This window comes from Pseudomonas sp. Z003-0.4C(8344-21) (assembly GCF_900104975.1).
GTDB lineage: Bacteria > Pseudomonadota > Gammaproteobacteria > Pseudomonadales > Pseudomonadaceae > Aquipseudomonas > Aquipseudomonas granadensis.
In genome coordinates this window covers 5121574-5352259 of the sequence record NZ_LT629756.1, presented here as the reverse complement: position 1 = coordinate 5352259, position 230686 = coordinate 5121574, and the positions used below count along the sequence as shown (strand labels likewise).

Annotated in this window: 199 protein-coding genes and 5 pseudogenes (2 of these 204 running past the window's edge); 107 read left to right on the top strand and 97 right to left on the bottom strand. The window is 59.6% G+C overall.

Annotation, left to right across the window (positions count from 1 at the left end):
* On the bottom strand, nt 1-37 hold the beginning of the coding sequence (locus BLU24_RS24235; protein WP_090281784.1) for a KdsC family phosphatase. It extends 488 nt beyond the left edge of the window; only the first 37 of its 525 coding nucleotides appear in the window; the start codon lies at nt 35-37; its stop codon lies beyond the left edge, outside the window.
* Nucleotides 37-1011: a KpsF/GutQ family sugar-phosphate isomerase gene (locus BLU24_RS24230; protein ID WP_093104673.1), complete on the bottom strand. Its 975-nt coding sequence runs from the start codon at nt 1009-1011 to the stop codon at nt 37-39. Before BLU24_RS24230 ends, BLU24_RS24235 begins: the two co-directional genes overlap by 1 nt.
* Nucleotides 1012-1286: 275 nt before the next feature.
* Here BLU24_RS24230 and BLU24_RS24225 point away from each other — a divergent pair, with 275 nt between their 5' ends.
* The 10 genes from BLU24_RS24225 (at nt 1287) to hisC (ending at nt 9253) form a co-directional block, all read left to right on the top strand.
* Nucleotides 1287-2096, top strand: a complete 810-nt coding sequence (locus BLU24_RS24225) for an ATP-binding cassette domain-containing protein (RefSeq protein WP_090281786.1) — start codon at nt 1287-1289, stop codon at nt 2094-2096.
* Complete coding sequence (gene mlaE / locus BLU24_RS24220) at nt 2096-2893, top strand: lipid asymmetry maintenance ABC transporter permease subunit MlaE (RefSeq protein ID WP_090281787.1); 798 nt, start codon at nt 2096-2098, stop codon at nt 2891-2893. The genes BLU24_RS24225 and mlaE overlap by 1 nt, the downstream gene beginning before the upstream one ends.
* Entirely contained in the window at nt 2893-3360 is a 468-nt protein-coding gene (mlaD, locus tag BLU24_RS24215) for an outer membrane lipid asymmetry maintenance protein MlaD (protein WP_093104671.1), read from the top strand. Before mlaE ends, mlaD begins: the two co-directional genes overlap by 1 nt.
* Before the next feature lie 11 nt (nt 3361-3371).
* Nucleotides 3372-4025: an MlaC/ttg2D family ABC transporter substrate-binding protein gene (locus BLU24_RS24210; protein WP_090281789.1), complete on the top strand. Its 654-nt coding sequence runs from the start codon at nt 3372-3374 to the stop codon at nt 4023-4025.
* On the top strand, nt 4022-4327 hold the full coding sequence (locus tag BLU24_RS24205) for an STAS domain-containing protein (RefSeq protein ID WP_093104669.1): 306 nt from the start codon (nt 4022-4024) through the stop codon (nt 4325-4327). The genes BLU24_RS24210 and BLU24_RS24205 overlap by 4 nt, the downstream gene beginning before the upstream one ends.
* A 116-nt stretch (nt 4328-4443) precedes the next feature.
* Complete coding sequence (locus BLU24_RS24200; RefSeq protein ID WP_093104663.1) at nt 4444-4683, top strand: BolA family protein; 240 nt, start codon at nt 4444-4446, stop codon at nt 4681-4683.
* A 22-nt stretch (nt 4684-4705) separates the two neighbouring features.
* Complete coding sequence (gene murA, locus BLU24_RS24195) at nt 4706-5971, top strand: UDP-N-acetylglucosamine 1-carboxyvinyltransferase (RefSeq protein ID WP_090281792.1); 1266 nt, start codon at nt 4706-4708, stop codon at nt 5969-5971.
* A 128-nt stretch (nt 5972-6099) separates the two neighbouring features.
* Nucleotides 6100-6735, top strand: a complete 636-nt coding sequence (gene hisG, locus BLU24_RS24190) for an ATP phosphoribosyltransferase (RefSeq protein WP_007967226.1) — start codon at nt 6100-6102, stop codon at nt 6733-6735.
* Between the two features lie 125 nt (nt 6736-6860).
* Nucleotides 6861-8198, top strand: coding sequence for a histidinol dehydrogenase (hisD, locus tag BLU24_RS24185; protein WP_090281793.1), 1338 nt, complete (start codon nt 6861-6863; stop codon nt 8196-8198).
* Between the two features lie 2 nt (nt 8199-8200).
* Nucleotides 8201-9253, top strand: coding sequence for a histidinol-phosphate transaminase (gene hisC, locus BLU24_RS24180; RefSeq protein ID WP_093104660.1), 1053 nt, complete (start codon nt 8201-8203; stop codon nt 9251-9253).
* A 118-nt stretch (nt 9254-9371) separates the two neighbouring features.
* On the opposite strand, the gene BLU24_RS24175 is transcribed toward hisC, so the two are convergent.
* The 3 genes from BLU24_RS24175 to algW all read right to left on the bottom strand — a co-directional run bounded on the left by BLU24_RS24175 (nt 9372) and on the right by algW (nt 13455).
* Nucleotides 9372-10091, bottom strand: a complete 720-nt coding sequence (locus BLU24_RS24175) for a DUF4198 domain-containing protein (RefSeq protein WP_093104657.1) — start codon at nt 10089-10091, stop codon at nt 9372-9374.
* 12 nt (nt 10092-10103) lie between these two features.
* A complete protein-coding gene (locus BLU24_RS24170) occupies nt 10104-12209 on the bottom strand; it encodes a TonB-dependent siderophore receptor (RefSeq protein WP_093104654.1) in 2106 nt (701 codons plus the stop codon).
* 88 nt (nt 12210-12297) lie between these two features.
* Nucleotides 12298-13455, bottom strand: a complete 1158-nt coding sequence (gene algW, locus BLU24_RS24165) for a Do family serine endopeptidase AlgW (RefSeq protein ID WP_090281796.1) — start codon at nt 13453-13455, stop codon at nt 12298-12300.
* 103 nt (nt 13456-13558) lie between these two features.
* Here algW and BLU24_RS24160 point away from each other — a divergent pair, with 103 nt between their 5' ends.
* From BLU24_RS24160 to cysN, 4 genes are all read left to right on the top strand, one after another.
* Nucleotides 13559-14317: a Nif3-like dinuclear metal center hexameric protein gene (locus tag BLU24_RS24160; protein ID WP_090281797.1), complete on the top strand. Its 759-nt coding sequence runs from the start codon at nt 13559-13561 to the stop codon at nt 14315-14317.
* A 248-nt stretch (nt 14318-14565) separates the two neighbouring features.
* Nucleotides 14566-15483 (top strand): sulfate adenylyltransferase subunit CysD, encoded by a 918-nt coding sequence (cysD, locus tag BLU24_RS24155; RefSeq protein WP_007912374.1) that lies wholly within the window; start codon nt 14566-14568, stop codon nt 15481-15483.
* Between the two features lie 104 nt (nt 15484-15587).
* Entirely contained in the window at nt 15588-15929 is a 342-nt protein-coding gene (locus BLU24_RS24150) for a four helix bundle protein (protein WP_039759341.1), read from the top strand.
* Between the two features lie 53 nt (nt 15930-15982).
* Nucleotides 15983-17881, top strand: coding sequence for a sulfate adenylyltransferase subunit CysN (gene cysN, locus BLU24_RS24145; RefSeq protein WP_093104650.1), 1899 nt, complete (start codon nt 15983-15985; stop codon nt 17879-17881).
* Between the two features lie 194 nt (nt 17882-18075).
* Here the strand turns inward: cysN and BLU24_RS24140 are convergent, their stop codons facing one another.
* The 3 genes from BLU24_RS24140 to BLU24_RS24130 are packed head-to-tail and all read right to left on the bottom strand — an operon-like array spanning nt 18076 to nt 21459.
* Nucleotides 18076-18981, bottom strand: coding sequence for an acyltransferase (locus tag BLU24_RS24140; protein WP_093104644.1), 906 nt, complete (start codon nt 18979-18981; stop codon nt 18076-18078).
* Nucleotides 18982-21081 (bottom strand): phosphate acetyltransferase, encoded by a 2100-nt coding sequence (gene pta, locus BLU24_RS24135; RefSeq protein WP_093104641.1) that lies wholly within the window; start codon nt 21079-21081, stop codon nt 18982-18984.
* Between the two features lie 51 nt (nt 21082-21132).
* Nucleotides 21133-21459, bottom strand: a complete 327-nt coding sequence (locus tag BLU24_RS24130) for a DUF3565 domain-containing protein (RefSeq protein ID WP_093106938.1) — start codon at nt 21457-21459, stop codon at nt 21133-21135.
* Between BLU24_RS24130 and BLU24_RS24125 the strand changes: the two genes are divergently transcribed.
* The 3 genes from BLU24_RS24125 to BLU24_RS24115 all read left to right on the top strand — a co-directional run bounded on the left by BLU24_RS24125 (nt 21428) and on the right by BLU24_RS24115 (nt 23778).
* Nucleotides 21428-21913, top strand: coding sequence for an FKBP-type peptidyl-prolyl cis-trans isomerase (locus tag BLU24_RS24125; RefSeq protein WP_090281801.1), 486 nt, complete (start codon nt 21428-21430; stop codon nt 21911-21913). The two genes, BLU24_RS24130 and BLU24_RS24125, sit on opposite strands and share 32 nt — an antisense overlap.
* Before the next feature lie 122 nt (nt 21914-22035).
* Nucleotides 22036-22518 (top strand): glutathione peroxidase, encoded by a 483-nt coding sequence (locus BLU24_RS24120; protein ID WP_093104640.1) that lies wholly within the window; start codon nt 22036-22038, stop codon nt 22516-22518.
* A 156-nt stretch (nt 22519-22674) separates the two neighbouring features.
* Complete coding sequence (locus BLU24_RS24115) at nt 22675-23778, top strand: NADH:flavin oxidoreductase (RefSeq protein ID WP_093104638.1); 1104 nt, start codon at nt 22675-22677, stop codon at nt 23776-23778.
* A gap of 120 nt (nt 23779-23898) precedes the next feature.
* Here BLU24_RS24115 and BLU24_RS24110 read toward each other — a convergent pair whose 3' ends face one another.
* Together BLU24_RS24110 and cysZ are read right to left on the bottom strand one after the other, a co-directional pair.
* A complete protein-coding gene (locus BLU24_RS24110; protein WP_093104637.1) occupies nt 23899-25098 on the bottom strand; it encodes a glycosyltransferase family 4 protein in 1200 nt (399 codons plus the stop codon).
* A gap of 40 nt (nt 25099-25138) precedes the next feature.
* Nucleotides 25139-25891 (bottom strand): sulfate transporter CysZ, encoded by a 753-nt coding sequence (cysZ, locus tag BLU24_RS24105; RefSeq protein WP_093104636.1) that lies wholly within the window; start codon nt 25889-25891, stop codon nt 25139-25141.
* Nucleotides 25892-26201: 310 nt separating this feature from the next.
* Here cysZ and trxB point away from each other — a divergent pair, with 310 nt between their 5' ends.
* Nucleotides 26202-27164 (top strand): thioredoxin-disulfide reductase, encoded by a 963-nt coding sequence (gene trxB, locus BLU24_RS24095; RefSeq protein ID WP_016771656.1) that lies wholly within the window; start codon nt 26202-26204, stop codon nt 27162-27164.
* A 186-nt stretch (nt 27165-27350) separates the two neighbouring features.
* Here trxB and BLU24_RS24090 read toward each other — a convergent pair whose 3' ends face one another.
* The 6 genes from BLU24_RS24090 to BLU24_RS24065 form a co-directional block, all read right to left on the bottom strand.
* A complete protein-coding gene (locus BLU24_RS24090; RefSeq protein ID WP_093104635.1) occupies nt 27351-27689 on the bottom strand; it encodes a HopJ type III effector protein in 339 nt (112 codons plus the stop codon).
* On the bottom strand, nt 27682-27978 hold the full coding sequence (locus BLU24_RS24085) for a DUF1244 domain-containing protein (protein ID WP_032857713.1): 297 nt from the start codon (nt 27976-27978) through the stop codon (nt 27682-27684). The genes BLU24_RS24090 and BLU24_RS24085 overlap by 8 nt, the downstream gene beginning before the upstream one ends.
* Before the next feature lie 104 nt (nt 27979-28082).
* Complete coding sequence (gene folX / locus BLU24_RS24080; RefSeq protein ID WP_090281808.1) at nt 28083-28454, bottom strand: dihydroneopterin triphosphate 2'-epimerase; 372 nt, start codon at nt 28452-28454, stop codon at nt 28083-28085.
* Nucleotides 28455-29015 carry a GTP cyclohydrolase I FolE gene (gene folE / locus BLU24_RS24075; RefSeq protein ID WP_090281809.1) on the bottom strand — a complete coding sequence of 187 codons (561 nt, stop codon included), beginning with the start codon at nt 29013-29015 and terminating at the stop codon, nt 28455-28457.
* A 20-nt stretch (nt 29016-29035) separates the two neighbouring features.
* Nucleotides 29036-29746: a dihydromonapterin reductase gene (gene folM / locus BLU24_RS24070; protein WP_093104633.1), complete on the bottom strand. Its 711-nt coding sequence runs from the start codon at nt 29744-29746 to the stop codon at nt 29036-29038.
* A gap of 111 nt (nt 29747-29857) precedes the next feature.
* Nucleotides 29858-30427, bottom strand: a complete 570-nt coding sequence (locus BLU24_RS24065) for an antibiotic biosynthesis monooxygenase (protein WP_093104631.1) — start codon at nt 30425-30427, stop codon at nt 29858-29860.
* 212 nt (nt 30428-30639) lie between these two features.
* Between BLU24_RS24065 and BLU24_RS24060 the strand changes: the two genes are divergently transcribed.
* Nucleotides 30640-31599 (top strand): MerR family transcriptional regulator, encoded by a 960-nt coding sequence (locus BLU24_RS24060; protein ID WP_090281812.1) that lies wholly within the window; start codon nt 30640-30642, stop codon nt 31597-31599.
* Here BLU24_RS24060 and BLU24_RS24055 read toward each other — a convergent pair whose 3' ends face one another.
* Entirely contained in the window at nt 31600-32205 is a 606-nt protein-coding gene (locus tag BLU24_RS24055) for a hypothetical protein (protein ID WP_093104630.1), read from the bottom strand. It abuts the gene before it with no gap.
* Between the two features lie 72 nt (nt 32206-32277).
* Nucleotides 32278-32736, bottom strand: a complete 459-nt coding sequence (locus BLU24_RS24050; RefSeq protein WP_093104629.1) for a PAS domain-containing protein — start codon at nt 32734-32736, stop codon at nt 32278-32280.
* A gap of 154 nt (nt 32737-32890) precedes the next feature.
* Between BLU24_RS24050 and BLU24_RS24045 the strand changes: the two genes are divergently transcribed.
* From BLU24_RS24045 to BLU24_RS24030, 4 genes are all read left to right on the top strand, one after another.
* Nucleotides 32891-33346: a flavodoxin gene (locus BLU24_RS24045; RefSeq protein ID WP_093104626.1), complete on the top strand. Its 456-nt coding sequence runs from the start codon at nt 32891-32893 to the stop codon at nt 33344-33346.
* Between the two features lie 130 nt (nt 33347-33476).
* Complete coding sequence (locus BLU24_RS24040) at nt 33477-34259, top strand: class II aldolase/adducin family protein (protein ID WP_093106934.1); 783 nt, start codon at nt 33477-33479, stop codon at nt 34257-34259.
* On the top strand, nt 34259-35161 hold the full coding sequence (locus BLU24_RS24035) for an alpha/beta fold hydrolase (protein ID WP_093104624.1): 903 nt from the start codon (nt 34259-34261) through the stop codon (nt 35159-35161). The genes BLU24_RS24040 and BLU24_RS24035 overlap by 1 nt, the downstream gene beginning before the upstream one ends.
* 158 nt (nt 35162-35319) lie before the next feature.
* Nucleotides 35320-36231, top strand: coding sequence for an SDR family oxidoreductase (locus BLU24_RS24030; protein WP_093104623.1), 912 nt, complete (start codon nt 35320-35322; stop codon nt 36229-36231).
* 170 nt (nt 36232-36401) lie between these two features.
* Here BLU24_RS24030 and BLU24_RS24025 read toward each other — a convergent pair whose 3' ends face one another.
* Together BLU24_RS24025 and BLU24_RS24020 are read right to left on the bottom strand one after the other, a co-directional pair.
* Nucleotides 36402-36662, bottom strand: coding sequence for a hypothetical protein (locus tag BLU24_RS24025; protein ID WP_093104622.1), 261 nt, complete (start codon nt 36660-36662; stop codon nt 36402-36404).
* Nucleotides 36659-38809 carry an S-type pyocin domain-containing protein gene (locus tag BLU24_RS24020; RefSeq protein ID WP_093104621.1) on the bottom strand — a complete coding sequence of 717 codons (2151 nt, stop codon included), beginning with the start codon at nt 38807-38809 and terminating at the stop codon, nt 36659-36661. The genes BLU24_RS24025 and BLU24_RS24020 overlap by 4 nt, the downstream gene beginning before the upstream one ends.
* 701 nt (nt 38810-39510) lie before the next feature.
* Between BLU24_RS24020 and BLU24_RS24015 the strand changes: the two genes are divergently transcribed.
* The 3 genes from BLU24_RS24015 to BLU24_RS24005 all read left to right on the top strand — a co-directional run bounded on the left by BLU24_RS24015 (nt 39511) and on the right by BLU24_RS24005 (nt 45390).
* On the top strand, nt 39511-41304 hold the full coding sequence (locus BLU24_RS24015) for a DUF1302 domain-containing protein (RefSeq protein WP_090281821.1): 1794 nt from the start codon (nt 39511-39513) through the stop codon (nt 41302-41304).
* Between the two features lie 23 nt (nt 41305-41327).
* The gene (locus BLU24_RS24010) at nt 41328-42695 is read left to right on the top strand and encodes a DUF1329 domain-containing protein (RefSeq protein ID WP_093104620.1); all 1368 of its coding nucleotides are present in this window, start codon (nt 41328-41330) and stop codon (nt 42693-42695) included.
* 139 nt (nt 42696-42834) lie between these two features.
* Complete coding sequence (locus BLU24_RS24005) at nt 42835-45390, top strand: LuxR C-terminal-related transcriptional regulator (RefSeq protein ID WP_093104619.1); 2556 nt, start codon at nt 42835-42837, stop codon at nt 45388-45390.
* A gap of 9 nt (nt 45391-45399) precedes the next feature.
* Here the strand turns inward: BLU24_RS24005 and BLU24_RS24000 are convergent, their stop codons facing one another.
* Complete coding sequence (locus BLU24_RS24000) at nt 45400-46200, bottom strand: IclR family transcriptional regulator (protein WP_093104618.1); 801 nt, start codon at nt 46198-46200, stop codon at nt 45400-45402.
* A 163-nt stretch (nt 46201-46363) separates the two neighbouring features.
* On the opposite strand from BLU24_RS24000, the gene hmgA reads away from it, so the two are divergent.
* The 4 genes from hmgA to BLU24_RS23980 all read left to right on the top strand — a co-directional run bounded on the left by hmgA (nt 46364) and on the right by BLU24_RS23980 (nt 51137).
* Nucleotides 46364-47668, top strand: coding sequence for a homogentisate 1,2-dioxygenase (hmgA, locus tag BLU24_RS23995; RefSeq protein ID WP_093104617.1), 1305 nt, complete (start codon nt 46364-46366; stop codon nt 47666-47668).
* A gap of 3 nt (nt 47669-47671) precedes the next feature.
* Nucleotides 47672-48976 (top strand): fumarylacetoacetase, encoded by a 1305-nt coding sequence (gene fahA, locus BLU24_RS23990; protein ID WP_090281827.1) that lies wholly within the window; start codon nt 47672-47674, stop codon nt 48974-48976.
* A gap of 12 nt (nt 48977-48988) precedes the next feature.
* Nucleotides 48989-49624, top strand: coding sequence for a maleylacetoacetate isomerase (gene maiA / locus BLU24_RS23985; RefSeq protein ID WP_090281828.1), 636 nt, complete (start codon nt 48989-48991; stop codon nt 49622-49624).
* Nucleotides 49625-49766: 142 nt separating this feature from the next.
* On the top strand, nt 49767-51137 hold the full coding sequence (locus tag BLU24_RS23980; protein WP_093104615.1) for an MFS transporter: 1371 nt from the start codon (nt 49767-49769) through the stop codon (nt 51135-51137).
* 665 nt (nt 51138-51802) lie between these two features.
* Here the strand turns inward: BLU24_RS23980 and BLU24_RS23975 are convergent.
* On the bottom strand, nt 51803-52606 hold the full coding sequence (locus BLU24_RS23975) for a SirB1 family protein (protein ID WP_093104614.1): 804 nt from the start codon (nt 52604-52606) through the stop codon (nt 51803-51805).
* A 186-nt stretch (nt 52607-52792) separates the two neighbouring features.
* Between BLU24_RS23975 and BLU24_RS23970 the strand changes: the two genes are divergently transcribed.
* The gene (locus tag BLU24_RS23970; RefSeq protein WP_093104613.1) at nt 52793-53812 is read left to right on the top strand and encodes a Glu/Leu/Phe/Val dehydrogenase family protein; all 1020 of its coding nucleotides are present in this window, start codon (nt 52793-52795) and stop codon (nt 53810-53812) included.
* A gap of 154 nt (nt 53813-53966) precedes the next feature.
* Here the strand turns inward: BLU24_RS23970 and BLU24_RS23965 are convergent.
* Nucleotides 53967-54221: pseudogene (locus BLU24_RS23965) on the bottom strand (YebG family protein); the annotation flags it as partial.
* A 329-nt stretch (nt 54222-54550) separates the two neighbouring features.
* Between BLU24_RS23965 and BLU24_RS23960 the strand changes: the two are divergent.
* On the top strand, nt 54551-55051 hold the full coding sequence (locus tag BLU24_RS23960; RefSeq protein WP_090281834.1) for a phosphate-starvation-inducible protein PsiE: 501 nt from the start codon (nt 54551-54553) through the stop codon (nt 55049-55051).
* On the opposite strand, the gene BLU24_RS23955 is transcribed toward BLU24_RS23960, so the two are convergent.
* Together BLU24_RS23955 and BLU24_RS23950 are read right to left on the bottom strand one after the other, a co-directional pair.
* Nucleotides 55048-55362 carry a DUF3509 domain-containing protein gene (locus BLU24_RS23955; RefSeq protein ID WP_093104612.1) on the bottom strand — a complete coding sequence of 105 codons (315 nt, stop codon included), beginning with the start codon at nt 55360-55362 and terminating at the stop codon, nt 55048-55050. The genes BLU24_RS23960 and BLU24_RS23955 overlap by 4 nt on opposite strands.
* 262 nt (nt 55363-55624) lie before the next feature.
* On the bottom strand, nt 55625-57001 hold the full coding sequence (locus BLU24_RS23950) for an L-serine ammonia-lyase (protein WP_093104611.1): 1377 nt from the start codon (nt 56999-57001) through the stop codon (nt 55625-55627).
* A gap of 135 nt (nt 57002-57136) precedes the next feature.
* Here BLU24_RS23950 and BLU24_RS23945 point away from each other — a divergent pair, with 135 nt between their 5' ends.
* Nucleotides 57137-58084, top strand: coding sequence for a LysR substrate-binding domain-containing protein (locus BLU24_RS23945; RefSeq protein WP_093104610.1), 948 nt, complete (start codon nt 57137-57139; stop codon nt 58082-58084).
* A gap of 200 nt (nt 58085-58284) precedes the next feature.
* Nucleotides 58285-58692 carry an HPF/RaiA family ribosome-associated protein gene (locus BLU24_RS23940; RefSeq protein ID WP_016771629.1) on the top strand — a complete coding sequence of 136 codons (408 nt, stop codon included), beginning with the start codon at nt 58285-58287 and terminating at the stop codon, nt 58690-58692.
* A 278-nt stretch (nt 58693-58970) separates the two neighbouring features.
* On the opposite strand, the pseudogene BLU24_RS23935 reads toward BLU24_RS23940, so the two are convergent.
* The 5 genes and pseudogenes from BLU24_RS23935 to BLU24_RS23915 all read right to left on the bottom strand — a co-directional run bounded on the left by BLU24_RS23935 (nt 58971) and on the right by BLU24_RS23915 (nt 63934).
* Nucleotides 58971-59305 (bottom strand): annotated as a pseudogene (locus BLU24_RS23935) (endonuclease domain-containing protein).
* Nucleotides 59306-59490: 185 nt separating this feature from the next.
* The gene (locus tag BLU24_RS23930) at nt 59491-59859 is read right to left on the bottom strand and encodes an endonuclease domain-containing protein (RefSeq protein ID WP_093104609.1); all 369 of its coding nucleotides are present in this window, start codon (nt 59857-59859) and stop codon (nt 59491-59493) included.
* Between the two features lie 233 nt (nt 59860-60092).
* Nucleotides 60093-62426: a TonB-dependent Fe(3+) dicitrate receptor FecA gene (gene fecA, locus BLU24_RS23925; RefSeq protein ID WP_093104608.1), complete on the bottom strand. Its 2334-nt coding sequence runs from the start codon at nt 62424-62426 to the stop codon at nt 60093-60095.
* An 81-nt stretch (nt 62427-62507) separates the two neighbouring features.
* Entirely contained in the window at nt 62508-63449 is a 942-nt protein-coding gene (locus BLU24_RS23920) for a DUF4880 domain-containing protein (protein WP_093104607.1), read from the bottom strand.
* Nucleotides 63446-63934, bottom strand: coding sequence for a sigma-70 family RNA polymerase sigma factor (locus BLU24_RS23915; protein WP_093104605.1), 489 nt, complete (start codon nt 63932-63934; stop codon nt 63446-63448). The genes BLU24_RS23920 and BLU24_RS23915 overlap by 4 nt, the downstream gene beginning before the upstream one ends.
* Before the next feature lie 184 nt (nt 63935-64118).
* Here BLU24_RS23915 and BLU24_RS23910 point away from each other — a divergent pair, with 184 nt between their 5' ends.
* The 4 genes from BLU24_RS23910 to BLU24_RS23895 all read left to right on the top strand — a co-directional run bounded on the left by BLU24_RS23910 (nt 64119) and on the right by BLU24_RS23895 (nt 68667).
* A complete protein-coding gene (locus BLU24_RS23910; RefSeq protein WP_093104602.1) occupies nt 64119-64424 on the top strand; it encodes a DUF3649 domain-containing protein in 306 nt (101 codons plus the stop codon).
* Nucleotides 64425-64478: 54 nt separating this feature from the next.
* The gene (locus BLU24_RS23905; protein WP_093104599.1) at nt 64479-65045 is read left to right on the top strand and encodes an RNA polymerase sigma factor; all 567 of its coding nucleotides are present in this window, start codon (nt 64479-64481) and stop codon (nt 65043-65045) included.
* Nucleotides 65042-66031 carry a FecR family protein gene (locus BLU24_RS23900; protein WP_093104597.1) on the top strand — a complete coding sequence of 330 codons (990 nt, stop codon included), beginning with the start codon at nt 65042-65044 and terminating at the stop codon, nt 66029-66031. The genes BLU24_RS23905 and BLU24_RS23900 overlap by 4 nt, the downstream gene beginning before the upstream one ends.
* 206 nt (nt 66032-66237) lie before the next feature.
* Nucleotides 66238-68667: a TonB-dependent siderophore receptor gene (locus BLU24_RS23895; RefSeq protein WP_093104595.1), complete on the top strand. Its 2430-nt coding sequence runs from the start codon at nt 66238-66240 to the stop codon at nt 68665-68667.
* A gap of 197 nt (nt 68668-68864) precedes the next feature.
* Here the strand turns inward: BLU24_RS23895 and BLU24_RS23890 are convergent, their stop codons facing one another.
* Nucleotides 68865-69740, bottom strand: coding sequence for a helix-turn-helix domain-containing protein (locus tag BLU24_RS23890; RefSeq protein WP_093104593.1), 876 nt, complete (start codon nt 69738-69740; stop codon nt 68865-68867).
* 139 nt (nt 69741-69879) lie between these two features.
* On the opposite strand from BLU24_RS23890, the gene BLU24_RS23885 reads away from it, so the two are divergent.
* The gene (locus BLU24_RS23885) at nt 69880-70782 is read left to right on the top strand and encodes a DMT family transporter (protein ID WP_093104590.1); all 903 of its coding nucleotides are present in this window, start codon (nt 69880-69882) and stop codon (nt 70780-70782) included.
* Between the two features lie 18 nt (nt 70783-70800).
* On the opposite strand, the gene BLU24_RS23880 is transcribed toward BLU24_RS23885, so the two are convergent.
* From BLU24_RS23880 to BLU24_RS23865, 4 genes are all read right to left on the bottom strand, one after another.
* The gene (locus BLU24_RS23880; RefSeq protein ID WP_093106930.1) at nt 70801-71310 is read right to left on the bottom strand and encodes a DUF2165 family protein; all 510 of its coding nucleotides are present in this window, start codon (nt 71308-71310) and stop codon (nt 70801-70803) included.
* 154 nt (nt 71311-71464) lie between these two features.
* Nucleotides 71465-72439 carry a 2-hydroxyacid dehydrogenase gene (locus BLU24_RS23875; protein WP_093104589.1) on the bottom strand — a complete coding sequence of 325 codons (975 nt, stop codon included), beginning with the start codon at nt 72437-72439 and terminating at the stop codon, nt 71465-71467.
* A gap of 653 nt (nt 72440-73092) precedes the next feature.
* A complete protein-coding gene (locus BLU24_RS23870) occupies nt 73093-73557 on the bottom strand; it encodes a hypothetical protein (RefSeq protein ID WP_093104588.1) in 465 nt (154 codons plus the stop codon).
* A gap of 372 nt (nt 73558-73929) precedes the next feature.
* The gene (locus BLU24_RS23865; protein ID WP_090281850.1) at nt 73930-74898 is read right to left on the bottom strand and encodes a LysR family transcriptional regulator; all 969 of its coding nucleotides are present in this window, start codon (nt 74896-74898) and stop codon (nt 73930-73932) included.
* A 261-nt stretch (nt 74899-75159) separates the two neighbouring features.
* Here BLU24_RS23865 and BLU24_RS23860 point away from each other — a divergent pair, with 261 nt between their 5' ends.
* From BLU24_RS23860 to BLU24_RS23845, 4 genes are all read left to right on the top strand, one after another.
* On the top strand, nt 75160-76659 hold the full coding sequence (locus tag BLU24_RS23860; RefSeq protein ID WP_093104586.1) for an efflux transporter outer membrane subunit: 1500 nt from the start codon (nt 75160-75162) through the stop codon (nt 76657-76659).
* A gap of 140 nt (nt 76660-76799) precedes the next feature.
* Nucleotides 76800-78992 carry an FUSC family protein gene (locus BLU24_RS23855; protein WP_093104584.1) on the top strand — a complete coding sequence of 731 codons (2193 nt, stop codon included), beginning with the start codon at nt 76800-76802 and terminating at the stop codon, nt 78990-78992.
* A complete protein-coding gene (locus BLU24_RS23850; RefSeq protein ID WP_015096751.1) occupies nt 78982-79182 on the top strand; it encodes a DUF1656 domain-containing protein in 201 nt (66 codons plus the stop codon). The genes BLU24_RS23855 and BLU24_RS23850 overlap by 11 nt, the downstream gene beginning before the upstream one ends.
* A gap of 22 nt (nt 79183-79204) precedes the next feature.
* Nucleotides 79205-80071 (top strand): efflux RND transporter periplasmic adaptor subunit, encoded by an 867-nt coding sequence (locus BLU24_RS23845; protein ID WP_090281853.1) that lies wholly within the window; start codon nt 79205-79207, stop codon nt 80069-80071.
* Nucleotides 80072-80246: 175 nt separating this feature from the next.
* Here the strand turns inward: BLU24_RS23845 and BLU24_RS23840 are convergent, their stop codons facing one another.
* The 3 genes from BLU24_RS23840 to BLU24_RS23830 form a co-directional block, all read right to left on the bottom strand.
* Nucleotides 80247-81602 carry a hypothetical protein gene (locus BLU24_RS23840; protein ID WP_093104581.1) on the bottom strand — a complete coding sequence of 452 codons (1356 nt, stop codon included), beginning with the start codon at nt 81600-81602 and terminating at the stop codon, nt 80247-80249.
* Between the two features lie 114 nt (nt 81603-81716).
* Nucleotides 81717-82541 (bottom strand): SDR family oxidoreductase, encoded by an 825-nt coding sequence (locus tag BLU24_RS23835; protein ID WP_093104577.1) that lies wholly within the window; start codon nt 82539-82541, stop codon nt 81717-81719.
* Nucleotides 82542-82575: 34 nt separating this feature from the next.
* Nucleotides 82576-83040 (bottom strand): multidrug transporter, encoded by a 465-nt coding sequence (locus tag BLU24_RS23830; protein WP_090281855.1) that lies wholly within the window; start codon nt 83038-83040, stop codon nt 82576-82578.
* Nucleotides 83041-83209: 169 nt separating this feature from the next.
* On the opposite strand from BLU24_RS23830, the gene BLU24_RS23825 reads away from it, so the two are divergent.
* Nucleotides 83210-85975 carry an RHS repeat domain-containing protein gene (locus tag BLU24_RS23825; protein ID WP_172833295.1) on the top strand — a complete coding sequence of 922 codons (2766 nt, stop codon included), beginning with the start codon at nt 83210-83212 and terminating at the stop codon, nt 85973-85975.
* 96 nt (nt 85976-86071) lie between these two features.
* On the opposite strand, the gene BLU24_RS23820 is transcribed toward BLU24_RS23825, so the two are convergent.
* From BLU24_RS23820 to yaaA, 13 genes are all read right to left on the bottom strand, one after another.
* Nucleotides 86072-87523, bottom strand: a complete 1452-nt coding sequence (locus tag BLU24_RS23820; RefSeq protein ID WP_090281856.1) for a mannose-1-phosphate guanylyltransferase/mannose-6-phosphate isomerase — start codon at nt 87521-87523, stop codon at nt 86072-86074.
* Between the two features lie 102 nt (nt 87524-87625).
* On the bottom strand, nt 87626-88282 hold the full coding sequence (locus tag BLU24_RS23815; RefSeq protein ID WP_016771605.1) for an alginate O-acetyltransferase AlgF: 657 nt from the start codon (nt 88280-88282) through the stop codon (nt 87626-87628).
* Between the two features lie 14 nt (nt 88283-88296).
* Nucleotides 88297-89469 carry an alginate O-acetyltransferase gene (locus BLU24_RS23810; protein WP_093104575.1) on the bottom strand — a complete coding sequence of 391 codons (1173 nt, stop codon included), beginning with the start codon at nt 89467-89469 and terminating at the stop codon, nt 88297-88299.
* Nucleotides 89470-89479: 10 nt separating this feature from the next.
* Complete coding sequence (locus tag BLU24_RS23805) at nt 89480-91045, bottom strand: MBOAT family O-acyltransferase (protein ID WP_090281859.1); 1566 nt, start codon at nt 91043-91045, stop codon at nt 89480-89482.
* Between the two features lie 334 nt (nt 91046-91379).
* Nucleotides 91380-92504, bottom strand: a complete 1125-nt coding sequence (locus BLU24_RS23800) for a mannuronate-specific alginate lyase (RefSeq protein ID WP_093104574.1) — start codon at nt 92502-92504, stop codon at nt 91380-91382.
* 8 nt (nt 92505-92512) lie between these two features.
* The gene (locus BLU24_RS23795) at nt 92513-93979 is read right to left on the bottom strand and encodes an alginate O-acetyltransferase (RefSeq protein ID WP_093104573.1); all 1467 of its coding nucleotides are present in this window, start codon (nt 93977-93979) and stop codon (nt 92513-92515) included.
* 11 nt (nt 93980-93990) lie between these two features.
* The gene (gene algG / locus BLU24_RS23790) at nt 93991-95577 is read right to left on the bottom strand and encodes a mannuronan 5-epimerase AlgG (RefSeq protein ID WP_093106921.1); all 1587 of its coding nucleotides are present in this window, start codon (nt 95575-95577) and stop codon (nt 93991-93993) included.
* A gap of 26 nt (nt 95578-95603) precedes the next feature.
* Nucleotides 95604-97085 (bottom strand): alginate export family protein, encoded by a 1482-nt coding sequence (locus BLU24_RS23785; RefSeq protein ID WP_090281862.1) that lies wholly within the window; start codon nt 97083-97085, stop codon nt 95604-95606.
* Nucleotides 97082-98593: an alginate biosynthesis TPR repeat lipoprotein AlgK gene (gene algK / locus BLU24_RS23780; protein ID WP_269458768.1), complete on the bottom strand. Its 1512-nt coding sequence runs from the start codon at nt 98591-98593 to the stop codon at nt 97082-97084. Before algK ends, BLU24_RS23785 begins: the two co-directional genes overlap by 4 nt.
* A 9-nt stretch (nt 98594-98602) precedes the next feature.
* Complete coding sequence (locus BLU24_RS23775) at nt 98603-99772, bottom strand: alginate biosynthesis protein Alg44 (protein ID WP_090281864.1); 1170 nt, start codon at nt 99770-99772, stop codon at nt 98603-98605.
* 35 nt (nt 99773-99807) lie between these two features.
* The gene (alg8, locus tag BLU24_RS23770) at nt 99808-101289 is read right to left on the bottom strand and encodes a mannuronan synthase (protein ID WP_172833293.1); all 1482 of its coding nucleotides are present in this window, start codon (nt 101287-101289) and stop codon (nt 99808-99810) included.
* A 99-nt stretch (nt 101290-101388) separates the two neighbouring features.
* Nucleotides 101389-102705 (bottom strand): nucleotide sugar dehydrogenase, encoded by a 1317-nt coding sequence (locus BLU24_RS23765; protein WP_016771595.1) that lies wholly within the window; start codon nt 102703-102705, stop codon nt 101389-101391.
* A gap of 809 nt (nt 102706-103514) precedes the next feature.
* Complete coding sequence (gene yaaA / locus BLU24_RS23760) at nt 103515-104294, bottom strand: peroxide stress protein YaaA (protein WP_093104568.1); 780 nt, start codon at nt 104292-104294, stop codon at nt 103515-103517.
* A gap of 327 nt (nt 104295-104621) precedes the next feature.
* Between yaaA and BLU24_RS23755 the strand changes: the two genes are divergently transcribed.
* From BLU24_RS23755 to BLU24_RS23725, 6 genes are all read left to right on the top strand, one after another.
* Nucleotides 104622-105746: a polysaccharide deacetylase family protein gene (locus tag BLU24_RS23755; protein ID WP_093104565.1), complete on the top strand. Its 1125-nt coding sequence runs from the start codon at nt 104622-104624 to the stop codon at nt 105744-105746.
* 337 nt (nt 105747-106083) lie between these two features.
* Nucleotides 106084-107478 (top strand): PhoH family protein, encoded by a 1395-nt coding sequence (locus BLU24_RS23750; RefSeq protein ID WP_090281867.1) that lies wholly within the window; start codon nt 106084-106086, stop codon nt 107476-107478.
* A 238-nt stretch (nt 107479-107716) separates the two neighbouring features.
* Entirely contained in the window at nt 107717-108190 is a 474-nt protein-coding gene (gene moaC, locus BLU24_RS23745; protein ID WP_093104563.1) for a cyclic pyranopterin monophosphate synthase MoaC, read from the top strand.
* Complete coding sequence (locus tag BLU24_RS23740) at nt 108187-108429, top strand: MoaD/ThiS family protein (protein WP_093104551.1); 243 nt, start codon at nt 108187-108189, stop codon at nt 108427-108429. Before moaC ends, BLU24_RS23740 begins: the two co-directional genes overlap by 4 nt.
* 3 nt (nt 108430-108432) lie before the next feature.
* Nucleotides 108433-108885, top strand: coding sequence for a molybdopterin synthase catalytic subunit MoaE (moaE, locus tag BLU24_RS23735; RefSeq protein ID WP_038357637.1), 453 nt, complete (start codon nt 108433-108435; stop codon nt 108883-108885).
* A 294-nt stretch (nt 108886-109179) separates the two neighbouring features.
* Complete coding sequence (locus BLU24_RS23725; protein ID WP_093104546.1) at nt 109180-109956, top strand: ABC transporter substrate-binding protein; 777 nt, start codon at nt 109180-109182, stop codon at nt 109954-109956.
* A 108-nt stretch (nt 109957-110064) separates the two neighbouring features.
* On the opposite strand, the gene BLU24_RS23720 is transcribed toward BLU24_RS23725, so the two are convergent.
* The 5 genes from BLU24_RS23720 to BLU24_RS23700 form a co-directional block, all read right to left on the bottom strand.
* The gene (locus BLU24_RS23720; RefSeq protein ID WP_093104544.1) at nt 110065-110691 is read right to left on the bottom strand and encodes a helix-turn-helix transcriptional regulator; all 627 of its coding nucleotides are present in this window, start codon (nt 110689-110691) and stop codon (nt 110065-110067) included.
* A gap of 90 nt (nt 110692-110781) precedes the next feature.
* Complete coding sequence (locus tag BLU24_RS23715; RefSeq protein ID WP_090281872.1) at nt 110782-111909, bottom strand: NAD(P)/FAD-dependent oxidoreductase; 1128 nt, start codon at nt 111907-111909, stop codon at nt 110782-110784.
* Between the two features lie 149 nt (nt 111910-112058).
* The gene (locus tag BLU24_RS23710; RefSeq protein ID WP_093104540.1) at nt 112059-113003 is read right to left on the bottom strand and encodes an ornithine cyclodeaminase family protein; all 945 of its coding nucleotides are present in this window, start codon (nt 113001-113003) and stop codon (nt 112059-112061) included.
* A gap of 117 nt (nt 113004-113120) precedes the next feature.
* Nucleotides 113121-114611, bottom strand: a complete 1491-nt coding sequence (rhlB, locus tag BLU24_RS23705) for an ATP-dependent RNA helicase RhlB (RefSeq protein WP_093104537.1) — start codon at nt 114609-114611, stop codon at nt 113121-113123.
* Nucleotides 114612-114707: 96 nt separating this feature from the next.
* The gene (locus tag BLU24_RS23700; RefSeq protein ID WP_093104534.1) at nt 114708-115364 is read right to left on the bottom strand and encodes an alpha/beta hydrolase; all 657 of its coding nucleotides are present in this window, start codon (nt 115362-115364) and stop codon (nt 114708-114710) included.
* A gap of 468 nt (nt 115365-115832) precedes the next feature.
* Here BLU24_RS23700 and BLU24_RS23695 point away from each other — a divergent pair, with 468 nt between their 5' ends.
* The 4 genes from BLU24_RS23695 to BLU24_RS23680 all read left to right on the top strand — a co-directional run bounded on the left by BLU24_RS23695 (nt 115833) and on the right by BLU24_RS23680 (nt 119995).
* Nucleotides 115833-116864, top strand: coding sequence for an amino acid ABC transporter substrate-binding protein (locus BLU24_RS23695; RefSeq protein ID WP_090281876.1), 1032 nt, complete (start codon nt 115833-115835; stop codon nt 116862-116864).
* A gap of 66 nt (nt 116865-116930) precedes the next feature.
* Nucleotides 116931-118112, top strand: a complete 1182-nt coding sequence (locus BLU24_RS23690) for an amino acid ABC transporter permease (protein ID WP_093104531.1) — start codon at nt 116931-116933, stop codon at nt 118110-118112.
* Between the two features lie 10 nt (nt 118113-118122).
* Nucleotides 118123-119217, top strand: coding sequence for an amino acid ABC transporter permease (locus tag BLU24_RS23685; protein WP_090281878.1), 1095 nt, complete (start codon nt 118123-118125; stop codon nt 119215-119217).
* Nucleotides 119218-119230: 13 nt separating this feature from the next.
* The gene (locus BLU24_RS23680; RefSeq protein WP_093104529.1) at nt 119231-119995 is read left to right on the top strand and encodes an amino acid ABC transporter ATP-binding protein; all 765 of its coding nucleotides are present in this window, start codon (nt 119231-119233) and stop codon (nt 119993-119995) included.
* 52 nt (nt 119996-120047) lie between these two features.
* Here BLU24_RS23680 and BLU24_RS23675 read toward each other — a convergent pair whose 3' ends face one another.
* Both BLU24_RS23675 and BLU24_RS23670 read right to left on the bottom strand, forming a co-directional pair.
* Nucleotides 120048-120530, bottom strand: coding sequence for a type II toxin-antitoxin system MqsA family antitoxin (locus BLU24_RS23675; protein WP_093104526.1), 483 nt, complete (start codon nt 120528-120530; stop codon nt 120048-120050).
* On the bottom strand, nt 120527-120838 hold the full coding sequence (locus BLU24_RS23670) for a type II toxin-antitoxin system MqsR family toxin (RefSeq protein ID WP_093104523.1): 312 nt from the start codon (nt 120836-120838) through the stop codon (nt 120527-120529). The genes BLU24_RS23675 and BLU24_RS23670 overlap by 4 nt, the downstream gene beginning before the upstream one ends.
* Before the next feature lie 166 nt (nt 120839-121004).
* On the opposite strand from BLU24_RS23670, the gene BLU24_RS23665 reads away from it, so the two are divergent.
* The 5 genes from BLU24_RS23665 to BLU24_RS23645 all read left to right on the top strand — a co-directional run bounded on the left by BLU24_RS23665 (nt 121005) and on the right by BLU24_RS23645 (nt 124996).
* The gene (locus BLU24_RS23665) at nt 121005-121664 is read left to right on the top strand and encodes a FadR/GntR family transcriptional regulator (protein WP_093104520.1); all 660 of its coding nucleotides are present in this window, start codon (nt 121005-121007) and stop codon (nt 121662-121664) included.
* Nucleotides 121654-122958 (top strand): CynX/NimT family MFS transporter, encoded by a 1305-nt coding sequence (locus BLU24_RS23660; RefSeq protein ID WP_093104518.1) that lies wholly within the window; start codon nt 121654-121656, stop codon nt 122956-122958. Before BLU24_RS23665 ends, BLU24_RS23660 begins: the two co-directional genes overlap by 11 nt.
* 204 nt (nt 122959-123162) lie before the next feature.
* Nucleotides 123163-123633, top strand: coding sequence for a nuclear transport factor 2 family protein (locus BLU24_RS23655; RefSeq protein WP_093104515.1), 471 nt, complete (start codon nt 123163-123165; stop codon nt 123631-123633).
* A 40-nt stretch (nt 123634-123673) separates the two neighbouring features.
* Nucleotides 123674-123976 (top strand): GIY-YIG nuclease family protein, encoded by a 303-nt coding sequence (locus BLU24_RS23650; protein WP_093104512.1) that lies wholly within the window; start codon nt 123674-123676, stop codon nt 123974-123976.
* Between the two features lie 84 nt (nt 123977-124060).
* Nucleotides 124061-124996 carry a glutathione S-transferase family protein gene (locus BLU24_RS23645; protein WP_093104510.1) on the top strand — a complete coding sequence of 312 codons (936 nt, stop codon included), beginning with the start codon at nt 124061-124063 and terminating at the stop codon, nt 124994-124996.
* 116 nt (nt 124997-125112) lie between these two features.
* Here the strand turns inward: BLU24_RS23645 and BLU24_RS23640 are convergent, their stop codons facing one another.
* Both BLU24_RS23640 and yejK read right to left on the bottom strand, forming a co-directional pair.
* Nucleotides 125113-125463: a glutaredoxin family protein gene (locus tag BLU24_RS23640; protein ID WP_093104507.1), complete on the bottom strand. Its 351-nt coding sequence runs from the start codon at nt 125461-125463 to the stop codon at nt 125113-125115.
* A complete protein-coding gene (gene yejK / locus BLU24_RS23635; RefSeq protein WP_093104504.1) occupies nt 125463-126467 on the bottom strand; it encodes a nucleoid-associated protein YejK in 1005 nt (334 codons plus the stop codon). The genes BLU24_RS23640 and yejK overlap by 1 nt, the downstream gene beginning before the upstream one ends.
* A gap of 395 nt (nt 126468-126862) precedes the next feature.
* On the opposite strand from yejK, the gene BLU24_RS23630 reads away from it, so the two are divergent.
* Nucleotides 126863-127144: an HU family DNA-binding protein gene (locus BLU24_RS23630; protein ID WP_003221909.1), complete on the top strand. Its 282-nt coding sequence runs from the start codon at nt 126863-126865 to the stop codon at nt 127142-127144.
* Nucleotides 127145-127335: 191 nt separating this feature from the next.
* Here the strand turns inward: BLU24_RS23630 and rlmF are convergent, their stop codons facing one another.
* Nucleotides 127336-128355, bottom strand: a complete 1020-nt coding sequence (rlmF, locus tag BLU24_RS23625) for a 23S rRNA (adenine(1618)-N(6))-methyltransferase RlmF (RefSeq protein ID WP_093104501.1) — start codon at nt 128353-128355, stop codon at nt 127336-127338.
* A gap of 233 nt (nt 128356-128588) precedes the next feature.
* Nucleotides 128589-131435: a valine--tRNA ligase gene (locus BLU24_RS23615; RefSeq protein ID WP_093104495.1), complete on the bottom strand. Its 2847-nt coding sequence runs from the start codon at nt 131433-131435 to the stop codon at nt 128589-128591.
* 359 nt (nt 131436-131794) lie between these two features.
* Between BLU24_RS23615 and BLU24_RS23610 the strand changes: the two genes are divergently transcribed.
* Nucleotides 131795-134551 carry an RHS repeat domain-containing protein gene (locus BLU24_RS23610; protein WP_197677834.1) on the top strand — a complete coding sequence of 919 codons (2757 nt, stop codon included), beginning with the start codon at nt 131795-131797 and terminating at the stop codon, nt 134549-134551.
* Between the two features lie 51 nt (nt 134552-134602).
* Here BLU24_RS23610 and BLU24_RS23605 read toward each other — a convergent pair whose 3' ends face one another.
* From BLU24_RS23605 to BLU24_RS23595, 3 genes are read right to left on the bottom strand one after another with little or no spacing between them, the layout of a single operon-like run.
* Entirely contained in the window at nt 134603-134998 is a 396-nt protein-coding gene (locus BLU24_RS23605) for a DNA polymerase III subunit chi (protein ID WP_093104489.1), read from the bottom strand.
* Nucleotides 134999-135006: 8 nt separating this feature from the next.
* The gene (locus BLU24_RS23600; protein WP_093104486.1) at nt 135007-135435 is read right to left on the bottom strand and encodes a DNA polymerase III subunit chi; all 429 of its coding nucleotides are present in this window, start codon (nt 135433-135435) and stop codon (nt 135007-135009) included.
* A gap of 57 nt (nt 135436-135492) precedes the next feature.
* Nucleotides 135493-136983, bottom strand: coding sequence for a leucyl aminopeptidase (locus BLU24_RS23595; protein WP_093104484.1), 1491 nt, complete (start codon nt 136981-136983; stop codon nt 135493-135495).
* A gap of 575 nt (nt 136984-137558) precedes the next feature.
* Here BLU24_RS23595 and lptF point away from each other — a divergent pair.
* The 8 genes from lptF (at nt 137559) to pdxJ (ending at nt 145962) form a co-directional block, all read left to right on the top strand.
* Nucleotides 137559-138680 carry an LPS export ABC transporter permease LptF gene (gene lptF, locus BLU24_RS23590; protein ID WP_090281892.1) on the top strand — a complete coding sequence of 374 codons (1122 nt, stop codon included), beginning with the start codon at nt 137559-137561 and terminating at the stop codon, nt 138678-138680.
* The gene (gene lptG / locus BLU24_RS23585) at nt 138673-139734 is read left to right on the top strand and encodes an LPS export ABC transporter permease LptG (protein WP_090281893.1); all 1062 of its coding nucleotides are present in this window, start codon (nt 138673-138675) and stop codon (nt 139732-139734) included. Before lptF ends, lptG begins: the two co-directional genes overlap by 8 nt.
* Before the next feature lie 173 nt (nt 139735-139907).
* A complete protein-coding gene (lepA, locus tag BLU24_RS23580; protein WP_090281894.1) occupies nt 139908-141704 on the top strand; it encodes a translation elongation factor 4 in 1797 nt (598 codons plus the stop codon).
* A gap of 9 nt (nt 141705-141713) precedes the next feature.
* Nucleotides 141714-142568: a signal peptidase I gene (gene lepB / locus BLU24_RS23575; RefSeq protein ID WP_093104481.1), complete on the top strand. Its 855-nt coding sequence runs from the start codon at nt 141714-141716 to the stop codon at nt 142566-142568.
* A gap of 169 nt (nt 142569-142737) precedes the next feature.
* Nucleotides 142738-143427 carry a ribonuclease III gene (gene rnc, locus BLU24_RS23570; protein ID WP_024011703.1) on the top strand — a complete coding sequence of 230 codons (690 nt, stop codon included), beginning with the start codon at nt 142738-142740 and terminating at the stop codon, nt 143425-143427.
* Nucleotides 143420-144322 (top strand): GTPase Era, encoded by a 903-nt coding sequence (gene era / locus BLU24_RS23565; protein ID WP_064586098.1) that lies wholly within the window; start codon nt 143420-143422, stop codon nt 144320-144322. Before rnc ends, era begins: the two co-directional genes overlap by 8 nt.
* A 167-nt stretch (nt 144323-144489) precedes the next feature.
* Complete coding sequence (recO, locus tag BLU24_RS23560; RefSeq protein ID WP_090281897.1) at nt 144490-145179, top strand: DNA repair protein RecO; 690 nt, start codon at nt 144490-144492, stop codon at nt 145177-145179.
* A 39-nt stretch (nt 145180-145218) separates the two neighbouring features.
* The gene (pdxJ, locus tag BLU24_RS23555; protein ID WP_093104478.1) at nt 145219-145962 is read left to right on the top strand and encodes a pyridoxine 5'-phosphate synthase; all 744 of its coding nucleotides are present in this window, start codon (nt 145219-145221) and stop codon (nt 145960-145962) included.
* Between the two features lie 124 nt (nt 145963-146086).
* On the opposite strand, the gene mltF is transcribed toward pdxJ, so the two are convergent.
* Nucleotides 146087-147547 (bottom strand): membrane-bound lytic murein transglycosylase MltF, encoded by a 1461-nt coding sequence (mltF, locus tag BLU24_RS23550; protein WP_090281899.1) that lies wholly within the window; start codon nt 147545-147547, stop codon nt 146087-146089.
* A gap of 285 nt (nt 147548-147832) precedes the next feature.
* Between mltF and purL the strand changes: the two genes are divergently transcribed.
* Nucleotides 147833-151729, top strand: a complete 3897-nt coding sequence (purL, locus tag BLU24_RS23545) for a phosphoribosylformylglycinamidine synthase (RefSeq protein WP_093104476.1) — start codon at nt 147833-147835, stop codon at nt 151727-151729.
* Nucleotides 151730-151749: 20 nt separating this feature from the next.
* Nucleotides 151750-152061, top strand: a complete 312-nt coding sequence (locus BLU24_RS23540; protein ID WP_093104473.1) for a Nif3-like dinuclear metal center hexameric protein — start codon at nt 151750-151752, stop codon at nt 152059-152061.
* Nucleotides 152062-152777: 716 nt separating this feature from the next.
* Here the strand turns inward: BLU24_RS23540 and BLU24_RS23535 are convergent.
* The 8 genes from BLU24_RS23535 to BLU24_RS23500 form a co-directional block, all read right to left on the bottom strand.
* A complete protein-coding gene (locus BLU24_RS23535) occupies nt 152778-158501 on the bottom strand; it encodes a membrane-targeted effector domain-containing toxin (RefSeq protein ID WP_093104470.1) in 5724 nt (1907 codons plus the stop codon).
* A 145-nt stretch (nt 158502-158646) separates the two neighbouring features.
* Nucleotides 158647-160362 carry an N-acetylglucosamine-specific PTS transporter subunit IIBC gene (gene nagE, locus BLU24_RS23530; RefSeq protein ID WP_093104467.1) on the bottom strand — a complete coding sequence of 572 codons (1716 nt, stop codon included), beginning with the start codon at nt 160360-160362 and terminating at the stop codon, nt 158647-158649.
* 34 nt (nt 160363-160396) lie between these two features.
* Nucleotides 160397-162910: a phosphoenolpyruvate--protein phosphotransferase gene (gene ptsP / locus BLU24_RS23525; RefSeq protein ID WP_093104464.1), complete on the bottom strand. Its 2514-nt coding sequence runs from the start codon at nt 162908-162910 to the stop codon at nt 160397-160399.
* Between the two features lie 33 nt (nt 162911-162943).
* Nucleotides 162944-163966 (bottom strand): SIS domain-containing protein, encoded by a 1023-nt coding sequence (locus BLU24_RS23520; RefSeq protein ID WP_093104461.1) that lies wholly within the window; start codon nt 163964-163966, stop codon nt 162944-162946.
* Nucleotides 163947-165053 carry an N-acetylglucosamine-6-phosphate deacetylase gene (gene nagA, locus BLU24_RS23515; RefSeq protein WP_093104459.1) on the bottom strand — a complete coding sequence of 369 codons (1107 nt, stop codon included), beginning with the start codon at nt 165051-165053 and terminating at the stop codon, nt 163947-163949. The genes BLU24_RS23520 and nagA overlap by 20 nt, the downstream gene beginning before the upstream one ends.
* A gap of 27 nt (nt 165054-165080) precedes the next feature.
* Nucleotides 165081-165812 (bottom strand): GntR family transcriptional regulator, encoded by a 732-nt coding sequence (locus BLU24_RS23510; protein ID WP_093104456.1) that lies wholly within the window; start codon nt 165810-165812, stop codon nt 165081-165083.
* A gap of 284 nt (nt 165813-166096) precedes the next feature.
* Nucleotides 166097-166612 (bottom strand): L,D-transpeptidase family protein, encoded by a 516-nt coding sequence (locus BLU24_RS23505; RefSeq protein WP_090281908.1) that lies wholly within the window; start codon nt 166610-166612, stop codon nt 166097-166099.
* Nucleotides 166613-166689: 77 nt separating this feature from the next.
* Entirely contained in the window at nt 166690-167241 is a 552-nt protein-coding gene (locus BLU24_RS23500; RefSeq protein ID WP_093104452.1) for an NUDIX hydrolase, read from the bottom strand.
* A gap of 147 nt (nt 167242-167388) precedes the next feature.
* Here BLU24_RS23500 and BLU24_RS23495 point away from each other — a divergent pair, with 147 nt between their 5' ends.
* The 5 genes from BLU24_RS23495 (at nt 167389) to purT (ending at nt 170739) form a co-directional block, all read left to right on the top strand.
* On the top strand, nt 167389-167988 hold the full coding sequence (locus BLU24_RS23495; RefSeq protein ID WP_090281910.1) for a CoA pyrophosphatase: 600 nt from the start codon (nt 167389-167391) through the stop codon (nt 167986-167988).
* Nucleotides 167989-168033: 45 nt separating this feature from the next.
* Nucleotides 168034-168558, top strand: coding sequence for a gamma carbonic anhydrase family protein (locus BLU24_RS23490; protein ID WP_090281911.1), 525 nt, complete (start codon nt 168034-168036; stop codon nt 168556-168558).
* Nucleotides 168555-168767, top strand: coding sequence for a DUF1289 domain-containing protein (locus BLU24_RS23485; protein ID WP_093104445.1), 213 nt, complete (start codon nt 168555-168557; stop codon nt 168765-168767). Before BLU24_RS23490 ends, BLU24_RS23485 begins: the two co-directional genes overlap by 4 nt.
* Nucleotides 168768-168989: 222 nt before the next feature.
* Complete coding sequence (locus BLU24_RS23480) at nt 168990-169457, top strand: VUT family protein (protein ID WP_090281913.1); 468 nt, start codon at nt 168990-168992, stop codon at nt 169455-169457.
* Between the two features lie 100 nt (nt 169458-169557).
* Nucleotides 169558-170739 (top strand): formate-dependent phosphoribosylglycinamide formyltransferase, encoded by a 1182-nt coding sequence (gene purT, locus BLU24_RS23475; RefSeq protein ID WP_093104442.1) that lies wholly within the window; start codon nt 169558-169560, stop codon nt 170737-170739.
* A 114-nt stretch (nt 170740-170853) separates the two neighbouring features.
* Here purT and BLU24_RS23470 read toward each other — a convergent pair whose 3' ends face one another.
* The 3 genes from BLU24_RS23470 to BLU24_RS23460 all read right to left on the bottom strand — a co-directional run bounded on the left by BLU24_RS23470 (nt 170854) and on the right by BLU24_RS23460 (nt 174459).
* Nucleotides 170854-172170, bottom strand: a complete 1317-nt coding sequence (locus tag BLU24_RS23470) for an MFS transporter (RefSeq protein WP_093104435.1) — start codon at nt 172168-172170, stop codon at nt 170854-170856.
* 223 nt (nt 172171-172393) lie between these two features.
* A complete protein-coding gene (locus BLU24_RS23465) occupies nt 172394-173635 on the bottom strand; it encodes a transporter associated domain-containing protein (RefSeq protein WP_093104432.1) in 1242 nt (413 codons plus the stop codon).
* A gap of 11 nt (nt 173636-173646) precedes the next feature.
* Nucleotides 173647-174459, bottom strand: a complete 813-nt coding sequence (locus BLU24_RS23460; RefSeq protein WP_093104429.1) for a cytochrome C assembly family protein — start codon at nt 174457-174459, stop codon at nt 173647-173649.
* 210 nt (nt 174460-174669) lie between these two features.
* Between BLU24_RS23460 and ffh the strand changes: the two genes are divergently transcribed.
* The 5 genes from ffh to rplS all read left to right on the top strand — a co-directional run bounded on the left by ffh (nt 174670) and on the right by rplS (nt 178251).
* Entirely contained in the window at nt 174670-176046 is a 1377-nt protein-coding gene (gene ffh, locus BLU24_RS23455; protein WP_090281918.1) for a signal recognition particle protein, read from the top strand.
* A 261-nt stretch (nt 176047-176307) separates the two neighbouring features.
* Nucleotides 176308-176559 carry a 30S ribosomal protein S16 gene (rpsP, locus tag BLU24_RS23450; protein WP_003198088.1) on the top strand — a complete coding sequence of 84 codons (252 nt, stop codon included), beginning with the start codon at nt 176308-176310 and terminating at the stop codon, nt 176557-176559.
* A 5-nt stretch (nt 176560-176564) separates the two neighbouring features.
* Nucleotides 176565-177101 carry a ribosome maturation factor RimM gene (gene rimM / locus BLU24_RS23445; RefSeq protein WP_090281919.1) on the top strand — a complete coding sequence of 179 codons (537 nt, stop codon included), beginning with the start codon at nt 176565-176567 and terminating at the stop codon, nt 177099-177101.
* 43 nt (nt 177102-177144) lie between these two features.
* Complete coding sequence (trmD, locus tag BLU24_RS23440) at nt 177145-177855, top strand: tRNA (guanosine(37)-N1)-methyltransferase TrmD (RefSeq protein ID WP_231988031.1); 711 nt, start codon at nt 177145-177147, stop codon at nt 177853-177855.
* Between the two features lie 45 nt (nt 177856-177900).
* Nucleotides 177901-178251 carry a 50S ribosomal protein L19 gene (gene rplS / locus BLU24_RS23435; RefSeq protein ID WP_003175895.1) on the top strand — a complete coding sequence of 117 codons (351 nt, stop codon included), beginning with the start codon at nt 177901-177903 and terminating at the stop codon, nt 178249-178251.
* Nucleotides 178252-178461: 210 nt separating this feature from the next.
* Here the strand turns inward: rplS and BLU24_RS23430 are convergent, their stop codons facing one another.
* Nucleotides 178462-179409: an IS110 family transposase gene (locus BLU24_RS23430; RefSeq protein WP_093096277.1), complete on the bottom strand. Its 948-nt coding sequence runs from the start codon at nt 179407-179409 to the stop codon at nt 178462-178464.
* A gap of 229 nt (nt 179410-179638) precedes the next feature.
* Nucleotides 179639-181447 carry a cation:proton antiporter gene (locus BLU24_RS23425; RefSeq protein ID WP_093104426.1) on the bottom strand — a complete coding sequence of 603 codons (1809 nt, stop codon included), beginning with the start codon at nt 181445-181447 and terminating at the stop codon, nt 179639-179641.
* A 108-nt stretch (nt 181448-181555) separates the two neighbouring features.
* On the opposite strand from BLU24_RS23425, the gene xerD reads away from it, so the two are divergent.
* From xerD to BLU24_RS23390, 7 genes are all read left to right on the top strand, one after another.
* Nucleotides 181556-182452, top strand: a complete 897-nt coding sequence (gene xerD, locus BLU24_RS23420) for a site-specific tyrosine recombinase XerD (RefSeq protein ID WP_093104423.1) — start codon at nt 181556-181558, stop codon at nt 182450-182452.
* A gap of 257 nt (nt 182453-182709) precedes the next feature.
* Complete coding sequence (gene dsbC, locus BLU24_RS23415; protein ID WP_090281923.1) at nt 182710-183441, top strand: bifunctional protein-disulfide isomerase/oxidoreductase DsbC; 732 nt, start codon at nt 182710-182712, stop codon at nt 183439-183441.
* Between the two features lie 131 nt (nt 183442-183572).
* Nucleotides 183573-184877, top strand: a complete 1305-nt coding sequence (locus tag BLU24_RS23410) for a homoserine dehydrogenase (protein ID WP_090281924.1) — start codon at nt 183573-183575, stop codon at nt 184875-184877.
* Between the two features lie 108 nt (nt 184878-184985).
* A complete protein-coding gene (gene thrC, locus BLU24_RS23405; RefSeq protein WP_093104420.1) occupies nt 184986-186395 on the top strand; it encodes a threonine synthase in 1410 nt (469 codons plus the stop codon).
* Between the two features lie 120 nt (nt 186396-186515).
* Complete coding sequence (locus BLU24_RS23400; protein ID WP_093104417.1) at nt 186516-187889, top strand: transporter substrate-binding domain-containing protein; 1374 nt, start codon at nt 186516-186518, stop codon at nt 187887-187889.
* A 116-nt stretch (nt 187890-188005) separates the two neighbouring features.
* Entirely contained in the window at nt 188006-188413 is a 408-nt protein-coding gene (locus BLU24_RS23395; RefSeq protein WP_093104415.1) for a response regulator, read from the top strand.
* A 166-nt stretch (nt 188414-188579) separates the two neighbouring features.
* Nucleotides 188580-188861: a DUF3509 domain-containing protein gene (locus BLU24_RS23390; protein ID WP_093104412.1), complete on the top strand. Its 282-nt coding sequence runs from the start codon at nt 188580-188582 to the stop codon at nt 188859-188861.
* A 176-nt stretch (nt 188862-189037) separates the two neighbouring features.
* On the opposite strand, the gene BLU24_RS23385 is transcribed toward BLU24_RS23390, so the two are convergent.
* Nucleotides 189038-189997, bottom strand: coding sequence for a TIGR02285 family protein (locus BLU24_RS23385; RefSeq protein ID WP_093104409.1), 960 nt, complete (start codon nt 189995-189997; stop codon nt 189038-189040).
* Nucleotides 189945-191144, bottom strand: a complete 1200-nt coding sequence (locus BLU24_RS23380) for a CaiB/BaiF CoA transferase family protein (protein WP_093104407.1) — start codon at nt 191142-191144, stop codon at nt 189945-189947. The genes BLU24_RS23385 and BLU24_RS23380 overlap by 53 nt, the downstream gene beginning before the upstream one ends.
* A gap of 146 nt (nt 191145-191290) precedes the next feature.
* On the opposite strand from BLU24_RS23380, the gene BLU24_RS23375 reads away from it, so the two are divergent.
* From BLU24_RS23375 to BLU24_RS23365, 3 genes are all read left to right on the top strand, one after another.
* Nucleotides 191291-191833 carry a YaeQ family protein gene (locus BLU24_RS23375; protein WP_093104404.1) on the top strand — a complete coding sequence of 181 codons (543 nt, stop codon included), beginning with the start codon at nt 191291-191293 and terminating at the stop codon, nt 191831-191833.
* Between the two features lie 55 nt (nt 191834-191888).
* The gene (recJ, locus tag BLU24_RS23370; RefSeq protein WP_090281931.1) at nt 191889-193598 is read left to right on the top strand and encodes a single-stranded-DNA-specific exonuclease RecJ; all 1710 of its coding nucleotides are present in this window, start codon (nt 191889-191891) and stop codon (nt 193596-193598) included.
* 266 nt (nt 193599-193864) lie between these two features.
* Complete coding sequence (locus BLU24_RS23365) at nt 193865-194971, top strand: NADH:flavin oxidoreductase/NADH oxidase (protein WP_093104402.1); 1107 nt, start codon at nt 193865-193867, stop codon at nt 194969-194971.
* 176 nt (nt 194972-195147) lie between these two features.
* Here the strand turns inward: BLU24_RS23365 and BLU24_RS23360 are convergent, their stop codons facing one another.
* The gene (locus BLU24_RS23360) at nt 195148-196776 is read right to left on the bottom strand and encodes a glucan biosynthesis protein D (RefSeq protein WP_093104399.1); all 1629 of its coding nucleotides are present in this window, start codon (nt 196774-196776) and stop codon (nt 195148-195150) included.
* A gap of 404 nt (nt 196777-197180) precedes the next feature.
* On the opposite strand from BLU24_RS23360, the gene BLU24_RS23355 reads away from it, so the two are divergent.
* From BLU24_RS23355 to BLU24_RS23345, 3 genes are all read left to right on the top strand, one after another.
* The gene (locus tag BLU24_RS23355; RefSeq protein WP_093104396.1) at nt 197181-197366 is read left to right on the top strand and encodes a hypothetical protein; all 186 of its coding nucleotides are present in this window, start codon (nt 197181-197183) and stop codon (nt 197364-197366) included.
* Nucleotides 197367-197583: 217 nt separating this feature from the next.
* A complete protein-coding gene (locus BLU24_RS23350) occupies nt 197584-197829 on the top strand; it encodes an AbrB/MazE/SpoVT family DNA-binding domain-containing protein (RefSeq protein WP_093106915.1) in 246 nt (81 codons plus the stop codon).
* Nucleotides 197829-198230, top strand: a complete 402-nt coding sequence (locus BLU24_RS23345; RefSeq protein ID WP_093104393.1) for a type II toxin-antitoxin system VapC family toxin — start codon at nt 197829-197831, stop codon at nt 198228-198230. Before BLU24_RS23350 ends, BLU24_RS23345 begins: the two co-directional genes overlap by 1 nt.
* 95 nt (nt 198231-198325) lie before the next feature.
* On the opposite strand, the gene BLU24_RS23340 is transcribed toward BLU24_RS23345, so the two are convergent.
* Nucleotides 198326-199750, bottom strand: coding sequence for a gamma-aminobutyraldehyde dehydrogenase (locus tag BLU24_RS23340; RefSeq protein WP_093104390.1), 1425 nt, complete (start codon nt 199748-199750; stop codon nt 198326-198328).
* Between the two features lie 74 nt (nt 199751-199824).
* Nucleotides 199825-199992, bottom strand: coding sequence for a hypothetical protein (locus BLU24_RS27710; protein WP_157720871.1), 168 nt, complete (start codon nt 199990-199992; stop codon nt 199825-199827).
* 115 nt (nt 199993-200107) lie between these two features.
* On the opposite strand from BLU24_RS27710, the gene BLU24_RS23330 reads away from it, so the two are divergent.
* Nucleotides 200108-200830, top strand: a complete 723-nt coding sequence (locus tag BLU24_RS23330) for a tellurite resistance TerB family protein (RefSeq protein WP_093104384.1) — start codon at nt 200108-200110, stop codon at nt 200828-200830.
* A gap of 278 nt (nt 200831-201108) precedes the next feature.
* Here the strand turns inward: BLU24_RS23330 and BLU24_RS23325 are convergent, their stop codons facing one another.
* From BLU24_RS23325 to BLU24_RS23300, 6 genes and pseudogenes are all read right to left on the bottom strand, one after another.
* Nucleotides 201109-201453, bottom strand: a complete 345-nt coding sequence (locus BLU24_RS23325) for a hypothetical protein (RefSeq protein WP_093104381.1) — start codon at nt 201451-201453, stop codon at nt 201109-201111.
* A 56-nt stretch (nt 201454-201509) separates the two neighbouring features.
* Complete coding sequence (locus BLU24_RS23320; RefSeq protein WP_093104378.1) at nt 201510-201866, bottom strand: hypothetical protein; 357 nt, start codon at nt 201864-201866, stop codon at nt 201510-201512.
* A gap of 576 nt (nt 201867-202442) precedes the next feature.
* Nucleotides 202443-202733, bottom strand: coding sequence for a hypothetical protein (locus BLU24_RS23315; protein WP_231990172.1), 291 nt, complete (start codon nt 202731-202733; stop codon nt 202443-202445).
* A gap of 169 nt (nt 202734-202902) precedes the next feature.
* Nucleotides 202903-202989, bottom strand: a pseudogene (locus BLU24_RS23310) (RHS domain-containing protein); the annotation flags it as partial.
* 91 nt (nt 202990-203080) lie between these two features.
* Nucleotides 203081-203467 carry a hypothetical protein gene (locus BLU24_RS23305; protein ID WP_093104375.1) on the bottom strand — a complete coding sequence of 129 codons (387 nt, stop codon included), beginning with the start codon at nt 203465-203467 and terminating at the stop codon, nt 203081-203083.
* 401 nt (nt 203468-203868) lie between these two features.
* Nucleotides 203869-206327 (bottom strand): annotated as a pseudogene (locus tag BLU24_RS23300) (RHS repeat-associated core domain-containing protein); the annotation flags it as partial.
* A gap of 196 nt (nt 206328-206523) precedes the next feature.
* Between BLU24_RS23300 and BLU24_RS23295 the strand changes: the two are divergent.
* Nucleotides 206524-207072 carry an RNA 2'-phosphotransferase gene (locus tag BLU24_RS23295; RefSeq protein WP_093104372.1) on the top strand — a complete coding sequence of 183 codons (549 nt, stop codon included), beginning with the start codon at nt 206524-206526 and terminating at the stop codon, nt 207070-207072.
* Nucleotides 207073-207091: 19 nt separating this feature from the next.
* Here the strand turns inward: BLU24_RS23295 and BLU24_RS23290 are convergent, their stop codons facing one another.
* The 7 genes and pseudogenes from BLU24_RS23290 to BLU24_RS23260 form a co-directional block, all read right to left on the bottom strand.
* On the bottom strand, nt 207092-207466 hold the full coding sequence (locus BLU24_RS23290) for a hypothetical protein (RefSeq protein ID WP_093104369.1): 375 nt from the start codon (nt 207464-207466) through the stop codon (nt 207092-207094).
* Nucleotides 207463-209056: pseudogene (locus BLU24_RS23285) on the bottom strand (RHS repeat-associated core domain-containing protein); the annotation flags it as partial. The pseudogene BLU24_RS23285 and the gene BLU24_RS23290, both read right to left, overlap by 4 nt.
* 19 nt (nt 209057-209075) lie before the next feature.
* Complete coding sequence (locus tag BLU24_RS23280) at nt 209076-209381, bottom strand: hypothetical protein (RefSeq protein WP_093104366.1); 306 nt, start codon at nt 209379-209381, stop codon at nt 209076-209078.
* Between the two features lie 3 nt (nt 209382-209384).
* On the bottom strand, nt 209385-214040 hold the full coding sequence (locus tag BLU24_RS23275; RefSeq protein ID WP_093104363.1) for an RHS repeat-associated core domain-containing protein: 4656 nt from the start codon (nt 214038-214040) through the stop codon (nt 209385-209387).
* Nucleotides 214040-214777, bottom strand: coding sequence for a DUF4123 domain-containing protein (locus BLU24_RS23270; RefSeq protein ID WP_093104360.1), 738 nt, complete (start codon nt 214775-214777; stop codon nt 214040-214042). Before BLU24_RS23270 ends, BLU24_RS23275 begins: the two co-directional genes overlap by 1 nt.
* Complete coding sequence (tssI, locus tag BLU24_RS23265) at nt 214767-216809, bottom strand: type VI secretion system Vgr family protein (protein WP_093104357.1); 2043 nt, start codon at nt 216807-216809, stop codon at nt 214767-214769. Before tssI ends, BLU24_RS23270 begins: the two co-directional genes overlap by 11 nt.
* A gap of 132 nt (nt 216810-216941) precedes the next feature.
* Nucleotides 216942-217457, bottom strand: coding sequence for an Hcp family type VI secretion system effector (locus BLU24_RS23260; protein WP_007949952.1), 516 nt, complete (start codon nt 217455-217457; stop codon nt 216942-216944).
* 746 nt (nt 217458-218203) lie between these two features.
* Here BLU24_RS23260 and BLU24_RS23255 point away from each other — a divergent pair.
* From BLU24_RS23255 to BLU24_RS23205, 11 genes are all read left to right on the top strand, one after another.
* Nucleotides 218204-219826 (top strand): methyl-accepting chemotaxis protein, encoded by a 1623-nt coding sequence (locus BLU24_RS23255; RefSeq protein ID WP_093104354.1) that lies wholly within the window; start codon nt 218204-218206, stop codon nt 219824-219826.
* Nucleotides 219826-220362 carry a chemotaxis protein CheW gene (locus BLU24_RS23250; protein WP_093104351.1) on the top strand — a complete coding sequence of 179 codons (537 nt, stop codon included), beginning with the start codon at nt 219826-219828 and terminating at the stop codon, nt 220360-220362. The genes BLU24_RS23255 and BLU24_RS23250 overlap by 1 nt, the downstream gene beginning before the upstream one ends.
* On the top strand, nt 220359-221633 hold the full coding sequence (locus BLU24_RS23245) for a CheR family methyltransferase (RefSeq protein ID WP_093104348.1): 1275 nt from the start codon (nt 220359-220361) through the stop codon (nt 221631-221633). The genes BLU24_RS23250 and BLU24_RS23245 overlap by 4 nt, the downstream gene beginning before the upstream one ends.
* The gene (locus BLU24_RS23240; protein WP_093104345.1) at nt 221630-222313 is read left to right on the top strand and encodes a chemotaxis protein CheW; all 684 of its coding nucleotides are present in this window, start codon (nt 221630-221632) and stop codon (nt 222311-222313) included. Before BLU24_RS23245 ends, BLU24_RS23240 begins: the two co-directional genes overlap by 4 nt.
* Nucleotides 222310-224592, top strand: coding sequence for a hybrid sensor histidine kinase/response regulator (locus tag BLU24_RS23235; protein ID WP_093104342.1), 2283 nt, complete (start codon nt 222310-222312; stop codon nt 224590-224592). Before BLU24_RS23240 ends, BLU24_RS23235 begins: the two co-directional genes overlap by 4 nt.
* Nucleotides 224589-225599, top strand: coding sequence for a chemotaxis response regulator protein-glutamate methylesterase (locus BLU24_RS23230; protein WP_093104339.1), 1011 nt, complete (start codon nt 224589-224591; stop codon nt 225597-225599). The genes BLU24_RS23235 and BLU24_RS23230 overlap by 4 nt, the downstream gene beginning before the upstream one ends.
* Nucleotides 225600-225647: 48 nt before the next feature.
* Complete coding sequence (locus tag BLU24_RS23225) at nt 225648-226649, top strand: response regulator (protein WP_093104337.1); 1002 nt, start codon at nt 225648-225650, stop codon at nt 226647-226649.
* A gap of 305 nt (nt 226650-226954) precedes the next feature.
* Nucleotides 226955-228050, top strand: a protein-coding gene (gene prfB / locus BLU24_RS23220; RefSeq protein WP_157720869.1) for a peptide chain release factor 2 whose coding sequence is annotated in 2 segments (ribosomal slippage) — nt 226955-227026 and nt 227028-228050 — 1095 coding nt in all. Because the reading frame shifts where the segments join, the coding sequence is not laid out codon by codon here.
* A 114-nt stretch (nt 228051-228164) separates the two neighbouring features.
* Nucleotides 228165-229667, top strand: a complete 1503-nt coding sequence (gene lysS, locus BLU24_RS23215; protein WP_090281964.1) for a lysine--tRNA ligase — start codon at nt 228165-228167, stop codon at nt 229665-229667.
* Nucleotides 229668-229772: 105 nt separating this feature from the next.
* Nucleotides 229773-230486 (top strand): TetR/AcrR family transcriptional regulator, encoded by a 714-nt coding sequence (locus BLU24_RS23210; RefSeq protein ID WP_093104335.1) that lies wholly within the window; start codon nt 229773-229775, stop codon nt 230484-230486.
* Nucleotides 230487-230634: 148 nt separating this feature from the next.
* Nucleotides 230635-230686: the 5' end (the start) of a hypothetical protein gene (locus BLU24_RS23205; protein WP_093104333.1), read on the top strand. The gene runs 503 nt beyond the window's last position; the window shows 52 of its 555 coding nt (coding positions 1-52); the start codon lies at nt 230635-230637; its stop codon lies off the right edge, out of view.

Below are 230686 nucleotides of genomic sequence, written 5' to 3'. Positions count from 1 at the left end.
TGATTGCTTTGCCGCGTTGCAGCAGTTCGTTGCTCATTACATGACTCCTGCGCGCAGCAGATCGGAGAGGTTGAAGGCGCCGACCGGGCGGTCCTCCTCATCGACGACCACCAGTGCGTTGATTCGATAATCTTCCATGATTTTCAGGGCTTCGGCAGCCAGCATTTCCGGGCGCGCGGTTTTGCCGTGCGCGGTCATGACCTGGTCGATGGTGGCGCTGCGAATGTCGATGGCGCGATCCAGGGTGCGGCGCAAATCGCCGTCAGTAAAGATGCCGGCGAGTTTGCCGTCGGCTTCCAGAATGACGGTCATGCCCAGACCCTTGCGGGTCATTTCCATCAGCGCGTCCTTGAGCAGCGTGCCGCGTTGCACCTGAGGCAGCTCCTGGCCGGCGTGCATGACGTTTTCGACTTTCAGCAGCAAGCGACGGCCGAGGGCGCCGCCCGGATGAGAAAAGGCGAAATCTTCGGCGGTGAAGCCGCGGGCTTCCAGCAGCGCCACGGCGAGGGCATCGCCCATGACCAGTGCCGCGGTGGTCGAAGAGGTCGGTGCCAGGTTCAGCGGGCAAGCTTCATGCTCGACGTGCACGTTGAGATTGACCTCGGCTGCCTTGGCCAATGGCGATTGCGGGTTGCCGGTGACGCTGATCAGCTGGATGCCCAGGCGTTTGATCAACGGCAGCAGGGTGACGATTTCGTTGGTCGATCCGGAGTTCGAAAGGGCCAGAATCACGTCATCGCGGGTGATCATGCCCATGTCGCCGTGACTGGCTTCGGCCGGGTGGACAAAAAAAGCCGGGGTGCCGGTGCTGGCCAGGGTCGCGGCGATCTTGTTGCCAACGTGCCCGGACTTGCCCATGCCGACCACGACTACACGGCCTTTACTGGCCAGAATCATCTCGCAAGCGCGTACGAAATCGGCGTCGATATGGGGCAGCAAGCCTTGTACGGCTTCCATTTCGAGGCGGATGGTGCGTTGTGCCGATTGAATCAGGTCGCTGGATTGGCTCATGTCAGAAATCGTATAGCCCGATGAAAAGGCGGCGATTATAGCGGTTATGTTGCAAAGCCTCACGCAAGTTCGTCGTGCTTTGTCATTCCTCGTTACCAAAAGCCGGAAAAAGCCGCTGCAGACCTGTCACATCGCTGAATACGGGCTGGCACAAGCCTTGGGCGCGCGGCCGTTGCAGTGATATAGTTCGCCGCCAGTTCGGCCTGCCCGGGATGTATGTACTTTTTAACCAAAGACAGGCGTCCGAGTGAGAGGCTGCATCGCAAGGAGTTTAGATGAGTGCCGATAACGCCTACGCGGTCGAGCTGAAGGGAGTCTCCTTCAAGCGCGGTGCGCGCAGCATTTTCAATAACGTCGATATCCGCATCCCGCGCGGCAAGGTCACCGGCATCATGGGGCCTTCCGGGTGTGGCAAGACCACGCTGCTGCGGTTGATGGGCGCCCAGTTGCGCCCCGCCAGCGGCGAAGTCTGGGTCAACGGCCAGAACCTGCCGACCCTGTCGCGCAGTGATCTGTTCGATGCGCGAAAGCACATGGGCGTGCTGTTTCAGAGCGGCGCGCTGTTCACCGATCTCGATGTGTTCGAGAACGTGGCTTTCCCCCTGCGCGTGCATACCGAATTGCCGGAAGAGATGATCCGCGACATCGTCCTGCTGAAATTGCAGGCGGTCGGTCTGCGCGGAGCCATCGAGCTGATGCCGGACGAGCTGTCGGGCGGCATGAAGCGTCGCGTCGCGCTGGCCCGGGCGATTGCCCTGGATCCGCAGATCCTCATGTACGACGAACCGTTCGTCGGCCAGGACCCGATTGCCATGGGCGTGCTGGTCCGCCTGATCCGTCTGCTCAACGATGCGCTGGGCATCACCAGTATCGTGGTGTCGCACGATCTGGCCGAGACCGCGAGCATCGCCGACTACCTTTATATAGTCGGTGACGGCCAGGTCTTGGGGCAGGGGACTCCGGACGAGTTGATGAACTCGGACGAACCACGGATCCGGCAGTTCATGACCGGCGATCCCGATGGCCCGGTGCCGTACCATTTTCCAGCGACGGATTACCGCGCAGATCTTCTGGGGAAGCGCTGATGCGCAGAATTTCATTGATAGAGCGCGTGCGCCGATTCGGCGAAACGGCGATCGACGCCGTTGCGGTGTTCGGGCGCGCCACGCTTTTCCTGTTTCATGCCCTGCTGGGACGCGGCGGCATCAGCGGCGGTTTCAGCCTGCTGGTCAAACAACTGCATTCAGTCGGCGTCATGTCGCTGGTGATCATCGTCGTTTCGGGGATTTTCATCGGCATGGTCCTGGCGTTGCAGGGCTTCAGCATCCTGTCGAGCTACGGCTCGGAGCAGGCAGTCGGGCAGATGGTCGCCCTGACCCTGTTACGTGAACTGGGGCCAGTGGTGACCGCGCTGTTGTTCGCCGGGCGCGCCGGTTCGGCATTGACCGCAGAGATCGGCAACATGAAGTCGACCGAGCAACTGTCGAGCCTGGAAATGATCGGCGTCGACCCGCTCAAGTACATCATTGCCCCGCGTCTGTGGGCCGGTTTCATTTCCCTCCCGGTGCTGGCGATGATTTTCAGCGTGGTGGGCATCTGGGGCGGTTCGTGGGTGGCCGTCGACTGGCTGGGTGTGTATGAAGGCTCGTATTGGGCGAACATGCAGAACAGCGTGACCTTCACCAGTGATGTGCTCAACGGCATCATCAAAAGCATCGTTTTCGCCTTTGTCGTCACCTGGATCGCCGTATTCCAAGGCTATGACTGTGAGCCCACTTCCGAGGGGATCAGTCGTGCCACCACCAAGACCGTAGTGTTTGCCTCGCTGGCAGTGCTGGGTCTGGACTTTATTCTGACCGCTTTGATGTTTGGAGATTTCTGATGCAAAACCGCACCCTGGAAATCGGTGTCGGCCTGTTCCTGCTGGCAGGGATCCTGGCTTTGCTGCTGCTCGCCTTGCGGGTCAGTGGCCTGTCTCCGACTGCGTCCACCGACACTTATAAACTTTATGCGTATTTCGACAATATCGCCGGTTTGACGGTCAGAGCCAAAGTGACCATGGCCGGTGTGACCATCGGCAAGGTCACGGCCATCGATCTGGATCGCGACAGCTTCACCGGTCGGGTCACGCTGCAAGTGGACAAGAAGGTCGACAACCTGCCTGTCGATTCCACAGCGTCTATCCTTACCGCGGGTCTGCTGGGCGAGAAATACATCGGTATCAGCGTCGGCGGCGAAGACACCCAGTTGAAGGATGGCGGAACCATCCACGACACGCAGTCGTCTCTGGTACTGGAAGACCTGATCGGTAAATTCCTGCTCAATACCGTTAGCAAAGACGCCAAATGAGGAGCTTTTGAATGATCTCTACCTTGCGACGTGGCCTGTTGGTGTTGCTCGCGGCACTGCCACTGCTGGCTAACGCGGCACCTGGGCAATCCGCACACGATCTGATTCAGGACACCACCAACCGGATGCTTGCCGACCTGCAGGCCAACAAAGAGAAGTACAAGCAGGATCCGCAGGATTTCTATGCGGCGCTGAACAACATTGTCGGCCCGGTGGTGGATGCCGAGGGCATCTCCAAGAGCATCATGACCGTCAAGTATTCGCGCAAGGCTACGCCTGCGCAGATGCAGCGCTTTCAGGAAAACTTCAAGCGCGGCCTGTTCCAGTTCTATGGCAACGCTCTGCTGGAATACAACAACCAGGGCATCACTGTTGACCCGGCCAAAGACGAATCGGGCGACCGCACCAGCGTCAACATGACCGTCAAGGGCAGCAATGGCGCGATCTATCCAGTGCAGTACACGCTTGAGAAGATCGGCGGCGAGTGGAAACTGCGCAACGTGATCATCAACGGCATCAACATCGGCAAGCTGTTCCGTGATCAGTTCGCTGACGCGATGCAGCGCAATGGCAACGATCTGGACAAGACCATCGATGGTTGGGCCGGTGAAGTGGCCAAGGCCAAGCAGGAAACCGACAAAGCTGCTGCGAAGCCAGCGCAATGAGTGAGGCGGCAGTGCGTATGAGTGATGTCGATGAGCTTCTGCTCAGTGGCGTGCTGGACTATCGCACCGGGCCGGACCTGAGAAGGGAAGGCCAGGCGCTGATCAAGTCGAGCAAGGCAAGCTCGTTGGTCATCGATTGCTCGGCGGTGAAGAAGTCCAGCAGCGTCGGTCTGTCGTTGCTGCTGTGCTTCATGCGCGATGCGCAGGCGGCCGGCAAGGCCGTCAGCATCCGCGCCATGCCGGAAGACATGCGCGAAATTGCCGAGGTCAGCGAATTGACCGAGCTGTTCGCGGCACACTGATTCCGCATCGGCAACAAAAGCCCCCCGTCAGAGTCCTGCATTGCGGGGTTCGCAGGCGCGGGGCTTTTTTGTATGATGTCCGACCCGTGCGCACAGGGCGCCGATTGAGGTTGAGCATGCAGGCCGTAGAAGTGAAAAACTTCCTTGAAGGGAAGCTGCCAGGAATTCAGGTAGAAGTTGAAGGCGAAGGCTGCAACTTCCAGCTGAACGTGATTAGCGATGAACTGGCGGCGTTGAGCCCGGTCAAGCGTCAGCAAAGCATCTATGCCCATTTGAACCCATGGATCGCCGATGGCAGCATCCACGCGGTCACCATGAAATTTTTCAGCCGCGCGGCCTGGGCCGAGCGCACCTGAGCCCTAGGGCGTCGAGATACTAATGGATAAATTGATTATTACCGGTGGCGCGCGTCTTGATGGCGAGATCCGCATTTCCGGCGCGAAGAACTCCGCTCTGCCAATCCTGGCCGCCACCCTGCTGTGCGATGGCCCGGTGACCGTTGGCAACCTGCCGCACCTGCACGACATCACCACCATGATCGAGCTGTTCGGTCGCATGGGCATCGAGCCTGTGATCGACGAAAAACTCAGCGTCGAAATCGACCCGCGCACCATCAAGACCCTGATCGCCCCGTACGAGCTGGTGAAAACCATGCGTGCGTCGATTCTGGTACTGGGCCCGATGGTTGCCCGTTTTGGTGAGGCCGAAGTTGCCCTGCCTGGCGGTTGCGCCATCGGTTCGCGTCCGGTCGACCTGCACATCCGTGGCCTCGAAGCCATGGGCGCGGTGATCGACGTCGAAGGCGGCTACATCAAGGCCAAGGCGCCTGAAGGTGGCCTGCGCGGTGCGCACTTCTTCTTCGACACCGTCAGCGTGACCGGTACCGAGAACATCATGATGGCCGCTGCTCTGGCCAAGGGCCGCAGCGTGCTGCAGAACGCCGCCCGTGAACCTGAAGTGGTCGACCTGGCGAACTTCCTCAACGCCATGGGCGCCAAGGTTTCCGGTGCTGGCACCGACACCATCACCATCGATGGCGTCGAGCGTCTGGGTTCGGCTTTCTACAAGGTCATGCCTGACCGTATCGAAACCGGCACCTACCTGGTCGCCGCTGCCGTCACAGGTGGTCGCGTCAAGGTCAAGGACACCGATCCGACCATTCTTGAAGCGGTGCTGGAAAAACTCCGTGAAGCCGGCGCAGAAATCACCTGCGGTGAAGACTGGATCGAGCTGAACATGCACGGCAAGCGTCCGAAAGCGGTCAACGTGCGCACCGCGCCGTACCCGGCTTTCCCGACCGACATGCAGGCACAGTTCATCTCGCTCAACGCCATTGCCGAAGGCACCGGTGCGGTGATCGAGACAATCTTCGAAAACCGTTTCATGCACGTGTACGAATTGCATCGCATGGGCGCCAAAATCCAGGTTGAAGGCAACACCGCCATCGTGACCGGTACCGAAAAACTCAAGGGCGCGCCAGTGATGGCGACCGACCTGCGTGCTTCGGCCAGTCTGGTGATCTCGGCGCTGGTTGCCGAAGGCGACACACTGATCGACCGCATCTACCACATCGACCGTGGTTACGAGTGCATCGAAGAAAAACTGCAGATGCTGGGCGCCAAGATCCGTCGCGTTCCGGGCTGATTGCCGCATCGGGACACACGGACGTGTCCACTGAATTCGTTTCGAGTCGAGGGTGTGCGCACCCTCGATGTGTGTCCGGCGCCGATTGTGACCGGGCATGAGTACCTTGATAAGGACTGACGTTTCCCATGTTGACCATCGCACTGTCCAAGGGCCGCATCCTTGACGACACGCTGCCGCTTCTCGCTGAAGCGGGCATCGTGCCGACCGAGAATCCGGACAAGAGCCGCAAGCTGATCATCCCCACGACCCAGGACGACGTGCGTCTGCTGATCGTGCGGGCCACCGACGTGCCGACCTATGTCGAGCATGGCGCGGCCGACCTCGGCGTCGCAGGTAAAGACGTGTTGATGGAATACACCGGCCAGGGCCTGTACGAACCGCTGGATCTGCAGATTGCCCAATGCAAACTGATGACCGCCGGCAAGATCGGCGCCGCCGAGCCCAAGGGCCGTCTGCGCGTGGCGACCAAGTTCGTCAATGTCGCCAAGCGTTATTACGCCGAGCAGGGCCGTCAGGTCGACATCATCAAGCTGTACGGCTCGATGGAGCTGGCGCCGCTGATCGGTCTTGCCGACAAGATCATCGACGTGGTCGATACCGGCAACACCTTGCGCGCCAATGGCCTGGAACCCCAGGAACTGATCGCCACGATCAGCTCGCGTCTGGTCGTCAACAAGGCTTCGATGAAAATGCAACACGCCCGAATCCAGGCGTTGATCGACACCCTGCGCAACGCAGTGGAATCGCGACACCGCGGCTGATCTACCTGCGCGGCCCGAGGCCGCGCCGTCTATCCGCCTCATAGCCAGAATTCTCAGGTGCCCAAGCGGATCGAATGATAGTTTCGGGCGCCTGAGTTTTTGCCAATTCCTATGAGGCTCTCGCTATGACCGCACCGACTGCAATTCGCCGACTCAACGCTGCTGACCCGGATTTCGCGCATCATCTGGATCATCTGCTGAGCTGGGAAAGTGTGTCTGACGACTCGGTCAATCAGCGCGTGCTGGACATCATCAAGGCCGTGCGCGAGCGCGGTGACGCGGCGCTGGTCGAGTTCACCCAGAAGTTCGATGGCCTTGAGGTCGCTTCGATGGCTGACCTGATCCTGCCGCGCGAGCGCCTGGAACTGGCCCTGACCCGCATCACCGTGGCGCAGCGCGAAGCGTTGGAAAAGGCCGCTGCACGGGTGCGCAGCTACCACGAAAAACAGAAGCAGGATTCCTGGAGCTACACCGAGGCCGACGGCACTGTGCTGGGCCAGAAGGTTACGCCGCTGGATCGCGCCGGCCTTTATGTGCCGGGCGGCAAGGCCTCGTACCCGTCGTCGGTGCTGATGAACGCGATTCCGGCGAAAGTCGCTGGCGTCACCGAAGTGGTGATGGTCGTGCCGACGCCGCGCGGTGAAATCAATGAACTGGTGCTGGCCGCCGCGTGCATCGCCGGCGTTGACCGTGTGTTCACCATCGGCGGCGCACAAGCGGTTGCCGCTCTGGCGTATGGCACCGAAAGCGTGCCGCAAGTCGACAAGGTGGTGGGGCCGGGCAACATTTATGTCGCCACCGCCAAACGCCACGTATTTGGTCAGGTCGGCATCGACATGATCGCCGGGCCTTCGGAAATCCTCGTGGTCTGCGACGGCCAGACCGACCCGGACTGGATCGCCATGGACCTGTTCTCCCAGGCCGAGCACGACGAAGACGCGCAAGCGATCCTGGTCAGCCCGGACGCCGAGTTCCTCGACAAGGTCGCCGCCAGCATCGATAAACTGCTGCCGACCATGGACCGCGCGACCATCATCGAGACCTCGATCAATGGCCGCGGGGCGCTGATTCAGGTCAACGACATGGCCCAGGCCATCGAAGTCGCCAACCGCATCGCCCCGGAACACCTGGAGTTGTCGGTTGCTGACCCGCAAGCCTGGCTGCCGCAGATCCGCCACGCCGGCGCGATTTTCATGGGCCGTCACACCTCCGAAGCGCTGGGTGACTACTGCGCCGGTCCGAACCACGTGTTGCCGACCTCCGGCACCGCGCGGTTCTCGTCGCCGCTGGGCGTGTATGACTTCCAGAAGCGCTCATCGATCATCTTCTGCTCCGAAGCGGGCGCCTCTGAGCTGGGCAAAACCGCCTCGGTGCTGGCCCGTGGCGAATCGCTCAGCGCCCACGCGCGCAGCGCCGAATACCGCATCAAAGACCAGGACTTTCTGAAAGGGCAGGGGGAATGAGCATGAGTAGATTCTGGAGCCCGTTCGTCAAGGACCTGGTGCCGTATGTGCCGGGCGAACAGCCGAAGCTGACCCGACTGGTCAAGCTCAACACCAACGAAAACCCGTACGGCCCGTCGCCAAAAGCCCTGGCGGCGATGCAGGCTGAACTCAATGACAACCTGCGCCTGTACCCGGACCCGAACAGCGATCTGCTGAAAAATGCCGTGGCCGGTTACTACGGCGTACAAAGCAATCAGGTGTTCCTCGGCAACGGTTCGGACGAAGTGCTGGCGCACATCTTCCACGGTCTGTTCCAGCATGAGCAGCCGTTGTTGTTCCCGGACATCAGCTACAGCTTCTATCCGGTCTATTGCGGTCTGTACGGCATCCAGTTCGACGCAGTGCCGCTGGACGCGCAGTTCCAGATCAACCCGGGCGACTACGCCAGGCCGAACGGCGGGATCATTTTCCCCAACCCGAACGCGCCGACTGGTTGCCTGCTGGCACTGGAGGCGGTCGAGCAAATCCTCAAGGCCAGCCCGGATTCGGTGGTGGTGGTTGATGAGGCGTACATCGACTTCGGCGGTGAGACAGCGATCAGTCTGGTGGATCGCTATCCAAACCTGCTCGTCACGCAAACCCTGTCCAAGTCGCGTTCGCTGGCCGGTCTGCGCGTCGGGCTGGCGGTCGGGCATCCCGATCTGATCGAGGCGCTGGAGCGGATCAAGAACAGCTTCAACTCCTATCCGCTGGATCGTCTGGCGAATGTCGGCGCGGCGGCGGCGTTTGAAGATCGCGAGTATTTCGACAAGACCTGTCGGCTGGTCATCGAGCACCGCGACTGGGTGGTTGCGCAGTTGCAGGCCAAGGGCTTTGAAGTGCTGCCATCAGCGGCAAACTTCATCTTCGCCCGGCACCCGCAGCACGACGCGGCGGGGCTGGCGGCCAAGCTGCGTGAGCAGGGCGTGATCGTGCGGCACTTCAAGCAGGAGCGGATTGCGCAGTTCCTGCGGATCTCGATTGGGACGCCGGAGCAGAATCTGGCGTTGATCGAAGGCCTCGGCGACCTCTGATTACCGCTGCACCTTGTAGGAGTGAGCCTGCTCGCGATAGCGGTTGGATATTCAACATCGACGTTGGCTGACCCGGCGCAATCGCGAGCAGGCTCACTCCTACAGGGGATTTGTGGTGTTATTCGTGATGCGGTTCGCCAAGAAATGTCAGCGAACTGAACAACCCGCGACTGTCCACATCCGCGCTGTTCGTCACCGGCACCTCAACCTGCGCCGCAATCACATTCAACCCTTCATTCCTCACCAGCACCTGCGCGCGGCCGTCCTTGTCGGTCTCGGTGCTCAGCGTGTTCGGCGCGCTGCGATAGTCGCCAACCAACTTGACCCCGGCCGCCGGTTTGCCATCGAGCAATACCCGCACCGGCAGTGAATTACCCGGCCCGACGGTCAGCGGATCCACTTCCGGCAGGATCAACAGTTTGATCTGGTCGAGCTTCGGCAGCTTCGCGCCGGGCTGGTAAATCGCCAGGCTGTACTTGAACGTCTCAGTCGCTTCGATTGCGCCCGGTACTTTGCTGCGTCCTTGGTTGACCCACTTCTTGTCCGCAGTTTGCGACCACATGCCATTGTTCAAGGCGACGACCATCACCGCCGGCGACTTCAACGGTTTCAAGCGGGCGTGGTCCGCCAGACGCTCGACGCTGACCGGAATCATCTTGCCGCCCGCGTCGTAGGCCCAGGCACCGCTGATCTTTTGCGCTTTGAAAGCATTGTCTTCGGCGCCGTGACCGTAGACCACTTCGATGTTGCCGCGCCGTTCTTCTGTCCACAGACCATGGGCCGAAACGTGCCCGGCGAACAGGGCTGCGATCAGTACGAGGGTTTTGCCGTGTTGCATGGTGACGTCCTTTTACAGGTTGAGTGTCAGGCTGACGGTGAAGTTGCGCGGCTCGCCGGGGTTGACCCAGTAGTTGCTGTAGGAGCGCTCGTAATACTTTTCGTCGAAGAGGTTGTTCAGGTTCAGGCCGACTGTGACGTTGTCGCTGGCCTTGTAATGGGCCAGCAGGTCGACGGTGTGATAGGCCGGCAATTCGAAGTCGCTGCCGGATTCGCCCGAGCGGTCGCCGACATACGTGAACGCTGCGCCAAAGTCCGAGCCGCGCAGATGGCCATCCTGAAATTCATACACGCCGAGCAGGCTGCCACTGCGTTTGGCGACGCCGAGGATGCGGCTACCGGTGGGAATCGTCGCGTCGCCCTTGGTCACTTCGGCATCGATGTAGGCGAACGCGCCGATGACCCGCACCGCATCGGTCACCTGCCCGGTCACCTGCCAGTCGAAGCCCTGACTGCGCGCTTTGCCCATGGCGCGACTGGTGTCGGTGGCCGGGTCGAGCGCGAGAACGTTTTCCTTGTCGATGTGAAAGAAGGCGAGGGTGCTGCTCAGGCGGTCGTCGAACAATTCGTTCTTGATACCGATCTCGTAGCCGACGCCTTCTTCCGGGTCGAATGATTTGCCGGCGGCGTCAAGGCCGTTGTTCGGTTTGAACGAGGTCGAGGCGTTGGCGAACAGGCCGGTGTTCGGCGTCAGTTGATAGAGCAGGCCCGCGCGTTGGGTGAGGGCGTCGTGACGCTGGCTGCTGGTCGCGTTGCGGCTGTGGTCGTCGATGTGCTGATCGAAATGTTCGAAGCGCGCGCCGATCATTCCGCGCAGCTTGTCGGTGAAAATGATCTGGTCCTGCACATTCAGTGCATGGCTTTCGACGTGTTCGAAGAAGTCAGTGCCCGAGCGGGCGCCGTTGGGTTTTGGCTGGCCGTAGACCGGGTTATAGATGTCGATGGCGTAGGGGCCGCCAGCGAGGGTGGTGACGCGTTCGTTCTTGCGGAAGTTTTCATACTCGGTACTGATCAGCAATTCGTGTTGCCAGGGACCGAGGTCGAACAGGCCGCGCAATTCCAGTTGGGTGATGCTGTCGTGCCAGTGGGTGTCGCGCTCGCGATAGCGGCGGTTGACGGTGTGGCCGTCGGCGTTCAGCGCCCGTTGTTCCGAGGCGTCGCCCCAGAGTTCGCCTTCCTTGTAATGACTGGCCAGGCGCAGTTTCCAGTTGTCGTTCAGGTGATGCTCAAGGGTCGCCTGCAGCAGATTGTTGTGGTTGTCGATGTTGCCGTCGTTAGGTTCTCCGAGGAAAGTCGAGCGCGAGACACCGCTCCATTTGTTGTTCGGCGCGACGATGCCGCGATCGAAGGTCGAGCTGTGCCGGACGATCTCGCTCTCTACGAGCAGCGAGGTGTCCGGGCTCAATTGCCAACTGATCGAGGGCGCAACAAACACGCGCTTGCTGTCGACGTGGTCGCGGAAGCTTTGGTTGTCTTCGACTGCGAGGTTGATTCGCGACAGTACATCGCCCTGCGCATCGAGTGGGGTGTTGACGTCCAGCGCGGTGCGATAGCGATCCCAGCTACCGGCGCTGGTCTGCAGGGTGGTAAACGCTTCGGGCTGCGGCTTTTTCGTAACGATGTTCACCGTGCCGCCCGGATCGCCCCGGCCATACAGGCTCGCGGCGGGGCCTTTGAGCACTTCGATACGCTCGATATTGGCGGCGTCCGGTGTGCTCGGGTAGCCGCGATTGGCGCTGAAGCCGTCCTTGTAGAACTCCGACGTGGTGAAGCCGCGCACGCTGTATTCGTAGAGCGTCAGGCCGCCAAAGTTGTTCTGCTTCGACACGCCGCCGGCAAAATCCAGCGCCCGCTCGACGCTGCTGCTGCCCAGATCCTTGAGCACACTGGCCGGTACGACGCTGATGGCTTGCGGGATATCGCGGATCGCGGTGTCGGTTTTGGTTGCGCTGGAGGAGCGGGTAGCGCGGTAGCCTTTGACGGGGCCGGTAGGCGATTCATAGTCGGAAACGACGCTGATCGCTTCCAGCTCAAGGGACTGCGGTTCATCGGCGAAAGCGGGATCGCAGAGCAAGCCAAGGGTCAGGCCGAGCAGCGAGGCCTTTTTGCGAGACGACATGTTATGTTGTTCCAATTACCAGAATTGAAACAATATAACATGCCTTTTGAGAATGTCTGTTATTCGCGCCATTGGCGCGAATAAAGTTCTATTCTTCTTTTTCTTTCACCGGAGCGGGTGGCGGACGCAGGCCGATTTCAGCGGTGAGCTTCAACTCTTTGCCGTTGCGCATCACCTGAATCGTGACCTTGTCAGTCGGCTTGATCCGCGCCACCTGATTCATCGAACGGCGGCCATCACCGGCCGGCTCGCCATCGATACTCAGAATCACATCGCCCAGTTGCAGGCCTGCTTTCTGCGCTGGACCGTCACGGAAAATCCCCGCGACCACAATGCCCGGGCGCCCGGACAAGCCAAACGACTCGGCCAGTTCCTGAGTCAGCGGCTGCACTTCGATGCCCAGCCAGCCACGAATGACCTGGCCGTGCTCGATGATCGACTTCATCACTTCCATCGCCAGCTTCACCGGGATCGCAAAACCGATGCCCTGCGAGCCGCCGGATTTGGAAAAGATCGCGGTGTTGATGCCAGTGAGGTTGCCGTTGGCATCCACCAGTGCGCCGCCGGAATTGCCCGGATTGATCGCCGCATCGGTCTGGATGAAGTCTTCGTAGTTGTTCAGGCCCAACTGGTTACGCCCGGTGGCGCTGATGATGCCCATGGTCACGGTCTGGCCGACGCCGAACGGGTTGCCGATGGCCAGCGCGACGTCACCGATGCGGATGTTGTCGGAGCGGCCGACGGTGATCGCCGGCAGGTTTTTCAGGTCGATCTTCAATACCGCGAGATCGGTTTCCGGGTCGCTGCCGATCACGCGAGCGAGGGTTTCGCGGCCGTCCTTGAGCGCCACGACAATCTGGTCGGCGCCGCTGGTGACGTGGTTGTTGGTCAGGATGTAGCCTTCCGGGCTCATGATCACCCCGGAACCGAGGCTCGATTCCATGCGTTTCTGTTTCGGCGAGTTGTCACCGAAGAAGCGCCGGAACTGCGGATCCTCGAACAGTGGATGCGCCGGTTTGTTGATGACCTTGGTGGTGTACAGATTGACCACCGACGGTGCGGCAATGGAAACCGCATTGGCGTAGGACACCGGCCCCTGCTGCACGCTGGTGGTCTGCGGCGCCTGTTGCAGGTTGACGTCGAGGCTCGGCAGCCCGACCCACTCGGGGTAACGCTGAATAATCAGCAGAGCGATAAGCACACCGGCCAGCAGCGGCCAGCCAAAAAAACGCAGCGCCTTGAGCATTAAGCACGTCCTGGAAAAGTTGCAGGCGGGGTCAGACCGCCCATAATGTCGCGCATTATACGAGGCCGCGCGTGCCTCTGAACGGGATATTTAGGAGTCTTTCATGGCCGTTGCCCTCAGCACCCTCGTCGAAGAAGCCGACCGTTACCTGGCCAGTGCGAAAATCGCCGATTATTGCCCTAACGGTTTGCAGGTCGAAGGTCGTCCGCAAGTGATGCGCATCGTCAGCGGCGTCACCGCCAGCCAGGCGTTGCTCGATGCCGCCGTCGAGGCCGAGGCGGATCTGATCCTGGTGCATCATGGTTATTTCTGGAAGGGCGAAAACCCCTGCGTCACCGGGATGAAACAACGTCGATTGAAAACCCTGCTCAAGCACGACATCAGTTTGCTCGCCTATCACTTGCCGCTGGATTTGCACCCGGACGTCGGCAACAACGTGCAATTGGCGCGTCAGCTCGACATCACCGTCGAGGGGCCGCTGGACCCGAGCAATCCGAAAGTCGTCGGTCTGGTCGGTTCGCTGAATGAACCGATGACGGCGCGGGATTTCTCCCGCAGGGTTCAAGAGGTGATGGGCCGTGAGCCGCTGTTGATCGAAGGCAGCGGGATGATTCGCCGGGTCGGCTGGTGCACCGGTGGCGGCCAGGGTTACATCGATCAGGGCGTTGCCGCAGGTGTCGATCTGTTCATCAGCGGTGAAGCCTCCGAACAGACTTTTCACAGTGCCCGCGAAAACGACATCAGCTTCATCGCCGCCGGCCACCACGCCACCGAACGTTACGGTGTGCAGGCGCTGGGCGATTATCTGGCGAAACGTTTCGCCCTCGAACACATCTTCATCGATTGCCCCAACCCGATCTGACACACCGCGTTTCCCCTGTAGGAGTGAGCCTGCTCGCGATAGCGGTGAGTCAGTCACCGCTATGTCGGATATGACAACGCTATCGCGAGCAGGCTCACTCCTACAGGGGTTCATCGGCCGAACTGGCAGGCATATTCATATGCCCTTTCGTTCTAGTAGGCGTCCTGATTAGAAGAGGTCGCTGTGCTAGTATTCCCCGCTCGAACACGGCCCGCTGGCCGTTCATAAGAAAGCTTTCGTGAGTAGCCATGGTCGACAAACTGACGCATCTGAAACAGCTGGAGGCGGAAAGCATCCACATCATCCGCGAGGTGGCCGCCGAGTTCGACAACCCGGTGATGCTGTACTCCATCGGTAAAGACTCCGCCGTGATGCTGCACCTGGCACGCAAGGCGTTCTTCCCGGGCAAACTGCCGTTTCCGGTGATGCACGTCGACACCCGCTGGAAATTCCAGGAAATGTACAAGTTCCGCGACAAGATGGTCGAAGAACTGGGCCTGGACCTCATCACCCATATCAACCCCGATGGCGTGGCGCAGAACATCAACCCGTTCACCCACGGCAGCGCCAAGCACACCGACATCATGAAAACCGAAGGTCTGAAACAGGCCCTCGACAAGCATGGCTTCGACGCAGCATTCGGCGGCGCCCGTCGTGATGAGGAGAAATCCCGCGCCAAAGAGCGCGTCTACTCGTTCCGCGACAGCAAGCACCGCTGGGACCCGAAAAACCAGCGCCCGGAACTGTGGAACGTCTACAACGGCAAGGTCAACAAGGGCGAATCCATTCGTGTGTTCCCGTTGTCGAACTGGACCGAACTGGACATCTGGCAGTACATCTACCTCGAAGGCATTCCGATCGTGCCGCTGTACTTCGCCGCCGAGCGCGAAGTGATCGAGAAGAACGGCACGCTGATCATGATCGACGACGAGCGCATCCTTGAGCACCTGTCCGATGAAGACAAGGCGCGCATCGTCAAAAAGAAAGTGCGGTTCCGCACCCTTGGCTGCTACCCGTTGACGGGCGCGGTGGAGTCCGAGGCCGAAAGCCTCACGGACATCATTCAGGAAATGCTCCTGACGAGAACTTCCGAGCGCCAGGGCCGGGTCATCGACCACGATGGCGCAGGCTCGATGGAAGACAAGAAACGTCAAGGCTACTTTTAAGCTTCGAGTTACAAGCGGCAAGCTGCAAGTTAAAGGCGGTATGCGTAGCTTTGCAGTTTGGCGCTTGCAGCCGGTTGCTGCGAGCCGGAATCGGATGACTCGTAATGGATTTCGAGAGACTGGTTGTATGGCAGCGAAGCAAATGTCTGGCGGTGAGGATTTTCAAAGAGTTTGCGCGGTGCGGGGATTTTGGATTCAAGGATCAGATCACCCGTTCTGCACTTTCAGTGCCTTCCAATATTGCTGAAGGCATGGAGCGTCGGAGTTGCAAAGAAAAGGTTCATTTTCTTTGGATTGCGAAAGCTTCTTGTGGAGAGCTGCGCACCCAGATTCTGATAGGCCGAGATATCGCTTACATCGCAGAACCACTGGCTGAAAATTGGATTATGGAGACCCGAGAGCTTTCTAGGATGCTGGTTGGGTTGATCAACAAAATTTCTGACTAGCTGTACGCCGACAAGCTTGCCGCTTGAAGCTTACAGCTTGGAGCTTGAATGCAATGAGCCATGTTTCTGATTTGATCAGCGAGGACATCCTCGCCTACCTGGGCCAGCACGAACGTAAAGAGCTGCTGCGCTTTTTGACCTGCGGTAACGTCGATGACGGCAAGAGCACCCTGATCGGGCGCCTGCTGCACGACTCGAAAATGATCTACGAAGATCACCTCGAAGCGATTACCCGCGACTCGAAGAAAGTCGGTACCACCGGTGACGACATTGACCTTGCGCTGCTGGTCGACGGTTTGCAGGCCGAGCGTGAGCAGGGCATCACCATTGATGTCGCGTATCGCTATTTCTCGACTGCCAAACGCAAATTCATCATCGCCGATACCCCCGGCCATGAGCAGTACACCCGCAACATGGCCACCGGTGCGTCCACCTGTGACCTGGCGATCATTCTGGTCGACGCGCGTTACGGCGTGCAGACCCAGACCCGTCGCCACAGCTTCATTGCATCGCTGCTGGGCATCAAACACATCGTCGTCGCCATCAACAAGATGGACTTGAAGGACTTCGACGAGGGTGTGTTCGAGTCGATCAAGGCTGATTACCTGAAGTTCGCCGAAGGCTTGAAGATGAAGCCGACCAGCATGCACTTCGTGCCGATGTCGGCCCTCAAGGGCGACAACGTGGTGAACAAGTCCGAGCGCTCGCCGTGGTACACCGGTCAGTCGCTGATGGAAATCCTCGAGACCGTGGAAGTCGCGGGCGATCGCAATTTCAGCGATCTGCGTTTCCCGGTGCAGTACGTCAACCGGCCGAACCTGAACTTCCGTGGTTTCGCCGGTACGCTGGCCAGCGGCATCGTGCACAAGGGCGACGAAGTCGTCGTGTTGCCGTCGGGCAAGAGCAGCCGGGTCAAGTCCATTGTCACCTTCGAAGGTGAGCTGGAGCATGCCGGCCCTGGTCAAGCGGTGACGCTGACCATGGAAGACGAAATCGACATTTCCCGTGGCGACCTGCTGGTGCATGCCGACAACGTGCCGCCGGTCACCGACAGCTTCGAAGCGATGCTGGTGTGGATGGCTGAAGAGCCGATGCTGCCGGGCAAGAAGTACGACATCAAGCGCGCCACCAGTTACGTGCCGGGCTCGATCGCCAGCATCGTCAACAAGGTCGACGTGAACACTCTGGAAGAAGGCCCGGCGAGCGCGTTGCAGCTCAACGAAATCGGCAAGGTGAAGATTGCGCTCGACGCGCCGATCGCCCTCGACGGTTACGACAGCAACCGCACCACCGGCGCGTTCATCGTCATTGACCGGTTGACCAATGGCACCGTCGGCGCCGGCATGATCGTCGCCCAACCAGTTGCGCACGGCACCGCCACGCACCACGGCAAACTGGCCCACGTTGCTACTGAAGAACGTGCTCAGCGCTTCGGCCAGCAACCGGCTACGGTGTTGTTCAGCGGCCTGTCGGGCGCGGGCAAGAGCACCCTGGCGTATGCGGTCGAGCGCAAGCTGTTCGACATGGGGCGCGCGGTATTTGTGCTGGACGGGCAGAACCTGCGTCATGACCTTAATAAAGGTCTGCCACAGGACCGTGCCGGCCGTACCGAGAACTGGCGGCGTGCCGCGCATGTGGCGCGTCAGTTCAACGAAGCGGGCTTGCTGACTTTGGCTGCGTTCGTTGCGCCGAGTGCCGAAGGTCGCGAGCAGGCCAGGGAGCTGATCGGCAAGGATCGTTTGCTGACGGTCTATGTGCAGGCTTCGCCAACTGTTTGCGCTGAGCGTGACCCGCAAGGTCTGTACGCTGCTGGCGGTGACAACATCCCGGGCGAATCCTTCCCGTACGACGTGCCGTTGAATGCCGATCTGGTGATCGACACGCAGTCGCTGAGTCTGGAAGACAGCGTCAAGCAAGTGCTGGAGCTGCTGCGTAAACGCGGCGCGATCTAAGCAAAAAACAGCGGCGAGCTTTTAGCTTCGAGCTGCAAGAAAAAGCCCGCCGATGAGCAGTCATCGGCGGGCTTTTTTATTCGGGTCAACCCGGTCGATTGTAGGAGTGAGCCTGCTCGCGATAGCGGTGCTTCAATCAACATCGATGGTGGCTGATCCACTGCTATCGCGAGCAGGCTCACTCCTGCAGGGGGTTAGCGGCGGTCGGGATATTCGCGGTGCAGTTGCTCCAGCAACGCATCCTTGTCCAGCCACAGCTGATTGATCCAGCCCTGAAACTGCAAACGATACTCGCCGTCCTGGTCGTAGTTCTTGCCGATGAAGGCCGGTGGAATTTTCAGCTCTTCAAAGTGCACCACCACATCGCGCACATTGCCGCTGAGCAAGTCCCAGAACCCCGGGCGTCCGGCCGGGTAGTGGATGGTCACGTTGACGATCGATTCCAGTTGCTCGCCCATCGCGTCCAGCACAAAGGCGATCCCGCCGGCCTTCGGCTTGAGCAGGTATTTGAACGGTGATTGCTGCTGCGCATGCTTGCCTTCGGTGAAACGCGTGCCTTCGACGAAGTTGAAAATGCCCACCGGGTTATTGCGGAATTTCGCGCAGGTCTTGCGCGTGGTTTCCAGGTCTTTGCCTTTTTTCTCCGGGTGCTTGGCCAGGTAGGCTTTGGAGTAGCGTTTCATGAACGGAAAGCCCAGCGCCCACCACGCCAGACCGATCACCGGGACCCAGATCAGCTCTTGCTTGAGGAAGAATTTCAGTGGCTGAATCCGCCGGTTGAGCACGTATTGCAGTACCAGAATATCGACCCAGCTCTGGTGATTGCTGGTGATCAGATACGAATGCTGATAGTCCAGACCTTGCAGACCGCTGATGTGCCAGCGAGTGCGCCGGACCAGGTTCATCCAGCCCTTGTTGTTGCTGATCCATGCCTCGTGAGTGTGGCTCATCAGCCAGCCGGCGATGCGTTGCGTCAAGGCAAACGGCAACGCCTTGACCAGCGCCACGCAGAACAGGAACGAGCACAGCAAAATCGTATTGAGCGCCAACAGCAGCGAGGCGATTACGCCACGCAGCGGTGCAGGGAGAAAGTCCAGCATTTACACATCCATAGGTCGGTTGGCGGCTTGAATCGCGGTGAGCGCGATGGTGTAGACGATGTCATCGACTTGCGCGCCGCGCGGCAGATCGTTCACCGGTTTGCGCAGGCCTTGCAGCATCGGCCCGAGGCTGACGCAATCGGCGCTGCGTTGCACCGCTTTGTGCGTGGTGTTGCCTGTGTTCAGATCCGGGAACACAAACACCGTGGCGCGCCCGGCAACCTGACTGTTCGGCGCCAGTTGACGGGCCACTTCGGCATTGGCGGCAGCGTCGTATTGCAGCGGGCCGTCGATCAGCAGCGAGTGCTGTTGCTCGTGAGCGAGCAGGGTCGCTTCGCGGACTTTCTCGACTTCTTCGCCGCTGGCCGATTCGCCGCTGGAGTAGCTGATCATCGCCACGCGCGGCGTGATGCCGAACGCCGCGGCGGAGTCAGCGCTTTGCAGGGCGATCTCGGCCAGTTCGCTGGCGCTCGGATGCGGGTTCATCACGCAGTCGCCGTACACCAGCACTTCTTCCGGGAACAGCATGAAAAACACCGACGACACCAAGGTGCAGCCCGGCGCAGTCTTGATCAGTTGCAGCGCCGGGCGAATGGTATTGGCGGTGGTGTTGATCACCCCGGATACCAAGCCGTCGACTTCGTCCAGCGCAAGCATCATGGTGCCGATCACCACGGTGTCTTCCAGTTGCTGCTCGGCCATCGGCGCGTTGAGGCTCTTGGTCTTGCGCAGGGCCACCATCGGCTCGACGTAGCGCTCGCGAATCAGGTCCGGATCCAGTATCTCCAGCCCGGCAGGCAAGACGATGCCTTGCGCGCGCGCCACCGCTTCGACGTCTTCCGGCTTGGCCAGCAACACGCAACGGGCGATCCCGCGTTCCTGGCAGATCGCCGCCGCTTGCACGGTAAACGGCTCGCTGCCTTCGGGCAGGACGATGCGCTTGTTGGCCGCTTGCGCGCGTTGAATCAGCTGATAGCGGAACACTGCCGGCGACAGACGCATCTCACGCGGCGTGCCGCAACGCTGGTGCAGCCAGTTGGCGTCGAGATGGCTGGCGACGAAATCGGTGATGATCTCGGCGCGCTCGCGGTCGTCGATCGGAATTTCCTTGTTCAGGCCATTCAACAGGTTGGCGGTGTCGTAGGAGCCGGTGCTCACCGACAACACCGGCAGGCCGGCCTGCAATGCGCCACGGCACAGATCCATGATGCGCGGATCGGGCAGGGTGTCGCTGGTCAGCAGCAGCCCGGCCAGCGGCACGCCGTTGATCGCTGCAAGGCTGACGGCAAGGATGATGTCGTCGCGATCGCCCGGCGTCACCACCAGTACACCGGGCTTGAGCAGCTCGACAGTGTTGCGCATGGTCCGCGCGCAAATAATGATGTTGCTCATGCGCCGGGTTTCGTAGTCCCCGGCATTGAGCACTTGCGCGCCCATCAGATCGGCGACGTCGCGGGTGCGCGGCGCGTTGAGTTCCGGTTGGAACGGGATGCAGCCGAGCAAGCGGAAATCACCGCTGCGCAGCAACGGCGAGTGTTCTTTCAGGCGCGCGGCAAAAGCTTCCATGCTCTCGTCAGTCTTGACCTTGTTGAGGATAACGCCGAGCACTTTCGGGTCTTTCGGGCCACCGAACAATTGCGCCTGCAACTCGACGCGGCCGGACAGTTCGGCCAGCACTTCGTTTTCCGGTGCCGAAACCAGAATCACCTCGGCATCGAGGCTCTTGGCCAGGTGCAGATTGACCCGCGCGGCATAACTGGCGCTGCGGGTCGGCACCATGCCCTCAACGACCAGCACGTCTTTGCCGACCGCCGCTTGTTGATACAGGGTGATGATTTCTTCGAGCAGTTCGTCGAGCTGGCCGTCACCGAGCATCCGCTCTACGTGCGCCAGGCCCAGGGGTTGCGGCGGTTTCAGGCCATGGGTGCGCGCCACCAGCTCGGTGGAGCGCTCCGGGCCAGTGTCGCCGGGGTGCGGCTGGGCGATCGGTTTGAAGAAACCGACTTTAAGCCCCGCGCGCTCAAGCGTACGCACCAGCCCGAGGCTGATGGAGGTCAGACCCACGCCAAAATCGGTGGGGGCGATAAAAAAAGTTTGCATGGGAATTCTCTATGCAAGGGTGTCGGCCTATGGCTGGCCGACTACCGAAATTCAGTCGCCAAGGTTATCGCTAACCGAGCCTTGTGCGCACCAGCCACAGGCAAAAGGTTGACCTGTTTTTTCAATACGTTGCGCCGGGTCGAGCACCCACGCCCGCGATTGCCACGGCGGCTGGTGACGCAGGTGCTGGGTGTGGCCACAGGAAAGTTCGACCACCCAATGACCCTCTTCGTCCTGATGAAAGCCTTTGATCGTCGAAACCCGTTTGTCCGGGTTGTGTTCGCTTTCGTGCGATTGCTTCGCTAAACTTGGCCTTTCTATATTCTTATGCAAAAGGTCTCGCCCCATGCTGATCGCCGCCAATAAGGCTGTCTCCATCGACTATACCCTGACCAACGACGCTGGTGAGGTCATCGACAGCTCCGCCGGCGGCGCTCCGCTGGTTTACCTGCAAGGCGCGGGCAACATCATCCCGGGCCTGGAAAAAGCCCTGGAAGGCAAGGCTGTCGGCGACGAGCTGAAAGTAGCCGTCGAGCCGGAAGACGCTTACGGCGAATACGCCGCCGAGCTGGTCAGCACCCTGAGCCGCAGCATGTTCGAAGGCGTCGACGAGCTGGAAGTCGGCATGCAGTTTCACGCTTCGGCGCCGGACGGTCAGATGCAGATCGTGACCATCCGTGACCTCGACGGCGACGACGTGACGGTTGATGGCAACCACCCGCTTGCCGGCCAGCGTCTGAACTTCCAGGTGAAGATCGTCGACATCCGTGACGCCAGCCAGGAAGAAATCGCTCATGGCCACGTCCATGGCGAAGGTGGCCATCACCACTGATTTTCTGCGCTAAGCTTCGAGTACTGGAGAGGCGCCTGCGGGCGCCTTTTTAGTCCGCGGCTGTCTTTGGTGGCCACGCCAAGTGGCTGTTTCGAGAAGAACAGAGAATCCTGGAGTTCGTCATGAGTGCTTTTCACGACCTTAAGTTGACAGCCCTGGATGGTCAGGAGCTACCGCTGGCGCCGTTCAAGGGCCAAGTCGTGCTGGTGGTCAACGTCGCCTCCAAATGCGGCTTGACCCCTCAGTACGCGGCGCTGGAAAACCTTTATCAGCAATACAAAGGCAAAGGCTTCAGCGTGCTGGGCCTGCCGTGCAATCAGTTTGCCGGACAGGAACCGGGCTCGGAGCAAGAGATTCAGGAGTTCTGCAGCCTCAACTATGGCGTGACGTTTCCGTTGTCGAGCAAGCTCGAAGTCAACGGCCACGAGCGTCATCAGTTGTACCGTCTGCTGGCGGGCGAGGGCGCTGAATTTCCTGGCGACATCACGTGGAATTTCGAAAAATTTCTGCTCGGCAAGGATGGCCGCGTCCTGGCGCGGTTCTCGCCGCGTACGACACCGGATGATCCAACCGTGATTGCCGCGATCGAGAAAGCGTTGAGCTGAACCATAAATATCGCAGCCAACCGGCTGCGATTTTTTTTGCCTGGCTTTTGACCTTTAATCATTCAGATCAATAGTGGTATCGGATTACGCTGCGCGCACATATTATCCCCGTCATATGAATTCATGACCTGTCGATCATTTTCGTGGAGCCTTTCGATGCCCGTTCAAGCCTTGTTCAAACCGTTCCACCTCGGTGCCCTCGAACTGCCGACCCGTGTGGTCATGGCGCCGATGACCCGCTCGTTCTCTCCCGGTGGCGTACCGAACTCAAAAGTCATCGAGTACTACCGTCGCCGTGCAGCAGCCGGGGTTGGCCTGATCATCACCGAGGGCACCACGGTTGGCCACATCGCCTCCAACGGTTATCCCAACGTCCCGCAGTTCTTCGGTGAAGCGCCATTGGCCGGCTGGAAAAAAGTCGTCGATGCGGTCCACGCCGAAGGTGGCAAGATCGTTCCGCAACTGTGGCATGTGGGCAGCGTGCGCCGCATTGGCACCGAGCCAGATGCCAGCGTGCCGGGCTACGGCCCGTCGGAAAAGCTAAAGGATGGTCAGGTCGTGGTGCACGGCATGACCAAACAAGACATTCAGGAGGTGATCGCCGCATTCGCCCAGGCAGCTAAAGATGCGCAAAGCATCGGCATGGACGGCGTCGAGATCCATGGCGCCCACGGGTACCTGATCGACCAGTTTTTCTGGGAAGGCAGCAACCAGCGCACTGACGAATACGGCGGCAGCCTGGCCAACCGTTCGCGTTTCGCCATCGAACTGATTCAAGCGGTGCGCGCCGCGGTCGGCGAAGGCTTCCCGATCATCTTCCGTTTTTCGCAGTGGAAGCAGCAGGATTACACCGCACGCCTGGTGCAAACACCGGAGACGCTGGGTGAATTCCTCAAGCCTTTGTCTGATGCGGGCGTGGATATTTTCCACTGCTCGACGCGGCGTTTCTGGGAGCGGGAATTCGACGGCTCCGACCTTAACCTGGCCGGCTGGACGCGCAAACTCACCGGCAGACCGACCATTACCGTTGGCAGCGTCGGTCTGGATGGCGAGTTCCTGCAGTTCATGGTCAATACCGACAAGATCGCGCAACCGGCCAGTCTGGAAAACCTGCTGGAGCGTTTGAACAAAGAAGAATTCGATCTGGTGGCGGTGGGCCGTGCGCTGCTGGTCGATCCGGACTGGGCGCAGAAGGTTCGCGAAGGGCGTGAGCAGGATATTTTGCCGTTCAGCCGTGAGGCGTTGATGACGCTGGTTTAAACGGCGCCTGTCAGGGCCTCATCGCCAGCAGGCTGGCTCCCACAGGGAATCGTGTTCACAACACAGCCCCCGTGTAGGAGCGAGCCTGCTCGCGAAAGCGGTATCTGCTTCGATGGACATCTAAGGTAGTGTCTGAGCCCCAGGCACCACCTGCTCCCCCAGACAAGCCCCGCGCAAATGTCCCTCAAACTGCTCGATGATTGCGCCCCAACCCTGGCGACTCGCATGCTGCCGCGCATTCAACCGCACACAGCGCAACCGCTCATCCTCCTCCAGCAACCACATCGCCGCCTCGCAAAACGCCTGCTCATCGCCGGGCATTGCCGAGACGCCGTTGTAACCATGGCGAATATGCTGCGCCGCGGCTGCCTGATCGTAAGCCACCACGCCAAGGCCGGAAGCCAGCGCTTCAAGTACCACGTTGCCGAATGTCTCGGTCAGGCTGGGAAATAGAAATACATCGCCTGACGCATAGTGCGCGGCCAGCGCTTCCCCGCGCTGTGCGCCGCAGAAAATCGCCTCGGGCAAATCCCTTTCCAGCGCCGCCCGTTGCGGTCCGTCGCCGACAATGATCAGTTTCAGATTGCGTTGTGGATAAGTTGCCTGGAGTTGTTCGAAGCAGCGTTTGAGCAGACCAAGGTTTTTCTCCGGCGCGAGTCGTCCTACGTGAATCACGGCAATGTCGCGCTCGGACAGTGCCCATTGCTCACGAAGTGCGTTCAGCCGTTTGCTCGGATGGAACAACTGGCTGTCGACGCCCCGCGACAGCAACGCCAAACGCTCGAAATGCCGTCGTTCCAGTTCCAGCCGCTGACTGACACTGGGCACCAGAGTCAACGCCGAGCGGTTGTGAAACCAGCGCAGATAATGTGTGAGCATCCGGGTCAGCAAACCGAGGCCGTACTGGCTGGTGTATTGCTGGAAATTAGTATGAAAGCCGCTGACCACCGCAATGCCCAGGCGCCGTGCCGCTCGCAGCGCCGACAAACCCAGCGGGCCTTCGGTGGCGATGTACAACACGTCCGGCCGCTGGCGCTTCCAGCGGCGCAGCAGTTTGTGCATCGACGACTGACCCCATTGCAGCCCCTGATATCCCGGCAATGGCCAGCCGCGACACAACAGCAACGCTTCGTCTTCACTGCGCTGCGGATCACTGGCCTGCCGCGGTCGCACCAGCTCGACCTGATGCCCGCGGGCGCGCAAGCCATCGCACAAACGGCCAAGGGTATTGGCCACGCCGTTGATTTCCGGTGGGAAGGTTTCGCTGATCAGGGTGATGTTTAGCGCTGTCGTCATGACCTCAGTGTCGGCTGAGGCCATGTCGAGGTTGTGACGTTCAGGTGATGGATTTGTGACGGGGTCAGCGTTGGGTCACAAGGTTTTCGGCGCCACGCTCACGCACCCAGAACAATGTCGCCCCGGCCACCGCCGCCGGCATCATCAGGATGTTGACCACCGGGATCAGCAGCACCAGATAAACGATCCCGCCAAAACTCATGCTCTGCCAGCGCTTTTCCCGCAGCCAGGCGAGCATTTCGTTCCAGCCCAGTTTGTGGTTGTCGGCAGGGTAGTCGATGTACTGGATCGCCATCATCCACACGCCGAACAGCAGCCATAGCGGTGCGGCGACGATGTTCACCACTGGAATGAACGACAGGATGAACAGGCCGATCGCTCGGGGCAGGAAGTAGCCGAGCTTGCGCATTTCCCGGGCGAAGGTGCGCGGGATCATTGCGATCAGTTCGCCCCAGCTGAAGGCCGGGAAGTCGTCGGTTCCGCGTACCACCACTTCGACTTTTTCAGCGAGAAAGCCGTTGAAGGGCGCGGCGATCACGTTGGCCAGCATGGTGAAAGTGAAAAACACCATCAGCGCCACGAGTACCACAAACAGCGGCCAGAGAATGTAGCTGAGAAAACTCAGCCACTCGGGCAACGAGGGCATCAGTGTGTCGACCCACAAGCTGAACTGATGGCCTGCCAGATAGATCAATCCGACGAACAGCATCAGGTTGATCGCCAGTGGCAGCAGCACAAACAGGCGCAGGCTGGGGCTGAGAACCAGTTTGAGGCCTTCGCGCAGGTATTGCGGGCCGGACAGAACAGGGGCGGGCATAAGGTGCTCCGAGCAAGGGAAAACGCGCCGACCTTACCGGCTTTGCCGTGACCGGGAAAGCGCGGCAAAGCGATCGACATTCACTGTAACAAAGACGTCCATCACATCAGCGCTTCGGCATAGAGACCACCTATGAGCTGGATTGTTAAACCGTATTTCCTTAATCTTGCCCCCCTCGATACGCTTCACCCAACTTTTTACAGGACTGTCGAGTTCAAACCTTCCCCAAGGTGTCCACGGTCCTTTTTTATTCCCGCCGGCAGTCCGGCGATCCGCGCCAGTGTTTCGGCCCGGTCAACAGGAGCAGGTCATGTCTGAAGTCCGTCATTCGCGAGTGATTATTCTCGGTTCCGGCCCTGCCGGTTACAGCGCTGCGGTCTACGCGGCCCGTGCCAACCTCAAGCCACTGCTGATCACCGGCATGCAGGCCGGCGGTCAACTGACCACCACCACCGAAGTCGACAACTGGCCGGGCGACGTCCATGGTCTGACTGGCCCGGTGCTGATGGAGCGCATGCGTGAGCACGCCGAGCGCTTTGAAACCGAGATCGTTTTCGATCACATCAACGCCGTCGACTTCGCTGCCAAGCCGTACACCCTGACCGGCGACAGCGCCGTCTACACCTGCGACGCGCTGATCATCGCCACCGGCGCCAGCGCTCGCTACCTGGGCCTGCCTTCGGAAGAAGCGTTCATGGGCAAAGGCGTGTCGGCCTGCGCGACCTGCGACGGTTTCTTCTACCGCAACAAGCCGGTCGCCGTGGTCGGCGGCGGCAACACTGCCGTTGAGGAAGCGCTGTACCTGGCCAACATCGCCAGCACCGTGACCCTGATCCACCGTCGCGAAACCTTCCGCGCCGAGAAGATCCTGATCGACAAGCTCAACGCCCGTGTGGCCGAAGGCAAGATCATCCTCAAGCTCAACGCCAACCTCGACGAAGTGCTGGGCGACAATATGGGCGTGACCGGTGCGCGTCTGCGCAACAACGACGGCAGCTTTGACGAGATCAAGGTCGACGGCGTGTTCATCGCGATTGGCCACACGCCGAACACTTCGCTGTTCGAAGGTCAGTTGACGTTGAAAGACGGTTATCTGGTCGTGCAGGGCGGCCGTGAAGGCAACGCAACCGCGACCAGCGTCGAAGGTATCTTCGCCGCCGGCGACGTGGCAGACCACGTTTACCGTCAGGCCATCACCTCGGCCGGCGCCGGCTGCATGGCGGCACTGGACACCGAGCGTTACCTGGACGGTCTGCAGAACGCTACGTTCTAAGATCGCAGGCACAAAAAAACCGGCCAGATTGGCCGGTTTTTTTATGCCCGTTATTCCTGCTCCACCGCAATTCATTGCAGGAGTGAGCCTGCTCGCGATAGCGGTGTACCAGTCAATACAGGAGTCGACTGATACACCGCTATCGCGAGCAGGCTCACTCCTGCAGGGAAGGCGTTGCGGCGGGAATCAGCGGCGGGTCAGCGGCTGGGCGGTGAATTTGACGCCGGCCAGGCCGTGCTTGATCAGCGCACGGATATTGCCGTGATCGCTGCCTTCAGGCGTCGCCAGCACCGAGCGGTAGTGCTCGCCAAACGCCAGCAGCGCTTCGTCATCGCTCAGGCCTTCCAGCAACGCCAGGCCCAGAGTCTTGCAGGAACCTTCGTTCTGCCCGGCGGCGTTTTCCACGCCGCCGTTGTTGAATGCCTGCGGCTGATAGTCGTAAGCGGCGGCAATCAACGCCAGGGTGTCAGCGAAGGCATGTTCGCCGCTGTCGAGGCTGGCGCGCAGGGTGTTCAGATCAGTCATGGGTCTTTCCTTTGGCAAACGCGGCTTGCTGCTCGGCGCTGGCTTCTTGCTGATATTGGGCTTTCCACTCGGCGTACGGCATGCCGTAAACCACTTCGCGGGCATCGTCGAGGCTGACCTCGATCTGGCGCTCGTCGGCTTCGGCCTTGTACCACTTCGAGAGGCAATTGCGGCAGAATCCGGCGAGGTTCATCAGATCGATGTTCTGCACATCCTTGCGGCTGTCCAGATGGGCGACCAGCCGACGAAAAGCGGCGGCTTCGAGTTCGAGGCGTTGTTGATCAGTCATGGGGGTCTCTGCGAGACAGCTTTGAGCGGCAAGCTTGAAGCTGCAAGATGGGTCGGGTTGGCCGTTAGCTTAACGCTTGAAGCTTGAAGCTTGAAGCTTGAAGCTCAGCGGCTTGCCGCAAGCGTTATTGACACCGATTCGGCAAAGCGCAGCGCATGGGGCTTGTCGACTTCGACTTCGGCGTACAGCACCGATTCATTGGTCATCACCAGATCCAGCAATTCCTGGGTCAGGCGTTCGAGCAGGGCAAAGCGGTTGCCTTCGACATGGGCGATGATCGCCTTGGTGATCGTGCGGTAATTCAGCGCGTGGTCGATGTCGTTGTCACGTACCGCTTCCTGCGCGGCATACAGGATGGTCAGGTTGATCAGCACATCCTGCTTGTTGAGGATTTCGTCCTCGTTGATCCCGATAAAGGTGCGCAAGCGCAAATCCTTGACCCGGATGCGCGCCATTCCCGGTTGAAGTTGTGGCATTTACTTGCTCCGTCCAATCAATTGCAGAAACTCCTGGCGGGTGGTGTTCGAATCGCGGAACGCGCCGAGCATGACCGAGGTGTTCATTGTCGAGTTCTGTTTCTCGACACCGCGCATCATCATGCACATGTGTCTGGCCTCAATGACCACGGCAACGCCAGCGGCACCGGTGACCTGTTGCACCGCATCGGCGATTTGCCGGGTGAGGTTTTCCTGAATCTGCAGGCGCCGGGCGAACATGTCCACCAATCGCGCGACCTTCGACAAACCCAGCACCTTGCCCGTCGGAATATAAGCCACATGAGCCTTGCCAATGAAGGGCAGCAGGTGATGTTCGCACAACGAATACAACTCGATGTCGGCGACGATGATCATTTCGTCCGTGTCGGACGCAAACAGCGCGCCATTGACGATTTCCTCGACGCTTTGCGCGTAACCATGACACAGGTATTGCATGGCCTTGGCCGCGCGCACCGGGGTGTCGAGCAAGCCTTCGCGATCGGGGTTTTCACCGAGCCCGAGGAGGATTTCACGGTAATTCTCAGGCAGTGAGCGGGTCATGGAAATCCTCGCGATCCGGCTTATTTAAGGTGCCGTCCGCCGTTGACGGTCAGGGTCGTACCGGTGACATAGGGGTTGTCGAGCAGATAGCGCAGGCTCTGGTAGATCACTTCGCTGCCGGGCTCGATGCCCAGCGCCGATTTGGCCAGCGCCTTGGCGCGGTACGCCGCGTTGTCGTCGGGATTGAACAATAGCAGGGCCGGGGCGATGCCGTTGACCTTGATGGCCGGCGCATAGCGCGCCGCGAAAGACAGGGTCAGGCTGTCGAGCCCGGCTTTGCTCGCGCAGTAACCAATGTGCTTGCTGCTGCCTTCGCGGGTGACATCGTCGCTGATGTGGACAATGTCGGCGGGCGTTGAGCGTTGCAGCAGATAGGCGCAGTGCAGATTGATCAGATACGGCGCGAGCATGTGCAGATTGATCGTGCGTGTGAAAGCTTCGGTCTCGCTGCCAGGCGTTTCGGCGAGCCATTCGGAGGCGTTGTGCACGATCGCGCGCAGGCTGTCGGTATGGCTTTTCAGTTCGCCGATGAACGCCAGAATCCCGGCCTCAGTGGCGAAATCCGCAAACAGGCCGATGGCGCCCAGATCGCGCAAGGTCTGTACGCCGGGGCGTTCAGTGCGGTAGGTGAAAATGACCCGATGACCGTCTTCAAGCAAACGCTGCGCGCAATGCAGACCGACACGTTGTGCGGCGCCAGTGATGAGAATCGGGGCGGCGGAATCAGGCATGAACGGCTCGCAACGCTGGGAAAGCAAAAACTATAACAGCGAGCGCAGCCGCACACCTATTACCGCAAAGACCAAGACCTGTGAGCGAGCAGGCTCGCTCTCACAAAAGAATCAGTGATGTTGCGTAGAGGGTGTCGCCGGCAACCGTCGCGCCGGCGTGCTGTTCAACCAGTTCGCCAGCAAACGCGTCGACAGCGGAATGAACAGGTACACCATCAATGGCGTCAGGCACGCGGTGCTGATCAGCACCCGTGGCAGCAAGCTAACTTCGCCCAGCAGTGGGCCAAGCAAAAAGTTGAAAATCAGTGACACCGGGAAAAACGCCAGCCAGATCGCCACGGCCTGCTTCCAGCGCGGCGGACGTTGTCCTGCAGTGCCGAACCAGCCTTCGATACCGCTGACCCGATGTTCCTTGGGGTGGGCGAACAGCTCGCTGCCACGGCTCAGCCACGCGGTACGCGATGCCGAATGTTCCCAGGCGTGCAGGGTTTGCTCATCGACAAAGCGGAAGATGATCTGGAACTCATTATCGCCGGGCGGCGGAGCAAGTACGCCGGAACCCAGGTAACCGGGAAAATCCGTGGCCAGTTGCTCGCCTTCGCGCAGCCAGACCATCAGGTCCTGATAACGGCCGTCGGCGACGCGACGGGCAACCATCAGCGTGACGGGGGAAGTAGACATTTTGTATCTCCATATTTCAATTGCGTCGCTCCGGGTAGGAGGTTCGCCTGACGCAGCGCCGGGGTAGAGGGCTGCGCTTTTCATCAAGCGAGGATTATTCCGGTTTTTCCCGATTAAACCAGCAACATTCGTCGCATTTGCCTACTTGAACGCGATCGGCGGATAAGCGTTAGAATGGGATCCAAATTTCTGACATGGAAGTTAAGTGTTCTATGCCTGTGATCACGGACGCAAACCCTGCTTCGCAGGTATCAGAGGCGCTGCAACGCGCCGAGCTGTTCCCCATTCGTGAAGTCGCCCGGCTCACTGGCGTGAACCCGGTAACCTTGCGCGCCTGGGAACGGCGCTATGGCTTGATCCAGCCGACACGCACCGAAAGCGGGCATCGGCTCTACTCGATGAGCGAAATCGAGCGTGTACGCAGCATCGTCGACTGGATCGATCGCGGCGTCGCGGTCAGCAAGGTCGGCAAGATTCTCGCCAAGACCGAACCGCTGAAAGCCCTGGCGCATATCATTCCTGACGATCTGGTTCAGGCTGATTACCGGCAATGGCAGGAACAGATCCAGCAGGCAGTCAGTGCATTCGATGACCAGCAACTGGATCGGGTCTATGGGCAGATCTTCTCTTCTTATGCCTTGGCGGTGGCGTTCCAGGACATCCTGATGCCGTTGTGGCGGCACATGCTGCAACGTCAGGACGCGTTCGGGCAAACCAGCGAGTGGCTGTTCTACGACGGATTCCTGCGCGCGCGGGTGCTGCAACGGATTGTCATGCTGCGCGGCGCGCAACCGCGGCGGGTGATCGTCAGCGCGCTGGCCGGGCAATGCCGTGAGCTGGAACTGCTGGTGGCGGCGCTGTTTCTCAGCGGCAACAATTCCGGGGTTCGGGTGTTGACCACCGGCCAGCCGTTCGATGAACTGACGCTGGTCTGCGAAAAGGTCAGACCCGATGCGCTGGTGCTGTTTTCCAACCATGCGCCCACCACCGATTTGCCGCGGCGTCTGAATCGCCTGGCGTTGGGTCTTGATTGCCAATTGATGCTGGCCGGGGATGCAGCGGATCTGGCGGAGGACAGTCTGGCCGGATCTTCGGTTGCCTGTCTGGGTAATGAAGGCACGAACATGCGTCAACGCATGATGCAATTTCTAGCGGGAAATCTGGATACCTGATCAGGTATGCAGGGCAGGGTGAGTCAGGCGATGTTGCTGCAGAATGAACTGGCGCAGACGTTCGGTTTCGTCGCTGTCGGTCTGACTCAGTTCATAGGCATAAAAACCGTTTTCGGTTTCCCGTTCGAAATGCCCGCGCAGTGAAATCCGCTCGTATCCGGAAGGGCTGAACCACAACGCGAAATGCTTGGGTGGCTTGGTCTTGTTGCGCACTTCCAGCAACACACCTTTGTGCGACACCTCGTGTACCCACAACGTCCCCGGCTGTCCTTTGGCGTTTTCCAGCGCTACCGGCTCTTCCAGCACCAGTCGCCATGGCCTTACCGATGGGCCGTCTTCGTAGATGCTCGGGACGCCGAGGCGCAGATGCAGCGCGTGGAATTCGTCTTCGACCAGATGCAACGGGAAGGTCATTTGCTGGTTTTCGAAGTTGGCCTGGATGGTCACTTGCTCATGAGCGGCCAGCCGCGTGAGCAGATCGCGGATCTGCGAACCGCCGTTAACCAGCAGACTCGACGTTGCATCCCGCACGTTCAGTTGCGGGTTGTGCTGCATCTTCTGGATGAAATCCAGCTCATCCTGAGTGAGAAGGGCGTCGCGCTGCATGGCTAACTCGAAAGATATAATTACAAAGTCATTGGTGATTGTAGTTAATGACCATCGGTTCGCGGTTTTGTTTTAACCGTTGGTCGCTTTCAAAGCATTCAGTTCCGCCTGCAAGGCGGCAACCTGGGCTTCCAGTTGCGCCACGCGTTGCTGAGCCTTGACCTGGACGGTCACGTCTTTCTGCACACCGACGAAGTAGGTCTGGCCATCGTCGGCATTCTTCACTGTCGATAGCGACAGTTCGTTCCAGAATGGCGTGCCGTCCTTGCGATAGTTACGCAGGATCTCCCGACACGATCCACCGTCCCGCAGAACGTCACGAATCAGACTCAGACTCTCCTGGTCACGGTCACCAGCCTGGAGAAAGCGGCAGTCCTGATAGAGAATCTCTTCGCTGGTATAGCCGGTCAGACGTTCGAACGCCGGATTGACGTAAATGAGAATGTTGTCCTGCTCGCCTTCCTTTTCCGCTACGACGATTCCATCGTTGGAAGCGTTGATCACCATTTGCAGCAGACTGGCATTGATCATCCCTGAATTCCTTATAATTAGTTGGCGTTTGGCATTCTAGAAGAACCTTGGCGGCTGTCTACTGGCCATTAACGCCAGTTGAGATTCAATCGCAGCCTTGCGCGACGGACTGTTACTATCGCCGACCTCATTTTCAGTTTTCAGGATCAGATTGATGAAAGTCGCCATCCTCTCCGGTTCGGTCTACGGCACCGCCGAAGAAGTCGCCCGTCACGCCCAGAACCTGTTGAAAGCCGCCGGTTTTGAAACCTTCTATAACTCGCGCGCCACGCTTGCTGACATTGAGACATTCGGCCCGCAAGCATTTCTTGCCGTCACCTCGACCACCGGCATGGGCGAGCTGCCGGAAAACCTGCAACCGCTATATTCGACCCTTCGTGACCAGTTGCCGGCAGCCTGGCGCGGGTTGCCGGGCGCTGTGATCGCGTTGGGCGACGCCAGTTACGGCGATACGTTCTGCGGCGGCGGGGAACAGATGCGTGAGTTGTTTGCTGAGCTGGGCGTAAACGAGGTGCAAGAAATGTTACGGATCGACGCCAGCGAAAGCGTCACCCCGGAATCCGATGCCGAGCCGTGGCTGGCGCAGTTCATCGAAGCGCTCAAGGGCTGAGCGGATCCTGACAGCTTGCATGGCTGACTCGATCAGTCATCAAGCTGGCTGCCAATGCAACTACGCGAACACCTGCGTCTGACTAGACTGCGCATACGTGCAGAACAACAAGAACGCAGAGGTGCATACAGTGAGCGTAGCCCCCGTCCCATCGTCCCTTGATGTCAAAAGCCAGGTCAGCGCCGCCGAATGGCAGGCCCGTGTCGACCTTGCCGCCTGCTATCGGCTGGTTGCAATGCATGGCTGGGACGACCTGATCTTCACGCACATCTCCGCCAAAGTCCCCGGCACCGAAGACTTCCTGATCAACCCGTTCGGACTGATGTTTCATGAGATTACGGCCTCGAGCCTGGTGAAAGTCGACCAGGCCGGCAACAAACTCATGGCCAGCCCCTACGAAATCAATCCGGCCGGTTACACCATCCACAGCGCAGTGCATGAAGTGCGCCACGATGTGGTGTGTGTGCTGCACACCCACACCGCTTCCGGTGTCGCGGTGTCCGCGCAAAAGCAGGGCGTGTTACCGATCAGCCAGCAATCGCTGTTCGTGCTGTCGAGCCTGGCTTATCACGCCTACGAAGGCGTGGCGCTGAATCACGAAGAGAAGGCGCGCTTGCAGGCCGATCTCGGTGACAGCAATTTCCTCATGTTGCACAACCACGGCCTGCTGACCTGCGGCGGCACCATTGCCGATACCTTTCTGATGATGTTCACCTTCCAGCGTGCCTGCGATATTCAGGTGATGGCGCAAACCGGCGGCGCTGAACTGATCGCCATCGAGCCGCAGATTCTGGCGGGTGCCAAAGCGATGATCGTCGGCGTTACCAAAAGCGCCCAAGGCATGGGCGGCGCGCTGGCCTGGCCGGCGCTGCTGCGCAAACTCGATCAACAAGACCCCGGATATAAACTCTGATGCCACTCGCCGAGATCCCTCTGTGTATCTGGCGCAAGCGCAGCCGGACCTTTGTTTTTCGCGGTCAGCCGATTCGCTACTGGACAGCGGGGCAGGGTGAGCCGTTGTTGCTGATCCACGGTTTCCCGACCGCCAGTTGGGACTGGCATTACCTCTGGCAGCCATTGGCCCAGCGCTATCGTGTGATCGCCTGCGACATGCTCGGTTTCGGCGATTCGGCAAAACCGCTCAAGCACACCTACAGCCTGCTGGAACAGGCCGATCTGCAGCAGGCGTTGCTCGCGCATGTGCAGGCTGAACAACCGCTGCACATTTTTGCCCATGACTACGGCGACAGCGTTGCCCAGGAATTGCTGGCGCGGCATTACGAAGGGCGCATCGACGTCGCCAGTTGCGTGTTCCTCAATGGCGGTTTGTTCCCCGAAACCCATCGTCCGGTGTTCATGCAGAAACTGCTGCTCAGCCCGCTGGGCTGGATGATCGGCCGCGCGTTCAGCCGTGATGCGCTGGTTAAAAGTTTTCGGCAGATTTTCGGCCCGAAGACCGGCCCGAGCGAAAGTGAACTGGATGATTTCTGGAGCTTGGTCGAGAGCAATCACGGGCCACGGATCATGCACAAACTGATCAACTACATTCCCGAACGACGGGTGCAGCGTGATCGCTGGGTCACTGCGATGCAGCGCGACGAGATTCCGTTACGGGTGATCGATGGTGAGTTCGATCCGATTTCCGGAGCACACATGGTCGCGCGTTACCGCGAACTGATTCCGAATGCCGACACCGTGCTGTTGCCGGGGATTGGTCATTACCCGCAGACCGAAGCGCCGGTGCAGGTGCTCAAGCATTACCTGGAATTTCGCGAGCGTCTGGTACTGCCGCCGCGCAAGGTCGCGTATTCCTGATCGGGCCGGGAGGCATGCAGCCTCTCGCTGGCCCAAGGCCTTTCATCATCCCCCAGCCTTATCGCGCACCATTCAGCCGCAGTCGTATTCGTTGTGACCCAAAGCGCTGTGCCTGACACTCCCGGTCAATGTTCCATTGGCCTGTTGGAGTTGCCGCGATGAATGAGTCTGTGCGTTTCGAAGATAAAGTCGTAATCGTCACCGGGGCCGGTGGTGGCCTGGGACGCGCTCACGCATTGCTGTTCGCCAGGCAGGGCGCGAAAGTGCTGGTCAACGATCTGGGCGGCTCGACACAAGGCGAGGGCGCCAATGCCTCCGCCGCTGATCGTGTCGTCGCGGAGATCCGCGCGGCCGGCGGCATCGCCGAAGCCAACCACGACTCGGTCACCGATGGCGACAAACTGGTGCAGAACGCCCTCGATGCCTTTGGCCGCGTCGATGTGGTGGTCAACAACGCCGGTATCCTGCGCGACAAGACCTTTCACAAGATGGACGACGCCGACTGGGACCTGGTTTACCGCGTTCACGTCGAAGGCGCCTATAAAGTTACCCGCGCTGCGTGGCCCCACTTGCGCGAGCAAAACTACGGCCGCGTGATCTTCACCGCCTCGACGTCCGGCATCTACGGCAACTTCGGCCAATCCAACTACGGCATGGCCAAACTGGGTCTCTATGGTTTGACCCGCACCCTGGCCATTGAAGGGCGCAAGACCAACATCCTCGTCAACGCGATCGCCCCGACCGGCGGCACGCGCATGACCGAAGGCCTGATCCCTCCGCAAGTCTTCGAGCAACTCAAACCGGAACTGGTCAGCCCGTTGGTGGTGTACCTGGCCAGCGAGCAATGCCAGGAAACCTCCGGGTTGTTCGAGGTCGGTGGCGGCTGGATGGGCAAGGTGCGCTGGGAGCGCAGCCTCGGTGCCGGGTTTGATCCGCGGGTAGGGTTTTCACCGGAAGATGTGGCAGCGCACTGGCAGCAGATCTGCGATTTCGAAGGGGCGGCGCATCCGCAGGACAATATTGAAGCGTTGAAAGAGATGATGGCGAATTTGCAGAAGTATTCTCTGTAAGACGGAGGATGAATCGCGGATGGAATAGGTAATAAGGCCGCCAAGCTTGCGCTTGGTGGCCTTGATCGCTGGCTTTCGAAGAAATAATAACGGCACTGAGCGACCTTCCGCCAAAGCCGACATGCATCCTTAGGCTCCCTGTCGGTTGGAAAAACGTGCAGTGCCTGACTTCAGAGGTATCTTCTTTCTGTCATGTACGCCGGTGGCTTCCAGTTTGGCCCTTTCACTGCGAGCCCATGTTTACCATTAGCCAGCACGCCGGCATTGATGAGTCGCGCATAGGCATCTTCAAGCGCACCATACTCTTCGAGGAGTTCGCGATTGTAAATTCTTATCATCATATCCAGATGTGGTGTTGCTTGTATCAGAGCAAACACAGTGACGATATCGTCAAGGGTTTCGTTTTTGACAATCATCTCGAAGGTGCTCATTGCCACATCTCCCCGAGAAGTTTTTGATACTCACGGTCCACCTGCTGCGCTGCGGCAGTGAGAGCTTCGGAAGTATAAAGAAGTGTATGGTCATCTTTCAGTTGGAAATCTTCCAGAGTAGCGGTATGAACGTTATTCCAGATCGGAGAACCGGCATCTGGACTCTGGGTGTCGCTAAAGCCTAAAGCTTTGAATCGTTCAAACTCTCTTAGTTCGTGAGTATAGAAACGTTTGTCGGTGTCCGTAGCCTCGAGTTCGCCACGAGCAATTCGTTCGAGACGACTAAGCATTACGTCATTGGCATCCGATTGTGTGAATTTCGAAATATGTAGCTTCACGATATCTGTTCCTTTCGTTGAAATGTTGGCTGACGCCCACTGCAAACTTAGAATTTCACCTCCGACTTGATCAGGGTTGAAATCACGCCCGCTGTGTTTACCCTTGGTGGTGGCTCCTGCATAAGGACTGCTAATCACCACGTAAAGCGGCGCAATCCCCGAGTCAGCGGGAAACACGATGATGAATCGATCCCAGCCTTCAACCAGAATCGGATTCAGATCCAGTCGGCCTGCGACCGCAACGATGGTTGCGCCGGAATAGTCGGGTGGTTCGATGTTCACCGCAGGCGATTCGGTTGAGGTTTTCCCCGGTGAAATGGCCGGTGTCCAAGTCAGGAAATCCGTAGGCGAATCTGGCAGCGCGGTTTCATAAACGTCATTGAGCAGGTCATACGTTGCCTGTAAAACCGGCACGTCCGAGCGAATGTGGAAATCGTCGGTCGTGGCGACAAATACTTCCGCCACTTCACCCAGCGGCCTTACGCCCAAACCGACGGGCAGGTTCAACATGCCTCGGCGGTCTGCCAGCTCTCGCAACGTCTGTGGGGATTGCGCTGAAAGTTCGGCCAAGGGAACGCTCACGGAAAAGCGTTCGCCGTTGCCCAGGCGGGACGGCGCCAACAGTGCTGCGAAGCCGATCAGTGCCGGGGTAATCAGCCCGGCGCCAGCCGCTGCCAGCGTCGGCAGCGCCGCTCGCAGTGCGGCCAGTATCGCTGAGGAGGTAGAGGGCGCCAGAACGATAGCCGTCGATGCGAAGGAAAAGGCAGGGCTGGAAGACGCCACGGCTCCCGACGCCGGGTAAACCCGTTGAAACTCAGAGGGATGCGGCTCCTCGCCCCGTTGCTGCCGCTCAGCTTGAAGCCGGTCCTGTTCGGCGGCCTCTGCCGCTGCTTGCGCTTGAGTCAACGCGTTTTCCAGTGCCGCCAGGCGTTCTTTTTCTTGAGCCTCGGCCTCAGCCAGCGTCACCTTAAGCGCCTCGATCCGGGCTCTTTCCCGCTCTCGAGCTTCAGCTTCGATTCGTGCCTTTTCTGCAGCAAGGCGCGCGTGTTCAGCTTCCTGACGATGTTTTTCGGCCAAGGCAACGAGGCGTTGCTGCTCATGAACTCGCGCCTCCTCCCGCTCGCGTCGGGCCTTTTCGGCAAGGGCTTGCTGGCGATGTTGCTCGGCGGCGATCCGGGTACGTTCGGCGGTCTGTCTGGCCAGCTCCCGATCGTTGGCCTGGGAGGCGGCAAGCCAGGTGTAGTAGTTGGTTTTCTGCACACTGAGAATGTCGATGGCCTGAGACAACAGCCTGATCTCATGAGCCGCTCGATAGGACTCGGTCCAGGCGTGCATGGCTACGCCATAGGGTTTGACGAGCGGCTCGATCAGCGAAGCTCTCTGGTAAAACTGCAGCAGTGTCTTATTGGCTGGGTCGCTGCCGAAAAACTGATTGGCCAGGACTGTTTTCTGCTGAAGTTCCGCGGTCTTGCGCGCTATGAGTCTGTCGCGCACTTCAAGTTCGCGAATTACCGCTTGCGTCGGCGGCAAATAATGATTGGCTCCCTCCTGCTGCAGGGTTGTCAATTCCTGTTCGATGGTTTGCGGTAATTGATTCGTGCGGATTTTATATTCGTATTCCAGAACCTGGATATTTGACTGTATGGCCTGGGCGGTCATCAGAATGTTCTGGTTTGGCCCGAACATACCGCTGCCGGAGGGAATTCTGCTTGAACCGGACGGGATCAGGACAGGTACATTGTCTGGAGCGACGCCCCTTATATGAACGCCTTCATCTACTGTCCATTCCCATGTCGGAGGTTTTGCCATATTCACATCCTTTTTGAATAAGGTAATCAATGTTATCGGCGCATTAGTCCTTGGCGCACACAATTATTTGCTTGGCTTAAGTTACAGCAATGCGGGTTGGCTTGATTCTGGTTAGGTTGTAGTTAATTGCGATTTGATAAGTATGAAAGTTGATCGCGAATTGGGGTCGCCGGTCATTTTCCATTTGAGATATGGAAATTTCTGACAATGCGTTGGGCATCGTCTTTCAGTGCAACGTCTTTTTCTTACAGGCATAAAAAAGGCCGCTGCAAACGCAGCGGCCAAGGCAAGACGTTGGATCAAGGAGCTACAAATCAACGTCAGTGAACAGCGGGTTGATCAAACGAAACCTTCGATTGATCTGAAATCTGTCTGCCATGGCCCGAATTGCTCAAAGGCCAAGGCTTCATGCTTTGCGGAGATCCCGTGAAAGCGCACTCAGAATACGGCGTTGGGTCTGTAGGAAAAATACCGATTCCGGACATGCACTGTTGCGGAGCATGTAACAGTGTCGTGCGCTGAACGGCACCATGCGTAGCGCTGATGATCATTCATCCAGCCGGTCCATGAACGGCGCAACGCCCCGCGGTGCGAGGGCATTCATCCTTTCGAGCGACAACGCGAATACCTCCTTGGTGCGCTTATCGACGCGGTTGCGCGGCAGTAGGGTGGGGCCTTCTGTCACTCACCGGGGAAGACGCATGACAAAAACAACAATGCGCGCCATCTTCACACCGCAGGCGCTGGCTGCCGCGGTAGCTTTGGGTTGCTGCGCCCAGGCGCAAGCGGTTGCATTCAACATCGGCGAAATCGAAGGCACGTTCGACTCGTCCCTGTCGATCGGCGCGAGCTGGGGGTTGCGCAATGCCGACGACTCGCTGGTCGGTACGGTAAACGGCGGCACCGGGCAATCCTCGACCGGTGATGACGGACGCTTGAACTTCAAGAAAGGCGAGACCTTCTCGAAGATCTTCAAAGGCATTCACGACCTCGAGCTCAAGTACGGCGATACCGGCGTGTTCGTGCGCGGCAAGTACTGGTACGACTTCGAACTCAAGGATGAGGACCGCGAGTTCAAACAGATCAGCGACAGCGGCCGCAAGGAAGGCGCCAAGTCCTCCGGCGCGCAGATTCTCGATGCCTTCGTGTATCACAACTACGCCATCGCCAATCTGCCTGGCACCGTGCGCGCAGGCAAGCAAGTCGTGAGCTGGGGTGAAAGTACTTTCATCGGCAATTCGATCAACAGCATCAACCCGATCGACGTCTCGGCGTTTCGCCGCCCCGGTGCGGAGATCAAGGAAGGTCTGATTCCAGTCAACATGCTGTTTGGCTCGCAGAGCCTGACCGACAAACTCTCGGTTGAAGGCTTTTATCAACTGGAGTGGGACCAGACCGTTCTCGACAACTGCGGCACCTTCTTCGGTGTGGACGTCGCGGCAGATGGCTGCAATAACGGCTACACCGTCGGCAGCCCGGCAGTGGCGCCACTGGTGCCGCTGACCACCGCGTTCGGCCAGGGCATTCAGGTCACCCGCGAGGGTGTGGTCATTCCCCGTGGTGGCGATCGTGATGCGCGCGATTCCGGGCAGTGGGGCACGGCGCTGCGCTGGCTCGGCGAAGACACCGAATACGGCCTCTACTTCATGAATTACCACAGCCGCACGCCGACCGTCGGTACCACCACCGCAGGGCTGTCGACGCTGGCGGCATTGCCCGGCATGGTCGGCATTGCCAACCGTCTGGCCCCTGGCAGCGGTGCGGGGCTGGCGCAAAGCGTGATGCTCGGACGCGGCCAGTATTACCTCGAATATCCCGAAGACATTCGGCTCTATGGTGCAAGTTTTTCCACCACGCTGCCTACCGGTACCGCATGGACTGGCGAGATCAGCTACCGGCCCAACGCCCCGGTGCAGGTCAACACCAACGACCTGACGCTGGCGCTGGTCAACCCGATTGCCGGCGGCACCGCTTCGCCACTCGCGACCTCGCCGGGCGCCGACAACAAGGGCTATCGCCGCAAGGAAGTCACGCAGGTGCAGAGCACGCTGACGCACTTCTTCGATCAGGTCCTGGGCGCCGAACGTCTGACTGTGGTCGGCGAAGCGGCGGTGGTGCACGTCGGTGGGCTGGAGTCGCGTAGCGACCTGCGTTACGGCCGCGATTCGGTGTACGGGCAATACGGCTTCGGTGGCGACACCGACGGGTTCGTGACCTCGACCTCGTGGGGCTATCGCGCCCGGGCCATTCTCGATTACGCCAACGTGATCGGCGGAGTCAACTTCAAACCCAACCTGTCGTGGTCGCATGACGTCGCCGGTTATGGCCCCAACGGCCTGTTCAATGAAGGCGCGAAAGCGATCAGCGTCGGTGTCGATGCCGACTACCGCAACACCTACACCGCGAGCCTCAGTTACACCGACTTCTTCGGTGGTGACTACAACGTGCTTGAGGACCGTGACTTCGTCGCTTTGAGCTTCGGTGTGAACTTCTGATCTGCCCGAGAAGGATGAATGCAATGCGCAAAATGATTCTGCAATGTGGCGTGCTGGCCCTGAGTCTGCTGGCGGCCAATGTGATGGCGGCGGTGTCGCCGGATGAAGCGAACAAACTTGGCACCAGCCTGACCCCGCTCGGCGCTGAGAAGGCGGGCAACGCCGATGGTTCGATCCCGGCCTGGACCGGCGGTATTCCAAAGAATGCCGGTGCGGTGGACAGCAAGGGTTTCCTCGCTGACCCGTTCGCCAGCGAAAAGCCGCTGTTCACCATCACCGCGGCCAACGTCGATCAGTACAAGAGCAAGCTGTCCGACGGTCAGGTAGCGATGTTCAAGCGCTACCCGGAAACCTACAAGATCCCGGTCTACCCGACGCATCGCACGGTGGGCGCGCCGGCGGAGATCTACGAATCGGCCAAGCGCAGCGCGTTGAACGTGACCTCGATCAACGACGGCAACGGCCTGGCGAATTTCACCGGTAATCGCTACTACGCCTTCCCGATTCCGAAAAACGGTGTCGAGGTTCTGTGGAACCACATCACCCGCTATCACGGCGGCAACCTGCGGCGGATCATCACCCAGGTTACGCCGCAGACCAACGGCAGCTACACGCCGATCCGCTTCGAAGAAGAGGTGGCGGTGCCGCAGTTGATGAAGGAACTCGATCCGGAAAAAGCCGCCAACGTGCTGACCTTTTTCAAGCAATCGGTCACCGCGCCGGCCCGTCTGGCCGGTAACGTGCTGCTGGTGCATGAAACTCTCGATCAGGTGAAGGAGCCGCGTCTGGCCTGGATTTACAACGCCGGACAACGCCGCGTCCGACGCGCCCCGCAAGTGGCCTATGACGGCCCGGGTACGGCCGCCGATGGTCTGCGTACTTCGGACAACTTCGACATGTTTTCCGGCGCGCCGGATCGCTATGACTGGAAACTGGTCGGCAAGAAGGAAATGTATATCCCGTACAACAGCTACAAGCTCGACTCGCCAAAACTCAAGTACGACGACATCGTCAAGGCGGGCCACATCAATCAGGACCTCACCCGTTATGAATTGCACCGGGTCTGGGAAGTGATCGGCACGGTCAAGCCGAACGAACGCCACATCTACGCCAAACGCCACATGTACATCGATGAAGACAGCTGGCAGGTCGCGCTGGCCGATCACTACGATGGTCGCGGGCAACTGTGGCGCGTTGCCGAGGGCCACTCGCAGTATTACTACGATCACCAGACCCAGGCGTACACCCTCGAAGCGCTCTACGACATCATTGCCGGCCGCTACATCGCGCTGGGGATGAAGAACGAAGAGAAGCACAGTTTCGAGTTCGGCTTCGAAGCCAAGGCTGCCGACTACACACCATCGGCCTTGCGCGCCGAGGGCGTACGGTAACGGTTTGGATACCTGGGCAGTACAAAAGGCGACCGCACGGTCGCCTTTTTTATGGCCGTCAATCAGCGCGCTGAATGTTTATCAACAAGTGCCGGGGAGAGGACTAGGGTGACGGCACAATGATAAAAAGGCTCAGCCGATGACCGCCATGACAGCGTGCCTGGATCGACCCGGATTTCTGCCCAGACTCTCCTGCAAACATCAGCCACGCGAGCGTTTGAGCGCACCATTACTTGCGTCGACGGCGCGCGTCCGGTTGCTGTGTGCTCCCGCCGGAAGCGGTAAAACCGCGCTGCTTGCCGAGTGTCTGTTGCAGGCTCCTGAGCATTGTTCGGTGCACTGGTTACCCTTGGCTGGTAGCGCTTTGAGCGTCGACGTTTTTTACCAGCGGTTGGCGGATACGCTGGGGCTGGACGACGCAACCGAACCCGGGCTCATCTCGGCCCTGACGCGCTGGTCGATGCCGACCTGGCTGTTTATCGATGATTACTGCCGACATCCCGAACCAGCGCTGGACGCCTTGCTTGATCGCTTGCTGGCAGTGAGCAGCCCGGCGCTGGTCTGGTGGATCAGTTCGCGTCGACGCCCCCTCTGCAACTGGCCGCGGCTGCTGCTCGACGATGCGTTGTACGAATGCGAGAGCGCAACGCTGGCACTGACTCAGGATGAAGTCGCCGCAGCCCTCGGGCATTTACCTCTGGAACAGGCTGCGAGCGTCGCCGCACGAATCATCCAGCGCACCGCCGGGTGGTGCGCCGGGGTGCGCATGGTTCTGCTGCAAAAATGCGACTGGGCCCAGGGTCAGCCAGCTGCGCAGCGAGCGGACACCCTGCTCGATTATCTGCAGCACGAATTGTTCAGCGGTCTGACGCCGGAGCTGATTGAGGCCTGGCGGGTGCTTGCGCACCTGCCGCGCTTCAATGCGCAATTGTGCGATCACCTTTTCGGAGCCGGGGAGGGCGCTGAAGGTTTGCGCACGTTGCAGACGCTCGGTTGCTTCATTGAGCCCTGGCAGGCGTCCGTCGACTGGTGGCGGGTCTTTCCACCGTTGGCTCAAGTGATGCAAACCGAACCCTGGCCCGCAGGTCGATCATGGCATCGCCGCGCCTGTCAGTGGTTTGCGGCCAGGGAAGACTGGCGTTGCGCGTTTGAACAGGCGCTGCTTGCCGAGGAATACGAAACGGCGGTGAGCCTGTTGCAGCATTTCAGCTTCGAGCAATTGTTTGAAGAGCAGACCGTGGTGCTGCTGTTGCGTTTATACGGATCCCAGGCCGGAGAGCTGACGACCAGTACCCCGCACCTGGTCGGGTTGATCGCCAGCGCATTGCTTTTTGCCGGGCGTTTCGAGCAGGCGCGTCAGTGCATACAGCATTTGTCGAGGTTCTCGCCTCAGCCCTGCATGGCGCAGCAACGCCAACTGATCGCGCAGTGGCAAGCGCTGCAGGGCTGGTTACTGCACCTGGAAGGACGTATGGCCTTGGCACATGCGCATTTCAGCCAGGCGCTGGATGAACTTGATGTCGACCGTCAGGTTGCCCGGATCATGTGTTTGTCGGGGTTGACTCAGCAAGCTCTCTTGCAAGGCCAGCTCGACGTCGCGCAGACCTTCAACCGACAGGCACTGTGTTTGGCGCGGGCGCAAGGTTCGCTGGTGTGCGAGGCATTGCTTGAACTCGATCATGCGCAATTGCTGGAACAGCGTGGCGCGGCATGCCGGGCCGAGAGTCTGCTGGCCGGCGTCGATGACCTGCTTGGCCGACAACTCAACCGGCTGACCCCGTTGCGTGGAAGAATCGCGCTCCGTCGCGGGCGCCTCGCCTTGAGTCAGGGACTGGACGCGGCGGCCGCAGAATTTTTCCGCTCAGGCCTGGATGACTGCCGACGCAACCACGACAAGCGTGCCTTGTATGGCTATCTGGGGCTGGCGCAGTTGGCGGCGAGTCAGACCGATTATGAAAAGGCCTTCGTCTGGCTGCGCGATGCCGAGCGACTGATGCAGCAGCGACAGATTCCGGATACGGTTTACCGCGGCGTCATGTTGCAAGTGAGCAGTCTTATCTGGCTGCAGCAAGGGCGTGCCGACCTGGCCTGCGAGGCGATGGCACGTCTTTTGCGCCATTACCAAGGCGCCGATGCGGTGCAGGCTCCACCGGCCACGCTTGAATTGATTCCCCGGGTCGAATACTTGTTGATCATTGCGCGAGTCGGGACAGACACGGCGTGCGATCCGATAGCCGACCTGCAACGTCTCCTTGAAGCGGCGCAACGATTCCGCATGGTCTCGCTGGAAACCGAATTACGTTTCGCGTTGGCGCAAGTAGCGTTTTTGCTCGGCGACCGGCCTACTGCCTGCGAGCAATTACAGCAAGGTCTTCAATTGGTCGGTCAGCACGACTTGTATCAGGCGTTGCGCGAACTCAAATTGCGTCAACAAGATCTTTTGAACGCGTTGGGCAATCCTGTTGAAAGCAGTTGCGCGCAGAACCCAAGTCGTCACGAAGTGCTCAGTCAACGCGAACGGGAAGTGCTTTGTCTGATCGCACGAGGTCATTCCAACCAACAAGTTGCCGATCAATTGTTTATTTCTTTGCACACGGTGAAGACTCACGCACGGAGGATAAATGCAAAGTTGGGTGTCAAGCGTCGTACCCAGGCAGTGGCGAGCGCGAAGTTTTTGGGGCTTGAGCTGAATTGAGTCAGCGGATCAACGAGTGGGAAGCCGTGTGTCCGTTTCATACCCCATGCGCCAACTAACGGCCCGCGTCGCCGCCAGCAAGCGCTGCGCCGCCGGGCCGTTTTCGTCGGCGTGAAACAGCGAGGTCGGGCCAACGATGGTCAGCACTGCGGCGATCTGTCCGACCGCATTGAACACCGGTGCCGACAGCGCATCCACCCCCGGCATCAACAAACCGTGCACATGATGCAGACCGCGCTCGCGGATTTGTTCGCACAGTTTCGTGTAAGCCATCTCGTCCTTGAGCGGATGCTCGGCGGCGGCGACTTCCATTTCGCGCAAGTCATCGGTTTCCCGATGCGGCAGGTAGGCGCTGAACACCAGCCCGGTCGAGGAGCTGAGCAGCGGCAATACCGAGCCCAATTGCGTTACCACCGTCACCGCGCGCACAGCCGGTTCGATATGCACCACGGTCGCACCTTGGTTACCCCATACCGCCAGAAAGCAGGTTTCATTGAGTTCGTCGCGCAACTCGGACAAGGGCAGGGCGGCGACTTTCAGCACGTCCATGCTGTTGAGGGCGGCGAGGCCGACGCGCAGCGCTTCCCGGCCCAGACCGTAATGGTTGGTCGCAGCGTTCTGCTCGGCAAAACCTGAAGCGATCAACGCTTGCAGATAACGATGCACCTTGCTCGCCGGCATCTGCACGTGCTCGGCCAGGCGCGACAATGACGTCGATGGCGACAGCTCGGCCAGCGCCTTGAGGATGTCAGTGCCGACCTCGGCGGAGCGGACTTTCTGTTTGCCGTTGCTGTCGCTGGTTTTTTCCATGGGGCTGGCGGTTCCGGTTCGAATGGGCGTCTTTATAGCTTGACGCTGGATAGCGAGCAAATTACGTTATGCGTAATCTGATTACGATAATAACAACCCCGGCGTGCCGAGACCTCTGAGCCAGAGCGATGGGCCACTGCCGACTCCCTGTTCAGGAGGCTCCATGAACTCCGATTCAACCGCTCAGGCCTTGGCGTATCAGTCCGGGTTCGGCAACGAATTCAGCTCTGAAGCGTTGCCCGGCGCGCTGCCCGTTGGCCAGAATTCTCCGCAAAAAGCCCCGTACGGCCTCTACACCGAATTGTTTTCCGGCACCGCGTTCACCATGGCCCGCAGCGAAGCGCGGCGTACGTGGATGTACCGGATTCAGCCGTCAGCCAATCACCCGGCCTTCGCCAAACTCGAGCGGCAAATCGCCGGCGGCCCGTTGGGTGAAGTGACGCCCAATCGCCTGCGCTGGAACCCGCTGGATATTCCCGCCGAACCGACCGATTTCATCGACGGGCTGGTGAGCATGGCCGCCAATGCCAGCGCGGAAAAACCGACCGGGATCAGTATCTACAATTACCTCGCCAACCGTTCGATGGAGCGCGTGTTCTTCAATGCTGATGGTGAATGGTTGGTGGTGCCGCAACTCGGCCGTCTGCGTATCGCCACTGAATTGGGCGTGCTGGAAGTCGCACCGTTGGAGATCGTCGTCCTGCCGCGCGGTCTGAAATTCCGCGTTGAACTACTCGACGCGCAGGCGCGTGGCTATATCGCCGAAAACCATGGCGCGCCGCTGCGCCTGCCGGACCTGGGCCCGATCGGCAGCAATGGGCTGGCCAATCCGCGGGATTTTCTCAGCCCGGTCGCCGCTTACGAAAACCTGCAGCAACCGACCACGCTGGTGCAGAAATTCCTTGGCCAGTTGTGGGGCACGGAACTCAATCATTCGCCGCTCAACGTGGTCGCCTGGCATGGCAACAACGTGCCGTATAAATATGATCTGCGCCGCTTCAACACGATCGGCACGGTCAGCTTCGATCATCCCGATCCATCGATCTTCACCGTGCTGACCTCGCCAACCAGCGTGCACGGCTTGGCCAACCTCGACTTCGTGATTTTCCCGCCGCGCTGGATGGTCGCCGAGAATACCTTCCGTCCGCCGTGGTTCCACCGCAACCTGATGAACGAATTCATGGGCCTGATCCAGGGCGAATACGACGCCAAGGCCGAAGGCTTCGTGCCGGGCGGCGCGTCATTGCACAGTTGCATGAGCGCCCACGGCCCGGATGGCGAAACCTGCACCAAAGCGATCAACGCCGAACTCAAACCGGCGAAGATCGACAACACCATGGCCTTCATGTTCGAGACCAGCCAGGTACTGCGCCCCAGTCGCTTCGCCCTCGAATGCCCGCAATTGCAACCTTCTTACGACGCTTGCTGGGCCACGCTGCCCGCCACGTTCGACCCGACCCGGAGATAACCCATGACGCAGAATTCCATCACCCGCAGTTGGGTCGCCTCGGCCAACGGCCATGCTGATTTTCCGTTACAGAACCTTCCGCTCGGTGTGTTCAGCCGTGAAGGTTCTGCGCCGCGCGCTGGGGTTGCGATTGGCGCGCACATCTTCGATCTGCAAGTAGCGCTGGAAGCCGGGCTGTTCGATGGTGCTGCGCGCAGTGCTGTCGAAGCCATGCACGGCGGTCAGTTGAATGCGTTTTTCGAACTCGGTCGCGAGGCACGGATTGCCTTGCGCACGCGTTTGCTGGAATTGTTCAGCGAAGGCAGCACCGTGCGCGGCAGTATCGAAGCGCAGGGGGCAAAACTGTTGCCTCTGGCTGCCGATTGCCAGATGCACCTGCCAGCACGCATCAGCGACTACACCGACTTCTACGTCGGCATCGAACACGCGCAAAACGTCGGCAAACTGTTCCGCCCCGACAATCCGTTGCTGCCCAACTACAAGCACGTGCCGATCGGCTATCACGGCCGCGCCTCGACCGTACGCGTATCCGGCACCGACGTGCGGCGCCCGAAAGGCCAGACCCTGCCGGCCGGTCAGACTGAACCGGTCTTTGGCCCCTGCGCGCGTCTGGACTACGAACTGGAACTGGGCATCTGGATCGGCCCGGGCAACGAGATGGGCGACTCGATCGCCATTGGCGATGCCGCGCAGCATATCGCCGGTTTCTGCCTGCTCAACGACTGGTCGGCGCGCGATATCCAGGCTTGGGAATATCAGCCGCTGGGGCCGTTTCTGTCGAAGAGTTTCATCACCAGCGTGTCGCCCTGGGTGGTGACGGCCGAAGCGCTGGAGCCGTTCCGCACCGCGCAACCAGCGCGTCCGCAAGGCGATCCGCAGCCGCTGCCGTATCTGTTCGATAAACGCGATCAGGACGGCGGAGCCTTCGACATCGAGCTGGAAGTGCTGCTGCTCACCGAAGCCATGCGCGAGCAGAACCTGCCGGCCCATCGTCTGACCTTGAGCAACACCCGCTACATGTACTGGACGGTCGCGCAGATGGTCGCGCATCACAGCGTCAACGGCTGCCAGTTGCAGGCCGGTGATCTGTTCGGCTCGGGCACCTTGTCCGGCCCCGATAGCGGTCAGTTCGGCAGCCTGCTGGAAATCACCGAGGGCGGCAAAAAACCGATCGAACTGGCGTCTGGCGAGGTACGTAAATTCCTTGAAGACGGTGACGAGATCATTCTGCGCGCACGCTGCGCCCGTGACGGTTTTGCCTCGATCGGCTTTGGCGAGTGCCGCGGCAAAGTGCTGGCGGCGCGCTGACGGGAGCAGCTCATGGATCTCTATACCTATTACCGTTCGACCTCGTCGTACCGGGTGCGCATTGCGCTGGCGCTCAAGGGCCTGGAATATCACGCGCTGCCGGTCAACCTGATCGCGCCGGCGGGCGGCGAGCATCGGCAAGCGGCGTATCTGGCGCTCAATCCGCAGGGCCGGGTGCCGGCCTTGCGCACCGATGGCGGCGCCTTGCTGATTCAGTCGCCAGCGATCATCGAATATCTCGAGGAACGTTATCCACAGGTGCCGTTGCTGCCGGATGATCTCGTCGCCCGTGCGCAAGTGCGTGGCGTGGCGGCGGTGATCGGTTGCGATGTGCATCCGCTGCACAACGTCAGCGTGCTCAATCGCCTGCGCCAGTCGGGGCAGGACGAGCCGCAGGTGATCGAGTGGATCAGCCACTGGATCAGTCAGGGCCTGGCGACGGTGGAGCAGTTGATCGGTGAGAGTGGCTTCTGTTTCGGTGAATGGCCGTGTGTGGCGGATGTCTATCTGATCCCGCAGTTGTATGCGGCTGAGCGCTTCAATGTGAGCCTTGAGGCATTTCCGAAAATCCGCCGGGTTGCGGCGTTGGCGGCGGAGCATCCGGCGTTCCTCAAGGCGCATCCGGCCAACCAGCCCGACACCCCATGACCCTGCAGGAGTGAGCCTGCTCGCGATGGCGGTGTGGCAGTCAGAATAATCTCGCCTGATACACCGCTATCGCGAGCAGGCTCACTCCTACAGAGATCGGCGGCGTGCAAAAGAATCATAAAAACAAGACAGGTACCTTGCGATGCACAACCAGATTGCCAGCTTCCGCGCGGCACTCGACGCCCGCCCCGTGTCCCGTTATCAATGGTTGCTCTTGATCCTGCTGGCGCTGCTGCTGGTTACCGATGGCTATGACGCCCAGGTGCTCGGTTATGTGGTGCCGGCGTTGGCCCAGGACTGGGGTCTGGAGAAATCGGCGTTCGGGCCGGTGTTCAGTGCCAACCTGCTCGGTCTCACCCTTGGCTCTCTAGCGGTGACGCCACTGGCTGACCGCTTTGGCGTGCGGCGCATTCTGCTTGCCTGCGTGTTGATCTACGCGACGCTGACTGTGCTGATGGTCTTCGCCGACTCGCTGAACAGCCTGATGATCGCGCGCTTTATCTGCGGCATCGGCATGGGCGGGGCGATGCCCAGCGCCATGGCGCTGATGTCGGAATATTCGCCACCGCGCTTGCGCACCTTGATGGTGACGCTCGCGGCCTGCGGCTTTTCCTTCGGCGGGGCGGCCGGCGGTTTTGTCGCCGCCGGGTTTATCGACCGGTTCGGCTGGCAAGCGGTGTTCCTCGCCGGTGGCGTCACGCCACTGCTGCTGTTTCCATTCCTGTGGTGGATGCTGCCGGAGTCACTGCCGCGTCTGCTGCGTGACGCACCACCGTATGCGCGGCTGCGCAAAGTCAGCGCGCGGATGCTGCCGGACTGGCAGCCGCCGGTAGCCAGCGTCGAGCAGAACGAGCGCGAACAGGGCAGCAAACTGACTGTCGTGGAGTTGTTTCGTAACGGCTACGCACGGCCGACCTTGCTGATCTGGGCCACGTTTTTCGTCAGCCTCATTCTGCTGTATTTCATGATCAGTTGGCTGCCTTCATTGCTGCTGGAAAGCGGCCTGAAGCTCAACGAAGCCAATCTGGTGACCTCAATGTTCCTGTTCGCCGGCACGCTTGGCGCGATCTGCATGGCCTGGTTCGCTGATCGCTTGAAGCACAAAGTGCGTCTGTTGTCCGGCGTGTTGGCCGGCGCGGCGCTGTGCACGATCCTGCTCGGTCTCAATCACGACAATCCGCGCTATCTGGTCGCCTGCGTATTCGCGGCCGGGTTCTGCATCATCGGCGGGCAACTGACGCTGAATGCGTTTGCCAGCAATTTCTACCCGGCGCACGTGCGCGCCACCGGCACCGGATGGGCCTTGGGCGTGGGGCGCTTCGGATCGATTCTCGGGCCGTTGTTCGGCAGCCTGTTGCTGGCGATGCACATACCGGTGGCGCAGATTTTCTTTTTCTGCGCGATTCCAGCGGTCATCGCCGCACTGTTGATCATCCAGGTTCGCGCGCCTTCCGAGGCCAGGCAAAGTCCTGCGGGAGCCAGCCTGCTGGCGAAGAGCGATAGCGCGGTCTGACGGATAGACCGAGTCGCCCGCATCGCTAGCAGGGCTAGCTGCCACATGAAATCGCGCATAACCATAGGTCGAGTGTCAGCTCGCCAGCCCTTCAAATCAAAAGCCCCTCACCCTAGCCCTCTCCCAGAGGGAGAGGGGATTGATCGAGGTGGATGCGAGAGCTGCGCCGACCTGAAATACCGAGTCGAATACAAATTCCAAGCCAACACAAATCGGCTCCCTCTCCTGGGGGAGAGGGCTGGGGTGAGGGGCAGCCACACCACAAATCCCAAGCCAACCACCCGCTTCTAACCACTCAACAATGAGCGCCAGCTCGAGTGCTCTTGATCTTGCCTAACCGGCGACATCGGAAGGCTGAGCGGAGGGATTGATCCGGGCGTGGGAGCGCAGCGACCGTACGACGAAGTCGTACACAGCGGAAGTAGGTGCAGCGAAGCAAACCGTAGCCGCTGCGCCCGGATCGATCCCGCAGCGAAGGAACCCGAGCCTGCGAGGGCCGTACGTAGGAGCAAAGCCTTTTGGTTCCTTTTTGGCGTTTGAAAAAGGGACTCGCCGTAAGGGCGAAACCGCCAGCCGCAGCACCCGCAGCAACGGATATGTACCCAAAACTCAGCGCCGGAAAGCAAGCCATCGCGAGCAGGCTCACTCCTACAAAAAACGACGTTTCAGTGAACGACAGAGTTGGGCGGCAAATGCCCGAGCCGCTCGGTCAGGCGCAAGCGCTGGATCGGGTCGTCACTGAGCAACAGCGCATGCTCCAGATCAAAGCGCTCGGCATTCGGGCAATCAAGGCGCTGATACAGACTGGCGCGGGCCAGATAGTCAGCGGCCGAAGCGTTACCCAATTCCAGCACCCGTTCGGCGTCGATCAGCGCGGCGATAAAGTCATCATGGCTCAAGTGCAACTGACGCAGATTGCGCGACAGGCGCTGCAACATTTGCTGCGGGCTGGCGGTCAGCAGATGCTCGGCACTGAGCCTCATGTTCGGACCGTACTGGCGCTGCAACAGCTCACGACAATCATTGGGATACAGACGCCGGCCCCCGCACGGATCAAGCAAATGATCGGCGCCCGGCACGCGCAGCAAAAAATGGCCCGGAAAGTTGACCCCGACCAGCGGAATCTCCAGACCCCGCGCCAACTCCAGCGCAATTATCGCCAGCGCCAACGGTTGCCCGCGACGGTTGTGCAAGACTTCAGGCAGCAAGGCCGCCTGCGGGCGCAGCGGCAAAAAGTCGTCCTTGGCAAAACCCAGATCGTTCATCCGCCGTAACAACGGTTGCGCCAACTCACTGACCGGCAGCATCGGCAAGCCATAACTGATCCGTTGCTGCAGCTCCTTGAATTCCTGCAACAGCGCTTGCGGATCGACGGCTTTTTCGTGCTCGGCCGCGATCCACAACGCCGCTTCCAACAGTGCGGGCGGTGTGCGGTGCAGGCAATCAAAAAAGCGCTGACGCGGGTTCATCGAAATCTCCGGGCATTGCCTCGTTTTTAGCCTCCTCTGCGGGATTCGTCCAGTACCCCGCATTGCCGGCACGGAGTTATGCCGCAAAGCGCTTGTCGGCGCGGGCGCTTATTCCGGCGCGCTCCAGCAATTTTCACGGGCAAGCCTATACTGGCGTTCTACAAGAAGTGATTCGGGAGCCTGTCGATGTTCGCTCTCATGCAAAGCACTCGCCTGGAATCGCTGCACCTTAGCGTCGACCCGGTTTCCGGGTTGAGGGCGGTCATTGCCATTCATAACAGTCGCCTCGGGCCTGCCCTGGGCGGATGTCGTTACCTTGCCTATCCCGATGACGAATCAGCCATCGAGGACGCCATTCGTCTTGCTCAGGGCATGAGTTACAAAGCCGCACTGGCCGGGCTGGAGCAGGGCGGCGGAGTGGCGGTGATCGTGCGGCCGGCCCATGTCGAAAACCGTGGCGCACTGTTCGAGGCCTTCGGTCGTTGCATCGACCAGCTCGACGGCCGCTACATCACCGCCATCGACAGTGGCACTTCCGTGGCCGACATGGATTGCATCGCCCAACAGACCCGCCATGTCACCAGCACCACCTCGGCTGGCGACCCGGCGCCGCATGCGGCAATGGGCGTGTTCGCCGGGATTCGGGCCACCGCCATGGCGCGGCTGGGCAGCGACAATCTCGAAGGCTTGCGCATCGCCATTCAGGGCTTAGGCAATGTCGGTTTTGCCTTGGCCGAGCAACTGCACGCGGTGGGCGCCGAACTGCTGGTCAGCGATATCGACCATGGCAAGGTGCAATTGGCGATGGAGCAACTCAACGCCCACCCGATTGCCAACGATGCCTTGCTCAGTACGCCCTGCGACATCCTCGCGCCGTGCGGTCTGGGCGGCGTATTGAACAGCCACACGGTCAGCCAGTTGCGCTGCGCGGCGGTGGCCGGCTCGGCGAACAATCAGCTGACGCACCTGGACATGGCCGACCAACTGGAGCGACGCGGCATTCTTTACGCGCCGGATTATGTGATCAACGCCGGCGGCCTGATCTACGTTTCGCTGAAACATCGTGGGGAAGAACTGCCGACGATCACCGCGCATCTGTCGAAGATCAGTTCAAGGCTGACCGAAGTTTTTGCTCACGCACAGGCGGAAAAACGCTCGCCGGCGCGGGTCGCCGATGAACTGGCAGAAAAAGTTTTGTATCGCTGAGTTTCACGGGCATTAAAAAGGCCCCGAGTCGTTCGACTCGGGGCCTGTTCAATTCAGGCGTTTATCACTTCGCAGCCTTCGCCGCTTTGGCCGGTTTCACCGGCGCTTCAGGCGCTTCCACGCCCTCGCCAGGCTCGTTCGCTTCGACCGTTTCGGCCGGTGCGTTGATCAGTTCAGCCAGCGCGTCTGGCTGGCTCTTGAACGCCCGGGCGAACACATCGCGATTTTTCGCCATGTAGATCCCGGCTTCTTCCACTTGCTGCTCAGTCAGAGACGGAACGGCTTTTTGCAGAACATCGGCCAGATATTCGGCCAGTTCGAGCATTTTGTCATGACGGTCAGCTTCGGCTTTATCCATGAACAAGCGCTCCAGATCTCGGCTGCTGCGGTATACCACTTCGACGGCCATTCACCACCTCACATGCCTTCACGTTAAGTTGTCTTGTCGACTACTGTATCCATATACAGCGAAAAGGATAAGCGAATCCCTGCGCCATGGGTAGTGGCTTTTCAATGTAGACCGGATTTTCGCTTTGTCAGTGGGGCGCGTGTCGGCGGCATTCGCGAGCAGGCTTGCTTCCACACAGGCACCGACCGTGCGACGAAACGCCACGGGGCGGGGTTGGCGGCGGTTCGCCATGATGGCGTGGCCTCGTTTCTGCATGACAACCAGGGCATGCGGCAAACCGTAACGTCCAACACGCATCATCCGCTCGAATCGGGCTAAGGAACATCATCGTGAAAATCAACTGGGCCGAGAAACTGCGGCAGAACGTGCATCAACTGGCCGAGTCCCTGGGCAACCTGTTCGTCGAAACCTTCCACTACCTGGCGCTGTTCGCCATCGGTGCGGTGACGGCGTGGGCGGCGGTGATGGAGTTTCTCGGCATGCTCGAAGTCGGGCACATCAAGATCGACGACATTCTGCTGCTGTTCATCTACCTGGAACTGGGGGCGATGGTCGGGATTTATTTCAAGACCAACCACATGCCGGTGCGTTTCCTGATCTATGTGGCGATCACCGCACTGACGCGTCTGCTGATCTCCAACGTCTCGCACCACAACCCGCCGGACATGGGCATCATCTACCTGTGCGGCGGCATTCTGTTGCTGGCGTTTGCGATCCTGGTGGTGCGTTACGCCTCGTCGCAATTCCCGTCAGTGAAGATCGAGAACCCGCAGCGCAAGATCGGCACGGGTTCGAGCGAGCATCCGGAAGTCGAAAAGGGTGAACTTTAAAGTCCCGCCGTCTGGCTCGGCGGGCTCTTGACTGATGGCGGCGGGGTGAGCCCGGCGCTGTTGGTCATGGCTTCGAGAATCGACATGGCGCTGTGGCCCTGCTCGATGGCGATGCCGAACTGGATGCTTTGCACCAGTCGCTTCAAACGCTCGGGATCATTGCGCTGTTCGGCGCTGATCATGCGTTTGGCGACGATCCGGCCGCCGTTGGACAGGGTCAGCATGATGCTGCCGTCCAGCCCCTGAATGCTCAGGTTGATCTGATAGTCCGGCGCGAAAGCATCGGTAATGATCTGAAATGGGTTGTCCATGATGCGTCACCGCCTGATTGAACGTGCAGTTGTTGACCGGCCATGATCGGGTTGGTTCGCCATTCCAGACCATTGGCATCTCGTTCGCTGAGGTTCGCAAAGTCCGTTTGCCTCACAGGGGTTACAGCAAGGGTCATGCCGGAAAAATTGTCGAACAATAAACACGGCAACAAAAAAGGCGAGCGCTGCGGCTCGCCTTTTTTTATGGCGCGTTTTCAGGGCAGGAACGCGTCGATGGTCGCTGACGGTGCAGGCCGCTCGATCAGCATTCCACCCAGTTCACGGCGAGGCCGCCGCGCGAGGTTTCCTTGTATTTGTCGTGCATGTCGGCGCCGGTGTCGCGCATGGTGCGGATCACCCGGTCGAGTGAAATGAAGTGATTGCCATCGCCGCGCAGGGCCATTTGCGTGGCATTGATCGCCTTGACCGCGGCTATCGCGTTGCGCTCGATGCACGGCACCTGCACCAGTCCGCCGACCGGATCGCAGGTCAGGCCGAGGTTATGCTCGAGGCCGATTTCAGCGGCGTTTTCCAGCTGCTCCGGAGTAGCGCCGAGGATTTCCGCCAGACCCGCCGCAGCCATCGCGCAGGCCGAACCCACCTCACCCTGACAACCGACTTCGGCGCCGGAGATCGAGGCGTTTTTCTTGCACAGAATGCCGACGGCGGCCGCGCCCAGAAAGAACGCGACGACATCATCATCAGACGCGTCCGGGTTGAATTTCATGTAGTAATGCAGCACCGCCGGAATGATCCCGGCGGCACCGTTGGTCGGCGCGGTGACCATGCGCCCGCCGGCGGCGTTCTCTTCGTTGACGGCGAGGGCGAACAGGTTGACCCACTCCATGGCCGACAGCGTTGAACTGATCACATTCGGCTTGCCGATCTCCAGCAGGCTGCGATGCAGCTTCGCCGCGCGGCGCGGCACATTGAGCCCGCCCGGCAATATGCCTTCGTGGCTCAAGCCTTTTTCCACGCACTCGCGCATCACCGCCCAGATGTGCAACAGGCCCTGACGGATCTCGGCATCGCTGCGCCAGGCGCGCTCGTTAGCCATCATCAACTCGGACACGCGCAGGTTGTGCTGCTTGCACAGCGACAGCAATTGCGCGGCACTGGAAAAATCGTACGGTAATTCAACGTCGCCACTTGGGGCCACGCCGGATTCGGCTTCAGCGGCTTCGATGATGAAACCGCCGCCAACCGAATAATAGGTTTGCTCGAACAACTCGCCGGTCGCGCCAAAGGCTGTGAGCGACATGGCGTTGGGGTGATAGGGCAGGCTTTCATCCAGCAAAAGCAGATCGCGCTGCCAGTCGAAAGCAATGGTTTGCTGGCTGGCGAGGGACAGTTGGCCGGTTTCTCGCAGTTGTCGAATGCGGGCGTCGATGGTCGACGGATCGATGCTGTCCGGCCACTCACCCATCAGGCCCATGACCGTGGCGCGATCAGTGGCGTGACCGACGCCCGTGGCCGAGAGCGAACCGTATAACCGGATTTCGACGCGGCGTACGTCATTGAGCAAATCCTGATCAATCAAGGCCTGGGCAAACGTTGCCGCCGCACGCATCGGACCCACGGTATGGGAACTGGACGGCCCGATGCCTACTTTGAACAGATCGAAAACACTGATAGCCATGCTAAACCCTTACAAGCAATGGAGGAGGAATCGCTGCCATTTTTTGTCGGACAAGCGCAATTTCGGCGATACTGCCTGCCTCGGTCCGAGGTGACCAACGAAACTTCCTAAGAAAGCCTTTAGCAGGACTAAACGATGAGCCGTCAATTGCATGCGCAGACTTATGTCTGGCTGCAGGTGTTTTCCTGTGCCGCACGGCACCTGTCCTTCACCCGTTGTGCCGAAGAACTGCACATCACCCCCGGTGCGGTCAGCCAGCAGATCCGCCAACTCGAAGAGCGGTTGGGGTTTCGTCTTTTTCATCGGCGCGCGCGCGGCGTGGAGCTGAGTGCTGAAGGCCAGCGCCTGGCGATTACTGTCAACGAAGCCTACGGCAGCATCGATGCGGAATTGCGACGGCTGGATGCCGGGATGATCAGCGGAACGCTGCGTGTGCGCTCGATTCCGTCGTTTCTCAGCAAATGGCTGACGCCGCGTCTGCCACGCCTGCAACAGCGTTATCCGGACATTCAGTTGCGCCTCGTTGCCGAGGACAGCAGCGTGCCGCTGCACGAAGGCGAATTCGATCTGGCGATCGATCTGAACGACGGCAGCTACCCCGGATTGTTATCCACAGCCTTGCTCGACGAGCAGATTTTTCCGGTGTGTGCGCCGAGCCTGTTGCGCGGGCGGCCGCCGTTGCACGGGCCGGCGGATCTGCTGCATTTCCCGCTGCTGCACGATATCACTGCGTGGCGCGGCAGCTATGAATACGCCGAGTGGGAGTTTTATCTGAACGCGATCGGCTTCGAAGGCGCGGATGTGCGGCGCGGGCATACCTTCAATCGCAACCACCTGACCATCGAGGCGGCAATTGCCGGCATGGGCGTGGCGATTGCCCGACGTACTTTGCTCAACGACGAACTGGAGCGCGGCGCGCTGATCGTGCCGTTCGGCCTGTCGGTGCCTAATCACAAACGTTACGTGCTGCTTTATGCGCCGGGGGCGCTGAGCCATCCGGGCGTACGAGCAGTGCATGACTGGCTGGTGGAGGAGGCGGGGATTTTCCGCAGCTTGCACCCGCTGAATGACGGGCAATTGTGAGCAAACCTTGCCGGGGCGCAGGGCGACCCAACTCCCGACCTTACCAGCGCTTCGCTCGGTTGTCCGGCTTTTTTTGCGAATCAATATTTATCTTTTTTCAGGGGTTGAAATGTTCGCCGCTCGGGCCGATTGTTGTAATCAAGGGGTCACGAAATCCTGTTCCAGGCCCCTTGCGAGCTAGCTGAAATAAGGGATGAACTATGCAAATCCAAGTCAACAGCGATAACCATATTCAAAGCAGTAAGCGACTGGAGGAGTGGGTACGTACAACTATTGAGAGCACGCTCGACCGTTATGAAGAAGACCTGACCCGTGTCGAAGTCCACCTGAGCGACGAGAACGGCGAGAAACCAGGTCCCCATGACTTGCGCTGCCAACTGGAGGCGCGGCCAAAAGGCCATCAACCGATTTCCGTGACCCACAAAGCCGATTCGCTGGAACAGGCGATCGACGGTGCTGCCGAAAAACTCGAGCACAAACTGGATCACCTGTTCGGCAAACTGCGAGGTAAACCACGCGCTGCGGTAGTGCCATTCACCGGCAAAGCCAACGACAAGTTGCTGGCAGAAGAATTTGACGAGAATGAACAGGCAGCGATCAACAGTTGATGCGCTGATTCCATAAGCCACCCCAATGAGAACGGGCCTGCGAATGCAGGCCCGTTTTTGTTTGTGGCTGATTTGGTGTACGGCGTGAGAACGCAGCCCTCACCCCAGCCCTCTCCCGGAGGGAGAGGGGGCCGACCGCGTTGTCAGCGGGATGTATGTCGACCTGACATACCGCGTCGATCATGGATTCAAATTAGAACTCTCAAGTTGACACACTTCTGAAATATCCCCCAATCAGTCCCCTCTCCCTCCGGGAGAGGGCTAGGGTGAGGGCTTTTTCAGACGCGCCGCAATTCTGATTCGCCCATCTGCTGCATCACCTCAAGATTACTGAAGCGCACGACTTCAATGCCTTTTTGGTTCAGATATCGCGTCCGGCGCTGGTCATGAATCAGTCCCGGCGACTTATGGTGTTGTCCACCATCCAGCTCGATCCCCAATTTCAATTCAATACAGTAAAAGTCTAGAACATAGGGTGGGCAGGGATACTGACGGCGAAATTCAGATTGGCGATTTGACGGGAGCGAAGCTTTTGCCAGAGCAGGTGTTCGCAGTCGGTTTGTTTGGCGCGGAGCTGGCGGGCGAACTGGGCGAGGGTGGGGCGATTCTGCATGCTTCACGATCCTTGTGAAGTGGGTTTGATAACTCACTGTAGCCGAGAACCCTCACCCCAGCCCTCTCCCGGAGGGAGAGGGAGCAGATCTCGATTGGTTTCAAAACGTAAGTTCGGCTCGATATTTCATGTGGGCGTAATCCGCTAAAACAACTCGGTCGGTTCCCTCTCCCTTTGGGAGAGGGTTAGGGTGAGGGCTTTTTCAGACGCGCCGCAATTCTGATGATCTGCTCCAAAACATCGCCCATCTGCTGCATCACCTCAAGATTACTGAAGCGCACGACTTCAATGCCTTTTTGGTTCAGATAGCGCGTCCGGCGCTGGTCATGAATCAGTCCCGGCGACTCATGGTGTTGCCCACCATTCAGCTCGATCGCCAATTTCAATTCAACGCAGTAAAAGTCCAGAACATAGGGTGGGCAGGGATACTGACGGCGAAATTTCAGATTGGCGATTTGTCGGGCGCGAAGCTTTTGCCAGAGCAGGTGTTCGCAGTCGGTTTGTTTGGTGCGGAGCTGGCGGGCGAACTGGGCGAGGGTAGGGCGATTTTGTATGCTTCACGATCCTTGTGAAGTGGGTTTGATAACTCACTGTAGCCCAGAACCCTCACCCCAGCCCTCTCCCAGAGGGAGAGGGAGCCGAACTCGATTGCTTCAAAACTTGAGTTCGGCTCGATATCTCATGTCATCGTAACTCGCTAAAACAACGCGGTCAGTCCCCTCTCCCTCCGGGAGAGGGTTAGGCGGGCGGCGTTCCGATGAGGGGCTTTTGACTTTGATCAGCCAAGTCAGAACGCCACCGACGTCTGCACATAAACCGTCCGCGGTTCCCCCACATACTTACCCTTGTTGTTGTCATCGAACGAACGCGTGAAGTACTGCGTGTTGAAAATGTTCTTCACCCCCACCGCCACATTCAGGTCGGACAACTGCGGCCCGAAGTCATACCCTGCACGGCTGCTGAACAGCATGTAGCCGGGGATCTTGCCGGTGTTGCCGTCGGCGCTTTCCTTCGTAGTGTTGGCGTTGTCGGCGAACTGGTCGCTCTGGAAGGTGCTGTCCAGATTGAGTTTCCATGGCCCTTCGGTGTAGCCAACGCCCAGCGTGCCTTTGTGCTTCGAGGAGAACGGTACGCGGTTGCCCTTGTTCGGGCCGTCTTCGCGGATGGTCGCGTCAACATAGGCGTAGCTGGCGTAGACATCGAATCCAGTCAACGCCGGGTTCAGGTCGTCGAGCTCATAGTTGATGCTGGTCTCGATGCCCTGATGGCGGGTTTCACCGCGGGCGATCACCGAATCGTTGGTCTGGTTGCTTTCGTACTGGTTGTCGAAGTTGATCAGGAACGCGCCGATCTCCGCACGCAACGCGCCGTTGTCGTAGCGCGTGCCGACTTCCCAGGTGCGTGCCTTTTCCGGTTTCACTTCACCGCTGGTGACGCGGTTGGGCATCTGGCTGTACTGCACGCTGCCGAACGAGCCTTCGGTGTTGGCGTACAGGTTCCAGCTGTCGTTCAGGTGATAAAGCACATTCAGCGCAGGCAGCGCAGTGTTGTAGTCGCCCTTGTATTTGACGTTGGTCAGCTTGTTCGTCTGCTGCGACTCGATCATTTCGTAGCGCACGCCGGGGGTGATGGTCCATTTGCCGATATCGATGCGATCGTCGACGAAGAACGCATTGGCCTCGGTGCCACCACGGGTGTCGCGGTCATTGCGGCTGTTGGTGGTCGGGTACTCGTTGCTGGCGATCGGCGTGCGATAGCGCAGTTCGTGGCCGGCTTCGTTGATGTAGCGGTAGCCGACGCCGACTTCATGGCTGGTCGGACCGAGGTCGAAACCTTGGGCGAAACGGGTTTCCAGACCGCGCACCCAGTACTCGCGCGGCGACAGCGACAGGAACGTGCCCTGGTCCAGATAACCGCTGCGCAGGGTTTTGGTGAAGAAGGTGTTGGCAGTGAATTCGCGGCGATCTTCCTGATAGCGATAGCCTAAGTTGAACATTGTGCGACGGCCCCAGAACTGGTCTTTCGGCCGCGTCGACTGGTACGGATCGGCGTCGTAATCGGCGACGTTCAAACCACCGGGCATGTCAGCCTTGCCTTCGTAATATTGGGCCATGGCGTTGAAGCTGTTGGCCTCGTCGAGCTGGTATTTGCCCTTGAGAATCAGGTCGTCGATTTCAGTGTCGCTGTGTTCGCGCCAGTCGCCGCCGCGAGTGCCGGAGTAGAGCAACGCACCGCCGAGGCCATTGGCGTTGGTGCCACCGGCCAACAGGTTGGCGCTGGTCTTGAAGCCGTCGTGGCTTGACGAAGGGCTGGTTTCGGTCTGGAAACCGCCTTTCACAGTCGGCTCATCGGGAATCGCCCGAGTCACGAAGTTGACCACGCCGCCGACGTTCTGCGGGCCGTAACGCACCGCGCCACCGCCACGCACCACGTCTACCGCGTCCATGTTGCCCATGCTGATCGGCGCGAACGACAACTGCGGTTGGCCGTAAGGCGCGAACGGCACCGGAATGCCATCCATCAACACGGTCGAGCGCGCGGCCAGACGTGGATTCAAACCACGGATGCCGAAGTTCAGCGCCATGTCATGGCTGCCGGTGCCGTTGTTTTCCGGGGCGTTGACGCCGGGGATGCGGTTGAGCACATCGCGCGCCTGTGTGGCGCCCTGGCGCTCAAATTCTTCGCGGCGGATCACGTCGCGAGCGCCGGGATGTTCGAACACGTTGATCTGCGCCGCATCGCCAAGCCAGTCGCCGACGACTTTCGACGTGTCCAGCTCCAGCGCCGCGTCTGCCTGCGGTTGCAGGCTGAAGGCGTTGTCGCCCTCGGCGCGGGCCTGCAGACCGGTGCCTTCGAGTAAGGCATCGAGGCCTTGCTCGGTGGTGTAGTTGCCCTCCAGGCCTCGGCTTTGCAAACCACCGGTGACCTGCGAGCCAAAGGAGATCAGCACCCCGGCCTCGCGGCCGAATTGATTGAGCGCGTTTTCCAGCGACGACGGCGCAATGTGATAAGCCTTGGCATCAGCGGCCAGCGCCGCGGGCAGGGCGCTGAAGCTCAGGCTGGCGCCAAGGACGACGTTGCGCAGGGTGCGAGCCAAGGGTGTGAGGCGGGTGGGATGCATGGCGGATGATCCTGAGAAGGTTGAATCAAGGGGGCTTTCCTTCTCTGTCACGCCAGATCTGAAAAACGGCTCATTTATTTTTCAGGTGCTTCGGACCCGCGCTTCGACGCTCACCCAGTAGCGGGTAAACCGCCGGACTTTGACCGGCAGACTGATTTGCAGCAGGTCGAGAATCTGCTCGCTGTCGTCCAGTGGATAAGTCCCGGAGATCAGCAGATCGGCGACTTTCTTGTCGCAATGCAGCTGACCGCGACGGTAGCGGCCCAACTCGTCGAGGAAGTCGCCCAGGCGCATGTGCGCGGCGACCAGCATGCCGTCAGTCCAGGCGCCGCTGTTGGCATCCAGCGGTTTGGCGTCGCTGATGACACTCGCAGTAAAACTCAGCTGGCGCGCGACCGGCAGCAGCACGGGCGCGCGTTGATCGAGAGTCAATTCGACGCGCCCGGCAAACAGGGCGATCTGCGTTCGATCGGCAAACTGACGCACATTGAGGCGCGCGCCTTGAGCGTTCAGAACGCCTTGCGCGGTGCGGATTGCGAACGGTTTGGCAGTACTCAGGAGCATTTCGCCCTCGAGCAGGCGAATAAGGCGTTGCGCGCCATCGATATCCACGGCACTCGCGGTGTTGAGCTGCAACAGATCGTCGCCACCCAGCGACACCTTGCGCCGCTGCCCCAGCGGCGTGCGGTAATCGGCGAGCAGCGACGGCAGCGGCGTGTGCTCGCGCAGGCCCCAGGTCATGGCCGAACCGGCGCCCAGAATCAGCAACAGTTTCAGCGCCTGCCGACGGCTGGCGGACTTCGGCCCGTTCAGCGCCGCATGGGCCAGCGGCGACGCCACACCGCGCAAACGCTGATTGACCCGCTGCATGTGTTCCCAGGCGCGGCGATGTTCGCTGTGGGCGTCCAGCCATTGCTGCCAGGCCTGTTGCTGGCGCGGGCTGAGGGCGCCTTGCTGCATTTCCAGCAGCCAGTGCACGGCCTGCTCGGCCACTTGCGCGGAAAAATCCGGAGTGCGGTTCATAAAGCGAAATAGCAGCGCAGCGCCGCTTTGTGCAGGTGTCGTTTGACCGTGGCCACGGAGATGCCCAGTTCTGCGGCGATCTGTGGATAGGTCAGGCCATCGACCTGCGCCAGCAGAAAGGCGCGTTTGACCGCACGCGGCAGTCCGTCAAGCAACTCGTCCAGCTCCATCAGGGTTTGCAGGATGATCGCTTTGTGTTCTTCCGACGGCGCGACGATCTCCGGCATCTGCGCCAGGGTTTCGAGGTAGGCGCGCTCCAGATCCTGGCGGCGGTAATGGTTGAACAGCACGCGTTTGGCGAGGGTGGTCAGGAACGCGCGCGGCTCGATGATCAGTGGCGGCTCGCGCGCAGTCAGCACTTTGATGAAGGTGTCCTGTGCCAGGTCCGCCGCGCTATCCGGGCAGCCGAGCTTGCGTCGCAACCAGCCGTTGAGCCAGCTGTGATGAGCCTGATAAAGCGATTCGACGGAGTGGGCGGACGACAACGGAATGACTCCGGACGCAAAGCAGGCGTCGAGAACGTGCGTTAGAGAACAAGAACGGTTCGCATTGTAGGGCCGAGTGCATCGTCCGGCAATCAGAAGCTTTTGCGTATGAGAATATTTATCATTAATATCGCTTGCTTGATCCGGCTCGTCTGCCGGACGTTTTTCGTTTCAGGGTCGAAACATGAAAGACAAACTCGCCACATTGCCCATGTCCTATCGCCTGGCCGTCACCTCACGGGTGTTGGCGGCGGTGTTCGGTGGCTATCTCGTTGCCGCGCTGGCCAGCGTGACGCTGACCCTGTGGTTGCCGCTGGGCCGTGCCGACGCGCTGGTGACCGGCATGGCCGTTTCGTTTCTGGTCTATCTGGTCGCCGTACTCTGGTGCATTGCCTGTCGTACGGCGTGGTCGGCGTGGGTCGGCTTGCTGGTGCCAAGCGTGATTCTGGCGACCGTTTCCGGCGTCGTGCGGGGCTTGGGGCTGGCATGAAACAAGGCTTTCATCAGGTCACCGCCTGCCTGCAGACATGGGCGCAGCGCTGAAATGCTGATCGGTCTGCCACCGGAGTCGCGCGACGACGAGCCGCATGGCGCGCGTGCGCATTTTCTCCAGGTATTTCTGTCGCAGCGCTCGCAGATGGAAGCGCTGGTGAACCGTCGTGTCGGTTGTCGCGCGACGGCGGCGGATCTGGTACAGGACCTGTTTTTGCGTTTCTGGCGACGGCCGCTGGTGCAGGTCGAAGAGCTCAGCACCTACCTGTTGCGCTGCGCCGGCAACATTGCCATCGACCACCTGCGCAGTGAAGGCACGCGCACGCGCGCCAACGAGGGCTGGCAACCGGACGAGCCGCACAGCCAAGGCAGCGAGCCGCAAGCCGCGCTCGAAGCCGGCAATGACCTGCGCCATGTCGAAGCGGCGTTGCGCGCCTTGCCCGAGCGCACCCGGCAGATTTTCCTGCTCAACCGCATCCACGGGCGCAAGTACGCGGACATCGCCAAAGCCATGGGCTTGTCCCAAAGTGCCGTGGAAAAACATATGATGCGCGCCCTCGAGGCCTGCAAGGCCAGCCTGCGCAACCCCGCGCCACGTCTGCCAGGGAAAGCACCGTGAACCCCGCCGATAACATCGTTCCGACGCCCGCCCAGGAACAGGCCGCTCTGGCCTGGCTGAGCCTGCTGCATGATCGGCCCAGCGCCGGCGACCAACTGACCTTCAGCCAGTGGCTGCGTGCCGACCCGGCCCACGCTGAGGCGTATGCGCAGGCGCAGGTGCTGTGGGAGCTGAGCGAAGGCCCGGCACAAACCCTGGCCGATGAAGAGGCGTTGGCGTTGCAGGGTTATCTCGAAGCGATGGACCGTCCGCGACGTTCGCCGGTTTTGCGCTGGTCCGCGGCGCTGGCCATGGCGGCGTGTCTGCTGCTGATGGTCAGCCTCGGCACGGGATGGCAAGCGCAGCGCTGGCTCGATGATCTGGGCGCCGATCATGTGTCGGCGCCGGGCGAGATCCGCACGGTGACGCTGGCCGATCAATCGCAAGTGACGCTGGATGCCGACAGCGCGATTGCCGTGGATTTCAGCCACGGCGAGCGGCGTGTACAACTGCGCCGTGGCGCCGGATTTTTCAGCGTCAGCCACACCGGCGAGCCGTTTATCGTCGCGGCGGAGAACGGTGAGGCGCGGGTGCTCGGCACGCAATTCGAAGTGCGTTTGCAGCCTCATGGCGCGCAGGTCACGGTGCTGTCAGGACGGGTGGGTGTAACGGCGAGCCGCGATGGCGAGCAGCAGATTCTCACGGCCGGGCAGCAGGTGGCTTATGGCGAGGGTGCGGCGGAAAAACTTCATGGCGTCGACAGCGAGGCGCAACTGGCTTGGCGTCAGGGTTGGCTGACGTATTACAAATCGACGCTGGCCGAGGTGGTCGAGGATTTGCGCCGCTACTACCCGGGACGGATCGTGTTGCTCAACGATGAATTGGCGGCGCGCAAGGTCAGCGGCAGCTTTCCCAGCAAGGACCCGCAGGCGGTGCTCAATTCGTTGCAGGGGGTGTTGGGGTTTGAGCAGCATCGGGTGTTGGGGCAGCTGATTATTTTGCGCTGAGCCGTCTGACGCCATCGCGAGCAGGCTCACTCCTACAGGGGAAACGCATTCCAGATGTAGGCGTGAGCCTGCTCGCGATGGCGCCGTATCAGTCACCGCAAAAAAAATTTCAGATTATGAGTGAGGTAAACCCCAGCCCCATCCGTGTAGTGACTGAAACTGCGAGTCATTCGCATCCGTTGCGGTTCTACACAGGTCATTGAGTCATGAAGTCCAGGGCAAAATCGGGTTCGGTCAAACAGTGGTTGGGCAGGTCGGCGTTGAGTTTTTCGGCACTGGCGCTGTTGCCGGTCAGCGTTGTATTGGCCGCTGAAACGCTCAGCAGCCAGGCGCAACAGCAGTACAGTTTTTCGCTGGACGCCAAGCCGCTGCCGCAAGCCTTGAGCGACTTCAGCCGCGTGACCGGGCAAAGCGTGGTCTACACCGACGAAGCCCCGTACGGGCTGACGGCACCGGCAGTCAACGGCCAGATGAGCGCCGAACAGGCATTGCAACGCTTGCTCAGCGGCTCCGGCCTGAACTTCCGCCGCACCGACAGCCACACGCTGGCGCTTGAGCCCAAACCCACCGAAGGCGCGCTGAACCTCGGCGCCACTACCATCACTTCGACGCGTGACGACTCGACCAGCTATCAGCCACCGGAAACCAGTTCAGTGATGCGTTCCTCGGCGTCGTTGCAGGAGATTCCGCAGACCGTCAATGTCATCCCGGCCCAGGTGATCCGCGATCAGGCGCCGCGCAATCTTGACGATGCGCTGGCCAATGTCAGCGGCATCACCCAAGGCAATACTTTGGGCAGCACTCAGGACTCGGTGATGACCCGCGGTTTTGGCGACAACCGCAACGGCTCGATCATGCGCGACGGCATGCCGATCGTGCAGGGTCGCGGCATGAACGCCACGGTTGATCGCGTCGAAGTGCTCAAGGGCCCGGCCTCGTTGCTCTACGGCATTCAAGACCCGGGAGGGGTGGTCAACCTGGTCAGCAAGAAACCGGAACTTACGCCCTATAACGCGCTGACTCTGCGTGGCTCGACCTACGGCGAGGGCAAGAACGGCAGCGGCGGCAGCTTCGACAGCACCGGTGCGCTGGGCGATTCCGGGCTGGCCTATCGCATGGTGGTGGATCACGAAGACGAAGATTACTGGCGCAACTTCGGCACTCATCGCGAAACCCTGATTGCACCGTCGCTGGCCTGGTTCGGTGAAGACACTCAGTTGCTTTTCGCTTACGAGCACCGCGAATTTCTCACGCCATTCGACCGCGGCACGCTGATCGACCCGCGCACCAATCACCCGTTGGACATCTCGCGCAAACAGCGTCTCGACGAGCCGTTCAATGATATGGAAGGGCGCTCGGATCTTTATCATTTTGAAGCCGATCATCAACTCAACGACGACTGGAAAGCCCATTTCGGCTACAGCTGGAACCGCGAGACCTACGACGCCAGTCAGGTGCGGGTAACCGCGATCGACACGAAAAAAGGCACGCTGACCCGCAGCATGGACGGCACTCAAAACGCGATCAGCACCGACCGCTTCACCACCGCCAGCCTTGAAGGCAAGGTCAACGTGTTGGGTATGCAGCATGATCTGGTGTTCGGCGTCGATGACGAGTACCGCAAGATCTACCGCGAAGACCTGATCCGGCAGAAAAGCCTGACCACCTTCAGCTACGTCAATCCGGTGTATGGCCGCGAAGTGATGGGCACTACGGTCAGCGCGCCCGACAGCGCACAGACCGATGAGCTGCGCAGCGATTCGCTGTTCGTGCAGGACTCGATCCACCTCACCGATCAATGGATTCTGGTCGCCGGTGGGCGTTTTCAGGAGTACGACCAGTACGCCGGCAAAGGTGTGCCGTTCAAGGCCAACACCGACAGCAACGGCCAGAAATGGGTGCCGCGTGCCGGCCTGGTATATCGCTACACCGACGCCTTGTCGTTCTACGGCAGCTACACCGAATCGTTCAAACCCAACTCGACCATCGCCCCGCTGAGCGGCAGCAGCACTGTGCTCGACGGCAGCATCGCGCCGGAAGAAGCCAAGTCGTGGGAGCTGGGCGCACGTCTGGATTTGCCGGGGCGCATCACGGGCAACGTCGCGGTGTTCGACATCAAGAAACGTAACGTGCTGGTGGCCAATGCCGAAGGCCCGACGACGCGTTACAGTGCTGCCGGCGAAGTACGTTCGCGTGGTCTCGAGGTGGACTTGAGCGGTCAGCTCAGTGACCGCTGGAGCATGATCGGCAGCTACGCCTACACCGATGCCGAAGTCACCGAAGACCCGGAATACAAAGGCAAGCGCCTACAGAACGTAGCGAAGAATTCCGGCTCGTTGTCGGCGGTGTACGACTTCGGCAGCGTGCTGGGCGGCGACCAGTTACGCATCGGCGCGGGCGCGCGTTATGTCGGTGAGCGCGCGGGGAACGCGGTGAATGATTTTGATCTGCCGAGCTACACCGTGGCTGATGCGTTTGCGACTTACGACACGAGGGTTGAAGGGCAGAAGGTCAAGTTTCAGCTGAACGTGAAGAACCTGTTTGACCGCACGTATTACACGTCTTCGGCGAGCCGGTTCTTTGTATCGATGGGGGATGCGCGGCAGGTTTCATTGTCGAGCACTCTGGAGTTTTGAATCAACGTCAAAAGCCCCTCACCCTAGCCCTCTCCCAGAGGGAGAGGGGACTGACCGTGTGTTATTCGAAAGTTACACCGACCTGAAAGTCATACATGGAATCCATAATCGACTCGGTGATTGAGGTCGATGTATGACGCCAGACACCGCGGTCGGCTCCCTCCCTCCGGGAGAGGGCTGGGGTGAGGGAAACAGGCTCAACGCAAAAACACCTGCCGATACTCACCCGGTGTCCCACCCAAAACCTGCTTGAACCGATTAGTGAAATGACTCGCACTGGCAAACCCGCACGCCAGCGCAATCTCACCCAGCGGCAGCATGGTCCCGCGCAACATCTGCCGCGCCCGATCCAGGCGCCGCGCCAGCACATATTGATGCGGTGGCAACCCGAAACTCGCACGGAACATCCGCGCGAAATGGTATTCCGACAGCGCACACAATCCGGCCAGTTGCCCCAGGCTGATCGGCTCTGCCAGTTGGCTGTCGATGTACGCCATCAGCTGTCGGCGTTGATGCGTCGCCAGCCCGCCCTTCAAGCGCAAACCCTGCCGCGCGCCGACCTGACTGAGCAAGGTGTGGCTGATCAATTCATGGGCGATGCTGCTGGTCAGCAAGCGCTCGGCGGGTTCGTCCCAGTTCAGCGCCAGTAATTGGCGAAAACGCTGTGCCTGTTGCGGGTCTTCGAGGAAGGTATGCTCGCGCAACTGCATCTCGCGCGGCTCGCGGTCGAGCAGGGTCACGCAGCCGAGGGCGAATTGTTCGGCGCTGAAATACAGGTGCGCCAGGCGAATGTCGCCGTTGACCACCCAGCCCGACTCATGCTCGGCCGGCAGGATGCACAGCTTGTCCGGTGCACCCTTTTGCTGCGGTTGGCCGCGACGAAACGTGCCGGTGCCACCGGCGATGTAGCAGGACACGGTGTGGTGACCCGGCGCTGAATATTCGCGGGCGTCGTGGTGATTGGTCCATACCGCGGCGGACAAGCCGTCGCCGAGCTCGGCGCTGTGCACCAGGCGGGCGTTCGGCGAGCTGTTGAGCTCTTGAAAGACTTGCAGGGTATCGATTGCGGCCATGGGTGATTTTCTCCGACGCCTTGCATGCTACTCCGTAGACACCCGGCTGCCAGCCCGTCACCCGAGAAAAGCGCAAGAATCTGCAAGCGTGCGCAGCGGCGCCGGACCGACACTCATGGTCTATCGAGGAGAATGCACCATGAACCTGTCGTTGTATTTGTTGACCGTACTGATCTGGGGCACCACGTGGATTGCCTTGAAATGGCAATTGGGCGTTGTGGCGATACCGGTATCGATCGTCTACCGCTTCGGCCTCGCTGCGCTGGTGTTGTTTGCGCTGTTGCTGCTCAGCCGCCGTCTGCAGCCGATGAATCGCCGCGGGCATCTGATTTGTGTGGCGCAGGGGCTGTGCCTGTTTTGCGTCAACTTCATGTGTTTCCTGACTGCCAGCCAGTGGATTCCCAGCGGGCTGGTAGCGGTGGTGTTTTCCACGGCGACGCTGTGGAATGCCCTCAACGCGCGGGTTTTCTTCGGCCAGCGCATCGCACGCAATGTGCTGACGGGCGGCGGGCTCGGTTTGTTCGGCCTGGGCCTGCTGTTCTGGCCGGAACTGGCCGGGCATCAAGCCAGCCCGCAAACCCTGTTGGGCCTGGGGCTGGCGCTGTGTGGAACCTTGTGTTTTTCGGCGGGCAACATGCTCTCGAGCCTGCAACAAAAGGCCGGCCTCAGACCGCTGACTACCAATGCCTGGGGCATGGCCTATGGCGCGGCGATGCTGACGCTGTGGTGCCTGGTCAAAGGCATCCCGTTCGACATGGATTGGAGCTCGCGTTACGTGGGCGCGCTGCTGTATCTGGTGATTCCGGGTTCGGTGATCGGTTTCACGGCCTATCTGACGCTGGTCGGGCGCATGGGCCCCGAGCGGGCGGCGTACTGCACGGTGCTGTTCCCGGTGGTGGCGTTGAACGTCTCGGCGTTTGCCGAAGGTTATCAATGGACAGCACCGGCGCTGATCGGTCTGGTTCTGGTGATGCTGGGCAACGTGCTGGTGTTTCGTAAACCGAAAACAGTGGCAGTCCCTGCGCAGGAACAGTTGGCTTGAATAATCGAGCACTGAACTTCAGTGCTCTAATTTCAATGTGATGTAAATCATCACCGGTAAAATGAAATCGACAATGTGCCGGGCCCAATCCTTGGCATTCCACGATTGCGAAGTGTCCATGTCGAACCATTCGACGCCCACGGTTTGCAGGCAAACGTAATAAATAAAAATCGCCACCAAAATACCCATGATCGAAAACTTTTTCGCTTCGTGGAACACTTCGGCGGGGGAGTTGATATGCCGATACAGCTGATAGGTGCCTACCAGGCAGAGCACGGTATAGGTGACTTCCATCGTGATGATGAACCAGTAGATCCGGTGGTGGACTATAGGCGAGTCAATGGCTCGATACCTGAGATTCTCGCTGGCGGTGGTGGTATCCATACTCAGGATATGAGCCACGTAAGTGTAATTGGATTCGTAGTCGGTAAAGTTGTGAAGTATCACCAATATTCCAAAAAAACTGATGTAAGCCATCAGCATGACTTTGCTGTAACGGATCAGTTTTTCTGTGGTCAGGGTATTCAGGGTATTCAAGGTGTTGGCTCTCCATGGCGTATGTCGTTAGATAGACGGATGTGGAGAGCTTATAGTGCGGCTGTAGAATTTTGGTCAGTGTTAAATTTCAAGTTGTGTAATGGTAAATAACGGACAAGTGGAATGTGCACTTGCCCGTTGTTTTTCAGCCGCGCCAGACTTGCGGGTTGACCAGATCCTGCGGACGTTCGCCGAGCAGTGCGCTGCGCAGGTTGGCCAGTGCGCGATTGGCCATGGCCTCGCGGGTTTCAGTAGTGGCCGAGCCGATATGCGGCAGGGTCACGGCGTTACTCAGCTGGAACAGGGGCGACTCGGCCAGCGGTTCCTTTTCGTAGACGTCCAGCCCGGCGCCACGGATGCGCTGGTTTTGCAGGGCTTCGATCAGTGCCGGTTCATCGACAACCGGGCCGCGCGAAATGTTGACGAGAATTGCGCTCGGTTTCATCAGCGCCAGTTCGCGATGGCTGATGAGGTGGCGGGTCTTGTCGCTGAGCGGCACCACCAGGCAGACGAAGTCGGCTTCGGCGAGCAGTTGCTCCAGGCTGCGAAATTGTGCGCCGAGTTCCTTTTCCAGTTCGGTCTTGCGGCTGTTGCCGCTGTAGATGATCGGCATGTTGAAGCCGAAGCGGCCACGGCGGGCCACGGCGGCGCCGATGTTGCCCATGCCGACGATGCCCAGGGTTTTGCCATGGACGTCGCAACCGAACAGGGGCGCGCCGACGCTGGCTTGCCATTGGCCAGCCTTGGTCCAGGCGTCGAGTTCGGCGACGCGGCGGGCGCTGCTCATGATCAGGGCAAAGGCGAGGTCGGCGGTGCTTTCGGTGAGCACGTCCGGGGTGTTGGTGAGCATGATCCCGCGTTGGTTGAAGTAGTCGAGGTCATAGTTGTCGTAGCCGACAGAGACGCTGGAGACCACTTCGAGTTTTGTCGCGCTTTCGAGTTGTGCCTGGCCGAGTTTGCGGCCGACGCCGATCAGGCCGTGGGCGTGGGGCAGGGCTTCGTTGAATTGCATGTTGATGTCACCGGCCTTTGGGTTGGGGACGATGACGTCGAACTCCTCTTGCAGGCGTTCGATCATGGGCGGGGTGATGCGGCTGAAGGCCAGGACTGTTTTTTTCATTGCTTGGGGCTCGTCGTGCGGCTTGATTGAAAGCACGCTAACATTTTCTGGGTTGGGTTGTCTTGGCGGCCTCTGGGCCGACCATGCTCTGGTTGGTTTGGCGTGTATATCCGTTGCTGCGGGTGTGGCGGCTGGCGGTTTCGCCCTTACGGCGAGTCCCTTTTTCAGACGCCAAAAAGGAACCAAAAGGCTTTGCTCCTGCGTTCGGCCCTCGCAGGCTCGGGTCCCTTCGCTCCGGGATCGATCCGGACGCAGCGGCTACGGTTTGCTTCGCTGCACCTACTTCCGCTGTGTACGACTTCGTCGTACGGTCGCTGCGCTCCCACGCCCGGATCAATCCCTCCACTCAGCCTTCCGATGTCGCTGGTTAGGCAAGATCAAGAGCACGCGAGCTAACGCTCATTGTTGAGTGGTTAGAAGCGTGGCGGCTGGCTCTGGTTTTGTGGTGTGGCTGCCCCTCACCCCAGCCCTCTCCCGAGGGAGAGGGAGCCGATTCGTGGGCCGTTCAGAACTTGAGTACGACTCGGTATCCCAAGTTGGCGTATCTCTCCAAGTCACCACGGTCAGTCCCCTCTCCCTCCGGGAGAGGGCTAGGGTGAGGGGCTTTTCAGTTTTGGCAGGGAGTGGCTGGCTTGGTCAGACTTTACGACCCTTCACCCCTCGATAATCTCAAGGCCTTGGACATCAATATGACCATCATGAACTTGATGCAGCTCCCCTGTATCGAAATCCATGAACGTGAAGTTGAACGATGCCTTGAAAAGGCCTTCGGCAATATTGAACTCCTCTACAACAATAAACCCTGCATTCTTAGCGCTTGTATAGCCTTTTGTATGTGAGCCCGACGTATACGAAAATCTGAATGGGGACGGAAAGTGCGTAGTGCTGAATTCATGCCTGCCGTGCTGAATGTTTGCATCAAACTCGAGGTGGATAGTGAATGAGGTGGTAGTGGTTTTTTGGTAAGTTGCTTGTAGCGCGACTACAGTGTTGTCGGTAACAAAATGGTCGGGTGTTCCTTCGAATTTGTCGGTGACGTAGTCTTTGTTTAGTTTGGCACTCACAGTGCCTTTACCTGATTTCTTGAGTTTGTCGAGTTTCAGATCTTTAGTGGACATGTCTTGCTCCTTCAAGTTAGGTCGGGGTCACAACATCCATTGTTCGACTGAAACGATTAAATGAGTACTGTCAGATATGACAGGTTTTTATAGTATTTGGCTATTAAGATTGCCCGTTTCTGGTTTGTGGCGATTGAACGATACGAACAGTGTGTCCGACCTCACCTCGTATCATTCAATGGGGGAAGAAGTGGATTTTGGTATCAGAATCTGAGTTCAACTCGGTACTTCTGCGTTGGTGTATCTCTGCCAGACACCACGGTCAGTCCCCTCTCCCCCCGGGAGAGGGTTAGGGTGAGGGGCTTTTCGCCGTGAGGCGGAGGAACGGGTTGTTTCGTGTTTATTCAGCACGCGATTCGAGGCCAGTTAAAATCAGTTCGCAACCCGTGCTCCAGCCAGACTTCCGCTCAACTCATACGCCGCCAGTTCCGCCTGATGCGCTGCCAATATTTCCGGCAACGAGCCGCGCAGATATTCGACCCACGTTTTGATCTTCGCATCCAGGTACTGCCGCGACGGGTAGATCGCATACAGGTTCAGCTCTTGCGAGCGGTAGTTCGGCATCACTCGCACCAGCGTGCCGTTGCGCAAGCCTTCGATGGCGGCGTACACCGGCAGTACGCCCACGCCCATGCCGCTGATGATCGCGGTTTTCATGGCGTCGGCGGAGTTCACCAGAAACGGCGAGCTGTTGATCGTGACCATTTCCTGGCCGTCCGGGCCGTCGAAGGCCCATTTTTCCAGGGGGATCACCGGGCTGACCAGGCGCAGGCAGGCGTGGTTGAGCAGGTCGCTGGGTTTTTGCGCGGCGCCGTTGGCTTTTACGTAGGCCGGTGAGGCGCAGACGATGCTGTAGGTGATGCCCAGGCGTTGCGAGACGAAACCCGAGTCCGGCAGTTCGCTGGCGAGCACGATGGACACGTCATAGCCTTCGTCGAGCAGGTCCGGCACGCGGTTGGCCATGGTCAGGTCGAAGGTCACGTCCGGGTGGGTCTTGCGATAGCGGGCGATGGCGTCGATGACGAAGTGTTGGCCGATGCCGGTCATGGTGTGCACTTTCAGCTGCCCGGCGGGGCGGGCGTGGGCGTCGCTGGCTTCGGCCTCGGCTTCCTCGACGTAGGCGAGGATCTGCTCGCAGCGCAGCAGGTAGCGTTTGCCGGCCTCGGTGAGGGCGATGCGTCGCGTGGTGCGGTTGAGCAGGCGGGTTTGCAGGTGGGCTTCGAGGTTGGAAACCGCGCGCGAGACGTTGGCGGTGGTGGTGTCGAGTTGCACTGCCGCGGCGGTGAAGCTGCCGGCTTCGGCGACGCAACTGAAGGCGCGCATGTTTTGCAAAGTGTCCATGGGGTGCTCTCAAGGGAGATGGCAAATTGTGACACGAAGTTTCAGGGGCTGAGACCCCAGACTTAAGGATTATCGCGTTAACCGTAACAAAGATTCACAGAAAACCCAGCTTATCGCCGTAAAGGCGCCCCCCTAGAATTGCGCCGTTGTGGCAGTCGAGGCGCACAGGCCGGTTGTTCAGTCCGAACCCAAGTGCTGCTTTCCCGAGCAGTCTCGCTACCACACAGTCCCGGTTTATCCCCTTTTCAGGAATTCGCAGCTGTGCCGCGTCGCATCAACAGAGCGCTTTTGTCGCTCAGTGTTCTGGCTTTCACCCTGGGTCTTGGCGGCTGCATCTCAACGCAAGGAATTGCCCCGCACAGCGAGGCACTGGCGGCCAATTCGCTGGCCACCGACGAGGCCATCGCCCACGCCGCCCGTGACGCCCATTGGCCCAGCGCGCAATGGTGGCAAGTCTACGGCGACCCGCAACTCAACCACTGGATCGACCTCGCCGTGCAAGGCAGCCCGACGATGGCCATGGCCGCCGCGCGGGTGCGCCAGGCCAAGGCGCTGGCCGGTGTTGCCGAGGCGGCGGAGTCGTTGCAGATCAATGGCGAGTCGACGCTCAAACGGCACAATTGGCCGACGGACCAGTTTTATGGCCCCGGCGAGCTGGCCAACACAACAACCTGGGACAACAACGCCGCGCTCGGTTTCAGCTACGCGCTCGACCTCTGGGGCCGTGAAAGCAATGCCAGTGAGCGCGCGGTGGATCTGGCGCACATGAGCGTCGCCGAGGCGCGGCTGGCGCAATTGGAATTGCAGAGCAACATCGTGCGCGCCTACATCGAGCTGTCGCTGCATTACGCCCAGCGCGACATCGTCGCGGCGACGCTGGCGCAGCAACAGCAGATTGTCGATCTGGCGCAGAAACGCCTGGACGGCGGCATCGGCACGCACTTCGAAGTCAGCCAGGCCGAAACGCCGTTGCCGGAAACCCATCGCCAGCTCGATGCGCTGGACGAAGAGATCGCCCTGAGTCGCAATCAGATTGCCGCGCTCGCCGGCAAAGGACCGGGTGACGGCGCGCAATTGCAGCGCCCAACTCTGTCGCTCGGTGCAGCGTTGAAATTGCCTTCGGCCTTGCCCGCCGAACTGCTCGGCCAGCGTCCCGACGTGGTCGCCAGTCGCTGGCAAGTGGCGGCGCAGGCGCGCGGCATCGATGTCGCTCATGGCGGTTTTTACCCCAACGTCGATCTGGTCGGCAGCCTTGGTTACATGGCCACCGGTGGCGGCGCGCTGGAGTTTCTGACTGGCAAGAAGCTCAACTACAACGTCGGCCCGGCGATTTCGTTGCCGATCTTCGATGGCGGGCGATTGCGAGCCGAGTTGGGCGAAGCCTCGGCCGGTTACGACATTGCCGTGGCGCACTACAACCAGACGCTGATCAACGCGCTGAAAAACATCTCCGACCAGTTGATCCGCCGCGAGTCGATGGACAAGCAGCAGGGCTTCGCCGCCGAGTCGGTGGCCACGGCGCAGAAGACTTACGACATCGCGATGATCGCTTACCAGCGCGGCCTCACCGATTACCTCAACGTGCTCAACGCGCAGACCTTGCTGTTCAAACAGCAGCAGGTGCAACAGCAGGTGCAGGCGGCGCGGTTGAGTGCACATGCCGAACTGGTGACGGCGTTGGGCGGTGGCCTCGGTGCCGGCAGCGATGTGCCAAGTGCCGAGCAGACCCTGGCGCCGAAAACCCCGGCACTGCTGCGTTGAACACACATCCCCTTGCAGGAGTGAGCCTGCTCGCGATAGCGGTGTATCAGCCGACAGACTTGTTGAATGTGAAATCGCTATCGCGAGCAGGCTCACTCCTGCAGGGGCCGCGTTTTGCCTGATTATTTTGAGTACTACCAATGACGCCTTTGCCCGCTCCCATACGCTGGCTCTACGCCTTGGAATGGCGCCGCGGTTTCTTTGACTGGGCGCGCAGCGATGGCGTGACCTGGGTCTACATTTTCAAGGTGTTGATCGCCGCGTTCCTGACCTTGTGGCTGGCGATGCGTCTGGAATTGCCGCAACCGCGCACGGCGATGATCACCGTGTTCATCGTCATGCAGCCGCAGAGCGGTCAGGTGTTCGCCAAGAGTTTTTATCGCTTTCTCGGCACACTGGCCGGGTCGGCAATGATGGTCACGCTGATCGCTTTATTTGCGCAGAACACCGAATTGTTCCTCGGCTCGCTGGCGATCTGGGTCGGCATCTGCTCGGCCGGTGCGGCGCGTTGCCGTAACTTTCGCGCGTACGGTTTCGTGCTGGCCGGTTACACCGCGGCGATGGTCGGTTTGCCAGCGCTGGCGCACCCGGACGGCGCGTTCATGGCGGCAGTGTGGCGTGTGCTGGAGATCTCGCTGGGGATTCTCTGCGCCACCCTGATCAGCGCGGCGATCCTGCCGCAGACTGCCAGCGCCGCCATGCGCAATGCCTTGTATCAGCGCTTCGGGGTGTTTGCCCTGTTCGTCACCGACGGCCTGCGCGGGCGCAGCCAAGCCGAAGCCTTCGAGGCCAGTAACGTGCGCTTCATTGCCGAAGCCGTGGGCCTGGAAGGGCTGCGCAGCGTGACTGTGTTCGAAGACCCGCACATGCGCCGGCGCAATGGTCGGCTGAGCCGTTTGAACAGCGAATTCATGGGCGTCACCACGCGCTTCAACGCCCTGCATCAGTTGCTTGAACGCTTGCGCGGCAATGGCGAGGAACATGTGGTCGCGGCGATCAAACCGGGTCTGCAGGACCTTGCCGAAGTGCTCGACGGTTTCAGCGGCCGTGCCCTGACCAGCCCCGATGCCGCACGTCTGGCGACAGCGCTGGCGATCTACAAGGAAGGTTTGCCGGCGCGGGTGCGCACCCTGCGCGGGCTGTTTCAGGAGACCGCGCCAAGCGAGGCCGAACAACTGGATTTCCACACCGCGTACGAATTGCTTTATCGCTTCGTCGATGACCTGCACGGCTACGCCCAGACCCATGCCTCCCTCGCCGAGCACCGCCACGAACGCGAGCGCTGGGACGAGCCGTTCACGCCGCAGACCAACTGGTGGGCGGCCGCCGCTTCCGGGATTCGTGCGTCGTTCATCCTGCTGTTGCTGGGCAGTTATTGGGTCGCCACCGCGTGGCCAAGCGGCGCGACGATGACCCTGATTGCCGCCGCCACCGTGGGCTTGTCCGCTGCGACGCCGAACCCCAAACGCATGGCGTTCCAGATGGCCTGCGGGACGTTTCTTGGTGCGTTGGTCGGCTTCGTCGAGATGTTTTTCCTGTTCCCGCTGATCGACGGTTTCCCACTGCTGTGCGTGATGCTCGCCCCAGTGATCGTGCTCGGTTCGTTCCTCACCTCGCGGCCCCAATACGCCGGGGTCGGCCTCGGTTTGTTGATCTTTTTCAGCACCGGATCAGTGCCGGACAACCTGACGATCTACAACCCCTACAACTTCATCAACGACTACATCGCCATGGTCATGGGCATGCTTGTCTGCGCGGCGGCGGGGGCGATTATTCTGCCGCCGAACAGTCGCTGGTTGTGGCAACGGCTGGAGCAGGATCTGCGCGAACAAGTGGTCTACGCGATCAGCGGCAAACTCAAAGGCCTGGCCTCGAGTTTCGAAAGCCGCACCCGCGACCTGCTGCATCAGGCCTATGGTCTCGCCGCCGGCCAGCCGAAGGTGCAGCAAAATCTGCTGCGCTGGATGTTCGTAGTGCTGGAAGTCGGTCACGCGATCATCGAACTGCGCAAGGAACAGGCGATTCTGCCGGTGCATCCGGCCTATGCCGAATCGCAGCCGTGGCGTCAGGCAATCCGCGTGATGGGTCGGGCGCTGGTGCGGCTGTTTCTGCAACCCAATTCGAGCAATCTGGAGCGTGCGCTGGTTGCCGTCGATCATGCGATCAGCCGCGTCGCAGCCACCGACGAGCCGTTCGCGCCACACTTCGATACCTCGGCGCTGCGCCGGGTGAAGAGCTATCTGCACTTCATCCGCACCTCGCTGCTCGACCCGCAATCTCCGCTCGCCGAATACGCCATCGCCCGCCCCGAAGGACCTGCCCGTGCCTCGTGAAATCGCTTTCCACGGCGTGTACATGCCGACCATGACACTGATGTTTTTCATTGCTGCGGCGCTGGCCTGGGCGCTCGACCGGTTTCTTTCGGGGTTCGATCTGTACCGCTTTTTCTGGCACCCGGCGCTGCTGCGTCTGAGCCTGTTTACCTGTCTGTTCGGCGCGATGGCGCTGACGGTTTACCGTTGACTCTCGCTAAAAGAAGGCATTGATGAAAAAGTTTTTCAGCCTGCTCGCAACCCTGCTGGTGCTGGCTCTGGCGCTGTGGATCGGCCGCACGTTGTGGCAGCACTACATGAACACGCCGTGGACTCGCGACGGCCGCGTCCGCGCCGACATCATCAATGTCGCCGCCGATGTCACCGGCGAAGTGGTCGAGGTGCCGGTGCGTGACAATCAGTTGGTGAAGAAGGGCGATCTGCTGATGCGCATCGACCCCGAGCATTACCGCATCGCAGTGAAACAGGCGCAGTCGCTGGTCGCTGCGCGCAAGTCGACATGGGAGATGCGCAAGGTCAACGCGCATCGCCGGGCCGACCTCGACAATCTGGTGATCTCCAAAGAGAACCGCGACGACGCCAGCAATATCGCCGACGCAGCACTCGCCGATTATCAACACGCGCAAGCGCAACTGGAGGCTGCCGAACTCAACCTCAAACGCACCGAAGTGCGCGCGGCGGTGGACGGCTACGTGACCAATCTCAATGTGCATCGCGGCGACTACGCGCGCATCGGCGAGGCGAAAATGGCCGTGGTCGACATGAATTCGTTCTGGGTCTACGGCTTCTTCGAGGAGACCAAACTGCCGCATGTGAAAGTCGGCGACAAGGCCGATATGCAGTTGATGAGCGGCGAAGTGCTCAAGGGCCATGTGGAGAGCATTTCACGCGGCATCTACGACCGTGACAACCCGGAAAGTCGCGAGCTGATCGCCGATGTCAACCCGACGTTCAACTGGGTGCGCCTGGCCCAACGGGTGCCGGTGCGGATTCACATTGATGAGGTGCCGGAAGGGGTGTTGCTGGCGGCGGGGATTACTTGCACGGTGGTGGTGAACCAAGCCACCGCGGACCTCTGACAGACCGAGTCATCCCCTTCGCGAGCAGGCTCGCCACAATGGAGATGCGTCACACCGCAGATACCTGTGGGAGCCAGCCTGCTGGCGATGGGGCAACGCGGCCTCAACCTTTACGCGCTGCCCGAAGCGCTTTATCCCATGGCTTTGCTCATGAAGTGAGGCGTAATCGGCGTAATCAATAGTGAATTTGATAACGATACAGTCCGCCGAGATCGCTCCGAGGGTTCAGGTTCACCCCGCAGTAAAGTTGACGGTTCCTGGCGTTGTAATGAAGCGATGGAGCACCGAGCGCTGTGGGTGTTTCATCAAGGAAACCGCTGCCAGTGGGGACGAAGTCGCCCTCCAGATATCCTGTCGTGTTTATACAGCCGATGTAACTTCCTTCCAGATTTCCACCCGCGGCTAAAATATGTCCGTCGAGGAATACCAGATCCTCCCAGTTTACCGGTATACGGCCTTTGTCCCGGTTGGATATCAGCAGGCGACCCGCGTTGAATTCATCATCGAGCCTGCCTGACGTGTCGAAGCCCATCAGCAGTCCGCTTCTGAGAAACTCGTCGTTTTTATCGCTGTAACCGCCAGCGACGAACGTGTTTGCCGTTCTCTGTTTGACTGCGTTGAAAGCTGCATCGACGGGTTCTGGCGAGACCAGCATTACGCCTGGCGTCTGGCGATCTCCAAATTGCAGGTGAGTGGAGCCGTTGGCGTTAAGCATCGCAAGCAGGGCCTTTTTCGTCTCGCCGGGAGCTTGCGCATAACCCGCTATCAAAATCCGACCATCATCGAGAATGCAGCAGTCATTCAGCGAAGTGGCAGTGGAGGTGTCGGCTAGCCGGACTTCGATACGTCCCTTCTTGCCAAAGTCGGCCGCAGGCTGGCCGAATTCATCAAACTTCAGCAAGGTCGCCGTCAGGACCCTCAAGGGACCCACAACGTAATCGACGCCGACGAAAAAGCTGCCATCGCTCTGCGAACACACCCACACCGGGGTGTCGACCGGGTGACGTTGTTCAGAACTGAGATCTACGATCAACTGCCCATCGCTGCCGAAGTCGGCAACCCTTTTACCCGTCTGGTCAAGGCAAAGTATGGCCGGCAGGGGATTCGCGCATGTCGCTGTCCATGTGCTGCCGGCCATGAGCAAGCGCCCATGTTTTTTGTCCTCGGTGATTGGCCCCCCATACGCATTGATGCCAGGCAAAAACGTGCCCGTGACGCGCCCGTCCACACCAAAGGTGTCGTCCACCTCACCCTGTTCGTTCAGCTTCGCTAAGAGAAAGACGGGGCGTGAGAAACTATCAAAAGAGCTGGTTACGATTAGTGAGCCGTCCGCCAGAGGCGTCGAGCCTGTCAAGGGACGGCCTGTCGCCGGGTCATCGCGGAAAATTTGGGCTAGCGTCAGGACGCCGTTGCGACGCGGACCCCAAGTGACATCACGATGAGCGAAGAGATAGGTTTGATAATGGAGAACGTTGCTGCTATCCATAGTAGACCCTGTTTTCTGCAATCGAAAAATGGTGAAGTCGACCAAGCGGTTACTTCCTCGGCCAACGATCTGGTCAGGGCTATCAGCGTATGAATATTTTGCGTGGGGGCACACTGTCAACTCTGACAGGTTCGGCTACCGACTGTCGCTTTTCGCGGATTACAACGGCTTGCCAAGGCCGAAGCGCTTCATCAGCGTCAGCTCCAGCAACCCCTTCGGCAACATCGCCGCCAACAAAGGCAACGCCCGGCTGCCATTGCCTATGCGGATCAACCGCGGCGGTTTGCTCTGCTGCACGGCGTTCAACAACACCGCAGCAAACTCTGCGGCCGGGGTCGGTTTGTCCTGCGAGGCCCTGGCCCGCGCGCGAATGCCTTCACGCAACGGAAACCACGGCGATTGCTCGTTGATCAACTGCTCGGCTTCATGCCCGGCATTTTTCGCGAAACTCGACTCAATCGCGCCGGGCTGAACTTCCATTACACGGATACCGAACGGCGCCAGTTCCATGCGCAAGGCATCGCTTAATGCATGTACCGCCGCTTTCGACGCGCAATAGGCACCGGCAAATGGCGTGACCAGTACACCGGACACACTGCCGATATTCACCACCAATCCTTTGGCCCGGCGCAGCACCGGAAACAGTGCGCGAGTGACGCCGACAATCGAAAACACATTGGTCTCGAACTGCCGCTGCATGGCCGCCACGCCGCCGTCGAGCAGCGGACCCATCGCGCCGTAACCGGCGTTGTTGATCAGCACGTCGAGACCGCCATGCTCGCGGCTGATGCGCTCGCCAAGTTGTTCCAGCGCAGCGTTGTCATTGACATCGAGTTGCACGGCGGTGAAGCCAGCGCTGGCTAAAGTCGCCACGTCTTCGGCCCGGCGCGCAGTGGCCCAGACCTGGTAACCCGCCGCTTTGAAGGCGTCGGCGAGGGCGCGGCCGATGCCGCTGGAGCAACCGGTAATCAACGCAACGGGCATAGCGCATTCCTTGTGCAGAAAGTTAAGAAACAGGTCAGTCGGAGAAACTACCCTGCAATCGCTCGGCGCGAAATTCCAGGGTTTGTGGCCGATAGCCGGGGCGTAGCGGTGGCAGTGGCAAGCAGTCTTCCCAGGTTGCGCCGGGCTGCAGTTCGCCAGGACCGCGATAGCGTGGGGCAGTGTACTGATTGTCGGCCAGGTTGACCGTATCGCCGGGCGCGTACGCGGCGATGCGCCAACGCAGTTCGGTAAGCGGCACATCGTTGCCATTGTTCATTTTCAATTGCAGCGGACGGTCGGCCGGGCACTGCTCGGGAGCGTAAGCCATGCGCAGTTCCAGGCGCGCCAGTTGCTTGATCTCGCGGTTGTCCAGCCACACCACCCACATCGCCACGAAGCCCAGACCGATGGCAGCGGCCACCGACACCGGCAAGGCCTTGGCCGGATAGCGCAGCAGCAGAATCAGCCAGGTGATGACCAGCAGGATGCCGATGAACATGCTTGAGCGCTCCAGGGGGGGAATGAGCCCATCCTACCGAAGGCTTCGCGCGATGGGTATTCGGGACCCGGTCAAGCGCACCGTTGGTCGGGACTGTAATTTCTGACAGTAGGCATCCAGGGCCGCGCTTGGTCCCATGCGCGAAGGCACACAGCGGCGTTGACGCACTATGGGCATCCACAGCAAAACACCATCGCTTGCCGTGAACGATCCGCGCGGGTTGGCCATACTCACGGTCAATTACTGGCGGGCCGATGCGGGAATGGCCAGTGAGCTGCGAATCGAGCGGACGTTGCGCGACGTTGCCGGGCGTGCGGTCAAACAATGGGATGCTCGACTCTGGGCGCTGCAAGCGACTGACCCGCAGGCGCCTGCCAGTCTCACCTCAGTCCACGCTCTGAACGATAGTGCGCTGCGCTCGGACAGCACCGATGCGGGGGTCCAGGTCCAGTTGCCGGGTCTGGCTGGCGAGACGCTGTTCAACTGGGACAGCCGCGGCACACGCCGCGAAATTGAATACGACGATCTGCTGCGCCCGGTCGCGGTGTTCGAAGAGGGCACCGGCGTGCCTCGGCGGTGTGCAGAACGTTTGGCCTACGGCCGCCCCGGTGCGGGTGATGCGCAGTGCAATCAGTTCGGTCAGTTGATCCGCCATGACGATCCGGGAGGCAGTGTTCTGTTCACGCAGTTTGCGATCACCGGGCAGTGCAGTGAAAACACCCGTCACTTCACGCTTGAGCCGGTCGCGGCGGATTGGCCCGAGGCCATCGTCGATCGACAGAAGTTGCTCGAGCGCGAGGGGGCAACCACACAATGGCGTCATGCGCCGCTGCAATCTGTGCTGGAACAACTCGATGCTCGTGGTCACCGGCAGGTGTTCGCGCTGACGCTGGACGGGCGGTTACGCGGGGTGGATGTACGTCTGGACCTTCAGGCCCAAAGCCATTCGGTGGTCAGCGATATTCGTTACAACGCGCAGGGGCAAGTCATTCAGGAGACGGCGGGCAACGGCGTACTGACAGCGCTGAGCTATCGACCCGAAGACGGCCGCCTGCTCACGCGCCACGTTCAGGACAAGCTGGGCAATGTGCTGCAGCATCTGCTCTATGCCTACGACCCGATGGGTAACGTAACGAGTATCGAAGACCAGGCATTGCCCGAGCGCTGGTTCGCCAACCAGCGCATCGAGCCGATCAGCCGTTATCACTACGACAGTCTTTATCAGCTGTCCCGCGCCTCTGGCTGGGAGGCAGGCGCCGCCGGAGGCGGGCCGACAGCCCTGGCCAATTACACGCAGGACTATCGTTACGATGCCGGCGGCAATCTGCTGAAGCTGATTCACGTTGGCGAACAGAATCCCTGTCATGATCTGCAGGCCGCGCGCTACAGCAATCGTTGCCTGCCCTGGCGAAATGGTGTGCCGCCCGATGAGGCAGCGATCGGCGCAGCTTTCGATGCACGGGGCAATCTGCTGTTGCTGGATCAGGGACGCCAGTTGCAATGGAACCTGCGTAATCAGCTGGATTCGGTAGTGCTCGTATCACGCAGATCAGACGCCGATGATCGTGAATGCTATCTCTACGATGGCGCCGGTCAACGTGTACGCAAAACGGGGGTATCGCTGACAAATTCACGCAGCCTGCTCGCGGAAGTCCGTTATTTGCCAGCGCTGGAGTTGCGTACGAACACTGGCACGGGCGAGAGCCTGCAAGTCATCACCGTGCAGACCGGCCTCAACAGTGTCCGCGTTCTGCACTGGCAAAGCCCGCCACCGACGGGCAGCAACGATCTCTACCGATACGGTTTCAGCGATCATCTGGGTTCGACCAGTATTGAGCTGGACGCTGAGGCGAACCTGATCAGTCGCGAACATTTCTATCCGTCCGGTGCGACTGCATGGGTTGATGAACCCGAGGTCAGTTATAAAACCGTGCGTTATTCAGGCAAGGAGCGCGATGCGACGGGGCTTTACTACTACGGATATCGTTATTACGTGCCTTGGTTGCAACGCTGGTTGAATCCTGATCCTGCAGGGATTGTGGATGGCCTGAATGTGTTCCGGATGCTAAGGAACTCCCCGATTAACCGTCATGACGAAAATGGGACGAGTAGTTATGACGTTTTGAATGAACAGGAATCCTTTGCAAAAAAAAAGAATATTAAAATTATTTCCAAGGGACTTGATTCATTCCCGGCAACACAAAGGGAGGCAACGAGCGAAGCATTAGAGTTAGGACTTGAATGGGTAACAAATGCGGAGAAAGCGTTGTCGCAGCCTTCGTTAAGCTCCTCCACGCAGAAAATTTTAACAATGATGTTTGATGAGCATGACTTTTCGTCTGCGGGGGAAAAAGACAGTTTTACTTCCCTGCTGCTGGCAGATATGCAGGAGATCAAGTCTTTCATGACGATGTTGCTGGACAAGCGCAACCAGCAAGTAGTTCTTGTCGATCAGCTTCCGGGTGCGGATGCATTGGCGTTCAATACGGCCAATGACGGGAATTTCATATGGGTGAGCCAAAGTTATATCGAGCGTAGCCACGGGGTTTCTCAGGCACGAACAATGGTTCATGAGGCCGCCCATGCCATGCGTAGAAATAACGCACTGAACTTTGTAAACGACTTTATGTATCTGAATTTTGGAGAGGAAGGGCGGGCCGCATCGAAGGAAGAAATTAATGACTACGTTCTGCTTGGACGTTTGTCCTCCCGCGAGAGCATGGGCAGCGCGCCTGATGAGAGCACCTTTAAGGCCCGTACACTTGCTCATTACAAGAATGCAGTGAATACAGTCTTGGAAAAATTGGGTAAAAGTCCGGCAACGTCGCCGCGAAAACGTGCAGATGCCTACATCGGACAAGTAAAGGTCCGGCAAAACGTTGCTCGACGCAACGCAGATTCGCTGTCTGTATTCGCCATGCAGTTCCGACGTTGAGTTGTTGACTGAGCACGGAGCAGAAAAAACCCCGCCCAACCCTCTGCGGATAGGGGACGCAGTAGGCTGGACGGGGCTTCTTGTTTCAGCGAGCGATCACTGCGCGATGGTTTTGACCGACACGCCGCGTTCGATCGGGGTGGAGCGACCGTAGATATCTTCGAAGCGTTCGATGTCGTCCTCACCCAGGTACGAACCCGACTGAACTTCGATGATCTCCAGCGGGATCTTGCCCGGATTGCGCAGACGGTGCACCGAGGCGATCGGGATGTAGGTCGACTGGTTTTCGGTGAGCAGGAACACGTTTTCGTCGCAGGTCACTTCGGCAGTGCCGCTGACCACGATCCAGTGTTCGGCGCGGTGGTGGTGCATCTGCAGCGACAGGCACGCGCCCGGCTTCACCGAGATGTGCTTGACCTGGAAGCGCCCGCCCATGTCCACCGAGTCGTACGAGCCCCACGGACGATAGACTTCGCAGTGGTTCTGGGTTTCGCTGCGGCCCTGCTCGTTGAGCGTGTTGACCATCTGCTTGACGCCCTGAACCTTGTCCTTGTGGGCAATCATCATGGCGTCTTTGGTTTCGACCACGACGATGTTTTCCAGACCGATCACCGAGACCAGTTTGCCGTTGCCATGGATCATGCAGTTCTTGCTGTCCTGAATGACCACGTCGCCTTTGCTGACGTTGCCGTTGGCGTCTTTCTCGTTGACTTCCCACAGCGACGACCAGCAACCGACATCGCTCCAGCCAGCGGTCAGCGGCACGACGCAGGCGCGCTGGGTTTTTTCCATCACCGAGTAGTCGATGGAGTTGTCCGGGCAGCAGGCGAAGGTGGCTTCGTCGAGGGTCACGGTGTCGGCGTCCTGCTGGCTGCGCTCAAGGGTCAGCAGGCAGGTGTCGTAGATGTCCGGATCGTGCTTTTTCAGTTCTTCGAGGAAGCGGCTGGCGCGGAACAGGAACATGCCGCTGTTCCAGTAGTAACCGCCGGACTCGACGTATTCGGTGGCGCGCTTGACGTCAGGTTTTTCGACGAAGTGCGAGACACGGCTGACGCCTTCCGGCAGCAGCGAATCGCCAGTGGACTTGATGTAGCCGTAACCGGTTTCCGGTTTGGTCGCCGGCACGCCGAACAGCACCATTTCGCCATTTTCAGCGGCAACGGTGGCCAGGGCGAGCGCGCGTTGCAGGGCTTTCTGGTCTTCCAGAACGTGGTCGGCCGGCAGCACCAGCATCAACTCGTCACGGCCTTCATTGACCAGCATCATCGCGGTCAGCGCCACGGCCGGTGCGGTGTTGCGGCCGAACGGTTCCATCAGGATGCGCTGGCATTCCAGATTGCGATTGGCCAGCTGCTCGTTGACGATGAAGCGGTGATCCTTGTTGCAGACCACGATGGGGGTGTCCATGCCTTCGAACACCAGGCGCTCCAGGGTTTGCTGGAACAGTGTGTGTTCGCCGGTCAGGGCCAGGAACTGTTTAGGGAACTGCTTACGCGAAAGGGGCCACAGACGCGAACCGCTACCACCTGACAAGATCACCGGAATCATAATGTTTACTCCATAAAATGCAGTTGAGAGCTGCAAGCTGCAAGTGGTGAGTTAGAAGCACTTCACTTGCAGCTTGAAGCCAGTAGCTGATAGCTCGAGCGATTAGCGAGTCGACACTGGGCGTTTCACCCAGACTGGCGACAGGTTGCTGCCGTTACCGGTGACGTACAGCACTGCTGCTTCACCGCGCTCCAGAGCGACGGGTTTGACGTCGCCGACTTTCTTGTCTCCTTCGTACAGCGCCAGGCTGACTTTCACCGGGTTGATTTCACGTTCGCCACGGCCCTTGGCAGCCACGTTCGGCACCACTTCGGTTTTGCCGTCAGCGGTCTTCAGGGTCAGCGGCTTGTCGCTGAGGTTCTGCACGCGAACCAGCGATTTCTGCTTGTTCTTGAACGGCGGCTCTTCGATCAGTTGCGGCGCGCCGGAAGCGTTGTTGACCAGGGTGTAGTAGTGGTCACCGGCCAGTTTCACCGGCAGGGTCTGGCTGCCGACCTTGGCGCTGTAGTCGCCGCCCGGCATGAAGCTGAAATCGCTGCTGGCCAGTGGCGCGATGTCGCTCAGGTTAGTGCTGCCGACGGTGGCGCTGACTTCAGCGTTGCTGGCGTTGTAGACGCGCACGAAGGTCGAGCCTTTCGGTGCGGTCGGGCCATACAGCGCGGCGTCGCCACCGGCGAAGGCAGGTACGGAAAGCACGCTGAGGCCAGCGACCAGAGCGAAGCTTTTAGCGAGACGACGAGGAGTAGTAGTGAAAGTCATGGTGTACCTCTCTTTCAGTTTTGCGCCCGATCGGGCGTCTCGGATTTAGTGTTGATGGCTACGTTTTGTTGGCGGGCGCCGGCTTGTTTGAGCTCTGCGACCCACTGTGGGTCGGCGTCGCCGATTTCGTTGTTCACAGGCAGATATCGTTCAGGAAACTCCCAGATCAGCACCTGTGGCGGGCTGTTCTTGAAGTCATCGCTTTTCAGGTAGCTGAGCATCGGCAGGATCGGGCCATGGCCGTCTTCGGCGTAATTGACCACGTCGCTGTGCAGCGCTTGCTTCAGCGCACCGACGAAGTTCCAGTTCGGGTTGGCGCTGTAGCTGGTGCCGATCAGTGCGACCGGTACTTCGCTGTTGGCGAACAGGGCGTCGTCACCGGCAGGCTGCTCGGCGGCCACGGTGTTGCGCTTCTGCAGTGGCTCCGGCGCCGGCATCATGTTTTCGAACAGCGGATCGAGCGGCAGGAACAGACGCAGATCGCCCTTGTGCGTGACCTTCTCGGCCGGCGTGGTGACGAAGCGCTGCGGCTCACCGCTGAGCGGGAATTTCTCGGCAATGGTTTTGGCCAGGGTGTTGGCGGCGATCTCGGCGCCTTCCGGTGTCCAGTGGGTGTCGGTGCGCAGGAACACTTGCTGACCATTCTGCTTGGCCTGTTGCAACGGGCCGAGCAGGTCAGGGGCGAGGATCTTGTCGCCGGCAACGCGAGCGTGGAAATCCTGATATAGGTTTTCGTGGATGCTCGAAGGTTTCACCTCATCCAGATGTTCCGGATACAGGCGCGCCTTGGCAGGGACGATCGCCATCACCAGTTTCACGCCTTTGTCTTTCAGGGTCTGGCGCACGCCTTCAACCAGCGCGTAGTTGCCTTGCAGGTTCAGCTCTTCGTTGACGATCGGGTTGAATTCCTCGTCGCTATACAGCCACTGATCGCGACCGAGCACCACGCCCGGACGACCTTCGTTGAACAGTTTGAAATCCAGCGCGGCCCAGAGGTTGGTGCCCAGACGCTTGATCGGGAACTCATCGTCGTAGTGTGTTTCCACCGCTTTGGCCCAGCGGCCGTTGAGCACCGTCGCATCGGCGTTGGTGCTGAAGCCGAAGAAGCTGCGAACCGACCACAGACCGAGGACCAACAGCGTCACCAGGAACAGGGCGATGTAGAAGATGCGTAATGAGCGGGTCATGTCAGATCCCTCAGAACTGGAAGTAAAGGAACGGCGAGAAACTTTGCGCCGAAAGTTTGAGAATCGAGGCAATGAACAACAGCAGGATCAGCCCGCGCATCACGTAGCGCGACCAGTCAGCGGTCCAGTAGGCCGGTTGCACCTGGGCTTCGACGCCGACGGTGTAGCCAGGTTCATGGATGCTCGCCGGGTTTTCGCCAGGCGCTGCCTTGATCATTCCAGGCGTGGCGGTGGCCGGGCCATCGGCCTCGACGTTGACCGCAGGTTTGGTCTTGGCCGGTGGCTGATTGGTGTACAGATCACGCAGGCCAAAGAACGCCAGGGTTACGTAAGCCACCACCAGGGTTGCCACTTGCAGACCGGTCAGGCTGGCCTGATTGAGTTCCGACAGCGACCAGTCGCCGAAGCTGAACATTGCGCCGTACATACGCCCGGCAACGTGCAGGTTCTCGGCACGGAAGATCACCCAGCCCATCACCACGAGCAGGAAGGTCAGCGCCCAGCGGATCGGGTTGAGGCTGCGCGGCGAAGTGTTCAGGCCCAGCGCTTTTTCGATCGCCAGCCACATGCCGTGCCAGGCGCCCCAGATGATGTAAGTGATGTTCGCGCCGTGCCACAGACCACCCAGGAGCATGGTCAGGAACAGGTTGCGATAGGTCATCAGCGTGCCTTTACGGTTACCGCCGAGGGTGATGTACAGATAGTCACGCAGCCAGGTCGACAGGCTGATGTGCCAGCGGCGCCAGAACTCGGTGATCGACTGGCTGATGTACGGCTGCTTGAAGTTTTCCATGAAGCGGAAACCCATCATCAAGCCCAGGCCGATGGCCATGTCGCTGTAACCGGAGAAGTCGAAGTACAGCTGCGCGGTGTACGCCAGCGCGCCGAGCCAGGCATCGCCGGTGGTCGGGTTTTGCAGGGCGAAGCAATGGTCCGCAACCACGGCGAGGGTGTCGGCGATGAAGACCTTCTTGATGAAACCCTGCATGAACCGGGTGCAGCCCTCGGAGAATTTGTCGAGGGTGTGCGTGCGGTTGTTGAACTGGTCGGCCAGATCGCGGAAGCGCAGCACCGGGCCGGCAATCAGGTGCGGGAAGATCGCCACGAACGCTGCGAAGTCGATCAGGTTGCGCGTCGCCGGGGTGTCACCACGGTACACGTCGATGATGTAGCTGATCGATTCGAAGATGTAGAACGAAATACCGATCGGCAACAGCACGTGCGTGAGGATGAACGGCTCCAGACCCACCGACGTCATCATCGCGTTGATGCTGTCGACACCGAAGTTGGCGTACTTGAAGTAGCCAAGGATGCACAGGTCGACAGCCACGCCGAGCAGCAGCCAGCGCTGGGCCGGTTTGGTCCTGACGCCGGCGGCGCCGACTTTCAGGCCGATCCAGTAGTTCCACAGCGTGACGGCCGCGAACAGCGCAAGGAAGTCCACACGCCACCAGGCGTAGAACACGTAGCTGGCGATCAGCAGCAGCAGGTTGCGATAGCGTTGCCCGCTCAAGTAGTACAAGCCGAGAAAGATCGGCAAGAACAGAAACAGGAACACGTTGGATGAAAATACCATCCCGATCTCTCCATGTTTGAACCAACAGTCAAGGGCCAAAGCCCCCCCAAACCCCCCGTGGTAGTGGAGGGGTGACACAGTGTTTGCTTGAGGTCGGGGCTGGCCTTCAGACCGCGCCCCTCACCCCCCGCCCTCTCCCGGAGGGAGAGGGAGCCTGATCTCCATGATTTTCAGAAAAGGAGATCGACTCGGTATTTCTTTTTGCCGCCAATCGAGTTGTTCAAAACCTGCGACGACCCGGTATTTCATTTCGGCGTAACTCGCATGGCCACCTCGGTCAGTTCCCTCTCCCTCCGGAAGAGGGCTAGGGTGAGGGGCTTTTGCTCTTCGCCTGTCAGGAACCCTTATTGCCCTTTTCATGAGACGGGTCATAAACCTTGGTCAGGTCCCCGCCGAGGCGGAAGGTCTTGAACGGTTGCATGTCGCGTTTCTTCTCGATCACATCCGGCGCGCAGGTGTAGAGCGTGCAGAACGGTTCGAGCCAGGCGAATTTCATGTCCTCTTTCAGGTCGGTCATGTCCTGCTCTTTGCCGTTCTTCTCTTCGAACTCATCCGGGTCTTTCACCCCGGACAACACCCGATCACCGAGACGCTTGAGCGCTGAATTGTTTTCCTGACGCAGATCGACCCCGTTGACCTGGGCGAAACTGGCGATCATCGCCAGTGGCGGCAGGGCGTAGTTGTGATAGGCGAGGGCGCGTTGCTGGCGCTTGAGCTCATTGGGCAGGTAGCCGTCGGCATCGACCTGATTGACGCCGACCTTGTATTCCTTCACGGCCCAGTCGAACAGGTCGCGGCGGTTGGTGGCGACGGCGGTGGCCATCACCGACCAGGCAGCCCAGTACGAGTGGTTGTTGGTTTTTTCCAGCGGCAGGTTGTCCCAGTCGCTGACCACCTGATCGGCCATTTTGCTGAACCACGCCTCGATCAACTGCGCTTCCTGCTGATGCTGCGCGAGTGGATGCGAGTCGGAGAACTTCAGGCGAATGTACGAAGACGCCATGCTGCCCAGCGCCCATTTGCGCATCGACTTGCCGGTGTGGTTGAAGTCTTTCGACATCAAGGCATCAGCCTTGGCCCACGCGGTCAGCCAGTTCAGCGTGCATTCGAGCTGTTCCGGGCGACCATCGCGCATGAACTGCATGACGCGCTTGGCGGTGCCGCGCTCCAGCGTGGTGATGTCTTTGGTGGTGTCGCGAAAGGCTTTTTCCGACTGCACGTTCAGCGTCGCGCGGGCCTTGTCCGACCCTTCGTACTTGCTGCGAAATTGCAGCGGCCCGGTGTACGGCGCTGGCATCGCATCGCAACCGTCGCTTTTGTCGCCGCTCTTGAATTTATCCACCGGGGCGAAGTAGCCCTGTGGCGGACGCAGTGGCGCGGCGGCCTGGGTGGCCCCGGCGAACATCGCCAGGGTCAGCAGGGAAGGCGCGAGCAGGTGTTTGATCGTTCGATTTCGCATAGCAGACCTCATTGCCCAAGCTGCGCGGTCTGTTGACCGACGCCCGGGAATACGTTGCGTTTGCAGATTTTCGCTTCGACTTTCTGTGGCGCGGCGCCGGGCTTGGCTTCAGGCCCCTGGACTTCAACGGCCAGCAGGTTTTGCGAGGCCCAGTCTTCGTCCGTGCGCAGCTCAAAGGCGAAACGACCGTCGGTGTCGGAGGTTTCCGGTTTCTCGATCTTGATGTCCTCGTGGCGACCGTTCATGTACCAGAGGGTGGCTTGCAGGGTTTTCACCGACGTGTCGGCGAAGCGGATGTCGACCTGATGGTTGGCGTTCTGCAGATTCAGGTTCTTGCTGTTGACCATCAGTTCCTGTTTGCTGCCCGGCTTCAACGTGGCGCTGCCGGTCATCTGTGCGTCTTTGCCTTCGCAGCCGTTATCGAGCAAGGCCATCATCTGGCGATAGATGGTTTCCTGGTCGAGGCGATACAGCGGCGAGAATTCCCAGATGAGAATCTTCGGTGGCGACTTCTGGAATTCCTCGCTGCCCAGGTATTGCAGCATCGAACCTTCAAAACCGCCGCCGGGGAAGGCGACGTTGAGGATGTCGGCGCCGATGGCTTCTTCGAGGAAACCGGCGAAGTTGTAGTTCTTGCCGCTGTGCGAAGTGCCGACCAGAGTGATCTGCGGATTGCCGGAATCGCCGAACAGGTCGCCGTCACCCGCTTCGCCTTTCGGCTCGGTGGTGAACTGGTCCATGTACTGGATCGCGTAACTGGTGCCACACAGTTGCCCGGCCATGTTGTGCAGGGTGCCGGTCTTGCCCATGCGCCCGGACTTCTTGGTCTCGAACTCACGCTTGGGAATGTCGGCGAAGGCCGGGATCTGCTTGACCTTCTCAGCGACGATTTTTGCCGTGCGCTGGGCACCATAAGGCGTCCAGTGCTGGTCGCCACGGAAGTAGAAATCGTGGGCGGGCAGGGTGTCCGGCAGCGATTCGTTGGTCAGCGGCGACAGGTCCGGCACCACGTAACCCATCTTGGCGAAACGGCCGAGCATGGTCTTGTAGTTGCCCAGCGCTTTCTCGTAATCGAACGCGGCTTTTTCCTGCGGGTTGAGCTTGTTGCGGTTCACCAGGCCACGGGTCGGCTGGTAAACGATCACCAGCTCGACGCCTTTGCTCTTGAACGCATCGTGCAGTTGCTGCAGGCGCTTGTAGCCGGCCGGCGTGGTGTTGAACTCGGTGCGCAGGTCTTCCTGGGTCCGGAACAGCCAGTCGCCCTGGGCCTGCACCAGCGTGGTGAAATTCTGCTGATAACGCGTGGTGTAGTTCTTCGCATCATGGGCGGCCGGGCACAGGTTGCAGCATGGCTCGGCGGTGAATTTCGGCGGCGCGGCCGTTTCACTGCCAGCGTCGGCACGCGCGTTGCCGGCGGCGAGAATGCCAAGGGTCAGGGCCGAGAGGCTGAGCAGTTTGATCATGTGTGGGTGCATAAAAATTATCCTCAGTCCCGCATTTCGGTCTGGCGTTCGACAGGGTCGATCAGCACGGCTTTCTGCTGGCGCACCAGCAAGTCGAGAATTTCATCCTGGCGCTCGCCGAGGATGCCGTTGAAGCTGATGCCGCTGGATTTGGTCGGCGCCAGCATCGACACGCGATACAACTCGACACTCAACGGCGAATCGATCGACAGCGGGCCGCTGCCATTGGCCGCCAGTTCGCCGCCGACGACGATCAGCGAGACCTGGGCATCGAACGGGTCGAGCTTGATGTCACGGTCGGTGTCGGTCAGGTCCTTGATGTGCCCGTAGACGCCGGTCAGGCCGTTGGCCATGGCGATGTTTTCGTAGAGGCGAATGTTCACGCTGTTACGAATACGGATGCCGTGACGCCGGTTGCTGATGACCTTGTTGCCCCACAACAGGTTGTCGGCAGACTCATAGAGCGTGATGCCGTCGGTGTGGTTCTTGTAGATCTCGTTGTAGGCAATGATGTTGTTGATGCTGTTACGGTCGATCACCAGGCCCGACAACTTGTTGTCGTAGCTCTTGTTGTTGAAGATGAAGCTGTCGTTGACCTCACGGGAAATAATGATCCCGTGCTTCTTCTTCGTACCGTACACGGTGTTCTCGGCAATGATCAGCCGGTGCGAACGGTCGTGCGGGTCGATGCCGTAGACGATGTTGTCTTTGTAGGTGTTGCCCTTGACCACAAAGTCGCTGGTTTCGTAGCAGTAGAAGCCGTACCACATGTCCGAGAACTCGGAGCCGACGATCCAGCCAGTCGGTTCAGGACGCTTGAGCACCTTGGCCATGTTCGGCGTGTACTGGGAAATACTCACCCCGTACGACTTACTGTTGGCGTAGCCGAAGCTGGCCATCTTGCTGTTGACGATGTAGGTCTCGGTGCCACCCCAGGCGAGCAGGAACGGACGGAATTCCTTCGGCGAACGGAAGGTTGCCGGGCCGTTGTCCTTCTCGCGCCAGCCAGTGACTTTGGTGTCACGCACAAACAATTGGCCGTCGTTGACCAGGAACGAACCGGCCTCTTGGGACAGACGCAGTTCCTGGGTCTGACCGTCGATTTCGAGGATGCCTTTCTCGCCGACCACGATCGGCAGTCTGGCCAGGTACACGCCTGGAGCGGTCTCGCTGAAGTACTGCTTGGGCAGTTTCTTCGCCAGATCCTTGAGGTTCATGTAGCCGTCGTCGATGAAGATCGCCTGCGGGATGCCGTGCTGACGCACCACCCATTCGGCCATCTTGTTATCGCCGCCGATGAAGTCCTTCAGGGCGTTTTCCTGCATCATCCGGCGCACGCTGATCTTGCCCGGCTTGCTGCGCACGATCTTCGCCGCAGCGGCTTCGGCGGTGAAACCGGAAAGGTCAGGCAGGGTCGGTTTGGCCAGTTGCAGCGCCTCGGTCGGCGCGCTGCTGACGGTGTAGGTCTTGGCCTGTTGCAGCTCTTTGGTCACAGTGGCCGGCTTGCCCGCCTGGGGCGCGACCGGTTCCACGTTGGCAAAGGCGCCAGCGCTGGCCAGCAGCATCGCGCCGGCCAGCAGGCTGAGTGAGCCTGTTCTGGTGCTGATCATGTCGGGCACTCCCTTGGCGGTTTGCATCAGAAGCGCCAGATCACGTCGATGAATGCGCGGTGCATGTACGAATCGACCTGGCTGCCATAGGCATCGCCCGGCTTGAACACACCGCCACGGAAACGCACCAGCGCCGAAGGCTCGTCGATCGACTGGCTCAACGCCGCTGGCAACAGGCCCTGCTTGAAGTACTTGGTGACGACCAGGTCCATCTCCTGACCCAGATCCTTGTTGCCGTCTTCAAGCGGCAGCGAGGTGCTGGAAAGGATCGCGCCGGTGACGTCGTCGGTGTTGTTTTCCACGGCGTTGATGCCGTTGCTGCCCACCGGCTTGTTGCCGTCGACACGCCAGAACTTGTGGTAGATCAGGCTGGCGTCGTATTCGTCGTTGACCATCCACGAACCGAACAGGGTCGCGGTCTGCATGTTGTTCATTTCGCCGCGGAACGCTTCACCGAAACGGTGTACGCGCGAACGAGTACCGGTGTAGTTGGAGCGGTTGCTCTCCAGACCGTTCTGTTCGTAATCGGCGCTGGCGCGGGCATAGGCACCGCCGACTTGCCACTGCGGATCGAGGCGCAGACGCACACCGACATCGGCCGCCCAGCCGCTGATGTCATCGCTGCGCTTGGCTTGTGCAGGACGGCTGCCATCGGCGTTCAGCGCGTTGACCGTGTCACGGTCGCCGCTCATGCCGGTGATGCTGCCCCAGTAGTTGACGGTGTTGGTGTTGCGCCAGTTGTAGGCGTCGCTGTCGGCGGTCAGGCCGATCCAGCTGATGTCGCCGTTTTCGGTCTTGTCCAGCGAATCACGCGCTACACCCGGTTCGGCGTAATCGAGCTTGCCGTCATCGTGGGTGTGGTGACCGCGAATGCCGACCCACTGGCCCGGCGTCCACTGGTAAGCGGCGTCGGCGTAGGCGTGCAGGCGATCCTTGTCTTTGGGCGCCAGCTCTTTCAAATCGGTGCGGTATTCGCTGAAGCGCTCGGCAACACCGGCGTTGGCACGCAGCAGGGTGGTGTCGAAGGTCCAGTTCAGCGCTTCGATGTTGGTGTCGCGCCATTGGCCGTCGTCATTGCGCAGACGCTGCCGACCGAACTTGAGGATCTCGCCAGGATAGGGCGTGAAGCCGCTGTAGCCGACCCAGAATTCGCGCATCGCCAGGTAGTTTTTCTTGGTTTCGCGATCACCGCTGTCGGTGGTTTGTGCACCGTCGGATTGTTGCAGGGTGTCGGTCTCGATGATGTCGGTCGAGGTCACAGCCTGGCCCATGGCGTAGGCGCTCCACGCGCCGCTTTCGCCGTAGATCCACGGACGCAGATCAAGGCCGACGCCGTTGACGTCGCCGCCACGGGCGGTGCCGAGGTCGCGGTCGTCTTCGGACTGGCCGGTGAGTTTCACTTCCAGGCCGAAGTTCTTGCTTTCAGTCATCGCGGCCAGTGTCGGGCAAGACCAGATCAGCGCGAAAGTGAGGCCAATGCCGGCCTTCACGAATGGGTTCAGCTTCATAGTTTTTCCTCGCCGTCTTCTTCTTGCAGGGCGTGCAGTTGCAGCGTGTTCGGGTTCAGCGAGCCACGGCTGGCTTGCTCTTGTTGCAGCAGGCGGCGAGCTTCAGGCAGACGCTCGGGCGGCAGCTGCGCCTCAAGGGTCGCTGCCAGCTCAGCGGCTTGCGGAGTGTTTTGCACCTTGGCCAATTGGCTGAAGACGTAGGCGTTCAGTGGGTCGGGCTTGGTGCCTTTGCCTTGGGAAAACAGTTGGGCAATGGCGAAGTCGGCGCTGTTCTGACCGTTGCGCGCAGCGGTCAGCAAATGGTCGAGGGCCTTCTGCGGATAGACCTTGCCCAGGTAGCCACGGCGATAGATCTGGCCGAGGTAGTAATCGGCGGCGACCTCACGGCCCACGGCTTTCTGGAAATGTTCCTCGGCGACTTTCGCGTCGGCCGGGACCAGTTTGCCTTCGTAGTAGACCTTGCCCAGCAAAAGCTCGGCGCGTGGCTGGTCGGCGGCGCGGCCGTTGTCCAGGTACTTCATCATCTGATCGACGTCGCCCAGTTCCGGGAAATCGTAGAGCAGTTGCGCGAGGCTGACCCACGCCGCCGGGTAGCCCGGAGCGATCGGTTCGAGCAGTGACTGCGCGGTTTTCTCGTCAGTCTTGCCCAGGGTCGAATCGGCGAGCACGCGGGCGACCGAGTCAACGCGCTGGGCGGTGACGGTGCCACGGCTGTAACCGGCCTGCATCTGCTTGATCAGCTCGGCCTGTTGGTCCGGCTGGCCACGTTTCTGGTAAACGGTGGCCAGTTCGACGTAGCAGATGTCGGTGGTGTTGAGCGCGGCCTTGCAGATTTTTTCCACGTCATCCAGGTGCTGGTCGTAGGTGCCCTGGGTGCGATACAGCAGCACCTGGGCCAGACCGGCTTCCGGGTAACCGGCCTTGCGCCACTGATCGATCTGCTGCTGAGCGTTGATGTTGGGGAAGCTGTGCGGGTATTGCAGATACAGCATCGCCAGCGGGATCAACGTGTTGCCTTCGCCATTGGCGGCGGCTTTTTTCAGCAGGGTTTCAGCTTCGTGGTGCTCGGCTTCGGTGGAGCCCGGTTTGGCCACCAGCAGACGACCGAGACGGGCCTGGGCACGCGGCGACACGCTGGCCGCGGCGCGGTAAGTCGCTTCGGCCTGTTTCATTTGTGCCGGGTCGCGGCTGTCGACCTGGATATCCGCCAGGCCGACTTGCGCCTCGCTGTAACCCAGGTCGGCCAGTTGCTGGTAGTTCTGCGCAGCGGTGGCGGTGTCGCCACGCTTGAGCGCTTCGTTGGCCAGACGCTGGTCGGGCAGACCGGCGCAACCGGCCAGAGAAACTGCCAATGCCAGCGAGCACACCATCAATCCCTTGTGGGAGCCAGCCTGCTGGCGATTCAGGCGACGCGGTGTTTCAGCTGTACCGCGCTGATCCAATCGCTGGCAGGCCAGCTCCCACAGGGATCGCGGTGTGTTCAGGATGGGTGGAGTAGTCACAGGCATGTCCTCGACTTAAAGACCGGCAGCCATGGCTTTGTCGATCAGCCAGTTCAGGTTCGGGCCACGGTCGCTGTTCACTTCCACCGGGCGGCCGGCGAAGCTGCTGTCGAGCGGCTCGTCAGGCTGGATCTGCACGCGGATGTCGGAGGACAGGTCGGCGCTCTTCAGGCTGGTGCTGCTGACGATCTTGCCGGTGCGGGTCTTGTCTTCGCCGGCGATCTGGAAGCTCACTGGCGTACCCGGACGCACGTCGCCGAACTGGCGATAGGAGAAGCGTGCATCAACGGTGGCCTGGGTGTTGCGCGGCACCAGTTGGAAGATCACGTCGCCCTTGCTCGCGTACTGACCGTCGGCGACCAGTTGCTGGGCCACGGTGCAGTCGCACGGCGAGGTCAGGGTGCCGGTCATCTGCTTGCCGAACAGTTCTTCAACCTTGGCCGGGGCCAGTTGGTCTTCGGCCAGATGACCCTTGAGCACATCGAGCATGCTGGTGCTGAAGGTCGCCAGCGGCGCGCCTTTGGCGGCAACGCCGTCGGATTTGACCAGGCTCTGCACGGTGCCGTCACGCGGCATGGTGATGTTCATTCCTGGCACGCTGACCAGACCAGCCTGGGCGTGGCTGACGAAGTACATGCCGTACACCGATTTGAAGATGAAACCGGCTGCGACCAGACCGACAGCGAAAATACCGGCGCTGAACGTCACCGCTTTCAGACGGCCGAACGCGGTCATGCCGGTGTCGTTGCTCTTGTTCTTGCGTGCCTTGGTGAAGTTGTCGCGCTGCAGGGTCGCCAGCACTTCGCCGATGCTGACGATGTCGCCGGCCAGATGCGAAGTGATCAGGTGGCGCAGGGTGGAAATGTCCTGCGGCTCGAGGTTCTGGAACTGGCAGCCGGCGCGGCCGGTGGCGCGATCGAAGGAGCGCACCTGCAGTTCAACGTCCATGGCCAGGCCGAGGTTGTCGATGACAAATTGCAGACGCGCCTTGTACACCTCGCCGATGGTCAGCGGCATCTGCCCGGCGTTGAACGCCAGACCGCCAGCCGACAGGTCCAATACCCGCGCTTCGACCGGAGTCCGGTCAGGGCCGAAGAAACGCAGCTTGGCCGGGATTTTCACGCGAGCGTGCTGGCGCTGGGCTTCGGATTCATGCACTACGTTGACGTTGACGGCGGTATTCATAGGGGCGATTTCCTTGTTAATTCAATAGGAGCGGGTCAGACCATCATCAGCAGCACGGCGACAAAAATGCTGCCGGCGGAGAAGGTCATGGTCCGAGACGACCAGGTGTTGAACCAACGTTGAAAGCTGGCGAGGTCACGGGTCAGGGAAGTGGGCTGGCGAGTCCACGATTGTTGGTCGAGGCGGAAGAACACGTAGATCTTCACCAGCGCGCCAACGATCTGGTTGTAATACAGAATCGCCGGGTAAGCCGGGCCGATGCGGTGGCCGGAACACGACAGCAACAGCGTCAGGATCAGGCGGGTGATACCGATCCACAGCAGGTACACGAGGATGAACGCGGTGCCGTACTTGAAGCTGGCGATCAGCGCTACGGTCAGGCCGAGCAGCGAAGTCCACATCGACACACGCTGGTCGAACAGCACCACCGAAGTGAATGCGCCGAGACGACGGATACCCAGGCCCAGTGCACGCGAGTTCTGCCGCAGGTTGTTGCCGTACCAGCGGAACATCAGCTTGCGGCTGGCCTTGATGAAGCTCTTTTCCGGCGGGTGTTCAACGGTGTTGATCGCCGCGTCCGGCACGTAGAAGGTGTCGTAACCCAGGCGCATCAGGCTGAACCAGCTCGATTTGTCGTCACCGGTCAGGAATTTGAAGCGGCCCAGGCGCCAGTGTTGCAGCGAGTCGCTTTCAACGTCGGCGATGAATTCCGGATTGGTCACCACGGACGCTTTGAACACCGACATACGACCGGTCATGGTCAGTACGCGCTTGGACAAAGCCATCGAGCACATGTTGATGTGGCGCTGGGCGAAACGCAGCTTGTGCCATTCGCTCATGATGTAGCCGCCGCGCACTTCGCAGAATTCGTTGGTGGTCAGGCCGCCGACGTTGCCGAACAGCTGGAACCACGGCACGGTCTTGCGCACGACGCCTTCACCGAGCACGGTGTCGCCGTCGATCACGGCCACTACGGCACGGTCGTCCGGCAGGTGACGGGAGATCGCGCGGAAACCGAAGGCCAGGCCGTCGCGCTTGCCGGTGCCGGGAATGCGCACGAAGTCGAGCTTGACCCGCTCCGGCGGGTTCATCCGTGCCCACAGCGCCTTGACCAGCAGCTCGTCGGACATTTCCACGATCGAGCAGACAATGGTGGTCGGCAGATCGCAGTCGATGGCTTCGCGGATCACCGAGCTGTAGACCTGCGCTGTGGTCAGCGCGTCAATACGGAAACTGGTGACCATCAGAAACACATGCGATGGATCGGCGGCCTTGCCCAGCTTGCGCACTTTGCGGCGCAGGTGCGGGTAGACGATGTAGAGAAAAATCATGCCGCGCACAAAGTGCGTTGCACCCATCGAGTAGCGCCAGATACCCACGGCGCCAATCAGGAAAATGAAGTCCTTCGACTCGGAGTCGAATGTGGACGTGGGCAGCATCAAGGCCAGGCCCATCAGCAGACTGAGATAAAAAAGCCAGCCGGCTGATTGCAGAAAAAAATGTTTGAGCTTGGTCATAACCGTCATCCGAAGGTAAGGGAAGCCGCAAGTTGCAAGCTTCAAGCTGCAAGCCAATCGCGTTGACTTGCAGCTCGACGCTTGTCGCTTGGCGCTGCGTTACCAGCAAATACCTTCGGTGCGGCTACCGGCGCTGGTGGCCTTGGACATGAAGCCCACCAGGTCGATGACTTGCTTGCCCTGCGGCGCTTCCTGGGCCAGCGAACGGAATTTCTCGTCGCGGTTGCCGAGGATGATCACGTCGGAGTTGTCGATCACCGAATCGAAGTCCGAGTTGAGCAGGGACGATACGTGCGGGATCTTCGACTCGATGTAGTCTTTGTTCGCGCCGTGAACACGGGCGTACTCGACGTTGCTGTCGTAGATGCTCAGGTCGTAACCCTTGCCGATCAGCATTTCGGCCAATTCGACCAGCGGGCTTTCGCGCAGGTCGTCAGTGCCGGCCTTGAAGCTCAGACCGAGCAGGGCGACTTTGCGTTTTTCATGGCTTTCAACGATGTCAAAAGCGTTCTGCACTTGCGATTCGTTGCTGCGCATCAGCGAGTTCAGCAGCGGCGCTTCGACGTCCAGGGAACCGGCGCGGTAGGTCAGGGCGCGGACGTCTTTTGGCAGGCACGAGCCGCCGAAAGCGAAGCCTGGGCGCATGTAGTACTGAGACAGGTTGAGGGTCTTGTCCTGGCAGACCACTTCCATCACTTCACGGCCATCGACGCCGACCGCTTTGGCGATGTTGCCGATCTCGTTGGCGAAGGTCACTTTGGTCGCGTGCCAGACGTTGCAGGTGTACTTGATCATTTCGGCAACGGCGATGTCCTTGCGGATGATCGGTGCGTCGAGTTCTTCGTACAGCGATTGCAGAACGTCACCGGAGGCGGTGTCGAACTCGCCGATGACCGTCATCGGTGGCTGATCGTAGTCGGCGATCGCAGTGGATTCGCGCAGGAACTCAGGGTTGACCGCAACGCCGAAGTCGACGCCGGCTTTCTTGCCCGAGCAGTCTTCGAGAATCGGGATCACCACGTTGGCAACGGTACCCGGCAGAACGGTGCTGCGCACGACGATGGTGTGACGGGTGGTTTTTTCACGCAGAACAAAACCGATCTCGCGGCATACCGCTTCGATGTAGTTGAGTTCCAGGTCGCCGTTCTTTTTGCTCGGTGTACCGACGCAGATCATCGACAGGTCGGTGTCGCGAATGGCTTCGGCGAAGTTGGTCGTGCCGCGCAGACGACCGGTCTGGATTCCCTGTTGTAGAAGTTCGCCCAGACCCGGTTCAACGATCGGCGATTTACCGGCGTTGATCATGTCGATCTTGTCTTTGGCAACATCGACGCCAACTACGTCATGGCCCCGTGCAGACAGGCAACCGGCACATACTGCGCCAACGTAACCCAAACCAAATATGCTGATGCGCATCGCAATTACCTCTGTATATATCAGGCCTTAGAGGCCGGAGTTAATGGTGTTCAGCGGACACTAGTGCACTCGAAAGTGCGGCTTACAGGCGCCACAATGCCGTGTGCAGGCATACTAAGTTTCGAGTGTCTAAATAAGTGCACTCAAGATGTGCGCAACCAGGCCTTATTGTTATGACTTGCCCTGTTATGCAGCGGATCTTCTTTCTGAAGACTCTTGTGCAATCGTCTTGCGCGCTTGATGCGGAGATGAAAATCCCTGTAAATCAAGCGGTTCAGTGCTCAGGCGAGCACGTTTAAAGGGTACGACCATGGCCTTTGCAGGGGATATCAATGGTGCGTATCGCCTGTCCATCGTTTCGTTTTCAGACCCGTTAGTCATCTAGTCAAGTTGCTGTGACAAGTTGGTTACATGGCTATCAGTCCTGCGTAAGTTATCTCGTACAAACTCGCCGAGAATCGTTACCGGTGGTATGAGCTACGCATTTGGACATAGTTCCAGCCCGCTCATCGTGCCACCTGAAATTTTTTGAAATATTGGTAAAGATGGCACTGCTTTCAATTTGATAGCACTAGCGATTTCGCCCTTTAGTTCTGGGGCTATAAGCGTGCTAGATAGTTTTGTGCCACTACTGCAAAAAAATTTAGGTGCCACTACTGAAAAAACTGACGAGTGTCGAGTGAAAGAATTCTTAGAAAAGACAGGGGTATTTTTTTGGCGCCATTAAACTGGCGAAATGCGGCGGGGGATTTCTGACATCGTGCGAGGTGCACGACTCTGGATGAAAAGAGTCGTGCATTGGGCATGCTTTATTCCGGGGCGTGATCGCGCAGAAATACCAGATTGTCGGGTTTCGACTGCTCGGCGCTGTAGCGATAACCCTGCACATCGAAGTGCTTGAGTTGCGTCGGATCGTTGATCTTTTCCTGGATCACGAAACGGCTCATCAGACCGCGGGCTTTTTTCGCGTAGAAACTGATGATCTTGTACTGGCCGTTCTTCTGATCCTTGAACTCGGTATTGATGATCCGCGCGTTCAGGGCGGTGCGTTTGACGGCCGAGAAGTACTCGTTGGATGCCAGGTTGAGCAGCACATCATCGCCTTGTTCGGCCAGCGCTTCGTTGAGCCATTCGCTGATACGCGTGCCCCAGAAGGCATACAGGTCTTTGCCTCGGGCGTTGGCCAGTTTGGTGCCCATTTCCAGGCGATAGGCTTGCATCAGGTCGAGGGGGCGCAGCAAACCATAGAGGCCGGAAAGCATGCGCAGGTGCTTTTGCGCGTAATCGAAATCGGCTTCGCTGAAAGATTGCGCGTCCAGACCGGTGTAGACGTCGCCTTTGAAGGCGAGCAATGCCTGCTTGGCATTCTCTGGCGTGAAGGCCGGCGTCCAGCTACCGAAACGCGCGGCATTGAGGCCGCCGATCTTGTCCGATACGTGCATCAGCTCGCTGATCTGCGCCGGGCTCAGCTCGCGCAATTGCTGGATCAGTTCCTGGGAATGGTCCAGGTATTGCGGCTGGGTAAAGCGCTGGGTCGCCGGCGGTGTTTCGTAGTCGAGGGTCTTGGCGGGGGAAATCACCATCAGCATGAAGTCGTCTCCTTTAATCGTGGGGCGATTCTAGGGGGTTGGCGGGGTTGACTCCAGCTATGGGGGTCATAGGTCGGTGCAAGGGCCCAGGATTTGCGACGGTCGGTGGATCTTTTCCCTCACCCCAGCCCTCTCCCGGAGGGAGAGGGGGCCGATCTTCGCTGGTTTCTAAATTTGGGTTCGACTCGGTAGTTCAGGTAGGCGGATATCGAAAGAACGACTCGGTCGGCTCCCTCTCCCCCGGGAGAGGGCTGGGGTGAGGGTAGCGACCTTGAGCCGTGCACATCAGCTATAGTGCCGCGCGGGTTTTGTTATGGAGACGTCCCCTTGCGCATTGTTCTTTTATTCACCGCCTGGCTGTTGAGTTTCGCTGCCGTCGCCGCGCCCGGCGATCCGGCGACGCTGGACCGCAGCACCTGGCCAGAACAGCTCAGCAGCCCGACGCTGTTTGACGTCGCGTCACGCGCAGAAATTCTGATGTTTGCCCGTGGCCTGCTCGGCACCGAGTCGATCGACGAGGCCGCGCTGGCCCAGCGCCTTGGGCTGCGCACGGTCAATATCGACGCGGTCAATCAATTGCGCCAACGTCTCTGGCAGCGCCTGCTCGCCAATTACAACCATGCCCAGCAAAGCTGCGACCAGGACGCCTCGTTCTGCTTTCTCGTCGAGGACCTGCCGACGCTGCGTGAGCAAGCCGCCAAGTTCGTGGTCAGCGACGACAGCTATTACACCAAGTGGGCCGAACCGAGCCGGATCTTCCATCTGCAATATCTGGATGAACTGCTGCGCAAGGCTGCGCTGTTTCCGCAAACCAGCAGCGAAGTCGATCGTTTCGGCGACTATGAGCGCAACGGCGACGACATGCACGATCGCCTGTTTCTGCTGACCTTCGACAGCGCCGCCAACGTCCAACCGGACAACACCGACTGGCTCACCGAGTACCTGCGCAAATCCAATATGAGCGGCACGTTCTTCGTATTGGGCAAGGATATTCAGGCGCGGCTGGCTGATCGTTCGGTCAGCAGCCTGCAAGCGAGTTTTTCGACCCAGTGCGTAGGCGTGCAAGGCTGGGAGTTCCGCTCCCACAGCCACTGGCAGGACTGGCAGGACTCGGTGCGGCGCAGCGCCGATCTGGTGAAAAACAAACTGCCGGAAAACTACGTGCCGCTGTTCCGCCCGCCCGAAGGCCAGCGTCGCAGCGATGCGCAAGGCTTCTTCAACTCCCAGGGCCTGCAAGTTGCCCTGTGGGACATTGATGCTCAGGACGGCGCTGGCAGGCTCAAGGGCCCGGCGAGCGCGCAGCGAGTCCTGACCCTGATGCTGTTATGGCGCCACGGTGTGATCAATTTCAACATGAAACAGGATGCGGTGAAGACCTCGTTGCCGTGGCTGATCACGCAAACCGCGCAAAGCGGCATCGGCTGGGAAGACTGTCAGGACGCGTTTCGATGAAAATGGCAAGGGGCCCGGAAACATGGGGCTTAGGGCGATTTTCAAGAGGAATTCGATGCAGGCGGACTTCCGACTTTAGCGGTGTCTGGTGAGTCCGCCAAGGGCTTTTCGTCACTCTGCAAAATAAACTTAAAAAAACCGTCAAAGTACTTTTTTATGTCATCGGTTTTGGAGTATTACGAAGACAGACCGCCGAAACCTGCAACACAGGTGGCGTCTTCCAAGACCCGTTTGTTTGCAGTCACTTGAATCTCCGCAGGTGAGATTTCGGCAGTCACTTCGAGGCGCAGCACCGCTCAGGTATTGCGTCTACTGGCTCTGACATAGGTGACCGAGTATGGATGATCACGGACGTAGCCCTTCCTCCAACCAGCCAATCCTGTATGTACTCGATACCAACGTATTGATTCACGATCCAAACGCCCTGCTGAATTTCGAAGAACACCACGTTGCCATCCCGATGACCGTGCTCGAAGAGCTCGACAAGCTCAAGAGCGGGCACCACAGCGTTGCCGCCGAATGCCGCCAGGCCATCCGGCTGATCGACAAGACCCTGGGCGATGCGTCTCCCGAAGACGTCGAACTGGGCGTGCCGATCCAGCGCGGCAAGGGCGGCCCGAAGGGCTTGCTGTCAATTCTGATGAGCAAGCAGGCCGAATCGAACCTGATTCTGCCCGAGCATCTGAACGACAACAAAATCATCAACCAACTGATCGACCTGCACGCCCGCGACCCGCAAAAGCCAGTGGTGCTGGTCACCAAAGACATCAACATGCGCCTCAAGGCGCGCGCCTGCGGCATCGATGCCGAGGATTACAGCACCGACCAGTTGGTCGATGACGTGTCCCTGCTGCCCAATGGCTACCACACCATGACCGGCTCGTTCTGGGACCGCGTGAGCAAGGTCGACACCCGCCAGGATCACGGCCGCACCTGGCATCAAGTGCAACTGATCGACAACCTGCCGGCAGTGCACATCAACGAGTTCATCATCGACGAACAGGGTTTCGTCGGCTGGATCAAAGAGATCGATGAAGCCAAGTTGCTGATCCTCGATTTGCATCAGGAACCGCTGTTGCACCAGGAAGCCTGGGGGCTCAAGCCACGCGACATCTACCAAAGCCTGGCGCTGTACGCGCTGCTCGACCCGGACATTCACCTGGTCAACCTGTCCGGCGCTGCCGGTTCCGGTAAAACCATTCTGGCCCTGGCCGCGGCGATCGAGCAGACCATGGTCAGCAAGCGCTACCGGCGCATCATCGCCACCCGCAGCGTGCAGGGCCTGGACCAGGAAATCGGCTTCCTGCCCGGCACCGAAGCGGAAAAAATGGAGCCTTGGCTGGGCGCCATCACCGACAACCTCGAAGCCTTGCACATGGATGACGAAAACACCCATGGCAGCGTCGATTACATCCTCAGCAAAGTGCCGTTGCAGTTCAAATCGCTCAACTACATTCGCGGTCGCAGCTTCCAGCAGAGCCTGATCCTGATCGACGAATGCCAGAACCTGACGCCGCACCAGATGAAAACCATCATCACCCGTGCCGGCGCCGGTTCGAAAGTGGTGTGCCTGGGCAACCTCGCACAGATCGACACTCCCTACCTGTCCGCGACCAGTTCCGGGCTGACCTACCTGACCGAACGCTTCAAGGATTTCCCCAACGGTGTGCACATCACCCTGCAAGGGGTGCCTCGCTCGATTCTGGCCGAATACGCCGAATCTCATCTGTAACGCCTCAAACGAAACCGGGCGGCCCTCAAGCCGCCCGGTTTTTTTATGCCGAACACAAAACCAATGTAGGAGTGAGCCTGCTCGCGATAGCGGTGCATCAGCCACCATGAATGCTGAATGTCATACCGCTATCGCGAGCAGGCTCACTCCTACAGGGATTTAGGGTGAGGCGGTAATCGCGCTCGCGGATATCTGACCCACGGGTTTACAATCCACGCTCCTGATCAGGAGTAATTCCGTGCTGACTCATCTCGATTCCCAAGGTCGCGCCAACATGGTCGACGTCACCGAAAAAGCCGTGACGTTCCGTGAAGCGACAGCCCAAGCGCTGGTGCGCATGCTCCCTGAAACCCTGCAGATGATCGTCAGCGGCGGCCATCCCAAGGGTGATGTATTCGCCGTGGCGCGCATTGCCGGGATTCAGGCGGCGAAGAAAACCAGCGATCTGATTCCGCTGTGCCATCCGCTGATGCTCACCGGCGTCAAGGTCGAGCTGAGCGCCGAAGGTGAAGACAGCGTGCGCATTATTGCCCGCTGCAAGCTCTCCGGGCAGACCGGCGTGGAGATGGAAGCGCTGACCGCCGCCAGCGTCGCCGCCCTGACCATCTACGACATGTGCAAAGCCGTGGACCGCGGCATGACCATCGAAAGCGTGCGCCTGCTGGAAAAAGTCGGCGGCAAGAGCGGCCACTTTCAGGCGGAGCAGCCATGAACCTGACCGTGAAATTTTTCGCTCGATACCGTGAAGCGCTGGGCGTCGACTCGGTAAAGGTTGAAGGCGATTTCGCCACGATTGACGACGTGCGCAGCCTGTTGGCGCAACGTGACGGCGCCGAGGTGTTGCGCGAGCAGAACCTGATGTGCGCCCGCAACGAAGATCTCTGTCAGCTCGACGAGCCGGTAGCCGACGGCGACGAAGTGGCGTTTTTCCCCACCGTGACCGGAGGCTGAGCCATGGCGATTCGCGTGCAGGCCACGCCGTTCGATCCAGGTGCTGAGGTCAATGCCATGCATGCGGCCAACGTCGGCGTCGGCGCGGTGGTGAGTTTTGTCGGTTATGTCCGCGACTTCAACGACGGCCTCGACGTGGCAGGGATGTTTCTCGAGCACTATCCGGGCATGACCGAAAAAGCCCTGGGCAAGATCGCTATCGAAGCCGAACAGCGCTGGCCGCTGCTGAAGCTGGAAGTGTTGCATCGCATCGGCGCGCTGGAGCCGGGCGAGCCGATCGTCTTCGTCGGCGCCGCCAGCGCTCATCGCCAGGCCGCCTTCGACGCCTGCGCCTTCGTCATGGACTACCTGAAAACCCGCGCGCCGTTTTGGAAGAAAGAAAACACCAGCGACGGCCCGCGTTGGGTGGAGGGGCGGGACAGTGATCATGCGGCGGCGGATCGCTGGAAAAAGTAACTCCTCTAGCGCCTTCAAATCCGCCATCGCTGGCAAGCCAGCTCCCACAGGGTTTGCGTCGTGCACCTGTTTTTTATGCACTGCTGCAACTGTGGGAGCTGGCTTGCCAGCGATTGCGCCATCTGCAACACCAAAAACCTCGAAGACACTCTCTCGTACCTGATTGACGATTTGTACCTTTGAGTCCAGTATGGATTTCCAAGTACAAAAAAGCTGCTGTCTTGCCGCTTATTGCCCGTCGCTTGTAACTGCTCTTCTTCGCCAAACCAACAACAACCCCGCGAGAGAACGAACATGAAGAAACTCCCCCTCATCACCGGCCTGGCCCTCAGTCTGTTGGCCTGCGCCAGCGCCTTCGCCGCCGAGAAAACCCTGCGCATCGGCATTGAAGCCGCTTACCCGCCATTCGCCTCGAAAACCGACAAGGGCGAAATCGTCGGTTTCGACTACGACATCGGTAATGCCCTCTGCGCGCAAATGAAGGTCAAGTGTGTATGGGTCGAGGGTGAATTCGACGGGCTGATTCCATCGCTGAAAGTGAAAAAGATCGACATGGCCCTGTCGTCGATGACCATCAACGAAGATCGCAAGAAGTCGGTGGATTTCACCCACAAGTATTACTTCACGTCTTCGCGTCTGGTGATGAAAGAAGGCGCCAGCGTCGATGATCAATACGCCAGCCTCAAGGGCAAGAATGTCGGCGTCCAGCGCGCGACCACCACTGATCGGTTTGCCACCGAGGTGTTCGAGCCCAAGGGCGTCAACGTCAAGCGCTACAGCAACAATGAAGAGATCTACATGGATCTCGCGGCAGGGCGGCTCGACGCGATTTTTGCCGACACCATTCCGCTGAATGACTTTCTATCGATGCCTCGCGGCAAGGGCTATGCGTTTGTAGGGCCGGAGCTGAAGGATCCGAAGTATGTCGGCGAAGGCGCGGGGATTGCGGTGCGCAAAGGCAACTCGGAACTGGTCAGCCAGTTGAACGGGGCCATCGATGGCATTCGTGCGAGTGGCGAGTATCAGAAGATTTCCGAGAAGTATTTCAACACCGATATCTACGGCGATTGATAGTCCGCTATCGCTGGCAAGCCAGCTCCCACAGGATTTGTGAACGCCACAAAACCCCTGTGGGAGCTGGCTTGCCAGCGATGGGGCCGCACCTGCCAATGCAGATATCTAGCCCTTCACTTCCTTCAAATGCTTGTACACCGTCGCCCGCCCCATATTCAGCACATTGGCCACATAGTTCGAGGCGCTCTTGCCCTTGAACGCACCCTCGGCGTGCAGCGCCAGCACCAGTTCACGTTTGTGATCGCGGTTCAGCACATTCAGGCTCAACTGGCGTTCGCGCAGCCAGGCATGCAGGAAGGTGTTGATGCGTTCCTGCCAGTCATCGCGAAACAGTGAGTCCGGTTGCGGGATCAGTTTGCTCGGTGAGAGGAACAGATCGAGCGCTGCCTTGGCATTTTCAAACAATGAAATATTCAGGTTGATGCACAGCACCGCCAGCGGTGCGCCTTCGCTGTCGCGCAGGACGCTGCTCAGGCTGCGGATCTTCTGACCGTCCCAATTGAGCTTTTCGTACGGGCCGATGTTGCGATCGCTGACATCCTCGCTGAGCATGTCTTCCAGTGACGAATCGTCGCCGATCTCGCGTTTTGACAGGTTGTTGGCGATGTAGTCGACCTTCTGCGTTCGCAGGTCATGCAACACCACTTCGGCATGCGGGAAAAACAGCGTGGCGATGGCATCGGCGATGGCGCGGAAGTTATCCAGCGCCGGGTCGAGTTCGGGGGCGGTCATGACAGTGGAGCTCCAGGCAGCGTCAACGCCTCCGTGATCAGGAGGCGCAGGGAGTGTGCCGCAATCCGTGGCGCGCGTCACCGCAGGGATTCAGCGCAGGCGAGCAGGGGAGAGCATGGCGCTGTTCAGCCCGAATTGCTGCAGGTGTTCGGGCAGTGGCTGGCCACGCACCAGTGCCGCGCTGGCCTGGCCCATCGCCGGCGACGTCTGAATGCCGTAGCCACCCTGCGCCGCCACCCAGAACAACCCCGGCACCCGCGGATCGAAACCGCTGAGCAAATCGCCGTCGGCGACAAAGCTGCGCAACCCGGCCCAGGTGCGGGTCGGGCGGCGAATGGTCAGGGTGGTGGCTTCTTCGATCTGATAGATGCCCATGGCGATGTCCAGTTCTTCGGGCTGGACATCATGCGGTTCGACCGGATCGGCGTTGGCCGGCGAGCCAAGAAACATCCCAGCGTCGGGCTTCATGTAAAAGGACTCGTCGAGGCTGACCAGCATCGGCCAGTGATGAATATCGACGCCCTCAGGCCCGGCGAAGATGAACGCGGCACGGCGTTTCGGTTGCAGGCCCAGCGCAGTTGCACCGGCCATAGTGCCGATCTTGTCGGCCCAGGCGCCGGCGGCGTTGATGATCACCGGGGCGCTGAACGTCTGGCCGTTGGTTTGAACGTGCCACAAACCTTCGGCGTCGCGGCTCAGGCCGAGCACTTCACAGTCGGTGTGCACTTCGCCGTTGTGGCGGCGGATGCCGCGCAGGTAACCCTGATGCAGAGCATCGGTATCGATATCGCTGGCGCTCGGATCGTAGATTGCGCCGTGGACTTTTTCCCGGCGCAGAATCGGCAGGCGCGCGCAGGCTTCGTCGGCGCTGAGCAGTTGCATCTGCGGCACGGTGGCTTTGGCGCTGAGGTATTGGTTGTTCAATTCGGCGGCGTCACCGGTGAAATCCACAGTCATTTCGCCGCGTGGCGTCAGCAATGGGTGTTCGCAGAAACCGGCCGGTGGATGGTCGAAAAACGCACGGCTGGCTTGAGTCAGCGCGCGCACCTGTGGCGTGCCATAAGCCGCGGTGAACAGCGCGGCGGAGCGGCCAGTGGAGTGATAGGCCGGATGGGATTCACGCTCGAGGACAATGACTTTGGCGTGTGGTGACAGCCAGAAACCGGTGGAAGCGCCAGCAATTCCGCCGCCGATGATGATGAAATCTGCCTGGTTCATAAGGGGCTCCGGTGTGTACACCATATTCAGAAATTGCACTGTCCCCTGTAGGAGTGAGCCTGCTCGCGATAGCGATCTATCATTCAACGATGCATCGTCTGATATACCGCGATCGCGAGCAGGCTCACTCCTACAGGGGCTTTGTGCGTTCAGTGATGAAGGTGATAAATGGCATTGGCCAGGGCAATGTCCTCCAGCCCCAAACCGATCGAGCGAAAAAACACATGACGCCGGTAATCGGGACGCTGCACCTTCTCGCTGAGCAGATCCGCCAGGTCGCCCACAATTGAATCTTTGCTCCAGCCATGCTGCTCAGCCGCAATCAGCATTTCACCCGCCGAACCTGGTGTGGTCAGACGATAGTCGCAGAACACCAGCATGTCGTTGAGGTTTTGCGGCGGCACTTCGTGCGCGCGCGGGGCGTTGGTGCTGATCGAGGTAATCAGTGCCGGTCTGCTCAACTCGGCCGGCTCGATCACCGGCCCGGCGGACGACGTGCACAGCATGATGACGTCTGCATCAGCGAGAGCGGTTTCGCGGCTAGCGGCGATTTTCAGCCTCGGCGCGATGGCTTTCAATGCGGCCTGTGTTTCAGCATCTTCCAGCAAGGAGGGCGAATACACGCTGATGCTTTGCCAGTCGCGCAACGGTTTCACATAGTGCAGATGCGCCTGGGCAACCTTGCCGCTGCCGATTATTGCCAGCCGTGTAGCGTTTACGGGGGCAAGGGCGTCGATCGCCACAGCGGTGGTCGCCGCAGTCCGCGCGGTGGTCAGTTCGCCGGCATCGCACAGCAACAGTGGCTGGCCGGTTTGCATCGACATCAGCAGTGTCCACGCTGTCACCAGCGCGCCTTGCTCGCGGACGATGTACGGCGAAGTCTTCACGCCGTACACGCCGTCTTCGGCCAGCACTCCCAGATAGTTGATGAAATCGCCGGCGCCTTGCGGAAATTCCACCCATTGCTGCGCCGGCTGCACGGCGCTGCCGGCCGCAAGATCGCGGAACAGCTTGCGCAAAATCTGCGGCACATCGATCTGGGCCAGCAGTTCACGAGCCTGGGCCTGGTCGATCACGTAGGGCGTGCTGGACATGATGCGCTCCGAAATTAAACTTATTTTTCCATTATGGACTTTTAGTTCTTTCGAGCAATACGCGGGCGAAAAAAAAGCGCAGTCCGTTGCCGGCTGCGCTTTTTTGTCGAGCGTCGCTTACTGCGGACGCTTTCGCTCAACCGGGCGCAACAGATGCGTCGGCGGCGTTTCACAGCTGATCTTGCGGCCGAGCTTTTCTTCGATGGACGGCAACTGGTAGGAGTCGTCCTCGCCGGCGAAGCTGATCGACACCCCATCGGCCCCGGCGCGACCAGTACGGCCAATGCGGTGCACGTAATCGTCCGGGACTTCCGGCAGGGTGAAGTTGATCACATGGCTGATGCCATCGATGTGAATGCCGCGACCGGCCACATCGGTGGCGACCAGTACGCGAATCTTGCCTTCGCGGAAACCTTCCAGGGTCTTGATGCGCTTGTGCTGCGGCACGTCGCCGGACAGTTGCGCGGCATTGATGCCGTCGCGCACCAGACGCTCTTCGATACGGCGCACTTCGTCCTTGCGGTTGGCAAACACGATGACCCGTTCCCAGCCGTTATCGTTGACCAGGTTGTAGAGCAGTTTGTATTTGTCGGCAGCGGCTACGGCGTAGATGTGCTGCTCGACATTCTCGTTGGCGACGTTGGTGATTTCGATTTCGACAATCGCCGGATCGGTGGTCCACTGCTTGGCGAGGTTCATCACGTCTTCGGTGAAGGTCGCGGAGAACAGCAGGGTCTGGCGCTCGGACTTCGGCGGGGTCTGGCGAATGATCTGCCGGACTTGCGGGATGAAACCCATGTCGAGCATGCGGTCGGCTTCGTCCAGCACCATTACTTCGACCATGTCCAGGTGCACGTCGCCACGCTGGTTGAAATCGAGCAGGCGGCCCGGGGTCGCCACGAGAATGTCGCAGTGCCGCGCTTCGAGGTGCTTGAGCTGCTTGTCGAAATCCATGCCGCCAACGAAAGTCATCACGTTGAGGCCGGTGTATTTGGTCAGGTCAGCGGCGTCCTTGGCGATCTGCACCACCAGCTCACGGGTTGGCGCGATGATCAGCGCACGGGGTTCACCCATGTAGCGTTCTTTCGGCGGTGGCGTCTGCAACAGCTGGGTAATGATCGAGATCAGGAACGCGGCGGTCTTGCCGGTGCCGGTCTGCGCGCGGCCGATGGCGTCTTTGCCGGCGAGGGTGTAACCGAGCACCTGCGCCTGGATCGGCGTGCAATACGGAAAGCCCAGATCCTGGATCGCGTGCATCAGTTCTGGGGAAAGTTTGAAATCGTGGAAGCGGGTTTTGCCTTCCTGGGGCTCGACGACGAAGTCTTCGAGTTTCCATGGAATCACCGGGGCCTTGGGCTTCGGTTCGCGGCGTGGTCTGGCCGGTTTCGGCGCTTCGCTGCGTGCGGGCTCGGCGGCGATTGGCGCGGCCGTGGCGGGTTGCGGCGGTTGTTTCGGTTCTGGCTTCGGTGCCGCTACGTGAGCGGTGCGGTCGGCCTGCGCGGCATCGTTGCGATGACCGGCGGCGTGCGACGGCGCACTGGGAACTGGCGCGAGCTGCTCAGCCTCGCTTTTACCGAACATCTTCTTGAGTGCTTTGAGCACGGTCATCTCATCAGTTGGTTAAGGAATGTACGCCGGCCAGTGTAATGCAAGAAACGGGCGCGGCGTAGGGGGAGGCGCAAAGGCTGCCAATAAAGCCGACGCTTAGCGCAGGCGTTCGCTCAACCAGACACCGATGTCGCGAATTTCTTCGGGTAACACTTCGTGCTCCATTGGGTATTCCTGCCATGTCACGGTGACACCATGCTTCAGCAAATGCTCGTAGGCGCTGCGGCCCATCGAGTTCTGCACCACGCCATCGAACTGGCCGTGCAGGCACAGCGCCGGAATCCGCTGCTGACTGGCGGATAATTCCAGTTCATCGCTGAACGTCGGCGCGTAGGTCGACAACGCCAGAACCCCACCCAATGGCCCCTGCCACTTCACAAAAGCGGTGTGCAGCACCACGGCGCCACCCTGGGAAAAGCCGGCGAGAAAAATCCGCGAGGCGTCTATTCCGCTGGCGCGCTCGGTTTCGATCAATTCAATGATGCGATCCGCTGACGCTTCCAGCTGGTCACGGTCAATCGCCCGGGCCGGGCTCATGGCTTTGATGTCGTACCAGCTGGGCATGGCATATCCGCCATTTATCGTCACCGGAAGGGTCGGCGCCTGCGGGAGCACAAAGCGTGTGCTCAGCAGACTTTCCTGCAGCGCCTCGGCCACCGGCAGGAAGTCATAGCGGTCGGCGCCGAGGCCGTGCAGCCAGATCACGCAGGCATCTGCGGGCTTAACAGGCTGAAGAATCAAGGGCTCGGTCATGGCTGCTCCAAAAATGTGCGGGCGCTCTCATTGAGTGCGTGATGGAAGTGCGCGCCCGGTTGATCCGTTAAGAAGATGTCGCAAGGTTACAAGTTTTGCTATTGACGTGTCGCGCAAACACTTTGGCAAGCGGTGTGGTACGGCGTTTGCTATGGAGGTTTCTGTACGAAGCGTCCTACGCGTGGCGGTAACACTATCAGTCTACGTCGCGCGATGGGACAGCAACGAATCCGGTGATGGATGTTCGCCAATGGCCGCTACGGGCTTAGCGAACGTGAAAGGGCTACAGCCCGTTCGGCCGATTGGTGAGAAGTGAGTGATCCATGATGTGGATTTTCTCCTACTAGACTCATAGCGAAGGTCTTACGTCGGTTGACCCCAAAAAAAGCCAACACGGGTCAACAACGCCTCAAAAGGGTGCGACTGGACTCAAGCTCCGACACAACAAGAGCAAAACTGGAGGTTTGAATGAAGATGTTGAAATCCACTCTGGCGGTCGTGACTGCTGCAGCAGTACTCGGCGTCAGCGGGTTCGCTCAGGCGGGTGCAACCCTGGATGCGGTACAAAAGAAAGGTTTCGTGCAGTGTGGCGTGAGCGACGGTCTGCCAGGCTTCTCGGTACCGGACGCAACCGGCAAGATCCTCGGCATCGATGCTGACGTCTGCCGCGCTGTGGCCGCCGCCGTTTTCGGCGACGCGAGCAAGGTCAAGTTCAGTCAGTTGAACGCCAAGGAGCGCTTCACCGCGCTGCAATCGGGCGAGATCGACATCCTCTCGCGCAACACCACCATGACCAGCTCTCGCGACGCGGGCATGGGCCTGAAATTCCCGGGCTTCATCACCTACTACGACGGTATCGGCTTCCTGGTTAACAACAAGCTGGGCGTGAAAAGTGCCAAAGAGCTGGACGGCGCGACCATCTGCATCCAGGCCGGTACCACCACCGAGCTGAACGTTTCCGACTACTTCCGTGGCAACGGTCTGAAATACACCCCGATCACTTTCGACACCTCCGATGAAAGCGCCAAGTCGCTGGAATCCGGTCGTTGCGACGTGCTGACCTCCGACAAGTCGCAGCTGTTTGCCCAGCGCAGCAAGCTGGCCTCGCCGAAGGACTACGTGGTTCTGCCGGAAACCATTTCCAAAGAACCTCTGGGCCCGGTCGTGCGTAACGGCGACGACGAGTGGCTGGCCATCGTCCGTTGGGTCGGCTACGCACTGCTCAATGCAGAAGAAGCCGGCATCACTTCGAAGAACGTCGAAGCAGAAGCCAAGTCGACCAAGAACCCGGACGTAGCCCGTATGCTCGGCGCTGACGGCGAGTACGGCAAAGACCTGAAACTGCCGAAGGACTGGGTAGTACAGATCGTCAAACAAGTCGGCAACTACGGCGAAATCTTCGAGAAAAACCTCGGCAAGAGCACTCCGCTGGAAATCGACCGCGGCTTGAACGCCCTGTGGAACAACGGCGGCATTCAGTACGCACCACCAGTGCGCTAATGGTTCTATCGCCCGGCGGGCCAACCGCCGGGTGATGTTCTTGTTCCATTTCTTCCGGGGCACTTCATGCAAAATTCAATCGGCGCACCAAAGCAGAGGCTCAGCCTCAGCGATCCACGAGTGCGTGCGTGGCTATTCCAGATCATCACCGTTGTGGCGGTGGTCTCGCTTGGCTGGTACCTGTTCGACAATACGCAAACCAACCTTCAGCACCGGGGCATCACCTCCGGCTTCAGCTTTCTGGAGCGCAGTGCCGGGTTCGGCATCGCTCAAACCCTTATCGACTACACCGAAGCGGACAGCTACGCGCGGGTGTTTGTCATCGGCCTGCTCAACACCCTGTTGGTGACCTTTATCGGCGTGATCCTGGCGACGATCCTCGGTTTCATCGTCGGTGTAGCGCGGCTGTCGGAGAACTGGATCATTGCCAAACTGGCGACGGTGTATGTGGAAGTGTTCCGCAATATTCCGCCGCTGCTGCAAATCCTGTTCTGGTACTTCGCGGTGTTCCTGACCATGCCGGGGCCGCGCAACAGCCACAACTTCGGCGATACCTTCTTCGTCAGCAGCCGTGGCCTGAACATGCCGGCCGCACTGGCTGCCGATGGCTTCTGGGCCTTCGTGATCAGCATTGTGGTGGCGATCATCGGCATCGTGCTGATGACCCGCTGGGCCAACAAGCGCTTCGAAGACACCGGCGTGCCGTTCCACAAGTTCTGGGCCGGCCTGGCGATCCTGCTGGTGATCCCGACCTTGTGCGCGCTGATTTTCGGCGCTCCGCTGCATTGGGAAATGCCTGAGCTCAAGGGCTTCAACTTTGTCGGCGGCTGGGTGTTGATCCCGGAACTGCTGGCGTTGACCCTGGCCCTGACCGTGTATACCGCAGCGTTTATCGCCGAGATCGTGCGTTCCGGGATCAAGTCGGTCAGCCACGGCCAGACCGAAGCGGCACGTTCGCTCGGCCTGCGCAACGGCCCGACCCTGCGCAAGGTGATCATTCCGCAAGCCCTGCGCGTGATCATCCCGCCGCTGACCAGCCAATACCTGAACCTGGCGAAGAACTCTTCGCTGGCGGCCGGTATCGGTTACCCGGAAATGGTTTCGCTGTTCGCCGGCACCGTGCTCAACCAGACCGGTCAGGCGATCGAAGTGATTGCCATCACCATGAGCGTCTACCTGGCGATCAGTATCAGCATTTCCCTGCTGATGAACTGGTACAACAAGCGCATTGCGCTGATCGAGCGGTAAGGAAAAGCGCATGAGTACTCATACTTTCAAACCCGACATGCCACCACCGAACAGCAGCATTGGCGTGGTCGCATGGATGCGCGCGAACATGTTCTCCAGCTGGCTCAATACCCTGCTGACCCTGTTTGCGTTCTATCTGATTTATCTGGTTGTGCCGCCGATCCTCAGCTGGGCGATTGTAGATGCCAACTGGGTCGGCACCACGCGCGCCGACTGCACCAAGGAAGGCGCCTGCTGGGTGTTCATTCAGCAGCGCTTCGGCCAGTTCATGTACGGCTATTACCCGACCGAACTGCGCTGGCGCGTTGACCTGACCGTGTGGCTGGCGGTCATCGGCGCAGCACCGCTGTTCATTTCGCGGGTGCCGCGCAAAGCGGTCTACGGGCTGTGCTTCCTGGTGCTGTACCCGATCATTGCGTTTACCTTGCTGCACGGCGGGTTTGGCATGACCACCGTGCCGACCAGCCAGTGGGGCGGCCTGATGCTGACCTTGGTCATCGCTACGGTTGGTATCGCCGGGGCCTTGCCGTTGGGCATCGTACTGGCGCTGGGCCGGCGCTCGAACATGCCGGCTATTCGCGTGGTCTGCGTGACCTTCATCGAGTTCTGGCGCGGCGTGCCGTTGATCACTGTGCTGTTCATGTCCTCGGTGATGCTGCCGCTGTTCCTGCCCGAAGGCATGAACTTCGACAAGCTGCTGCGTGCACTGATCGGCGTGATCCTGTTTCAGTCGGCCTATGTTGCCGAAGTGGTGCGCGGCGGCCTGCAAGCGATCCCTAAAGGCCAATACGAAGCCGCGGCGGCGATGGGCCTCGGTTACTGGCGCTCGATGGGCCTGGTGATTTTGCCGCAAGCCCTGAAGCTGGTGATTCCCGGCATCGTCAACACGTTCATTGCGCTGTTCAAGGACACTAGCCTTGTGATCATCATCGGCCTCTTCGACCTGCTCAACAGCGTCAAGCAAGCCGCTGCCGATCCGAAATGGCTGGGCATGGCCACCGAAGGCTACGTGTTCGCCGCCCTGGTGTTCTGGATTTTCTGTTTTGGTATGTCGCGCTATTCCATGCATCTGGAACGCAAGCTCGACACTGGCCACAAGCGTTAGGAGTTCTCTGTAAATGAGCGAAGCAATCAAAAAGCCTGTGGGCGCTGAAGGCATCATCCAGATGCAGGGCGTCAACAAGTGGTACGGCCAGTTCCACGTACTGAAAGACATCAACCTCAATGTCAAACAGGGCGAGCGTATCGTCCTGTGCGGACCGTCGGGCTCGGGCAAATCGACGACGATTCGTTGCCTCAATCGCCTCGAAGAACACCAGCAGGGTCGCATCGTTGTCGATGGCGTGGAGTTGACCAACGACCTCAAGCAGATCGAAGCGATCCGTCGCGAAGTTGGCATGGTGTTCCAGCACTTCAACCTGTTCCCTCACCTGACCATTCTGCAGAACTGCACCCTGGCGCCGATGTGGGTGCGCAAGATGCCCAAGCGCAAGGCCGAGGAAATCGCCATGCACTACCTGGAACGCGTACGCATTCCAGAGCAGGCGCACAAGTACCCGGGGCAACTGTCCGGTGGTCAGCAGCAACGTGTGGCGATCGCTCGCGCGTTGTGCATGAAGCCGAAAATCATGCTGTTCGATGAGCCGACTTCAGCGCTCGATCCAGAGATGGTGAAGGAAGTGCTCGACACCATGATCGGCCTGGCGGAAGACGGCATGACCATGCTTTGTGTAACCCACGAAATGGGCTTTGCCCGCACCGTGGCCAACCGCGTGATCTTCATGGACAAGGGCGAGATCGTTGAGCAGGCCGCGCCGAACGACTTCTTTGATAATCCGCAGAATGACCGGACCAAGTTGTTCCTGAGTCAGATTTTGCATTGATGATTGATGAGTGAAACCAACCCGGCCATGTGCCGGGTTGGTTTTTTTTGGGTCAGGAAACCGAAAGGGATTCATGCTCTTTGTGGACGATGTGCTCGAAACCTCTCAAATCTGCACCTTCGCCAAGAGTCTTTGCATCGGTTAGCAAATACGGGTAACGATCCAATAAACGCATCAACAGTATGAGTGCCTTGGGCGGCAAGATTTCGCCGCGCTCGTAGCGAGAGAATGCGTTATGCCCACCACCAGACAGCAGTTGCACCGTCTCTTTTTGCGTCAGATGCAATTTGCGGCGAATTCTTCTCATCTCGTTGCCGACCATTTTCCTGCTGGCGATAACGAGTTCATCGCATGCATCTGAATAACGTTGCCCGCACATTTCATCGAGCTCGACCTCTCCGCACTTTTGACATTCCCACCCCGACAGGTTGTCAATCCGGCGCTCCATCCCTTTGACGCTCACCGTTTCGCCTCGGCCGTCGAAATGCACCATGCCTTCAGCGGCACCGCAACTGAAACACTGTTGCGTACTCATGAGTTGTTCTCCTTGAAAGAGATCACAGGTGGGCGCTTGTCGTAGTGATATGACACCTTTACGTAAATCTCCAGACCATGTGAATTGATGTGATAGACATCCTGCCAAATACGGTGGTTGTCATAAGTCGTCATCGACTTGTAGAGCATGCTGCGCTGTAGCCTGAAAACTACTTCCTGCATGTCTGCGAGCGTCAGCTCCAGCTCAGATCCGCTTCTTCTGGCAGTGTGCGTGAACGCTCTCCAGCCTAGCCTCCTGACATCCGCCTTGATCACCGCCAGGTCGTAATGGGGTGTGTTCTTTTCCATAAGAAGCCAAAAACCCTGTCCCTGAAATTACCCTTAAAGGGTAATTTTGACCAATCGAAAATGCCGCTCCATGTGTCTCGATTGACCCTAGGTGGTTGCCGTCCTACATGGGTCTGACTAACATGTCGGAAAATTCATCCCATGATTGGATGAAAGGACGAGGCCTATGTCAGACATTTCTCCACTCATCAAACGGTCGCTGGTCGATCAGGCGCTGGATCAGTTGCGTCAGCGCATCAACAGCGGCGCATGGCAGGTCGGCGAACGCTTGCCGACCGAACCGGAGCTGTGCGCCGAGCTGGGCATCAGCCGCAACACCGTGCGCGAAGCCATGCGCGTGCTGGCGTTTTCCGGGCTGATCGAGATCCGTCAGGGCGACGGCAGTTATCTGCGCGCGCTGGTCGATCCACTGGATACGCTGAAGGCGTTGTCGCGGTGTTCGCTGGATCAGGCGCGGGAAACCCGGCACATCCTCGAAGTCGAGGCTATCGGCCTGGCAGCGTTGCGCCGCACCGACGAGGATCTGGCGGCACTGCGCGAAGCGCTCGGCACCAGCGGCAGCCATTACCATGGTGACCTCGACACCTACATTGCCTGCGATCTGGTGTTCCACCGGCGTCTGGTCGACGCTGCGCACAACCCGACCCTCAGCGAGCTGTATCGCTATTTCTCCAGCATCGTCGGCGCGCAATTGCGCCAGACCCTGAACATCGTCCCGCGCCGTCAGGAAGTGTTCGATCTGCACATCGCCCTGCTCGATGCGGTCGAACAACGCGACCCGGAACGGGCCAAAGCCTTGTCGAGGCAGTTGATCAATGAACCTTGAAACCGAGAAAACCATGTCCCGCAGTGAGTTATCCACAGCGCCGAATCGCACCACCGAACTCGAAGAACTGCTGATCGATGCCGAGGCGGATGACGAGCAAGTGCAGCAAAGTCATCCGCTGGTGAAGCGTCCGTGGCTTTTGCTGCTCGGGTTGATTCTGGTAGCGCTTAACCTGCGCCCGGCACTGTCGAGCATGGCGCCGCTGCTCAGCGATGTCTCCAGAAGCCTTGGATTGTCTGCGGCGCAGGCGGGTTTACTGACGACGTTGCCCGTACTGTGCCTGGGTTTGTTCGCACCGCTGGCACCGATTCTGGCCCGGCGTTTCGGTGCTGAACGGGTGGTCCTGGGGATTCTGCTGACGCTGGCTGGCGGGATTATCCTGCGCAGCAATTTTGGTGAGATCGGCCTGTTCGCCGGCAGCGTCCTCGGCGGCGCCAGTATCGGCATTGTCGGCGTCTTGTTGCCCGGCATCGTCAAGCGCGACTTTGCCAAACACGCCGGGACCATGACCGGCGTCTACACCATGGCCCTGTGTCTGGGCGCGGCGATGGCGGCAGGTTCGACCGTGCCGTTGAGTGAGCACTTCGGCAACAGCTGGGCGATGGGGCTGGGCTTCTGGGTGATTCCGGCGCTGCTGGCCGCGGTGTTCTGGCTGCCGCAAGTCGGCTCCAAACACGGCGCGCACAACGTCGCTTACCGCGTACGCGGGCTGTTGCGTGACCCACTGGCCTGGCAAGTCACCTTGTACATGGGCCTGCAATCGTCGCTGGCCTATATCGTGTTCGGCTGGTTGCCGTCGATCCTTATCGGTCGAGGGCTGACGCCGACCCAGGCCGGTCTGGTGTTGTCCGGTTCGGTGATCATTCAACTGGCCAGCTCGCTGGCCGCGCCATGGCTGGCGACGCGCGGCAAGGATCAGCGTCTGGCCATCGTCGTCGTCATGGCGCTGACCCTCGGCGGCCTGTTCGGTTGTCTGTATGCGCCAATCGAAGGCCTGTGGGGCTGGGCGATCCTGCTCGGCCTGGGGCAGGGCGGCACGTTCAGTCTGGCGCTGACGTTGATCGTGCTGCGCTCGCGTGATTCCCATGTCGCGGCGAACCTGTCGAGCATGTCCCAGGGTTTCGGTTATACGTTGGCCTCGATGGGGCCGTTTGCGGTCGGCGTGGTGCATGACTGGACGGGTGGCTGGAATGCCGTGGGCTGGATTTTCGGCATCGTTGGTACCGGCGCGATCATCGCCGGCCTCGGTGCCGGGCGAGCGCTTTATGTGCAGGTGCAAAGCGAGCGAATCTGACACGCTTCAACTTGTAGGAGTGAGCCTGCTCGCGATGGCGGTGGATCAGTCAGTACGATGTTGACTGCCAGGACGCTATCGCGAGCAGGCTCACTCCTACAGGGTTTTATGTACTGCCGATATTCGGTTTGCGAATGCCGATAGTGTTTCCGCGCTCGGCAGATTATGGTGCTGGCAATCTGTACCCTTTCTTTGGAGACTGCCTTGAGCGAAGCCCACAGCGCCCTGATCACCCGCTTCTACGAAGCCTTCCAGCGCCTCGACGCCGAAGCCATGGCCGCCTGCTACACCGACGATGTAGTGTTCAGCGATCCGGCCTTCGGTGAACTGCGCGGGCGCGATGCCGGCGACATGTGGCGCATGCTTACCACTCGGGCCAAGGATTTCTCGCTGACCTTCGACAACGTCCGCGCCGATGAGCGCAGCGGTGGCGCACATTGGGTCGCTACGTATCTGTTCAGCCAGACCGGCAACATTGTGATCAACGACATCCAGGCTCGTTTCGTCTTCCGCGACGGCAAGATTTGCGAGCACCACGACCACTTCGATCTGTGGCGCTGGTCGCGGCAGGCGTTGGGCTTCAAAGGCCTGCTGCTGGGCTGGACGCCGCTGGTGCGCAACGCCGTCCGCGCGCAGGCGCGCAAGGGATTGAAGGCATTCCAGGCCGGGCGCTGATAAGATCGCCGCCTGTTTTCCTACACGTCCCGATCCCGAAGTGACCAGCCTCAGCGAAAATTCTGTCGATGTTGCCGAACCGGTGAGCAAATCCTGGTTCGTCTATCTCGTTCGCGCCGCCAATGGCTCGTTGTATTGCGGAATCAGCGACGACCCTGTGCGCCGTTTTGCCAAGCACCAAAGCGGCAAGGGCGCGCGGTTCTTCCTTTCCAGCCCGGCGAGGGCGCTGGTCTATACCGAACGGTGTCGTGACAAAAGCGATGCGTTGCGCCAGGAACGGCTGATCAAAAAGCTGCGCAAGAGCGCCAAGGAATGTCTGGTCGCATCTTATCAATCTGACTGATAGGTTCCCATCAGGCGGATCTGTAGGCTGCTAAGCAAATGCGCGCTAAGCTGCGGGCTCATTATCTGAGCGGCGGAGCCGAGCATGTCCGAGTTGATTCTCCATCATTACCCGACCTCCCCATTCGCCGAGAAGGCCCGCCTGCTGCTGGGTTTCAAAGGTTTGTCGTGGCGCTCGGTGCATATCTCGCCGGTGATGCCAAAACCGGATCTGACCGCCCTGACCGGTGGCTATCGCAAGACCCCGGTGTTGCAAACTGGCGCGGACATTTATTGCGATACCGCGCTGATCGCCCGTCGCCTGGAACAAGAGAAAGCCCTGCCTGCGTTCTTTCCTGAAGGCCAGGAAATGGTCAGCGCCAGTTTCGCCGCGTGGGCCGATTCGGTGGTGTTTCAACATGCCGTGAGTCTGGTGTTTCAGCCGGAATCGGTGGCGGTGCGTTTCGGCAAGTTGCCGCCGGAAGCGATCAAGGCGTTCATTGCCGACCGCGCCGGGCTGTTCAGCGGTGGTAGCGCGACGCGCCTGAGCGCCGAGCAGGCCAAGCATCAATGGCCAACGATCATGGCGCGTCTGGAGCAGCAGTTGCAGCGCGAGCAGGGCGACTTCCTGTTCGGTGAGCCATCGATTGCCGACTTCGCGCTGGCGCATCCGCTGTGGTTCCTCAAGGCCACTCACGTGACCGCACCTCTCGTCGATGAGTATCCGGCTGTCGTAGCGTGGCTGGGGCGGGTGCTGGGCTTTGGTCATGGCGCGGCGAGCGAAATGTCCTCCGCCGAGGCGCTGGAAGTGGCGCGTAACGCCACGCCGGCCGCATTGCCGGATGAGCAGTTCGTTGATCCGAATGGCTTTACGGCCGGGCAGCAAGTGGCGATCGCGGCAATCGACTATGGCGTCGATCCAGTGGTCGGTGAATTGCTGTTTGCCGGTCGCGAGGAATTGATCATCCGCCGCGAAGACGAGCGCGGCGGCGTGGTGCACGTGCACTTCCCGCGTTTCGGTTTCCGCATCGAAGCACGCTGAATTATCGAGTCTGTTGCAAAACCCTGTAGGAGTGAGCCTGCTCGCGATCGCGGTGTGTCAGTTGATAAATCCGCCGACTGACACACCGCTATCGCGAGCAGGCTCACTCCTACAGGTTATTTCAGGGCGGCGAGGATTTCATTCGGGTCAAACCCGCGAATCAGCATACCGTTCACATCGATCAGCGGAATCCCGCGTCCACCCAATGCCTCGTACGCCTTGCGCGCCTCGGCATCCTTCTCGATATCGAATTCCTTGAACGGGATGCCCTTGCTGTCGAGAAAGCGTTTGGTCTGTTTGCAGTAGCCGCACCAGTCGGTGGCATAGAGCACGACATTGGCCTGCACGCGGGTCTGCTCAGAAACCATTTGCGACGGATTGAAAACTCGCTCGATCTTGCCCCAGTTCTGATAGACCACAACGACCAGCAGAACCAGGACAACCTTCTTCAGCACATTGCCGAGCATCAATTGCGTCGCTTGAGCTGATCGGTCAGCGAAGTCGGCAGGCCTTTGATGATCAGGGTGCCGTTCTCTTCGTCGTATTCGATCTTCGAGCCCAGCAGGTGCGCTTCGAAGCTGATCGACAGGCCTTCGGCGCGGCCGGTGAAACGACGGAATTGATTGAGGGTGCGCTTGTCCGCCGGGATCTCCGGCGACAGGCCGTAGTCCTTGTTGCGGATGTGATCGTAGAAGGCTTTCGGGCGTTCCTCGTCGATCAGCTCCGAGAGCTCTTCCAGGCCCATCGGCTCGCCAAGCTTGGCCTGGCTGCTGGCGTAGTCGACCAGGGTCTTGGTCTTCTCGCGGGCTGAGTCTTCCGGCAGGTCTTCGCTCTCGACGAAGTCACTGAAGGCCTTGAGCAGTGTGCGGGTCTCGCCCGGGCCGTCGACGCCTTCCTGGCAGCCGATGAAGTCGCGGAAGTATTCCGAGACCTTCTTGCCGTTCTTGCCCTTGATAAACGAGATGTACTGCTTGGACTGCTTGTTGTTCTGCCACTCGGAGACGTTGATCCGCGCCGCCAGGTGCAACTGGCCGAGGTCGAGATGGCGCGACGGGGTCACGTCCAGCTCGTCGGTTACCGCCACGCCTTCGCTGTGGTGCAGCAGAGCGATCGCCAGGTAATCGGTCATGCCCTGCTGATAGTGGGCGAACAGCACGTGGCCGCCGACCGACAGGTTGGATTCTTCCATCAGCTTTTGCAGATGCTCGACCGCAACTTTGCTGAATGCGGTGAAGTCCTTGCCGCCGTCCATGTACTCCTTCAGCCAGCCGCTGAACGGGAACGCGCCGGACTCCGGATGGAACAGACCCCAGGCTTTGCCCTGTTTGGCGTTATAGCTCTCGTTGAGGTCGGCGAGCATGTTTTCGATGGCTGCGGACTCGGCCAGTTCGGTGTCACGGGCGTGCAGAACTGCGGGCGTGCCGTCGGGTTTCTTGTCGATCAGGTGGACGATGCAATGACGGATCGGCATAGGCTTCTCGGCTGTTGGAAGGGAGGAGGGCAGGCTCCCCCGAAAAAGCGCCCAGTGTACCGCAACCACTGGTTTTGGCGCGGGTTGCAGGGCAAAACCGGGGGGAGCGCCCGGCCTTATGCGGTTTTTTACCGGTTTAGAGCAATAAAGCTGACCAAATGGGTAGCTAGAGGCGGATATTTCCTTGTCGCTGTGCTAGTTTTGCCCGGTCTTACGCGAAGTCACTGCGTTAAGCGTGCATTCAGCATTTGTCAGGTCGAACCAAACCCTGATTTCGGCATCTATAACCCGACTCGTCGTGGTTATCGCCGAGGGTGCCAGATCCAGAAGATCGGGCTCGATGGCTGACACTGCACTCTGCAATCCATATGAATTTGATAGGGAAGGAACACTACATGGCTCTTACTAAAGACCAACTGATCGCCGACATTGCTGAAGCTATCGACGCGCCGAAAACCACCGCGCGTAACGCTCTGGACCAACTGGGCCAAATCGTTGCCGATCAGCTGGAAAATGGCGGCGAAATCACCTTGCCAGGTATCGGCAAGCTGAAAGTGACCGAGCGTCCTGCCCGCACCGGCCGTAACCCATCGACTGGCGCTGCCATCGAAATCCCTGCAAAGAAAGTGATCAAGCTGGTTGTGGCCAAAGGCCTGACCGACGCTGTGAACAAGTAAGACGCAGCGATAAAAAAAACCGTGCTCCGGAGCGATCCGGGCACGGTTTTTTTGTGGCTGTGATTTGTCGATGCACCTTGAACCTTTGTAGGAGCGAGCCTGCTCGCGAAAGCGGTGGGTCAGTCAATTTGATGTCGGCTGATACACCGCTATCGCGAGCAGGCGAAGGCCTACAGGGGCTCTGCTGTGTGTCAGCGGGTCCAGCGCTCACGCCGCCAGATCTGCTGCTCGGACTTGGTCTGAAACGTCCAGGCCACGAAGCGGCTCTGCTTCTGCCCCTGGGACATCTCCACCACCTGGCTTTCCAGCACTCCCGCTTTCTTCAGCGCGGTTTCGATCGCCGGCAGGTTCGATGCCTTTGAGACCAGCGTGCTGAACCACAAGACCTTGTGCTGGAAGTTGGCGCTCTCGGCAATCAGTTGCGTCACAAAGCGCGCTTCACCGCCTTCACACCACAGTTCCGCCGACTGGCCGCCGAAGTTCAGCACCGGCAGTTTGCGTTTCGGATCGGCCTTGCCCAGTGCGCGCCATTTGCGCTCGCTGCCCTTGGTCGCTTCGTTCATCGAGGCGTGGAACGGCGGGTTGCACATGGTCAGGTCGAAACGCTCGCCCGGTTCCAGCAAGCCGATGAGGATGTGCTTGCGGTTCTCCTGCTGACGCAGCTTGATGACCTTGCTCAGGTCGTTGGACTGCACGATGGCGCGGGCGGCAGCCACGGCAGTCGGGTCGATCTCCGAGCCAAGGAAGTGCCAGCGGTACTCACTGTTGCCGATCAGCGGGTACACGCAGTTGGCGCCCATGCCGATGTCCAGCACGTTGACGATCGCGCCGCGTGGAACCTTGCCGTCGTTCATGCTTGCCAGCAAATCGGCGAGAAAATGCACGTAATCGGCGCGGCCCGGCACGGGCGGGCAGAGGTAGTCGGCCGGGATATCCCAATGCTGGATGCCATAGAACGACTTGAGCAGCGCCCGGTTGAACACGCGCACCGCGTCCGGGCTGGCGAAGTCGATGCTTTCCTTGCCGTACGGGTTGGTGATCACAAACTTCGCCAGTTCCGGCGTGGTCTTGATCAGCGCCGGGAAGTCATAACGACCCTGATGGCGATTGCGCGGATGCAGGCTGGCCTTTTCACGCGGCTCGACGGCTTTGCTCGGGGACGCAGCGTCGGGCTTCTTGCGCGCAGGTTTGGGGGTGCGGGGGGCGGTCATGGGCGTGGTCGATTCGGGTATGGCTGAAAGTGGCGGGTATTGTCCCACATCTGAAGGCAACACCGTTCAAACCTGTGGGAGCGAGCCTGCTCGCGAATGCGCTTTCACGTCCGGCAGATTTGTCGACTGAGCCACCGCTTTCGCGAGCAGGCTCGCTCCACAGGGGATTTGTGGTGTTTGGGAATAAAAAAGGGAGGCCATTGCGGCCTCCCTTTTTCAGTGCGAAATACCCGTTACAGGCTGGCAATCCGCGCATGCTGCTCGGCCAGCTTGCCCAGGGCCTGTTCGGCCTCGGCCAGCTTGGCGCGTTCCTTATCGATGACTTCGGCCGGGGCCTTGTCGACGAAACCGGCATTGGACAGCTTGCCGCCGACGCGCTGGACTTCGCCCTGCAGACGCAGGATTTCCTTGTCCAGACGCGCCAGCTCCGCCGCCTTGTCGATCAGACCGGCCATCGGCACCAGCACTTCCATCTCGCCGACCAGTGCAGTGGCGGACAGCGGCGCTTCTTCGCCAGCGGCGAGTACGGTGATCGATTCCAGACGCGCCAGTTTTTTCAGCAGCGCTTCGTTCTCGGTCAGGCGACGCTGGTCTTCAGCGCTGACGTTTTTCAGGAAAATCGGCAGCGGCTTGCCCGGGCCGATGTTCATCTCGCCACGGATGTTGCGCGTGCCGAGCATCAGTTCCTTGAGCCATTCGATGTCGTCTTCGGCGGCCGGATCGATGCGCTCTTCATTGGCCACTGGCCAAGGCTGCAGCATGATCGTCTTGCCCTGAACACCGGCCAGCGGCGCGATGCGTTGCCAGATTTCTTCAGTGATGAACGGCATGAACGGATGCGCCAGGCGCAGCGCCACTTCCAGCACGCGAACCAGCGTACGGCGGGTGCCGCGCTGACGTTCGACCGGCGCGTTCTCGTCCCACAATACTGGCTTGGACAGTTCCAGATACCAGTCGCAGTACTGGTTCCAGATGAACTCATACAACGCCTGCGCCGCGAGGTCGAAACGGAACTGATCGAGCTGACGGGTCACTTCGGCTTCGGTGCGTTGCAGCTGCGAAATGATCCAGCGATCGGCCAGCGACAATTCGTAGGCTTCGCCGTTCTGGCCGCAGTCTTCGCCCTTGTCCAGCACATAACGTGCGGCGTTCCAGATCTTGTTGCAGAAGTTGCGATAGCCTTCGACGCGGCCCATGTCGAACTTGATGTCGCGACCGGTGGAGGCCAGCGAGCAGAACGTGAAGCGCAGGGCGTCGGTGCCATAACTGGCGATGCCGTCGGCGAATTCTTCGCGAGTGGCTTTCTCGATCTTTTTCGCCAGTTTCGGCTGCATCAGACCCGAAGTGCGTTTTTGCACCAGGGTTTCCAGATCGATGCCGTCGATGATGTCCAGCGGGTCCAGAACGTTGCCCTTGGACTTGGACATCTTCTGGCCCTGGCCGTCGCGCACCAGACCGTGTACGTAAACGGTCTTGAACGGAACCTGCGGCGTGCCGTCTTCGTTCTTCATCAGGTGCATGGTCATCATGATCATCCGGGCAACCCAGAAGAAAATGATGTCGAAACCCGTCACCAGCACGTCGGTGGAGTGGAATTTCTTCAGGAACTCGGTCTGCTCAGGCCAGCCCAGCGTGGAGAAGGTCCACAGGCCGGAACTGAACCAGGTATCGAGGACGTCGTTGTCCTGTTGCAGCGCAACGTCCGGGCCGAGGTTGTGCCTGGCGCGCACTTCGGCTTCGTCGCGGCCGACGTAAACTTTGCCCGACTCGTCGTACCAGGCCGGAATCCGGTGGCCCCACCACAGCTGACGGCTGATGCACCAGTCCTGGATGTCGCGCATCCACGAGAAGTACATGTTTTCGTACTGCTTGGGCACGAACTGAATGCGGCCGTCTTCAACGGCAGCGATGGCAGGTTCGGCCAGAGGCTTGGTCGACACGTACCACTGGTCGGTCAGCCAAGGCTCGATGACGGTGCCGGAGCGGTCGCCTTTCGGCGTTTTCAGGTTGTGATCGTTGATGCTCACCAGCAGGCCGGCGGCATCGAACGCAGCGACGATCTGCTTGCGCGCTTCGAAACGCTCCAGGCCAGCGAATTCGGCGGGAATCTTGCCGTCGATGCTCTCGTTCAGCGTGCCATCGAGGTTGAATACCTGTGCGGCAGGCAGCACGTTGGCGTTCTTGTCGAAAATGTTCAGCAGCGGCAGGTTGTGGCGCTTGCCGACTTCGTAGTCGTTGAAATCGTGGGCCGGGGTGATTTTCACGCAACCGGTGCCGAATTCAGGATCGCAATAATCGTCGGCGATGATCGGGATGCGGCGGCCAACCAATGGCAGCTCGACGAACTTGCCGATCAGGGCTTTGTAGCGCTCATCGTTCGGGTTAACTGCGACGGCGGAGTCGCCCAGCATGGTTTCCGGACGGGTGGTCGCGACGATCAGGAAGTCATGGCCCTCGGCGGTTTTTACGCCGTCGGCCAATGGATATTTCAGATTCCACAGGAAACCTTTCTCTTCGTGGTTCTCCACTTCGAGATCGGAAATCGCCGTGTGCAGTTTGGTGTCCCAGTTGACCAGGCGCTTGCCGCGGTAGATCAGGCCGTCTTCGTGCAGACGCACGAACGCTTCCTTGACCGCTTCCGAGAGACCGTCGTCCATGGTGAAGCGCTCACGGCTCCAGTCAACGGACGAGCCGAGACGACGGATCTGTCGGCTGATGTTGCCGCCGGACTGCTCCTTCCACTCCCAGACTTTCTCGAGGAATTTCTCGCGACCCAGGTCGTGACGATTCTGGCCCTGGGCTTCCAGTTGGCGTTCCACCAGCATCTGCGTGGCGATACCGGCGTGGTCGGTGCCCGGCTGCCACAAGGTGTCGCGACCCTGCATGCGGCGGAAACGGATCAGTGCGTCCATGATCGCGTTGTTGAAACCGTGACCCATGTGCAGGCTGCCGGTGACGTTCGGCGGCGGGATCATGATGGTGTAGGACTCGCCCGCGCCTTGCGGGGCGAAGTAGTTCTCGGACTCCCAGGTCTTGTACCAGGAAGTTTCAATGGCGTGCGGCTGGTAGGTCTTATCCATGCGCGGCGGGACCCTATTGGCATTTATTCAGGAAAAGCCGGCAAGTATAGCGGGGCATGGTGAGTAGGGCGAGCGGGGCGCGACCGGTCAGCAGCGCGCGGGCGGTGGTGCAAGTTGTCTGCTAGTACTTTTCCAACAGGGAACGAAGGGCAGATCAAATGTGTGCATCTCCAACATCGCTGCATGCCAACACTCCATCGATCACGGTACTGGATAACCGCTGCCTTCGTGTGCGGGATGTACGTTACCACCGCCATCCCGATTCACCCGCTGTTACAAGCGAACGCATCAGCCGTCACCATTACGATGGTCGCGGGTTCCTGATACGCAGCGCTGACCCCCGATTAAGCGAAGGCGGATTGGCCAATTTCATTTATGTCAGCAGTCTGTCCGGGCGCGTGTTGAGTCAGCAGGGTGTAGACAATGGCGGCAGCGTGGCGTTACCTGACGCTTTCGGTCGTTCTTACAGCGTGGCAAGCAATATTCCAGACCCTGACCACGAACATGGAAACACTACTCAGGTTGTTACCAGCACCTACCAATACGAAGAAAGCGATCTTCTCGGTCGTCTGACCAGCATTTGCGAACAGGTGGGGAACGAGCGCCCGAAAATCAGCGAGCGAAGGGTCTATGCCGCAAACACTGAGGCTGAAATCGCGCTGAACCTGGCCGGCCGGTGCGTGAGCCACTACGACACGGCCGGTCTGACGAAGACTGATAGCGTGGCGCTGACAGGTGTGCCGCGCTCGATTAGCCGTCGTTTCTTCAAGCGCGCAGACAACCCGGGCGAGGTGGTCGATTGGCAGGGTGACAACGCCTCCGACTGGAATGACGGCCTGGATGACGAGACCTTCACCAGTCTGGTTACCACCGATGCGACGGGCGCGCTGCATAGATCTACGGACGCAGCGGGCAACCTGCAGCGCGTTGCTTACGATATGGCAGGAGCAATCCGGGGGCACTGGGTGACGCTCAAGGGCAGCGCGGAACGGGTTGTCGTGAAGTCGCTGACGTATTCGGCGGCGGGTCAGAATCTGCGTGAAGAGAGCGGCAACGGTGTGGTAACCACTTGGAAATACGAGCAGGAAACCCGGCGCCTCTCGGGAATCAGAGTGGAACGACCGCTCGGGCATGCGGCGGGAGCTAAAGTGCTACAGGATCTGAAGTACACCTATGATCCGGTTGGTAACGTCAGCGTTGAGCGCGACGATTCGCAGACACCATGCTTCTGGCGAAATCAGAAGATGCTGGCGCAAAACACTTATATCCATGACTCGCTCTATCAACTGACCAGCGCAACCGGACGCGAGATGGCGAATGCCGAGGGGCCATGCGGCTCCCCTCTGGTCTGCGGTTCTGACGACGCCGCTTACACCAGTTACACCCGCACTTACCGCTACGATATGGCCGGCAATCTGATTCAGATACGCCACATCGCACCAGCCTCGCAAAATAATCACACCACCAGGGTCACGATCAGCAACCGCAGCAATCGCGGTGTGTTGGACACCCTGGCTACAAATCCCGAGGAGGTGGAAGCATTTTTCTCGGCGGGCGGGCAGCAGACCACTTTGCAGCCCGGGCAGCGGCTTGTCTGGACCCCGCGCAACGAACTTTTGCAAGTGACCCCGGTGATGCGTAATGGCGCGATGGATGACCATGAGACGTATCGCTATGACAGTGCCAGTCAGCGAGTGCTGAAGTTCAGCGCGCAGAAAGTGTGTGGTTGCATACACAAGCAGCGGGTCGTTTACCTGCCGTCACTGGAGCTCAGAACGAAGGGTATCAGCGCAACAGTGGCGGAGCGTCTGCACGTCATCAACGCAGATGCGACAGGTCGATCCCGACTGCGAATCCTGCATTGGGACAGTCCGAGGCCGCCGAACGCCGATAATGACCTGCTGTATTACAGCTATGACAATTTGATTGGCAGTAGCGCAGTGGTCCTGGACGGTGAGGGGAAGCTTGTAAGCCAAGAGGAATATTACCCATTCGGCGGCACAGCCATATGGATGGCGCGAAGTGCCATTGAGGCGGACTTCAAAACCGCCAGATACTGCGCAAAGGAACGCGATGCCACGGGACTTTACTACTTTGGCTGGCGCTACTATCAGTCCTGGGCAGGGCGCTGGTTAAGTGCTGATCCGGCAGGAACGGCGGACGGCATGAACCTGTTCATGATGGTCGGCAATAATCCCGTCACGTTTTTTGATAGCAATGGTTTGTACAAGGAAGGGCAAGAAGCCAGGCAAATGGTTGGCGAGTCATTTATCCATCCATTGCATATGCCTGCCTTCGAAAAAATATCGAAAGAACACAATGTAGCAATAAGCGTTAGAGAGTCCGGAAGTTACACCATCAAGGCTTTGGGCGAAGGTGCCGCTGCCAAGGGCCATAACATTCTTGAAAAGACCATCAAACCGTCTTCCTTGAAAGCAGTTTACGGGGATGGCGCTGAAGCGATGCTCGCGCAGGCAGAAAAAAGCGGGTTGGTCGGGCGAGTGGGGCAGTGGGGCCGGGCTGGTGTTCGAGGACTTTATGCGCGCAATAGGATCAGCGATGAAGATGTTTCCTACAGCGTTAATCTGCAAAGTCCCATCGAACACGAACTCCTGGATGCCTGGGTGAAGTTCAAAGTCGTCACGCCCTATACGGGTGACTACGATATGCACGATGTTATTCAGTCAAGACAAGGAAAAGGTAGTGTTCCGCGCTCGGGAAGTAGCGAGGAGGCGCAAGTCATGAATTTGATCAATCATGCTATCGCCGAACTGGATTCCGCGAGACCGTTCGATAACACTCCGATGAATGTGATCCGTCATGGTCCGCAAGTGAACTTCGTTTCACATATGTGGAGTCATGAATTCGACAAGGTCAAACAGGACAACGGATATTTGGAGGCGGTTGCCCGGCCAGGCCCGTTTCCGATAGCCATGGTGCACCAGGGGCAGTGGTCGATTATCGAAAACACCCGCGAACTGTTCGATTTTTACGGGGCGTTGAACACCGCAGTTCCGGAGCACTGGGCGCGAGAGTTTGTGAGTCGGGGAAAAGGCATGGTTGCCACGCCCCGACATGCCAGAACACTGGATTGGCATCGCAGCAACACCGTCTAGAAGTCAGGTTTGCCGGGTTGCCAACTCAGTGCTGATCGTGGGGTGGCAAGGCTACTCGTACTGGCTCAGCAGCCGCTCCATTCGCGCATCGAGACGACGTTTGATCTCGGTTTCGATGTGCGGGGCGAAGTCGTCGATCACGTCTTGCATGATCAATTGCGCGGCGGCGCGCAGTTCGCTGTCCAGATGCAGCAGGGCGTCCGGGCCTTTGTCGACCGGTGCGGCCGGTTGTGCAGTGGCTGTCGGCGCGGGTGCGGCGGGCGGTGCGACGGCGGGCGGCTCGTTGCCGACCGGGTCGAACAGCATTGGAATCTGTTCCTGTTCGCCTTCGTCGACCGTATCGGTCAGCAAGGGCGGTTGCAGGTTGTCATCGCCGAGCAACTGGCGGATCGATTCGAGATCGTCCAGCAGGTGTGCGGACTTCTGTTGCGGTTTCGGAGTGTCCATTGGAGTGCTCAGAGTCGCTGTAAACGGTGGTCTTGCAGAGAATAGCCCTGTTCGCGGTAGAAGCGGAAACTCTCCCGCGCGGCCGCTCGAATCGTCGAGTCTTCGACCACTACTTCCGCCACTCGGGCGAATTTGTTGGCGAAGGCCGGGACTTTCAGGTCGAGATTGACCAGCAAATCCTGATGCTGACCGCAATCCTCACCCAGGCCCAGTACGATCAAACCTTCCGGTTCGCTGTCTGCCGGGCCGTGCGGCACGAAGCTTTCGCCCTTGAACGCCCACAGACGCGCATCGAGATCGTCACGCTGGGCGGCATCACTGCAATGCAGGTAGATGCGGTGGCCCATGCGCCAGGCTTTCTCGGTGAGCTTGCAGGCAAAGTCCAGGCGAGCCGAAGGATCGGCGCTGGGCAGGATATAGAAGTCGACTTTGGTCATTACGGGTCCAGGGCAGCAAGCAGCGTCACCCGAGAGTGACGCCACTTGTCAGCGGGTTCAGGCTTTGGCGCGATCCAGCAGGTATTGGGTCAGCAACGGCACCGGACGGCCTGTTGCGCCCTTGTCCTTGCCGCCGCTGGTCCACGCGGTGCCAGCGATGTCGAGGTGCGCCCAGTTGAGGTTCTTGGTGAAGCGCGACAGGAAGCACGCGGCGGTAATGGTGCCGGCTTTTGGCCCGCCAATGTTGGCGATGTCAGCGAACGGGCTGTCCAATTGCTCTTGGTACTCATCGAACAGCGGCAGTTGCCAGGCGCGGTCGTCGGCGGCCTGACCGGCGCTGAGCAACTGGCCGATCAGTTCGTCGTTGTTGCCCAGCAGGCCCGAGGTGTGCGCGCCCAAGGCTACGACGCAAGCGCCGGTCAGGGTGGCGATGTCGATGACCGCTTGTGGCTTGAAACGCTCGGCGTAGGTCAGCGCGTCGCACAGCACCAGACGGCCTTCGGCGTCGGTGTTGAGGATTTCCACGGTCTGGCCGCTCATGGTGGTGACGATGTCGCCTGGACGCGAAGCGTTGCCGCTCGGCATGTTTTCCGCGCAGGCGAGGATGCACACCAGATTGATCGGCAGTTTCAGCTCGAGCACGGCGCGCAGGGTGCCGAACACGCTGGCGGCGCCGCCCATGTCGTATTTCATTTCGTCCATGCCGGCGCCCGGCTTCAGGCTGATGCCGCCAGTGTCGAAAGTGATGCCTTTACCGACCAGCGCGTACGGCTTCTCGGATTTCTTGCCGCTGTTGTATTGCATGACGATCAGGCGCGGCGGCTGGGCGCTGCCCTGGCCAACGGCATAGAACGAACCCATGCCGAGGGATTTGATCTTCTTCTCGTCGAGCACTTCGACTTTCAGATCCTTGAACTCTTTGCCGAGGTTCTTGGCCTGTTCGCCCATGAAAGTCGGGTGGCAAATGTTCGGCGGCAGGTTGCCCAGATCGCGGGTGAAGGCCATGCCGTTGGCAATCGCCGTAGCGTGATTGACCGCACGCTGTACTTCGGCCTGCGCCGCCTTGATGGTCAGCAGGGTGATTTTCTTCAGAGCGCGCGGTTCGGCTTTCTGGCTCTTGAACTGGTCAAAGGTGTAGCCGCCGTCGACCAGGGTTTCTGCCAGCAGACGGGTCTTGCCGTAGCTGTCGCGACCTTTGACGATGACTTCGTCGAGCGCCAGTACCGCATCGCCGCCGCCCAGACATTTAAGGGTGTTGAGGATGCCGGCAGCGATTTTGCGGAAGGGACGGTCGCCCAGTTCTTCGTCCTTGCCCACGCCGACCAGCAGCACGCGCTCGGCTTTCAGGTTCGGCAGGCTGTGCAGCAGGAGGCTCTGACCAACCTTGCCGGCCAGATCGCCACGCTTGAGGACCGCGCTGATCGCGCCGCCGCTCAGTTCATCGACTTGGCTGGCGGCCACGCCGAGTTTGCGGCCTTCGCCGACGGCAACCACCAGGGTGGCGGTTTTCAACGTTTCTGGGCTAACGCTTTTTACAACCAGTTCCATGTCCGGATCCCTGAATGAATGGTCAACACGCAGGCGTTCGACGCTGTCCGCAGTCGCCTGCTTATAGATAGAAGAGACGCAGGCCAAAGCCTGCGACAAGGGCCGCAGTTTGAACCTCGCTCCCCGCGCCTGACAACCCTAGGGGGCGTTCTCAATTAGTTTTCACACCGCGTTGTCGCCTTAAAGCCAGCCAGGCAAGGCGCAGGCCGCTGGGAATGGTTGTTCCCTTTCCAAGGCCTGCAACGCAGACTGGCCGGTTTTAAGGCACAACCCGAAGGGCCGGGCCTGCTGTTGTGCAGGGCTGCGTTGCTCGAAGCTTATTTGGAATGACCAAACCACGCTTCTCGCGCCACGCCCTGCACAACAGCAGACTCGGCGCGGTGTGAAAACTAATTGAGAACGCCCCTAGGTTGTACGATCAGCAAAGGATTACAGCGAAGGATGAGTGTGCGCAGTGACAGGCGCACCCAATCACAGGATAATGCCGCATCTTTTTTCGACCGCTCTGCGTTGCGGGCCGGTCGATGTGCTTGCTTGTTTGGCCGCCTTAGCCTGACAACCCTGGAGTGTCTGGTTTGATCGTCTTCCGTTATCTGTCCCGCGAAGTCTTGTTGACCCTCAGCGCCGTAAGTGCCGTGCTGCTGGTCATCATCATGAGCGGTCGCTTCATCAAATATCTGGCTCAGGCCGCTGCCGGCCAGCTCGATCCGGGCTCGCTGTTCCTGATCATGGGCTTTCGCCTGCCGGGTTTCCTGCAACTGATTCTGCCGCTGGGCCTGTTCCTCGGGATCCTGCTGGCCTACGGTCGCCTGTACCTTGAAAGCGAAATGACCGTGCTCTCGGCCACCGGCATGAGCCAGCAGAAATTGTTTCGCATGACCCTGTTCCCGGCGACCCTGGTGGCGCTGGTGGTGGCATGGCTCAGTCTGGGCCTGGCCCCGCAAGGCGCAAACCAGTTCCAGCTGCTGCTGAACAAGCAGGATGCGCTGACCGAGTTCGACACGCTCGAACCCGGGCGTTTCCAGGCGCTGCGCGACGGTACACGGGTGACCTACACCGAAACCCTGAGCGACGATCGGGTCAATCTGGGTAGCGTGTTCATTTCGCAGAAAAACCTCGGCGCCGATCAAAAGGATCGCGGCATTTCCGTGCTGGTCGCCGAATCGGGCCGTCAGGAAGTCCGCCCTGACGGCAATCGCTATCTGATCCTCGACAACGGTTATCGCTATGACGGCAGCCCGGGTCAGGCCGATTACCGCGCCATTCACTACGAGACCTACGGCGTGTTGCTGCCCAAGCCGGACGTCAGCGAGGAAGTCACCGACCGTGACGCCATGCCGACTTCGTCGCTGCTGGGCAGCGATGACATCCGTTCCCGAACCGAACTGCAATGGCGTTTGTCGCTGCCGCTGCTGGTATTCATCGTGACCCTGATGGCGGTGCCGCTGTCGCGTGTCAACCCGCGCCAGGGGCGTTTCCTCAAGCTGCTGCCGGCGATTCTTCTTTATATGGCTTACCTGACCATCCTGATTGCCGCGCGCGGCGCCCTCGAGAAGGGCAAGATCCCGCCGGCGCTCGGTTTGTGGTGGGTGCACGCGATTTTCCTGCTGATTGGCCTCGGCCTGCTGTACTGGGAGCCGCTGCGCCTGAAAATGGCCAGCCGTCGCTCCGCTGCGCTGGAGGTGGCCCGTGGTTAAACTCGACCGCTACATCGGCAGCAGCGTGTTCATGGCGATCATCGCTGTGCTGGCGATCATCCTCGGTCTGGCGACGCTGTTCGCCTTCATCGATGAAATGGGCGACGTCAGCGATACCTACACGCTGCTCGACGTGCTGAGCTTCGTGCTGCTGACCGCGCCGCGCCGTCTCTATGAAATGCTGCCGATGGCCGCGCTGATCGGTTGCCTGATCGGCCTCGGCAGTCTGGCCAGCAGCAGCGAGCTGACGGTGATGCGCGCCGCTGGCGTGTCGATCGGCCGTATCGTCTGGGCCGTCATGAAACCGATGCTGGTGCTGATGCTGGCCGGCGTGCTGATCGGCGAATACGTCGCTCCGGCCACCGAAAGCATGGCGCAGGCCAATCGTTCGCTGGCGCAGGGCAGCGGCGATGCACAAAGCGCCAAGCACGGCATGTGGCACCGTCAGGGTGAGGAATTCATCCACATCAACGCCGTGCAACCGAACGGCCTGCTGTATGGTGTGACCCGCTACCACTTCGACAAAGAGCGCCACCTGCTCAGCTCGAGTTTCGCCAAGAAGGCCGAATTCGATGGTGATCACTGGCAGCTCAGCGAAGTGTCCACCACGCTGTTCAAGGATCGCAGCACTGAAGTGGTGAATACGCCGACCGAGCGCTGGGACGTGTCGCTGAGCCCGCAATTGCTCAGTACCGTGGTCATGGCGCCGGAATCGCTGTCGATCAGCGGTCTGTGGGGTTATATCCACTATCTGGCCGAACAAGGCTTGAGTAACGGCCGTTACTGGCTGGCATTCTGGGTCAAGGTGTTGCAGCCGCTGGTTACCGCCGCGCTGGTGCTGATGGCGATCTCCTTCATTTTCGGTCCGCTGCGTTCGGTGACTCTCGGTCAGCGAGTTTTCACAGGTGTACTGGTGGGGTTCACCTTCCGGATCGTCCAGGATCTGCTTGGGCCTTCGAGTCTGGTGTTCGGTTTCTCGCCGCTGTTTGCGGTGCTGGTACCAGCTGGTGTGTGTGCCTTGGCGGGTGTCTGGCTGCTCAGGCGAGCGGGCTGATGAACAAGCTTTCATTCAGCGCTTGAACCCTGAAAACGCCCCGCTCGCAAGAGTGGGGCGTTTTTGCATGCAAACCGGATGACAGGCGAACGTGACGCTTGCGCGGACTATCAGGTACAATTCCCGGCTATTTTTCGGCGGGCCATGCCTGCAGCCTTTTTGAGTGTTGATCCGTGAGTGATTTGAGTCATATCCGCAATTTCTCCATCATCGCCCACATTGACCATGGCAAGTCGACGCTGGCCGATCGCTTCATCCAGATGTGCGGCGGCCTGGCCGAGCGTGAAATGGAGGCACAGGTCCTCGATTCCATGGACCTTGAGCGTGAACGCGGGATCACCATCAAGGCCCACAGCGTCACCCTTTATTACACCGCCAAAGACGGCATCAAGTACCAGCTGAACTTCATTGACACCCCGGGCCACGTCGACTTCACCTACGAAGTCAGCCGTTCCCTGGCCGCGTGTGAAGGTGCATTGCTGGTGGTCGATGCCGGTCAGGGCGTGGAAGCCCAGTCCGTAGCCAACTGCTACACCGCGATCGAGCAGGGCCTGGAAGTCATGCCGGTGCTGAACAAGATCGACCTGCCGCAGGCCGATCCCGATCGCGTCAAGGACGAGATCGAGAAGATCATCGGCATCGACGCCACCGACGCCGTCACCTGCAGCGCCAAGACCGGCCTGGGTGTCGACGAAGTCCTCGAGCGTCTGGTGCACACGATTCCGGCGCCGACCGGCAACATCGAAGATCCGCTGCAAGCGTTGATCATCGATTCGTGGTTCGACAACTATCTGGGCGTTGTCTCCCTGGTACGTGTGCGTCACGGCCGGGTGAAGAAGGGCGACAAGATCCTCGTCAAGTCCACCGGCAAGATCCATCTGGTCGACAGCGTCGGCGTGTTCAACCCGAAACACACCGCCACCACTGACCTGAAAGCCGGTGAAGTGGGCTTCATCATCGCCAGCATCAAGGACATTCACGGTGCACCGGTCGGTGACACCCTGACCCTGGCCTCGACCCCGGACGTTGAAGTGCTGCCCGGCTTCAAACGCATCCAGCCACAGGTTTACGCCGGTCTGTTCCCGGTCAGCTCCGACGACTTCGAGGATTTCCGCGAAGCGCTGCAGAAGCTGACCCTCAACGACTCGTCGCTGCAGTACACCCCGGAAAGCTCCGACGCCCTGGGCTTCGGCTTCCGTTGCGGCTTCCTCGGCATGCTGCACATGGAAATCATCCAGGAGCGTCTCGAGCGCGAATACGACCTGGACCTGATCACCACCGCGCCGACGGTAATCTTCGAGCTGGTGCTGAAAACCGGTGAAACGATTTACGTCGACAACCCCTCCAAGCTTCCGGATGTGTCGTCGATCGAAGACATGCGCGAGCCGATCGTGCGCGCCAATATCCTGGTTCCGCAGGAACACCTGGGCAACGTCATCACCCTGTGCATCGAAAAACGTGGTGTGCAGGTCGACATGCTGTTCCTGGGCAATCAGGTGCAAGTGACCTACGACCTGCCGATGAACGAAGTGGTCCTGGACTTCTTCGACCGTCTCAAGTCCACCAGCCGTGGCTATGCTTCGCTGGACTACCATTTCGATCGTTACCAATCGGCTAATCTGGTGAAACTGGACGTGCTGATCAACGGCGACAAGGTCGATGCCCTCGCATTGATCGTGCACCGTGACAACTCGCACTACAAAGGTCGCCAGTTGACCGAGAAGATGAAAGAGCTGATCCCGCGGCAGATGTTCGATGTAGCGATTCAGGCCGCCATTGGCGGGCAGATCGTTGCGCGGACAACCGTCAAGGCACTCAGAAAGAACGTATTGGCCAAATGCTACGGTGGTGACGTCAGCCGTAAGAAGAAACTGCTGGAGAAGCAGAAGGCCGGTAAGAAACGCATGAAGCAGGTCGGCAACGTGGAAATTCCACAGGAAGCCTTCCTTGCCGTGCTCAGGTTGGAATAGTCAGGTCCTATGTCACTAAATTTCCCGCTGTTGCTGGTCATCGCCGTGTTCGTCTGCGGCCTGTTGGCGTTGCTCGATCTGTTGATTCTGGCGCCGCGTCGCCGGGCGGCCATCGCGTCCTATCAGGGCAGCGTCAGCCAGCCAGATGTCGTGGTGGTTGAAAAGCTCAACAAGGAACCGTTGCTGGTCGAATACGGCAAGTCGTTCTTTCCGGTGTTGTTCATCGTGCTGGTGCTGCGTTCGTTCCTGGTGGAGCCGTTCCAGATTCCTTCCGGCTCGATGAAACCGACCCTGGACGTCGGCGACTTCATTCTGGTGAACAAGTTTTCCTACGGGATCCGCCTGCCGGTGATCGACAAGAAAATCATCGAAGTCGGTGATCCGCAGCGCGGCGATGTGATGGTGTTCCGCTACCCGAGCGACCCCAACGTCAACTACATCAAGCGTGTGGTCGGCCTGCCGGGCGACACGGTGCGCTACACCGCTGACAAGCGTCTTTTCGTCAATGGCGAATCGATTGCCGAGCAGATGGTCGGTTCCGAGCCGGGCACGCTGGGCAGCGCTGAACTCTACAAAGAGAAACTGGGCGCCGCCGAGCACCTGATCCGCAAGGAGATGAGCCGCTATCGCGCCACGCCGGACCGCTCATGGACTGTGCCTGCCGGGCACTACTTCATGATGGGCGACAACCGCGACAACTCCAATGACAGCCGTTACTGGGATGATCCAAACATTCCCAGGAACCTGCTGGGCATGGTTCCCGACCAGAATATCGTCGGCAAGGCCTTTGCGGTCTGGATGAGCTGGCCGGAGCCAAAACTCAGCCACCTGCCGAATTTCTCGCGGGTTGGCCTGATCAAGTAATCACACACGGCGCTGTTGACCACAGCGCCGAATGCATTTCTGGAGCCGGTACAATCGGCTTCACAATCGCCAGGATTTAATTTTTGAACACAGCGTTAATTGTCCCAGGCCTGCGCCGCACCCCGGCGATGGCAGTGGAATCCAGCCACGAACTCAGCGTGGGTAAACCGTGAGCGTTTCTCTAAGCCGTCTCGAGCGCCAGCTCGGTTACACCTTCAAGGATCAGGAGCTGATGCTGCTGGCCCTCACGCACCGCAGTTTTGCCGGGCGCAACAACGAACGCCTGGAATTCCTCGGTGATGCCATCCTCAATTTCGTCGCCGGCGAGGCATTGTTCGATCGCTTTCCGCTGGCCCGCGAAGGCCAGTTGTCGCGTTTGCGCGCACGCCTGGTAAAAGGTGAGACGCTGGCCGTACTGGCGCGCGGTTTCGACCTTGGCGATTACCTGCGACTGGGTTCCGGTGAGTTGAAAAGCGGCGGCTTCCGTCGCGAGTCGATTCTGGCCGATGCCCTCGAAGCGTTGATCGGTGCGATCTACCTCGATGCCGGCATGGACGTCGCCCGCGAACGCGTACTGGCCTGGCTGGCCGGCGAGTTCGAAGGCCTGACGCTGGTCGACACCAACAAGGACCCGAAAACCCGTCTGCAGGAACACTTGCAGTCGCGCGGTTGCGAACTGCCGCGCTACGAAGTGGTGGATATCCAGGGCGAGCCGCACTGCCGAACCTTCTTCGTCGAATGCGAAGTGGTCTTACTGAATGAAAAAAGCCGAGGTCAGGGTGTGAGCCGTCGTATTGCCGAACAGGTAGCGGCCGCCGCAGCACTGATTGCCCTGGGCGTGGAGAATGGCAATGACTGATACAAACGCAACTCGCTGTGGCTACGTTGCCATCGTCGGCCGTCCCAACGTCGGCAAGTCGACGCTGCTCAACCACATCCTCGGCCAGAAGCTCGCGATCACCTCGCGCAAGCCGCAGACCACCCGCCACAACATGCTCGGGATCAAGACCGAGGGCGATGTGCAGGCGATCTACGTCGACACCCCCGGCATGCACAAGGGCGGCGAAAAGGCCCTGAACCGTTACATGAACAAAACCGCTTCGGCGGCGTTGAAAGACGTCGACGTGGTGATCTTCGTGGTCGACCGCACCAAGTGGACCGAAGAAGACCAGATGGTCCTCGAGCGTGTGCAATACGTCACCGGCCCGCTGATCGTCGCGCTGAACAAGACCGATCGCATCGAAGACAAGGCCGAGCTGATGCCGCACCTGAGCTGGTTGCAGGAGCAGTTGCCGAACGCCCAGATCATCCCGATTTCCGCGCAGCACGGGCATAACCTCGAGGCGCTGGAGAAGGTCATCGCCGACCACCTGCCGGAAAACGATCACTTCTTCCCCGAAGACCAGATCACCGACCGCAGCAGCCGCTTCCTCGCCGCTGAACTGGTGCGTGAAAAAATCATGCGTCAGATGGGCGCCGAGCTGCCATACCAGATCACCGTCGAGATCGAAGAGTTCAAGCAGCAGGGCAAGACCCTGCACATCCATGCGTTGATCCTCGTCGAGCGTGACGGCCAGAAGAAAATCATCATTGGCGACAAGGGCGAGCGCATCAAGCGCATCGGCACCGAAGCGCGCAAGGACATGGAGCTGCTGTTCGACTCCAAGATCATGCTCAACCTGTGGGTCAAGGTGAAGGGCGGCTGGTCGGACGACGAGCGTGCGCTGCGTTCGCTGGGTTATGGCGATCTGTAAGCACCAAACCTGATAACACCGATACCCGCTGTGGGAGCGAGCCTGCTCGCGAAGGGGATGTAACATTCAGCATTGATGTTGACTGTCACTCCGCTTTCGCGAGCAGGCTCGCTCCCACAGTAGTTTTGGGTTGTGTATAAAAACTGCGTTTGTTCATCGAGAACTCAATGTCGCAAAACCCGCCTCCCGCCCAACCTGCCTACGTCCTGCATTCGCGCGCCTACCGCGAAACCAGTGCGCTGGTCGACTTCCTCACGCCGCAAGGTCGGCTGCGGGCGGTGTTGCGCAGTGCGCGTGGCAAGGCCGGCACGCTGGCGCGGCCGTTCGTGGCGCTGGACGTCGAGTTTCGCGGCAAGGGCGAGTTGAAGAATGTCGGGCGCATGGAAAGCTCCGGCACGTCGGCGTGGCTCAACGGTGAGGCGTTGTTCAGCGGTCTCTATCTCAACGAGCTGTTGATTCGTCTGCTGCCGGCCGAAGATCCGCACCCTGCGGTGTTCGATCACTACGCCGCGACATTGCTTGCACTGGCTGAGGGGCGGCCGCTGGAACCGTTGCTGCGTTCTTTCGAATGGCGCCTGCTCGACGACCTCGGCTATGGCTTCTCGCTGAACACGGATGTGCACGGCGAACCCATCGCCGAAGACGGCCTCTATCGTCTGCAAGTGGATGCCGGGCTTGAGCGGGTGTTCCTGCTGCAACCCGGCCTGTTCAATGGTGTGGAACTGCTGGCGATGGCCGAAGCCGACTGGTCAGCCACCGGCGCGCTGTCAGCGGCCAAGCGCCTGATGCGTCAGGCATTGGCGGTACATCTGGGCGGTCGACCGCTGGTAAGCCGCGAGCTGTTTCGCAAGCCCTGATATGCTGTGCGCCGAATTCTTCCCTTCAGGAGCGCACTCGTGACCAACAGCAATCGCATTCTTCTCGGCGTGAACATCGACCACGTTGCCACCCTGCGTCAGGCTCGTGGCACGCGTTACCCTGACCCGGTCAAGGCAGCGCTGGACGCGGAAGAGGCGGGCGCCGATGGCATCACCGTGCACCTGCGCGAAGACCGCCGTCACATCCAGGAGCGCGACGTCCTGCTGCTCAAGGAGGTGCTGCAAACGCGAATGAACTTCGAAATGGGCGTCACCGAAGAGATGATGGCGTTCGCCGAGCGCATTCGCCCGGCGCACATCTGTCTGGTGCCGGAGACGCGCCAGGAACTGACCACTGAAGGTGGCCTCGATGTAGCGGGACAGGAAGAGCGCATCAGGGCAGCGGTTGAGCGGCTGTCGAAGATCGGCAGCGAAGTGTCGCTGTTCATCGATGCGGATGAGCGGCAGATTGCCGCCTCCAAACGCGTCGGCGCCCCCGCGATCGAACTGCACACCGGGCGTTACGCCGACGCCGAAACTCCGACGCAAGTGGCTGAAGAGCTCAAGCGTGTCGCCGATGGCGTGGCGTTCGGGCTGGCGCAAGGCCTGATCGTCAACGCCGGGCATGGCCTGCATTACCACAACGTCGAAGCGGTGGCGGCGATCAAAGGCATCAACGAACTGAACATCGGCCATGCGCTGGTGGCGCATGCGTTGTTTGTCGGGTTCAAGTCTGCTGTTTCCGAAATGAAAGCGCTGATCCTGGCTGCCGCCAAGCACTAAGCCCCACCGCAATCTTCTGTAGGAGTGAGCCTGCTCGCGATAGCGGTGTGTCAGACACCATCACATTGGCTGACACACCGCTATCGCGAGCAGGCTCACTCCTGCAATGGATTTGTGGGGGCAGTTAGAGCGGGGCTGGCTCTTGCGCCGGTTTCGACTTGTCGATCCCCGGCACATGCAGATTACCCTCGGCCACCTGATCGCCTTCAAGCTGCGGTTGGGTCACCCAGGTGAGGATGTCGTAGTAGCGACGGATGTTCGCCACGAAATGCACCGGCTCGCCGCCGCGGGCGTAGCCATAGCGGGTCTTGCTGTACCACTGCTTTTGCGACAGGCGCGGCAGGATCTTCTTTACGTCCAGCCACTTGTCCGGGTTCAACCCTTCCTTGGCGGTCAGTTTGCGTGCGTCGTCGAGGTGGCCGCTGCCGACGTTATACGCCGCCAGCGCGAACCAGGTGCGGTCCGGCTCCTTGATCGAATCGTCGAGCTGATCCTTCATGTACGCCAGGTACTTGGCGCCGCCCATGATGCTTTGCTTGGGGTCGAGACGGTTGGACACGCCCATTGCCTGCGCGGTGTTCTGGGTCAACATCATCAAGCCGCGCACGCCGGTTTTCGAGGTAACGGTCGGCTGCCACAGCGATTCCTGATAACCGATCGCCGCGAGCAAGCGCCAGTCGACTTTTTCTTTCTTCGCGTAATTCTTGAAGTGCTGTTCGTACTTCGGCAGACGCTGCTGCAAGTGCTGGGCGAAGGTTGTGGCGCCCATGTAGCCGAGCACGTCGACGTGGCCGTAATAACGATCCTTCAGCCGTTGCAAGGTGCCGTTTTTCTGCACCTTGTCGAGGTAGGCGTTGATTTCGTTGAGCAGGCTGTTGTCTTCGCCCGGCCCCACCGCCCAGCTCTGGCTGCGCGCATCGCCAAGGTCGAAGGCCACACGAATGTTGGTGAAGTACACCTGGTTCATCGCCACTTCGTTGGAATCGACCAGGGTCAGATCGATCTGCCCTTCATCGACCATGCGCAACAAATCGACTACCTCGACGGCGTCAGATTCTTCGTACTCAATGGCGGGAAATTTCTGTTTCAGCTCGGCCAGTTGTTCGGCGTGGGTGCTGCCCTTGAGCACCATGATCTTCTTGCCGACCAGGTCACCAGGATCGGTCGGCCGCGACTGGCCGTTGCGATAGATGATCTGCGGGGTGACTTCAAGGTAGGAGTGGGAAAACCGCACCTGTTTTTTGCGTTCATCGCTGCTGACCAGACCGGCCGCGGCGAGCACCGGACCATTGGGCTTGCCTATCTGGTTGAACAGGTCATCGAGGTTGTCGGCGGTCTCGATCTTCAGCTCGACGCCCAAATCGTCGGCAAAGCGCTTCACCAGCTCGTATTCGAAGCCGGTTTCACCGCTGCGATCCTGAAAGTAGGTGGCGGGGCTGTTACGGGTGATTACCCGCAGCACACCATCCTCCTTTACGCGCTCGAGGGTGTTGGGTTTATCAACACAGCCACTGAGCATCAGGAAGAGTCCGGTTGCGATCAGCCATTTGGCGTACCGCGGACGCAAAGCCGTTGGAAAAAACATCTGCGCAGTATACGCAAACGGCCACGGGCGCCATATCTCGACAGCGCGCGAGGAGTCTGCTAAAGGTCACAAAATCGAACGAAACCCCATGAAAACGGGCGGATCAGGCTTTTTGTTGCAGTAAAAATAAGCGGTTGTTACAAGGGTGATTTACCTGACCCCGGAGGCAGAAACACAGAAGGGCAGGCGAATGCAACCGCGCGTAGCGTTTCGGGTGATGTTGAGGGCGGTTTAGGCTAGAATGCACGGCCTCAAAGCACACCCCTTCCCGAGGCTGTCCCGAAGATGTTGATCCTGCGCGGCGCTCCTGCCCTTTCTGCCTTTCGCCACAGCAAACTCCTTGAGCAACTGAGCCAGAAGGTTCCAGCTGTCAGTGGCCTGTATGCTGAATTCGCTCACTTCGCCGAAGTCACCGGCGTCCTGACCGGCGACGAACAGCAGGTGCTTGCGCGCCTTCTGAAGTACGGTCCAAGCGTTCCGGTTCAAGAGCCGACCGGCCGTCTGTTTCTGGTGTTGCCGCGTTTCGGCACCATCTCGCCCTGGTCGAGCAAGGCCAGCGACATCGCTCGCAACTGCGGCCTGAGCAAGATCCAGCGTCTGGAGCGCGGTATCGCCTTCTACGTGGCTGGCCAGTTCAGCGAAGCCGAAGCGCAGTTGATCTCGGACGCCCTGCATGACCGCATGACCCAGATCGTGCTGGCCAACCTCGAACAGGCTGCCGGTCTGTTCAGCCACGCCGAGCCGAAGCCGCTGACCGCGATCGACATCCTCGGTGGCGGCCGCGCCGCGCTGGAAAAGGCCAACACCGAGCTGGGCCTGGCCCTGGCCGAAGACGAGATCGACTATCTGGTCAACGCCTTCAACGGTTTGAAGCGCAACCCGCACGACATCGAACTGATGATGTTCGCTCAGGCCAACTCCGAACACTGCCGCCACAAGATTTTCAACGCCAGTTGGGACATCGACGGCCAGAGCCAGGAAAAAAGTCTGTTCGGCATGATCAAGAACACCTACGTGATGCACAGCGAAGGCGTTCTGTCGGCTTATAAGGACAACGCCTCGGTGATCGTCGGCAACGTCGCCGGCCGCTTCTTCCCGAACCCTGAAACCCGCCAGTACGGCGCGGTGCAGGAGCCGGTGCACATCCTGATGAAGGTTGAAACCCACAACCACCCGACTGCGATCGCTCCGTTCCCGGGCGCATCGACCGGCTCCGGCGGCGAGATCCGTGACGAAGGCGCTACCGGTCGTGGCGCCAAGCCAAAGGCCGGCCTGACCGGTTTCACCGTATCCAACCTGCAGATCCCCGGCTTCGAACAGCCATGGGAAGTGCCGTACGGCAAGCCTGAGCGCATCGTTACCGCGCTGGACATCATGATCGAAGGCCCGCTCGGCGGCGCTGCGTTCAACAACGAATTCGGCCGTCCGGCACTGACTGGCTACTTCCGTACCTTCGAACAATCGATTACCACCCCGCACGGTGATGAAGTGCGCGGTTACCACAAGCCGATCATGCTCGCCGGCGGCATGGGCAACATCCGCGAAGAACACGTCAAGAAAGGCGAGATCGTTGTCGGCTCCAAGCTGATCGTGCTCGGCGGCCCGGCGATGCTCATCGGCCTGGGCGGCGGCGCAGCGTCCTCGATGGCCACCGGCACCAGCTCGGCGGATCTCGACTTCGCTTCCGTACAGCGTGAAAACCCTGAGATGGAGCGTCGCTGCCAGGAAGTCATCGACCGTTGCTGGCAACTCGGTGACAAGAACCCGATCAGCTTCATCCACGACGTCGGTGCGGGCGGTCTGTCCAACGCCTTCCCGGAACTGGTCAATGACGGCGACCGCGGTGGCCGTTTCGAACTGCGCAACATTCCCAACGACGAGCCGGGCATGGCCCCGCACGAAATCTGGTCCAACGAATCCCAGGAACGTTACGTCCTGGCGGTCGGCCCGGCTGATTTCGAGCGTTTCAAGGCGATCTGCGAACGCGAGCGTTGCCCGTTTGCCGTGGTCGGTGAAGCCACTGCCGAGCCGCAACTGACCGTGACCGACAGCCACTTCGGCAACAACCCGGTGGACATGCCACTGGAGGTGTTGCTGGGCAAGGCCCCGCGCATGCACCGTTCGGTGGTTCGCGAAGCTGAATTGGGCGATGACTTCGATCCGTCGAACCTCGACATCACCGAGTCCATCGAACGCGTTCTGCATCACCCGGCCGTGGCGAGCAAGAGCTTCCTGATCACCATCGGCGACCGCACCATCACCGGCCTCGTGGCCCGTGACCAGATGGTTGGCCCATGGCAGGTGCCGGTGGCCGACGTTGCCGTCACTGCCACCAGTTTCGACGTCTACACCGGTGAAGCCATGGCGATGGGCGAGCGCACGCCGCTGGCTCTGCTGGACGCCCCGGCATCCGGCCGCATGGCCATCGGTGAAACCATCACCAACATTGCCGCTTCGCGCATCAACAAGCTTTCCGACATCAAACTGTCGGCGAACTGGATGTCGGCAGCCGGCCACCCGGGCGAAGACGCGCGTCTGTACGACACCGTGAAAGCGGTCGGTATGGAACTGTGCCCTGAGCTGGGCATCACCATTCCGGTGGGCAAGGACTCGATGTCCATGGCCACGCGCTGGAACGATAACGGCGAAGACAAGACCGTGACCTCGCCGATGTCGCTGATCGTGACCGGTTTCGCGCCAGTGGCTGACATCCGTCAGACCCTGACCCCTGAACTGCGCATGGACAAGGGCACCACCGACCTGATCCTGATCGACCTCGGTCGCGGGCAGAACCGTATGGGTGCGTCGATACTTGCGCAGGTCCACGGCAAACTGGGCAAACACGCGCCGGACGTCGATGACGCCGAAGACCTGAAAGCCTTCTTTGCGGTGATCCAGGGCTTGAACGCCGACGGTCACCTGCTGGCGTACCACGACCGTTCCGACGGCGGTCTGCTGACCTCCGTGGTGGAAATGGCCTTCGCCGGCCACTGCGGTCTGAGCCTGAACCTGGACAGCGTTGCCGAATCCGCCGCGGAAATCGCCGGGATTCTGTTCAACGAAGAACTGGGTGCGGTGATCCAGGTGCGTCAGGACGCCACGCCGGACATCCTCGCGCAATTCAGCGCAGCGGGCCTTGGCGACTGCGTGTCGGTGATCGGCCAGCCGATCAACAACGGCCAGATCAATATCACCTTCAATGGCGACACCGTATTCGAAGGCCAGCGTCGTCTGCTGCAGCGTCAGTGGGCCGAGACCAGCTACCAGATCCAGCGTCTGCGCGACAACGCCGAGTGCGCCGAGCAGGAATTCGACGTGCTGCTGGAAGAGGACAATCCGGGCCTGAGCGTCAAGCTCAGCTACGACGTCAACCAGGACATCGCCGCGCCGTACATCAAGAAGGGCATCCGTCCACAGGTGGCGGTGCTGCGTGAGCAGGGCGTCAACGGTCAGGTGGAAATGGCCGCCGCGTTCGACCGCGCCGGTTTCAACGCGATCGACGTGCACATGAGCGACATCCTCGCTGGCCGTGTCGACCTCAACGAGTTCAAAGGTCTGGTGGCCTGCGGTGGCTTCTCCTACGGCGACGTCCTCGGCGCCGGTGAAGGCTGGGCCAAGTCGGCGCTGTTCAACAGCCGCGCCCGCGATGCGTTCCAGGGCTTCTTCGAGCGTAACGACAGCTTTACCCTCGGGGTGTGCAACGGTTGCCAGATGATGTCCAACCTGCACGAACTGATTCCGGGCAGCGAGTTCTGGCCGCACTTCGTGCGCAACCGCTCCGAGCAGTTCGAAGCGCGCGTGGCGATGGTGCAGATCCAGGAGTCGAACTCGATCTTCCTGCAGGGCATGGCCGGTTCGCGCATGCCGATCGCTATCGCACACGGTGAGGGGCATGCCGAGTTCGCCAGCGAAGAAGCACTGCTGGAAGCCGATCTGTCCGGTTGCGTGGCGATGCGTTTCGTCGACAACCATGGCAAGGTCACCGAAGCCTATCCGGCGAACCCGAACGGCTCGCCGCGCGGGATCACCGGTCTCACCAGCCGTGACGGCCGCGTGACGATCATGATGCCGCACCCTGAGCGGGTATTCCGCGCGGTGCAGAACTCGTGGCGCTCGGAAGACTGGAACGAAGATGCACCTTGGATGCGTATGTTCCGTAATGCGCGAGTCTGGGTAAACTAAAAGCGGGTTAATTAAGGCCTGTGTACAAGCTCGCGTTTTTCGTTCCCGACAGTCATGTCGAGGTGGTCAAGGGCGCTGTGTTCGCTGCCGGTGGCGGGCGGATCGGTGACTATGACCACTGTGCGTGGCAGGTGCTCGGCGCTGGTCAGTTTCGGCCGTTGGATGGCAGTCAGCCGTTCATTGGCGAGGCGGGGCAGGTTGAGCGGGTCGAGGAATGGAAGGTTGAGCTGGTCGTTGCGGATGATTTGATCGTTGCTGTTGTGGCAGCGTTGAAATTGAGTCATCCGTATGAGACGCCGGCTTATGAGGTGTGGCGGCTGGAAGATTTCTGATCTTTGTGGCGGCTGAAAAGGGAAACCCGCAGATGAGTGATTGTCTGCGGGTTTTTTGTTGGCCCCGGTTTTGTGGATGGATTCATTTCACTGTGGGAGCCAGCCTGCTGGCGATGGCTTACTTTCAGACGCTGATTTTTGGGGACATATCCGTTGCTGCGGTCACGGCTACTTAGGGTTCCGCCCTGACGGCGGGTCACCTTTTTCAAACGCCGGAGTGCCGGCCCAGCAAAAAGGTAACCCAAAACGCTTGCTCCTACGTACGGCCCTCGCAGGCTCGGGTCCCTTCGCTCCGGGATCAATCCCTCCGCTCAGCCTTCCGACGTCGCCGGTGACGCAAGATCAAGAGCACTCGAGCTAACGCTCATTGTTGAGTGGTTAGAAGCGGCGCTTGGCTTGGGATTTGTTTTGGATTCGCCCCTCACCCCAGCCCTCTCCCCTTGGAGAGGGAGCCGATTGATGGGCCGTTCAAAACCTGAGTTCGACTCGATATTTCATCTCGGCGGATGTCTTCCAATCCCCACGATCAGTCCCCTCTCCCTCTGGGAGAGGGCTAGGGTGAGGGTGGCGATTAGAAGTCTGTTAAAGCAATTTCTGAATCGGCAGAACCTTCCCGTCTGCTGCCCAAGCGCTGCGGACAATCACAGCTTTTGGGCATAAAAAAACCACTGGGCTTGCAAACCCAGTGGTTTCCACAACCTGCAAGCGAACCCGCGTTATTTCACCTGTGTCAATTTGACGTCCTTAACAAGCATTTCGATCAGCGTGCGCAGGTATTTGAAGCCCTGATCTTTCTTCTCCCAACGATCGACGAACAACAAGCCTTTGTCATTCACCTGGACCGGCGTGACAACGATGTCGCCGGTTTTGGATTTATGCACCAGACGAGTCCCGCTGGTGCCTTCATTTTCGATCAGAAACATGCCCGGTTGAGTCAGCTTGCTGCGATTGACTGGCGGTGCGGAGCCAATTTCCTTCCAGCCGACCACCGCGATGTTAACCGTGAAGTCACTTCGCAACGCCCGTGCGCTGATGGCGTTTTCCGGGATTATTGTCGCCCACGCGCCCGGTTGGACTGCGCTGGCCAGTTCAGGCGTGCTGTCGCGTACATGAAGGCTGACCGCGCTCAGCGTCTCGCCGAGCCCCGGTACGCCCATGCTGTAATTGGTATGGGTTCTGTCAATCAGGGCCATCCATTTATGCGGCCCGTGGAGCAGTTGGTCGGCTTTGATTGCCTCGGTGGCGAAATAGCTGAACATCTCTTGCCGCGACAGTTCCGGATCAGGCAACCCCTTGACGTTATAGCTGGCGACGCAATCAAGGGCCCTGATACGGATGTTGTATTTGGCCGCTGCCTCGCAGACTTCGTTGTAATTGTCGGTACCCACATAAGTGCTCGGTCGGTCCGCGCTCAGCGTTTGCAGATGAGCCTTGACTCGCTCGGGCATGCGTTGGGTCAGGTGAAAAATGTCCAGCTCGGCCTGATGCAGATCGGTATAGATACGCGCCAGGTACAATGTGTCATAACCCGAATCCTTGAATGCCTTCATGTGTTTCTTCAGCAGCGCCTTGGCTGACACCTCGGTTGGATTTTCACCCAACAGCAGATTCAATCGGCCGTCGGCCATTTTCTGCAAAAATGTCTCGAAAGTCTCGCCGGCGGTAAGGGTCGGGAGCGCCGCTGCTGGTGCAGGTTTGAAGGCAGTGAATCTGTCTCTGGCCGCTTTGCCCAAGCGCTGGCGCGCGCCAACAAATGCGCTGAATAGCAGTCGGTCACTTTTTGCCGGATCGTAGAAACTGTTCAAACCGTTACGGTCGCGCATGAGCCGGACAACATCCCCGTGAAACGACGGCGCCATATCGTAGTCGCCCAATTGACTGGACGTCGTGGCCGTTGGCGCTGGCTTCGAGACCGGTTGGGGTGCCTTGTACGCGGTCGGTGTCTGTACAAGGTAGTCGCCCTTGGCCGCCGCATCCCCGGCGATTGAGCCTGGCGAATCCAGTCCGACACGTTGCGGCTGGTACAGGTCGATGTCTTCAACCCGTACGGCAATGGCGTCGTGCAGGTCGGCCAGGCCGGGCGTCTCGTCGAAGGTGCTCATGCGGGTCTGTTCGGTGAGGACGATCCAGCGTTCGCCGGATGCATCGGCGCTATCGGCGGAAAGCGTCTTGTGCGAATAGTAATTTCTGACGCTGTTGCTGCGTGGGGTCAATGGCGAGATGTCGGCGAGCACCATGGCGTGTTCCAGCTGATAACTGGTCGAGGCGTCCAGTGCATGGATCGTCAAACCTTTTTCCCGAGCTGTACGCACCAGTGCCAGATAGGAATATGGCGCGTCCTTCTCGTGCCCCAGGGCGCGGTCAACAGCTTTGAGGTGGGCTTTGATGTGCTTCCAGGTTCCACCCTTGTTCATTTTCGCAAGCTTGGGGTAAAACACATCCCCCGCCAGATACTCGACATAAAGGCGTTTGAAGCCACTTGCCACGTAATCGTCCAGATGATCGATCAACATTTGTTTGCTGGCGATAGAACCGGGCTGCGCGCCGATCACCAGGTTTTTTCCTTTGAATGCATCGCTGGCGATCAGCTGTGCAATGGAAATATCGGCGGCAACTGCCGGGACTTCGGCGCGGGCGGGCAGGGAGGCCAGCTCGGCGAAATGACGGGTGGCATCGGTAGTGAGTTTTTCGACCTGTTTCAGGTAGGCGGCGCGTGTCGAGGCGAGTTCATCGGCTGCACTGACCATGGTCGCAAGGGGGCTGGTGCCCATGTAATCCTGACCGCGCCGGATAATGTCGTCTCGGGTTTGCGGATTCATCACCGTTTCGACGCGCTGGCGGTACTTGTCCGCCACGCCATAATCCCTGTACGGGCCCGGAGACTCTGGCACGGCATCGTACTTTGGCGCACCGCCGGCCATGCCGCTGCGCACCATCATGCCGTTTGCATCGGGCACCACCAGAATGCCGGTCGAAACGAGGTCAGGGGAATTCGGCTTTCGTTTGTAAAGCAAATGACGTCCGAGTGCGTCGGGGTTTTTCTCTGTGTAGTAAAATTGGCTTCTGAAGACCACTACACGCATGTTGTCCCACTCGGGTTGGGGCGCGACCTGGTCGACCAGCGCCACGACATTCTGCTGTTCATTGCCGGCACTGGCGAGCGCCTGGCGCACCGGTCGACGCACGTGGTTGAGTGACCTCACCGCGGGGCGCAAATCGGTCAACACGGCGCCGACGCTGTTGAACATATAACCGAGCAAATGCCTGAAGGCTTCGCCATTGTTGCCTTGGCGATAAGCGTGCAAGGCGAGCATCGCGTCCTTGAAGGCCAGCAGCAGGCCGGTGCTCAAACTCAGTAGCGGGAACGGCGCGGTGGCAATCGCGGCGAGCCATTCCACACTGGTCCAGATCAGCCCGGCGATCATCTGCGCGCGACTGGTGGTAGTGGCGTGGACGTTGTCGATCCGGCGTTGCAGCTTCATGTTGTACAGCGCCGCGCGCAAATCGTTGACGGCAGCGGTGGCCGGTGTTGCATCGTAGCGCGCCGGGCTGGGCGTGGTTTTATTGAGATCTTTGGGCAGCTGTTTTTTCGCGTTTTCGAGGAACGTTCGCACCCGTGTTTGCGCACTCACGCCAACCCGGGATGTGAAGTATTCGATCATCCCGGCCTGCTGCTGAAGCAGGTAGTTGAACAGCCGCGCTTCGCGAAACCTGACGCCGTCGGGCGCGTCCGGGGTATAGAGCAGCACCGGATTATCCGCATGGCTGAACAGCCATGTATCGATCACCCATTCGCCGTCGATCATCAAGCGATGGATGGGAAACTTCGTGCGAGTCGGCCCAGCGTTTTCGTCCATGCTGTCGATGCTTTGCTCCAGCCATTGCAGGTCGCTGCTGGCGATATGGCCTTGCAGTTGGCACTCCAGCGCGGCACTTTTCATCTGACGCTGAGTGATCGCCAATGTCGTATTGCGTCTGAACTCGTAGCCTTCGCTCGTCGAACTTTGCAGATCACTTTTGACCTTGTTGGTGTAGCGCTCTCCGATCCATATACCTGTGACCGAGCGCGCCACATTCTGCGCGGTCAGACTGCTGACATCGACGCCTGGCGGGCCTTTGAAGCGCGCCGAACGGGAGAATTTTGCATCGAGAAAACCGACGCCATCGGCATAACCGTCGCGATACAGCTGTGTGTACGACAGTGGTTTCGGAGTCAATGCGGGCACGATGGACATCGGCGAGTAGGCCCATACGGTATCCGGGTCGACGTCATTGGCCGGACGCTTGAGCAGGCGATTCAGACTGATCCTTGCGTGCTGGTGGACGTAGTCATCAAATGCCGGAAAGTGGCGGCCGGACAAGGCATGCTGATTGAACGCACGCAACGCGCCTTCGGCTTCTTCGCTCAGGGTCGCCAGCTTTCTGCGATTGGCTGCGGTGGTCGAGCGATACCACAGTGGTGTGCTGAAATCGTAGTCATCAACGCGCGTAGCGAGCACGTGTTCGGCCATCGCTTTCAGGCAAGCAAGGTGGTCGCCACAGTTATCGAGAGTGACCTTCTGGTGCTCCAGCGCTTCAGGCTTGAAACTCAGGCCCGCCAGTACTTTGCGCAGTGTCGGACGGAAACGCATCGGTACGCGGCTGATCAGGTAGCCCGCCATGCTGTCGGCGACATCGCTGTGCTTCGCCCAGCCCAACAAATGGGTCTGGCATTCACGCTCACTGTCGAAGGCCTGAAACTGTTGCTCGCGAGGGGCTTGTGGCGTGCACAGCAAGATGCGCTTGATGGCGCCGCTGGCATCGCTCTGGCGCAGAATCCACAAATCCTGCAATTGTGCTCCGTGCAGCGACAGGGTGGCGGCGCGCAGGTGCGGATCGCTGCCGCTGCGCAAGCGCTCGATCAGTGCCAGATCACTCTCGACCAGGTGCCCTTGCAGCACCGCGGTATGGGCGAGGGCGACGATACGTTGATCAAGCATGCGCTCAAGCGCTGGTTTGATGGCGGCTCCTGAGTGCATGTCTTTTTGCAGGCCATTGAAGTCGATGCGCGGTTGCAGACGTATCGCTTGCTTGACCAGCCATGCCGGCGTCAGGTCAGCATGGTCTGGCGACAAAGGTTCGCCGTCATAGGTGAGGGTGGTGTAGCTCAGAAATTGCGAACCCGGCAATTCATCGCCGGTGTGGGGGCCGCGCAAGGACAACTCAAGCAGATTGCATTGATGGATGTAAACGCCATAGCCCGGCACTCGGCGATCGGTGCTGATCTGCAGTTTTTCCGGCTCGAGATCGTCGATTTCCAGATCATCGCTCAGGCGTTCCAGCCATTGCTGGCGAGCCAATGCCAGCGGACTGCCCAACGGCTCCATCAGATCGAGCAAGTGTTGCCGCGCCTGCTGGTAGTTGCTCAGGTGCTGCGCCAGTTCGAGCTGCTTTGCGCTGCTGGCGCTGCGGTACCAGTCCGGTGCGCTGTAGCGCAGATGGCGTTCGAACAGGGTTTGTGCGCGCAGCTCCAGGCGTGGCGTCAGATCCGGCAGGGCGGCGGCGATCGCTTTATCGAGCGCCGCAAGCAACAGCTTGGGGGCTTGCTGCGGGTTGTCGGCGAAGCTCAAGGCACGCTCGATATCCTGCGTGCGTTTTTCGATCAGGGCGTCGTAAATATGTTCGAACAACGGTTTGCTGTCGATGGGCGTGAGCGACAGCGGCCAGATTCCTGCGGCACCGACATCGTGGTATCGCGTCGGCAGCAAATGCATGAAATCGTCGTGGCCGCTGCGCGAGTTCAGCGACTCGCGCAGGTAGGTGTCGAGATCGGCCAGGGAATTGAAGAGCTCGATGCCTCGCGCGGGAGTGAACAGCACGGCGTAGCCGGCGCTCTGGTCTGTCAGCAAGTCGCTGACTCGCGGGCTGTCTTTCTCCGTGACAACAAACGCGCCGGCGAGGTCGACTGTGTTGTTCTGATAACTGAATTGCAGCGCATAAATGGCGGGGCGCAGCATCGGTCCCAGATCAAGTTTATTCAGCAGTTTGCCGGCTTGCGGGTGGAGCAGGCGATCACTGACGGCTTGCCGCGCTTCGTGGCCGATGGCGGTGAATCCGGCATCGTAGTTCAGGAAGGTTTTCGCCGGTTTGCCGCCGATCTGGTCGCGCAGGTCCAGGTTGATCAGTTGGGTGTTGAGGCGGATCTTCAGCGTCGCGATGAGCTTTTTCCCTGTGACGCTTTGCAGGTCGCTCGTTTCCAGCGTCTGGTAGAGCGCGCGGCTGCGTTGCAGGTAGCCGGTGCGGTAGGTTTTCAACTGCTCGTTGAGTTTTTTCAGGTAGGCCTGTTCGGTGCTCGGCGGGTGCTCGGGAAGCAGTGGATCAGGTGTCTGGAACAGGTAGTCGCCGATCTGGTTGAGATCACTTTTGATCTCTTCGGGTGTGGGGGCTTTGGGCGTGCTCATGGGCACTTTCTCCAGGCTGGGGATGAGGGGCCAGCATGGCGAGGGGGATGTTTTGAGGGGTGGTATATATGTAGGGTTTTTGGCGTACACCTCGTTGCGAGGAGAGCGAGCCCCTCACGAAGAGGCCCGCCGTGACGCTAGAAATTCAAGCTTGCGCGTTGATCTCTCGGCGACTCGCCAAACGCTCGATTGCCTCACTCAGACTTGCTGCCTTGTCCCCTACCAGCAAATGCCAGACCCCGCCCTGAAGTTGGCTGACGCCCTGACATCCCAGCGCTTTGAGATGCGTCTCGGACAACGCCTCACCATCGGCCAGTTGCAGACGAATCCGGGTCAGGGCGATGCAATCGAGCTGCAGCACATTGTCGCCACCGCCCAACGCCTTCAGCCATTGCTGCGCCTCGGCACTGGCGACTGTCAGCGATTTCGGCTCATCGACAACCGCCGTCGGCGAGGGGACCGGAGCGCGACCCAACGTCGGCAGAGCGAGGCGAATTTCGTCGGCAATGCTGTCGGCCAGCGGCCCGACCACCACCTGCAAACTGCCGCCCTTGCCGGGGCGAACCACGGCCATCGCGCCGAGTGCTTTCAACTCGCTATCCAACGCCTTGTTGCGATCGACCATCTCCAGGCGCAGGCGCGTTGTACAAGCACCCACCGTCAGCAGGTTCTCGGCGCCGCCCAAAGCCTTGATGTAAGCACTGGCGCGCTCGTTGTCACCGAGGACGGCTTTTTCGGCAACCGCCACATCTTCGCGTCCCGGTGTTTTCAGGTTGAAACGACGAATGCAGAAATCGAAAACGCAGTAATAGACGACCGCATAAGCCAGCCCGACCGGAATCACCAGCCAGCCATTGGTCGAGCGACCCCAGCCGAGAATCATGTCGATGAAACCACCGGAGAAAGTGAAGCCGAGGTGGACGTTCAAGCCATTCGTGATCGCCATCGACAGGCCGGTCAGCAAGGCGTGCAGGAGGAACAACAGCGGTGCGAGAAACATGAAAGCGAATTCGATCGGCTCGGTCACCCCGGTCAAAAACGAGGTCAGCGCCATCGACAGGAAAATCCCGCCCATGACCTTGCGCCGCTCTGGCAGGGCGTTGCGGTACATCGCCAGGCACGCCGCCGGCAGGCCGAAGATCATCATCGGGAACATCCCGGTCATGAACTGGCCGCCCTTCGGATCGCCGGCGAAATAGCGCGACAGGTCGCCCGTCACCAGCGCGCCGGTGCTCGGGTCAGTGAAGTTGCCGAAGACGAACCACGCCATGTTGTTGAGGATGTGGTGCAGACCGGTGACGATCAGCAGGCGGTTGAACACACCGAAGACGAACGCGCCGATACTGCCGCTTTCCATCATCAGCGCGCCAAACGCGTTGATGCCGTGCTGAATCGGCGGCCAGATGTAGCCGAACAGCACGCCCAGTCCGACGGCGGCGAACCCGGTGACGATCGGCACGAACCGCCGGCCGCCGAAGAACGCCAGATACTCCGGCAGCTTGATGTCCTTGAAGCGGTTGTACAGCGCACCGGCCATCAGACCGCTGACGATGCCGGCGAGCATGCCCATGTTGATGGTCGAATCAAGGACCTTCAGGGTCGAGATCATCACCAGATAGCCGATCACCCCGGCCAGGCCCGCCGTGCCGTTGTTGTCCCTGGCGAAACCGACGGCGATGCCGATGGCGAAGATCATTGCCAGGTTGGCGAAGATCACCTGCCCGGCGTCATGAATGATGGCGATGTTCAACAGGTCGGTATCGCCCAGGCGCAGCAACAGGCCGGCGATCGGCAGGATCGCGATCGGCAGCATCAGCGCGCGGCCGAGGCGTTGCAGGCCTTCGATGAAGAGTTGGTACATGTTGATTCTCCTGCTCTTTAGCGAGAGCTTGTTGTTAGGGCAGCGGCCAATGCTGCTGGCAGGCGTGACGCACGGCGGCGGCGCTGCCGAGCTTGACCAGGTCGTGGCTCAGACGCTGGCATTCGCCTTGGTGCACCTGCCGTACGCGGTCCTTGATTTCACCGATCTGCACCGGGCTCACCGACAGTTCGGTCACGCCCAGACCGATCAGCACCGGCGTTGCCAGCGGGTCAGAGGCGAGGGCGCCGCAGACGCCGACCCAGCGTTTGTGCACTGCCGCACCGGCGCAGGTCATGGCGATCAACCGCAGCAATGCCGGGTGCAGGGCATCGACGCGCGCCGCCAGACCGGCATGGTCGCGGTCCATGGCTAACGTGTATTGCGACAGGTCGTTGGTGCCGATGGAGAGAAAGTCGGCGTGCTCGGCCAGCTGTTCGGCTTGCAGCGCGGCCGCGGGCACTTCGATCATTACGCCGATTTCCGGGCGCGCAGTGATGTTCAGTTCCACACATAACGCATCGACCTGCTGACGAATCTGCAGCAGTTCGTCGACTTCGGTGACCATCGGCAAGAGGATCCGGCAGCGGCGCAACGGGCGGACCTGCAACAGCGCGCGCAATTGCTGATCAAGGATTTCCGGGCGCGCCTGCGCCAGACGAATGCCGCGCAGACCGAGCACCGGGTTGGCTTCGGCGGGCAGCGGCAGGTAGTCCAGTTGCTTGTCGCCGCCAACGTCGATGGTGCGGATGATCACCGACTTGTCGCCCATGGCGTCGAGCACCGCTTGATAAGCGCTGCGCTGCTCCTCGACATCCGGCGCAGTCTGGCGGTCGACGAACAGAAACTCGGTGCGCAGCAGACCGACGCCATCGGCGCCGTAGGCGAAGGCGTCTGCGGCTTCGCTGTCGGAGGCGACGTTGGCGACGACTTCGATGGCCACGCCATTGCGCGTTTCGGCGGGCAAGTGAGCCTTGGCCTGTTGCGCGTCGCGACGCTGCTGGCGCTCGATTTGCGCGTGCTGCACATCGGCCAGGCGCTCGTTGTTGGGCGCCAGTTCGAGGCGACCGCCATCGGCATCCAGCACCACCGCCTGGCCTTGCGCCTGATCGAGCAAGGCCGAACCCAGTGCGACCACGCACGGCAAGCCTTTGCCGCGAGCGAGAATCGCCACATGTGAGGTTGCGCCGCCCTCGGCGATGCACAACCCGGCGACCCCTTGCGCGCTGAGTTGCAGCAGATCCGACGGGGTCAGTTCATGCGCCGCGACAATCGCAGCGGCCGGTATATCGTAGTGCCAGGCCTCGCCGAGCAGGACGCGCAGCACTCGTTGCTTGAGGTCGCGCAGATCATTGGCGCGCTCGGCCAACAATGGGCTGCCGGTGCCTTGGAGCATGTCGCATTGCGCGTCGATCGACTGACTCCAGGCGTGAGTCGCCGCGCTGCCTTGCTGGATCAGTTGCTCTGCGGCGTCGAGCAGTGCCGGGTCTTCGAGCAGAGCCATGTGCGCGGCGAAGATGGCTTCTTCGTCGGCGTTGTTGTGCTTTTTCGCCTGGGCGAGAGTGGCGGCGATGTCGCTGCGCACCGCGTTCAATGCCGCATCGAGAGTGTGTTGTTGCTGCACTGGATCGTGGTTGCCCGCGTCCGCCGGCAAGCTGATTGCGTTCAAGCGAAACAACGGCCCGGCGACCAGCCCCGGCGCCGCGCAAACACCGTGCAACACACCCGCCTCGGCCGGGCGTTTCAGCGGCGCCGTGCTGACTGGCGCCTTAGCGTAATGATCATCCGGCAGTGCGGTGGACAATGCGCTGAGCAAGGCTTGCAGCGCCGCTTCGGCATCCGCGCCCTGACAGCTGACCTGGATCTCGTCCTGCTCGCCAATCGCCAGGCCCATCAGGCCGATCAGGCTGTTGCACGGCGCCGACTTACCGGCGAAGTGCAGCTTTGACTGACTGTTGAAACCCTGCGCAGTCTGGCGGATCAGCGCCGCCGGACGGGCATGCAAGCCACCGCGATGGGCCACGCGCACCTGCCCGCGAACTTCGGGGCCAGCGCTGGCTTCAACACCTGCCACTGAGTCGTTGCGTGCGACGATGTGCAGCAACGGCTCGCCGACTTTTACCGCTTTGAGCGTGATCGGGCGCACCTGAAAGTCGTGGCTGTTGGTCAGGATCAACAGGCTGACCAGACTTTTACAGTGCTGGCCGACCTGGTCCTGGTCATAGCGCAACAACGGCTGGCCGACGCTGACCCGCTGATTTTCGCTGACCAGCATCGAGAAACCGGCACCGTTCAACTCAACGGTATCGAGGCCCAGGTGCAGAAGAATCTCCGCACCGTTGTCGGCGCGCACGGTAACGGCGTGAGCGGTGCGCGCGACGTGAATGATCACCCCGGCGCACGGCGAATACAGCGTATCGTTGAGCGGGTCGATGGCGATGCCGTCGCCCATCGCGCCGCTGGCGAACACCGCGTCCGGGACTTTGGCGAGCGTCAGCACCGGCCCGCTGAGCGGGGCGCTGAGGGTCAGCTCTTTATTGTTGTTGTGCATGGCTCGGTCTCATCAGGTATGCAGTCAGGGCACTCAGTGGGTGCGGGTCACTTTGCTCAGGTGGCGCGGCTGATCCGGGTCCATGCCCCGGGCCACGGCGAGGCCTGCGGCCATGACGTAGAAGCTCTGGATCGCCAGAATCGGATCGAGGGCCGGGTGTTCGGCGCGGCTCAGGGTCAGGTCACGCTCGGCCACGTCATCGGGAGCGGCCAGCAACACGCGGGCGCCGCGCTGGCGCATTTCTGCCGCGAGGCTCAAGAGCCCGGCCTGTTCCGCACCGCGGGGGGCGAATACCAGCAGCGGATAATGTTCGTCGATCAGTGCCATCGGGCCGTGACGGACTTCGGCGCTGCTGAAGGCTTCGGCCTGAATCGCCGAGGTTTCCTTGAATTTCAGCGCCGCTTCCTGAGCGATGGCGAAACCGGCGCCACGCCCGATGACCATCAGCCGCTGGCAATCGCGCAGTGCATCGATGGCGGCGCTCCAGTCCTGGATCGCGGCTTCGCGCAGTCCTTCGGGCAGGGCGTTGTGTGCCTGCAACAATTCGTCGTCCTCTTTCCAGTGCGCGACCAGACGGGCGCTGGCGCTGAGGGTGGCGATGAAGCTTTTGGTCGCGGCGACGCTGCTTTCCGTTCCGGCGAGCAGCGGCACGCTGAATTCACACGCCGCTTCCAGCGGTGAATCGGCGGCGTTGACCATCGACACGCTCAGCGCGCCACGTTTGCGCAACAGGCGCAGGCTGTTGACCAGGTCGGGGCTTTGTCCCGACTGGGAAAAGGCAAACGCGACCTGACCGCTGACCTTCAATGGCGCCTGCTGCATGGTCACCACCGACATCGGCAACGACGCCACCGGCACGCCCAGTTGCTGCATGGTCAGGTAGGCAAAATAGCTCGCCGCGTGGTCGGAGCTGCCGCGCGCGACGGTCATCGCCACTTGCGGCGGCTGACGGCGCAGACGCCCGGCGATCTCGATCAGCTGCGGGTCGAGCTGTTGCAGCTGAGCGTGCACGGCCTCGAACGAGGACAGTGCCTCCTCAAGCATTTTTGAAGTCAATGTCTTCTCCTTCGACCATGACGGCGGTCAGTGTGAGTGAGCGATCGAGCCGCACGCAGTCGGCCCAGGCGCCGGGGGCGAGGCGCCCGCGTTCGTTGAGGCCGAGGTAATCGGCGGGGAATTGCGACAGGCGCTGCGAGGCTTCGCTGATCGGCAGACCGATCTTCACCAGATTGCGCAGGGCCTGATCCATGGTCAGCGTACTCCCGGCCAGGGTGCCGTCGGGCAGGCGCACGCCGCCCAGGCATTTGGTTACGGTGTGGCTGCCGAGCTTGTATTCGCCGTCGGGCATGCCGGCGGCGGCAGTCGAATCGGTCACGCAGTACAGGCACGGGATCGAACGCAACGCGACGCGGATCGCACCGGGGTGCACGTGCAGCAAATCCGGGATCAGCTCGGCGTACTGCGCGTGGGCCAGGGCCGCGCCGACGATGCCCGGCTCGCGGTGATGCAGCGGGCTCATGGCGTTGTACAAATGGGTGAAGCTGGTGGCGCCGGCGTTCAACGCGGCAACCCCTTCTTCATAGCTGCCGAGGGTGTGGCCGATCTGCATGCGGATACCGCGGCTGCTCAGTTCACGGATCAATCCATCGTGACCGGCGATCTCCGGCGCGATGGTGATCACCCGGATCGGCGCCAGGGCCAGATATTCTTCGACTTCAGCCATCAACGCGGTGTGAGCGAAGTTTGGTTGCGCGCCGAGTTTGCCGGGATTGATATACGGGCCTTCGAGGTGGACGCCGAGGACCCGCGCCGCGCCTTGCGGACGCTGTTCACAGAATTCTCCGACCTCCTTAAGTACGCTGGTGATCTCCGCACTCGGCGCGGTCATGGTCGTGGCCAGCAGCGATGTCGTGCCGAAACGAACGTGGGTTTTGCTGATGGTCTCGAAAGCGCTGGCGCCTTCCATGATGTCTTTGCCACCGCCGCCGTGGACGTGCAGGTCGATGAAACCCGGCAGCAGGTACGGCAGGTCGTTATCGGTCGGATCGCAGGGCTCGCCTTCGATCGCCACGACTTTGCCGCGGGCGTGGATCAGCCGGCCGCGAATCCAGCCGTCAGCGGTGAGGATGTTGTCTTCGGACATGATGTTTTCTCGGTTCCGGCGCCGCTCTCAGCGGCGCAGCTCTGCGACAAAGTCGTAGTAATCGTTGCGGCAATAGGTGTCGGTGACTTCGATCGGCGTGTTGTCTTCCAGGTAACCGACTCGGGTCATCAGCAACATGGCGGTGCCGGGGGCAATGCCCACCAGTGCGGCGAACTCGTCCGAGGCATTGATCGCCTGGATGTGCTGCAAGGCGCGGACGATCGGCTTACCGATGCCGTCGAGGTATTCGTAGAGCGAATCACCCACCGCTTGCGGTTTGGGCATGATCGAGGCGGGCAGGGTGCTCATCTCGATGGCCATCACGGTGTCGTCGGCTTTGCGCAGACGCTTCATGCGCGCCACCTTGTCGTTCGGCGACAGGCCGAGGCGGATCAGTTCTTCGTGGGTCGGCAGGGTGATTTCGCGCTCCAGCCAGTGCGAGCTGGGGACGAAGCCCTTGAGGCGGAGCATTTCGCTGAAACCGGAAAGGCGCGACAGCGGTTGTTCCAGGCGCGGGGTGATGAACGTGCCAGAACCTTGCAGACGGCGGATCAGGCCTTGCTCCAGCAGGACTTCCAGCGCCTTGCGTGCGGTCACCCGGGAAATCCCCAGCCATTCACTGAGATTGCGCTCCGATGGCATCGCCTGTTCGGCTTTCCATTGCCCGGCATGGATCGCCGCTTCCAGATTGCGCGCCAGTTGCAGGTACAGCGGCGTCGGCTGGGCGTCATCGGGGCGTAGGGCGAGGAGATCGTTCATGTAGGGCATTTCCGGCGCTGATATAGGATTGTTGTCGCTCGGCAGTCGGGCGGAAACTAATACCACTTGCATACCATGTCAACGCGAGGAAAGCCGGTTTTAGCGCTTGCTGGGGTCTTGGCTGGAGGGTGGGTTTCAAGTGGTATTAGTGGTGAGCAGGGGGCACAAAAAAAATCGCAGCCTGGATCAGCCCCGCCGGTGAGAGTGGTATCACCGGACAGACGCTGAAGCACGCTGCGATTTTTTTGATTTATTTTTCGGGCCGACCGGCGGTCGCGCTGAAATTACGGACGAATCTCGATCATCGTGCCGTCCGGCACCAGATTCCACACTTCGCGCATGTCGACGTTACGCATGGCGATGCAGCCGTCGGTCCAGTCGAGGGTGTGGAACAACTGCTCCGGGTTGTCTTCGGAGTCCGGCGTGCCGTGGATCATGATCATCCCGCCGGGCTCGACGCCTTCGCGGCGAGCGCGGGCCGAGTCGCTGATGTTCGGGTAGGAAATGTGCATCGACAGGTTGAATTTGTCGCTGGTCTTGCGCCAGTCGATCCAATAGAAGCCTTCCGGCGTGCGCTTGTCGCCTTCGATCAGTTTCGGACCTTTCTTCGCGCCCTTGCCCAACGAAATGCGATAGGTCTTCAAGGGTTTACCGTCGGTGATCAATTGCAGTTGATGCGCCGATTTGAGCACCAGGACTTTTTCGATCAATGGCGTATTCGACGGTGTCACGGTGGTCACGAATGACGCTTGCGAGACTGTGACGAATGACAGGCAAAACAGGGCAAGCAACCAGCGCATTGAAACGATTCCCCAAAAGTGACGCAGATACAGGTTGGACAGCGGTGTGTGGTGTTATCGGCCGGTGCGCGACGAAATCAAGTGATGGCTGGTTGCGTCAGCGGTGGAATCGATTCCGAACGCACCGGATAACTTTCGACGCGCCGATCCGCGAAGAAACACTCCAGTGTGCGCCCCACTGTGCGGAAGGCCAGATCGTCCCAAGGGATGTCCGCTTCGTCGAACAGCTGCACCTCAAGGCTTTCGGGACCGGCGGCAAAATCCAGATCGACCAGTTCGGCGCGGAAGAATACATGCACCTGGCTGATATGCGGTACGTCGATCAGCGTGTAGATGCTCAGGTTGCGCACGCGGGCGCAGGCTTCTTCGGCGGTTTCGCGCACGGCGGCCTGCTCGATGGTCTCGCCGTTTTCCATGAAACCGGCGGGCAGGGTCCAGTAGCCCAGGCGCGGTTCGATGGCGCGGCGACAGAGCAGCACCTGGCGGCCCCAGGTCGGCACACACCCGGCGACGATATTGGGATTCTGATAATGAATGGTCTGACAGCTTTCGCAGACATAGCGCAGTCGCGAATCGCCTTCGGGAATGCGCTGGGTGACCGGGTTACCGCAGTGGCTGCAAAATTTCATGCTGAGGTTCCTGAATGCTGCGCCTATCTTGGCGTGCAGCGGTGCCGGTCGGCAAGTTGTCGTTTCGCGACACGTCGGGTTTCGGGGGCTTGGGCGCTCGCATCGATTGGTGCATGATGCCGGGTAAGGTACCGATCGAGAACACTCATGCTGGATGAGCTACTGCATAGGGTAAGCAACCACACACCGCGCACGCTGGAGACCGACGCACGCTTTCCCGAGGCCGCCGTACTGGTGCCGATCACCCGCAGCGACGAGCCGGAGCTGGTCCTGACCCTGCGCGCCAGCGGGCTCTCGACCCACGGCGGCGAAGTCGCCTTCCCGGGTGGTCGACGTGACCCGGAAGACCCGGACCTGATCTTCACCGCGCTGCGAGAAGCCGAAGAGGAAATCGGCCTGCCACCGGGGCTGGTGGAAGTCATCGGCCCGCTCAGTCCGCTGATCTCCCTGCATGGCATCAAGGTCACGCCGTACGTCGGGGTGATTCCCGATTTCGTCGAATACCAGCCCAACGATGCCGAAATCGCTGCGGTGTTCAGCGTGCCGCTGGAGTTCTTCCGCAAAGACCCGCGCGAGCACACCCATCGCATCGACTATCAGGGCCGCAGCTGGTACGTGCCGAGCTACCGCTTCGACGAGTACAAGATCTGGGGACTGACGGCGATGATGATCGTCGAACTGGTCAATCTGCTCTATGACGCCAGGATCAACCTGCACGAGCCGCCGAAAAGCTTCATCAATACCTAGCCATCGTTCGAATGGCCCATCACCGCAAGCCCTGAGGACCACACCATGAAATACCGCCTGGGCGACGCCCGTGTCGAAACCCATCCACAGAGCTGGGTCGCCCCCAATGCCGTGCTGGTGGGCAAGGTCAGACTGGAAGAGGGCGCCAACGTCTGGTTCAACGCCGTGCTGCGCGGCGACAACGAACTGATCCTGATCGGCAAGAACAGCAATGTGCAGGACGGCACGGTGATGCACACCGACATGGGCTACCCGCTGACCATTGGCACCGGCGTAACCATCGGCCACAACGCCATGCTCCATGGCTGCACGGTCGGCGATTACAGCCTGATCGGCATCAACGCGGTGATCCTCAACGGTGCGAAGATCGGCAAGAACTGCATCATCGGCGCCAACTCGCTGATCGGCGAGGGCAAGGAGATTCCCGATGGCTCGCTGGTGATGGGCTCGCCGGGCAAGGTTGTACGCGAACTCACCGAGGCGCAAAAGAAGATGCTCGAAGCCAGCGCCGCCCACTATGTGCATAACTCGCAGCGTTATGCCCGCGATCTGGCCGAGCAAGAACAATGACTAGCGCTGAACGACCTGTTGCCTCGCCCTGCGTCAATATCTGTGCGCTGGATGAGGCTGATGTCTGTACCGGGTGCCAGCGTACCGTGGAAGAAATTACCCGCTGGAGCCGCATGAACAATGACGAGCGCCGGGTGGTACTGGGGTTGTGTCATGAGCGGGCGAAGGCTAGTGGGTTGGTGTGGATGTTGCCGGCGAAATCGTCGTGAACCTTAGAAGCCCCTCACCCTGACCCTCTCCCGGGGGAGAGGAGACTGACCGAGGTGTTTTTTGCTGTACGCCGACCTGAAACACCGAGTCGAACCCAGATTTTGAATAGCCCCCGATCTGCTCCCTTTCCCCCTCGCCCCTTGGGGAGAGGGCTGGGGTGAGGGGGTGGCTCTTGACCTTGCGGTCCAGTAACCTGTGCGCCAAATTCACAGGCCGCCCCCATGATCTTTCTTATCGCCTACATCAGCAGCGTAGTGCTGATCAACTTCGCCTTCTCCACCGCGCCGCACCTGGACATCATCTGGTCGGCCTGGGGCGGGCTGGTGTTCGTGCTGCGTGACATGGTGCAAACGCGCTTCGGTCACGGTGCAATCGTGGCGATGCTGGCGGCCCTGGTGCTGTCCTACGTCACCTCCGATCCCTCTATCGCCCTGGCAAGTGCCACGGCGTTCGCGGTCTCCGAGTGCATCGACTGGCTGGTGTTCAGCATCACCAAACGGCCGTTGCGCGACCGCCTGTGGATAAGTTCGGCGCTGAGCATTCCCCTCGATACCTTCATCTTTTTCGGCATGATCGATCTGCTGACCCCGCCGGTGATCATCACCGCCCTGGCCTCGAAATTCGCCGGCGTTACCGCCGTGTGGCTGATCATGGCCTGGCGCGAGCGCAAACAGGCTGTCGCCAGCTGAAGCCAAACCCTCGGGTTCATGTAAAATGCCGCGCTTTCTCCCCATGGAAAGCGCGGCTGGCGTTGCTTTCCTCGATGATCCGCTGCTTTGAGGACCTGAGATGACCCGTATCGGAACTCCACTGTCGCCAACCGCGACCCGCGTATTGCTGTGTGGCTGTGGTGAGTTGGGCAAGGAAGTGGTGATCGAGCTGCAGCGCCTGGGCGTTGAAGTGATCGCCGTCGACCGTTACGCCAACGCGCCGGCCATGCAGGTTGCGCATCGCAGCCATGTGATCAACATGCTCGACGGCGCCGCCCTGCGCGCCGTGATCGAAGCCGAGAAGCCGCACTTCATCGTGCCGGAAATCGAAGCCATCGCCACCGCCACCCTGGTCGAGCTGGAAGCTGAAGGCTTCACCGTGATCCCGACCGCCCGTGCGGCGCAGTTGACCATGAACCGCGAAGGCATCCGTCGTCTGGCCGCTGAAGAACTCGACCTGCCGACCTCGCCGTATCACTTTGCCGATACCTTCGAGGACTACAGCAAAGCCGTTGAAGACCTCGGCTTCCCATGCGTCGTCAAACCGGTCATGAGCTCGTCGGGCAAAGGCCAGAGCCTGCTGCGCAGCGTCGATGACGTGCAGAAGGCCTGGGACTACGCGCAAGAGGGCGGTCGCGCCGGCAAAGGGCGGGTGATCATCGAAGGTTTCATCGACTTCGACTACGAAATCACGCTGCTCACCGTGCGTCACGTCGGCGGCACCACGTTCTGCGCGCCGGTCGGTCACCGTCAGGAAAAAGGCGATTACCAGGAATCCTGGCAGCCACAGGCCATGAGCCCGATTGCCCTGGCTGAATCCGAGCGCGTGGCCAAAGCAGTCACCGAAGCGCTGGGTGGCCGTGGCATCTTCGGCGTCGAGCTGTTCATCAAAGGTGATCAGGTGTGGTTCAGCGAAGTGTCGCCGCGCCCGCATGACACCGGTCTGGTCACGCTGATCTCCCAGGACCTGTCCCAGTTCGCCTTGCACGCTCGCGCGATTCTGGGCTTGCCGGTACCGCTGATCCGTCAGTTCGGGCCATCGGCTTCGGCGGTGATTCTGGTGGAAGGGCAATCGACCCAGACTGCCTTCGCCAACCTCGGCGCCGCGCTGAGCGAGCCGGACACGGCGTTGCGTCTGTTCGGCAAACCTGAAGTCAACGGTCAGCGCCGCATGGGCGTGGCACTGGCGCGGGATGAATCGATCGAGGCCGCGCGAGCCAAGGCGACCCGTGCGTCTCAAGCGGTTGTTGTAGAGCTCTAAACCGCATCGCGGCCATCGCCAGCAGGCTGGCTCCCACATTGGATTGAGTGATCACAAAATTTGTGGCCAACCGATTACCCCTGTGGGAGCCAGCCTGCTGGCGATGCTGTTGAATCAGGCAACCCGATTCAGATCGTTATTCTTCGTTTCCTTCAGGCACAGCACCGCAATCAAGCTCAGCACCGCGGCCGCCGACACATACCCGCCGACATAACTCAAACCGCCCATTGCCACCAGTTTCTGCGCGAAGAACGGCGCCGCCGAGGCTCCGACAATTCCACCCAGGTTATACGCCGCCGACGCGCCGGTATAACGCACATGGGTCGGAAACAACTCCGGCAGCAGCGCGCCCATCGGCGCGAACGTCACGCCCATCAAGAACAGTTCGATGCACAGGAACAGCGCCACGCCCCAGGTCGAGCCCTGAGTCAGCAACGGTTCCATCAGAAACCCGGAAAGCACCGCCAGCACGCCGCCGATGATCAATACCGGTTTGCGCCCGTAGCGGTCGCTGGCCCAGGCCGACAACGGTGTCGCAGCGGCCATGAACAGCACGGCAAAACACAGCAGGCCGAGGAAGGTCTCGCGGCTGTAACCCAGGGTGGACACCCCGTAGCTCAGAGAAAACACCGTCGAGATATAGAACAGCGCGTAGCACACCACCATCGCCGCTGCGCCCAGCAACGTCGGCGCCCAGTACTGGCTGAACAGTTCAACCAGCGGCACTTTCACCCGCTCATGACGAGCAATCGCGTTGGCGAACACCGGCGTTTCGTGCAGCTTGAGGCGTACATACAGGCCGACCATCACCAGCGCGGCGCTGAGCAGAAACGGAATGCGCCAGCCCCAGCTCCGGAACTGCTCGTCATCGAGGGTCATGGCCAGGGTCAGGAACAGACCGTTGGCGGCGAGAAAACCGATCGAAGGCCCCAGTTGCGGGAACATGCCGAACCAGGCGCGCTTGCCTTTCGGCGCGTTTTCCGTGGCCAGCAACGCAGCTCCGCCCCATTCGCCGCCCAGCCCCAGACCTTGGCCGAAGCGCAGCACGCACAACAGGATTGGCGCCCATGCGCCGATGCTGTCGTACCCCGGCAACACGCCGATCAATGTGGTGCAGACGCCCATCAGCAGCAATGAGGCGACCAGCGTCGATTTGCGCCCGATGCGGTCACCGAAGTGGCCGAACAGCGCCGAGCCGAGCGGGCGGGCGAGGAAGGCGATGCCGAACGTCAGAAACGCCGAGAGCATCTGTGCGGTGCCCGATGTTTGCGGAAAGAACACCGGCCCGATCACCAGCGCGGCTGCGGTGGCGTAAACATAGAAGTCGTAGAACTCGATGGCGGTGCCGATAAAACTTGCCGTCGCCACGCGGGTGGCGGAATTGGTCGGCTGGGCAGGCGCGTTGTCGCGCAAAGCGGTCGTGGTGGTCATGCGGTGATCCCTGACAGTCATGAGCTCCGTTGGAGCGAATTATTATGGTCGAACACCCAGGGATGTGGGGTAGGGCGCGAGCGCTGTTTCGAGTAGGAACAGTCGTCGGTTTGCGGCGAAAACAGTCGCGATCCGTGGCGTGCCGGGTAAGCACAGGGGTCGTCGGCGCTTGGGTAAGCTCGGCGATTATAGGAAGGGGGCTAACGCTTGAACAAGAGGCGATCTAGCGTGCCGGTATCAAGACTGGCACAGAGGAGGTCAGCCAGATCAGCACCTTGCTCACGCGGTTGTCTTCGGTCTCGAGGATTTCCAGGCGATAACGGCCGATCTTCAGGCAAACCGCGCTTTCCGGAATGGTTTCCAACGCCTCGGTCACCAGCCCGTTGAGGGTTTTCGGCCCGTCGCTGGGCAGGTGCCAGCCCAGGCATTTGTTCAGTTCGCGGATCGACGCGGCACCATCGATCACCATGCGCCCGTCGGCTTGCGGGTGGATGTGCGGGTTATCGAGGCTGTGCTCGCTTTCGAATTCGCCAACGATCTCTTCGAGAATATCTTCCAGCGTGACGATACCGAGCACTTCGCCGTATTCGTCGACCACCATGCCCAGGCGCCGCTGTTGCTTGTGAAAGTTCAGCAGTTGCAGTTGCAACGGGGTGCTTTCTGGAACGAAGTAGGGTTCGTAGCTGGCTGCCAGCAGGGCTTCTCGCGTAAGTTCGCCGTTGCTCAGCAAGTGGCCGACCTGACGGGTGTTGAGTACCGCTTCGACCTGATTGATGTCGCTGTGAAACACCGGCAGGCGCGTGCGTTCGTTATTTCGCAGTTGCTCGATGATCGCTTCGATCGGATCGTCGAGGTTGATGCCGTCGACGTCACTGCGCGGCACCAGAATATCGTTGACGGTGATGTTGTCCAGCGCGTGGATCCCGGAGACCGGGTGCGCACGAACCGGATGTTCGGCATCGTCATGACGGTCGGCGGGCGCTTCGTCTTCGCTGTGTTGCACGACTTGGGCCTTGCGCACGAACGGGCTCATCAGCAGGCTGCTGAGGCGGCTGAACAGCCAGGCAAACGGATAGACAATCTTCAGCGGTACCGCCAGAAGGGTATTGCCGAGCCCCAGCACTGCATCGGGATAACGCTGGGCCACGCTGCGCGGAAAGTAATCGGCGAACACCAGCAGGATGGCGCCGACGCCGAGGCATGCTGCCCAAGGGCCGTTTTCCGCACAAAGGAAAATCGCCAGCAAGGTGGCAATCACCACCGCCAGCGCGCGGCACAGGGTGTTGCACAGGATCAGACTGTCGAGCGGAAAGTTGAGCTTGGCCAGCGGCTTATCGCTGGCGCGCGAGGCGGTGCGCTGCGCGAGCAACTGCTGTTGCGCGATTTCGACGGCGGTAAACAGCCCTGACCACACAATCAGCAGAGCGAATACCGCGAGCATCGGCCCTATGGGCAAACCGTCCATTTATACGCCCGTCAGATGTGCAGAATGTATTCGCGAACCAGTTTGCTGCCGAAATACGCCAACATCAGCAGGCAGAAACCGGCGAGCGTCCAGCGAATCGCCTTGTGGCCGCGCCAGCCGAGGCGATTGCGCCCCCACAACAGCACGCTGAACACGATCCACGCCAGGCACGCCAGCAGGGTCTTGTGCACCAGATGCTGGGCGAACAGGTTCTCGACGAACAGCCAGCCGGAGATCAGCGACAGCGACAGCAGCGTCCAGCCGGCCCAAAGGAAACCGAACAGCAGACTTTCCATGGTTTGCAGCGGCGGGAAGTTCTTGATCAGCCCGGACGGGTGCTTGTGCTTGAGCTGGTGGTCTTGCACCAGCAGCAGCAAGGCCTGAAACACCGCGATGGTGAACATGCCGTAGGCCAGGATCGACAGCAGGATGTGGGCGAGAATGCCCGGCTCTTCATCGATGATCTGCACCGTACCGGTCGGCGCGAATTGCGCCAGCAGTACGGTGATTGCACCGAGCGGAAACAGCAGAACCAGCAGGTTCTCCACCGGAATTCTCGAACAGGCCAGCAGGGTCAGCGCGATCACCGCCGCAGCAATCAGGCTGGAAGCGCTGAAGAAATCCAGGCCCAGGCCGATCGGCGTCAACAGATGAGTCAGCAGGCTGGCGCCGTGGGCGATGACGGCGAGCACGCCGAGGCTGACCAGCAGGCGCTTGTTCGCCTTGGCGCCAGTGGCCAGACGGGTGCTTTGATACAGGGTCGCAGCGGCATACAGGAGGGCGGCGGCGAGGGTGGTCAGTAAGCTGGGTGACAAGGGGAGCATAAATCCTGATGGGCGGGCCCGAAAGACGCTGAGTTTGGCATAGAACCGCCGCGACACGAAAGACTCGGCAAGCTGACAGCGAGGTGTGCGCCGGGCGCAGTCTTCGCTATAATCCGCGACCTGCCCACGCCGCAGGCTCGCCGAGCACATGTTGATTCCGGTCTGGGCCGCCATTATCCCGGTCTGTACAGGGCCTGAAAGGATCGCGCAATGTTTGAAAACTTAACCGACCGTCTCTCGCAGACGCTGCGCCATGTCACCGGCAAGGCGAAGCTGACCGAGGACAACATCAAAGACACCCTGCGTGAAGTGCGCATGGCGTTGCTCGAAGCCGACGTCGCGCTGCCGGTGGTCAAGGACTTCGTCAATTCGGTCAAGGAACGCGCCGTCGGCACCGAGGTGTCGCGCAGCCTGACGCCGGGCCAGGCGTTCGTGAAGATCGTCCAGGCCGAACTCGAAAGCCTGATGGGCGCCGCCAACGAAGACCTGAACCTGAGCGCCGTGCCGCCAGCAGTCATTCTGATGGCCGGTCTGCAGGGTGCCGGTAAAACCACTACCGCCGGCAAGCTCGCGCGCTTCCTTAAGGAGCGCAAGAAGAAGTCGGTCATGGTCGTGTCGGCGGACGTTTACCGTCCTGCGGCGATCAAGCAGCTGGAAACCCTGGCCAACGACATCGGCGTGACGTTCTTTCCGTCCGACCTGAGCCAGAAGCCGGTCGACATCGCCAGCGCCGCTATTAAAGAAGCCAAGCTGAAATTCATCGACGTGGTCATCGTCGATACCGCCGGTCGTCTGCACATCGACGAAGAGATGATGGGCGAGATCAAGGCGCTGCACGCGGCGATCAACCCGGTCGAAACGCTGTTCGTGGTCGATGCCATGACCGGCCAGGACGCCGCCAACACGGCCAAGGCATTCGGTGATGCGCTGCCGCTGACCGGCGTGATCCTGACCAAGGTCGACGGCGACGCCCGTGGCGGTGCTGCGCTGTCGGTACGCGCGATCACTGGCAAGCCGATCAAGTTCATCGGTATGGGCGAGAAGAGCGAAGCGCTCGATCCGTTCCATCCCGAGCGTATCGCCTCGCGCATCCTCGGCATGGGCGACGTGCTCAGCCTGATCGAACAGGCCGAAGCGACCCTCGACAAGGACAAGGCCGACAAACTGGCCAAGAAACTGAAGAAGGGCAAGGGCTTCGACCTCGAAGACTTCCGCGATCAGTTGCAACAGATGAAGAACATGGGCGGCCTCGGCGGGCTCATGGACAAACTGCCGAGCATCGGCGGTGTCAACCTGTCGCAGATGGGCAATGCCCAGAACGCCGCTGAGAAGCAGTTCAAACAGATGGAAGCCATCATCAACTCGATGACCCCGGCCGAGCGCCGCGATCCAGAGCTGATCAGTGGTTCGCGCAAGCGCCGCATCGCCATGGGTTCCGGCACTCAGGTGCAGGACATCGGCCGCTTGATCAAGCAGCACAAGCAGATGCAGAAGATGATGAAGAAATTCTCCGCCAAGGGCGGAATGGCGAAAATGATGCGCGGCATGGGCGGAATGTTGCCCGGCGGCGGCATGCCGAAAATGTGAGACAGGACACCAAGACTTCGCCGGTCGTCGCACCGGCGCAGACCCTGCAAGGACGCAGGATCAACAGCAAACCCGCACTCGGCGGGAGCTGACTGGCCGTTTTCATCGACGGCTCTCCATGCAAATCTGCACGGCATGCCACAGGCGCCGGAAAAAGTCATTTGCAAAAGTCCGGATATTCCTTAGAATATGCGGCCTTTCGGGCACCCATGCCCGCTGTGCATTTAGATTTGCAGCACCGACTACAGGAACGATGTTCACATGCTAACAATCCGTCTTGCCCTTGGCGGCTCCAAAAAGCGCCCGTTTTACCACCTGACCGTAACCGACTCGCGTAACCCGCGTGACGGCTCCCACAAAGAACAGGTTGGCTTCTTCAACCCTGTTGCCCGTGGTCAGGAAGTTCGTCTGTCCGTGAACCAAGAGCGCGTAGCCTACTGGCTGAGCGTTGGTGCACAGCCTTCTGAGCGCGTTGCTCAGTTGTTGAAGGAATCTGCCAAGGCTGCGGCCTGAGCAATATGAACGCGACGCCTGCTGTTGCCGATGATTTGATCGTTATTGGCAAAATTTATTCTGTTCATGGCGTTCGCGGCGAAGTGAAGGTGTATTCCTTTACTGATCCGACTGAAAACCTGTTGCAGTACAAAACCTGGACGCTCAAGCGCGAAGGCAATGTCAAACAGGTCGAGCTGGTCAGTGGACGCGGGAGCGACAAGTTCCTGGTCGCCAAGCTCAAGGGTCTTGATGATCGTGAAGAAGCTCGTCTTCTGGCCGGTTACGAGATCTGCGTGCCGCGCAACCTGTTCGCTGAATTGACCGAAGGCGAGTACTACTGGTACCAGCTGGAAGGTCTGAAGGTCATCGACACCCTTGGGCAATTGCTCGGGAAAATCGATCATCTTCTGGAAACCGGCGCCAATGATGTAATGGTCGTCAAGCCTTGCGCTGGCAGCCTGGATGATCGCGAACGCCTGTTGCCGTATACCGGGCAATGCGTGTTGGCCGTCGACCTGGCCGCGGGCGAGATGAAGGTGGATTGGGACGCGGACTTCTGACGTGGCTAACTTGCGCGTTGAAGTGATCAGTTTGTTTCCCGAGATGTTTTCCGCCATTGGCGATTACGGCATCACCAGTCGTGCGGTCAAACAGGGGCTCTTGCAGCTGACCTGTTGGAATCCGCGAGATTACACGACGGATCGGCATCACACTGTGGACGATCGCCCGTTTGGCGGTGGTCCGGGCATGGTGATGAAGATCAAGCCCCTGGAAGATGCTCTGGTTCAGGCCAAGGCAGCAGCCGGGGAGGCGGCGAAGGTGATTTACCTGTCCCCCCAAGGCCGTCAGCTGACTCAGTCGGCGGTACGCGAGCTGGCACAATCGGATGCATTGATCCTGATTGCCGGCCGCTATGAAGGCATTGACGAGCGCTTTATTGAGGCTCATGTCGATGAAGAGTGGTCGATTGGCGACTATGTACTGTCTGGCGGCGAGCTGCCGGCCATGGTCCTGATCGATGCGGTTACACGACTGCTGCCTGGAGCTTTAGGGCATGCGGATTCCGCTGAGGAAGATTCCTTTACGGATGGTCTGCTGGATTGCCCGCACTACACCCGACCGGAGGTGTATGCGGATCAGCGTGTTCCCGACGTGTTGCTGAGTGGCAATCACGCGCATATCCGGCGTTGGCGTTTACAGCAGTCCCTTGGTAGGACCTATGAACGACGCGCCGATCTTCTGGAAAGCCGCTCGCTTTCTGGAGAAGAGAAGAAGCTGCTCGAGGAATACATCCGCGAGCGGGACGATAGTTAACAACGTATCGATGGTAGATCGAACGATTTACCTTAGGAGCACAGCATGACCAATAAAATCATCCTTGCACTCGAAGCAGAGCAGATGACCAAAGAAATCCCTACCTTTGCCCCGGGCGACACCATTGTCGTTCAGGTGAAAGTGAAGGAAGGCGATCGTTCCCGTCTGCAAGCGTTCGAAGGCGTTGTCATCGCCAAGCGTAACCGCGGCGTGAACAGTGCGTTCACCGTTCGTAAAATCTCCAACGGTGTTGGCGTAGAACGTACTTTCCAGACCTACTCGCCGCAAATCGACAGCATGGCTGTCAAGCGTCGCGGTGACGTACGTAAAGCCAAGCTGTACTACCTGCGCGACCTGTCGGGTAAAGCAGCTCGCATCAAGGAAAAACTGGCTTAAGTCCAGCTTCCGATGCAGAAAAAAGCAGCCTTCGGGCTGCTTTTTTGTTGCCTGCGTTTTGTGCTGCACAGGGCCTTCAGTCTATCCGTGAGCGAGCCGCGGCTTTTCGCGAGCAGGCTCGCACAGAGGAGTGCGTTCCAAATGGGGAGGGTTGCTCCCACAGGAATATGCATTCCAAATGTGGGAGATTCTATGGTTCATGCCTAGCCCCTAAACGCCTTTGGGTGAGTATTCGCTCTGGTTTTTCAACAGAGCAAATACCACCCGTGCAAGCTTGCGGGCTAGTGCGACCAGTGCTTGGGTAGTGCTCAAACCACGCCCTCTCATAGCCTCATAAAACCCTTTCCACACCGAGGTCCGACTGGCCGCCATTGCAGCGTTGTGCAGCAATCGACGTGCCTCAGGGTCGCCTCGTTTGGTCAGGCAGCGCCGGCCTTTCTTTTTGCCTGAGTCCGCTATGCGCAGATCCATGCCTAGAAAAGCGATGAAAGCGTCGGCATTCCTGAAGTCCCCACGCTGAAAGGATGCGAGCAAGCGGGCGCCAGTCAACGTACCGATGCCTTCGACCTTCATGCAGCGCTTGAGCTGTGCGCCCAAACCGGCTTCTTCTATCTGCGTCAGGATCGTTTTTTCAAGCAAGGTTTCCAGCCTTTGCATGGCGCTTATCTGATTCTTGAAAGCGGTTTTGAGCAGCGGCTCATTCTCCCAGCTCTGCTTGAGGCTGACACGAGCCTGAACCAGAGCCGCACGACGCCGGAACAGACTGATGAGCCGGCAATACAGCGGAGACGGCGGTGTCCAAGGGCGCAAATGGTCCCCTTCGTTTGTCAGATAGCGGGCCAATAAACGAGCATCCAGCGCATCAGTTTTAGCGCGAACGTTCACGCCTTTGCGGTAATGACTGAGTTCATAACCGCCAACCATATAGATCCTGCAGCCATCCGCGTGCGCCAGCTCGGCGAACTCCTGGTGATAAATATTGGTGGCTTCGATGGCGATTGCTACTGGTTTGGCAACGGTCTTGAGCCATTTCTTGATCGCCGTTTTGGTATTGGAGATTGTCTCGAGCCGATCTGATTCGACGTGATAAATCACCAGTTCGTCTTTGGCGACATCAACCCCGACAATCGACTGGGTAGTAGCGACGGGCATTGCCATGAGAAATCCTCCGGGCTAAGGTTTGAACACTTGAAGGGTTCACCCAGAGGCGCAGGCTTGTTCCTATCGTCGGTCTAGGCCAGATGCATTCTTTATCGGCGCTTGGGTGAAAGGAGGAGGGTGAAAATCTCCCACGGTCTGTACTGCGCTAACAGTCAGAATCGAGCCTTGTCCCTCCTCCTCCCTTCAAGTCCTACCATACAAGCGAGCCTGCTCGCGATTCGATCTGTCAGGCGCTGGAAACTTCCGGTTGAATCAACGCCAGCAACGTCCACCCCGCCCCTGGCTTCAATGTCGTTTCCGGCGTCACTACATGCACCCAGCCACTGTCATCGCGCATGAACAACAAGGTGGCTCGATTGCGGTGCAGCGCGCGGTAGTCCTCCCAGCCGAAGCCGTCCGTCAACGTTGTGCTGTATAGCTCGGCACCCTGGCCCATTTGCCCGGCCAGTTTCGAATAGGTCAGCGCCTCACTGCCCAATTGGTTGCCGCGATGTTCCAGACTCGCCCGATGCTTGTCGCTGCGCCGGCTCTCATGCCCGCTGGCCAGACCAAACAAGCGCTGATGGCCGAAGTCATGACGAAAGCGCATCGCCGCCAATGTATTGAGTTCACCCGAGGGTGAGAGCGCCAGCAAATGCCCCAGCCCGACCAGATCCAGATGTGCATCGGCGTGCTGTGAGGCCGGGTTGCCGAAGTAGGTCGGCAGACCTTCCATACGCGCCGCACGAATGTTTTCCCAGCTCGAATCGGTCAGCGGTACGCGACTGCCCAGTTGTTGCAGTGATTTGCCCAGTTCTCGCGCCGGGCTGTTGGCGCCGACGATCAGGAAGCCACTCGGTGCCGGCTCCGCGACCTTGAGCAGGCGTGCCAGCGGGCGCGCCGTGGCACTTTGCAGGACCACCGTGCCGATAATGACCGCAAAGGTCAGCGGCACCAGCAACAGCGCACCTTCGTGGCCGGCTTCGTCCAGGCGAATGGCGAAAATCGCCGACACCGCAGCCGCCACGATTCCGCGTGGGGCAATCCAGCACAGCAGCGCGCGTTCACGCCAGCTCAGGCTGGAGCCCGCCGTACTGAGCAGCACGTTCAATGGCCGGGCGACCAACTGGATCACCAGCAGCAGAATCAACACCAGCGGCCCCAGCCCGATCAGCGCATTCAAATCAAGCCGCGCCGCCAACAGGATGAACAATCCGGAAATCAGCAACACGCTGAGGTTTTCCTTGAAGTGCAGGATGTGCCGCACATCCACGCCTTTCATGTTCGCCAGCCACATGCCCATCAGCGTGACCGCCAGCAAACCGGACTCATGCATCACCGCGTTGGCGGCAATAAAGATCCCGAGCACCGCTGCCAGCGAGGCGAGGTTGTGTAGATATTCCGGAAGCCATTGTCGACGGATCACCGTGCCGAGCACCCAGCCGCCGACAATGCCGAACGCTGCACCGCAGACAATCACCCCGCCGAAAGTGAACAGGCTCTGCTTGAGGCCGTGCCCTTCAACGCTGGCAATGATGAAGCTGTACACCACCACGGCGAGCAGCGCGCCGATCGGGTCAATGACGATGCCTTCCCAGCGCAGAATATTGGCGATCGAGGCTTTCGGCCGCACCACCCGCAGCATCGGTACGATCACCGTCGGGCCGGTGATCAGCGTCAGGCTGCCGAACAGGATCGCCAGCATCCAGTCGAAACCGAGCAGAAAATGCGTGGCGACGGCGATGACGATCCAGGTCGAAATCGCCCCGAACGTGACCAGTCGATGAACGACGCTGCCGATCTCTTTCCATTCCGACAGGTGCAGGGTCAGGCTGCCCTCGAACAGAATCAGCGCGACCGCCAGCGACACCAGTGGCATCAACAGTGGGCCGAACATTTCCTGCGGATCGAGCCAGCCAAGCACCGGGCCGACGAGGATGCCGCTCAACAGCAGAAACAGAATCGCTGGCAACTTCAGGCGCCAGGCCAACCATTGGCAACCGAGCGCTGCCGCGCCAATCCCGCCAAATGCCAAGAGAATTTGCTGCTCGTTCATTGATGCTCCCTGTTCCTTGATCTGGCTGGCTATGAAAGACTAGCGGCCATTCCCGACGTTCACTGTCTATTTGCGCGCAGTGTGAAAAACTGCCTGCCATGAGCACCCATGCCTGCCATCGACCACCCGCTGATTGACCAATTCCTCGACGCTTTATGGCTGGAAAAAGGCCTGTCGGATAACACCCGCGGCGCCTACCGCAGCGATCTGGCGCTGTTCAATGGCTGGCTGCAGGAGAAAAACCTCGAACTGATCAACGCCGGCCGCGAGCTGATTCTTGATCATTTGGCCTGGCGCCTGGAGCAGAACTACAAGCCGCGCTCCACCGCCAGATTTCTCTCCGGCGTGCGTGGCTTTTATCGCTATCTGCTGCGGGAAAAGCTGATCAGTGTCGACCCGACCTTGCGCATCGACATGCCACAGCTGGGGCGGCCGTTGCCCAAGTCGCTGTCGGAGGCCGACGTCGAGGCGCTGCTCAAGGCACCGGACCTGAGCGAAGCCATCGGCCAGCGTGATCGCGCCATGCTCGAAGTCCTGTATGCCTGCGGCTTGCGCGTGACCGAACTGGTCAGCCTGACGCTGGAGCAGGTCAACCTGCGCCAGGGTGTGCTGCGGGTGATGGGCAAGGGCAGCAAGGAACGGCTGGTGCCGATGGGCGAGGAGGCGATTGTCTGGGTTGAGCGCTATATGCGCGACGGACGTGGCGAATTGCTCAGCGGGCGGCCCAGCGATGTGCTGTTCCCCAGTCAGCGTGGCGAACAGATGACCCGTCAGACCTTCTGGCACCGGATCAAACATCAGGCCAAAGTTGCCGGGATCAACAAATCGCTGTCACCGCACACCCTGCGTCATGCGTTCGCCACGCACTTGCTCAATCACGGCGCGGATTTGCGCGTGGTGCAGATGTTGCTCGGCCATAGCGATCTGTCCACAACGCAGATCTACACCCATGTCGCGCGCGCACGTTTGCAGGACCTGCACGCCAAACACCACCCGCGCGGCTGAACAACAATCCCCTGTAGGAGTGAGCCTGCTCGCGATAGCGGTGTGTCAGTCCCCGTTGCATTATCAGGACTACCGCTATCGCGAGCAGGCTCACTCCTACAGATTCTTCAGTGCTCTCGAAATCCATGGCGACCGGCGCATTCGGCCACCGTGACCTTATGTGTTAGGCTTTGCCGGTTTGCACGATGGGCGGTTATGACCCGGTGTTCCGGCACGGGCGTTCTGATCGTTCCATTTGTCCGCCTTCAGGAGTTCTCATGCGTCTGACCCAGATTTTCGCCGCCGCAGCCCTTGCGTTGGTCAGCACCTTTGCCGCCGCCGATGACGCGGCCGATAAAGCCATTCGTCAAAGCCTCGAAAAGCTCGAACTCGAGGTTCCGGTCGAAAGCATCAGCGCCAGCCCGCTGCCGGGCATGTACGAAGTCAAGCTCCAGGGCAGCCGCGTGCTCTACGCCAGTGCCGATGGCCAGTACATCGTTCAGGGCAATCTCTACCAACTGGCGAACGGCAAACCGGTCAACCTGACCGAGAAGACCGAACGCCTGGGCATCTCCAGGCTGATCAATGCCATTCCGGTGGCCGAGACCGTGGTTTATCCGGCGGTCGGCGAAACCAAGTCGCACATCACCGTGTTCACCGATACCACCTGCCCGTACTGCCACAAGCTGCACGCCGAAGTGCCGGAGCTGAACAAGCGCGGCATCGAAGTGCGTTACGTGGCGTTCCCGCGTCAGGGCCTGAATTCGCCAGGCGATGAACAGCTGCAAGCGGTGTGGTGCTCGAAAGACAAGAAAGCCGCCATGGACAAAATGGTCGATGGCAAGGAAATCAAGGCCGCCAAGTGCGATAACCCGGTTTCCAGACAGTTCGCCCTTGGTCAGTCGATCGGCGTGAACGGCACACCGGCCATCGTTTTGGCCGACGGGCAAGTCATTCCGGGCTACCAGCCTGCGCCACAAGTCGCCAAACTGGCGCTGGGCGCGAAGTAATTCGCATCGTCACGGTCCGCCGCTGACGATCATGGTCCGGCAGCCACATCGCCGGGCCATCAATAGAGAGCCGCGAGCACGCGGTTGTTTTCCGGCCGACCCTGCGTCGGCCGTTTTATGGGGAGTTCACAGTGAATCCGGTCAAAGTAGGCATCTGTGGGTTAGGGACCGTCGGTGGCGGGACCTTCAACGTACTTCAGCGCAACGCCGAGGAAATTGCTCGTCGTGCCGGGCGTGGGATCGAAGTGGCACAAATTGCCATGCGCACGCCAAAGCCTCAGTTCCAGACGACCGGTATTGCGATTACCAACGATGTCTTCGAAGTGGCCACGAACCCTGAGATCGACATCGTCATAGAGCTGATGGGCGGCTACACCGTTGCCCGCGAGCTGGTACTCAAGGCCATCGAGAATGGCAAGCATGTGGTCACCGCGAACAAGGCGCTGATAGCCGTTCACGGTAATGAAATTTTCGCCAAGGCACGCGAGAAAGGCGTGATCGTGGCATTCGAAGCAGCGGTGGCCGGGGGTATTCCGGTGATCAAGGCGATTCGTGAGGGCCTGTCGGCCAACCGCATCAACTGGGTCGCGGGGATCATCAACGGCACCGGGAACTTCATCCTCACCGAAATGCGCGAGAAGGGCCGTACGTTCGAAGACGTGCTGGCCGAAGCGCAGGCGCTGGGCTATGCCGAAGCCGATCCGACCTTCGACGTCGAAGGCATCGATGCGGCGCACAAGCTGACCATCCTGGCCTCGATCGCGTTCGGTATTCCGCTGCAGTTCGACAAGGCGTACACCGAAGGCATCACCAAACTGACCACCGCTGACGTGAATTACGCCGAAGCGCTGGGCTACCGCATCAAGCACCTGGGCGTAGCGCGCAGCACCGCTGCCGGTATCGAGTTGCGCGTACACCCGACGCTGATCCCGGCCGATCGCCTGATCGCCAACGTCAACGGTGTGATGAACGCGGTGATGGTCAACGGTGACGCGGCCGGTTCGACGCTGTTCTACGGCGCTGGCGCCGGCATGGAGCCAACCGCTTCGTCGGTGATCGCCGATCTGGTCGACGTAGTGCGTGCGATGACCTCCGACCCGGAAAACCGCGTACCGCACCTGGCCTTCCAGCCGGACTCGCTGTCGGCGCATCCGATCCTGCCGATCGAAGCCTGCGAAAGCGCTTATTACCTGCGCATTCAGGCCAAGGACCACCCGGGCGTTCTCGCTCAGGTGGCAAGCATCCTGTCGGAGCGCGGCATCAATATCGAATCGATCATGCAGAAGGAAGTCGAAGAGCATGACGGCCTGGTGCCGATGATCCTGCTGACTCACCGCGTGGTCGAGCAGCGCATCAACGATGCGATCGCCGCACTTGAAGCGCTCGCAGGCGTTGACGGCCCGGTCGTACGAATCCGCGTCGAACATTTGAACTAAAAAAGCAGCGGCAAGCTTCGAGCTGCAAGCGGCAAGAGAGAAGCAGTCTGGCTTTTACTTGCGACTTGCAGCTAGCAGCTTGCAGCTCAAACCGAAGGTTTGAAAAAAATGCGATATATCAGTACTCGCGGCCAGGCACCCGCCCTGAATTTCGAAGAGGTTCTGCTGGCCGGTCTGGCCACGGACGGCGGTTTGTACGTCCCGGAAAACCTGCCACGTTTCACCCAGGAAGAAATCGCTTCCTGGGCTGGTCTGCCGTATCACGAGCTGGCCTTCCGGGTGATGCGTCCGTTCGTGGCCGGCAGCATTCCCGACGCCGATTTCAAAAAGATTCTTGAAGAAACCTACGCGGTCTTCGCTCACAGCGCAGTGGCGCCGTTGCGTCAGCTCAACGGCAACGAATGGGTGATGGAGCTGTTCCACGGCCCGACCCTGGCGTTCAAGGACTTCGCCCTGCAACTGCTGGGTCGTCTGCTCGACTACGTGCTGGAAAAGCGCGGCGAGCGCGTGGTGATTGTCGGTGCCACCTCCGGTGATACCGGTTCGGCGGCCATCGAAGGCTGCAAGCATTGCGAAAACGTCGACATCTTCATCCTGCATCCCCACAACCGGGTTTCGGAAGTGCAGCGCCGGCAGATGACCACGATCGTTGGCGAGAACATCCACAACATCGCGATCGAAGGCAACTTCGATGACTGCCAGGAAATGGTCAAGAACAGCTTCGCCGACCAGAGCTTCCTCAAAGGCACGCGGCTGGTAGCGGTGAACTCGATCAACTGGGCGCGGATCATGGCCCAGATCGTCTACTACTTCCACGCCTCGCTGCAGTTGGGCGGGCCGGCGCGTTCGGTGTCGTTCTCGGTGCCGACCGGCAACTTCGGCGACATTTTCGCCGGTTACCTGGCGCGCAACATGGGCCTGCCGATCAACCAGTTGATCGTCGCCACCAACCGCAACGACATCCTGCACCGCTTCATGAGCGGCAACCAGTACGTCAAGGAAACCCTGCACGCCACGCTGTCGCCGTCGATGGACATCATGGTCTCGTCGAACTTCGAACGCTTGCTGTTCGATCTGCACGGTCGCAACGGTGCAGCGATTGCCGGGTTGATGGACTCGTTCAAGCAGGGCGGCGGTTTCAGCGTTGAACAGGAGCGGTGGACCGAAGCGCGCAAACTGTTCGATTCGCTGGCGGTGGACGATGCGCAAACCTGCGAGACCATCGCCGAAGTCTATGCGCAGACTGGTGAGGTGCTGGATCCGCACACCGCGATCGGCGTCAAGGCCGCGCGCGAATGCCGTCGCAGCCTGGACATCCCGATGGTGATTCTCGGCACTGCGCACCCGGTGAAATTCCCGGATGCAGTAGAGAAAGCCGGTGTAGGAAAAGCGCTCGAACTGCCTGCACATCTTTCTGATTTGTTTGAGCGAAACGAGCGCTGCACCGTTTTGCCGAACGAGCTGAAAGCCGTACAGGCCTTTGTCAGCCAGCATGGCAACCGCGGCAAGCCACTGTAAGCCCATAAAAGCTGTCACATTTTGAAGCCCGTCTCCTGACGGGCTTTTTTGTTTTCGCTGCCACACTGCCCGGGTTTTCACCCACGCAGGACGGGTGAGTCGATCACGAAGGAAGTGGCAATGCTGTTTGATAGAGGTTTGAAACCGGCACTGGTTGGGGTGTTGTTGTGCGGATTGCTGGGGTTGATGCGTTGCAGCGTGGCGGCGCAACTGGCGCTGCACGGCGATGCCGCGACGCACAACGTACAGCCCGTCGAACTGGCTGCACACGAGCGCGAGTGGATTCGCGACAATCCCACGGTGACCGTGGCGTCATTGCAATATCCGCTGTACCTGTTCCAGGACGAACACGGGCAGTGGAGCGGTTTGAACAATGATGTGCTCAAGCGGGTGACGGCGATGACCGGGTTGCAGTTCGTGCACCAGGAATCGTTCTCCACCGATCACATGCTCGAGCGCCTGAAGAGCGGTGCGGCGGACATCAGTACGACGTTGGCCATCAGCGAGGAGCGCAAGGCGTTTCTCGATTACAGCCACGCCTTTGGTGGGGCGGGGTGGGTGTTTGTCGGGCGTGCCGACGCGCCGCGACTGGAATCTTTCGAGCAACTGGCCGGACGCAGGCTGGTGCTGCCGGCCCGGCATGCCCTGGAGGACACGATAAGACGCGACTTCCCGTCCATCGTGATTCATTCGGTCAAGACCTACGCCGAGGCACGGGCGCTGGTCGAAAGCGGCGAAGCCTATGCCACCATCGAAAATGAAATCGGCGCGCAGCTTTATCCGTTGGGTCCGCTTAAGGTCGGCGGGCTGGTCGAGGGCAAGTGGGAGGCGGACAACCTCGCGGTGCGCAAGGGCATGCCCGTACTACTGGGGATTCTCAACAAGGCACTGGAAGCCTTTCCGCCTGCCGAGCTGCGCGCGATCCGCCTGAAATGGCTGGAGGGAGTAGCGCCGGCACCGGCACCGACTATCGGCCGGCAACTGTTTGAATGGGCTTGCTGGGTCATGGGCGGGCTCGGCGTGTTCGGCTTGCTGTCATTGGTATGGAATCGGCGGCTGAGGGCGGTGATCAAGCTGCGCCTGGTGGCAGAAAAGGATCTGGGCGATCAACTGGCGTTTCAGCATGCATTGATCGACGCCTTGCCTGACCCGGTGTTCGTCCGCGATCTGCACGGTCGACTGATCACCTGTAACCGCAGCTATGAAGAGGCGTTATCGGTGCGTCTGGATCAGGTCATCGGGCGCTTGCTGATCGAGCTCGACACGCTGCCCGAAGCCACGGCGTTGATGCTCCATGAGGAGTTCATGCTGCAGTTGCGCACGCGCAAGTCGCGCTTCAGCAAACGCCGCTTGCAGTTCAATAACGGCCCGCGCGAGGTCTATCAATGGACCGTGCCGTTCTACAGCGCCGACGGTAAATTGCGCGGGTTGTTGGGCGGCTGGACGGACATCTCTCAGCGCCGGGCGGAGAGCGGGTGTCAGTGTCCGCAATGAAGATGGGAAATGTCCTATAAGACGCGGCTACTTTTCCGATGGGAGGCTTAGGACGGCTGGCCTAGAGTGAGAACCACTGCGGTGAGAGTCCGCGATTGTCGCTCCAGAGGTCGCCTATGCGCTCGCTTAAAGTCCTGATACTTGAACCCAATCCGTTCCAGCTGATGGCGTTGCACCAGATGCTCAATGCCGTCGGCATCTATGACGTCCTCACCGCACCGTCGCTGGCAGCGGCCTTGTCGTCGCTGGAGTACCGCGGTGCAGTCGACATCGCCATCTGCGATCCGCAACTCAAGGGCGGCGATGGTCTGGCGCTGATGCAGCACCTGGCGGCTCGCCAGCAAGCGCGTGCGGTGATTCTGCTGGGGACGGTTGCAGCGAGTCTGCTCAACGATCTCGAGCCGCTGTTGGACGAGCACGGCGTGCGTTTGTTGGGGCGCCTGCAGACGCCGGTATCGGCGGTGCTGATGCGCGGTTTGCTCGACAGTTATCTGAGCGCCGCTGCGGCGCCACTCGGCGTGTAAGGCGTACGGCAGTTTTTCTGTCATCTTCGCCGTGCATGCTCTGTCAGACCGGTGACCCTGCGATCTGGAGGCAATCGAAACGCAGAACTTTCTTCTCGGGCCGGTGGTCATTTATGGTGTACACGCCCCAGGCGCACAGTTTTCGGACTATTGAGTGGAGATCGAGATGGAAAGTATCAGTCTATTGCTCGGTGAGGCTCTGAGCCCGTATCAGGTTTCGTTGACCCCCAGCGGCCGTGATGGCCAATGCCTGGTGACGCTGAAGAACAGTCACGGCGCCATCGTGGTGGAGCGCGAATTCAATCAGGCGCAATTGACCGACAAGCGTCTGCTGACCGATGTCGTCGATGGTCTGCACCGCGACGTGCTGATCGCTGAAGGCCGGCTTGAACCCTGCGTGATCGCGGCCTTGCGCAACGCAGCGCTGGACAAGCGGGCAGCGCTGTAAAGATGAAATATTTTTTGTGGGAACCTTCCTGCATCCCTGTCAGTCAGACCCCATAACAGCAGGATCAAGCATTGTGCTCCGGTGCTTGTCGCTTGCTGCTACGGGTCTTTATGTAGGCCACGTTTAACCCCGAGTTGTCTCCCCACTTCTCGGGGTTTCTTTTTGCCCGCGATTTTTCATTGCGCGGCCTGGTGGTCGAAAAATACGCGGGCCTGTTGCAGATAGTCCGCCCGCCGCTCCGGGTCGAGCCAATCGGCGTACAGCTGATTGAGCGGTTCGTGGGGCAGGGTGCGCAGCAGACCGTCGATCTCGGCGATGGCCTGACGTCCCTCGGCGGAGTTGGAGCAAGCCACATGCCCCGAGAGATATTTCTGCGTACCGCGAATCGGGTAGAACGCCAGTTCATCCTCGGCAATCTGCGCCTGCGTGGCCTGATAGCGAATCTCCGGCCAATAACCGAGCACCACCTGCAAACGACCCAGACGCTGCATCGATAGCAGGTTGCTCAGCGCGTCGTTGCCGTAGTGTGGCGTCAAGGCGCCGCGCGGCGCCTGCTGCAAAAGGTTGTCGATGAACTCGCCATAGCTGCGTTCGGCGACGATGCCGACCTTGCGCTCAGGCGCCGCAAGCAAAGCCGCCAGATCAACTTCACCTTCCACCAGGTACGGCGCGAGGACGCCGCGATCCTTTTTGCGCACCACCAGGCCGTTGCTCACGGCGCGGATCGCCGGTATCGAATAGACAATCCACTGCGCACGCTCCTTGCTCCACAGCAGCGCCGGATCGCAGGCAAACGAGTTTTCCTGAAGCATTTGCAAACCGCGGGCGCGATTGACCCGCAGCATTGTGTGCTCGTATTGCGGCATCCCGGCAATCAGTTGTGGCAGCAAGTGATCAATGACGCCCTGACCCTTTTTAGGGCCCTCGAAAATGGTCATCGGCGGCAGGTCGCGCAACAACCAGATCAGCGTCGGTTTTGCCTGCGCTGCGCCTGACAGAGTAAGCAGGCACAACAAGCCGAACAGCCGCCACGTCCACCCGGATCGGGCGCGATTGGTGGGCGAGGGCAGTCGACGCTTCAGCTTAAATGGCTCCGTCTTCGCGTAACCTGGCGATCTGCGTTTCGTCGTAGCCAAGGTCGTGGAGTACCTGCGTATTGTGCTCACCCAGTTGCGGTCCGACCCATTCGGAACTACCGGGTGTCTCTGACAATTTCGGCACGATGCCGGGCATCTTGAAATCCTTGCCGTCGGGCAGTTTCGCATGCAAGAACATTTCTCGCGCCAGGTACTGCGGATCGCTGAACATGTCCTCGGCGCTGAAGATCCGGCTGGCCGGCACTTCGGCCTGATTGAGCAGGTCGAGTACGGTCTGCAGCGGCAATGAATTGACCCAGCGATCGATCACGCCGTACAGCTCGTCGCGGCGGCTGTCGCGCCCGTCGTTGCTGGCCAGCGTCGGGTCGTTGGCCAGGTCTTGACGACCGATGATCAGCATGAAGCGTTTGAAGATCGCATCGCCGTTGGCACCAATCTGCACATGCTTGCCATCGGCGCTGGTGTGAATGGAGGAGGGCGTGATGCCCGGCATGATGTTGCCACTGCGCTCGCGGATGAAGCCGAACACATCGAACTCCGGCACCATGCTTTCCATCATCGCGAAAATCGCTTCATACAGCGCGACATCGACGACCTGGCCAAGGCCGCCGTTGACTTCGCGGTGCCGCAGCGCCATCAGCGCGCCGATCACGCCCCACAGCGCAGCAATCGAATCGCCGATGGAAATCCCGGTACGCACGGGCGGCCGGTCTTCGAAACCGGTGATATAACGCAAACCGCCCATGGACTCGCCAACCGCGCCGAAGCCCGGTTGATCTTTCATCGGCCCGGTCTGACCGAAACCGGACAGGCGCACCATCACCAGTTTCGGGTTCAGCGCGTGCAGAGTTTCCCAGCTCAGGCCAAGCTTTTCCAGTACACCGGGGCGGAAATTCTCGATGAGGATGTCCGCTTCACTGAGAAGTTTTTTCAGGATCGCCAAACCGTCAGGATGCTTGAGATTCAGCGTCAGCGATTTCTTGTTGCGCGCCTGGACAAACCACCACAGCGAGGTGCCTTCATACAACTTTCGCCATTTGCGCAGGGGGTCGCCACCGTCGGGCGATTCGATCTTGATCACTTCGGCGCCGAACTCGCCGCAAATTCGCGAGGCAAACGGCCCGGCAATCAATGTTCCCAATTCAATGACTTTCAGGCCCGAGAGCGGTTTGCTGGTGAACGGCATGCGAAATCCTGTAGGACAAGGCTGAGCGGATACAGCGTTTTAACATAGCCGGCCGTCAGACGCCGCAGCTTGATCGCCATCAACTCGATGATTGCCCACGGCATCGGTTAGACTTGCCGACTTTCCTCGTATCAAGAAGCCCGTTCATGGCCCAGCCGTCCACTACCTATAAATTCGAACTGAACCTCACCGACCTCGACCGCAGCGTCTACGAGAGCGTCAAGCAGACCATCGCCCGTCACCCTTCGGAAACCGAAGAACGCATGACCGTGCGCCTGCTGGCCTACGCCCTCTGGTACAACGAGCAGTTGTCGTTTGGCCGTGGTTTGTCGGACGTGGATGAACCGGCCTTGTGGGAAAAGAGCCTGGACGACCGCGTTCTGCACTGGATCGAGGTCGGCCAGCCGGACGTCGATCGCCTGACCTGGTGCTCGCGTCGCACCGAGCGCACCAGCCTGCTGGCCTACGGCAGTCTGCGTGTTTGGGAAACCAAGGTGATCCCGGCGATCAAGAACCTGAAAAACGTCAACATCGCCGCCGTCCCGCAAGAAGTGCTGGAAACCCTGGCAAAGGACATGCCCCGCGTTATCAAGTGGGACGTGATGATCAGCGAAGGCACGGTCTTCGTTACCGACGACCGTGGTCAGCACGAAGTCCAGTTGCAATGGCTGCAAGGTGAGCGCGGCTGATCCCGCGCCTACACCGGAATAATCCCACGTAACCAAGAGAAGTCTCCGTCACCCCATGCGCATCGAACCTCGTCAACTGCCCGCCACGCTGCCCTTTCTGGGTGATCTGCCACCGCTGCTGACCCGCCTGTACGCGGCGCGGGGCGTGCAGTCCGAGGCCGAGCTGGACAAGAGCCTGGCGCGGTTGATTCCGTACCAGCAACTCAAGGGCATCGATGCCGCCGTCGACCTGCTGGTGACCGCGCTGGAGCAACGCCAGCGCATCCTCATCGTCGGCGACTTCGATGCGGACGGCGCGACGGCCAGCACCGTTGGCGTGCTGGGTTTGCGTCTGCTGGGTGCGGCCCATGTCGATTACCTGGTGCCGAACCGTTTCGAATATGGCTACGGCCTGACCCCGGAAATCGTCGACGTCGCGCTGACCCGCGAGCCGCAATTGCTGATCACCGTCGACAATGGCATCTCCAGTGTCGAAGGGGTGGCCGCGGCGAAACGCGCCGGCCTGAAAGTGCTGATCACCGACCACCACTTGCCCGGCGATGAGTTGCCGCAGGCCGATGCGCTGGTCAACCCGAACCAGCCGGGCTGCGAATTTCCGAGCAAGGCGCTGGCCGGTGTCGGCGTGATCTTTTACGTGCTGATGGCGTTGCGTGCGCGCCTGCGCAGCCTCGGCTGGTACGAGAGCAAGGCGCAACCGAACATCGGCGAACTGCTCGATCTGGTGGCGCTGGGCAGCGTCGCCGACGTGGTGCCGCTGGACGCCAACAACCGCATTCTGGTGCATCAGGGACTCGAGCGAATTCGCGCCGGCCGCGCCCGGCCGGGGATCAAAGCGATTCTGGAAGTCGCCAAGCGTGACGCCGCGCGTATCACTTCTACGGATCTGGGCTTTATTGTCGGCCCGCGTCTCAACGCGGCCGGGCGTCTGGATGACATGAGCCTGGGCATCGAATGCCTGCTCACCAGCGATGCCAATCTGGCCCGGGAAATGGCCGCGCAACTGGACGGCATGAACCAGGACCGTAAATCCATCGAGCAAGGCATGCAGCGTGAAGCGCTGGCGCAGCTCAAGGACCTGCCGGTGGAGTCGATGCCGTTTGGTCTGTGCCTGTTCGATCCGGAGTGGCACCAAGGCGTGATCGGCATCCTCGCCTCGCGAATGAAAGAACGTTATTTCCGTCCGACCATCGCTTTTGCCGATGCCGGCGACGGCCTGCTCAAGGGCTCGGGGCGTTCGGTGCAGGGTTTCCATATTCGCGATGCGCTAAGTGTGGTCGCCGCGCAGCATCCAAACCTGATCGCCAAATACGGCGGTCACGCGATGGCCGCCGGTCTGACTTTGGCGCAGGAGAATTTTCCGTTGTTCGCCGAGGCCTTCGACGCCGAAGTACGCCGGCAACTTCGTGAAGACGACCTGACCGGGCGCATGCTCACCGATGGCACCCTGGCGGTCGAGGAATTCCACCTCGAACTGGCCCGCGCGTTGCGCCATGCGGGGCCGTGGGGACAGCACTTTCCGGAACCGGTGTTTCATGGCGTGTTCCAGTTGGTCGAACAGCGCGTGGTTGGCGAGCGGCATTTGAAAGTGGTGCTGAAAAGCGAATGTGGCTCGGTGAAACTCGATGGCATTGCGTTTGGTATTGATCGGGATGTCTGGCCGAATCCGACGATTCAGTGGGTGGAACTGGCTTATAAGCTCGATGTGAACGAGTTTCGAGGCAATGAGACTGTGCAGTTGATGATTGCCCATATCGAACCGCGTTAACGCCAATCGCGAGCAGGCTCACTCCTGCAGGTCCGGTGTCGTCCTTGGCGGAGCGTGCCTGCTCGCGAAAGCGTCCTTCACATACTGAATCACTCTGAACCCTGCTTCTTCCCGCGTTGTCGACTAGGCTCTAAGCACTGCTTGATTGGCCTTGTGACGTCTTGTCGATTTTTTGCCCGCGGGGGCGGGTGCTGCACCTTTTTCTGTCACTCGTCGACTTTTCAAACAGAACCCTGGAGCCTGCCCACTGATTCGAGAGGTGCCCCATGAGTCTGCTGCTTGAACCTTTTACCCTGCGCCAACTGACCCTGCCCAACCGCATCGCCGTCTCGCCGATGTGCCAGTACTCAAGCGTCGACGGCCTGGCCAACGACTGGCACCTGGTGCACCTGGGCAGTCGCGCGGTGGGCGGTGCCGGTCTGGTGTTTACCGAAGCCACGGCGGTTACGGCCGACGGGCGGATCACCGCCGAAGACCTTGGCCTGTGGAACGACGAACAGATCGAACCCCTGCAACGCATCACCCGCTTCATCACTTCTCAAGGCGCAGTCGCCGGCATTCAATTGGCCCACGCCGGACGCAAGGCCAGCACCCATCGGCCGTGGATCGGCAAGCACGGCAGCGTCAAGCCCGAAGAGGGTGGCTGGACCCCGGTCGGGCCGTCTCCGATCGCTTTCGATCCGCAGCACACGCAACCCAAACAACTGGATGAAGGGCAGATCGCCGCCGTCATTCAGGCCTTCGTCGATGCCGCCAAACGTGCATTGACGGCGGGTTTCAGCGTGGTCGAGGTGCATGCTGCGCACGGTTATCTGCTGCATCAGTTTCTCTCGCCGCTGAGTAATCAGCGCCAGGATCAGTACGGCGGTTCGTTCGAAAATCGTATTCGGCTGGTGCTGCAAGTCACCGAGGCGGTGCGGGCGGTGTGGCCGGAAGAACTGCCGGTGTTTGTACGAGTGTCCGCCACCGACTGGGTGGAAGACGGCTGGAACCCGGATGAAACCGTCGAGCTGGCGCGGCGCCTGCACACGCTGGGTGCTGACCTGATTGATGTGTCCTCGGGCGGTACGGCGGCCAATGCGGAGATTCCAGTCGGGCCGGGTTATCAAACGCGTTTTGCCGAGCGGGTGCGTAAAGAGTCAGGCATTGCCACTGGCACCGTAGGCATGATTACCGAGCCGGCGCAGGCCGAGCACATCCTGCGCACCTGTCAGGCCGATATCATTTTCCTTGCCCGGGAATTGCTGCGTGATCCGTACTGGCCGCTGCATGCCGATGATGATCTGGGCGGGCGCAAAGCGGTGTGGCCGGCGCAGTATCAACGCGCGACGCACCGGGATCAGCCGATTCATGAGTCTGATTTGCGAGATTGATTGAGGCAGAAAAGCAAAAGCCCCGAGCCGGTGAGGGTCGGGGCTTTTTGGTGACTGAAAATCATCGGTGCCTGGTCTGGCGCTATCGCGAGCTGGCTCACTCCTACGGTTTGAAATGCGATCCCCTGTAGGAGTGAGCCTGCTCGCGATGAGGCCCGAACTGGCGCCTCAAATCCTCAAGGATATTTGCGCTTGTCCGGCGCCGGCGGGAAGTACTGGTACAACCAGGTCTCGCTCAACGTGCGGTCATTGGTGCGGATAAACAGGCGCAGTTCCACCGGCTCGACGCTGTCACTGGTCGGGTACCAGTCGAACAGGATCCGGTAACCCTTGATGTCATCCAGCACCAGCACGCTGAAGTCCTGCACCTTGCCGTTCGAACAGGTCACCACCGGTTCGATCCCGGTGCCCTGCGGCAAGCGCTCGAGACCGCCGCCGGTGAAGTCTACGGCAAAGCGTCGCGCCCACACCTTCGGGTAATGCTCGCCCGGTGCCCAGCCCTCTGTGAAACCACCCATGCCGGAACGAGTCGCGTGCACCCGTGCCAACGGCGTGCCCACGGGCGGCAAGGCGCTCCAGTAGAGCTTGTAGCCATAATTCAGCGAATCGCCGGCGGCCACCGGTTTTTTCGGCGTCCAGAACGCCACGATGTTGTCCAGCGTCTCGCCGGTGGTAGGGATTTCCAGCAAGTCGATCGAGCCTTCGCCCCACGGGGTAGTCGGTTCGACCCACAGGCTTGGACGTTTGCTATACCAGTCGACGGTGTCCTGATAATTGGCGAATTCGTGGTCGGTCTGCACCAGACCGAAGCCCTTCGGATCCTTGTCGGCAAAGGCGTTGAATTGCAGGGTGGCCGGGTTGTTCAGCGGGCGGCAGATCCACTCGCCGTTGCCGCGCCACATGGCCAGGCGATCCGAGTCGTGGATTTGCGGGTGAATGGTGTCGCACATACGCCGCTCGTGGGTGCCACAGCTGAACATGCTGGTCATCGGCGAAATGCCCAACTGTTCAATGGCGGTACGCGCATTGATGTGCGCGTCGATTTCCATCACCACGCGTTCGGCTTGGCAATCGATATCAAAGCGATAGGCACCGGTGGCGCTCGGCGAGTCGAGCAAGGCGTAGACCACAAAACGCGTGGCGTTCTTTTCCGGCGTCTCGAACCAGAATTTGGTGAAGTCGGGGAATTCTTCGCGTTTCTTGGCGTAGGTGTCGATCGCCAGCCCACGCGCCGAGAGGCCATATTGGCCAGTCGCATCGACGGCACGGAAATAACTGGCGCCGAGAAACGACACCACGTCATGCCGATCAAGTTCCGGTGCCTTGAACAGTTTGAACCCGGCAAAACCCAGATCGCCTTTCAACTGCTGGGTGTCGACCGAAGTGTTCTCGTAGTTGAACAGCGCCGGACGGAAATGCACCTCGCGCGCCATGCGCGTTTTCGGATCAACGCTGTACATACGCACCGGCTGGCGGAAACCCATGCCGACGTGGAAGAACTGCACGTCCAGCTGGCCCTTGTTTTCCTTCCACAGGGAGTGCTCGCCGTCGTAGCGGATCGCGTTGAAATTCTGCGGCGTCATCGTCGCCAGGGTGGGCGGCAACACCTGTTTCGTATCCTGATAGGCGCTGCCGGCCAGTTGCTTGGCCTGACGCTTGAGCGCTTCGAAATCGAACGCCTGCGCCTCGCCATCGGCGGCGCCGCCATTGGCCGCCCAGGCACGGGTGGCCAGCAGGCCAGTGGCCGAAAGACCGGTGTAGGCCGCAATGGCCATGGACGCTTTGAGCAAATTCCTGCGATGCATATATACAACCTGTCGTGTGCAATCCCGTGCCGTTCCTGGCACGTAGCGGATCGGAAATTACGGTTCGGTCATGCCTTCGGCCAAACGCAACGGACTATAAACAGATGCCCGCTAGCTTAATCGGTTCGATTGTCGAGCAAAAAGCCTTGTTTGCAAGGCATCAGCTGGCAATGAAACAAGACATGTCTGTAATTTTTCTGACAGGGCCCTCTGATTTAGACGGCATAACTGCTTTTTTCGATTAATTACTCTAAAAACTGCTTTTCAGCGCCGATTTAATTCCTATTCTATGGGCAAGACCGGATACAAGCCTTCGTGTCGGCGGGGCACACGACACTGCTCAAAAGAGGCAGGGCGATGTGAGGTTCAGCAGTTTCTTGACTCATCAGAGAAGGACATCGTCCATGGCAAAAATACACGGCATCACCGAAATGTTAGGGATCTTTCCATGCTTGGGTGGCGGGCGCAGAAGACGCCGGCTCAGTTCGGAAGAGTTGAAGCTGGTTGAACGTTATCGAGAGCTTTCCGAGAATGACCGGATTGCAATGAGGTATCTGGTGGATGCGATGCGGAGTGTTTCGCGGTTCTAACGAGAAAAACTGAAAAGGGAGCGGGCTGCAAAGCCCGCCCCCTTTTTCGAAGCGAACACATCGCGCGTTAGCCACAGTTCAATGGAGGGCATGCAGGCAGGTTTTGAAGTAGGCGTTTCCTTCGAGTTGAGGGAAGAATTCCTACAATATGTGGCGGTTGCAGATCCCGGTAACAGGTATTACGTTGTTCATACGAGTAATACTCTTGGAGCACCACATGACGACAACCATGACGAGCAAGGGCCAGGTCACTATTCCGAAACCAATACGTGACGCCCTTCAGCTGACGCCGGGCTCGGCCGTTGAGTTCAGTGTCAATGAACAGGGCGAAGTGGTTTTGCACAGTGCCAGACACGCTGGAGAGCAGACAACGGCACCGGATCGATTTGATGCGGTTCGTGGCAAGGCGGACATCAAGTGGCGAACCGATGATTTGATGGCGTTACTTCGGGGTGATGATTGATGGTTCTGGTCGACGCCAACGTATTGATCGACGTTCTGGAGGACGATCCTGTTTGGGCTGAATGGTCTATTCAGCAACTCCGGTCGCAGTCATTGATCCATGATCTGGTGATTAACCCAATCGTTTACGCAGAACTGTCGCAGACGTTCTCAACTTTCGAGACCCTGGATGAGGTGGTTAATCAGCTAGGGCTGGTCGTGCAGGAAATTCCGCGGCCTGCTCTTTTTCTGGCCGGCAAGGCGTTTGTACGCTACCGGAAAGTGGGTGGTGGCAAGCAAAACGTGCTGGCGGATTTCTTTATCGGAGCACATGCAGCGGTGAAGAAGCTGCCGTTGTTGACCAGGGATTGCAAGCGGTATCGTAATTACTTCCCCTCGGTCCAGTTGATTACGCCCTCCTGATTATTTAATGGGGGGCTGCCGCAATCGCCAGCAGGCTGGCTCCGGCATTAGAATGCGTTTCCTCTGTGGAAGCCAGCCTGCTGGCGATGCTTGTTTCAGTGCTTGAACATCACATGCCGAACCGTGGTGTAGTCCTCCAGCCCATACATCGACATGTCCTTGCCGTACCCGGACATTTTCTGACCGCCGTGGGGCATTTCGCTGACGAGCATGAAGTGCGTGTTGACCCAGGTGCAGCCGTACTGCAGCCGAGCTGACAGACGATGCGCACGGCCTGTGTCGGCGGTCCAGACGGAGGAGGCGAGGCCGTAGTCGGAATCGTTGGCCCACTCCAGCGCTTGTGCTTCATCGGTAAATTTGGTCACCGAAACCACTGGGCCGAACACTTCACGGCGGACGATTTCGTCATCCTGCTGCGCGTCGGCCAGCACCGTCGGCTCGAAGAAGAACCCATTGCCTTCGACAGCCTTGCCGCCGGTGATCAACCGGATGTGCGGCTGCGCCACGGCGCGCTCGACGAAAGCGGCGACCCGGTCGCGGTGTTGTGCCGTGATCAGCGGTCCCAACTCGGTGGAGGGATCATCCTGCATGCCGTGTTTGATTGTGCTGACCGCCGCGCCGAGTTTTTCAACGAATTTGTCGTAAATCCCTTGTTGCGCGTAGATCCGGCACGCGGCGGTGCAGTCCTGCCCGGCATTGTAGAACCCGAAGGTACGAATGCCGTCCACCGCCGCGTCGAGGTCGGCGTCGTCGAAGATGATCACCGGTGCCTTGCCGCCCAGTTCCATGTGCATGCGCTTAACGCTGTCGGCGGTGCTGGAAATGATGTTCGACCCGGTGGCGATCGAACCGGTCAGCGACACCATGCGCACTTTCGGATGGCTGACCAGTGGACTGCCGACGGTAGCGCCCCGGCCGAACACCAGATTGAGTACACCGGCCGGGAATATGTCCGACGCCAGTTCGGCTAGACGCAACGCCGTCAACGGGGTTTGTTCCGACGGCTTGAGCACTACGGTATTACCGGCGGCCAGCGCCGGGGCGATTTTCCAGGCGACCATCATCAGCGGGTAGTTCCACGGCGCGATGGAGGCGATCACCCCGACCGGATCGCGACGGATCATCGAAGTGTGACCGGGCAAATATTCGCCAGCGGCCGAACCGCTCATGCAACGGCTGGCGCCGGCGAAGAAACGGAACACATCGGCAATCGCCGGGATCTCGTCGTTGAGTGCGGCATTGTAGGGTTTGCCGCAATTGTCGGATTCGAGTTTCGCCAGTTCCTCGCCATGGGCTTCGATGGCGTCGGCGAGTTTGAGCAACAGCCGCGAGCGGTCTTTCGGCGCGGTTTGCGACCACTCGGCAAAAGCGTTGTCGGCGGCGCGCACGGCAGCATCGACCTGGGCTTCGCTGGCTTCATTGATTTCCACCAGTACTTCGCCCAGCGCCGGGTTGAGCACCGATTGCGCAGGGCCTTCGCCGTTGACCAGTTGTCCGTTGATCAAGAGTCGGGTTTGCATGGGTTTGTCCTCTATAGTTCTGCCGAAACCGGTTTGAAAACTGTGGGAGCGAGCCTGCTCGCGAAGGCGGTGTGTCAGGCGACATCACTGCCGGATGTGACGGCCTCTTCGCGAGCAAGCTCACTCCTGACGACGGTCTCGTCGACCGACAACCCGGTCACAAGAGCGTGGTCGATCGGGCGCATCTCGACAACGGCGATGGAAATTTCGCGCTGGGCTAAAGTGTAGATCGGATTTTTCAAGGTCAGACGCGAGCGCGAGCAACATCTCGAAGCACACTCGCACCGCCGTTTCGGGCACTTTCGCACTAGGCTGAGGGCCTTATAGATCCGGTTAACCCCAGTTTGGAGGCGGAACATGAACACCCGTGGATTGCTCGATCAACTGCTCAAATCCGGCCAGGATCTGCTGCAGAACAAGGCTGGCGGTGCATCGAACAAATCGGCTGCCGGCGGGCTGGGGGGCCTGCTCGGCGGCTCGTCAGGCGCCAGCGGTCTCGGCGGCCTGCTCTCCGGCGCAGGCGGAGGCGCACTGGCGGCCGGCGCCATGGGCCTGCTGCTCGGTAACAAAAAAGTGCGCAAGGTCGGCGGCAAAGTCGCCATCTACGGCGGCCTCGCCGCACTCGGCGTGCTGGCCTACAAGGCCTACGGCAACTACAACGCGCAAAAAGGCAGCGCCCCTCAAAACGAACCGCAAACCCTCGACCGCCTGCCACCGGCGCAAGTAGAACAACACAGCCAGGCCATCCTCAAAGCCCTGGTCGCCGCCGCCAAAGCCGACGGCCACATCGACGAGCGCGAGCGCGAATTGATCGAAGGCGAATTCACCAAACTCGACAACGACCAGGAACTGCAACACTGGCTCCACGCCGAACTCAACAAACCCCTCGACCCCACCGACGTCGCCAGCGCCGCGAGCACGCCGGAAATGGCGGCAGAGATGTACATCGCCAGTGTGATGCTGGTGGATGAGGAGAATTTCATGGAGAAGAGCTACCTGGATGAACTGGCGCGGCAGTTGAAGCTGGAGCCGGGGTTGAAGGTGGAGTTGGAGAGGCAGGTGCGGTTGGCGGGGGGGTAAAGTTCTTGGGGGAAATCGCAGCGTTGAGTTGCGATTTTCCTGTGTCGTTGAATTGGGGCTTAAACGGAGGCCGAAGTTTGTAATTCCCTTCTGAATCGGGTTCGATTGTAAATTACGAGGTGACCAATTTGTGGGGGTTTTGTTTGGATCGTAGCGAGAGAGCGATTACATCTATATAAAACGCAGCACTATAAGTGAGATGCAATGGCGGCTCGGATGTACCGTTAATAGCCTTTTAAATTGTTGGCTTTATGGGGGCGTAGACCATTATTTGGCTTTCACGCCTCGATCATGAATTCTTCAATTTTTTCAATAAATGCACTTTTGCTTTTAGTTCTGAACTCGCCTAAGAAATTTTCGGAGCCTCTGATGGGCTCGCCTGTTTTGTCATATTGGATCGTTAGCATATCAATGACAAAATCTCCGCTGGGGTCCCCTTCAGGCTCGACTCTAGTGTCAAAGCAATGCCCGGTGCTTCGGCGAACTCCTCCAATCAGTACCGAGCTGGAAAACCAGTCGATGGTCTCCGGTGTTAGCTCAACCTCGAACAGATTGTTGATTGTTATAGTCCAGCCGCTTGGCACTCGGATTGGCTGGAGGTGGTATTTGAGTTTCTTTCTCATTTCTCTATAGTTTCTCCTATAAGACATAGCGGATTGTTTTGGGGTCGCAATGATCGCTATAAAAACTTTCCCTTCAAATCCTCAAAAATTTTATCTAGTTTTTTATCTCTGATATCGCCATGATGATTGTACCAGTCCAACATATACAAAATGGCTTCTCTGAACGGTAAGGTAACGTGGCTATCCATAAATTCGAATGCAATGCCTTCAGTTAAATAATCTGGTATGTTTTCCGGGTCGTTATCGGTGCTAATGTATATGCCAGACATCTCGATCCCGAAACCTTGCGAATGAAGAAGGCTTTCGAGCGCTTTGGGTAGAAAACTAGAAATTTTGATTGAAGATGAATCTGAAAGGTCTAGCAGGCAATTGTCGATAATGCTTTTTTGAGCGCTGTTGATATTTATGTTCATGACTATTTCATCGTTGGGTGGAAGTTTGTAACTGTTGTCAGGGTTTCGTCTAAATAGATTCGAAAATTTATTCCGTCATGAGACGCGCTGTAAGCTCGATTGCCGTCAGCTTGAGCTTGGTGGTAACACTTGGCTGCCGCTTCTCTACCCGTATCGAACATTTTCTCTGTGGAAATTATAGATGAGTCGTAGAAAGTTTTTTGAATGCCGAACTCTTTTATTTCTACAGTTTTTCCTGTTTGGTCCAAAGAACCGTGTCTGTAAGTTGTTCAGACAATTCGTGAGTTTTTTGAATGTTGAGTCTGTGCAAAGAAAAGGGGGCGAAAAAGCGGACAGATTGATTTCAATTTTGCAGTTGGAATAAATCTGTCCACTTTCGCTCTAGGGAGTGACCCATTGGACTAATGTGGCGGGTGAATAATTTTAATTCGCCTCAGATTGATTTGTTGTTTATGTTTTTTTGACTTTTTTGAGCAGGTTCGATAGCTCTGGGTATGAATCGATTTCATCAGGTGGTAGTTGGGCTATGATTCGTTTTATCTTTTCGAAGTATTCGTGTTCAATCATTGTTTCTGTTCAATCCAATTCTGATGCTGCAGCGATTGCCACCCCGATGAAGTCCGAATCAAGAAGCTTTTTTAAAACCTCTATTGCGTCAGGCGATCGCAACTCGCCGAGCGCCGCAGCACTTCGTTCTTGCCAGTACTCTTCCTTCGTGAGAATTGTTTCGTGCAAAAATTTCCAATCTTCTACGTCAAACTTTTTTAGCACTCCTTGGGCTACCTGCTCAGTAATGTATTCGTTCCAGCTTGAGTCTTCATCCTGTCCAAGCCAGTGACAATATTCTTTGTAAGCCTTGCTGTTCATTTATCTATCCCATTAGGTTGGCGGTGACATAGGCGCGTCGCCCGCCGGGAATGAAGACGTCACGACACCATTGTCTTTAAGTACCTGCCACTGAACAGCGTCGACCATTTTTGGTGTGTAGAGTGGTCGGATCGATTTCGTTGACGTCCAGCGCGGCGAGGTTGCCCTAGGCGCGGTACTTCGTCGACCACATGATTTCGCCACTGTAATCGGTGAGTTCCTGCGGTGTGTTGAGGTGGCCGAGTTGGTAGTAGTAGAAAAGGGGACAGATTTATTTTCATTTGAAGAAAATAAATTTGTCCCCTTTTTTTCAGATTTAAGAATTAGGTTTGATCCAATTTTTTTGTTTATAGGTTGTTTGGATAAAATGAAATGTCCGTCGATATCATATCGACGAACAAAGGGAAAGTCTGGTTTTGTTTTTCGACAGATATTAGGGCTATACAATCGCCAATTTTTAATACGCCGCAGCCGTCATCTTCAATAGTCAATAACTCTGCTGTAATAAAGGTTTCACCATTTTTGTAATATATGGAGGGCGCTTTTTTTTGGGATATTGTTAAATTTTTCCCCCAGGAAAAATTGTCATTGATATCGATTTCAACGTCAAGTGCTTGGTCTTTTTTAGGTGGTGGACCTATAAATGTGGAAACTCCGGTTCCGTAGGCTGACGAATATTCTATCTGTGTTTCGTTAGCACTGTTTCTGATTATCTTGGTTATTGTGATATTCATTTATTTCGATCCTAGCGGAACTCGTATCACCGTATTGTCGACGTTCATCACGTTATTGATTAAATCCAGGGTCCATGTTTCTTCATGGTAATGGTGCTTGTTGGGTTTGCTATTCATTTCATGCGCACCATATCGAATACTCCTCTTGCCGTCGGCCGAAACGATCCTGTCGTTGTCCGGCAGTCCGGTCCTCGGATGGATATTGGTGTAGGGCCCGTCACCTAAAAAATCTTCCCATCGCTTCACCGCATCTTGTGGTTTTACAGGTTTGCTACCATAAACTTCGTTGTGATAGCCCTGACCAATAGGCGGTGGCTCCGGAGGCGCCGAAGGTCCTGCCTGTTTTACAACGTTATCCGTAGTAGACCCAGGGCTAGCTGCCTGCGGTTGTTTATTATCATCCGGGCAGTTACTACTCAATCCTAACGGATCCACCCAACCCGTCGGATTAGGCACGTACTGGTAGCTATTCAACCCACCCGCAAGCTTGATCGGATCCGGCGTCAAGAACCGTCCAGTCCCCGGATTGTAGTAGCGGTGGCGGTTGTAATGTAACCCTGTCTCGGCGTCGAAATACTGTCCTTGAAAACGCAGCGGGTTATCGATTTCGCTGACGTCCAGTGCCGCGAGGTTGCCGTAGGCGCGGTACTTCGCAGACCACATGATCTCGCCGCTGTAGTCGGTCAGTTCCTGCGGTGTACCGAGGTGGTCGAGTTGGTAATAGAACGGGGCCGCTTTTAGCGGGCCTTCGCCGTCGAGCATTGCCAACGGGCGGAAGGTGCCCGGTTCGTAGATGTAACTGCGGTAGCGGTTCTCGGCACTCTCGGCGATCAGGCGTTCGCCTTGCCAGAGGAATTCAGTATTGTGGCCGTCGACGTTTTTTTCGATGCGGCGACCAAAGGCGTCGTATTTGTAGGTCGCTGTGCTGCCGCCCGGCAGACTGACGCCGATCAAGCGGTGCTGGCAATCATAGCGGTATTCGGTGACGAGCTTTTGTCCGGTGCCGCGACTTTCGCGGATCAGGTTGCCATAGGCGTCGTAATCGTAGTGGCGATCGCCTTGCATCAGCAGGCGATTGCCTTTGACGTTGGCGAGGTTGGCGACGGGCAGGTCATTTTGTCCTAGCAGGTTACCTGCCGGGTCATGGGCGAAGCTCTCTGGCATGGCGCCGCGCACCCTGATCAGGCGGTCCAGCGGGTCGTAGTGATAGCTGCGGTTGCCTTTGCGGCTGTCATCGATGCCGGCGAGGTTGCCGTTGGCGTCGTAGTTGTAGCGACGCTGGAACAGGTGCTTGTCCCGTTGGCTGACGCTGTGCGCTTGCAGACGTCCCTGTTCATCGTAGTGGTATTGGCTGAGCAGCAAGCCTTGCTGGCGCTGCTGTTCACGGCCGGCGTTGAATTGATGAGTGGTCAGGCGGGAGCCATTGAGGTCGATGCTGCTGAGTTGCCCGCCAGGCTGGTGGCGGTAATCGAGTTTGCTGCCATCGGGCAAGCGGCAGTGCTTGAGCTGGCCGACGCTATCGTATTCGTAGCGCAGGGTGCCCCAGCCTTGGTGTTCCTCGATGAGTCGGTCTTGCAGGTCGTATTTGTAGGCGAGCGGCCAATGGCCGTCGTCAACGTTAACGAGGCGGCCAAGCGCGTCGTAGCTGTAGTGAATCTCTTCGCCGTCGGGTAGCGTTTTTACGAGCAAGCGGCCTGCGGCATCGCGCTGATATTCAGTGACCAGTTCGCTGCCGTCGTCGCCGAACTCGGTTTTCTTCAGCAGTTGGCCGTTGAGGTAGTACTCGTAGGCAGTCCGACGACCATCGAAGCCGGTCTCCTGTTGAATCAGGCCGTTGGCGTAGTAATCAAGGTGATAATGCTCGCCGCGCTCGTTTTCGATTTCAGTGAGCAACAGACGCGAGTTGTCGTAGCGGTAGCGTAGTTGGCTGCCGTCGGGATTGATTCGACGGCTGACGAGGTGGAGATTGTCGGCGTATTCGTAGCGGGTGATACGGCCAAGTTCGTCACGTTCAGCAGTGACATTGCCGTAGGCGTTGTAGTTGAATGCGCGAGTGGCGCCGCCGGGCAGCGTTACTTGGGCAAGGCGATTGGCAGCATCCCATTGGTAATGAGTGATCGCGCCGGACTCTTCCTGGCGAGTGATCTGCCTGCCTAGTGCATCGTAACGGTACTTGCGCTGACCGCCGTCGGAAAGGCGTTCTTCAAGCAGTTGACCGAGATTGTTCCAGCCGAGTTGATGACGGCTGCCGTCCGGGTGACGAATTTCCAATAGACGACCCTGCGGGTCATAGCTGTAATGGGTGGCATTGCCGTCCGGGTCAATCTGCGCAGTGACATCACCCTGTCGGTTGCGTTGATACTTCCAACTGGCTTTGCCGCGACGAACGTCGCTGACGAAGCCGTTGATATATTCGTAAGTTGTAGCTTCGTCTTCTGGGGGGATGACAGCGGTCATCAGTCCGTTGTCGTCGTAGCGGTATTCGGTAACGGCGCCCAATGGGTCCTTTTCCGCGATCAATTGACCCTTGTCGTTATAGGCTTTTTGATGCTCGGCACCATCGGGATCAATTTTGCTGATCAGTCGCGCCTGATCATCGTGGGTGTAGACCTCTTCGCTACCATCGGCGTTGGTAACGGTAACGCTGCCTTTGTCGTCCCAGGCGTATTGCGCTTCCATCTGGGAAAAGTTGGCCCAGTGACGTGTACACCGAGACAGTTTGCCTTCGTTTTCCCACTCCCAGTAGAACGCCGCGGCCGGCACCGTTGTCGAGACGTTTGATGCGACCATGGATTTCGCGAGTAACTTGCTAGCGGTTGCCATAGCTATCGCTGATGGCGATCAGGGTCGCGCCTTTTGATGGCTAGCCGCTATTAAGTAGGCAGCGGTCGATAACGTTCTAATCGCAGATCCAAAGGCTAAACTTTGAATGGTCAGGACCATGGTTCGTTATGGTATATTAAAAGTTAGAAGATGTTGCCGGATTTATTTGGCTCTGTAAGCGTTTCTGATAATTGTTTATCAGCGTTCTAAAGTTTTCGTGTTTAGGGTGTTATATGAATGATTCACTTGAAGAACTCAGTAAGTTTGTAAGTTATGTGTTGCGTCACAAGCCTGAAGCAATTGGCTTGCAGTTGGATGTTGAGGGGTGGGCAAGCATAGATGCATTAGTGAAAGGTGCGGAGGGGGCGGGAAAGGCAATAAGCTATGAAGTTATAACTAACATTGTGTCGCGCAGTGATAAAAAACGTTTCGAGATATCCGTGAGTGGGAAAAATATTCGAGCAGTACAGGGGCATTCGTCAGAGTCGGTGGAGCGAAAATACTCTGAACTAGAACCTCCGCAATTTTTATATCACGGCACAGCCACGCGCTTCCTAGATTCTATCCGGAAAGAAGGACTATTACAGGGAGCTAGGCATCATGTTCATTTGACCGAAAATGAGGTATTAGCGCGCGATGTTGGGCTACGTTACGGTAGACCCGTAGTTTTACGTATAAAAAGCAATCAAATGTTTTTAAGTGGGTTCAATTTCTTTAGGGCGGAGAATAATGTTTGGCTCACATTGACCGTGCCTCCAGAATTTATAGATCTATCGGATTGAATTGTTATCTGTAACATGACTATTCTTCTTCATTCCACTCGTTGTGCATATCAATGGCTCTTTTTAGCCAGTCAGTAAAGTGGGGGTACTCGTCATGTAGTTCCCACCCTTCGGATGCATATGCATGGATTATTAGAACTCTAGGATTTCCAGAGAGATCTTCCGCATCAAAACATGCAATATCATCGTTTGCGCTGAATTTGGCAAATGGTACCAGCGTACGCTTGGGATAGAGTTCTTTAAGTTTATTATGCCAGCTATTGATTTTTCCTTCTTTGTGGACAAGTAGCCACCATGGCTCAATGTCAATTTTCGGTTCCGTTTGTGCGAACTCGATAAACTTTCTCGGGAAGGGATAGTTGGGTAGTTTGTCAATATCTAAATATACAGTCATTTTTTTCCCGTCAGTTTGGGTAGTTCGTGAGATCCATATGGATTTTCATTGCCAAATCTTTTAGGCTTTTGCTTATGGATTCTGAGTTGCAATGCTTCACCCCAAGTGTCAGGCATTACATCATTGACTTCGAATCGCTCTTTATTGCTTTCAGATAACGGATCGTTTAGCTTCCATTCTCTAGCTTCTACGTTGATACCAGCCTCGCGTGCAGCTCTAACTCGAGTATTATCCATACTTGTAAGATGGCCGTCGGGCATGCGCACTACATCAATAGGCTCACCCTGCCATCCGTTCCTCTTCATTGAGCTTACGAGATCGTCATAACTAAAGTTTTCTCCGGTCGTTCTGTCGACTTTATTATAGGAAACACTGTTTTGGGAAAAGCGAACTTCGTTGGGACTTATCGATTTAACTTTTGGACATGCGCCTGGTTTGCAACTCAGCCCCAGCGGATCCACCCACCCCGTAGGGTTAGGCACGTACTGGTAGCTATTCAACCCACCCGCAAGCTTGATCGGATCCGGCGTCAAGAACCGTCCAGTCCCCGAATTGTAGTAGCGGTGGCGGTTGTAATGTAACCCTGTCTCGGCGTCGAAATACTGACCCTGGAAGCGCAGCGGGTTATCGATTTCGCTGACGTCCAGCGCCGCGAGGTTGCCATAGGCACGGTACTTCGCCGACCACATGATTTCGCCGCTGTAGTCGGTCAGTTCCTGCGGTGTGCCGAGGTGGTCGAGTTGGTAGTAGAACGGGGCCGCTTTTAGCGGGCCTTCGCCGTCGAGCATTGCCAGCGGGCGGAAAGTGCCCGGTTCGTAGAGGTAGCTGCGGTAGCGGTTCTCGGCGCTTTCAGCGATTAGGCGTTCGCCTTGCCACAGAAACTCGGTGACGTGACCGTCGACGGTTTTTTCAATGCGGCGGCCAAAGGCGTCGTATTTGTAGGTCGCTGTGCTGCCGCCCGGCAGGCTGACGCCGATCAGGCGGTGTTGGCAGTCGTAGCGGTATTCGGTGACGAGCTTTTGGCCGGTGCCGCGACTTTCGCGGATCAGATTGCCGTAGGCGTCGTAATCGTAATGACGATCGCCTTGCATCAGCAGGCGATTGCCTTTGACGTTGGCGAGATTCGCAACGGGCAGGTCATTTTGTCCGAGAAGGTTGCCCGCCGGGTCATGGGCAAAGCTCTCTGGCATGGCGCCACGAACGCTAATCAATCGGTCGAGCGGATCGTAGTGAAAGCTGCGGTTGCCTTTGCGGCTGTCGTCGATTCCGGCGAGGTTGCCGTTGGCGTCGTAGTTGTAGCGACGCTATAACAGGTCTTTGTCGCGCTGGCTGACGTTGTTGTTCGCGACCGGCGCTGAACTGGTGAGTGGTCAGGCGAGAACCATTGAGATCGATACTGCTTAAGCGCCCGCCGGCCAAATGTTGGTAATCGAGGGTGCTGCCGTCCGGCAGGCGGCAATGACTGAGCTGGCCAACGCTATCGTACTGGTAACGCAGGGTGCCCCAGCCTGGTTGTTCCTCGACGAGTCGATCTTGCAGGTCGTATTTATAGGCAAACGGCTAATGACCGCCGTCGACGTTGACTAGTCGACGCGAGCGCGTCAGTGCATTAAGTTTTTTTTACTTTATCCAACGTGTTATCTAACGCTTTTTCAAGATCGTCCCAAGTTTTGGCCGTTTCGGTGTATATAGGTGATTCCCAGTTTTGGTTTGCGATTAATGAGATTCTGAAGGCACCGTGTTCACTGAATTCGGGATACCACCCAATGTCTATTATTTGCTCATTCGGAAGTGAAGCCTGTAAAAGATCCTCCCTTAATTCATCTGTGATAAGCGCGATTTTCGATCCAGCTAGGATGGTTAATTCGTCAAAATTTATCTTGCCGCCAATGTTTTTTATCTTTTCAGTATTCATAAGCTATTTCTTCTTTTTCGTTAATTTTCTAAACGATTCTTCTGATATTGGATGTCCATGAATGGTGTTTGCACTTAATTCCACTCTCATGTATCGCGTTTCTTTTCCGTCGTTGGCGCCTATGGTTTTTCCCATGTCAATTACTTTCCATGGCTTTCCATTGTTAACATCTTGACCATTTACAAACGCGTGCCGCTCTAACGCTTCAATGTCCGTGCCGGGTAGATATTTGGCTGCACCTCCATTAGCGGTCGATTTCACAACAGATGGCCAAGGAGCCTTGGGCGCCACATGTTTATTGCCATGATTTGTCCATTGAACGTCAGGAGGAGGCGGGGCTCCATCCCTTACCTTAGCTTTTTCTTCAGGTACTTCAGCGCTTTGCCCTGGAACACATTTATCTCCGCCTGGACAAGTATTCAATCCTAACGGATCGACCCACCCCGTAGGGTTAGGTACGTACTGGTAGTTATTCAACCCACCTGCAAGCTTGATCGGATCCGGCGTCAAGAACCGTCCAGTCCCCGGATTGTAGTAGCGGTGGCGGTTGTAATGTAACCCTGTCTCGGCGTCGAAGTACTGGCCTTGAAAACGCAGCGGGTTATCGATTTCGCTGACGTCCAGTGCCGCGAGGTTGCCGTAGGCGCGGTACTTCGCAGACCACATGATCTCGCCGCTGTAGTCGGTCAGTTCCTGCGGTGTACCGAGGTGGTCGAGTTGGTAATAGAACGGGGCCGCTTTTAGCGGGCCTTCGCCGTCGAGCATTGCCAACGGGCGGAAGGTGCCCGGTTCGTAGATGTAGCTGCGGTAGCGGTTCTCGGCACTCTCGGCGATCAGGCGTTCGCCTTGCCAGAGGAATTCAGTAGTGTGGCCGTCGACGTTTTTTTCAATGCGGCGGCCAAAGGCGTCGTATTTGTAGGTTGCTGTGCTGCCGCCCGGCAGGCTGACGCCGATCAGGCGGTGCTGGCAATCGTAGCGGTATTCGGTGACGAGCTTTTGTCCGGTGCCGCGACTTTCGCGGATCAGGTTGCCGTAGGCGTCGTAGTCGTAGTGGCGATCGCCTTGCATCAGCAGGCGATTGCCTTTGACGTTGGCGAGGTTGGCGACGGGCAGGTCATTTTGTCCAAGCAGGTTGCCCGCCGGGTCATGGGCGAAGCTCTCTGGCATGGCGCCACGAACGCTAATCAATCGGTCGAGCGGATCGTAGTGAAAGCTGCGGTTGCCTTTGCGGCTGTCATCGATGCCGGCGAGGTTGCCGTTGGCGTCGTAGTTGTAGCGACGCTGGAACAGGTGCTTGTCCCGTTGGCTGACGCTGTGAGCTTGCAGACGTCCCTGTTCATCGTATTGGTATTGGCTGAGCAGCAAGCCTTGCTGGCGCTGCTGTTCACGACCGGCGCTGAACTGGTGAGAGGTCAGGCGGGAGCCGTTGAGGTCGATGCTGCTTAGGCGCCCGCCGGATAAGTGTCGGTAGTCGAGGGTGCTGCCGTCCGGCAGGCGGCAATGGCTGAGCTGGCCAACGCTATCGTACTGGTAGCGCAGGGTGCCCCAGCCTTGGTGTTCCTCGATGAGTCGGTCTTGTAGGTCGTATTTATAGGCGAGCGGCCAATGGCCGTCGTCAACGTTAACGAGGCGGCCAAGTGCGTCGTAGCTGTAGTGAATCTCTTCGCCGTCGGGCAGCGTTTTTACAAGCAAACGACCAGCGGCATCGCGCTGATATTCGGTGACCAGTTCGCTGCCGTCGTCGCCGAACTCGGTTTTCTTCAGCAATTGGCCGTTGAGGTCGTACTCGTAGCCAGTCCGACGACCATCGAAGCCGGTTTCCTGTTGAATCAGGCCGTTGGCGTAGTAATCAAGGTGATAGTGCTCGCCGCGCTCGTTTTCGATTTCAGTGAGCAACAGACGCGAGTTGTCGTAGCGGTAGCGTAGTTGGCTGCCGTCGGGATTGATTCGGCGGCTGACGAGGTGGAGATTATCGGCGTATTCGTAGCGGGTGATACGGCCAAGTTCGTCACGTTCGGCAGTGACTCGACCGTATGCGTTGTATGTAAATTCCCGAGTCGCTCCAGCGGGCAAAGTAATCTGTGCCAGCCGATTCGCGGCATTCCATTGGTAGTGTGTGATGGCACCGTTTTCGTCCTGGCGGGTGATCTGCCGGCCGAGTGCATCGTAACGGTATTTGCGTTGACTACCATCGGGCAGCCGCTCTTCCAATAGCTGGCCGAGATTGTTCCAGCCGAGTTGATGACGGCTGCCATCGGGGAGGCCGATTTCCTGCAAGCGTCCCCGACGATCATAGCTGTAGTAGGTGGTGTTACCGTCCGGATCCGTCTGTTGGGTAATATCACCCTGATCGTTGCGCTGATATTTCCAGACTGCTCTACCGCGAACGACCTTGCTTACGAACCCACGGCTGTACTCGTAGCCGGTTGGTTCGTCTTCTGGAGGTATAACGGCGATCAAATGTCCTGATTCGTTGTATCGGTATTCGGTTATGGCTCCGAGCGGATTTTGCTCTGCAATCAAGCGTCCCTTATCGTCATATGCCTTGAGATTTTCGGCTCCGTCCGGATCAATTTGAGCTACTAGTCGGGCTTGGTCGTCATGGGTGTATACCTCTTCGCTACCGTCAGCGTTTGTAACGGTAACGCTTCCCTTATCATCCCAAACGTAGCGAGTATCCATCTGCGAGAAGTTCGCCCAGTGATGAATACAGCGAGCTGATTTGCCCTCTCTTTCCCATTCCCAATAGAAAGTTGCACCCCCGGCTAAACGGCGCTCGAGAATGACGTTTTGGTCGTTATAAGCGTAACGCTCGGCTTCTCCAGCGGCGTTTTTCGCTTCGATCAAGCGGTGTTGCGAGTCGTAGGCATAACTGATGATCGTCTGGACAGTGGTCCAAACATCTTCCAGATTGTCTGCCGGTGTGAACTGTTGATAATCGACTGCCACAATATGTTTGCGGTCATAGCGCAACAACAAGGCACGACCGGCACCATTGTCGATACGTTTTATCCGTCCGTGAATATCGCGTGTGATATGAAGGCGGTTGTCGTATTTGTCACTGATGGCTATCAGTGTTGCGCCTTTGCGATCGTAGCGGAAGTGATAGAACTGAGCATGCTCACCAGCCTGAGTGAGAATAAGTTCTGATGGATCGTCCCCGATGAAGATGGCTGCTTCCGAGAGGCTATTGGTTATCGCCGTGCGTTGAATGCTTGGAAGTGGGAACGTGATCACCCGGTTTTCATGATCAGTCCATACCACTTCGTCGGCGTTGACTTCTATCCGTTGCGCTAACGCGTGGCTCCAACCAAAACCAAGCCCACAATCGATTTCCGCTGCGCTGGTTCTATAGAGACGAGTCCAGCTAAAGGGTGCAGGCCCTCCGAGTTCCCCATCGGTCAGCGTCAAAAGCTCCTCGCCAGTGACCATGGATACCGGGCAACCGTTAGTGCACGTGTTTTTTGCGCAAGTTGCGCTTTTTTCATCTGGATTTTTGGATTGTGCGGGGGCATCGTGCCGGGTTGTCGGGGTTTCGACGGTGGTCACACGCTTCCCATCAAAACGCAACTCGGAAATCCCGTTCCTAACCTTAGCCGTCACCCCTCGCGCCGCCACAGCGGTGTACTTGGCGACATACTCCATAAAACCATTGATGATCTTGAATACCGACTTCACGAAGCCGATGACTGCATTGATTACAAGTTCGCCATACTTTTTCAGTCGGGCAGCCAGATAAATAACCCCGGTGCCTTCAGCCGCGATTGTCAGCACAACACCGATGACGATATCGATCGCGATACCGACAACGATCGCCGTGGTCATTTTCGCTACGTCGCCTGCCATCTTCATCGGCGGCAAGGCTGCCAGCCAGATCACCGCACTGCGTACCAGCAGGAACAGCGCTGCTTCGTCACTCGCCAGCAACATGGCTTTTTTCATGACGTCTGGCGAGCTTTTGGCAACTTTGATCAGCTCGTCTGCGCCAGCGCCGAGATCCTTGGCGAATTTCTTCGGATCCTGAAGGATATCGAGCACAAGGCTAATGCCGTCCCACACACCCTTGATGGCCTCCCAGCCACCTTCGAGTATGCCGTTGCCAACCGCCATCACTGTGCCGGAGGTGGAAAGGTTCGACCACTGGGGTTTGAAGCCCGCCCATTCCTTACGCAGGAAGCCTTCCAGATCCACGGTCACGCCGCTGTAGGAGCTGAAGAGGGCGTCGATTTGCGCCGGCGTCACTTCGTTATGCACGCGGATCTGGTAGAACTTGCCGGGTACACCGCCGGTCCAGGCGGCTTTGCCTTGAGCGTCGAGTTTGACCTTGCTGACTGCGCCACCGTCCACAGCAACGATTTCGACTTCGATATCACCCACCGGAATGTCGTAAACCGATTCGAATTTGCTCTCGATCAGCAACGGACCTTTGAGTGGACATTGAGCCACGTTCGAGCTGAAGCTGCCGTCAGTCATGCTCACGGCTTTACTGGTGTTGCCAACCTTGATGACACGCTCCATGCCCAACAAGGACGGCATGTCAGTGGCGCGACTGCCCTTGTCGAGCGCTCGCGCGTACCAGGTTTTGGTTTGTTCCTGATACAGCTTCAGACTGTCCTTGAAGGTGTTCAGTTGGTTGTCAACAAAGGCAACGCGATCCATCAGCCTTGCTCCAGAATCAGGTGATTTAACAATGCTTCTTTAAGATTTTTCGGCGCATCCGGGCGGCGCACGAAACGGCTGATTTTCAGCTTGAGATTGTTCTCTGGCCAGGCGGTATAGATATCAGGGCGGTCTTCTTCCAGCCATTGCATGAGATTGGCAATCAGCGTAGTGGGATTTTCCTTGCCCAAGCCATCCAGCAAAGCCTTCGGCACCTCCCACCACGGCCAGTCCCTGACCTTCGGCACCACCCGCGTGCCCACTTCCAGCGCCTGCCCATTAATCAGATACCGCTCAAACACCGGCAGCACTTCCCCGGCCTTTTCCCCCAGGCCGTGCAGAATCGGGTAGATATGCCGCCCATCCCAGAACCGGAAAAACACCTCGGTGCCATCCGGCATCTTCACCTGCGTCAGGCTGCGCAGATGTTCGAACACTTCGTTCGGCTCTGAACGCGACACCGCCAGCCAGCCCCAGTCAAGGGCGTCGGTTTCGGCGATCCATGGCAGGAAGGCGGAGTTGGACTTGAGCTCAGTGACGTAGGGCATCACCGGTTGCCAGGTGGAGTAGGGCGTGCCGCCCCAGATCGGCAGAAGCTGGGCGGTGGGCTCGGTCAGGTACAGGGTTTTCAGGGCGTCGGCGTCGCTGGCGGCGCTGATGATCAGATACAGGCGCTCGCCGTTTTGTAGCGGCTGTTGCGCCAGCCAGTCCTTGGGTGTGATTCGATCAGATGGCACAGGCACCTGCCTTGCATTTCTCGCATTCTTCGCAGAACGGCGCGTTGCGTTTGAGGGTGTTGATTTGCGCCGGGGTCAGGACCTGGCCAGCCTTGTCGGCATCGGCCTGTTTCAGCACGCCGGGCATCAACGGCGCGGCGCCCGTACCAACACCGGGGCTGCCGCCGGAGTTCATGTTGATCACCGGGCCGCTCATCGTTACGCCGCCGGCGTCGATCTTGATGAAGCTGCCGCCGCCGACAAGAGTCAGTTCTGCGCCGGCTTCCATCACCACTTTCATGCCACTGCTGAGGTGGATTTCCTGACCCGCGTCGATGAACTGGCCGGTGCCGATCTTGATGTGCTGGTTGACGCCGACGGTGAGGTGGTCGTTGGCGCGGGTTTCGACTTTGCGGTCGGCGTAGACGGTGTGGTGTTCTTCGGCCTTGAATTCGGTGTAGCTGTTTTGCTCGACGGTGTCGTGGCGTTCGTTGCCGACGCGGATTTTCTGGTCGTGCTCGATGTTCTCATCCCAGTCGCGCTGGGCGTGCAGGTAGATCTGCTCCTGACCTTTCTTGTCTTCGATGCGCAGTTCGTTGTAGCCGCCACCGCCCATGGAGCTAAGGGTCTTGAAGGTGCTGCGGGTCTTGTTCGCCGGCAGGGCGTAGGGAACGGTGTTTTCCTTGTGGTACAGGCAGCCGCTGATCAGCGGTTGATCGGGATCGCCTTCAAGGAACGTGACCAGCACTTCCATGCCGATGCGCGGGATGGCGATGCCGCCGTACTGGGCACCGGCCCAGGCGCTGGAGACGCGCAGCCAGCAGCTGGTTTTGTCGTCGGCCTGGCCTTCTCGATCCCAGTGGAACTGTACTTTGACGCGGCCGTATTCGTCGCAGTGGATTTCTTCGCCTTTCGGGCCGGTGACTACAGCGCTCTGGCTGCCGAGGATGCGCGGCTTCGGGTGGCGCAGCGGTGGGCGATTGGGCACGTCCCACGGCGTCGCCTGAAAACGGTTGCGATAGCCCTGATGGAAATCGTCTTTCAGGGCGGTGGTGTCGCTGGTCACCGACTCTTCGAGCACCTGCGGCTGTTTGCCTTCGTGCAGGACTTCGGTGAGCAGCCACAGATCATTCCACTTGGCTTTGGGGTGTTCGGTCAGGGCGAGGAAGTGGCCGCTGACCAGCAGCGGCTGATCGCTCTTGCCTTCGGCGAGCTGGAAGTCGCTGCGATGGCGTTCGAGGGCGCGTTTGGCCAAGTGCTTGCCGCGCTCGCGGTCGATGAAACGGCCCGGGTAATCGTAGTCTTCGAGGTCGGGCAGGGCGTCGCCACGGTTTTCGCTTTCCAGGGTCAGGCGCGGTTTTTCGAAGTCGTAATCGCGGCGCGTGGTGCGGCTGGTGCGGGTTTCCAGTCGCAGGTCGAAGCGCTTGATCACCGGATCGCTGGCGACCATGCCGGAATCTTGCTGGTAGGCCACCGGCTTGAGTTTCGGGAACACCGTCTGGTCATCGCCGAACACCAGTTTGTGCGCCGTGGCGCTGTGCTGGAAGTGGTAGTGAATGCCTTCTTCTTCGCACAGGCGCTGAATGAAATGCAGGTCCGATTCATCGTATTGCACGCAGTAGATGCGTTCGGGATAGATCGAGCCGGTCTTGAATTCGTAGGCATTGCTTTGGATGCCGTGCTCTTCGAGGACCATGCCGATGATTTTCGGCACGCTGAGGTTCTGGAAGATGCGCTGGTTGATGCGGTGCGCGAGGTAGGACAGTTGCGGGCGCAAGGTCACCGAATAACGGGTCAGTCGCTTGCCCGAATCGCCTTGCGCGGCGCGGTAGATCTGGCCATGAATGCCGCTGCCGTCGGGCGACAGCTGCAGGAAGGCCGGTTTGTGCAGCAGGGTTTCGAGGTCCAGCGACGGCTGCTCACTGACCAGCTCCACCTCGAAGACAAAAGGCTGGCTGATGGCTTCCCGACCGGTGAGGGTAAACACCTGGAAATCAGCGGAAAGACCTTCGATGGTCAGGGCAAAGTGGGTTTCATTGGCCGGCGCGAACATCCCTTGTTCCTCGTGCTGTACAGCGGCGCTCGTCGACGCCCGCAAAAGCGGGTCAACGTACGCGAAATTCTGGAGGGGCGTAAACAACATCGACCAGCAGAGCTGGCCGATGCTTGTAACGATCAGCCGTAATTAAACGACTGGAGCACGCCAGTCATCGGAACCCGAAGTACCGGATACTTCGTGGGTCCAGGTGATTTTGCGGTAGGTGAACTGCACTTCTTCCAGGTGGGTGAAGTGCGCGTTGCCTGGATCCTGGCAGTTGTGCATTTTGTTGTTGATGGCGACGATGATCGCGTCTTCCAGTTTGGTGGTGTAGTAGTGCTCTTGGGTGCCTTGCGCCGAAGTGCGGTACCACTGGATAACGATTTCGCTCATGCGCTCGCCGGAAGTCAGTGCTGCTTGCAGCAGTGGCGAAGCCTTGTCGTAGACCTTGGTGATCACAACTGGCTTGTGAACGCGCTGACCGGTTGGCTGACCGGATTGCGGGTCACGCGGGATGATCACGTCGTGGGTGAAAGCCTGAACCATGACCTGGTCTTCGTGGCCTTCCTGGTAGGTATTGCCTACGGAGTCAGCGGTGAATGCGCCTGCAGTGATCAGGCCTTGTTTTTCGCCGGTAACCGACATGTACGCTGGTGTTGCCATGGGGTGCTCTCCTTGCGGATAAATTTAAGGTGCCCGGGAGGCGAAATCGCCCGGTGGGTGCCTGACTGTTATCAAGGAGCGTGCCAGGTCTGCTGAAGTGCCCGGGTGGCGGGAGCGGCGCGGTGGTTGGGGATCACTCGAGGCGGTTTTCAGCGTGAAAACAACAAGAAAGTGCGCAAGAAGTTGCGCAGTACTGCGCAACTTCTTGCGCACTTGGCTGCAGGCCTTGTGCGGCGTGGTCTGCAGAGGATTTGCCCCGTGAAATATTACGCCCAACTGCGCAACTTCTTGCGCAGTTGGGTATTTTTTTGGGACCGAGGTGTCTGCTTCGCGAGCAGGCTCGCACACACATGATTTGTGTAAGGCCCCGGCGCTTGCGTCCACCGCGAAACCTGTCGGAGCGAGCTTGCTCGCGAAGGCGGCAGTTCAGGCAAAACATTGGTGACTGACCCACCGCTATCGCGAGCAGGCTCACTCCTACAGAGGATTTTTGTGTTGTTCCGGAGCTTGCGTCCACCGCGAAACCTGTGGGAGCGAGCTTGCTCGCGAAGGCGTCTGTTCAGGCAGAACGTTGGTGACTGACCCACCGCTATCGCGAGCAGGCTCACTCCTACAGGGTTGGTGGTTGGGCTTAAGTTCGAGCCAGCCACAGGGGCGCGGCAGATGAGGGTTTAAAAGCGTCTTATAAATGAAACAGCGCGCTCGGCTATACTCCCCGCATTTCGATCAGGCACCGAGGAATCACTGTGAAGAACTGGACGTTGCGCCAACGCATTTTGGCGAGCTTTGCGGTGATTATCGCCATCATGTTGATGATGGTGGTGCTCTCTTATTCACGGCTGTTGAAGATCGAGGCCAGCGAAAACAGCGTGCGCGACGATGCCATTCCCGGTGTTTACTACAGCTCGATGATTCGCGGCGCATGGGTCGACAGTTATCTGCAAACCCAAGAACTGTTGGGCCTGAAGGAAGGGCAGGGCATTTCCAGTGAAGACGCCGCCGACTACAAGGCCTTCGAAACGCGCCTGCAAGAGCAGATGGCCAACTATCGCAAGACCATGGCGACCGAAGAGGATCGCTCCGAGTTCGCCCTGTTCGAGAAGTATCACGACGCCTATATCGAAATTCAGGATGCCGTGCTCGATCTGCACAGTCGCAAACTGGAAGCCGAGGCGATCAAGCTGTTCACCGAAAAGCTGACCCCGGCCTGGTACACCGGGCGCATGAAACTCAATGACATCATCGGCGAAAACAAGGTCGTCGCGGATACGGCCATGGCCAATATCGATGATGCCGTAGCAACTGCCAAAGTCAGCATGATCATTTCCTTGCTGGTCGCCGTGCTGGCCGCCGGCCTGTGCGGTCTGTTGCTGATGCGCGCGATCATGGCACCGATGAACCGCATCGTCACGATCCTCGACATCATGCGCACCGGTGACCTCAGTTCGCGCCTCAACCTTGATCGCAAAGACGAATTCGGCGCGGTCGAAACCGGCTTCAACGATATGATGACCGAGCTGACCTCGCTGGTTTCCCAGGCGCAGCGTTCGTCGGTGCAGGTGACCACCTCGGTGACCGAGATCGCCGCCACCTCCAAGCAACAGCAAGCCACCGCCACCGAAACCGCCGCGACCACCACCGAGATCGGCGCGACCTCGCGGGAGATTGCCGCGACCTCGCGAGATCTGGTGCGCACCATGACCGAAGTGTCGACGGCTGCCGATCAGGCCTCGGTGCTCGCCGGCTCCGGCCAGCAAGGCCTGGCGCGCATGGAAGACACCATGCACTCGGTGATGGGCGCCGCCGATCTGGTCAACGCCAAACTGGCGATCCTCAACGAGAAGGCTGGCAACATCAATCAGGTGGTCGTCACCATCGTCAAAGTTGCCGATCAGACCAATCTGCTGTCGCTCAACGCTGCCATCGAAGCCGAGAAGGCGGGTGAATACGGGCGTGGGTTTGCCGTGGTCGCCACCGAAGTACGGCGTCTGGCCGACCAGACCGCTGTCGCCACTTACGATATCGAACAAATGGTGCGCGAGATCCAGTCGGCGGTGTCGGCCGGGGTGATGGGGATGGACAAATTCTCTGAGGAAGTGCGTCGCGGCATGTCCGAGGTGCAGCAGGTTGGCGAGCAGTTGTCGCAGATCATTCATCAGGTGCAGGCGCTGGCGCCGCGGGTGTTGATGGTCAACGAAGGCATGCAGGCCCAGGCCACCGGCGCCGAGCAGATCAACCATGCGCTGGTGCAGTTGGGCGACGCCAGCAGCCAGACCGTCGAATCGCTGCGCCAGGCCAGTTTCGCCATCGACGAACTGAGCCAGGTGGCCGTCGGGCTGCGCAGCGGCGTTTCGCGATTCAAAGTCTGATGAACGAAGTCATCGCCAAGCGCGGTGTTACGCCAGTGACGAAACCGGCATTGTTCCTGCTGTTTCGCATCGGCAGCGAGCGTTATGCCCTGCGCGCCACCGAAGTGGCGGAAGTGTTGCCGCGAGTGGCGTTGAAGCCGATTGCCCGGGCGCCGCAATGGGTCGCCGGAGTGTTTGCCTATCGCGGTGCGGTGGTGCCGGTCATCGACCTCAGTGCCTTGACCTTCGGCCAGCCTGCCGAGGCGCGCACCAGCACGCGGTTGGTGCTGGTCAACTATCGCCCGGATGACGCCGAGTCTGCGCAGTGGCTCGGGCTGATTCTTGAGCAGGCGACCGATACCCTGCGTTGCCATCCTGAAGATTTTCAGCCTTACGGCCTCGATAACCGCGAGGCGCCGTACCTTGGTCCAGTGCGCGAAGACGCCCACGGGCTGGTGCAGTGGGTGCGGGTCCATGACTTGCTCGAGGAGTCGGTGCGCGTCTTGCTGTTTCCCGATCCGCCGCGCGACCCGGCGCAGCTTGAGGCGCAGGCATGAGCGCTGATCAGCGGTTTTTCGACTTTCTCAAAGAGCGCATCGGCCTCGATGTAACGTCGGTCGGCCCGGCGATCATCGAGCGTGCTGTGCGTCAGCGCACCACGCTTTCGCAGGCGGCTGATAGCGATGACTACTGGCGATTGCTGCAAGGCTCGCGGGATGAGCAGCAGGCGCTGATCGAAGCGGTGATCGTGCCGGAGACATGGTTTTTCCGTTATCCGGAATCCTTTGCCACGCTGGGCAAACTGGCGCGCACCCGGCTTAAAGAACTGAACAATATGCGCGCGCTGCGCATCCTCAGCCTGCCGTGCTCCACCGGTGAGGAACCTTATTCGATTGCCATGGCCCTGCTCGATGCCGGATTGCAGCCGCATCAATTCAAGGTCGATGGCATGGACGTCAGCCCGCTCTCGGTAGAGAAGGCGCGGCGTGCCTTATACGGCAAGAATTCGTTTCGCGGCCAGGATCTGGATTTCCGCGAACGGCATTTTTTCGCCGAGCAGGATGGCCATCGGGTCAACGAAAACGTGCGTGAACAGGTGCGTTTGCAGGTCGGCAACGTGCTCGATCCAGCGCTCTTGGCCAGTGAGCCAGCCTTCGATTTCGTGTTCTGCCGCAACCTGCTGATCTACTTCGACCAGCCGACCCAGAAGCAGGTGTTCGAAGTGCTCAAGCGCCTGACGCATTTCGACGGCGTGCTGTTTATCGGCCCCGCCGAGGGCAGCCTGCTCGGCCGTCTGGGCATGCGCTCGATCGGCATTCCCCAGTCGTTCGCGTTCAGCCGTCACAGCGAACCGCACCCCGAGCCGTTGCCGACGCCGAAACCGATCGCCGTGCCGATCAGCCAAGCGCTGCGCAATCCGCCGCCAGTGCCGGTTGTGCGCAGTCGCCCGTTTGCTGCCGTGACACCATTGCCAACCGCGGCCAAAGCCGCGAATCCGGACGCCGCCAGCTTGCTGGCGCACATCGCTGCGCTGGCCAACGAGGGCAAAAGTGCCGAAGCGCGCGCCGCTTGCGAACACTATTTGCGTAGCCACGAGCCGGTGGCGCAGGTGTTTTACTGGCTCGGACTGCTCAGCGATGTCGCCGGCCTGACCCTCGAAGCCCAGGGTTTCTATCGCAAGGCGTTGTACCTCGAACCGCAACACCCCGAAGCGTTGATGCACCTGGCGGCGTTACTGCAGGCCCAGGGCGACACGGCGGGAGCCCGACGATTGCAGGAGCGTGCCGCCCGCAGCGGCCGCACCGCCGACAGTGAGCGCAAACGATGATCGCGTCCGACACTTTCAACGTCACCCACGAAGACGCCCGCGACATCGACGATTGCTGGAATCGCATCGGCATTCATGGCGACAAGTCTTGCCCGCTGCTCGAAGAACACATTCATTGCCGTAACTGCTCGGTGTATTCCGCCGCGGCCACGCGCCTGCTCGACCGTTACGCGTTGCAGCAGGACGAGCGCGACCCGGTGGCCAGCGCTGTGGAGACGGACGTAAAGACCCGCTCGCTGCTGATGTTCCGCCTCGGCGAAGAATGGCTTGGGCTGGCCACGCGCAGCTTGGTGGAAGTCGCGCCGATGCAGGCGATTCACTCGCTGCCGCATCAGCGTTCGCGAGCGCTGCAGGGCGTGGCCAACGTGCGTGGCGCGCTGGTCGCGTGCCTGTCGTTGGTTGAATTGCTCGATCTGGATGCCAATGCCGCGCCGGCTACCGGTGCGCGGATCATGCCGCGTATGCTGATCATCGCCGCCCATGGCGGGCCGGTGGTGGTGCCGGTGGACGAGGTCGACGGCATTCATGCCATTGACGAGCGCATTCTTGCGGCCGCCTCGCAATCCGCTGCGCAGGCAAGTGCGAAATATACTCGCGGTGTTTTGCAATATCGCGGTCGCAGCTTGCGCTGGCTCGACGAAGAACAGTTGCTGTCCGCCGTGACCCGGAGCCTGACATGACCCCCGAGCAAATGCGCGACGCCTCGCTGCTCGAGCTGTTCAGCCTTGAAGCCGAGGCCCAGACCCAGATTCTCAGCGCCGGGCTGCTGGCGCTGGAACGCAATCCAACTCAGGCCGATCACCTAGAATCGTGCATGCGCGCCGCCCACTCGCTCAAAGGCGCAGCGCGGATCGTCGGTATCGACAGCGGCGTCAGCGTCGCCCATGTCATGGAAGATTGCCTGGTCAGCGCGCAGGAAGGGCGCCTGCTGCTGCGCCCCGAGCATATCGACGCGTTGTTGCAGGGCACCGATTTGCTCATGCGCATCGCCACGCCGGCGAACGCGCCACAACCGCCAGACATCGAGGCCTATGTAGCGTTGATGGCGCGGTTGCTCGATCCGTCGGCGGCCCCGGCAGCAGCGCCCGTCGTCGCGCCGCCGATGGCCGAGTTGCAACTCGAGCCCGCACCAGTGCCGGTGCCAGCTATGGAGGCGCCTGTCGAAGCTGCCGAGCCGGCACCGCGGAAAAGCAAGCGCACCACGGAAGGTGGCGAGCGCGTCTTGCGGGTGACCGCCGAACGCCTGAACAGCCTGCTCGATCTGTCGAGCAAATCGCTGGTGGAAACCCAGCGCCTCAAGCCGCATCTGGCGACCATGCAACGCCTCAAGCGCATGCAGAACAACGGTCTGCGCGCGCTGGAAAACCTCAACGTGCACCTCAAGGAACACGCCTTGAGCCTCGAGGCGCTGGAAGCCCTCGAAGACGCGCGCCGTTTGCTCGCCGAATCGCAACAACTGCTCAGCGAGAAAAACGCCGAGCTCGATGAATTCGCCTGGCAGGCCAGCCAACGTGCGCAAGTGCTTTATGACACGGCGCTGGCCTGTCGCATGCGCCCGTTCGCCGATGTCCTCAGCGGGCAGGTGCGCATGGTTCGTGATCTGGGGCGCAGCCTCGGCAAACAGGTGCGCCTGGAGATCGAGGGGGAGAAAACCCAGGTCGACCGCGACGTGCTGGAAAAGCTCGAAGCACCGCTGACGCATTTGTTGCGCAACGCGGTTGATCACGGCATCGAAACGCCTGAACAACGCCTGCATCAAGGCAAGCCGGAAGAAGGCCTGATTCGCCTGCGCGCCTCGCATCAGGCCGGTTTGCTGGTGCTGGAACTGAGTGACGACGGCAACGGTGTCGATCTGGAAAAAGTCCGCCGCAGCATCGTCGAGCGGCAGTTATCCCCAGCCGAAACCGCTGCGCAGTTGAGCGAGGAAGAACTGCTGACCTTCCTGTTCCTGCCCGGTTTCAGTCTGCGCGACAAGGTCACCGAAGTGTCCGGTCGTGGCGTCGGACTTGACGCCGTTCAGCACATGGTTCGCCAGTTGCGTGGCGCCGTGGTACTGGAGCAGACGGCGGGCGAGGGCAGCCGCTTCCACCTGGAGGTGCCGTTGACGCTGTCGGTGGTGCGCAGTCTGGTGGTGGCCGTCGGTGAAGAGGCTTATGCCTTCCCGCTGGCGCACATCGAACGCATGTGCGATCTGGCCCCCGAAGACATCGTTCAAGTCGAAGGTCGCCAGCATTTCTGGCACGAAGGCCGGCATGTCGGGCTGGTCGCGGCCAGTCAACTGCTCAATCGTCCGGCCAGCCAGAACAGCGGCGAAACCCTCAAGGTCGTGGTGATTCGCGAGCGCGATGCGATTTACGGTGTGGCGGTCGAGCGTTTCATCGGCGAGCGCACCCTGGTGGTGTTGCCGCTGGATGAGCGGCTGGGCAAGGTTCAGGACATTTCCGCCGGCGCCTTGCTCGATGACGGCTCGGTGGTGCTGATCGTCGACGTCGAAGACATGCTGCGCTCGGTCGACAAACTGCTCAACACCGGGCGCCTGGAACGAATTGCCCGCCACGGCAATCAAGCCGCGGAAGCGGCGCGCAAGCGGGTGCTGGTGGTGGACGATTCGCTGACCGTGCGCGAACTGCAACGCAAACTCTTGCTCAACCGTGGTTACGACGTCGCAGTAGCGGTCGATGGCATGGACGGTTGGAATGCCCTGCGTTCCGAGGACTTCGACCTGCTGATCACCGACATCGACATGCCGCGCATGGACGGCATCGAACTGGTCAGCCTGCTGCGCCGCGACAACCGTTTGCAATCGCTGCCGGTGATGGTCGTCTCGTACAAGGATCGCGAAGAAGACCGGCGCCGTGGACTGGACGCCGGCGCCGACTATTATCTAGCCAAAGCCAGTTTTCATGACGACGCCCTGCTCGATGCAGTGGTCGAGCTCATCGGGGGAGCGCGGGCATGAGGATCGCAATCGTCAATGACATGCCGCTGGCGGTGGAGGCGCTGCGCCGGGCGCTGGCCTTCGAGCCGGCGCATCAGGTGGTCTGGATGGCGCGCAACGGCGCCGAGGCGGTGCAACTGTGCGCCGAAAACACTCCGGACCTGATCCTGATGGACCTGATCATGCCGGTGATGGACGGTGTTGAAGCGACGCGTCGGATCATGGCCGAAACCCCTTGCGCCATCGTCATCGTCACTGTTGACCGCCAGCAGAACGTACACCGGGTCTTCGAAGCCATGGGCCACGGCGCGCTGGATGTGGTCGACACCCCAGCCGTTGGCGGCAGCAACCCGCAGGAAGCAGCGGCGCCGTTGCTGCGCAAGATCCTCAATATCGGCTGGCTGATCGGCGACAAGGCGCCACGCGCGCGGCCGGCGCCGACGACCCAGCGCAGTTCGGCCTCACGTCAGCGCCTGGTGGCGATTGGTTCGTCTGCTGGCGGCCCGGCAGCGCTGGAGGTTCTGCTTAAAGGTTTGCCCAAAGATTTCTCGGCAGCGATTGTGCTGGTTCAGCATGTCGATCAGGTGTTCGCCGCCGGCATGGCCGAATGGCTGGCCGGTGCCAGTGGCCTGGATGTGCGTCTGGCTCGCGAAGGCGAGCCGCCACAAAGCGGCGCGGTGCTGCTGGCCGGGACCAATCACCATATTCGCTTGCTCAAGAACGGCACGCTGGCCTACACCGCCGAACCGGTCAACGAAATCTACCGCCCCTCGATCGACGTGTTTTTCGAAAGCGTCGCCAATTACTGGAACGGTGACGCCGTCGGGGTTTTATTGACCGGGATGGGGCGCGACGGCGCGCAAGGGCTTAAGCTCATGCGCCAACAGGGTTATTTGACCATCGCCCAGGATCAGCACAGCAGTGCGGTGTACGGCATGCCCAAGGCCGCCGCGGCCATCGATGCTGCCGTGGAAATCCGTCCACTGGAAAGAATAGCGCCACGGTTGCTGGAGATTTTCCCCAAATGAACAGGTATATCCGCAATCCTGGCCCCCGCAGCACTCAGGTGACCGCCCATGAATGATTTACAGATCGACGACATCAAAACCGACGAAAACGCCGCCATGGTGTTGTTGGTGGACGATCAGGCGATGATCGGCGAAGCGGTGCGCCGTGGGCTGTCGAATCAGGAAAACATCGACTTCCACTTCTGCTCCGATCCGCAGCAAGCCATCGCCCAGGCCGTGCGCATCAAGCCGACGGTGATTTTGCAGGATCTGGTCATGCCCGGCCTCGATGGCTTGAGTCTGGTGCGCGAATACCGCAATCATCCGGCGACCAAGGATATCCCGATCATCGTCCTGTCGACCAAGGAAGACCCGCTGATCAAGAGCGCGGCGTTCTCCGCCGGGGCCAACGATTATCTGGTGAAACTGCCCGACACCATCGAACTGGTGGCGCGCATCCGCTATCACTCACGCTCCTACATGACCCTGCTGCAGCGCGATGCCGCTTACCGGGCGCTGCGGGTCAGCCAGCAGCAATTGCTCGACACCAATCTGGTACTGCAACGGCTGATGAACTCCGACGGCCTGACCGGGTTGTCCAATCGCCGACATTTCGATGAATACCTGGAGCTGGAGTGGCGCCGCTCGTTGCGCGATCAAAGCCAGTTGTCGTTGCTGATGATCGATGTCGATTACTTCAAGTCGTACAACGACAGTTTCGGTCACGTCGAGGGCGATGAAGCCTTGCGCAAGGTCGCGGCGGCGATCCGCGACGCCAGCGCGCGGCCATCGGATCTGCCGGCGCGTTATGGTGGCGAGGAGTTTGTGCTGGTGCTGCCGAACACCTCGCCGGGCGGCGCGCGGCTGGTGGCGGAGAAGCTGCGCCAGACTGTGGCGGCGCTGAAGATTCCGCACAATACTCCGGCGGCCGGCGACAGCCTGACCATCAGCATCGGTCTGGCGACCATGGTACCGCAGGCCGGCAGTGATTGCCGCCTGCTGATTTCGGCGGCGGACCGTGGTTTGTATCTGGCCAAGAACAATGGGCGCAATCAGGTCGGGATCGAGTAAACGCTCTCCCTCACCCCAGCCCTCTCCCAGGGGGAGAGGGGGCCGACCGAGGTGTCTCGGATTCTGCATCGACCTGCTCCACCGAGTCGATTATGGATCTTTGAGCTTGGCGATTATGGATTCAGCTAAGCCATTCAAGTCGGCGTAGCTCTCGAATATCCCCCAATCAGTCCCCTCTCCCTCCGGTAGAGGGCTAGGGTGAGGGCTGCGATCTCGGCCCATTCACCGCCAGACGGGCTGCCGCGCCAGCCTGATTACGTTATACTCGCCGGCTTTCAAAAGTTCGCCAACGAGTGCTGCCCGTCATGGAAATCAACCCGATCCTGAACACCATCAAGGACCTGTCCGAGCGCTCCGAAACTATTCGGGGGTATCTTTGACTACGATCAAAAGCATGAGCGTCTGACCGAAGTCAATCGCGAGCTTGAAGATCCGAGTGTCTGGAACAAACCTGAATACGCCCAGGAACTGGGCCGCGAGCGCGCTGCGCTGGCGCAGATCGTCGATACCCTCGATGAACTGAACGCCGGTCTGGCCGATTGCCGCGACCTGCTGGACATGGCCGTCGAAGAAAACGACGAAGGCGCAGTCGGTGATGTCGTCGCCGAGCTGGCCCGTCTCGAGGAAAGTCTGGCCAAGCTGGAATTCCGCCGCATGTTCAGCCATGAAATGGACCCGAACAACGCCTACCTGGACATCCAGGCCGGGTCCGGCGGTACCGAAGCGCAGGACTGGGCCAACATCCTGCTGCGCATGTACCTGCGCTGGGCTGACAAACGCGGTTTCGAAGCGACCATCATGGAACTGTCCGCCGGTGAAGTCGCCGGTATCAAAGGCGCGACCGTGCACATCAAGGGTGAATACGCCTTTGGCTGGCTGCGTACCGAGATCGGCGTGCACCGTCTGGTGCGCAAGAGCCCGTTCGACTCCGGCAACCGTCGCCACACCTCGTTCTCGGCGGTGTTCGTCTCGCCAGAGATCGACGACAAGGTCGAAATCGAAATCAACCCGGCAGACCTGCGCATTGACACCTATCGTTCCTCCGGTGCCGGTGGTCAGCACGTAAACACCACCGACTCGGCCGTACGTATCACTCACGTACCGACCAACACCGTGGTCAGCTGCCAGAACGAACGTTCCCAGCACGCCAACAAGGACACCGCCATGAAAATGCTGCGGGCCAAGTTGTACGAGCAGGAAATGCAGAAACGCAACGCCGCCTCGCAAGCGCTGGAAGACACCAAGTCCGATATCGGCTGGGGTCACCAGATTCGCTCCTACGTGCTCGATGCGTCGCGGATCAAGGATCTGCGCACCAACATCGAACGCAGCGATTGCGACAAGGTGCTCGACGGCGACATCGACGAGTACCTGGAAGCCAGCCTGAAATCGGGCCTGTAACAGACGCCAACACAGGATCGACCCTTTCAGCTCGATCCCTGTAGGAGCCAGCCCGCTGGCGATCCCCGGACCGCAGGGTCCGGGGGCAACGAACCTGATGGAATACTTAAAGACATGAGCGACCAACAACTCGACCCGCAAGCCCTGCAACAGGAAGAAAACTCCCTGATCGCCCTGCGCAAGGAAAAGCTTGCTGCCGAGCGCGCCAAGGGCAATGCCTTCCCGAACGACTTCCGCCGCGACAACTACTGCGATGCCTTGCAGAAACAGTACGCGGACAAGACCAAGGAAGAGCTGGCAGAGGCTGCAATCCCGGTCAAGGTTGCGGGTCGCATCATGCTCAACCGTGGCTCGTTCATGGTGATCCAGGACATGACCGGGCGCATCCAGGTCTACGTCAACCGCAAGACCTTGTCGGAAGAAACCCTGGCCGCGGTGAAAACCTGGGACATGGGCGACATCATTGCCGCCGAAGGCACCCTGGCGCGCTCCGGCAAGGGCGACCTGTACGTTGAAATGACCAACGTGCGTCTGCTGACCAAGTCGCTGCGTCCGCTGCCGGACAAGCACCACGGCCTGACCGACACCGAACAGCGCTACCGTCAGCGTTACGTCGACCTGATCGTCAACGAAGACGTGCGCCAGACCTTCCGCGTGCGTTCGCAAGTGATTGCGCACATCCGCAGCTTCCTGATGAAGCGCGACTTCCTCGAAGTCGAAACGCCGATGCTGCAGACCATTCCCGGCGGCGCTGCGGCCAAGCCGTTCGAAACCCACCACAATGCGCTGGACATGGAAATGTTCCTGCGTATCGCGCCGGAGCTGTATCTGAAGCGTCTGGTTGTTGGTGGTTTCGAGAAGGTCTTCGAGATCAACCGCAACTTCCGTAACGAAGGCGTTTCGACGCGTCACAACCCTGAATTCACCATGTTGGAGTTCTATCAGGCCTACGCCGATTACGAAGACAACATGGACCTGACCGAAGAGCTGTTCCGCGAGCTGGCGCAGCTGGTGTTGGGCAGCACCGACGTGCCGTACGGCGACAAGGTGTTCCACTTCGGCGAGCCGTTCGTGCGTCTGTCGGTGTTCGACTCGATCCTCAAGTACAACCCTGAGCTGACCGCCGATGACCTTAACGACATCGACAAGGCCCGTGCCATCGCCAAGAAGGCCGGCGCCAAGGTGCTGGGCTTCGAAGGTCTGGGCAAACTGCAGGTGATGATTTTCGAAGAACTGGTCGAGCACAAGCTGGAACAGCCGCACTTCATTACCCAGTACCCGTTCGAAGTGTCGCCGCTGGCCCGTCGCAACGATGACAACCCGAACGTCACCGACCGCTTCGAGCTGTTCATCGGCGGCCGTGAAATCGCCAACGCCTACTCCGAGTTGAACGACGCCGAAGACCAGGCCGAGCGCTTCATGGCGCAGGTGGCCGACAAGGACGCCGGCGACGACGAAGCCATGCACTACGACGCCGACTTCGTGCGTGCGCTGGAGTACGGCATGCCGCCAACCGCCGGTGAAGGTATCGGCATCGACCGTCTGGTGATGTTGCTGACCAACTCGCCGTCGATTCGCGATGTGATCCTGTTCCCGCACATGCGACCGCAAGCGTAAACGTTTCAGTTAAAAAGCCGCCTAAAACAGGCGGCTTTTTATTGCCTGTCTGGTACAAATGTATCAATTGGTTAATTTGGAATTAGTAGAGGAAGTGCTGTCGTGATGGGTGCAATAGCTCAAGAAGGTGCAGCGGGTATCGCCACTGCGGTCGCTGAAAGTGTTCAGTACCAGGGCCGCAAGGCCAGCCGACAGGGCAGTGAGCAGCGTCGCCAGGACATTCTCGACGCGGCCATGCGCATTGTCGTGCGCGACGGCGTGCGTGCCGTGCGCCACCGCGCGGTAGCGGCCGAGGCCGGTGTGCCGCTGTCGGCGACCACGTATTACTTCAAGGACATCGACGACCTGCTCACCGATACCTTCGCTCAATATGTTGAACGCAGCGCGGCGTACATGGCCAAGCTGTGGATCAACAACGAAGGCCTGTTGCGCGAAATGGTTGTCAGTGGCGACGGTAGCCCCGAGTCACGCTCGCAACTGGCCGACGACATCGCGCGGCTGATGGCCGACTACGTGCACCGGCAGTTGATCAACCGTCGTGAGCATTTGATGGCCGAACAGGCGTTCCGCCAGGAAGCGCTGCTCAATCCGCGTCTGGCGATCCTGGTGCGCTCGCATCAGCAGATTCTGTTGCAGGGCACCTGCCAGTTGTTTCAGGTATTGGGCTCGCGCGAACCGCAGCAGGATGCCAAAGTGTTGACGGCGATTATCGGACGGATGGAATATCAGGGCCTGCTCAATGACGCCGAGCCTTTGGCCGAAGAGGACATGCTCGGCATCCTGACGCGGTATATGCACCTGGTGCTCGCCTCGGTCTAACGCGAACCCTGTAGGAGTGAGCCTGCTCGCGATGGCTGTCTCACATCCTGCATTTTCGTTGGCTGACATACCGTCATCGCGAGCAGGCTCACTCCTACAGGGGAAAGCGATCACAATGAACGCCGCTTGTGTTCATAAGGAGTCTCGAATGAAGTCCTGGCGTGGCGTGCTGATGGCCTTGTCGTTGCTGCTGCTCAGTG

What these genes read in the sequence shown, in the direction of transcription:
- BLU24_RS24230 (WP_093104673.1), bottom strand. Translation starts at nt 1,011, where the DNA reads ATGAGCCAATCCAGCGACCTGATTCAATCGGCACAACGCACCATCCGC.
- BLU24_RS24225 (WP_090281786.1), top strand. Translation starts at nt 1,287, where the DNA reads ATGAGTGCCGATAACGCCTACGCGGTCGAGCTGAAGGGAGTCTCCTTC.
- mlaE (WP_090281787.1), top strand. Translation starts at nt 2,096, where the DNA reads ATGCGCAGAATTTCATTGATAGAGCGCGTGCGCCGATTCGGCGAAACG.
- mlaD (WP_093104671.1), top strand. Translation starts at nt 2,893, where the DNA reads ATGCAAAACCGCACCCTGGAAATCGGTGTCGGCCTGTTCCTGCTGGCA.
- BLU24_RS24210 (WP_090281789.1), top strand. Translation starts at nt 3,372, where the DNA reads ATGATCTCTACCTTGCGACGTGGCCTGTTGGTGTTGCTCGCGGCACTG.
- BLU24_RS24205 (WP_093104669.1), top strand. Translation starts at nt 4,022, where the DNA reads ATGAGTGAGGCGGCAGTGCGTATGAGTGATGTCGATGAGCTTCTGCTC.
- BLU24_RS24200 (WP_093104663.1), top strand. Translation starts at nt 4,444, where the DNA reads ATGCAGGCCGTAGAAGTGAAAAACTTCCTTGAAGGGAAGCTGCCAGGA.
- murA (WP_090281792.1), top strand. Translation starts at nt 4,706, where the DNA reads ATGGATAAATTGATTATTACCGGTGGCGCGCGTCTTGATGGCGAGATC.
- hisG (WP_007967226.1), top strand. Translation starts at nt 6,100, where the DNA reads ATGTTGACCATCGCACTGTCCAAGGGCCGCATCCTTGACGACACGCTG.
- hisD (WP_090281793.1), top strand. Translation starts at nt 6,861, where the DNA reads ATGACCGCACCGACTGCAATTCGCCGACTCAACGCTGCTGACCCGGAT.
- hisC (WP_093104660.1), top strand. Translation starts at nt 8,201, where the DNA reads ATGAGTAGATTCTGGAGCCCGTTCGTCAAGGACCTGGTGCCGTATGTG.
- BLU24_RS24175 (WP_093104657.1), bottom strand. Translation starts at nt 10,091, where the DNA reads ATGCAACACGGCAAAACCCTCGTACTGATCGCAGCCCTGTTCGCCGGG.
- BLU24_RS24170 (WP_093104654.1), bottom strand. Translation starts at nt 12,209, where the DNA reads ATGTCGTCTCGCAAAAAGGCCTCGCTGCTCGGCCTGACCCTTGGCTTG.
- algW (WP_090281796.1), bottom strand. Translation starts at nt 13,455, where the DNA reads ATGCTCAAGGCGCTGCGTTTTTTTGGCTGGCCGCTGCTGGCCGGTGTG.
- BLU24_RS24160 (WP_090281797.1), top strand. Translation starts at nt 13,559, where the DNA reads ATGGCCGTTGCCCTCAGCACCCTCGTCGAAGAAGCCGACCGTTACCTG.
- cysD (WP_007912374.1), top strand. Translation starts at nt 14,566, where the DNA reads ATGGTCGACAAACTGACGCATCTGAAACAGCTGGAGGCGGAAAGCATC.
- BLU24_RS24150 (WP_039759341.1), top strand. Translation starts at nt 15,588, where the DNA reads ATGGATTTCGAGAGACTGGTTGTATGGCAGCGAAGCAAATGTCTGGCG.
- cysN (WP_093104650.1), top strand. Translation starts at nt 15,983, where the DNA reads ATGAGCCATGTTTCTGATTTGATCAGCGAGGACATCCTCGCCTACCTG.
- BLU24_RS24140 (WP_093104644.1), bottom strand. Translation starts at nt 18,981, where the DNA reads ATGCTGGACTTTCTCCCTGCACCGCTGCGTGGCGTAATCGCCTCGCTG.
- pta (WP_093104641.1), bottom strand. Translation starts at nt 21,081, where the DNA reads ATGCAAACTTTTTTTATCGCCCCCACCGATTTTGGCGTGGGTCTGACC.
- BLU24_RS24125 (WP_090281801.1), top strand. Translation starts at nt 21,428, where the DNA reads ATGCTGATCGCCGCCAATAAGGCTGTCTCCATCGACTATACCCTGACC.
- BLU24_RS24130 (WP_093106938.1), bottom strand. Translation starts at nt 21,459, where the DNA reads ATGGAGACAGCCTTATTGGCGGCGATCAGCATGGGGCGAGACCTTTTG.
- BLU24_RS24120 (WP_093104640.1), top strand. Translation starts at nt 22,036, where the DNA reads ATGAGTGCTTTTCACGACCTTAAGTTGACAGCCCTGGATGGTCAGGAG.
- BLU24_RS24115 (WP_093104638.1), top strand. Translation starts at nt 22,675, where the DNA reads ATGCCCGTTCAAGCCTTGTTCAAACCGTTCCACCTCGGTGCCCTCGAA.
- BLU24_RS24110 (WP_093104637.1), bottom strand. Translation starts at nt 25,098, where the DNA reads ATGGCCTCAGCCGACACTGAGGTCATGACGACAGCGCTAAACATCACC.
- cysZ (WP_093104636.1), bottom strand. Translation starts at nt 25,891, where the DNA reads ATGCCCGCCCCTGTTCTGTCCGGCCCGCAATACCTGCGCGAAGGCCTC.
- trxB (WP_016771656.1), top strand. Translation starts at nt 26,202, where the DNA reads ATGTCTGAAGTCCGTCATTCGCGAGTGATTATTCTCGGTTCCGGCCCT.
- BLU24_RS24090 (WP_093104635.1), bottom strand. Translation starts at nt 27,689, where the DNA reads ATGACTGATCTGAACACCCTGCGCGCCAGCCTCGACAGCGGCGAACAT.
- BLU24_RS24085 (WP_032857713.1), bottom strand. Translation starts at nt 27,978, where the DNA reads ATGACTGATCAACAACGCCTCGAACTCGAAGCCGCCGCTTTTCGTCGG.
- folX (WP_090281808.1), bottom strand. Translation starts at nt 28,454, where the DNA reads ATGCCACAACTTCAACCGGGAATGGCGCGCATCCGGGTCAAGGATTTG.
- folE (WP_090281809.1), bottom strand. Translation starts at nt 29,015, where the DNA reads ATGACCCGCTCACTGCCTGAGAATTACCGTGAAATCCTCCTCGGGCTC.
- folM (WP_093104633.1), bottom strand. Translation starts at nt 29,746, where the DNA reads ATGCCTGATTCCGCCGCCCCGATTCTCATCACTGGCGCCGCACAACGT.
- BLU24_RS24065 (WP_093104631.1), bottom strand. Translation starts at nt 30,427, where the DNA reads ATGTCTACTTCCCCCGTCACGCTGATGGTTGCCCGTCGCGTCGCCGAC.
- BLU24_RS24060 (WP_090281812.1), top strand. Translation starts at nt 30,640, where the DNA reads ATGCCTGTGATCACGGACGCAAACCCTGCTTCGCAGGTATCAGAGGCG.
- BLU24_RS24055 (WP_093104630.1), bottom strand. Translation starts at nt 32,205, where the DNA reads ATGCAGCGCGACGCCCTTCTCACTCAGGATGAGCTGGATTTCATCCAG.
- BLU24_RS24050 (WP_093104629.1), bottom strand. Translation starts at nt 32,736, where the DNA reads ATGATCAATGCCAGTCTGCTGCAAATGGTGATCAACGCTTCCAACGAT.
- BLU24_RS24045 (WP_093104626.1), top strand. Translation starts at nt 32,891, where the DNA reads ATGAAAGTCGCCATCCTCTCCGGTTCGGTCTACGGCACCGCCGAAGAA.
- BLU24_RS24035 (WP_093104624.1), top strand. Translation starts at nt 34,259, where the DNA reads ATGCCACTCGCCGAGATCCCTCTGTGTATCTGGCGCAAGCGCAGCCGG.
- BLU24_RS24030 (WP_093104623.1), top strand. Translation starts at nt 35,320, where the DNA reads ATGAATGAGTCTGTGCGTTTCGAAGATAAAGTCGTAATCGTCACCGGG.
- BLU24_RS24025 (WP_093104622.1), bottom strand. Translation starts at nt 36,662, where the DNA reads ATGAGCACCTTCGAGATGATTGTCAAAAACGAAACCCTTGACGATATC.
- BLU24_RS24020 (WP_093104621.1), bottom strand. Translation starts at nt 38,809, where the DNA reads ATGGCAAAACCTCCGACATGGGAATGGACAGTAGATGAAGGCGTTCAT.
- BLU24_RS24015 (WP_090281821.1), top strand. Translation starts at nt 39,511, where the DNA reads ATGACAAAAACAACAATGCGCGCCATCTTCACACCGCAGGCGCTGGCT.
- BLU24_RS24010 (WP_093104620.1), top strand. Translation starts at nt 41,328, where the DNA reads ATGCGCAAAATGATTCTGCAATGTGGCGTGCTGGCCCTGAGTCTGCTG.
- BLU24_RS24005 (WP_093104619.1), top strand. Translation starts at nt 42,835, where the DNA reads ATGACCGCCATGACAGCGTGCCTGGATCGACCCGGATTTCTGCCCAGA.
- BLU24_RS24000 (WP_093104618.1), bottom strand. Translation starts at nt 46,200, where the DNA reads ATGGAAAAAACCAGCGACAGCAACGGCAAACAGAAAGTCCGCTCCGCC.
- hmgA (WP_093104617.1), top strand. Translation starts at nt 46,364, where the DNA reads ATGAACTCCGATTCAACCGCTCAGGCCTTGGCGTATCAGTCCGGGTTC.
- fahA (WP_090281827.1), top strand. Translation starts at nt 47,672, where the DNA reads ATGACGCAGAATTCCATCACCCGCAGTTGGGTCGCCTCGGCCAACGGC.
- maiA (WP_090281828.1), top strand. Translation starts at nt 48,989, where the DNA reads ATGGATCTCTATACCTATTACCGTTCGACCTCGTCGTACCGGGTGCGC.
- BLU24_RS23980 (WP_093104615.1), top strand. Translation starts at nt 49,767, where the DNA reads ATGCACAACCAGATTGCCAGCTTCCGCGCGGCACTCGACGCCCGCCCC.
- BLU24_RS23975 (WP_093104614.1), bottom strand. Translation starts at nt 52,606, where the DNA reads ATGAACCCGCGTCAGCGCTTTTTTGATTGCCTGCACCGCACACCGCCC.
- BLU24_RS23970 (WP_093104613.1), top strand. Translation starts at nt 52,793, where the DNA reads ATGTTCGCTCTCATGCAAAGCACTCGCCTGGAATCGCTGCACCTTAGC.
- BLU24_RS23955 (WP_093104612.1), bottom strand. Translation starts at nt 55,362, where the DNA reads ATGGACAACCCATTTCAGATCATTACCGATGCTTTCGCGCCGGACTAT.
- BLU24_RS23950 (WP_093104611.1), bottom strand. Translation starts at nt 57,001, where the DNA reads ATGGCTATCAGTGTTTTCGATCTGTTCAAAGTAGGCATCGGGCCGTCC.
- BLU24_RS23945 (WP_093104610.1), top strand. Translation starts at nt 57,137, where the DNA reads ATGAGCCGTCAATTGCATGCGCAGACTTATGTCTGGCTGCAGGTGTTT.
- BLU24_RS23940 (WP_016771629.1), top strand. Translation starts at nt 58,285, where the DNA reads ATGCAAATCCAAGTCAACAGCGATAACCATATTCAAAGCAGTAAGCGA.
- fecA (WP_093104608.1), bottom strand. Translation starts at nt 62,426, where the DNA reads ATGCATCCCACCCGCCTCACACCCTTGGCTCGCACCCTGCGCAACGTC.
- BLU24_RS23920 (WP_093104607.1), bottom strand. Translation starts at nt 63,449, where the DNA reads ATGAACCGCACTCCGGATTTTTCCGCGCAAGTGGCCGAGCAGGCCGTG.
- BLU24_RS23910 (WP_093104602.1), top strand. Translation starts at nt 64,119, where the DNA reads ATGAAAGACAAACTCGCCACATTGCCCATGTCCTATCGCCTGGCCGTC.
- BLU24_RS23905 (WP_093104599.1), top strand. Translation starts at nt 64,479, where the DNA reads ATGCTGATCGGTCTGCCACCGGAGTCGCGCGACGACGAGCCGCATGGC.
- BLU24_RS23895 (WP_093104595.1), top strand. Translation starts at nt 66,238, where the DNA reads ATGAAGTCCAGGGCAAAATCGGGTTCGGTCAAACAGTGGTTGGGCAGG.
- BLU24_RS23890 (WP_093104593.1), bottom strand. Translation starts at nt 69,740, where the DNA reads ATGGCCGCAATCGATACCCTGCAAGTCTTTCAAGAGCTCAACAGCTCG.
- BLU24_RS23885 (WP_093104590.1), top strand. Translation starts at nt 69,880, where the DNA reads ATGAACCTGTCGTTGTATTTGTTGACCGTACTGATCTGGGGCACCACG.
- BLU24_RS23875 (WP_093104589.1), bottom strand. Translation starts at nt 72,439, where the DNA reads ATGAAAAAAACAGTCCTGGCCTTCAGCCGCATCACCCCGCCCATGATC.
- BLU24_RS23870 (WP_093104588.1), bottom strand. Translation starts at nt 73,557, where the DNA reads ATGTCCACTAAAGATCTGAAACTCGACAAACTCAAGAAATCAGGTAAA.
- BLU24_RS23865 (WP_090281850.1), bottom strand. Translation starts at nt 74,898, where the DNA reads ATGGACACTTTGCAAAACATGCGCGCCTTCAGTTGCGTCGCCGAAGCC.
- BLU24_RS23855 (WP_093104584.1), top strand. Translation starts at nt 76,800, where the DNA reads ATGACGCCTTTGCCCGCTCCCATACGCTGGCTCTACGCCTTGGAATGG.
- BLU24_RS23845 (WP_090281853.1), top strand. Translation starts at nt 79,205, where the DNA reads ATGAAAAAGTTTTTCAGCCTGCTCGCAACCCTGCTGGTGCTGGCTCTG.
- BLU24_RS23835 (WP_093104577.1), bottom strand. Translation starts at nt 82,541, where the DNA reads ATGCCCGTTGCGTTGATTACCGGTTGCTCCAGCGGCATCGGCCGCGCC.
- BLU24_RS23830 (WP_090281855.1), bottom strand. Translation starts at nt 83,040, where the DNA reads ATGTTCATCGGCATCCTGCTGGTCATCACCTGGCTGATTCTGCTGCTG.
- BLU24_RS23825 (WP_172833295.1), top strand. Translation starts at nt 83,210, where the DNA reads ATGGGCATCCACAGCAAAACACCATCGCTTGCCGTGAACGATCCGCGC.
- BLU24_RS23820 (WP_090281856.1), bottom strand. Translation starts at nt 87,523, where the DNA reads ATGATTCCGGTGATCTTGTCAGGTGGTAGCGGTTCGCGTCTGTGGCCC.
- BLU24_RS23815 (WP_016771605.1), bottom strand. Translation starts at nt 88,282, where the DNA reads ATGACTTTCACTACTACTCCTCGTCGTCTCGCTAAAAGCTTCGCTCTG.
- BLU24_RS23810 (WP_093104575.1), bottom strand. Translation starts at nt 89,469, where the DNA reads ATGACCCGCTCATTACGCATCTTCTACATCGCCCTGTTCCTGGTGACG.
- BLU24_RS23805 (WP_090281859.1), bottom strand. Translation starts at nt 91,045, where the DNA reads ATGGTATTTTCATCCAACGTGTTCCTGTTTCTGTTCTTGCCGATCTTT.
- BLU24_RS23800 (WP_093104574.1), bottom strand. Translation starts at nt 92,504, where the DNA reads ATGCGAAATCGAACGATCAAACACCTGCTCGCGCCTTCCCTGCTGACC.
- BLU24_RS23795 (WP_093104573.1), bottom strand. Translation starts at nt 93,979, where the DNA reads ATGCACCCACACATGATCAAACTGCTCAGCCTCTCGGCCCTGACCCTT.
- algG (WP_093106921.1), bottom strand. Translation starts at nt 95,577, where the DNA reads ATGATCAGCACCAGAACAGGCTCACTCAGCCTGCTGGCCGGCGCGATG.
- BLU24_RS23785 (WP_090281862.1), bottom strand. Translation starts at nt 97,085, where the DNA reads ATGAAGCTGAACCCATTCGTGAAGGCCGGCATTGGCCTCACTTTCGCG.
- algK (WP_269458768.1), bottom strand. Translation starts at nt 98,593, where the DNA reads ATGCCTGTGACTACTCCACCCATCCTGAACACACCGCGATCCCTGTGG.
- BLU24_RS23775 (WP_090281864.1), bottom strand. Translation starts at nt 99,772, where the DNA reads ATGAATACCGCCGTCAACGTCAACGTAGTGCATGAATCCGAAGCCCAG.
- alg8 (WP_172833293.1), bottom strand. Translation starts at nt 101,289, where the DNA reads ATGACCAAGCTCAAACATTTTTTTCTGCAATCAGCCGGCTGGCTTTTT.
- BLU24_RS23765 (WP_016771595.1), bottom strand. Translation starts at nt 102,705, where the DNA reads ATGCGCATCAGCATATTTGGTTTGGGTTACGTTGGCGCAGTATGTGCC.
- yaaA (WP_093104568.1), bottom strand. Translation starts at nt 104,294, where the DNA reads ATGCTGATGGTGATTTCCCCCGCCAAGACCCTCGACTACGAAACACCG.
- BLU24_RS23750 (WP_090281867.1), top strand. Translation starts at nt 106,084, where the DNA reads ATGGATGATCACGGACGTAGCCCTTCCTCCAACCAGCCAATCCTGTAT.
- BLU24_RS23740 (WP_093104551.1), top strand. Translation starts at nt 108,187, where the DNA reads ATGAACCTGACCGTGAAATTTTTCGCTCGATACCGTGAAGCGCTGGGC.
- moaE (WP_038357637.1), top strand. Translation starts at nt 108,433, where the DNA reads ATGGCGATTCGCGTGCAGGCCACGCCGTTCGATCCAGGTGCTGAGGTC.
- BLU24_RS23725 (WP_093104546.1), top strand. Translation starts at nt 109,180, where the DNA reads ATGAAGAAACTCCCCCTCATCACCGGCCTGGCCCTCAGTCTGTTGGCC.
- BLU24_RS23720 (WP_093104544.1), bottom strand. Translation starts at nt 110,691, where the DNA reads ATGACCGCCCCCGAACTCGACCCGGCGCTGGATAACTTCCGCGCCATC.
- BLU24_RS23715 (WP_090281872.1), bottom strand. Translation starts at nt 111,909, where the DNA reads ATGAACCAGGCAGATTTCATCATCATCGGCGGCGGAATTGCTGGCGCT.
- BLU24_RS23710 (WP_093104540.1), bottom strand. Translation starts at nt 113,003, where the DNA reads ATGTCCAGCACGCCCTACGTGATCGACCAGGCCCAGGCTCGTGAACTG.
- rhlB (WP_093104537.1), bottom strand. Translation starts at nt 114,611, where the DNA reads ATGACCGTGCTCAAAGCACTCAAGAAGATGTTCGGTAAAAGCGAGGCT.
- BLU24_RS23700 (WP_093104534.1), bottom strand. Translation starts at nt 115,364, where the DNA reads ATGACCGAGCCCTTGATTCTTCAGCCTGTTAAGCCCGCAGATGCCTGC.
- BLU24_RS23695 (WP_090281876.1), top strand. Translation starts at nt 115,833, where the DNA reads ATGAAGATGTTGAAATCCACTCTGGCGGTCGTGACTGCTGCAGCAGTA.
- BLU24_RS23690 (WP_093104531.1), top strand. Translation starts at nt 116,931, where the DNA reads ATGCAAAATTCAATCGGCGCACCAAAGCAGAGGCTCAGCCTCAGCGAT.
- BLU24_RS23685 (WP_090281878.1), top strand. Translation starts at nt 118,123, where the DNA reads ATGAGTACTCATACTTTCAAACCCGACATGCCACCACCGAACAGCAGC.
- BLU24_RS23680 (WP_093104529.1), top strand. Translation starts at nt 119,231, where the DNA reads ATGAGCGAAGCAATCAAAAAGCCTGTGGGCGCTGAAGGCATCATCCAG.
- BLU24_RS23675 (WP_093104526.1), bottom strand. Translation starts at nt 120,530, where the DNA reads ATGAGTACGCAACAGTGTTTCAGTTGCGGTGCCGCTGAAGGCATGGTG.
- BLU24_RS23670 (WP_093104523.1), bottom strand. Translation starts at nt 120,838, where the DNA reads ATGGAAAAGAACACACCCCATTACGACCTGGCGGTGATCAAGGCGGAT.
- BLU24_RS23665 (WP_093104520.1), top strand. Translation starts at nt 121,005, where the DNA reads ATGTCAGACATTTCTCCACTCATCAAACGGTCGCTGGTCGATCAGGCG.
- BLU24_RS23660 (WP_093104518.1), top strand. Translation starts at nt 121,654, where the DNA reads ATGAACCTTGAAACCGAGAAAACCATGTCCCGCAGTGAGTTATCCACA.
- BLU24_RS23645 (WP_093104510.1), top strand. Translation starts at nt 124,061, where the DNA reads ATGTCCGAGTTGATTCTCCATCATTACCCGACCTCCCCATTCGCCGAG.
- BLU24_RS23640 (WP_093104507.1), bottom strand. Translation starts at nt 125,463, where the DNA reads ATGCTCGGCAATGTGCTGAAGAAGGTTGTCCTGGTTCTGCTGGTCGTT.
- yejK (WP_093104504.1), bottom strand. Translation starts at nt 126,467, where the DNA reads ATGCCGATCCGTCATTGCATCGTCCACCTGATCGACAAGAAACCCGAC.
- BLU24_RS23630 (WP_003221909.1), top strand. Translation starts at nt 126,863, where the DNA reads ATGGCTCTTACTAAAGACCAACTGATCGCCGACATTGCTGAAGCTATC.
- rlmF (WP_093104501.1), bottom strand. Translation starts at nt 128,355, where the DNA reads ATGACCGCCCCCCGCACCCCCAAACCTGCGCGCAAGAAGCCCGACGCT.
- BLU24_RS23615 (WP_093104495.1), bottom strand. Translation starts at nt 131,435, where the DNA reads ATGGATAAGACCTACCAGCCGCACGCCATTGAAACTTCCTGGTACAAG.
- BLU24_RS23605 (WP_093104489.1), bottom strand. Translation starts at nt 134,998, where the DNA reads ATGGACACTCCGAAACCGCAACAGAAGTCCGCACACCTGCTGGACGAT.
- BLU24_RS23600 (WP_093104486.1), bottom strand. Translation starts at nt 135,435, where the DNA reads ATGACCAAAGTCGACTTCTATATCCTGCCCAGCGCCGATCCTTCGGCT.
- BLU24_RS23595 (WP_093104484.1), bottom strand. Translation starts at nt 136,983, where the DNA reads ATGGAACTGGTTGTAAAAAGCGTTAGCCCAGAAACGTTGAAAACCGCC.
- lepB (WP_093104481.1), top strand. Translation starts at nt 141,714, where the DNA reads ATGTCACTAAATTTCCCGCTGTTGCTGGTCATCGCCGTGTTCGTCTGC.
- era (WP_064586098.1), top strand. Translation starts at nt 143,420, where the DNA reads ATGACTGATACAAACGCAACTCGCTGTGGCTACGTTGCCATCGTCGGC.
- recO (WP_090281897.1), top strand. Translation starts at nt 144,490, where the DNA reads ATGTCGCAAAACCCGCCTCCCGCCCAACCTGCCTACGTCCTGCATTCG.
- mltF (WP_090281899.1), bottom strand. Translation starts at nt 147,547, where the DNA reads ATGTTTTTTCCAACGGCTTTGCGTCCGCGGTACGCCAAATGGCTGATC.
- purL (WP_093104476.1), top strand. Translation starts at nt 147,833, where the DNA reads ATGTTGATCCTGCGCGGCGCTCCTGCCCTTTCTGCCTTTCGCCACAGC.
- BLU24_RS23535 (WP_093104470.1), bottom strand. Translation starts at nt 158,501, where the DNA reads ATGAGCACGCCCAAAGCCCCCACACCCGAAGAGATCAAAAGTGATCTC.
- nagE (WP_093104467.1), bottom strand. Translation starts at nt 160,362, where the DNA reads ATGTACCAACTCTTCATCGAAGGCCTGCAACGCCTCGGCCGCGCGCTG.
- ptsP (WP_093104464.1), bottom strand. Translation starts at nt 162,910, where the DNA reads ATGCACAACAACAATAAAGAGCTGACCCTCAGCGCCCCGCTCAGCGGG.
- nagA (WP_093104459.1), bottom strand. Translation starts at nt 165,053, where the DNA reads ATGTCCGAAGACAACATCCTCACCGCTGACGGCTGGATTCGCGGCCGG.
- BLU24_RS23510 (WP_093104456.1), bottom strand. Translation starts at nt 165,812, where the DNA reads ATGAACGATCTCCTCGCCCTACGCCCCGATGACGCCCAGCCGACGCCG.
- BLU24_RS23505 (WP_090281908.1), bottom strand. Translation starts at nt 166,612, where the DNA reads ATGCGCTGGTTGCTTGCCCTGTTTTGCCTGTCATTCGTCACAGTCTCG.
- BLU24_RS23500 (WP_093104452.1), bottom strand. Translation starts at nt 167,241, where the DNA reads ATGAAATTTTGCAGCCACTGCGGTAACCCGGTCACCCAGCGCATTCCC.
- BLU24_RS23495 (WP_090281910.1), top strand. Translation starts at nt 167,389, where the DNA reads ATGCTGGATGAGCTACTGCATAGGGTAAGCAACCACACACCGCGCACG.
- BLU24_RS23490 (WP_090281911.1), top strand. Translation starts at nt 168,034, where the DNA reads ATGAAATACCGCCTGGGCGACGCCCGTGTCGAAACCCATCCACAGAGC.
- BLU24_RS23485 (WP_093104445.1), top strand. Translation starts at nt 168,555, where the DNA reads ATGACTAGCGCTGAACGACCTGTTGCCTCGCCCTGCGTCAATATCTGT.
- BLU24_RS23480 (WP_090281913.1), top strand. Translation starts at nt 168,990, where the DNA reads ATGATCTTTCTTATCGCCTACATCAGCAGCGTAGTGCTGATCAACTTC.
- purT (WP_093104442.1), top strand. Translation starts at nt 169,558, where the DNA reads ATGACCCGTATCGGAACTCCACTGTCGCCAACCGCGACCCGCGTATTG.
- BLU24_RS23470 (WP_093104435.1), bottom strand. Translation starts at nt 172,170, where the DNA reads ATGACCACCACGACCGCTTTGCGCGACAACGCGCCTGCCCAGCCGACC.
- BLU24_RS23465 (WP_093104432.1), bottom strand. Translation starts at nt 173,635, where the DNA reads ATGGACGGTTTGCCCATAGGGCCGATGCTCGCGGTATTCGCTCTGCTG.
- BLU24_RS23460 (WP_093104429.1), bottom strand. Translation starts at nt 174,459, where the DNA reads ATGCTCCCCTTGTCACCCAGCTTACTGACCACCCTCGCCGCCGCCCTC.
- ffh (WP_090281918.1), top strand. Translation starts at nt 174,670, where the DNA reads ATGTTTGAAAACTTAACCGACCGTCTCTCGCAGACGCTGCGCCATGTC.
- rpsP (WP_003198088.1), top strand. Translation starts at nt 176,308, where the DNA reads ATGCTAACAATCCGTCTTGCCCTTGGCGGCTCCAAAAAGCGCCCGTTT.
- rimM (WP_090281919.1), top strand. Translation starts at nt 176,565, where the DNA reads ATGAACGCGACGCCTGCTGTTGCCGATGATTTGATCGTTATTGGCAAA.
- trmD (WP_231988031.1), top strand. Translation starts at nt 177,145, where the DNA reads ATGTTTTCCGCCATTGGCGATTACGGCATCACCAGTCGTGCGGTCAAA.
- rplS (WP_003175895.1), top strand. Translation starts at nt 177,901, where the DNA reads ATGACCAATAAAATCATCCTTGCACTCGAAGCAGAGCAGATGACCAAA.
- BLU24_RS23430 (WP_093096277.1), bottom strand. Translation starts at nt 179,409, where the DNA reads ATGGCAATGCCCGTCGCTACTACCCAGTCGATTGTCGGGGTTGATGTC.
- BLU24_RS23425 (WP_093104426.1), bottom strand. Translation starts at nt 181,447, where the DNA reads ATGAACGAGCAGCAAATTCTCTTGGCATTTGGCGGGATTGGCGCGGCA.
- xerD (WP_093104423.1), top strand. Translation starts at nt 181,556, where the DNA reads ATGCCTGCCATCGACCACCCGCTGATTGACCAATTCCTCGACGCTTTA.
- dsbC (WP_090281923.1), top strand. Translation starts at nt 182,710, where the DNA reads ATGCGTCTGACCCAGATTTTCGCCGCCGCAGCCCTTGCGTTGGTCAGC.
- thrC (WP_093104420.1), top strand. Translation starts at nt 184,986, where the DNA reads ATGCGATATATCAGTACTCGCGGCCAGGCACCCGCCCTGAATTTCGAA.
- BLU24_RS23400 (WP_093104417.1), top strand. Translation starts at nt 186,516, where the DNA reads ATGCTGTTTGATAGAGGTTTGAAACCGGCACTGGTTGGGGTGTTGTTG.
- BLU24_RS23395 (WP_093104415.1), top strand. Translation starts at nt 188,006, where the DNA reads ATGCGCTCGCTTAAAGTCCTGATACTTGAACCCAATCCGTTCCAGCTG.
- BLU24_RS23390 (WP_093104412.1), top strand. Translation starts at nt 188,580, where the DNA reads ATGGAAAGTATCAGTCTATTGCTCGGTGAGGCTCTGAGCCCGTATCAG.
- BLU24_RS23380 (WP_093104407.1), bottom strand. Translation starts at nt 191,144, where the DNA reads ATGCCGTTCACCAGCAAACCGCTCTCGGGCCTGAAAGTCATTGAATTG.
- BLU24_RS23375 (WP_093104404.1), top strand. Translation starts at nt 191,291, where the DNA reads ATGGCCCAGCCGTCCACTACCTATAAATTCGAACTGAACCTCACCGAC.
- recJ (WP_090281931.1), top strand. Translation starts at nt 191,889, where the DNA reads ATGCGCATCGAACCTCGTCAACTGCCCGCCACGCTGCCCTTTCTGGGT.
- BLU24_RS23365 (WP_093104402.1), top strand. Translation starts at nt 193,865, where the DNA reads ATGAGTCTGCTGCTTGAACCTTTTACCCTGCGCCAACTGACCCTGCCC.
- BLU24_RS23360 (WP_093104399.1), bottom strand. Translation starts at nt 196,776, where the DNA reads ATGCATCGCAGGAATTTGCTCAAAGCGTCCATGGCCATTGCGGCCTAC.
- BLU24_RS23355 (WP_093104396.1), top strand. Translation starts at nt 197,181, where the DNA reads ATGGCAAAAATACACGGCATCACCGAAATGTTAGGGATCTTTCCATGC.
- BLU24_RS23350 (WP_093106915.1), top strand. Translation starts at nt 197,584, where the DNA reads ATGACGACAACCATGACGAGCAAGGGCCAGGTCACTATTCCGAAACCA.
- BLU24_RS23345 (WP_093104393.1), top strand. Translation starts at nt 197,829, where the DNA reads ATGGTTCTGGTCGACGCCAACGTATTGATCGACGTTCTGGAGGACGAT.
- BLU24_RS23340 (WP_093104390.1), bottom strand. Translation starts at nt 199,750, where the DNA reads ATGCAAACCCGACTCTTGATCAACGGACAACTGGTCAACGGCGAAGGC.
- BLU24_RS23330 (WP_093104384.1), top strand. Translation starts at nt 200,108, where the DNA reads ATGAACACCCGTGGATTGCTCGATCAACTGCTCAAATCCGGCCAGGAT.
- BLU24_RS23325 (WP_093104381.1), bottom strand. Translation starts at nt 201,453, where the DNA reads ATGAGAAAGAAACTCAAATACCACCTCCAGCCAATCCGAGTGCCAAGC.
- BLU24_RS23320 (WP_093104378.1), bottom strand. Translation starts at nt 201,866, where the DNA reads ATGAACATAAATATCAACAGCGCTCAAAAAAGCATTATCGACAATTGC.
- BLU24_RS23315 (WP_231990172.1), bottom strand. Translation starts at nt 202,733, where the DNA reads ATGAACAGCAAGGCTTACAAAGAATATTGTCACTGGCTTGGACAGGAT.
- BLU24_RS23305 (WP_093104375.1), bottom strand. Translation starts at nt 203,467, where the DNA reads ATGAATATCACAATAACCAAGATAATCAGAAACAGTGCTAACGAAACA.
- BLU24_RS23295 (WP_093104372.1), top strand. Translation starts at nt 206,524, where the DNA reads ATGAATGATTCACTTGAAGAACTCAGTAAGTTTGTAAGTTATGTGTTG.
- BLU24_RS23290 (WP_093104369.1), bottom strand. Translation starts at nt 207,466, where the DNA reads ATGACTGTATATTTAGATATTGACAAACTACCCAACTATCCCTTCCCG.
- BLU24_RS23280 (WP_093104366.1), bottom strand. Translation starts at nt 209,381, where the DNA reads ATGAATACTGAAAAGATAAAAAACATTGGCGGCAAGATAAATTTTGAC.
- BLU24_RS23275 (WP_093104363.1), bottom strand. Translation starts at nt 214,040, where the DNA reads ATGGATCGCGTTGCCTTTGTTGACAACCAACTGAACACCTTCAAGGAC.
- tssI (WP_093104357.1), bottom strand. Translation starts at nt 216,809, where the DNA reads ATGTTCGCGCCGGCCAATGAAACCCACTTTGCCCTGACCATCGAAGGT.
- BLU24_RS23260 (WP_007949952.1), bottom strand. Translation starts at nt 217,457, where the DNA reads ATGGCAACACCAGCGTACATGTCGGTTACCGGCGAAAAACAAGGCCTG.
- BLU24_RS23250 (WP_093104351.1), top strand. Translation starts at nt 219,826, where the DNA reads ATGAACGAAGTCATCGCCAAGCGCGGTGTTACGCCAGTGACGAAACCG.
- BLU24_RS23245 (WP_093104348.1), top strand. Translation starts at nt 220,359, where the DNA reads ATGAGCGCTGATCAGCGGTTTTTCGACTTTCTCAAAGAGCGCATCGGC.
- BLU24_RS23240 (WP_093104345.1), top strand. Translation starts at nt 221,630, where the DNA reads ATGATCGCGTCCGACACTTTCAACGTCACCCACGAAGACGCCCGCGAC.
- BLU24_RS23235 (WP_093104342.1), top strand. Translation starts at nt 222,310, where the DNA reads ATGACCCCCGAGCAAATGCGCGACGCCTCGCTGCTCGAGCTGTTCAGC.
- BLU24_RS23230 (WP_093104339.1), top strand. Translation starts at nt 224,589, where the DNA reads ATGAGGATCGCAATCGTCAATGACATGCCGCTGGCGGTGGAGGCGCTG.
- BLU24_RS23225 (WP_093104337.1), top strand. Translation starts at nt 225,648, where the DNA reads ATGAATGATTTACAGATCGACGACATCAAAACCGACGAAAACGCCGCC.
- lysS (WP_090281964.1), top strand. Translation starts at nt 228,165, where the DNA reads ATGAGCGACCAACAACTCGACCCGCAAGCCCTGCAACAGGAAGAAAAC.
- BLU24_RS23210 (WP_093104335.1), top strand. Translation starts at nt 229,773, where the DNA reads ATGGGTGCAATAGCTCAAGAAGGTGCAGCGGGTATCGCCACTGCGGTC.